The following is a 175,151-nucleotide window of genomic DNA, read 5'->3' on the forward strand; positions in this document are numbered from 1 at the left end:
AACCGTACCAGATCCGTTTCCGTCTCCGGCCCCCTGTTGGAGCGGGGTTCGGCCGCTTCGCTTTCGCTTTTCGACCTTTCCGACTTTATCAGATCTTCTTTCGTTCCGGGCGGCTCCGGAAGGGAGCTGCGGTCGGTTCGAATTTCGTTCCGATTCCCCGTCGGCGGGGTGTCCACTACGTTAGCGGAATTCCTCGGTGACGCCTAATCAGACGCCCGGAATGAATTTCGACATGCGGAATTCGATCCCGTTGAGGGGCCGTGCAGTAGTGAGATGCCGCGATGCGGCGGGATGGCTGCCGCAGAACCGTTCCGGCTCTCTGGCAACTCGAAGAACTTACACGATGCTACGGGTGCGGCGCGACTGGGGGGTACGTCCTCCATGGTTCGAGCCATCCCGGGCGGCGAGGTCGCCGGACCACCTGGTCGCCGGGGGCACCTACGATGCAGGCGCATTTCGATGGCCTGTGCCGTGCCAGCGCACGCGCAGTGGTGAGCCTGCTGCGAGGGGTCTTCGGCTCGGAAACGGACTGCCGAACGAGCGTCACGGCCAGACTTGCGCCCTCCAGGTTGCTTGCTGGGCAGGTGGCCCGCAGCCGGGCTGAAGCGAGGCAGCTCCTCGTCAGGACCAGGTACCTCAACCGCCTCTTCACGCCCGCTCGGACGTTGCGGCCCCCTTACCGAAGGTCCCCCAGCAGCGTTTCCAGTACGGCCTCTTCCTCTATGCGCAGCCCGTGTTCAGCGAGGGCGGGTGCCAGATCCGGGTCCCATGGTGACGGGGCCGGCTTTCCGGACAGGAGCTGCGCATCTGGCCCAGCCGCCGATACCGCCTCGCGGTAGTCGTCAGCCCTGTAGTGCCAGGGCTGCCACGGCACGTGAGACAGCAATGTCGTGGCAATGCGCAAGCCACCCCAGTCGAAGTCGCCGTGGTAGCGGAAGGCAGCGCCGAGCTCGTGTAGACGGCCGAGAAGGGTCAGAGCAGCAGCCGACGGTTGGCCCTGGAGGCAGACCAGCGGTCGGCCGTCCGGGCCGTAGGCGTCCGCCGCAGCCGACAGGACCGCAGGGTTCTCACAGATGTGGACCACAGGCGGTGCCGTCCTCGACGGACGGTGGGCGAGCTGTCTGAGGGTCAGTACGCATGGATCACCCATGTCGGCCATCCAGTCCAGAGCCGGGGTGCCGCGAAGGTTGAGAGTGAGAACCGTCGACGAGACGTCGTCCCGCAGGAGGCCGGCGGAAGCCCACGCGGCCCGCCGCCAGGCCGCTCCGGTTCCCTCGGGGTGGCCGGTCAACGCGCGGACGCCAGAGAGGACAAGGGTGGCAAGCGACGTGCCGTTGTCGAGTGCATGTGCATTTCCCAAAGCGTCCGCGGCGAAGACCGACAGGGAGCGCGCCGGTTCGGCAGGCAGTTCCCGTAGTACGCGGACGGCCTGATCAAGCAGCAGGCGAGCGGAGTCGGGCGTACGGGCGACACGCCGCACGAGGCCCTCGTCACGAACACGCGCGGCCCACCCTGCGAGACCTGGAAGGTCGTCCGCAAGCCGGGTGAGGGGCGCGTACGCCTCCTCCCAGGCCCGCTCGTCGCTCCGGCGGGCCTCCGCGAGGAGAACGACGGGACCCGTGAGTGCGATGACGGCCGCGGACAGGCCCTCAGGGCTGATGCCGGATCTGCGCAGTACGGCATCCACCGCGTCGAGCCGTACCGTCAGCGACGCACCACCACCCGGAGCCCGTCCCAGCAGCCGCTCGGCCGCGGCACGCTGCGCGAGCGTGGGAGCGGCGAGGGACACCGATCCGGTGAGCAGCTTTCCGCGTTCGAGCCGGCGGCGTGCGCGCTCCAGCAGCCACGCCAGATCGGGGCCCCCGAGGAGCCGGTGCAGGCGGTCATCGTCGGCTGCCGGCCACGTCATGTCCACAGGAACTCCGGTTCCTGTTCCGCCGGCCGCACCGGATCTTCCTGCCGGGTACGGGCCGTCCCGTCCCACTCCCAGCGGGTGACGAGGACGGCAGCCACCTCGTCGACGCGGGAAAGCTGGGCGATGGCGATGCCCGGCACCTGCGGGTAGCAGGCCCATTCCCGCTCACTGGTCATGACGACGTCCAGGTCGAAGGCATGCAGAAGCCCGAGGCATTTGGCGCGGGAGTCGTCGTCGACTCCCGCGAACGCCTCGTCGAGGGTGACGAGCCGTGGCGCATGCGGGCTCCCCGCACTCGCGTAGTGCGAGGAAGCTGCGGCGAACAGTGGTACGGATACGGCGAGTACGCGTTCACCGCCCGAAGCCGGCCCAGTGGCGGGTACCCAGCGACCGTGCTGCCAGCGCTCGACGGCGAACTCGTGCCACGAGCGGTAGTCCAGGGCAGCCGCAAGGTGCTCCGACCAGCTGCCCGCCGTGTCCTCCGTCTGCTGGCGGGCGATCTGCGTCTGCAGGAACTCCCCGACTGCGGCCCGGTCCTCGGGAGTCCAGGCATCGGCCGTCTGAAGCAGCCGGCCACGGGCCTGGGCAAGGCCCGCGGGAGCCTTGCGGGAGGCTCGCCATACCAGCCGCAGCGTCATGCCGGTGGATGTCGGGCGCTCCTCCAGCTCGGCGTTCATGGCCAATACCTTGCGTTCCGCGGCCCCGATGAGTTCCTGGAGAGTGCCCGCGACTTCGGTGATGAGGTGGGTTTCGAGGATCTCGCGTTCGTGCGCGGAGAGGATGCGGGTGAGTTCGCCGACCTCCACGGCCAGCGCGTCGGCGAGTTCAGGCACGGCCCGCTCACGGCCCTGGTACACGATGTCGACGACCATGCCGTCCTCGACCATCCGGGCCGAGGCGGTGTGGCCGTGGCGGGACAGCGCGTCCTGGAGCGTCTTGAACTCCTCACTCAGACGCCGTTGCACGCGTTCCCAGGCCCCGTCCGAGTCGTCGGTGGCCGCCAGCTCCGCCTCCAGGGACCGGGAGAGTGCGATGGCCGGGGTGGCTGCCCAGGGGCCGTCGCCCGCCGCGGGTACGGGGAGCTCGGGAAGCGCGACCGTGATGAGCCCGGTGGTCGCGAAACGCTGGAGCGCGGCGATGGCCTCCGAACGCGCGGCCACAGCACCGGTGACGTCCTTCTCCAGCTGTTCGATCCGCCCTTGAGCCCGGTTGGCCCGCCCGTCTGCCTGCATGCGGCTGTCCTGGCACCGCAGTTGCTCTGCCGCGCAGCCGCGCAGAGACTGAGCGGCCTCGGCGAGCCGCCGCTCCAGCTCGGCCACGGCCGCACCCACAGTCGAGCGCAGCGTGACAAGCCGCTCATCGGCGGCTGCCACCTCGCGAGCGATCGCCTGCGTGCGAAGGCCGAGTTCAGCGGAGCGCTCCGCCACCCGGCCGACCTCTTCCCGTTCCTCCCCCACCTGCTGGGCCGCTTCCGTCCGCTCGCGCAGTGCGGGCCAGAGCGCAGCCAGCACTGCGGCGAGTTCGGTGAGCGCCTGCCGAACGCCCGCCAAGGCCGGACGGTCCGCGGGCAGTCCCAGATCGGCTGCCGCCTCATGCAGGTCGGCGTTGGCCCGCTCGACCGGTTCGGCCGCGGCCAGCACTTCGGTGGCCCGCTCCTCACGACGGGCCCTTGTCCGGCGGCCGGTCTCGGCGGCCGCCGCGGCGCGGGCGTGGGATCGGGTCAACGCGGTCTCGTCCGGCACGGCGGCAAGCTCGGCGTCGAGGGTGCAACGGCGAGCCGCCAACGCCTGCACCTCAGCCGAGACGCACGCCGAGTCCCCGCGGAGGACGTCCAGTTCGGCGCGCAGGGCGTGGGCGCGGATGCGCCGCGCGGCCTCCCGGGCGCCTTCACCGATGTACTCGGCTGCCGGCTTGGCCCAGCGACCGGTGAGGGCACCGACGCGGTAGGTTCCGTCCACCGCGGCCCACGTGTCCCCCGCCGTCCTCGTACTCCTCCGTACGGCATCCGGCGTTTCCGTGCCCGCGGTCGTGATCCCGGCAGTCGCACCGAGGCCGATCGCCGCGAGCAGACGGGCCACCGCTTCCTCCCCCACGGCGGCTGCCCGGGCATCGCCCCGGTCCACGGCCGGGCGCAGGACGGTGATGAGCGACGGTCCGTCAACTGGCCCCGTTTTCGGGTCGAGAAGCACATCATGGCCGTCCACGGCGAGGGCTTCGCCCTCGGGGGACACCCATGCATCCAGCAGTCCGGCCGCTTCGAGGGCCGCCTCCAGCCCTGCCCGGTCACGGTCTTCGACCTGGTCCTGGAAGTCGATCAGCCGCCACAGGGGAGCGCCCGCCATCTCGTCGCGAAGGCCCGGCGTCCGTGTGGGCGGTGTCACCGGCCCGCGCCCGCCACCGGCCTCCAGGGATGCGAGTTCCTCCTCCGCCTGACGCGTACGAGCAGCCAGGCTGTTCCGGCGCTGCGCCGCTTGCGCCGTTTGCTCGGCGAGCACCGCTGCCGTGGCGGTGTGCGCCTGCGCTGCGTGCCGCCTGGCCGGGTTGGGGCCGTCCTGGTGCCGAGTCCACTCCTGGAGCTCGTCCAACAGCCCGGTGAGGTCGACGTAGGCAAGCGCCTCGCACCGGCCCGCATGCTCACGTACGGCATCGACCAGGGCTCGCCCCTCGGCCGTCACGGCCTCATCGGCCGTGTTCTGGGCCTCGTCGGCCTGCGCCAGGTCGGTCTCCGCCTCGTCGAGCCGCAGCACAGCCTTCCGGTGTTCGGCCGCAGCCTCGTCGGCCCGGTCCACGAGGCCCTCCATGTGTGCGAGGGTGCGGTGCCGGCGGTCGGTCGCATCGGCTACCGCGGCACGTAGCTCGGCCGTCGCCAGTTCCTCGTCCCCGGGCAGCTCCAGTCGGGCTGCGGCAGCTGCTTCCCGCGCACTGCGGAACGTGTGCCCGGCCTGCTCGTGTGCGACCCGGAGCCGGTTCTCGGCGGTGCCGAGGCGGCCGAGCGCCCGGGTGTGCTGCGCAAGGGCCTCTTCTTGATCCGCGCGTGCCTGGCCATGGGCCTTCGCGGAACGCTCCAACGCCTGTGTGGCGCGCTCCAGTTCACGGGCGTTGCGCATCTCCGGACCTTCGCGCAGGGCGGCCTCCGCCGCCTCCAACCTCGCCTGCGTCTCGGTCAGCTCAGTGATGCGCTCGCCGATGGCGTCCCGCTCACTCTCGGCCTCGGACTTCTCGGTTTGTGCCGCCGTGAGATCACGCAGGAGCTGCTCGTACTTCGAGTGTTCGGTCCGTGGAAGGCGTGCCCGGCGGCGGGAGGCGATGCGCGCGTAGCGCCGGTAGTGGTCGAGGAACGCGGAGGCGGCGCGCTCGGCGGCCCCGGCTGCCCGCAGCTCCTCCTTCTCCTCATCCAGGGAACGGAAGGCTTCCGCCACGTCCGCGATCACGGCCTGGTCCATGGGCGGCAAGGCCTCGGTGAGGGCGCGGGAGAGAGCGGCCTCGTTGGGGCGCTTGGACAGCTGGGGCTGGCGCAGCTGAATGAGCAGGTCCACCAGGGCCCCGTAGCGCTGCTCACCGAGACCGAACAGTGCCTCGTCGACGGCGCGGCGATATGCCTTGGCCCGGTCGTAGACCATTCCGTGTCCGGATACCGCCTCGATGAGCCGGTCTCGGGACAGCACGGTAGCGGTGGCGTCGAGGAGGCTGAGGGAGCCCTGTGAGCGCGCCTCGGCTGGTGCGTGGTCGATCCGCTGCGCGGTCACCGCCCACCAGTGACGGGCGATGCCCCGCCCGCTGACGGCCTTGAGGCCGCAGACGAGCGTACGGAAGTCTTCCTCCCCGCTCACCTCGTCGCGGCGCCCGAACTCGACCCAGGTGTAGCCGAGTCGTTCGGAGTGAGGGTGCTTGCCCCCTAGGAGGAGGTTCCACTCCATCCGCTTGCCCGCGTCCCCGTCCGGCTCGACCCGGCGGGCGCTGAGGTCTCCGTCGAGGAGGAAGGGCAGGGTCAGGGCGAGCACCTTGGACTTGCCCGTGCCGTTGTTCCCGCGGAGCAGCAGCCTGCCGTCACGGAAGTGGAATTCCTCCACGTCGTAGTGGAAGAGGTCGACGAGACCCATCCGCAGGGGCTGCCAGCGGGAGCGCGCAGGGGTCGGAAGTCCGTTACAGGGGATCACCGTCGGCCTGCCTTTCGCGGTGCGGGCACCGCGGTGGTGGCCGCCGCCCCGGGGTGGATGACGACGGTCGGACCGACCGCGTACCGGGCGAGTGCCGGGCGGGGCACGACCCCCTCAGGGTTACGGGAGATCAGGCCGAGGGCGGCGAGCCTCGCGACCGCCTGCTCCACCAGTTCTCCCTCGGCTCCCGGCTCCCGCGCGGACTTGGACCAGAAGCCGCCGTGCTCCGAGGCCAGGTCGGCCACACGACGCTCCAGAGCGGCTGTGGTGACGAATCCCCCGGCTGCCGTGAGGTGCTCGGCGAGCAGCAGGGTGACGTGACCGTGGGTCCCCGATTCCGGCATGCGGATGTCGGTGAGGTCGTCCTCGGGGTCGACCATGGCAATGCCCTCGGCCCGGACCTCGGCGACCAACCCGGTCAGTTCGGTGATCCGCGCAGTGAGGAAGCCGCGCTGGCGGGTGAGATAGCCCAGCTCGGCGTCGGTCAGTTCGTCGTAGTAGAGCACGGGGTCGTCCAGCAGCCGACGGGTCAGCGCGCGGCGCATCGCACGAAAACGCAGCTCGTCACTGTCGAGGGCCGTCTCAGCGGTGAGCTCGGCCAGGCGCTCTTCCATCGCCCGGGCTCGGATCGTGGAGGGGCCCCGGCGGGTGGCGAGCAGTCCGGCGAGCACGCGCCGTTCGACGTCGTACAGGACGTCGCCGGCTCCGCTGACGTACGCGTCCTCGTCGCCGGCGACCCGCCGCAGGACCCCGAGGCCGAGCAGGAGCCGTACGACGGCTGCCAGGTCGAGCCGCTCCTCTCGACGGTCCAGGGTGAACCGAATCCCTGCGGCCGCGAGTTGGGGGTCGGCGGCGTCGAGGACGACCTGATCGGCGAGTCGGCCCAGTGCGATCTGCGCCTCGCCCCGTTCGAGGGCGGCGAGGGCGAGGCACAGCAGGACGTACCGGCGCCGGGTGAACGGTGCGGCGCTCCGTGTGGCCTCGCGGGCCGGATGGGTGGCGTCGGTGAGGCGTACCGGGACCTTGCCGAGCCTCGCCGTCTCGGCATCGACCTGGAGGGGCCAGCCGGTGTTGCGGTCGAACCACTCGCGCAGCTCGGAGGCGTGCCGCCGGACGAGACGGAACTCGTCGGCGTGCGTGCCGTGCGCGAGCAGCAGGGGATGTTTCAGGAGGGCGCGGGCGGCCTTGCGCAGTTCGGCGGCGTGCTGCCCGTCCAGCACTTCGGCGAGCGGGGTGGTCACGGTCCCATGCTCCCTTCCTCTTGGCCCTCGGTGAGGTCGACGATCTCGATGGTGTGGTCGGGGCCGCGGAACACACCGCCCGGTGTGCGGACCTCGGCGGTGGACCCGTCGGTGACGGCAGTGAGCCGGATCTCCATGGATCCGTCGTTGCTGGTGGCCACGGTGTGCGTCATACCGGGGCGCCAGGTGGCCAGTGCGTCGCCGAGGAGCTGGAGGAACAGCCGGAAGCTGGTGGGGTCGAGCTCACCGAGCCCGGACAGTCTGACGATGCCGTCGGTGGCGAGCCGGGCCCGTGCGGCCGCGGTCTCCGCGGCCTGCTTGGCGGCCGTCTCGGCGAGCAGGCGCCGCGCCTCCTGCCGGTCCTCCACCTTGCGGGGCTTGCCGCGCCGTTCGTAACTGCCGGTGCGGCGCAGCTGCGGGCTGATGTGCAGCGGCTCGGCGTCGGCCCACGCGGTGGCCGCGGGTTGCGGGCGGGCGAGCCGGGCGGCCAGGGTCTCGGCGTCCACGGAGAGGTGCCGTGCCGGGTACAGCCCGAAGGCGGTGCGCCACAGCCGGTGTCGGGCGTCGTTGTCGGGGGCCTCGGCGAACCACCGGGCGAGGGTCCGGAAATCGGCGGACCGGTCCGAGCGCCCGGCCCGACGTTCGTTCAACGACCGTACGACGGCCAGCAGTTGCGGGATCGCGCCCAGCGCCCGGCCGCGCAGCAGCCGGGCCTGCGACTCCCGGCCGTCCCGGCTGAGGAACCAGGCCGCGAGTCCGGCCCACCGGCCGGCCCACCGCTCGTACGCGGCCTGCTCGGCATGCGCCACCTCCTGCGGAGTGGCATCGGCGGCCTCACGGCGCGCGGCGGCCAGCAACAGGGGTTGGATCCGGCCCTCGCTCTCCAGCTCCAGAATCAGCCGGGCGATGCGTCCGCCGAGGGTGATCAGATCTTGGATGAAGCGTTCCAGGTACTGGATGAGCTGGTCCTTGTAGGCGAGGAAGACGTCTTCCCCGACCTCATGGAGGTCGATGGTCCGCTGAAGTGAGCCCATGAAGGCCCGCGCGTTGTCGGCGAGCGCGGCAAAGCGGCTGGCGAGCCCGTCGAGCGCGAGATGGGTCTTGGCCGGATCCGGTTCCTCTTCGGCGGCGAGCACGAGGAGCGCGCGCAACTGCGTCACGATGTCGCGCAACGCGACGGCCTGAAGCGCACCCCGCCGCCCCAGCGCCTCGTCGTATGCGGACAGGGCCCGCTCGGCCGCCTCCCCCTCACGTGTGAGCTGGTAGATGAACCGCTTGCGGTAGAAGTCCTCCACGGCGGTGACCCGCCCGGTGTCGGGATCGGCCCGCAGGTTCCCCCAGCCCACAAGGCTGTCAAGCGCCTTGACCACCGCATCGAGCTCCTCAGGCCGGACATCCGAGTGCAGCCCGGCCTGCACATCCTCGGGCCGCAGATGCACGGCAAACCGCTCCTTGGCGACGAGGAAGGCCCGCATCACCGCGCGGTAGAGCAGCACGTTCGGGGCGGTGAGGTGCGCGAACGGGCCGTACCCGGCCGGCAGGCCCTCCGGCCGGGGAGAAGTCATATCCATCGCCTGTCATTCTCCCGACCCTCCGACCATGATCGAAAGGGACGAAAGTAATTGACCGAATTACGCCTAGTTCTGACCGCACCAGCGACCTGGCTGACGGCTGGCACCTCGGTCGTCAGCCAGGTCGGATCGCACACCGTTCCCACCATGACCGGCCGACATCGAGTTCACCGTTCAACGGCGGACAGCGAGCACTGCGAGGCCACTGACAGGAAAGAGAGTAGGCCGTCCGTGACCGCGCGGGGGTCTCATCTCGGTGGCGTCGGGACGAGGCCCCCGGTGGTGCTGTCGTAGGTTCAAGTGGCGCAGAGTTCCTTCAGGCGTCCCGAGTCCTGAAGAGCATTACCGCAGACACGCCCTTCAATGCGATCACGGCGAAGAAGGCCAAACCTCCCGCAAGCGGACCCAGTTGGGAAGCGTTGTCCAAGAGTGTGCCGTCCGTGCCGGGTACCCCTGTCATGGCGTTGCCCGCTGTGAAGGGCAGGAAGCTGGACGCAGTGGTCAACAGTGCCTGCCCGGAAGACCTCAGGGCGGCTCGCAGCATCGGTTCAACCACCAGAGGGACCGCAAGCAGGGTGAGGAGTGCCGCTGTCTGGGAACGGATCATCGTGCCCAGGGCGACCCCGGCGAGGCCCCAGCCCAGGACGAGCAGGACCTGTCCAAGGTGGACGCGGACGAGCAGAGGAAGTGACACCCCCTCCCAGCGGTCCCCACCGATCAACGGAAGTGCCACCAGCCAGGCCACCGCGAGATTCGCGAAGGCGAGAAGGGTACTGAAGGCACCGATCGACAAGGCCTTGGCGGCGAAAGCGGTCACGCGGTGGGGCGTTACCGCGAGCGTGGTGCGGATGGTCCCGTAGCGGTGTTCATGCCCCATGGCGAAGACGCCTAGGACCCCAGCGATCACAGGTGTGACGGGAGACTTCGTCAGCATGATGACCAGCGCTTCGGTGACAGGCGGGGCTTGGCCCACCTCCGTCGCCATGTTCCCCAGCAGGGCCCCGAAGGCCCAAGCCAGCGCAGCGGTCACCAACAGCGTGGTGACGGCCAGCCACCATGTGCTGCGCAGCGTGCGGAGCCGACACCATTCGTAGGCGAGTGCGAGTCTCACGCAGTCACCTTCTCTCCGTCCGCACCGGAACCAACGGCGTCGTAGTCCGTCTTCCCTGCGGAGGCATGGAGGAAGGCCGTCTCCAGCGTCGCTGTCTCGGTGCGCAGTTCATAGACGAAGATCCCGCAAGCGGCGGCGATCTCTGCGATGCGGCGCTGGGACACTCCGCGAACTACGAGAAGCTCGTGGTCCCGTTCGGCCACCGTGCCGCCTTCATGGGCCACAGCGCCGGCGAGCTTGTCGCTTTCGGGAGTGCGGACGTGGACCGATTCGAGATCAAAGGTGCGGACGAATTCGGCCTTGGGGGCGTCGGCGATGAGTCGGCCTCGGCCGATGACGACGAGGCGGTCAGCGACGGCCTCCACTTCGGAGAGCAGGTGCGAGGAAACCAGAACGGATTTCCCGCTGGCGGCGTACTGGGTGAGGAAAGACCTGAGCCAGTGGATTCCTTGCGGATCCAGACCATTTGCGGGCTCGTCGAGGATGAGGGTGTCCGGGTCGCCCAGCAGCGCCACCGCCAGCCCCAGCCGCTGGCTCATCCCCAAAGAGAATCCTCGGGGACGCGCTGCGGCGACCGGGGCGAGCCCCACTGCCTCCAGTACCTGCTCGGCACGTTCGGCCGGCAGTCCAGCACCCTTGGCGACCATCCGGAGGTGGTTGAGGGCCGATCGTCCGGGGTGGAACGATTTCGCATCGAGCATCGCCCCCACGCGTCGTGCGGGGAAGCGCAATCGGCGGTAGGGCATGCCGTCGAAGAGCGTTAACCCCTCCCCTTCATCCAGTCCCAGCATCAGCCGCATGGTCGTCGACTTGCCGGCGCCGTTGGGGCCGAGGAATCCCGTGATCCTGCCGGGTTCCACGCGGAAGGACAGGTTGTCCACCACTGTCCTGTCGCCGAATCGTTTGGTGAGCCCGTGGACCTCGATCACTGCCATGTCACTCCGGTTCTCAAGGGTGCAGATGAAATTCGTCCGTCACCGTGAGCCCCGGAGGGAGCGTGTGACTGATGAGAAGCACGAGACGCTCGCCGCCCCATTGGCAGATCTCCTCGGCGACTTTCTCCACGCTTTCCTGGTCGATCCCGTTGAACGGCTCGTCGAGGACGACACAGTCGAAGTCGCCCAGGGTGCACATGACGTACCAGAGCTTGCGGGTGTTGCCTGTGGACAGCGTCTTCGCAGCATGATCGAGCCACGGCTCCAGGCCGAGGCGCACTGCACGGATCAAGCCGGCTTCCATGTCCGCTCTGGCGCACCGGGAGGCGAGGACGATGTGGTCTCGTACTGTCATGTCCGGGTACAGGGCGGGCTGCGTACGGCAGATCCGGCGTGCAGAGCGGGCCTCGGGTGTGCCCGCGTCCATGCCGTTGATCTGTACGGTTCCCTGCCAGGGGGGCAGGTAGCCGGAGCAGAGCTCAACAAGAGTGGATTTTCCTGCGCCGTTGCCCCCTTGCACCCAGACCAGCGACCTTCCCTTGAAGGAGGCGGACAGCCCGGAGAGCACCGGCTTTCCCTCGGTGTAGCCCACTGTCACATCGCGGATCTCAATGGCAGCGTTCTGATGCGACGGCCGATGCACGTGATCCCTCCTCCAAGAAGACAGACGCAGTAAAGGGCAGCCAGGAGGCGCGGGAGCGGCGACTGCGCGTAGCAGCCCGCGAGGGACGGCAGAGCCAGTCCGATCGAAACACAGGCCACGAAGACACCCGGAGTGCTTGTGCCGTCGACCAGCCTTTTCGGGGCCGTTGTCAACGATTCGGCGATCAGGGTGGCGGACAGGACGGACACTCCCAGGAACGGCAGTTGCCACAGCAGCGTGCCGCTTGCCAGCCAGGCAGCAGCCGCCACACCACTGGTAAGGGTCAGCACATGGGCGGTGTAGTAAAGGACGGCGCTCACCGAGATGTTGCGCTGGGAGAGCATGTTCTCCCAGGCGAACCGGAACTGTGGGCCGAGGGCTGTCGGCCCACAGGTGGCGAGCAGCAGCTCGACGCAGCCCAGCAGCATGACGAAGCAGAGGATGACGGCGATGCGCGTCAGGGGCCGCTCCATACCGGCGAGGGGTGGCCGGCCCGTTTCCGAGGCGCGTACCCCGACCAGAAGCAGCCCGGCCATGAGCAGCGCCAGATACATCCGCCTCACCAGTGGATATGTTCGGCTGGTGGTGAACTGCCGGTGCACGACGGGCAGGAGCGGGAGACGCCTGGGTCGGAAGTCCATGGGGGGCGCGGTGGTGGGTCGCCTTGTCGGGCGGATGGCGAAGGACGCTCGGTCCAGGCTCCGGTAGTGGTGGATGACGTACACACCGGCCGCGACGAACAGCAGCGCACTCGTTGTGCCACTGGTGATGACCAGCATGAGCGGCTGATCCGCAGCAACGCTGGGAGCGGCCTGGAAGGCTGTCCCGGGTGCGTTGCCCGCCGGCAGAGCACCGAGGAATCGTCCCGTGAAGAGTCCTGCCATGACGCAGGCGACACCCAGCGCGCCCACCGTCTTGAGTCCTGCCGAGGGCGTGGAGCCGGCGTGCGAGGCCATCCGGACGGACACTGCCAGGGTGAGGGTGAAGAGCGCGAGTGGCACGCACAGCAATCCCAGGGCCCCCTGGCCCAAGGCGCCCCGGTAGACCACGAGGAACGCCGTGTCGAGGGTCAGCAACGCTCCATAGAACACCGCGATCCGGGCGAGGCAGTACACCAGAAAGACGTCCCGCGCCCTGATGTCCAGGGCGCGAAAGAAGCCTTCGTTGGGGCTTCCACTCACGCTGTGCCGCCTCCGGGAGAACGCCTCACGCAACAAGTAGGCACCTCCTGCGTACAGATGAACGAGCAGGAACGCGGCACCGATGACGACGGGCGGGAGCTGGACCGCCTTGCGCAGCACCCCGAAGCCGAACAGTGAACCAGCCAGCAGGAGCGGCAGGACCAACGCGTAGCCGAAGGCGCACAGTTGCGCAAAGGTGCGCAGTGGCATGTTCCAGCCCAGTGCGTTCAACCTCTCGAAGAGGAAGAAGTCGAGGGTGTTGCGCAGCGCAGGCGGTGAGGAGGAAGTCCTGGGTGGCGGAAGGGGCGTCATGTCAGAAGCGGTTCCGTGACCGGTTGTCCGACTCCTCGGCGCGGAGCAACGTGGCCTGGACGCACATCAGCAGGGATACGGCTATGGACGGGACCAGCAGGTACTTCAGTGGCGTACCGGCTGCCGCCCCTCCGAGGGCGGCGGCATGGCAGGCGGCCGCCATCGGGAAGGCCGCCAGCGTCGCCTGGGGCGACGCCTTCCGCAGGACGAGCACAGTGAGCAGCGGAACCACGGCACCCACGGCGCTGATCGCCGACAGTGCCCACGGCGGCACGGCCGTTGACGCCGTCGAGTGCTGTGCCGCCAGGAGGACGGCGGCGCCGAGACCGGTGACCGCGACGGCAGCCGCGGCACCGCCCCCGACCGCCGGGTGCTTGGCGTTGATGCGCATTTCCTCTTTCCCCTGTTCGTTACGGTTCTTGACGGCAGATCAGACGAGGAGCGAGAGGCCCGCCACTCCGCAGGAGAAGGCGAAGACCGTGATAATGCTGCGCCTTCCGCGGCCGGCCCAGTGCCCTCGGAAGAGGAACGGTGCGGCCAGGGCGATCACCAGCACGTACACGTAGTAGTAGCCGGTCTCCTTCGGAGACGAGACTCCCAGCGCGGAACTCACCACGTACACGGGAAGTGTGCACAGTACGGCGATGGCGAAGAAGAGCCCGAAGCCGCGCTTCCCGCCGACCTTCCTTCGTGCACTGAAGATCTTCTTCTCCACCATGGCCGCGAGTGAGTAGAAGATCCCGAGCAGGAGCATGGACAGCAGCACGGCGAGCAACAGGCCGACGTTGACGGCCAGAGCCTCCATGCTCTTGTCCTCGACCTTGCCCGCCAATCCACTGTCTCGAAGCTCGTCGCGGACCACGTCGTGCACTGTGGGCATTCTCAGTAAGAGAGCCCCGACCGTGAGCGCGTAGGCGATCAACCAGAACACTCGGTCCGTTGGGCCGGGTTCGCGACTTCTTCCGGTGTGCCTGTCCGCATCCTTGGTGCCCTGCTCCGCGGGCGTCGGCGGCTCCTTCGAGCCCACGGGCCCAGGAGCCGGCGCCGCTGCCTGCATGTGACTTTCCCCAATCCGCCTTGTTTACCGAGAGGTTATGACGAGCGACTCCACGACGGCCGCTACCAGGATGACCGCGACGGCGCCGCCGAACGCCTTGAGGGAAGGCCCGAGCGCGTCGACGTAGGACCGCAGCGGCGACTTTCCATGCGCGGCACCGCCCAGCGCACTACCCTCCCCTGCTACCAGGGGAAGGAGGCCGGCGGAGGCGGCGAGCAGCAGCCCGAGGAATTCGAGCGGCGCGTACAGCGCGACGGGCGGCTGGCCAAGGCCCCTGGGACGCCGTGGCCGGGAAGCCGCTCGGCAGGCCGGCCTCACCGCGCGCAGCCTGGCCCTCCGCGAGCGTTTGTGGTGGACAGCCGCCGTAGGACTGGACCGAAAGCGCGGAACTCCACTTTTGGGCAGGACGCATCGAGACCGGCGCGGGTGCCGGGATGATGGTCGGCGGATCAGCAGGTGCCGGGGGGCCTGTGCATCACTGGCGTCGGCCGCCCGGCCGGTGCTCCCGTAAGCGTTGCAAGCGTGCAAGGGCGCACTCCAGCGTGGTCAGGATCAGATCGGCGTCCGCGCAGGCGGAGGTCTCCCAGGCCGCCACCCGGCGAGAGATCGCGTCCCGGATCGCCGAGAGCCACAACCGCCCCTCGCCTGTGGAGATCGTCGTCAGGTCGGTGACCCACAGCCGGTTCGGCGCCGGCGCCGCGAAGGTCGCGCTCTACCAGCTCCGAGGCGAGGGCGGCCTTCGGGTTGCGGCGCGTGAAGCCCTTGCGGCACTGGCTAACGCCCTTGACGTCGGCCTGGCGCATGAGTCGCGCGACCTGCTTGCGACCCACGCGGACGCCGGCGCACCGGAGCGCCCGACCAGCGACACACCGCACCTGACGCCCCACCAGAACGAGCGTCATTTCGGCGTCGGGATGTCGCCCGTAACGCCCACACCGCACATCACGCGCACCCGTAAAACCGCAGGTCAGAAGCCCTACTTAACCCGCTCCAGGATCACCACGCACTCCACATGATGTGTCATCGGGAAGAGGTCGAACGCTCGCATGCGTCGTGGTGCGTATCCCGCCTCGCGGAAGTAGGCGAGGTCGCGGGCGAGGGCCGCCGGGTCGCAGGCGACGTAGGCGATGCGGCGGGGGGTGAGGGTCGCGAGGTGCTGGACGGTCTGCTTGCCGGCGCCGGCGCGGGGCGGGTCGAGGACGACGAGGTCGACGTCGGTGATGCCGGTGCGGGGCAGGACCTGCTCGACCTTGCCGCGTTCGATGCGGACGCGGTCGAGGTCGGCGAGGTTGTGCTGGGCGTCCTCGACGGCGCGCTTGTTTGATTCGATGCCGAGGACGGCGCCCTTGTCGCCGACGCGTTCGGCGAGGGCTCCGGCGAAGAGGCCGACGCCGCAGTAGAGGTCGAGGGCGGTGTCGCCCTTCTTGGGCATCAGGCCCTGCATGACGGCCTCGACGAGGAGGTCGGCGGCCTTCGGGTGGACCTGCCAGAAGCCGCCGTTGCCGACCCGCCAGGTGCGGCCGGCGGCGCGTTCGCGGACGAAGGGGCGGCCGTGGACACGGTGGACGGCCTTGTCCTTCTCGCCGATGCGGAGGACGGAGACCGGCTTGTCGAGTTCGACGATCGGGAGGCGGCCGCCGGGGCGGGGGGTGAGGACGACCTGGCGGTCGTGGGAGCCGGTGGCGGCGATCGCCTCGACGGTGGCGATCTGCGGCCAGGTGCGCTGCTCGATGCCGAGTTCGGAGACGCCGGGGGCGGCGATCATGCAGTGGGTGACCGGCTCGATGTCGTGCGAGCGGTGCTTGCGGAGGCCGGGGTGGCCGTCGGCGTCCACGGCGTACTGGACGCGGGTGCGCCAGGCCGGGACCTCGCCCTTGGCGACCTTGTCGCCGGGGGCCGGCTCGACGGTGCCGTCCCAGCCGCTCGCCTCGGGGGTGAGGCCGGCCAGGCGGGACAGCTGCTCGGTGATGACGGCGGCCTTGAGGCGGCGCTGCGCACCGGGCGCGGCGTGCTGCCAGTCGCAGCCGCCGCACCGGCCGGGGCCGGAGAAGGGGCAGGGTGCCTCGACGCGGTCCTTGGAGGCGTCGAGGATCTCGACGGCGTCGGCGCGCAGGAAGCGGGCGCCCTCCTCGCCGTCGGTGACGCGGGCGCGGACCCGTTCACCGGGCAGTGCGTGCCGGACGAAGAGGACCTGTCCGGCGTCGGTGCGGGCGATGCAGTGGCCGCCGTGCGCGACCGGGCCGATCTCGACCTCGTACTCCTCGCCGACCAGCGACTTCCTCGGTTCCGGCGTGTCCGGCTGCATGGCGGGGAGCTCCTGGGTGGGGTGGGGCGAAACCGTGACGGCCGGCCTCCGGGTGGAGGCCAGCCGTCAATTCTACGGGGTGCGGTGCGGTGCGCCGGCCCCCTGTGGAGGGCGGGCGCACCGGTCACTTCTTCGTGCCCGCGGATTCCTTCTTCGGTGCGGAGACCGGACCGCGCCGGACCGCGCCGGGCGCGTTCCACTCGGCGCGCTTGCGGGCGCGCTTCTTGGCGGCCTCGGAGGAGTCCAGCTGCCAGGGCACGGAGGTGACCATGACGCCGGGGGTGAAGAGGAGGCGTCCCTTCAGGCGCAGTGCGGACTGGTTGTGGAGCAGGTGCTCGTACCAGTGGCCGACGACGTACTCGGGGATGTAGACGGACACCGCGTCGCGCGGGCTCTCCCGGCGCAGCGACTTGACGTAGTCGATGATCGGCCGGGTGATCTCGCGGTACGGCGAGGCCAGGACCTTCAGCGGCACCTCTATGCCGCGGCGCTCCCACTCGGCGCGCAGGGCGCGGGTGTCGGCCTGGTCGACGTCGACGCTGACGGCCTCAAGGGCGTCCGAGCGCATCAGCTTGGCGTAGTTCAGGGCGCGCAGAGTGGGCTTGTGCACCTTGGAGACCAGGACGATGGCGTGGACCCGGGAGGGGCGGACGACGTCGTCGTCGGGCACGTCGGGGGCGGCGATCTCGTCGGAGACCCGGTCGTAGTGGCGGCGGATCGCGGTCATCGTGACGAAGAAGATGACCATGCCGAGCAGGGCGACCCAGGCGCCGTGGGTGAACTTCGTCAGCAGCACCACGACCAGGACGAGGCCGGTGAAGAAGGCACCGAAGGTGTTGATGGCGCGGGAGCGGTGCATCCGGCGGCGCTTGACCGGGTCCTTCTCGGATCGCAGATGGCGGTTCCAGTGGCGGACCATGCCGGTCTGGCTGAGCGTGAAGGAGACGAAGACGCCGACGATGTAGAGCTGGATCAGGCGGGTGGAGTCCGCGCCGTAGAGGTAGACCAGGACGGTGGCGGCGCCGGCCAGCAGCACGATGCCGTTGGAGAACGCCAGCCGGTCGCCGCGGGTGTGCAGCTGGCGCGGCAGGTAGCGGTCCTGGGCGAGGATCGAGCCGAGCAGCGGGAAGCCGTTGTAGGCGGTGTTGGCGGCCAGGAAGAGGACCAGCGCGGTGGCCCCGGCCAGGATGACGAAGAGGAAGCTGCCCTTGCCGAAGACCGCCTCGGCGACCTGCGAGATGACCGGGTTCTGGGTGTAACCGGAGCCGATCGGCTGGCCGTTGTGCAGCAGGTTGGTGGCCGGGTTCTCGGCCATCCGGACGCGCGTGGACATGGCCAGCGCGATGATGCCGCAGAACATGGTGACGGCCAGCCCGCCCATGAGGGCGAGGGTGGTCGCGGCGTTCTTCGACTTCGGCTTGCGGAAGGCGGGCACGCCGTTGGAGATCGCCTCGACACCGGTGAGCGCGGCGCATCCGGAGGAGAAGGCGCGCAGCAGCAGGAAGATCAGCGCGAAGCCGGCGAGTCCGCCCTGCTCGGCGTGGACGGTGTAGTCGGCGGTCGGGGCGCGCATGGTGTCGCCCAGTACCAGGCCGCGGAACGCGCCCCAGAGGATCATGATGAAGACGCCGACCACGAAGACATACGTGGGAATCGCGAAGAGCTTGCCGGACTCCTTGACGCCGCGCAGGTTCATCAAGGTCAGCAGCACGATGATCGCGATGGCGCTGAACGTCTTGTGCTCGACGACGAAGGGGACGGCCGATCCGAGGTTCTCCACTCCGGAGGAGATGGAGACCGCGACGGTCAGCACGTAGTCGACCAGGAGTGCACTGGCGACGGTCAGCCCCGCCTTCGGCCCGAGGTTGGTGGTGGCGACCTCGTAGTCGCCGCCGCCGCTCGGGTAGGCGTGCACGTTCTGCCGGTACGACGCGACGACGGTGAACATCAGCACCACGACCGCGACCGCGATCCAGGGGCTGAAGTTGTACGCGGAGACTCCCGCCACGGAGAGGACGAGCAGCACCTCGCCGGGCGCGTAGGCCACGGAGGAGAGCGGGTCGGAGGCGAAGACGGGGAGTGCGATGCGCTTGGGGAGAAGGGTCTCTCCAAGCCTGTCGCTGCGCAGTGCGCGCCCGATCAAGATCCGTTTGGGCACGTCGGTCAGTTTGGACACCAGAGGATGCTAAGCCTTCGTCAAGGTGCTCGCCCACCCGCCACCCGGACGGGTGGGAGCACCCGAATGCACCGCCCCGCGCAGAGCCGCCGGGCTGCGCTTCCACTCCCCGGCGCCTCCACGACATCCGCACCTCAGGTGCACGGCAGCACCGCCGGAGCGGGGTACGCCGGGGGCCGGGACGTCGTGGCGGACATCACGGAGCCGGGGCGGGTGACGGCGTGCCCGGTCACGCCCCGCGCACCGGCTGCGGCCGCCGCGACAGCAGTTCGCCCAGCCCCTCGCGGGTCGCGGCCAGCAGCACCACGTCCCGCGGCCGCAGCACGTAGTCGTCCAGTTCGTCGGCGAGCTGCGCCGGTGCCTGCCCCGGGCCGGGCTGCGGCTCGCCCGCCGCGGCCGGTGCCGCCTCCGCGTCCGAGGCGGAGGGGTCGACGGCCAGCACCCGCAGCCGCCCCGGCCGCCGCACGTCACCGACCGCACGCCCCACCAGGGCGGCGTGCTCGCCCACCTCCACCCGGGCCACCAGCAGCACCCGCCGCTCCACCGGGATCGCGCCCAGGATCTCCCGGCCCATCATCGCCCCGGCGAACGCCGGTGCCGCCAGGAAGGAGACGCTGCGGCTGCGGGTCCGCGCGCCGGGGTGCGCGGCGCGCAGCGTCCGGTAGACGGCGGTGGCGAACCCGTCGTCGAAGATCCGCAGGGTCACCCGCAGCCGCGGATTGACCGACCGGGCATAGAGCGCGGCCTCCAGATTGGTGGTGTCCTCGCTCGTCAACGCGAGGAGGGTCCGGGCCCGGTCGGCCAGCGCCGCCTCCAGGATCCCCTCCTGCGTGACGTCCCCCACGACGGTCGGCACGCGCAGCCGGCGCGCCAGGGCGATGCCGCGCGCCTCCGGATCGGCCTCGATGCACACCACCGGGATGCGCATCTCGTGCAGCCGCGCCAGTACGCGGGTACCGACCTTCCCCAGGCCCAGCAGCACCACGTGTCCCGACAGGCCGCGCGGCGGCCGGCGCAGCGCGGAGGCGCTGCGGAAGGTGCCCATCCCCTCGATCGCCGCCGCCACCAGCACCGGGAGCAACAACAGCCCGACCAGCCCGGACAGCAACTGGAGCACCTTGCGCGCCGGCGGCTCCGTGAGCGCCGGATCGTCGATCGCGAACAGGTCGAGCAGGGTGAGATACGCCGCGTGCAGCGGCTGCTCCCCCGTCGTCAGGGACGCGATCACGGCCAGCGCCAGCACCGCCCCGACGAAACCCGCCAGCGACCAGCGCAGCCGCCGGGAGAACAGGGACGCCAGCGGTGCGCCCCGGCCGCGGAGCCGGCGCGGTCGCACCGTCCGGCCCGTATAGGCGACGGTCTCCAGGACGATCCGGCCGCAGTCCACGGCCGCGCCGGCGGTGGCGTCGTCGGGCAGCAGCACCGGGCCGTCGTCGATCGGCCCCGCCTCGGACGCGCCCACCGCGTCACCGGGCTGCTCACCGGGCGAGGGCGTCAGCAGCGCCAGGGTGCACAGCCGCCGCGCGCCGGCCGGCCCGGACTGCCCCGGCGCACGCTCCACGGCGCGCAGCATCAGCCCGTTCGCCTCGATGACCTTGCTGGTCCCGGCCACCGCGGTGGCCACCAGCGCCGGGGCGACGGTGTCGGTGTCGGAGAGCACCATGGTCGACGCCTCGGCCGGCGTCACCGCCACGCCGTCCCCGGCGCGAGCCGCGGCGACCGCCGCCGCCTGGTCCAGCAACTCCTCCAGATGCTGGCCGAGTTTGCGGTTGTAGAGCCGGATGACCAGCCGCAGCCGGGGGTTGAGGCGGCGGGCGCGGAGCGCGGCGTGGATGTTGAGATCGTCGTCGTCATGGACCAGCGCCAGCGCGCCCGCCTCGGCGATCCCTGCCTCGGTCAGCGCCGCGTCGTCGATCTGGGCCGCCTCCAGGACCCGGACCGGCTCCGGCGGCGGTTCGCTCTCCTCGCCCGGCGCCACGGGCGACGTCCCCGGCGGCACCACCGGCCCGGTGCGCGCCACCACCGCCGAGACCCGGCCGAGCAGCGCGGTGGCCCGGCCGAGGCCGCGGGAGGGCGACGGAATGCGGGGCCGGCGCGGCTCCCGCGCCGACGGCACGACCAGCGTCACCCGTTCGCGGTAGACATCGCGGAGCTCGGCGGCGAGCCGGTGGGCCAGCGCGTCGTCACCGCACACCACCATGTGCGGTGCGACAGCGCCCTGTTGAGGCTGAGGTGGCAGTTGAGGCACACGCCGTAGCGTGCCCTACCGGCCCGAGCCCGCGCAGCCGCGCGCACGATCCCGCGACGCCGCACCACCGACCCGCAACCGTCCGGCCCCTACCGCGCCCCCTACCGGGCCCACCGTTACGGCTACGGTTGTACCCGACCACGGTGCGGCCGGCGCTCTCGTCCGACGCACCGGGCCGCCGTCGCAGACAGCGGATCCGTGTCGCCGTCATGTCGGAGAAGAAAGTAGTGAGCAGGGTGTTTGGTCAGGTCAGCGCGCTAGTACAGGGCACGGGGTAATCAGCATGCACATCGTCATCATGGGGTGCGGTCGCGTGGGCTCCGCACTCGCGCAGACCCTGGAGGGCCAGGGCCACACCATCGCGGTGATCGACCAGGACCCGACCGCGTTCCGCCGCCTGGGCTCCGCCTTCGGCGGCCGCCGGGTCACCGGCGTCGGCTTCGACCAGGACACCCTCCGTGAGGCCGGCATCGAGGAGGCGGGCGCCTTCGCCGCCGTCTCCAGCGGCGACAACTCCAACATCATCGCCGCCCGGGTGGCCCGCGAGATGTTCGGCGTCGAGAACGTCGCGGCCCGTATCTACGACCCGCGCCGCGCCGAGGTCTACCAGCGCCTGGGCATCCCCACGGTCGCCACGGTCCGCTGGACCGCCGACCAGATGCTGCGCCGGCTGCTGCCCTCGGGCGCCGAACCCCTGTGGCGCGACCCCAGCGGCGGCGTCCAGCTGGCCGAGGTGCACACCTCCGCCGCCTGGGTCGGCCACAAGATCAGCAAGCTCCAGGAAGAGACCGGCGTCCGCGTCGCCTTCCTGACCCGCCTGGGCGAGGCCATGCTGCCGACCTCCCAGACGGTCCTCCAGGAAGGCGACCTGGTGCACGTGATGATGCGCACCGACGAAGTCGAGACGGTCGAAGCGGCATTCGCCCAGGGTCCCGAGGAGGCGCACGCATGAGGGTCGCGATCGCAGGCGCCGGCGCGGTGGGTCGTTCCATCGCCGGCGAACTCCTGGAAAACGGACACGAGATCCTGCTCATCGACAAGGCGCCCACCGCCATCTCCGTCGAGCGGGTCCCGCTCGCCGAATGGCTGCTGGCCGACGCCTGCGAGATCACCTCGCTCGACGAGGCCGCCCTGCAGCGCTGCAACGTCGTCATCGCCGCGACCGGCGACGACAAGGTCAACCTCGTCGTCTCGCTGCTCGCCAAGACCGAGTACGGCGTGCCGCGGGTCGTCGCCCGCGTCAACAACCCCAAGAACGAATGGCTCTTCAACGAGTCCTGGGGCGTCGACGTCGCGGTCTCCACCCCGCGCCTGATGTCGGCCCTGGTCGAAGAGGCGGTCAGCGTCGGCGACCTCGTCCGGCTGCTGCGCTTCAGCCACGGCGACGCCAACCTCGTCGAGCTCACCCTCCCCCCAGAGGCCGCCCTGTCCGGCACCCGGGTCGGCGACGTCCAATGGCCCGAGGACACCTCCCTGGTGACGATCATCCGCGGCACCCGCGTCCTCACCCCCAACAAGGACGACGCCCTCGAGGCCGGCGACGAGCTGCTGTTCGTCGCCGCCCAGGCCCGCGAGGAGCAGCTGGAGGACCTGCTGTCGGTCCGCCGCACCGACGGCTGAACCGACTCCGGACACACGAAGGGCCCGGGAGCCACACGGCTCCCGGGCCCTTCGCCCGTCCACTCTCAGCGGCGGTGCCGCGGCCCTCCGCGGCCACGCTCCACCGACGCCGCGTCCGGCTCCGCGGCCGGCAGCCCCCGCTGCCGCTCCCGCTCGGCCTCCTCGGCCTTCTCCTGCGCCTCCATCTCCGCGAAGACGTCGATCGGCGCCGGCGCCTTCACCAGGAACACCCACGTCAGATAGAGCGCCAGCAGGAACGGCGGGATCTTCAGGGCCACCAGCACCCAGCCCAGCTGCGTGGTGTCCGCCCACCAGTACAGCGGGAACAGCACCAGGCACTTGCCGAGCAGGATCAGACCCCAGGCCCAACTGGCCTTCGCATACGCCTTCTTGCGGCCCGGATTACGCGTCCGCCACGAGAGGTTCTCCTTGAACACCGGCCCCAGGATCAACCCGATCAACGGGACACCCGCCAGCGTCGTGATGATGTACGCCAACGCCAGGCCCAGCGTGTAGAGCATGCCCGGCAGGTAGAAGTCCTTGGCGTTGCCGGTCATCATCGCGAAGACCACGCCGAAAGCCACCCCGAACACCCCGCTGAAGGCGTGCTTGACGGTGTCCTTCCGCACCAGCCGCACCGCGCACAGCACCAGCGACACCGCCAGCGCCGCGATCGCCGAGATGTGCAGATCCTTGTTGGCGGTGAAGATCGCGACGAACAGCAGACCCGGCAGCACCGTCTCCACCATGCCGCGCACGCCGCCGAACGCCTCGAACAGCGCCGCCTCGGTCACCTCCCTGCCGCCGGCGTCGGCGCCCGTACCGGAGGCGGCACGCGGCACACCCACCGGACGATCAGCGGAGACGGAAGCCTCAGGGTCAGTGGTCGGTCGGTCGTACGACGTCACCGGCTACTCCTGTCCGAGCGGTCGCAGTTCGTACTTGGGATTGAAGAGCACCCGGCGTCCGTGACTCAGCGAGATCCGGCCCGAGGCGATGAGCTTACGGCCCGGCTCGATCCCGACAATGGATCGGCGACCCAGCCACACCACGTCGAGCGCCGCGGAGCCGTCGAAGAGCTCCGCCTCCAGCGCGGGCACACCGGCACGCGGCCGCAGCGTGACATGCCGCAGGGTGCCGGACACCTTGACGATCTGACGGTCGGCGCAGTCGCATATCCGGGTGCAGCCCGTCGCCTGCGCATCCTCCTGCAACTCGGCGGACTGCAGCTCCTCCTCGGAGGACGACAGCCTGTCGAGCATCCGGCGGAACCGGCCGGCCGGCTTCTCGGGTCGGGTCCCAGCACTCATAACCCCAGCGTACCGGGGCCCGCACAGCCTCCCCCGCACCCCGTCCACCCCTCGAAACCCCCACTTTTCCCCCGACGCAACCACCCCGCCCCGGCCCCGCGGCCGCCGCACCACACCCCCGCCAACGGCCATGCCCCACCCGCCCCGCCTTCACCCCTCGAACCGGTACCCCATCCCCGGCTCCGTGATGAAGTGCCGCGGATGCGACGGATCACCCTCCAGCTTCCGGCGCAGCTGCGCCATGTACACCCGCAGATAGTTGGTCTCGGTGCCGTACGACGGCCCCCACACCTCCTGGAGCAGCTGCTTCTGGCTGACCAGCCGGCCCTGGTTGCGCACCAGCACCTCCAGCAGATGCCACTCGGTGGGCGTCAGACGGATGTCCCGACCGCCCCGGTTGACCTTCTTCGCCGCCAGATCGACCGTGAACCCCTCGGTCTCCACGATCACCTCGTCGTCCGCCGGCCCGGTCGGCTCCGCCCGGCGCACCGCCGCCCGCAGCCGCGCCAGCAGCTCGTCCATCCCGAACGGCTTGGTCACATAGTCGTCCGCCCCGGCGTCCAGCGCCTCGACCTTCTCGTCCGACGTCTGCCGGGCGGACAGCACCAGGATCGGCACCCGCGACCAGCCGCGCAGCCCCTTGATGACCTCCACCCCGTCCATATCGGGCAGCCCCAGGTCCAGGACCACGACATCGGGATGGCGGGCCGCGGCGAGTTTCAAGGCGGTCGCCCCGTCCGGGGCGGCGTCCACCTCGTACTTGCGCGCCTTCAGGTTGATCACAAGGGCGCGGACGATCTGCGGCTCGTCATCGACCACAAGCACCCGGTTCACTGGCGTTCTCCTCGCGGTGTCGGTCGCCGACGGGCCACACCCGCCGGCCAGGTAATGAGTGCGGCCGGTACCGTCCGGCCGGTCTGCTGGCCCCCTCCCGGGCCACACGGCGGACACGCACCGTCACCGGAACGCGGCCCTCTTCCGCCGAAGGTGCGTCCGCCCGGGTCCCGGCTCATGTCGTCGCCTGCGCCGGAAGATCGGGGCGGACCGGCGGAACGCCCGCGGCGGCCCGCAGCGTCAGCACCATCGTCATGCCACCGCCCGGAGTGTCCTCCGCCGCCAGCGTCCCGCCGATCGCCTCCGCGAAACCACGCGCCACCGCCAGCCCGAGCCCCACCCCGGCGCCCCGCGGAGCGTCCCCGTACCGCTGGAACGGCTCGAAGATCCGGTCCTTGGCACTGTCCGGCACCCCCGGACCCCGGTCGGCGATCCGCAGCTCCACCCGGTCGCCGAGCGCACTGGCCGAGACCAGCACCACCTCCCCGTCCGGGCTGTACTTCACGGCGTTCTCCACCAGATTGGCCACCGACCGCTCCAGCAGCCCCGGATCCACCGCCACCATCGGCAGCTCCTCGGGAATGTCCAACGTGACGCTGCCCTCCGGGACCCCGCCCAGCGCCATCGGCACCACCTCGTCGAGGTCGATCTCCCGGATCAGCGGCGTCACCGTGCCGGTCTGCAACCGCGACATGTCCAGCAGATTGCCCACCAGGTGGTCCAGCCGGTCCGCACCCGCCTCGATGCCCGCCAGCAGCTCCGCCTCGTCCTCCTCCGACCACGCCACATCGTCCGACCGCAACGACGTCACCGACGCCTTGATACCCGCCAGCGGCGTCCGCAGATCATGGCTGACCGCGGCCAGCAACGCCGTCCTTATGCGGTTGCCCTCCGCCAGCTCCCGGGCCCGCTCGGCCTCCCCCACCAGCCGCTGCCGGTCCAGGACGACCGCGGCCTGAGCGGCGAACGCGGCCAGCACCCGACGGTCCTCCGCCGGCAGCACCCGACCCGTCAACGCCAACGCCATGTGGTCCCCCACCGGCATGTCCACGTCCGCGTCCTCCGGACGCTGCAACGGAGGCGAGTCCTCCCCGCCGCCGGCCCGCCCCGCACACGTCCACGGATCGACGTCGCTGCGCCGCTCCAGCAGCGCCACGGTGTCCATCCCGAACGTCTCGCGCACCCGCTCCAGCAGCGCGTCCAACGTGGTCTCACCACGCAGCACGCTCCCCGCCAGGAACGACAGGATCTCCGACTCGGCACGCAACCGCGCCGCCTGATGGGTCCGCCGGGCGGCCAGATCCACCACCGACGCCACCGACACCGCCACCGCGAAGAAGATCGCGATCGCCACGATGTTCTTCGGATCGCTGACCGTGAGGGTGTGGGTGGGCGGGGTGAAGTAGTAGTTCAACAGCAACGAGCCGACCGCCGCCGACGCCAGCGCCGGCAACTGCCCACCGAGCAGCGCCGCGACCACCGTCAGGAACAGGAACAGCAGCACGTCGTTGGCCAGCCCCGGCCCGTTCGAGACCTTGGACAGCAGCAACGACAGCAGCACCGGACCGCCGACCCCGGCCACCCAGCCGGCGATGATCCGCGACCGGCCCAGCCGCGCCCCTCGCGCCACCGGCAGCCCCCGGCCCTTGGCCACCTCGTCGTGCGTCACGATGTGCACATCGAGATCCGGCCCGGACTCCCGGGCCACGGTCGCCCCCACCCCCGGCCCGAAGATGTACTGCCACGTCTTGCGGCGGCTCGAACCCAGCACGATCTGGGTGGCGTTCACCCCCCGGGCGAACTCCAGCAGCGCACCGGGGATGTCGTCCCCTATGACGTGGTGGAACGTCCCGCCCAGGTCCTCCACCAGCGTCCGCTGGACCGCGAGTTCCTTCGGCGAGGCCGAGGTCAGCCCGTCGCTGCGGGCGATGTAGACGGCGAGCACCTCGCTGCCCGAGCCCTTCGCGGCCATCCGGGCGGCCCGGCGGATCAGCGTCCGCCCCTCCGGCCCGCCGGTCAGCCCGACCACGATCCGCTCCCGGGCCTGCCACGTCGAACGGATCGAGTGCTCCGCGCGGTACTGCTGGAGGTACTCGTCCACCCGGTCGGCCACCCACAGCAGTGCCAGTTCGCGCAGCGCGGTGAGGTTGCCCGGCCGGAAGTAGTTCGACAGCGCCGCATCGACCTTGTCCGACTGGTAGATGTTGCCGTGCGCCATCCGCCGCCGGATCGCCTGCGGCGACATGTCGACCAGCTCGATCTGATCGGCCCGCCGGACGATCTCGTCCGGCACCGTCTCCCGCTGCCGCACACCCGTTATCGACTCGACGACGTCCCCGAGCGACTCCAGGTGCTGGATGTTCACCGTCGAGATCACCGTGATCCCGGCTTCCAGCAGCTCCTCGACGTCCTGCCAGCGCTTGCCGTTGCGGGACCCGGGAACGTTGGTGTGCGCCAACTCGTCGACCAGCGCCACGGTCGGCTTCCGCTCCAGCACCGCATCGACGTCCATCTCGGTGAACGTCGACCCGCGGTACTCCAGCTCCCGTCGCTGCACCTGCTCCAGCCCGTGCAGCATCACCTCGGTGCGGGGCCTGCCATGGTGCTCGACGAACGCCACCACGACGTCCGTGCCGCGCTCCACGCGCCGGTGTGCCTCGGACAGCATCGCGTACGTCTTGCCGACGCCCGGTGCCGCGCCGAGATATATCCGTAGCTTGCCGCGTGCCATGGCCCCATTGTCTTACGTGAAGGCCGCCCCCACCGGGCTGGGCCTGATGCGACTTTACCGACCGTTCCCGCGAAAAAACGCCCAGGTAGCGGCTTCCCGCCCGGTCTTGACGCGACTCTGATACAGGCTCTGAGCAGGGGGCCGAACGGGGCGCAGGACACTCTGGTATAGGCGCACCGACGCATCCGAACACTGGTCCTGGGGGCCCGATCCGGGGCACCGGTCTGGGGCGCCGATCCGGGGCACCAGTCTGGGGCGCCGGTCTGGGACGACAGTCCGGGAGACCGATCCGGGTCAGCCATCGCCGGCACTGCCGGTATCACTGGCACCGCTGGTATCGCTGGCGCCGCCGGTATCGCTGGCGCCGCCGGTATCGCTGGCGCCGCCGGTATCGCTGGCGCCGCCGGTATCGCTGGCGCCGCCGGTATCGCTGACACCGCTGACATGACTGGCATCACTAGCATCACTGGCCGAAACAAAGCGATCGCCCCCGCCGAGGCTCCCTGCCACGATGCCTCCCATGACCCCCATGAGCCCCGTCCCCTCCGAACGTCCCACCCGCACATCCTCGGTGCGCGTCGTCCACACCGCCGACCTCGACACCGGCACCCTCGACGCGGCCCGCATCCTCCTCTACGACGTCTTCGACGACATGACCGCCGAGGACTGGGACCACGCACTCGGCGGCCTGCACGCCCTCGTCCACGAGGACGGCGAACTCATCGGCCACGCCGCCGTCGTCCAACGCTGCCTGCTGCACAACGGCCGGGCACTGCGCTGCGGCTACGTCGAGGGCGTCGGGGTCCGCGCGGACCACCGCGGACGGGGCCACGGCGCCGCCCTGATGAACGCCCTGGAACGCGTGATCCGCAACGCCTACGACCTCGGCGCACTCAGCGCCGCCGACGGAGCCGCCGCCTTCTACGCCACCCGCGGCTGGCAACTCTGGCGCGGCCGCTCCTCAGCCCTCGCCCTGAACGGCCCCCGCCCCACCCCGGACGAGGACGGCTCCCTCTACGTCCTGCCGTCAGCCGTGCCGCTCGACCTCGAAGGTGACCTGACGTGTGATTGGCGGGAGGGGGATGTTTGGTAGGGGGTGACTGGGTTTGGGGGGGTGGGGGATGGAGGCTGGGTGGGGGCTGGCTGGAGCCTGAGGGTCGGGAGGGATTCTTGGGCGGAGACGGGCTCGCGGGGAGGGTTGAGGAGGTGGGACTCTCTTCCTCTCCTCTCACCTCCTGGGGGGCTCCCCCACCCCCGCCCCTCACCCCTCACCCCTCACCCCTCACCCGCCACCGTGACCACCCCGTCGTCGAGTTCCAACACCCTGTCGGCGAGGGTGAGGAGGGTGGTGTCGTGGGTGGCGACCAGTGCCGTGACGCCCTCGCTGCGGACCACGGCTCGAAGCAGTTCCATCACCTCCAGACCGGTTTCGGCGTCCAGTTGCCCCGTCGGCTCGTCGGCGATGAGCAGCGCCGGACGGTTGGCGAGAGCGCGGGCTATGGCGACCCGCTGCTGCTGACCGCCGGAGAGTTCGCCGGGGCGCTGGGCGGCGTGGTCGGCGAGGCCCACCAGGGACAGCAGGAGTGCGACGCGCGCTTCGCGCTCCCGCGCTGGGACCTTCCGCAGCCGCAGTGGTACTCCGACGTTCTCGGCGGCGCTGAGTATCGGTATCAGTCCGAAGGATTGGAAGACGAAGCCGATCCGGTCGCGGCGCATCTCCAGCAGACCGTCTTCTCCGAGGTCGGCCAAGGGGGTGCCGTCGACGGTGATCCGTCCGGAGTCGGGGGTGTCCAGGCCGCCGATGAGGTTGAGGAGGGTGGTCTTGCCGGATCCGGAGCGGCCGCGCAGGGCGACGAGTTCGCCGCGCGGAACGCCGCAGGTCACCCCGCGCAGAGCGTGTACGGCGCCGGAGCCCGTGCCGTAGCTCCGGTGCAGGTCCTCGACGAGGACCATCGCTTCCGCCGGCGCCGCGTCCGCGACGGCGGTACCCGTGGCCGTCGTTCCGTCGTTCGCCTCACTACTGCCGTTCATGATGCGTTCCCCCGCTCTCGTCGTGGCATCTGCGCTCTGCCCGGACTGTGCTCTGCCTCAACTCCCGCCTTGGAGTTGGAGGCTCCCTCACCGAACCCCCGCTGTATCGCGGCGAGTTGCCGCTCATCTGCGAAACAGTATGAGGACCGTGCGCGCAGGCGGGCAACGCCTGTGGATAACTCGCGAAACGCACAGCTCAGGCCGTTCGAAAGGGAGTTGAGGGCACCACGCTCCGCGACGCCGAAGCCGACGCCGACGTCCACGCCAGCGCCGGTAGCAGCCATGAGTCCGCATCCCCCACGCCACGCGCAAAGGGGCGGCCCCAGGAAGGACAATTCCCGGGGCCGCCCCCGCCCGTGGGCTGGATGCGGCGGCTGTGTGCGCCATGTGCGCACCGCTCGCGAGATGCCTCAGTAAGGCACCGTCCGTCACCGCTGTCCCTGGACCAGGTCCCGGAGTGCGATGTTCAGCTCCAGGACGTTGACCCGGGGTTCTCCCATGAATCCCAGCTGGCGTCCCTGGACGTGGTCCTGGACGAGCTGCTCGACCTTGCCGGCGGGGAGGTGGTTCTCCTTGGCGACCCGGTCGACCTGCAGCAGTGCGTACTGGGGGGAGATGTCGGGGTCGAGACCGGAGCCGGAGGAGGTCACGGCGTCGGCCGGCACCTGCGACTCGGGGACGCCGTAGGTGGTGGCGACCCATTGCTTGCGGTCCTTGACGGCCTTGACCAGGTCGGTGTTGGTGGCGCCCAGGTTGGAGGCTCCGGAGATCTGGAGGTTGTACTGGGTGTTGACGCCGTTTGTCCGGTTGCTTCCCAGTCCGGCCGAGGGGCGGGGCTGGAAGTAGCGGAGGTCCGGAATCGGGTTGCCCTTCTTGTCGGTGCCCTTGTCGTAGCGCTGGCCGATGAGGGAGGAGCCGACGACCTTGCCCTGGGAGCTGATCTCGGAGCCGTTGGCCTGTCCGTTGAAGGCGGCCTGGGCCACTCCGGTGACCACCAGGGGGTAGATCACCCCGCAGACGACGGTGAGGACGAGCAGGGCGCGCAGGCCCGCGGCCAGCAACCGTGCGGTGTTGCGTACGGAGTTGTTCATGCCGGGTCACCCGATTCCGGGGATGAGGGAGATCAGCAGGTCGATGAGCTTGATGCCGATGAACGGTGCGATGAGGCCGCCCAGTCCGTAGACGGCGAGGTTCCGGCGGAGCATCTTGTCGGCGCTGACGGGGCGGTAGCGCACGCCCTTGAGGGCGAGCGGCACGAGGGCCACGATGATCAGGGCGTTGAAGATGATCGCGGAGAGAATCGCGGAGTTGGGGCTGGACAGCCGCATGATGTTGAGGGTGTCCAGGCCGGGGTAGGCCACCGCGAACATCGCGGGGATGATCGCGAAGTACTTGGCGACGTCGTTGGCGATCGAGAAGGTCGTCAACGCACCCCGGGTGATGAGCAGTTGCTTGCCGATCTCGACGATCTCGATGAGCTTGGTCGGATTGGAGTCGAGGTCGACCATGTTGCCGGCCTCCTTGGCGGCCGAGGTGCCGGTGTTCATCGCCACCCCCACGTCCGCCTGGGCCAGCGCCGGGGCGTCGTTCGTCCCGTCACCGGTCATCGCGACCAGCTTCCCGCCGGCCTGCTCGCGCTTGATGAGCGCCATCTTGTCTTCGGGGGTGGCTTCGGCGAGGAAGTCGTCCACGCCGGCCTCGTCGGCGATGGCCTTGGCGGTCAGCGGGTTGTCACCCGTGATCATGACCGTCTTGATGCCCATCTTGCGGAGTTCGACGAAGCGTTCGCGCATGCCGTCCTTGACGACGTCCTTGAGGTGGATGACACCGAGGACGCGGGGGCCGCTTTCGTCTTCCAGGGCGACCAGCAGCGGGGTGCCACCGGCCTGGGAGATGGTGTCGGCGAGCTGCCGGGCGTTCTCGGTGACCTCGCCGCCGCGCTCCTGGACCCAGGCGAGGACGGACCCGGTGGCGCCCTTGCGGATCTTGCGGCCGTCGACGTCGACACCGGACATACGGGTCTGTGCGGTGAACGGGATCCACTCGGCACCCGTCAACGTGTCGCCGCTGAACTCACCCTCGCGCAGTCCGTACTTCTCCTTGGCGAGTTCGACGACGGAGCGCCCTTCGGGGGTCTCGTCGGCGAGTGAGGACAGCTGGGCGGCGTCGGCGAGTTCCGTCTCGGTGGCGCCAGGGACGGGCACGAACTCGGCGGCGCGGCGGTTGCCGTAGGTGATGGTGCCGGTCTTGTCGAGCAGCAATGTCGATACGTCGCCCGCCGCTTCGACGGCGCGTCCGGACATGGCGAGGACGTTGCGTTGGACGAGGCGGTCCATACCGGCGATGCCGATGGCGGAGAGGAGCGCGCCGATGGTGGTCGGGATGAGGCAGACCAGCAGGGCGAGCAGCACGATCATGGGCTGTTCGGCGCCGGCGTAGATGGCGAACGGCTGGAGGGTGACGACGGCCAGCAGGAAGACGATGGTGAGGGACGCGAGGAGGATGTTCAGCGCGATCTCGTTGGGGGTCTTCTGGCGTGCGGCGCCCTCGACGAGGTTGATCATCCGGTCGATGAAGGTCTCGCCGGGCTTCGTCGTGATCTTGACGACGATGCGGTCGGAGAGGACCTTGGTGCCGCCGGTGACGGCGCAGCGGTCACCGCCGGATTCGCGGATGACGGGGGCGGATTCGCCGGTGATGGCGGATTCGTCGACGGAGGCGACGCCTTCGACGACGTCGCCGTCCCCGGGGATGATGTCGCCGGCCTCGCAGACGACGAGGTCGCCGACGCGGAGTTCGGTGCCGGGTACGTGCTCCTCGTCGGTGCCGTTGAGGCGGCGGGCGACGGTGTCGGTCTTGGCCTTGCGCAGGGTGTCGGCCTGTGCCTTGCCGCGGCCTTCGGCGACGGCCTCGGCGAGGTTGGCGAAGACGACGGTCAGCCACAGCCAGACGGCGATCGCCCAGCCGAACCAGTCGGTGGGGGCGAGGCAGGCGAATATCGTGGTGAGGACGGAGCCGACCTCGACGACGAACATGACGGGCGACTTGATCATCACCCGCGGGTCGAGCTTGCGCAGGGCGTCCGGCAGGGACGTGACCAGCTGCTTGGGGTCGAAGAGACCGCCGCCCACACGGCCGTCGCCGGGCTGCTGTCCGCTGGTGGCGTCCTGTTCCGGAGCGCGGGTCGGTGTTGCGGTGGACATGGAGCCGTGCTCCTCCGGTTTCACGGGGGCGGTCATGACAGCCCCTCCGCCAGCGGCCCGAGGGCGAGCGCCGGGAAGTAGGTCAGACCGGTGATGATCAGGATCGTGCCGACCAGCAGCCCGGCGAAGAGCGGCTTTTCGGTACGGAGGGTGCCCGCGGTCTCGGGGACCGGCTGCTGTTCGGCGAGCGAGCCGGCGAGGGCGAGCACGAACACCATCGGGAGGAAGCGGCCGAGCAGCATGGCCAGACCGATCGTGGTGTTGTACCAGGGCGTGTTGGCGTTGAGTCCGCCGAAGGCGGAGCCGTTGTTGTTGGCGCCGGAGGTGAACGCGTAGAGGACCTCGGAGAAGCCGTGGGGTCCGGCGCCCTGTGCCTTGGTGTTGAGCATCGAGCCGAGGGCGTCGGGGAGCACCATGGAGGCGGCGGTGAAGCCGAGGACCAGGGTGGGCGTGATGAGGATGTAGCAGGCGGCGAGTTTGATCTCGCGGGTGCCGATCTTCTTGCCGAGGTATTCGGGGGTGCGGCCGACCATGAGGCCGGCGATGAAGACGGCGATGACGGCCATGACGAGCATGCCGTAGAGGCCGGATCCGACGCCGCCGGGGGCGATTTCGCCGAGCATCATGCCCAGGAGCTGGAGGCCGCCGCCGAAGGCCGTGTAGGAGTCGTGGAAGGAGTCGACGGCTCCGGTCGAGGTCAGGGTGGTGGCCACGGAGAAGATGGCGGAGCCGCCGACTCCGAAGCGGTTCTCCTTGCCTTCCATCGCGGCGCCGGCGGCCTGGAGTGCGGGCCCGCCGTGGGCGAACTCGGTCCACATCATGAGCGCGGTGAAGCCGAGCCAGATCACGCCCATGGTGGCGAGGATGGCGTAGCCCTGCTTCACGTTCCCGACGAGCTTGCCGAAGGTGCGGGTCAGCGAGAAGGGGATGACGAGGATCAGGAAGATCTCGAAGAGGTTGGTGAAGGCGGTGGGGTTCTCGAAGGGGTGGGCGGAGTTGGCGTTGAAGTAGCCGCCTCCGTTGGTGCCGAGTTCCTTGATGACTTCCTGGGAGGCGACGGCACCGCCGTTGGTCTGCTGGGTGCCGCCCATGAACTGGCCGACGTCGTGGATGCCGGCGAAGTTCTGGATGACGCCGCAGGCGACGAGGACGAGGGCGCCGACGACCGCGATGGGGATCAGGACGCGGATGGTGCCGCGCACCAAGTCGGCCCAGAAGTTGCCCAGTTCACCGGTGCGGGAGCGGGCGAAGCCGCGGACGAGGGCGATGGCGACGGCCATGCCGGTGGCGGCGGAGACGAAGTTCTGGACGGCGAGGCCGGCGGTCTGGACGACGTGGCCCATGGCCTGTTCGCCGCTGTACGACTGCCAGTTGGTGTTGGCGACGAACGAGGCGGCGGTGTTGAAGGCCTGGTCGGGGCTGATGGAGGCGAATCCGAGGGAGAGTGGCAGGTTTCCCTGGAGGCGCTGGAGGAGGTAGAGGAAGAGCATCCCGGCCAGGGAGAAGGCGAGGACGCCGCGGAGGTAGGCGGGCCAGCGCATCTGGGTGTCCGCGTTGGCGCCTATGCAGCGGTAGATGACCTTTTCCACGCGCAGATGGCGCGGGGAGCTGTAGGCGGCGGCCATGTAGTCGCCGAGCGGGCGGTACACCAGGGCGAGCGCTGCGATGAGCGCTGTCAGCTGGAGCACACCGGCGAGAGCGGGGCTCATGTGGCCCGCTGCGGTTGCAGCTGTCGACACCTCAGAACCTCTCCGGGAAGACGAGGGCGAGGACCAGGTAACCCAGGAGGGCGACGGCCACGATGAGGCCGACGACGTTCTCGATGGTCACAGCTTCGTCACCCCCTTGGCGACGAGAGCCACCACTGCGAACACCGCGAGGGTGGCGACGACGAAGGCCATGTCGGCCATCGTGTGCTCCTAGATGGGCAGGCGGAATGGGACCCCTAGAGCAAACCGCCCTTCTTCCGCCGCTTGAACGCTGTTGACGCCTCCCTTACGGCCATTAGCGCTCCGTTGACGGTTTTCTTACGCTTCTCGACCTGACCTGCACAAATGACAAGGGGCCGTACTCCCTTCACGGGAGTACGGCCCCTTGTGACCGTCATGAATGAGCCGTCGCCGCGGTGTTGTCGCACCCCGCGGCGCCGCGGCGGGTCAGCGGATCTCGGTGATCTCCGGCCCGCGCTCCAGGCGCTCCACGCCACCGCCGAAACGCGACCCTCCGGCCTGCTCCTGCTGCACCCCGTCCGGCACCATCTGGGCATCGTCGGGCAGCTTGAGGACGATCGGGTCGCGGGGCGCCATCGGGCCCTCGCCGCGGACGACGACGGTGTCCTGGAAGATGTGCTCCAGCACACCGGCGGCCTGTGGCTGCACCGCGCCCTGCCCGGAGATCACACCGCGCAGGAACCAGCGCGGACCGTCGACGCCGACGAAGCGCACGACCTGCACGCCGTTGGTCCCGTCCGGCAGCTGCACCGGCACCTGGGCCCGCAGCTCCCAGCCCAGCGGCCCCTCGACCTCGTCGATCACACCGCCCTGCTGGGTGATGCCCGTGGCGATCTCCTCGCGCACCTCGCCCCAGATGCCCTCGCTCCTGGGGGCGGCGAACGCCTGCAACTGCACGGCGCTGTCCTGGAGGACGATCGTCGCGGCCACGATCGCGTCGCCGGCGACCTCGACCCGCAGCTCCATGCCCTCGATACCGGGGACGAAGAGGCCGCCGAGGTCCACCCGGCCCTCACCGGGCTCCTTGACCTCCGACACGTCCCAGGGACCGTCCGGGCGCGGCGCCGGCGGGAGATTGAGCCGCGGTTGCGTCGCGTCGTCGTTCTCGCCGTCCGTCGTCTCGTCGGCGAGCGCCGTGTCCTCGGCCGGCTCTACAGGAGCCTCGTTCTTCTTGCGACGTCCGAACACGTCAATGTCCTTCCCGGTCGCCACCGACCGATGCGTATTCATTCCCGCCCGTGGAGCCGCCCACCGCCGCATGACCGCCGGTGGACCCGAATCCCCCCTCGGCCCGCGCCGAGCCGGGAAGTTCCGCCACCTCGTGGAAGCGCACCTTCTCGACCTGCTGGACGACCAACTGGGCGATCCGGTCGTACTTCTCGAACCGCACGCTCTCCCGCGGATCCAGATTGACCACGATCACCTTGATCTCTCCACGGTACCCGGCATCGACCGTCCCGGGGGCATTCACCAGCGCCAATCCGCAGCGGGCCGCGAGCCCGGATCGCGGGTGCACGAACGCCGCGTAGCCGTCGGGCAGCGCGATCGACACACCGGTGGGGAGAACGGTGCGCTCCCCCGGTGCCAGTTCGGCGGCCTCGGTGGTCACCAGGTCGACGCCCGCGTCTCCTGGGTGCGCATAGCTCGGAACGGGAACGTCCGGGTCCAGCCGGCGCAGCAGCACGTCTACCGGATTGCGTCGCTGATTCACGGGTTCACCTCGAAGGCACGTGCTCGCTTGACCTGGTCCGGGTCGGCCATCGCCGCCTGGATCTCCTCGGCCCTTCCGTTGTCGATGAAGTGGTCGACCTTGACCTCTATGAAGACGGCCTGGGCGCGCACCGCGACCGGCCCGTCCGGGGCGCCTATCCGACCCACCGCCGTCGAATAGATCTTCCGGCCCTCCACCGCGGTGACCTGCGCCTCCAGGTGCAGCACGCTGCCCAGCGGCACGGGCGCTATGAAGTCGGTCTCCAGCCGTCCGGTCACCGCGATCACCCGCAGCAGCCAGTTCAGCGAGCCGAGCGTCTCGTCCAGCGCGGTGGCCAGCACACCGCCGTGCGCCAGGCCCGGGGCGCCCTGGTGGGCCTCCTTGACGGTGAACTCGGCGGTGACGCTCACGCCGTCGCCGGCCCGGGCCTCCAGGTGCAGCCCGTGCGGCTGTCCCGTGCCGCAGCCGAAGCACCGGTCGTAGTGCGCGCCGAGCAGCTCTCCGGGGGCCGGCGCGTCCGGGTGCCGGACCGGGGCCGTGGCGCCCTCGGGCGGCGTCAGCCGCGTCCTGGGTTGGTCAGTTCCACTCACGAGTGCAGACCCTACCCGCGCGCGTAAGGGGTGCGTGCCGCCGTGCCAAGCTGGACCCATGCAGTCGTACGAAGAACGTCTCACCGCGCCCCGCTCCTGGTGGGTGATCGCCGCGCTCCTCGGCATCGCCTGCGCCCTGATGCTGCTCCCCTTGGGGACGCTGCCGATGCTGGGCGGGCTGATCGGCGGCGCGGCGCTGTCCGCGGTGGGGGTGAGCGCGTACGGCTCGGTGCGGATCCGGGTGGTGGGCGGCGCGCTGATCGCGGGGGACGCCAAGATCCCGGTGTCGGCGCTGGGCGAGGCGCACGCGCTGGACGCGGCGGAGGCGCTGGCCTGGCGGACGCACAAGGCCGATGCGCGGGCGTTCATGGTGCTGCGGAGCTATGTGCCGACGGCGGTGCGGGTGGAGATCACCGATCCCGAGGACCCGACGCCGTACGCCTATGTGTCGACGCGGGAGCCGGAGCGGCTGGTCGCGGCGCTTTCGGCGGCCCGCGGCTAAGCGGTCGGGCCGTCCGGCAGGGCGTCCCAGGGGATCTGGTGGCGGCGCAGGTCCGCACGGATCTTGTCGGCGAGTTTCCGGGTGTCGCGGCGGTTGAGGAATGCGCCGACCGCGGCGCCGACCAGGAACGGTGTGAGATTGGGCAGGTTGCGCAGGGTGCGCTTCATGACCTGCTGCCGCAGTTCGCGTCTCGTCGGCCCGCCCAGTGCGACGTTCAACGACGCGGGTTTGGCGATGTCGATGCCGCGCTCCTGCGTCCAGGACGTCAGGTAGGCGGTGGCCCGCTGGGTGCCGCTCCCCGTGGGTCGGCGGCCGTAGACCTCGTGCAGTTCGGCGATCAGTTTGATCTCGATCGAGGCGACCCCCGCGACCTCGGCCGCGAGCTCGGCGGCCATGGCGGGTGGGACGGGCAGCATCGCGGCCGCGCCGACGCCCGCACCCACGGTGGCGGTGCCCGCACTGGCGCCCGCCACCAGCTTGTCGGCGAGCTCCTCGGGGGTCAGTCCGGGGAACTGCGCGCGCAGGGTGGCAAGGTCGCGGACCGGAATCCTGGGGGCGGTGGCGATGATCCGGTCGGCGATCACGCCGAGCGCCGACCGTACGCCGTCGCGGCCCCGTCTGGCGCCGCGGACGGCCGCGCCCGCGAGCGAGGCCGGACGGCCCCGCCGCTTCGGTCCACCAGCCGTGTGCTCCTCGGGGAGGGCGGTCGGGTCGGCGGGCACGGGCGCGGTTTCCTCGCGTGATCGTGCGCCGGCCGCCGGACCGTTGCCGCCCTTGCGGCCCTTACGGAACGGGTTCACGCCTGGCACGGCGTAACCGGTCAGGCCGCGCAGTCGCGGCAGATCGGGTTGCCGTTCTTGTCCTCGGCAGCCAGCTGGCTGCGGTGGTGGACCAGGAAGCAGCTCATGCAGGTGAACTCGTCCTGCTGCTTGGGCAGCACGCGGACGGCGAGTTCCTCGTTGGACAGGTCGGCGCCGGGGAGCTCCAGGCCCTCGGCCTGCTCGAACTCGTCGACGTCGACGGCCGAGGCGGACTTGTCGTTCCGCCGCGACTTCAGTTCCTCGATGCTGTCCTCGTTGAGGTCGTCATCGGTCTTGCGTGGAGTGTCGTAATCCGTAGCCATGGTCACTCTCCCCCTCTGGGTGTCTGCGGTGTCTCAGCGCTCGTAACGCATGAGAGGCCGGACTTGTGCCCGACCTGAGGCGGAGATTTTGCCTCACATCAAGGTCTGTTACTCAATCGACACCCAACCGCACCCCTGAAGAGGCGATCGGTTTGGATGGCGATCAGGACCGTACACGGTCCGAATGTCGCACCTCGCGCAGCCCATCACGTGTACTTCCCGTGATCAGGGCCCCTGAAAACCAGGATTTTCCCGGCTTTCCGCCAGGCATTTTGATCACGGAGGGTAGATGGCCGGAAAGCGGCCCCTGTGAGGGATCACACACGTTCCGAGCGGCGGGCGGACCCACCGAATTCCGCGCAAAGCGAACTCCGGCGAAGGATCCCCGGTGGGCCCCCTCCTCGTCAAACCGGAAACGGGGCGATGACCGGCGGAATCCCGCCGTACGGCCGTCGGACGGACGTTCGGGCGGGCCGGCGCGTTTCCGTCACCGGCCCGCCTGCGCGCCTCTCCAGCGGCCGCACAGGGGCTCTGCCGCCCGCGTCAGAGCGGCAGTACGACGCGCATGTCGAGTCCGCCGCCCTCGCGGGGTACGGCGGTGATGGTGCCGTCGTGGGCGCGCACCACGGACCGGACGATGGACAGGCCCAGGCCGACGCCCTTGTCACTGCCGGTCCGCTCCGTACGCAGTCGCCGGAACGGCTCGAAGAGGTTCTCCACCTCGTACGCCGGCACCACCGGCCCCGTATTGGAGACCACCAGCACCGCACACCCCGGCTGCGGCTCCGTCGCCACCTCGACCCAACCGCCCTCGGGCACGTTGTACCGCACCGCGTTCTGCACCAGATTCAACGCGATCCGCTCCAACAACACCCCGTTGCCCTGGACGAACACCTGCTGCCGCACACCCCGCAGCTGAACCCCCTTGGCCTGCGCCTCCTCACGCGTCTGATCCACCGCCTGAGAAGCCACCTCCGCCAAGTCCACCGGTCGCTTGTCCACGATCTTGTTCTCACTGCGCGCCAGCAGCAGCAACCCCTCCACCAACTGCTCACTGCGCTCATTGGTCGCCAGCAACGTCCGCCCCAACTGCTGCACCTCCGGCGACGCCGCCGGATCCGCCAGCTGCACCTCCAACAACGTCCGATTGATCGCCAACGGCGTCCGCAACTCGTGCGACGCATTCGACACAAACCGCCGCTGCGACTCAAACGCCCGGTCCAACCGGTCCAACATCTCGTCGAAGGTGTCCGCCAACTCCTTCAACTCGTCATCCGGACCACCCAACTCGATCCGCCGATGCAGATCCGACCCCGCCACCCGCTGCGCGGTCCGCGTGATCCGCCCCAACGGCGACAACACCCGCCCCGCCATCGCATAACCGAACGCGAACGCCACGATCGTCAGACCCAGCAACGCCAGCAACGAGCGGTTGAGGAGGTCGTTGAGGGCCACCGCACGCTGGTGCATCAGGCAGTTGTTGACCGCCTCCTGCAACAGCGCGCCGGAGGTCTCGGTGGGCAGGTCGCAGATGTCGCTGGTCGACTGGAACTTCCCGCCGAGGATCTTCAGCGGCAGCGCACTGCCGTCGTGCAGGGCGGCGGCGGCGAGCATGTAGATGATCGTCAGCAGCACGATGCCGGCCATCAGGAACATGCCGCCGTACAGCAGCGTGAGCCGTATCCGGATCGTGGGGCGCAGCCACGGGAAGGGCCGGACCTTGACCGGTTTCGGGTCCCAGGCCGGCTTGGGCGGCACCGGGGGCGGCGGCGGTGCCGTCTTGGAGCTGGAGAACGAGGGCAGGGAAGGCATCTCCGTCAGATCCGGTATCCCGAGCCGGGGACGGTGACGATCACCGCGGGCTCGCCGAGCTTGCGGCGCAGCGTCATGACCGTGACCCGGACGACGTTGGTGAACGGGTCGGTGTTCTCGTCCCAGGCCTTCTCCAGGAGCTGCTCGGCCGAGACGACCGTGCCCTCGCTGCGCATCAGGACCTCCAGGACCGCGAACTCCTTGGGCGCGAGCTGGACCTCCCGGCCGTCGCGGAAGACCTCGCGGCGGTTGGGGTCGAGCTTGATCCCGGCGCGCTCCAGGACCGGCGGCAGGGCCACCGTGGTGCGGCGGCCGAGGGCGCGGACCCGGGCGGTCAGCTCGGTGAACGCGAACGGTTTGGGGAGGTAGTCGTCCGCGCCGATCTCCAGGCCCTCGACACGGTCGCTGACGTCGCCGGAGGCGGTGAGCATCAGGACACGGGTCGGCATGCCCAGCTCGACGAGCTTGCGGCAGACGTCGTCGCCGTGGACGAGCGGGAGGTCGCGGTCGAGGACGACGACGTCGTAGTCGTTGACCGCGATCCGCTCCAGCGCAGCGGCGCCGTCGTAGACCACGTCGACGGCCATGGCCTCCCGACGCAGTCCGGTGGCCACCGCATCGGCGAGCAGCTGCTCGTCCTCGACGACGAGAACACGCACGTCGCAGTCCTTCCTTACGGCCCTTGATGAGCAGGGCACAACAACGTTCAGAGCCCTTCCATCCTGCCCCGAAGAGTCATAAACCGGGGGTAAGCGGGGGTGCGGAGGGACCGGTGGGCGGGCGGCCGGGGCACCGACGGCCCGATTTCCGGGCCGGTCGAGGTTTCCCTGAGGGAACCGATGGGGAGGACGAGTGCACACCCGCGATCACGCCCTGTATCGGCGTCATGCCACGCTCCACTTTTCCCTTGCAGGGACCACGCCGTGATCGACCCACCCGTCGGCACACCCCCGTGCCACCGACCCACGACGAGGGGGCGCACCATGGACGCGTTCACCACTGCCATTCTGCAGCGCATACGGAACACCGAAGCCGATCTGGTCCGGGCCCGCGAGTCGGGTGACGACCTCCTGGTCGACGTCGACCTGGCGGAGCTCGAGGATCTTCAGCGCCTCGCCGAGGAACACGGCGTGCGCTACGGCGCCAACGCCTGACCCCGACCGCACAGACCGCGCCTGCGCCCCGGCACCGTTCACCGGTGCCGGGGCGCAGCCGTGTCCGCTCACGACCGGTCGGGCCGGCGGGCCGCGGTCAGTCGTGCCAGGCGCCGAGCTCTTCCAGCAGCGGCTGGAGCTCGGCGAAGACGCCCGGGGAGGCGGCGACGGTCAGCTCGTGGGAGGCGGCCCGGCCGGGGCGGCCACCGGTGCGGGCGCCGGCCTCGGAGGCGATCAGGACACCTGCCGCCAGGTCCCAGGGGTTCAGCCCGCGCTCGTAGTAGCCGTCGAGCCGGCCGCAGGCCACATCGCACAGGTCGATGGCAGCCGAGCCGCCGCGGCGGATGTCGCGGACCCGCGGGATCATGGCGCGGACCACCTCGGCCTGGGCGGCGCGGCGCTCGGTGAGATAGCCGAAGCCGGTGGCGACCAGGGCCTGGGAGAGCGGCGGGGCGGGCCGGTGGCGGACCGGCTCGCCGTTGCAGTACGCACCGCGGCCGCGGACGGCCTGGTACGTCTCGCCGCGCATCGGGGCGGCGACCACGCCGACGACGGTCTCGCCGTCCTTCTCCGCCGCTATGGAAACGGACCAAGAGGGCAGCCCGTAAAGGTAGTTGACGGTGCCGTCCACCGGGTCGATGACCCAGCGCACGCCACTGGTGCCGGTGCTGCCGGCGCCCTCCTCCCCCAGGAAGCCGTCGTGCGGGCGGTGCTCCCCGATGAAGTCGGTGATCAGCTTCTCGGAGGCGATGTCCATCTCGGTGACGACGTCGATGGGGCTGGTCTTGGTGGCGGCCACCCCCAGGTCGGCCGGGCGGCCGTCGCGCAACAGGGTCGAGGCGCGGGCGGCGGCCTCCAGGGCCAGGGCGAGGAGTTCGTCGTGCAGGGGATCGGTGTGCGGTCGGTCGAGGCGCTGCGGGTCGGGCACGGTGCTCCTTGCTCGGACGAACGGTGATCGGGGCGGGGGCGGGCGGTACGGCTACGCGGGGGCCTGTGCGGCGGGGCCGGCCCAGTCCGCGCCGGCCGCGGCCGGACGCGGCGCACGGGCGGGGCAGCAGCCGACGGGACAGAGGTCGTGCGAGGGGCCGAACGCGCCCAGGGCGCAGCGCTCGCGGGCGGCGCCCCGTTCACCGGCGGCGCGCTCCAGGAGGAGGTCGCGGACGGCCGCGGCGAACCGGGGGTCGGCGCCGACGGTGGCCGAGCGGACGACCGGCAGGCCCAGTTCGGCGGCCTTGGCGGCGGCTTCGGTGTCGAGGTCGTACTTGACCTCCATGTGGTCCGAGACGAAGCCGATGGGGGCCATCACTACGGCCGGGACGCCGGCGCCGTGCAGCTCCTCCAGGTGGTCGCAGATGTCGGGTTCCAGCCAGGGGATGTGCGGGGCGCCGCTGCGGGACTGGTAGACGAGCCGCCAGGGGTGGTCGATACCGGTCTCGTCCCGTACGGCGTCGGCGATGACCCGGGCGACGTCGAGGTGCTGGGCGACGTAGGCGCCGCCCGCGCCGTCTTCGGTGTGGTCGTCGGGGGTGCCGGAGGTGTCGGCGGCCGCGGTGGGGATGGAGTGCGTGGTGAAGGCGAGGTGGGCGCCGTCGCGGGTCTCCTCGGGGAGGTCCGCGAGGGCGGCGAGGACGCCGTCGACCATGGGGCGCACGAAGCCGGGGTGGTTGAAGTAGTGGCGCAGCTTGTCCACCTGAGGGACGGGCCGGCCCTCGGCCTGGAGGGCGGCCAGCGCGTCGGCGAGGTTCTCGCGGTACTGGCGACAGCCGGAGTACGAGGCGTAGGCGCTGGTGGCGAGGACGGCGATGCGCCGGTGGCCGTCGGCGACCATGGTGCGCAGGGTGTCGGTCAGATAGGGCGCCCAGTTGCGGTTGCCCCAGTAGACCGGCAGGTCGAGGCCGTGATCGGCGAAGTCCTTGCGGAGCGCGTCGAGGAGTTCACGGTTCTGGGCGTTGATGGGGCTGACGCCGCCGAACAGGAAGTAGTGCCGGCCCACCTCCTTGAGGCGCTCACGGGGGATACCGCGTCCACGGGTGACGTTCTCCAGGAACGGAACGACGTCGTCGGGGCCTTCGGGACCGCCGAAGGACAGCAGCAGCAGGGCGTCATAGGGACGGGGGTCGCACTGTTCGGACATGCCTCCGATCCTCCCACTCCGGGCGTGGACGCGAGGGGTCAGGCCCCAGGTGGGAGCGCCGGAATCGGGGCGGAAACCGGGAGGCGCCGGGCACCCCGCCGCCCGTAAGCTGTATCGGCCGCAGTCATTCCTTACCGACCTCCTCACCCGGCGGAGCGCCCCGTTGCCCAGTCCGTACCGCGCCCTCTTCGGCCGCCCCGGCACCAAGTCGTTCTCCGCCGCAGGGCTCCTGGGGCGGATGCCGCTGTCGATGACGGGCATCGGCGTCGTGACGATGGTGTCCCAGCTGACCGGCCGGTACGGCCTGGCCGGGGCGCTGTCCGCGACGCTCGCGCTGTCGGCGGCGGTCCTCGGGCCGCAGATCTCCCGGCTGGTGGACCGGCACGGCCAGCGACGGGTGCTGCGCCCGGCCACGCTGGTGTCCCTCGCGGCGGTCGCCGGCCTGCTGCTGAGCGCCCAACAGGGCTGGCCGGACTGGACGCTGTTCGCCTTCGCGGCGTGCGCCGGCTGCGTGCCGAGCGTGGGGTCGATGGTGCGGGCGCGCTGGGCGGAGCTCTACCGGGGCTCGCCGCGCGAGCTGCACACCGCGTACTCGTGGGAGTCGATCGTCGACGAGATGTGCTTCATCCTCGGCCCGATCCTCTCGATCGGCCTGTCGACGGCGTGGTTCCCCGAGGCCGGACCGCTGCTGGCCGCGGCGTTCCTGGCGGCCGGGGTGTTCTGGCTGACCGCGCAGCGGGCGACGGAACCGGTGCCGCACCCCCGTGAGCAGCACGCCAAGGGATCGGCACTGCGATCGCCGGGGCTGCGGGTGCTGGTGGGGACCTTCGTGGCGACCGGCGCGATCTTCGGGGCGATCGACGTGGTGACCGTGGCGTTCGCCCAGGAGGCGGGCCACAAGGCGGCGGCGAGCCTGGTGCTGGCGGTGTACGCGCTGGGCTCCTGCCTGGCCGGCGCGGTGTTCGGGCTGCTGCACCTGGCAGGGCCAGCGTCCCGGCGGTGGCTGGTGGGCGTGGCCGCGATGGCGGTGAGCATGGTGCCGCTCCTGTTGGCGGCCTCGTTCTCCGGCTCGCTGGTGCTGCTGGCGGCCGTGCTGTTCCTCGCCGGGCTGTCGATCGCGCCGACGATGGTGACCACCATGGCGCTGGTCGAGGAGCACGTGTCCCGGGCCCAGTTGACCGAGGGCATGACGTGGACGAGCACGGGTCTGGCGGTCGGCGTGGCGCTCGGCTCGTCGGCGGCCGGCGGGGTCGTGGACGCGGCGGGCGCCGCACGGGGCTACCTGGTACCGCTCGCCGCCGGCGTCCTGGCCGCCCTGGTGGCACTCGCCGGCTACCGCTGGCTCCGCCCCCGCGGCGTCCTGGCCCCCTCCTCCCCCACCGCCACCGGCATCCCCACCCCGCCGGCCCCTTCGGCCGCCCAACGCCACGACGAGACGCGAGCCGGCTGACCCAAGGGCGCACGCACGCGGACGGACCCGGGCAGCACCAACGGAACACTCCAACTGGCCGTTCTCTCCAGGCGGTTGCCGCGCCCAGCCATCGGGCCGCCTGGCATTTGGCTCACTCGTCCCGCATGCGTCATCGAGGCAACTGGCGTTCCCCTATGCGACATCGGGATGCTCGGCTCTCCCGTATACGTCAACGGGGCGGCCGACCCTCCCGTATGCGTCATCGGCGCGACCCCCTCACCCCGGCACGCCCCTGGTGCCGCCCTTCCCGCCGCCCACCCGCGCGGGTGACTTCACAGGCGCCGAGGTGACTCCGAGCGCGACGCGCTTCACGGCATTCCCGCCCGGCGAGCGAAGTGGCCGGCCGGACTTCCCAGTTACCGGCGGTACGACATGTCCGGGAGCCGCGCGATTGCGCCCGATTTCGCGGGCATGTGATTCCCGTCACCCTCCCTGGAAGTGCCGTTGGCGGCTGACATCATGCGCTGAACCAACGGCGGTCGAGCGCGGTCGGCCCGCGCGGACGGGAGGGACGTCACCATGGCAGTCACCGACGTCATCGGCGGCTCGGGGGGACGCCGCCCGGGAGGACCCTGGCGCAACTGGGCGGGCAATGTGACCGCCCGCCCCGCCCGGATCGCGACACCGGCGAGCACCGAAGAACTGGCGGCCGCCGTCCGGACCGCCGCCGCGGACGGCCTGACGGTCAAGGCGGCCGGCACCGGGCACTCCTTCACCCCCGCCGCCGCCACCGACGGACTGCTGATCCGCCCCGAACGCCTCACCGGAATCCGCCGGATCGACCGTGCGGCCGGCACCGTCACGGTGGCCGCCGGCACCCCGCTCAAGGACCTCAACCGGGCGTTGTCCGCGCATGGGCTGTCGCTGACCAACATGGGCGACATCATGGAGCAGACCGTCTCGGGGGCCACCAGTACCGGCACCCACGGCACCGGCCGGGACTCCGCGTCGATCGCGGCGCAGATCACCGCGCTGGAACTGGTCACCGCCGACGGGTCGGTACTGCGCTGCTCCGCCGAGGAGAACCCGGAGGTCTTCGCCGGGGCGCGGCTGGGCCTGGGCGCGCTGGGCGTGGTCAGCGAGCTGACGTTCGCGGTGGAGCCGGAGTTCCTGCTGACGGCTCGCGAGGAGCCGATGCCGTTCGACGAGGTGACCGGCCGCTTCGATGAACTCGTCGCCGAGAACGAGCACTTCGAATTCTACTGGTTCCCGCACACCGGCAACTGCAACACCAAGCGCAACAACCGTAGCCAGGGTCCGGCGGCGCCCCCCGGGAGGGTGAGCGGCTGGGTCGAGGACGAGTTGCTGTCCAACGGGGTGTTCCAGGTGGCGTGCGCGGTCGGCCGGGCGGTGCCGGCCGTCATACCGGGCATCGCGAAGATCTCCAGCCGGGTGCTGTCCGCCCGCACGTACACCGACATCCCCTACAAGGTGTTCACCTCGCCGCGGCGGGTGCGGTTCGTGGAGATGGAGTACGCGCTCCCCCGGGAGGCCGCGGTCGAGGCGCTGCGCGAGCTGAAGGCGTTGATGGAGCGGTCGGACTTCAAGGTCAGCTTCCCGGTGGAGGTGCGGACCGCACCCGCCGACGACCTCGTACTGTCCACCGCGTCGGGGCGGGACACCGCGTATCTGGCGGTGCACATGTACCGCGGGACGCCGTACCGGGCGTACTTCGGGGCCGTCGAGCGGATCATGACGGCGCACGAGGGGCGGCCGCACTGGGGGAAGCTGCACACGCGGGATGCGGAGTACCTCGCGGGGGTCTACCCGCGGTTCGGCGAGTTCACGGCGCTGCGCGATCGATTGGACCCGGGGCGCCTGTTCACCAACGGGTACCTGCGGCGGGTACTGGGTGAGTGAGCGGCGGCCGATCGGCCGGTGACATGCCGCGGCCCGGTGCCCCGTAAGAGGGGCACCGGGCCGCGGTGCTGGGTGGTCCGCCGGTGGGGCGGCCCGCCCGTTGGGGTCGATCCTTCGTCTGAGGGTCAGGGTTTGCCCGGGGTCAGGGGGCGTTGGGGTCGGAGGTCGGCCCGCCACCGGGGTTCTGGCCGCCCTGCTGGTTCCCCGGCGGGGCACCGCCGCCGGACGTGCCGGTACCGCCACTGCCCCTGCCGCCATCGGTGCCGGACGACCGGCTCGGCGACGGGTCGGGCGAGGAGGACGTGCCGGGGCTCGGGGAGCCGGTGGCACCGTCGCTCGGCGTCGGCGTCGAGGTCTGCCCGCTCTGGTCGGTGCCGCTGCCGGTGCCTGTGCCGGTGCCGGTGCCGTCGGAACCGGTGCCACCGGAGCGGCTGGGGTCCGGCGGCGGCGTGCCATCGTGGCGGCCGGTGCCGCTCCCGGTGGAGTGCCCCGGCTCCGGCGCCTGCGGAGTGCTGGGCCGCTGATGCGAGACGTTGCCGGTGGTGAGGTTGCCGAGCGTGGTGCCGGTGCCACCGCTCGCCGTCTCGCCGGTGAGCAGTTCGGTGGCGGTGACCGCGCCCATGGCGAGCACGAAGACGGCGAACGCACCGAGCGCGGGCCGCCTCCAGCCGCGCAGCCGCGTCCCGTAGGTAGCGGTCGTCTCCTCGTTGTCGGGCGGCGTGATGCCGGACTCCGGACTGCCGGTCGTGTCGGCCTGCGGGAGGGCGACGGTCGCATCGGCGCCCTGGAGAGCCGCCCGGCCCAGGGCCATGGTCCGATCGACGGGCCCCGTCATCAGCTGGGTCGCCTCCGGGTCCTGACCGGACGGCTGCTGCTGAGCACGGGGCATCAGCTGCGTACGGGCGGTGGCCGGGTCCTGTTCACGGACCACGGCGGAGGTGACGGCGTCGTCGCCTTCCGTGCCCTCCTTGTCGAAGGCAGGCAGCACCATCGTGGGACCGGCGGGCCCGGAGGCGTCGGGGGCACTCCGGGGTCGGGGGGTGGAGGGAGATCGGTTGACGGAGACGCGGTGCGGCCTCGGTCGGGTGGTGACCGCCGCTTCCTTGATCTGCTCCCCGGTGCGCCGGAACAGGTGCTGGAATATGGAGCCGCCGGTCGTGGCGACGACACTGACGACACCCGCGCCGATGATGGTTCCGTACACACCGAGCTGACCCGCGAGGAACGCGGCGACAGCCGCGGCGAGCGCACTGCCGGCGACCTGCGCGAGGCTCAGGTCGAACCGCTTCTCCTTTGGTTTCGTGTCGGCTTCGGTTTTTTCGTCCATCTCCTACCTTTGGTCGCCCCTTCGCTCCATCTTGCATGGAGAAATGACCAAATGGCGGAGCCATTAGTTCCGATTCTGTGGAATCTGTGAACCTTGCCACCCTCGCCGCAGGTAGAGGGATCGACAAGGCGACTTGCCCTAACCATCTGCCAAGAACTTCCACGGCGCGGCGGTCCACTTCAGTGGCCCAAATGGAGTACTGTGGCGAGCCCTGGCCCCGGTTCCCGTCCGGCTGCCCGGACCCGCGGGAGGGGCACTGAAGGTGACACCCTCCTTGGGGCGCCGTCGCTCGGTACGGGTGGTCGGTGACAGGGCAAGCGGCATGGTCACCGAGCGTTGCGAACTGGTTACCGTGTCATAGCGGCGTTTCTGGGCCAAGCCTCGACACGCCGGGCAACTCGGCAATGTTGTGGCAGGCTGCACCCGGGCAGGCCACACTCGACTAGCGGAAGCAGCGACGCACGTGACGTCGGCAGGCACCACCCGGGAGGTCCCCATGCCCGAACTGCGTGTCGTGGCCGTCTCCAACGACGGCACACGGCTGGTGCTCAAGGCTGCGGACAGCACCGAGTACACGCTTCCGATCGACGAGCGGCTGCGCGCCGCCGTCCGCAACGACAGAGCGCGGCTGGGCCAGATCGAGATCGAGGTCGAGAGCCACCTGCGCCCGCGGGACATCCAGGCGCGGATACGAGCCGGTGCCTCCGCTGAGGAGGTCGCGCAGCTCGCCGGCATCCCCGTCGACCGGGTGCGCCGCTTCGAGGGTCCGGTGCTCGCCGAGCGGGCGTTCATGGCCGAGCGGGCCCGCAAGACCCCCGTGCGTCGGCCGGGCGAGAACACCGGTCCCCAGCTGGGCGAGGCGGTCGCCGAGCGGCTGCTGCTGCGCGGTGCCGACAAGGACAGCGTCCAGTGGGACTCCTGGCGCCGGGACGACGGCACCTGGGAAGTCCTGCTCGTCTACCGGGCTGCGGGGGAGCCGCAGTCGGCCACCTGGACGTACGACCCGCCGCGCCGGCTGGTGCAGGCCGTGGACGACGAGGCGCGGGCGCTGATCGGCGAGAGCGACGACACCCCCGAGCCGAGCTTCCCGTTCGTGCCCCGGATCGCACGGCTGCCGCGCGACCGGCCGCTGGACCGCGCCCTGGACCGCCAGATGCCGGAGCGCGCCGAGCGGTCCGGCGAGGACCGGGAGCGGGACGCCCGGGCCGAGGAGGCCACCGGCGAGCGGGAGCGGGATTCGCTGACCAGCCTGCTGGAGGCGGTGCCGAGCTTCCGGGGCGACATGGTCGTGCCCGAGAGCGCCAAGACGTCGCAGCAGGAGGACGAGGAGCAGGTCGAGGCCGAGGAGCCGCCGGCTCCGGCGGCGAGCGCAGGTGCGGGCGCGGGTTCCGCGTACGCCGATGTGTTGATGCCGCGGGCGGTGGCGGGCCACCGTGATCGGCTGACCGGGACGACGGACCGGCAGGCCGAGGCGGACGGGGTCCGGCCCGGACGGCGGGCCGCGGTGCCCAGCTGGGACGAGATCGTCTTCGGCACCCGGAGGAAGAAGCCGGAATAGCGCGAAATGGCCGGGTTTCCGGCCGAGTTGAACGCGGCGTCCGCCCGCTCCCTGAGTTCAGGGAGCGGGCGGACGCTGTTTCGCGAGGCCCTTCATGGGCCCCAGCGGCCGCTCAGCCGGGCTGTGGGCCGGTGGCGATGGGGCGGGAGGGGTCGGCGCACCATTCGCTCCAGGAGCCGACGTACAGCGCCGCGGGGACACCGGCCACGGCGAGGGCGAGGACCTGTTGGGCGGCGGACACGCCGGAGCCGCAGTAGACACCGACCTCGGTGCCGGCCGTGGCGCCCAGCGCCGTGAACCGCTCGACGAGTTCGGCGGCCGGCCGGAAGACCGTGCCGCCGGCGGCGACGTTCTCGGTCGTGGGGGCGGACACCGCGCCGGGGATGTGGCCGGCCACCGGGTCGATGGGTTCGGTCTCACCCCGGTAGCGCTCCCCCGCCCGCGCGTCCAGGAGGACACCGCGGCGGGCCAGCGCGGCCGCGTCGTCGGCGGTCAGCAGCGGCATCGCACCGGGCGCGGGGGTGAAGTCACCGGGCTGCGGAGTCACTTTGTCGATACTCATGGCGCCGCCGGACGCCTGCCACGCGGCAACTCCGCCGTCGAGAACCCGCACGTCCGGGTGACCCGCCCAGCGCAGCAGCCACCACGCACGGGCGGCGGCCCAGCCCTGGCCGCCGTCGTACGTGACCACCGGGCGGCCGGCGCCGACACCGGCGGCCCGCATCGCGGCGGTGAACACCGCGAGGTCGGGGAGCGGGTGACGGCCCGTCGCACCGGGAGGCCCGGCCAGTTCACTCTCGAGGTCGACGTAGACAGCGCCGGGCAGATGACCGGCCTCGTATACCGGACGGCCGGGCGGGCCGCCGAGCTGGTAGCGCACATCCAGGAGGAGCGGAGCCTCGGGGCCCGCCAGCTCGCTCGCGAGTTCGGTAGCGGTGATGATGGCATTCATGGCACTCATCCTTGCGTAGCGGTGACTACGTACAGAAGCGGGCGCCCACCCTCTGTATGACTGAGCTGCCCAGCGCCGTAACACGGCCGAAACGGCAGAGGAACATCAAAACGGGCATTCTCCCTCGCGAACGCGCCATGGACGGCGCGGCCGGGGCACACACCCGGTGACAGGGTGCAAGCATCAGCTCGGGACCCGCGCCCGTACCGCACATGGCCAGCACCCCGATGCTCCGAGGAGAGAATGACGATGACGACCGAGGCAGCAGCCCGGCGGATGCCCGGCGCGCCCTGCTGGGTGAGCCTCCTGGCACACAGTCTGCCCGCGACGCAGGAGTTCTACGGTGCGCTCTTCGGCTGGGAGTTCCGCCCAGGACCGCAGCACTTCGGTCCGTACGCCCGCGCCTTCCTCGACGGTCTGGAAGTGGCCGGGGTCGGCGAGTTGGCGCCCGGCCGACATCTCCCGGTGGCCTGGACCACCTATCTGGCCAGCGACGACGCCGATGTGACCGCCGAGCAGATCCGCGCCTGCGGCGGCACGGTCGGCGTCGGCCCGTTGGACGCCGACGACGACGCCGGCCGGATGGCGATCGCCTCCGACCCGCAGGGCGCCGTCTTCGGGGTCTGGCAGGGCAGGACGATGACCGGCACCGCGGTCAGCGGCGAACCGGGCACCCCCGTGTGGAACGAGCTGGTCACGCAGGAGACGGACTCCGTCGCCCCGTTCTACGAGCACGTCTTCGGCTTCGAACCGGAGGCCGTGGTCTCCGCCGACTTCGACTACCTGACACTGCACGTCAAGGGGAAGCCGGTCGCCGGCATCCACGGCGTCGGCAACGTGCTGCCGCGCGACCGCGGCCCGCACTGGATGACCTACTTCGCCGTCCCGGACACCGACGCCGCCGCCCGCCGGGTCGGCGAACTGGGCGGCCGGGTGCTGCGGCCGGCACGGGACTCCACGCACGGCCGGCTGGCGACCGTCGCCGACAGCGAGGGTGCGGTCTTCACGATCATCCAGCAGCGCTGAGGCGGACTGCCCGCCGCAATGCGGACCGGCGCGACTACCGCGCGGCGTCCACCGGCAGGACGTCCGGCGAGAGCGCGACCGCACGGGCGGTCGACGCGGTCTGCCGACGGCGGTGGTGCAGGCGGCACAGCACCTCGTAGCCGACCTCGGCCGGCCGCTCCGCCCCCTCGCCCGAGCCCTCGCCGACCACGTCGCCGACGACGACCTGTGCGCCCTCGACCACCATCCGGCCATCGACCGTCCGGGCATTGTGGGTGGCCCGGGCACCGCACCAGCACAGCGCCTCCACCTTCAACGCCTCGATGCGGTCGGCGAGTTCGACCAGGCGCTGGGAGCCGGGGAAGAGCCTGCTGCGGAAGTCGGTGGTGATGCCGAAGGCGAAGACGTCCAGCTCCAGGTCGTCGACGACCCGGGCCAGCTGGTCGACCTGCTCGGGGGCGAGGAACTGCGCCTCGTCGGCTATGACGTAGTCGACCCGGCCGCCGGAGCTGAGGTGGTCCACGACATGGGCGTAGAAGTCCAGGTCGTCCTCCGCTTCGACGGCCTCGGTGACCAGGCCCAGACGGGAGGAGAGCTTGCCGCGGCCGGCCCGGTCGTTGCGGCTGTAGATCATGCCCTGCAGACCGCGGGCCGAGCGGTTGTGCTCGATCTGCAGCGCCAGTGTCGACTTTCCGCAGTCCATCGTTCCGGAGAAGAACACCAGCTCGGGCATGGGGAGGGGCAGGCCTTTCAGGCTCGTACGGATGGGGCGGTCGGGCAGTACGGGACGCGTGGGTGGGTCAGGTGCGGACTTCGAGGAGCGGCACCAGCTGCTCCACCGGGGTCATGGAGCCGTGCAGGCCGACCATCTTCGACTCGTTCGGTTCCCGTTCGCTGGCGACGATCGCCACGTCGGCGTGGGCGGCGGCCACCACGTCGCCGATCCGGGCACGGACCCGGTCGTCGACGTGCGGGCCGAACCAGCCCGCGGCGATGGCCTCCTCGCGGCCGGCGACCCACATCTGGTCGCCGACCACCTCACGCCAGACCGCGAGCACGTCGGAAGCGGCGCCCGGGTGGGCGTACACGTGCCGGGCCCGGCCCTCGCCGCCCAACAGGCGCACGCCGGCGCGCAGTTCCCAGTCCTCGTCGAAGTCGATCCGGGATTCGGGGTCGAAGGGGATGTCGATCATGCCGTGGTCGGCGGTGACGTACAGCGCGCTGCGCGGCGGGAGTTGCTCGGCCAGACGCTGGGCGAGCCGGTCCACGTAGAGCAGTTGGCCGCGCCAGGCGTCGGAGTCGACGCCGTAGCGGTGGCCCTTGCCGTCGACCTCGGAGTAGTACGTGTAGACCAGCGAGCGGTCGGCGGCGGCGAGTTGATCGGCGGCGAGGTCCATCCGCTCCTCGCCGGAGAGCCGGCCGTGGAAGGTGCCGCCGCTGAGCGCGATCCGGGTGAGCGGGGTCTGCGCGAAGTCGGGGGCGGAGACCTGGCAGGTGTGGATGCCGGCGGCGTCGGCGAGCTGGAAGACCGTCGGGTACGGCTGCCAGGCATGCGGATCGGTCCACGGGCGCCAGCGCAGCTGGTTCATCAGCGCGCCGGTGGCCGGATCCTCGCAGGTGTATCCGGGCAGGCCGTGGGCGCCCGGCGGCAGGCCGGTGCCGACCGAGGCGAGGGAGGTGGCGGTGGTGGCGGGGAAGCCGGCGGTGAGCGGGCGGCCGGTGCCGTTGAACGAGCTGCCCAGGAGGGAGCTGAGGAACGGCGCCTCGTCCGGGTGGGCGCGCAGCAGCTCCCAGCCGAGCCCGTCGATCAGGAAGACGCAGGCGCGGTCGGCGGGGGCCAGCTCCATGGCGCTCGTGACACCGGGCATGCCCTGGCCGGCAACGATGGCGGGCAGCAGGTCGGCGAGCGAACCGGTGCCGTAGCGGGGCACCGGGGCGGAGAGCGGGTCGAGCGGTTCCGGTTCCGGCCAGGCGGGGGCGGTGTGGACCATCAGCGGGCGCTGGTGGCCGCGGTGGCCTCGGAGAGCGCCTGGGCGAAGGCGAGGGTCTCGCGCACCGAATCCGGGCCGTCGCCGGCCTCGCTGACCCGGAGGGAGAGGTCGTCGGCGGTGGAGGAACCGGTGTAGCCGTGGTCCGCGTCGCAGTTGGGGTCGCCGCAGCTGGCGGGCTCCAGGTCGAGGCGCGCGACGGCGCCCCAGCCGATGGTGAGGACGACCTCGCGGGGCAGCTGGCCCGGGGTGTACGACTCGGGGTTGGCGACGACGCGGCTGAGCACCACGGACGAGATCCGGCCGAGCTTGACGGATTCCGTGGAGGTGGTGGCGTACGGGGACGGGGAGGTGGCGTCGGCCGCCTGCTCGTCGGTGTGGCTGACGATGAAGCGGGTGCCGGTCAGCACCAGGACCGTGACGTGGCGGCGGACCTCGTTGGCGTCGAAGGTCGTCTCCTGGTGGACGAGGTACGACACCACCGGCTCGCCGCCGACCGCGGCCTGCACCGCCTCGGCCACGAGCGTCGGGTAATAGCCACTGCGCTCGATCGCCGCGCGCAGCCCCTGGGTCGTCGTACCGGTCTTAGCCATGGGGTCCATCTTACGGGGCGTACCGGGGCGCGAGAGCCTCAGTAGACGGGCAGTCGGCGGGGCCCGAGGTCAGTGGTGGCGGGTGGTCTGGCAAGGCGGACGGAGGCATCCAGGACGGCCAGGCCGTGCGGGGCGACGACGACCGGTTCGAGGTCCACCGCGACCACTTCCGGATGGTCGTCGACGAGCCGGGAGACCCGCAGCAGCAGCTCCTCCAGGGCGGCGGTGTCCACGGGCTGGGAGCCGCGCCAGCCGAACAGCAGCGGGGCGCTGCGGATCGACCGGATCTGCTCGTTGACCTCGCGGTCGGTGGCCGGAATCAGACGGTGGGCTATATCGCCGAGCAGCTGGGAGGGCGCGCCCGCCAGCCCGAAGGAGAGGACCGCGCCGGCGGCAGGGTCGATGGCGGCGCGGACGACGGTGTCGACGCCGCGCGGCACCATCGCCTGAACGACCGGCCGCAGCACCGTGGGAGAACCCAGGAAGTCGGTCAATTCGGCGTAGGCGCGGCGGAGTTCGGCCTCGCTCGCGAGGTCGAGGCGGACGCCGCCGAGGTCGGCTCGGTGGCGCAGGTGGGGGGCGGTGGTCTTGAGGGCGACCGGGTAGCCGAGCCGGGCGGCGGCGCGGACGGCGGCGTCCGGGTCGGGGGCGGGGAGGGTGGGGCGGGGGTGGATGCCGTAGCGGGCCAGCAGCGCCTCGGCGTCGGCCGGGGGCAGGGCGACGGAGCGGCCGGGGGCGACGCCCGTGGTGAGGCGGTCGAGCAGCCGCTCGACGTCGGCGCCGGCCGCCGCCTCCTGGATGTCGTCGTACTCGGGCACCCGGCCCGGCTCGGCTGCCGCCCGGCGCCACGCGGCGTACCGGACGGCCTCGGCGAGGGCCCGGACGGCGCGCTCGGCTGCCGGGTAGGCGGGGATGCGGAGGGGGCGGGGGCGGGGCTGGGCCTCCGGGGCGGGTGCCTGATCGCGTGCGGACGGGGGCGCCGGAGGGCGGGGCGGGGTCGGGGGATGCGGTGGCCGGGGCGGGGCGAGGGGGCGCCCTTGGGGCTCGGGGGCGGCGTCCGGGCCGGGGGAAGCGGGCTCGTCGGGCGCGTGCGGGGCGTGGGGCTCGGGCGGGGCTGCGAGCGTCGCGGCCAGGTCGTCCATCGCGAGGTGGACGACGGTGACCGGCTTGGAGGGGGCGGCGGCGACCGCGGCGCGCAGGGCGGCGGCGAGCGCGGTGCCCTCACTGCCCCCCAAGGGAGCGGCGTCCTCCTCCCCCACCCAGGGGATGGCGGTGACGACGACGGCGTCGCAGCCGTCCCCGGCGAGCGTCTGGGCGAGGGCGGCGCGGAAGTCCTCCGGGGTCGCGGCGGAGCGCAGGACATGGGGGCGCTGCGGACGCAGCCCTTCGGTGAGGCAGGCGTCGTAGGCCAGGAGGGCCAGCGATTCGGAGTTGCCCAGGATGGCGACGCGCGGCCCTTGGGGCAGCGGCTGGGAGGCCAACAGCAGCCCGGCGTCGATCAGTTCGGTGACCGTGTCGACGCGGATCACGCCGGCCTGGCGCATGAGGGCGGCGACGGTGCTGTCGGGGACGCTGACGGTGGGGACGGCATGGCCCATGGGAGCGGTGCCGTGGTGCCGGGCCCCCTTGGCGACGACCACCGGTTTGACGGCGGCGGTGCGGCGGGCGAGCCGGGCGAACTTGCGGGGGTTGCCGATGGATTCCAGGTAGAGGATCGCGACGTCGGTGTGCGGGTCCTCGTACCAGTACTGGAGGAGGTCGTTCCCGGAGACGTCGGCGCGGTTGCCTGCCGAGACGAAGGCGGAGATGCCGGCGATCCCGCCGTCGCCGGGGCCCCGCTCGTGGAGTCCGCTGAGCAGCGCGATGCCGATCGCACCGGACTGGGTGAACAGGCCGATCCGGCCGGCGCCGGGCGCCTGGGGGGCGAGTGAGGCGTTCAGCCGGACGTCGGGGGCGGTGTTGATCAGGCCGAAGGCGTTGGGCCCGATGAGCCGCATGCCGTAGGAGCGGGCCAGGCGGAGCAGGGCGCGCTGCCGTTCGCGGCCCTCGGGGCCGGCCTCGGCGTAGCCGGAGGAGAGGACCAGCACGCCCTGGACGCCGTGCTCGCCGCAGTCGCGGACGACCTCGGGGACGGCGGGGGCGGGGACGGCGATGACCGCCAGGTCGACCGGGTCGGGGATGTCGCGCACCGTACGGGCGGCCGGCACGCCCTCGGGCTCCAGGCGGCGGAGGTCCTCGGGAAAGGCGTGGTTGACGGCGTGCACCCGGCCGGTGAAGCCGGCGTCGAGGATGTTGCGCAGCGTGGCGCGGCCCAGGCCCCCGGGGGTGCGGCCGGTGCCGATGACGGCGACCGAGCCGGGGGCGAGCAGGCGCTGGACGGAGCGCGCCTCGGCCCGCTGCTCGCGGCCGCGCATCACGGCCATGGACTGCTCGGTCGGTTCGAGGTCGAGCTCCAGGCGGACGACGCCGTCCTCGAAGGTGCGCTTCTGGGTGTACCCGGCGTCCGTGAACACCTTGATCATCTTGGTGTTGGCGGGCAGGACCTCGGCGGCGAACCGGCGGATGCCGCGCTCACGGGCGACGGCGGCGATGTGCTCCAGAAGGGCGGAGGCGACACCTCGGCCCTGGTGGGCGTCCTGAACGAGGAAGGCCACTTCCGCCTGGTCATCCTCGGGACTCTTGGCGGGCAGTCCGCGCGCGTCGATCCGGTCGTAGCGGACGGTGGCGATGAACTCGCCGCCCACCGTGGCGGCCAGGCCGACCCGGTCGACGTAGTCGTGGTGGGTGAACCGGTGGACGTCGCGGTCGGACAGGCGCGGGTAGGGCGCGAAGAAGCGGTAGTACTTCGACTCGTCCGACACCTGCTCGTAGAAGGAGACCAGCCGCTCGGCGTCGGCAGGCGTGATGGGCCGGATGCGCGCCGTCCCACCGTCGCGCAGCACCACGTCGGCTTCCCAGTGAGTCGGGTACGCATGATCCGGCGGCGTCTGCATGCGGACAGCGTACGGCGGGCCACTGACAAGCGGCTCGACGTGCGTACGCTCGGCTTCCCGGGGCTCCTCGCGCCGGGACGAACGGCCTGAAAGGAGGGCGGCAGTCCGCATGAAAAATCATGACGAAGGGCTGCGGAACCACTCCTGGCAGCGTGAGAGACTGGTCTAGACAACAGTCGCGACTTTGAAGGGCAACACCATGGCTGAGCGCCGCGTCAATGTCGGTTGGGCCGAGGGGCTGCACGCTCGCCCCGCGTCGATCTTCGTCCGAGCGGCCACCGCCTCCGGTGTCCCGATAACGATCTCCAAGGCGAACGGCAACCCCGTCAACGCCGCCTCCATGCTGGCGGTCCTGGGCCTGGGCGCCCAGGGCGGCGAGGAGATCGTGCTGGCCTCCGACGCCGAGGGCGCCGAAGCCGCGCTCGACCGCCTGGCGAAACTCGTCGCGGAGGGCCTTGAGGAGCTTCCCGAGACCGTCTGACCTTAAGGACCTGCGGGGCGGCGCGCCCCGTCCAGGACCCAGCAGACGCGACCCCGCCGCGGCAACCGGTACATCCGGCTGCCGCGGCGGGGCCGTTCTGTCGGCGGGTGTCGCGCCGACGGGGAGGACATCGCGTTCACGGGATGGCATCACACCGCCGGAGCGCGGCCCGGTGACGCAACGCATCAAGGGCAGCAAGTTCCGGCATCACCGTGGGGGCAATTTCGAGCATCCCTCTCTCCCCCCGACCGGAATCCGCGTCCGCCCTAATTCTGCGAAATTCGGCGAACGGCGCCAGAAACGCACGTCGGGCACCCCGCCCCGCCTTCGTTCCGCACATCGGGAATTCCCGAATATCTCACTCGATGTATACGGGGCGATTGTTAAATGCGGGCGCGCACCACATTGACGGGATGTTTCGACTCCCGCACGACGGAAGCGGGGCGCCGCAGCCGGTACGCCGGGAGCGACCGTTCGATGTGCGCCGCCATCAGGGCGCGCGCCCGCTCCGCGTCCCGCCGGGCCACCGCGTCAAGTACGGCGCCATGCTCGTTCCACGAATCGGTGACGTGGGCGGGTGGCTCGACGGCATACGTCCACTCGATCTTGCGTCGCAGCTGGATGAGGGGCGCCGTCAGGCTGGGGCTGCCGGCCGCCTGGGCGAGGGTTTCGTGGAACCAGCCGTCCAGCTGGCACAGGTCGCCGGGGTGGCCGTGGCGGGCTCGCTGCTGACCGAGCCGCACCAGGCCGCGCAGCACCTTCAGATGGGCGGTGGTGCGGCGGGCGGCCGCACGGGCGGCGCCCAGCGGCTCCATGACGGCGCGGATGTCGAGGAGGTCGGCGGCCTCCTGCTCGGTGAGTTCGGCGACGCAGGCGCCCGCGTGGTGGCGGGTGGTGACGAAGCCTTCGGCCTGGAGGGTGCGCAGCGCCTCCCTCACCGGGACCCGGGAGACGCCGTACCGCGCGGCGAGGACATCCTCGACAAGTCGACTCCCCGGCGTGAGCATGCCGGAGACGATATCGCCCCTCATCGCCGTGCACACCGCATGCGTGGAAAGGTGGCCTCGCATCGTCCGCGCCTCCGCCGTAATACCGGGAAAACGCCGCCGCTCGGCGACATTCATCGACCCTATTCGACGCGAGGGGATTCCCCTGCGGAACGTCGCAAATTCGCCGACGGTGCTTTTCGGCCGACATGTGCGGGGAACCTGGCGGGTGGAACGCCGGTGCCCCACGGAGACGCCGAAGCCCCGGCCCGCCAGGGTGGCGGACCGGGGCTCCAGGGGGACGGCGATGCGGCGGAGAGGCTGCGGGAGGATCAGACGCTGACGCCGTGCGCGCGGAGGTAGGCGATCGGGTCGATGTCCGAGCCGTAGTCGGGGCCGGTCCGGGCCTCGAAGTGGAGGTGCGGGCCGGTGGTGTTGCCGGTGTTGCCGGAGAGGGCGATCTGCTGGCCCGGAGTGACCGTCTGCCCGACCGACACGGCGAAGGACGAGAGGTGACCGTATTGGGTGTACGTACCGTCGTTCATCTTGATCACGATGTTGTTGCCGTACGCACCGCCCCAGCCGGCCTCGACGACGGTGCCCGCGCCCACGGCGTGGACCGGCGTACCGGAGGCAGCGTGGAAGTCGATACCGGTGTGGCTACCCGAGGACCACAGGCCACTGGACGCCTTGTACCCGGTGGAGACGTAGGAGCCGGTCACGGGGGCGACGAAGGCGTTCAGAAGCCTGCGCTCGGCCTCGCGGGCGGCACGCGCCTTGGCCGCGCGCACCTCTTCGGCCTTCTTCTTCGCCTCTTCGGCCTTCTTCTTCGCTCCCTCGGCCAGCCGATTGGCCTCGGCCTCGGCCTTCGCCCTGGCCGCGTTGACCTCGGCGACCGCCTGCTGCGCGTCCGCCTGGGCCTCGAGGTGGACGGCAAGCTCGTCACCCAACTCGACGGCGTGCTGGAGGCCGGTGTCGTGGGAGGTCGACTCGCCCGTGGCGGCGAGCGCGGGCGACGCCACGGAGGCGACGACTCCGGAGGCCGCGAGGGTGGCTATGCCGGCGAGGTTGCGGGTGGTGCGAGCGGTGCGGCTCGCGCGGCGGTGCTTCCCGGTGGCACGGGTGAACGCCATGTACGGGCTGGTCCTTTCCTTCCCTCTCGCCTACCGGGTTAGCTGACGGGTTCGGAGCAGGAAGGTCTCCTACGGACTCCTCCGGAAAGGGGTCCGATTCACCCCAGGGACGTGTGGGTCCCCGGCTCCCCTGGCTCACGCCATACGGGGACTCGGCGATGGCTGTCCGGTGCCACTGTTGTGGCGGACTTGTGACGAACAGCCGCCCCGACGCTAAACGCGGCAACTTTCGATCGCCAAACAGAACCTGTTTTTTGTGGGGTTCGCCACACTCGAATCGGGCAACAACCGCAACGGATCGGGCGGCACCGCCCGTCCACAGCGCGGGCCACGACGGCCGAGAAGCAGAACCCGTGCGCCGGGCCGGCCGCGGATTCGCGGCACGCACGCACAGCGGCTCCCGTGGCAAGTGACCGCCACGGGAGCCGCTTTGTCGATAGGTGACGAACCGTCGGGTGACGCCCCGCCACAGGGCAGGGATCAGCCGCTGACGACCGTCACCTCGCCGATGCCCAACGCCTTGACGGGCTCGGCGATCTGCGCCGCGTCACCCACCAGGACCGTCACCAGCCGGTCCACCGGGAAGGCGTTGACGACCGCCGCGGTCGCCTCGACCGTGCCGGTCTCCGCGAGCCGGACGTACAGCTGCGCCTGGTAGTCGTCCGGGAGCTGCTGCTCCACCTGGTCGGCGAGGGTCCCCGCGACGGCGGCGGCGGTCTCGTACTTCAGCGGGGCGACGCCGACGAGGTTCTGCACGGCGACATCGCGCTCGGCGTCGGTCAGCCCCTCCGCCGCGAGGGTGCGCAGCACCGTCCACAGGTCCTGGAGGGCCGGCCCGGTGGACGCGGTGTCCACGGACCCGCTGATGGCCAGCAGGGAGGCGCCGGTGGCCCCCTCCGGGGAGGTCGGGGCGGAGGAGCGCAGGACCTGACCGAAGGCGCGCACCCCGTAGGTGTAGCCCTTCTCCTCGCGCAGCACCCGGTCCAGACGGGACGTGAGGGTGCCGCCCAGGCAGTACGTGCCGAGCACCTGGGCGGGCCACACCTGGTCGTGCCGGTCGGCGCCGACCCGCCCGATGAGCAGCTGCGTCTGCACGGCACCGGGACGGTCGACGATCACCACGCGACCGGTGTCGTCGGCGGCGACCGGCGACGGCTTCGGCGGCTCCACGGTCGAACCCGTCCAGGCGCCCAGGGTGTCGGCCAGTGCCGCGTCCAGGTCGACGCCGGTGAAGTCACCGACGATGACGACGGTGCCGGTGGCAGGCCGGATGTGCGTGTCGTAGAAGGCGCGGACGGCGCCGGCGTCGATCCGGGCGACGGTCTCCTCGGTGCCCTGCCGGGGCCGGGACATCCGGGAGGTGGCCGGGAACAGCTCCTTGGACAGCGCCATCGCGGCGCGCCGCGCCGGGTTGGCCAGCTCGTGCGGGATCTCGTCGAGGCGGTTGCGCACCAGCCGCTCGACCTCGCCCTCCGGGAAGGCGGGGGCCCGCAGCGCGTCGGCGAGCAGCCCGAGGGCGCGCGGCAGGCGGGAGGCCGGGACCTCCAGGGAGACCCGCACACCGGGGTGGTCGGCGTGCGCGTCCAGGGTGGCGCCGCAGCGCTCCAGTTCGGCGGCGAACTCCTCGGCGGTGTGCTTGTCGGTGCCCTCGGAGAAGGCCCGGGCCATGATCGTGGCGACGCCGTCGAGGCCCTCGGGCTCGGTCTCCAGGGGAGCGATGAGGTTGATCTCCACGGCGACGACCTGCTGGCCGGGGCGGTGGCTGGTCAGCAGGGTCAGCCCGTTGGCCAGCCGGCTGCGCTCGGGCGCCGGGAAGGCCCACGGCTTGGGCGCACCGCCCCGGGGCTGCGGATGGAACTGCATGGAGCTCACGGGGGCGTCTGCGGGGGTGGTGGCGTCGGTCACTTGGCCGCCTCCTCTTCCTCGGTGCCGGCGGCGTCGGTCTGCGCGGTGGGCTCGTAGACGAGCACGGCGCGGTTGTCGGGGCGCAGCCGGGCCTTGGCGACCGCCTGCACCTCCAACGGGCTGATCTCCAGGACGCGCTGGACGGCGGTCAGCGCGAGCTGCGGGTCGCCGAACAAGACGGCGTAGCGGCATAGTTCGTCGGCGCGGCCGCTGACCGTGGCGAGCCGATCCAGCCATTCGCGCTCCAGTTGGGCCTGGGCGCGCTCCATCTCCTCGGCGGTGGGCCCCTCTTCGGCGAAGCGGGCCAGCTCCTCGTCGACGGCGGCCTCGATGGCGGGGACCTCCGCGCCACCGGACGCCTTCACGTCCAGCCAGCCCAACGAGGGCGCGCCGGCCAGCCGCAGCAGGCCGAAACCGGCGGCGACGGCGCTGCGGTCGCGGCGCACCAGGCGGTTGTACAGGCGGGAGGACTCGCCGCCGCCCAGGACGGTGAGCGCGAGGTCGGCGGCGTCCGCCTCACGGGTGCCGTCGTGCGGGAGGCGGTAGGCGGCCATCAGGGCGCGGGAGGGGACGTCCTCCTCCACGACGGTGCGCAGTTGGCCGCCGACGGTCTCGGGCAGGCTGCCGTCGCGCGGCGGCTGCTTGCCGTCGTGCGAGGGGATCGAGCCGAAGTACTTCTCCACCCAGGCCAGCGTCTGCTCGGGATCGATGTCGCCCACGATGGACAGCACCGCGTTGTTGGGCGCGTAGTACGTGCGGAAGAAGGCCCGCGCGTCCTCCAGGGAGGCGGCGTCGAGGTCGGCCATCGACCCGATGGGAGTGTGGTGGTACGGGTGGCCGTCCGGGTAGGCCATGGCCGTCAGCTTCTCGAAGGCCGTGCCGTAGGGGACGTTGTCGTAGCGCTGGCGGCGCTCGTTCTTGACGACGTCCCGCTGGTTCTCCAGGGATTCCTCGTCGAGCGCGGTCAGCAGCGAGCCCATCCGGTCCGCCTCCAGCCAGAGCGCGAGCTCCAGCTCATGGGCGGGCATGGTCTCGAAGTAGTTGGTGCGCTCGAAACTGGTGGTCCCGTTGAGCGAGCCACCGGCACCCTGGACGAGTTCGAAGTGGCCGTTGCCCTTCACCTGCGCGGACCCCTGGAACATCAGGTGCTCGAAGAGGTGCGCCAGGCCCGTACGGCCCTTGACCTCGTGGCGCGAGCCGACGTCGTACCAGAGGCAGACGGCCGCCACCGGCGTCAGATGGTCTTCGGAGAGCACCACGCGCAGGCCGTTGGCCAGCCGGTGCTCGGTCGCTGTCAGGCCGCCGGAGCCGGCTTGTTCTGTGGCCGTGTGACCCATGGGCATGTACGTCCCTTCGATCCGCTTGAGAGAAAGTTCTGTCACTGTATGCAACCGCATCGGCATCTGCCGAAGTTCCCGGGAGGATGGCCACGAACGTGCGCCGTGCCCGGCGACGGAGCGCGAAGGGGGGAGTCGTCGTGAGCGTTGTCAGTGGGGCGGTCCACAATGGTCCACGTCAGACTCATCGAACTCGCCGGTCGGCCCACCGGCCGTCCGGTCAAACGCTGATCTCAGCGTCGGTCCTGGGCGTTGACCCAACAGCGTAGTTCCCACATCGGCAGTAGACGCAGCAGAAGGAGCCGCAGCCGCGATGGCCCGCCGCAGCACGAAGACCCCGCCGCCGGACGACTTCGAGGAGAGGATCCTCGACATCGACGTCGTCGACGAGATGCAGGGTTCCTTCCTTGAGTACGCGTACTCGGTCATCTACTCGCGCGCCCTGCCGGACGCCCGCGACGGCCTCAAGCCCGTACACCGCCGCATCCTTTACCAGATGAACGAGATGAGCCTGCGGCCCGAGCGCGGCTACGTGAAGTGCGCCCGGGTCGTCGGCGAGGTGATGGGTAAGCTCCACCCGCACGGCGACGCGTCGATCTACGACGCCCTGGTGCGCATGGCGCAGCCGTTCTCGATGCGGGTGCCCCTGGTGGACGGGCACGGCAACTTCGGTTCCCTGGGCAATGACGACCCGCCCGCCGCGATGCGGTACACCGAGTGCCGGATGGCGTCCGCGACATCGTTGATGACGGAGTCCATCGACGAGGACACCGTCGACTTCACGCCCAACTACGACGGCCAGGAGCAGGAACCGGTCGCCCTCCCGGCCGCGTACCCGAACCTCCTCGTCAACGGTTCGTCCGGCATCGCCGTCGGCATGGCGACGAACATGCCGCCGCACAACCTCGGCGAGGTGATCGCCGCCGCCCGTCACCTGATCAAGCACCCCAACGCTGATCTGGAGACCCTGATGCGCTTCGTGCCGGGTCCGGACCTGCCGACGGGCGGCCGGATCGTGGGCCTGGGCGGCGTACGGGACGCCTACGAGAAGGGCCGCGGCACGTTCAAGATCCGTGCAACGGTCACGGTGGAGAACGTCACGGCCCGCCGCAAGGGGCTGGTCGTCACCGAACTCCCCTTCACCGTCGGCCCGGAGAAGGTCATCTCCAAGATCAAGGACCTGGTGGGCTCGAAGAAGCTCCAGGGCATCGCGGACGTGAAGGACCTCACCGACCGCGAGCACGGCCTGCGGTTGGTGATCGAGGTCAAGAACGGCTTCAACCCGGAGGCCGTCCTGGAGCAGCTGTACAAGCTGACGCCGATGGAGGAGTCCTTCGGCATCAACAACGTCGCCCTGGTCGACGGCCAGCCGCTGACACTGGGCCTCAAGGAACTGCTGGAGGTCTACGTCGACCACCGCTTCAACGTGGTGCGCCGGCGCAGCGAGTTCCGGCGGACGAAGCGGCGCGACCGGCTCCACCTGGTCGAGGGCCTGCTGACCGCCCTGGTGGACATCGACGAGGTCATCCGCCTCATCCGCTCCAGCGAGAACAGCGCCCAGGCCAAGGAGCGCCTGATGGAGCGCTTCGGGCTGAGCGAGGTGCAGACCCAGTACATCCTCGACACCCCGCTGCGCCGGCTGACCAAGTTCGACCGGATCGAGCTGGAGGCGGAACGCGACCGGCTGGAGGCCGAGATCGCGGACCTGACCCGGATCCTGGAGTCGGACGCCGAACTGCGCAAGCTGGTCTCCGGGGAGCTGGCGGCGGTCGCCAAGAAGTACGGCACGCCGCGCCGCACGGTCCTGCAGGAGTCGGCGGGGGCCGCCGTCGCGGCGGTGCCGCTGGAGGTCTCCGACGACCCGTGCCGCGTGCTGCTGTCCTCCACGGGCCTGCTGGCGCGGACCACCACGGCGGAGACGTCGTTCGACGCCGACGCCAAGCGCGTCAAGCACGACGTGATCGTCTCGGCGGTGCCGGCGACCGCACGTGGCGAGGTGGGAGCGGTGACCTCCCAGGGGCGGCTGCTGCGGCTGTCGGTGATCGACCTGCCGCAGCTTCCGGACACCGTGGCGCCCAATCTCGCCGGTGGTGCGGCGATCGCGGAGTTCCTGAGCCTCCAGGACGACGAGCAGCTGGTGTGCCTGACGACGCTGGACGAGTCCTCGCCAGGTCTCGCGATCGGTACGGAACAGGGCGTCGTGAAGCGCGTGGTGCCCGACTACCCGCCCAACAAGGACGAGTTGGAGGTCATCGCCCTCAAGGAGGGCGACCGCATCGTGGGTGCGGTGGAGCTGCGCACCGGTGAGGAGGACCTGGTCTTCATCACCGACGAGGCGCAGTTGCTGCGCTATCCGGCGTCGCAGGTACGGCCGCAGGGCCGGCCGGCGGGCGGCATGGCGGGCGTCAAGCTGGGAGAGGGCTCGAAGGTGATCGCCTTCGCAGCCGTGGATCCGGCCGTGGACGCCATGGTGTTCACGGTCGCCGGGTCGCACGGGACGCTGGACGACTCGGTGGCGACGGCCAAGCTCACTCCGTTCGACCAGTATCCGCGCAAGGGCCGGGCCACCGGCGGCGTCCGCTGCCAGCGGTTCCTGAAGGGGGAGGACTGCCTGACGATGGCCTGGGCCGGCCCGGCGCCCGTACGGGCCGCTGACGCCAAGGGCGCGCCGGTTCCGCTGCCCGAGCCGGACCCCCGCCGGGACGGCTCCGGTGTGGCCCTGGCCAAGCCGGTGACGACGCTGGCCGGCCCCGTGTAACCACAAGAGCCCGAGAACGGACGACGCCGCCGGGGTGGCGAACAACCACCCCGGCGGCGTCGTCCGTTGCGTCGCCGGCTGTACGCACCGGAGGTCGACATATCGAGTCAAGCGGTGCTGCACAGGCGGCAGCCCACAGCATCAACTCCATGCCCTACGGCGCTACTTCCTCGCACCAGGCCGCGGTGTACCGCGGAGCACGGACGGCTCGCCGCCCGACCGCTCTCATTCCTCCTGCGAGGGCACGTAGCGCAACACGCCCCACATGCTGTTCTCATCGGCCTCAGCCGCCACATCCTGCCGGCAGTTCTCCAGCTCCTTGCGCAGCGCGGGCACATCGATGCCGCTGCCGATCATCACCAGCTGGGTGCACCGCTCCTCTCCCTTCGGCCACGGCTCGGGGTAGAAGCGCAGGAAGTCGCCGACCGCGTGCAGCGTGAACCTCTGGCGGTTCTCCGGCACGTCGAAGTGGACGAATCCCTTGATGCGGTAGAGGCCGGCGGGGCGGCTGTCGAGGAACTCCATCAGCCGACGCGGATCCATCGGCTCGACGGAGGTGAACTCCACGCTCTCGTACGCAGCGTGGAGGTGCCCGGAGTGGTGATGATCGCAGCCGTGGCAGTTCTCGTGGTCGTGCTCGGGAACACCGTCGAGTCCCTGCCCCGGGGTCCCCTGCGCCGAGGCCTCACGCAGCAGGTCTTCGAAGGACAGCTGGCGGACGGCCGCGTCACGGTCCTCCCCCTGCCCGCGGTCGAAGAACATCTCCGGATCGATCCGCCCGTACGCCGTGCAGATCACCGGCCGGCCCGGAGCAAGCTCCGCAAGCGTGCCGATGAGTTCCTGACGCGCCGCGTCCGCGATCCGGTCCGCCTTGTTGAGCACCACGAGGTCGGCGATCCCGACATGCCTGTCCAGCTCGGGGTGCCGGGCACGAGTGTCCGCGAACTCTGCCGCATCGATGACCTCGATCAACCCGCCGTAGACGATCCGCTCGTTGTCGCTCGCGAGGATCATCCGGATGAGTTCCTGCGGCTCGGCCAATCCACTGGCCTCGATGACGATCACGTCGATGCGGGCGGAGGGGCGGGCCAGCCGCTCAAGGTAGGTGTCCAGCTCGCTGGTATCGACGGCGCAGCACAGGCACCCGTTGCCGAGCGACACCATGGAGTCCACCTGCCCGGCGACCGTCATGGCATCGATCTCGATGCTGCCGAAGTCATTGACGATCGCACCGATCCGGGTGCCGTCGCCGGCACGCAGCAGGTGGTTCAGGAGGGTCGTCTTGCCCGACCCCAGGAAGCCCGCGAGCACGACGACCGGGATCTGTTGGGTGGCCAAGGGGGCGCCTCCATGGTGCGGGTGGCGGGCCGCGCGGCCCGGCGGCGGACGAGCTGTCGATCGTAACGGACCGCCCGCAACCAGGCCCCGGCCCGCCTACGGCTCCGCTCGTGCAGCCCCGGGGAACGGACCACGCCCCTGGACGGCAGTCATGAGCGGAGCACACCGCCAACGGTCCGCCACGCAGCAGATCACCGCCCTCTTGGCCCCCTGCAAGTCGAAACCACCTCACCGATCGCCCGAGAGCCCGCCACGTCAGCACCAGCCATCCCGGGCCGACAACGCCAATGCACCCGCATCATGGCTTCGCCCCCATCCCGAACGCCACCGGCCCGCCCCTCCGCTCGACGCCACCCGGCTACCGCGCCGCGGCCACTGCCCCACCTTCGACCCCGACGTACCGGAGGCAGCACAGACCACCACCTCCTGCCATCGAGCCTCGGCGTCCTCCCGGCAAACCGGGCATCACGGTCCGGGTTAGGCTCACCTTCGTGAGCACATGCGCTACCGCTTCCCTCGAAGCGGCCGAACCTCTCGCCGGCACGGCAGCCACGGCCCGGACCTGGCTACTGATCGAGCAGACCGGACCGTGGGGAGCAAAGGCGCTGACGGACAGCCACCTCGACGCGCACATCGGCCGGGCCCTGGAAGCCGCGGCAGACGGTACGGGCGTACGCGTCGCCCTCATCCGCCGCCCGGGGCGCCACGCCGACCTCCACGGCGCTCCCTGCCGCCGCATGTTCCTCGCTCACACCTCGCCCGGCCGCTCCTGGATCCGCACCACCACCGTCACCGACCCTCGCACCGCGCTCGGGCTGGACTTCGCCTCCGTGGGAGCCGGGGACCACCAGGGCCTTTGGGAGCCGTACACCGGCGAACCTGTGGTGCTTGTGTGCACCAACGGCAAAAGGGACCGCTGTTGTGCACTCCTCGGCCGCCCACTGGCCGCCCAGCTTGCCGCCGACGGCTGTGCGGCCTGGGAGGTGACGCACATCGGTGGCCACCGCTTCTCCCCCACCCTCTTCGTCCTCCCCTACGGCTACGCCTACGGACGCGCCTCGGCTCAGCTGGTCAAGGATGTCGTGGAAGCGGCTCGCGGTGGCCGCGTCGCGCTCGACCAGTGCCGGGGCCGATCGACGTGGGACCGGCCCGGCCAGGCTGCCGATCTCGCCGTCCGGGAGTTGATCCGGGAGTGGCGCGCGGACGCACTCGACGTCGTACGGACCGACTCGGTGCGGCCCGAACCGGCCGATGCCCACGGACGGACGCCTGGTGGCGGGCCGATGACGGACGCCGTTCGCAGCTGGGCCGTTGCCGTTGCGCACTCCGACGGGCGTGCCTGGCGCGTGGTGGTCGATGAGCGGGCCGATGGTGCTCCGGCGCCCGCCAGCTGTGGTGCGCCGCTCGGTCCACCGGCGCGTATGGCGATCACGTCCATCAGCGCGCTCACGGACGGTGCCGTTGTGGTGCCGCACTTCCCGCCTGCTCTCCCGCGGCTCTGAAACCGGAGGCGGATCCGGCTCCGGCGTATTCTCCTCTCGCCCGGAGCGCCTCATCCCTCCGTCCGGCCCTCCACCTGCCCACACGGCGCAAGCAAGCGCGGCCCCCAACGCCAGCCCCAGCGTCGCGACCAGCCCGAGAGCAGCCGACGGCCCCACAGCTCGCAGTACGGCGGCCCGTCTCCCGTTGTCCCTCGGCACCGATCCCGACACGCCCGCACCGGTTCCCGCAGCCCACATACCTACTCCCCTCCGCACGCCGTCCCCCGCGCGCACCCAGACCGGTCCCTCGCGCTCGCCGCAACGCAGCGCTCGGCAGCAACCGTCACCGCCATGAGGCGCCGACCACCGGCCTTCGGACCTGACCCTGCGAGGCTACGCACGCACGATCCGCAGTCGCAGGGCCTGTGGATAACTCCACGCCGGCCCTGCCTCAGGCCGACGACGGAGCCTCGTCCGGCCGTGGCGTGAGTCCGCGCGGCAAGGCTCTGCTCCCGCCTCCGGCCACGGATAGTCCCCAGCACGCCACCTGCGCGAGACACCACACGCCACACGAACTGCCGGCAGCACCCTTCAACAGTGCCTCTGGCCGGACAGGCCCGTGGTGCGCCGCATCGCGCTACGGCTCCGCCGTGCCCGGAGGCTCCGCGAGGCCGTGCCGATAGGCGTAGTGAATGGCCTGCGCCCGGTCGCGCAGCCCGGCCTTGGCGAAGAGGTTGTTGATGTGGGTCTTCACCGTCGCCGTGGAGACGTGCAGCGTACGGGCGATCTCCGGATTGCTCTGCCCTGCCGCGACGAGACGCAGGACGTCCACCTCCCGTGCGGTGAGCCCGTCCGGCGGCTCGTCAGGAGGTTCGGGACGGCTTCGTGCGGGTTCGGCGAGGCGCTCCAGCAGACGACGTTGGATCTTCGGGGACAGCCCGGCCTCGCCTGAGAGCACGTCGTCGATGGCGCGGACGATCTCGTCGCCGTCCGCGTCCTTGGTGAGATAGCCGCGGGCGCCGGCCTGCAGAGCGGGAAACAGCGAGTCGTCGTCGGCGTAGGTGGTGAGCACCACGACCTGCGTACCGGGGTGTTCCGTACGGATGCGACGGGTCGCCTCGACTCCGTCGCAGCGCGGCATCCGCAGGTCCATAAGGACGACGTCCGGGGCGAGTTCGGCGACCAGGCGAACCGCCTCGTCGCCATCCGCGGCCGAACCCACGACCTCAATGCCCGGCAGCAGCCCCAGCAGCATCACGATTCCCTCGCGCACCACCGTCTGGTCATCGGCCACGACCACCCGCGCCGTTGTCCGCCCCGTCATGCAGGCACCCGCAACCGCACTACGAAACCCTCCTCGTCAGGGCCGGACTCCAGCGTTCCACCGAGGAGTTCGGCGCGCTCCCGCATCCCGAGGAGACCGTATCCGGAACCGCTTCGTTCGAGTTCACCCGGCGTACCGCGTCGCCCGAAGTCACGCACCACCAGCCGCACTTCGTCTTCCGCGTACTCCAGGCGCACGCTCACCTGGGCCCCCGGTGCATGCTTGCGCACGTTGGTGAGCGCCTCCTGGGCGACACGTCGGACCGCGAGTCCCGCCTCCGCGGGCAGTGCGCGCGGCATGCCCGCAACATCCAGCCGCGCACCCTCAGCGGCCGTCAGGCGGCGCAGGAAGTCCTCGACCGGGACCATCTCCCCACGCAGGGCGGAGAGGGCCTCACGCGTACCGTCAAGCCCTTCTCGGGCCATTCCACGGCACGCCACCACCCGCTCCAACAGCTGTTCGCGATCGGCCTCCAGGTCGGTACTGCGCTGGATCAGCTGCCGAGCCGCCTCCAGGTGCACCAGCTGCGCACTGAGGCTGTGCGCGAGGACATCGTGGATCTCGCGTGCGATCCGACCCCGTTCGGCGAGCGCCGCGCTTTCGGTCTCGGCTTTGCGAGCCGCGCGCTCCTGGGCCAGCAGCCGCTGCGCGTTGCCGCGCGCCTCGGCGTCCAGGCGTACGACGTAGCCGGCGAGAACCAAGCCCGCGGCGGTCACGGTGGTGGTCAGCCAACTGCCTTTGTTGACCGCGGCGAACGCACCGAGCGCTGCGGCGCAGCACGGCACCGCAGCGCTGAGGGGCAGCCGCTCCATCGCCGTCACGGCACAGGCGCAGCAGAGGACGATCGCCGGCAGACGGGCGCCGACCAGGAGGAAGCCGAAGGCGGCCGCCCCCAGTACGGCGTACAGCCCCAGGGCGGGCCAGAGCCGCCGCGCCAGGGACATGCGGAACAGGCCCCAGAACGCCAGCATGGTGACGAGCAGCACGGCGCCCGCCGCGGCCAGTCCCCAGCCGGAGAAGGATCCGCCCGCGAAGGTGCTCCAGAGCAGACCCGCGACCACCGCGATGCGGATACCGCGGCCGAGCCAGAGACGGGACTCGCTGACGCCCGCACGGGAGAGCGACTCCCGCAGTGGCCATCTCGTCCAGGCATTCGGCGACACGTGAGGTCCTTTCAGTGCGCGGCGCAGGGGCTCAGCCCGCGACAGGGACACGGTACGTCCGCTGCATCCCCTGGACCCGCCAGGCGGTCACACCGGCGCGGGTGAGCAGCATCGCCGCCACGGACAGCAGGGTGGCCGGGCTGCCCTGGTGGACGCCCAGGAGGGCGGCAACTCCCATGAGGCCCAGGCGCAAGGCCAGCCCGCAGAGCCACACACCGGCCGCCGCCCAGGTTCCCTTGGTCCACACCACGCCGCTGTCGTCCGTCCAGATATGTGTGGTCCACGCCCACGCCGCACCGCCGGCCAGCCCTATGAGCAGCGTCGCGCCCAGGAGGACCGCGGAGGCGGCGCCATGGGCCGGGTCCAGGATGCCTGGCTCGCGCAGCGCCATGAAGAACAGGATGGCCGGCATCAGCCACCACTTCCGGCCTTCCGACGTGATGCGCTGCGCGGTGAACTGCCGCGCGAAGACGAACGCGACAACCGCGATGAGCACAGCGATGTTGAGCCAGCCGCTCATGGTCCGGGCCTCCGTGGGACGGTGAATCTCGATGTTCCCGACGCTACGGAGACAGCCGCGCCCCCGGATCGGAGCCAGGGTGGGACGCGGGTGGAAACGGCGACGGGCGCCTCTCCACCCATGGGTGGAGAGGCGCCCGTACCCAGGCGGCGGCCGGCTCAGGTGTCGATGCGCGAACGGTCCAGAGTGGCCGCGGAGTTGGTGATGAACTCCTTGCGCGGGGCGACCTCGTTACCCATCAGGAGGTCGAACGCCTTCTCCGCGGCTTCGAGATCGCCGATGTTGATCCGGCGCAGCGTACGGTGACGCGGGTCCATGGTCGTTTCGGCGAGCTGGTCGGCGTCCATCTCACCGAGGCCCTTGTAGCGCTGGATGCTGTCCTTGTAACGGACGTTCTTGCGCTGAAGCTCCAGGAGGGTCTGCCGCAGCTCGTTGTCCGAGTACGTGTAGATGTACTTGTCCTGGCCCTTCTTGGGGTTGATCAGCTCGACGCGGTGCAGCGGCGGGACGGCGGAGAAGACCCGGCCCTGCTCGACCATCGGCCGCATGTAGCGCTGGAAGAGGGTCAGCAGCAGCGTGCGGATGTGGGCGCCGTCGACATCGGCGTCGGCGAGGAAGATGACCTTGCCGTAGCGGGCGGCGTCGATGTCGAAGGTGCGGCCGGATCCAGCTCCTATGACCTGGATGATGGCCCCGCACTCGGCGTTCTTGAGCATGTCCGAAACGGACGCCTTCTGAACGTTGAGGATCTTGCCGCGGATCGGCAGCAGAGCCTGGAACTCCGAATTCCGCGCCAGCTTGGCGGTACCCAGCGCCGAGTCGCCCTCGACGATGAAGAGCTCGCTGCGATCGACGTCGTCGCTACGGCAGTCCGCCAGCTTGGCCGGCAGAGAGGAGGACTCCAGCGCCGTCTTCCGCCGCTGCGCCTCCTTGTGCTGCCGGGCGGCGATCCGCGTACGGGCCGCGGCGACGATCTTCTCCAGGACGGAGCGCGCCTGCTGCTTGGCGTCCCTCTTGGTGGAGGTCAGGAACGCCTTGAGTTCCTTGCTGACCACCTGGGCGACGATCCGGGACGCGGCGGAGGTGCCGAGCACCTCCTTGGTCTGGCCCTCGAACTGCGGCTCCGCGAGCCGCACCGTGACGACGGCGGTGAGGCCCTCCATGGCGTCGTCCTTGACGACGTCGTCCTCGGCGACGCGCAGCAGCTTGCTGGACCTGAGCACCTCGTTGACGGTCTTGGCCACCGAGCGCTCGAAGCCGGCGACGTGGGTACCGCCCTTGGGCGTGGCGATGATGTTGACGAACGACTTGATCGTGGAGTCGTAGCCGGTGCCCCAGCGGAGGGCGATGTCGACACCCAGCTCGCGGGTGACTTCGGTGGGCGTCATATGACCGCGCTCGTCCAGGACCGGCACGGTCTCCTTGAACGTGCCCTGGCCGGTCAGTCGCAGCACATCGCAGACGGCCTTGTCCTGCGCGAGGTACTCGCAGAACTCGCTGATGCCGCCGTCGTAGCGGAACGTCTCTTCCGTCTTCCCGGCGCCATCGATACCGCGCTCGTCGCGGACGACGATGGTCAGCCCCGGAACCAGGAAGGCGGTCTGGCGGGCACGCGCGTACAGCGTCTCCAGGGAGAGCTTGGCGTCCTTGAGGAAGATCTGCCGGTCGGCCCAGTAGCGGACCCGGGTGCCGGTCTTGGTCTTGGGGATGCGCTTGCCCTTGAGCAGCCCGTTGGCGGGCTCGAACGACGCGTCCGGGCCGGACCCGGTGAACGCACCGGGCACGCCGCGGCGGAAGCTGATCGCGTGCGTCTTGCTGCTGCGGTCGACCTCGACGTCCAGCCGCGCCGAGAGCGCGTTGACCACCGAAGCGCCGACGCCGTGCAGACCGCCGGAGGCGGCGTACGACCCGCCGCCGAACTTTCCACCTGCGTGCAGCTTGGTCATCACGACCTCGACACCACTGAGCCCCGTCTTGGGCTCGACGTCGACGGGAATGCCGCGGCCGTTGTCCTGGACCTCCACGGACCCGTCGTTGTGGAGGATCACCTCGATGTGGTCGCAGTAGCCGCCGAGCGCCTCGTCGACGGAATTGTCGATGATTTCCCACAGGCAGTGCATCAGGCCGCGACTGTCCGTCGAGCCGATGTACATGCCTGGGCGCTTCCGGACGGCTTCCAGACCCTCGAGGACGAGCAGATGCCGCGCGGTGTAGTTAGAACCGTCCCGGTCTGCCCCGGTCAGCACTGCGGTGGACGGCACGGACATCTCGGCGGTCACGCGGTTCGCTCCTCGCTGAATTTCTGGCAGTCCGCATTCCACGGACTCGGTTGTGGCGGTGTCGCCGGTCAGAGGGTACCGAGGCCTAGTAGAGCCGATGTGACGCCACCCATGAGCGTGACCATGGTAGTAGAATTTCGTTCGTACGTTCGATCGCTCGTTGGGGTGACGTCCGGGTGACGTGCACATCACGTTCCCTTCGAGGCATGAACCATTTAGGCTCCGGGCACGTCCTCATCAACAACCGGCAAGCCAGCCGGGAGGGCAGACTCCAACAACCAACGTGAATCAGACCACCACGCACTACGGCTCATTCGCCGCCACCCGGCAGCACCCGGCCCCTCGGAAGAATTTTTTCGGGGAAAAGGCACGAGCGGGAACGTTTTCGGCCTGGTTGGATGTTGACCCTGGTACGACAGCTCGTCGAGCTAGAGAAGAGGCGACGTGACTACTGTTCTGACACCCGCGAGCCCGCTGACGGCCGCTGACCGGTGCGACCGCTGCGGCGCCCAGGCATACCTGCGCGTCGTCCTGATGTCCGGCGGAGAACTGCTCTTCTGCGCCCACCACGGCCGCAAGTTCGAGCCAGAACTCAAGAAGATCGCCGCGGAAATACAGGACGAGACGGAGCGGCTCACCGCCACCCCGAGGTCCGCAACCGAAGAGGAACGCTGACACCTCGCAACCACGACGAGCGAGTAGCGGCTCACGCCGTGCGACGGGCGGTCTTCCCGGCATCATCCGGAAGACCGCCCGCACTCGTGCGCTCCCGCCCGCACCGGGCCCCGGGCACCGCTCAGCCGGCGCCGTGCGCCAGCACGGCCGGAAGCAGCGCGGACGCCCGCGTATAGACACCGGGGCTGCCCGGGCGCCCACAGCCGGTGCCCCACGACACCAGCCCCACCAGCCGCCCGTTCACCACCAGCGGCCCACCGCTGTCCCCCTGGCAGGCATCGCGCCCGCCCTTGGCCTCCCCCGCGCACACCATCGAGGCCGCCTTGTACGTCCCATCGGCGCTGCCCGGATAGGCCCGCGCGCACACCGCGTCACTCAGGACGTTCACTCTCGCCGACCGCAGCCGTGATGCGTAGCTGCCGTCACCCGTCATGTCGCCCCATCCGTAGACCGTGGCCACGCCGCCGGGGGCATAGGCGCCATCGTTCCGCCTCGCTATCGGGATCGGCTGGTTCGAGACCCGCTTCACCAGGGTGACAACGGCCATGTCATCCGCATTGGTCCAGGTGTTGTAGCGCGGATTGACCCACACCTTGGCGACCTTGACCTCCTGACCGCCCTTGCCGGAGAGGTTGCTGCGCCCCACGACGACCCTGAGGTCCTTCACACTCCGCCAGGGCAGCCCGAGGACCTCCCGCCCCAGGCAGTGCGCAGCCGTCACCACCGTCGCGTGCCCGACCAGCGCGCCACCGCAGAACTGTCCGGAGCGCTTGCTCCCGAACCGCTGATGCGAGGCCAGAGCCACCACCCAGGGGCTCTGTGCGGGACTGACGGGCTTTCCCCCGACCACCACCTCGTCCGCGACCGCCGGGGCCGGCACGGCGAGGATCAGCGCGAGGGCACCGAGGGCTGCTCGGACGGTCGGGCGCATGACGGACTCCTGACTCCAGGACAGTGGTCGCTCACCCAGGGTGACCCAAACGGGCGCGCCCCGCACCCGGACGGCCGCGAGCCCGGCCTTCCACCGGGGTGGAGGACCGGGCTCGCAGGGCGATCGGAGCCGTTGGGGCTAGTCGAGGTAGTCCCGCAGCACCTGGGACCGCGACGGGTGACGCAGCTTCGACATCGTCTTGGATTCGATCTGCCGGATCCGCTCGCGGGTGACGCCGTAGACCTTGCCGATCTCGTCGAGCGTCTTGGGCTGGCCGTCGGTGAGGCCGAAGCGCATGGAGACGACGCCGGCCTCGCGCTCGGAGAGGGTGTCCAGCACCGAGTGCAGCTGCTCCTGGAGGAGCGTGAAGCTGACAGCGTCGGCCGGGACGACCGCCTCGGAGTCCTCGATGAGGTCACCGAACTCGCTGTCGCCGTCCTCACCCAGAGGGGTGTGCAGGGAGATCGGCTCGCGGCCGTACTTCTGGACCTCGATGACCTTCTCGGGGGTCATGTCCAGTTCCTTGGCCAGCTCCTCCGGGGTGGGCTCGCGGCCCAGGTCCTGGAGCATCTGGCGCTGGACGCGCGCCAGCTTGTTGATGACCTCGACCATGTGGACGGGGATGCGGATCGTCCGGGCCTGGTCGGCCATGGCGCGGGTGATGGCCTGGCGGATCCACCACGTCGCGTAGGTCGAGAACTTGTAGCCCTTGGTGTAGTCGAACTTCTCGACCGCGCGGATCAGACCGAGGTTGCCCTCCTGGATCAGGTCCAGGAAGAGCATGCCGCGGCCGGTGTACCGCTTGGCCAGGGAGACGACCAGTCGGAGGTTGGCCTCCAGAAGGTGGTTCTTCGCCCGGCGGCCGTCCTCGGCGATGATCTCCAGCTCACGCTTGAGCTTCGGCGCGAGCTTGTCGCTGTTGGCGAGCTTGTCCTCGGCGAACAGACCGGCCTCGATGCGCTTGGCGAGCTCCACCTCCTGCTCGGCGTTGAGCAGCGGGACCTTGCCGATCTGCTTGAGGTAGTCCTTGACCGGGTCGGCGGTGGCGCCGGCCGCGGCGACCTGCTGGGCGGGGGCGTCGTCCTCGTCCTCGTCCGACAGCACGAAGCCGGCGTTCTCGGCACCCTCGGGCTCGGCGGCCTCACCCTTGCCGGGCGCCGGGGTCTCCTCGGTCAGGTCGTCGTCGAGCAGGTCGTCGACGTCCTTCTTGGACCCGGCCTTCTTGGCGGTGGCCTTCTTGGCCGTGGTCTTCTTCGCGACCGTCTTCTTGGCGGTCGTCTTCTTCGCCGCGACCTTCTTCGCAGGTGCGGCCTCGGACTCACCGGAGGCCGGGTCCGCCATGGAGGCGGCCGACGCGGTGGTGGTCTTCTTCACCGTGGCGGTCTTGGCCGCGACGGTCTTGGTGGCGGTGCGCTTCGCCGGACTCTTCGCTGCGACGCTCTTGCGGGTGCGCTTGGGCGCCTCTGCGGCACTGACCATCAGCGTCACACCCTCCTCGTCGAGGATCTGGTTGAGGCTGCGCAGAACGTTCTTCCACTGGGTTGGCGGAATCTGGTCAGCCTCGAAGGCCCGACGCACGTCATCGCCGGCGATCTGCCCATCTGCCTTTCCCCGCTCGATGAGCGCCATCACAGACTCGGACTCGGCGATCTCCGGCGGGAGCGTACGGGATGTGCTGGCCGACACGAACAACCTCTCGGAACGATGGAAACGGCTTCCGACCCCGTCCACTGTGGGTCGGAGCCGACGACCGCCGGTGGGGATGGACCGACGGCGCAGGGGCAACCGGGGAGTTGAACAGCGTCACGAACGCCGCTCGTATTCCCTCCTCGGCTATCACCTCTTACGTCATCGCGCTTCCCCGGAGAGCGTTACGGCCAATCTGCGTGGCCCGAGTCACACCCCATAACAGCCCCTTCCCCGTCATATGCGGTGCAATCCTCCCAAAGCATTCCGCCGGATCCGGTCGTCGTCCCGGATCCGGCGATCTTGCGCTCCTTCGGCGCGTACGGCGCGTCCTCGCCAGAGGCGTAGGGGCACGAGGCTGCACGGCGCTCACGGTCCGCACGTGCTCGGGTGCGAGCCCTCAGTGCTCGCGCGGCGCCGGGACGACGTGGTCCACGGGCGCCCCTGCGCCCTGGCCGCCGGCCTCGCCGTGGCCGGCGAGGAGCTGGCGCATCGCCGATTCGGCGGCGGTGGCGTCGCCGGAGCCGATGGCGTCGACGACCCTCATGTGCTGACCCACCGACGCCTCGACCGGCCGCTCGCAGCCGCCGGACCCGCCGGAGACGTGCAGGGCGGAGGTGACGATGCCCGCGAGGTGCTCCAGCATGCGGTTGCCGGCGAGCTGGAGAAGCAGGGTGTGGAACTCGGCGTCGGCGCGCGAGAAGGTCATGGTGTCGCCCTGCGCCGCGGAGTGGCCCATGATCTCGACCATGTCCGCGAGCCGCTGCTGGATGTCCTCACGACCGTGTCCGGCGGCGAGCCGGGCGGCGAGCGGCTCGATCGTCCAGCGCAGCTCGCACAGCTCACGGCGCTGGTCGTCGCGCTGCGGCCCGTAGGCGCGCCATTCGATGATGTCGGGGTCGAGGAGGTTCCAGTCGCTGACCGGGCGCACCCGGGTGCCCACGTTGGGGCGGGCGCTCACCAGGCCCTTGGCTTCGAGGACGCGCAGTGACTCGCGGACGACGGTGCGGGAGACCTCGAAGCGCTGGCCGATCTCCTCGGGGACGAGCGGGCGGTCGGCGCCGAGATCGCCGGAGACGATCATCTGGCCGAGCTGCTGGACGAGTTGGCCGTGGAGTCCGCGGCCGCGGTTACCCGCCGCGCGCCGGCCGACCCGGCCGATGTCTGCCTCGGTGCCTTCCCAGACCGACGAGACGCGCTCTGCGCGGTCCTGGCCGGTCGCGTTGGCTGCGTTGGCGTAGGGGTAGCGGTCAAGCTCGCCCGGGCCTGCGAGGCCGGTATCGCCGGGGCGAGCCGCGGTCATCATGGTGTGCGCAAGGGTACTCACGCATCCTTTGTCGGCGTCGCCTTGAACGGCCTTGAGGTCTTTGGTGAAAAGCACACGAAAGGGTGATCGCCCGTTATCTCGCAATTGACGCTTTATCGGAAAGAAACGCGCTTTCGGCGGCGAGTTGTGGGCAAGGGGTGCAACAACTGGGCCTGGAAACGGGCTTTTTGGCCGGCCGGCACCCCTTGCCCGTTAGCACGGTGAACACACAAGTACAGCCGAGGGCAGGGCGATCAACACCCTTGCACAGCCCAGGGGTTGGGGTGTCAGCGGTGTCATGGGCGTCGCGACCGGGCCGCTTCCGGAAGGCGAGGAGGGCTGCCTTCATGGGACGGATCAGTGCTGTGCGCTGCAACGCGCGGAGCAACGTTCGGCGGTCAGTGAATCCGGCGGGCAAGGGAGTTGGCGGGATGGGTGTTACGAGCCCGGTGGTGGTCGTGAGGATGCGCGGGAATTGATGCGTTGCGGCGAGGGCCGAAGTCGTCGGGGCATCGACGACGCCAAGTCACCGTGCGGATCGGGCCCGCGAGGTCGTCACCGGTGTCGTGTCTGCCTGTGAAGTCACCGGGGGCGGTGACTTCACAGGCGGCTCGCTGACGCCATGGGGGCTGCATGCCTGGCGTGGTGATGCGGGCGCGGGTGGTGGTCAGACCTCCGGTCGCAGCATCGGCGGGTTGAGCAGGGTCGCGCCGCCGGCGCTGAAGAGCTGGGCAGGGCGGCCGCCCTGACGGGTGGTGGTGCCGCCGGTGGGGACCAGGAAGCCGGGGGTGCCGGTCACCTTGCGGTGGAAGTTGCGGGGGTCGAGTGCGACGCCCCATACCGCCTCGTAGACGCGGCGCAGCTCGCCGACGGTGAACTCCTGCGGGCAGAAGGCCGTGGCGAGCGAGGAGTATTCGATCTTCGAGCGGGCGCGCTCCACTCCGTCGGCGAGGATGCGGCCGTGGTCGAAGGCCAGTGGGGCGGCCAGCTCGCCTTCGCGGGCGTGGGCGTTGCCGTCCTGGTCCAGGAGGGTTTCGACGGGGGCCCAGCGGGCGCTGTGGGCGTCGCCGCCGGCCCGGGGAGCGGGCAGATCGGGGGCGAGGACGAGATGCGCGACGCTGACCACACGCATGCGGGGGTCGCGCTTGGGGGCGCCGTAGGTGGCGAGCTGTTCGAGGTGCGCGCCGTACGCCGGCGGCGGGGTGCCCTCGGGCGGGCAGGCGTGCAGGCCGGTCTCCTCGACGAGCTCCCGAGCGGCCGCCTCCGCCAGGTCCTCGTCGGCCCGGACGAAACCGCCCGGCAGGGCCCAGCGGCCCTGGAACGGCGGCTCACCACGGCGAACGGCCAACGCACACAGGGCGTGGCGGCGCACGGTGAGCACGACCAGGTCGACGGTGACAGCAAAGGACGGGAAGGCCGACGGGTCGTAGGGAGGCATGTCGCGATCATAGTCGTCCGCCTGACGATAAACAGGCGTTGCGTCCTTCACGACCTCAGCTGCAGACCGTCCGCGGCCTCCTCGACCATCCCCATTCCGAGCCGGCTGACGCGTACCGCGAAGGGCTGCTCGGCGAGGGTGAGTCCGGTCAGTTGCATCGCGCCGAGCGGGGCGGTGCCGAGCGGGCGGACGGCGACCGTCCCGGCGGGGACATCAGGACGTAGCCCGGCGAGGGCGATGAGTATGTGCACCGCGCCGGCGGCGGCGACAGCCGCGGGACGGCAGGCCGCCGGGTGCGGAACCGGGACGCCGCCGGCGGTGCGTTGGTCGCCCGCGAACATCTCGGGGAGGCGGTGACCGAAGCTCTCAGCGGCGTCGAGGAGCCCCTTGGCCAGGGCGCCTGCGGCGGCGTCGCGACCGGCGGCGGCCAGTCCGGCGGCGGCGACGGCGGTTTCGTGGACGCGGACCGCTCCGCTGCGGTGGCCGAACGGGTTGTAGCCGCCCTCCTTGGCGCCGAGTCCGCGCAGGCCCCATCCGGAGTCCATGGCGGGGCCGCGGAGCAGGCTGGACAGTTGGTCGGTCTGGAGCGCGTTCAGCAGGCCGGGGGCGTAGGTTCCGCCGCCGACCAGGCCGGTGTCGAGGAGGTGGGCGGCGCCGGCGCCAAGGTGCGGTACGGGGCGGCCGTCGCTGGTGAGCAGGGCGGCGGGGCGGCCGCCGGTTCGGTCCTCCAGCCAGAAGTCCGTGCGGAAGCGGGCGCGCAACTCCGCCGCCCAGTCGCGGAGCCCGTCGGCACCAGGAGATCCGCAGGCGTCGAGGAGATCGGCGCCGAGGACCGCGGCGCGATGGGCGTGGGCCTGGGTCTCGCAGCGGTACGGGCCATCCGGTGCGGGGTCGGGGAGGTAGCCGCCGCGGTCACCGCCCCGGGGGTCGGTGGCGGTGCGGAGCCACTGGAGGCAGCGTTCGGCGGCGGGCAGCAGCCGTTCGGTCTCGTGGTCGGGCAGGCCCCAGCGGCGGGCCTCGGCGAGGACCGTCGGGAAGAGGAGCGTCGCCTCGATGCCGGTGCAGTCGGGCGGGGCGTGCGGCCCGGCGTCCCGGAGAGGGCCGGGAATACGGCCGAAATCCGCCCCTGGGGCGATCTGTTGGGTGCGGGCGAGGGTGCACAGGGTGCCGGCTGCGAGCCGGGTGCCGAGAGGAAGCAGCATCCGGGCCGCCCACAGGGCGTCCGCCGGGGCCAGGCCGCAGCGCCAGGGGAAGCCGCCGGCGACAAAGACGTCCGTGGGCAGAGCGGGATCGCGCATGAGCAGGCCGTGCAGGTCGTCGAGGCTGCCGGCCAGGAGGGCGTCGGCGCGGTGGTCGTCGCACTCCAGGCGGGCTGCGGACCAGGAGCGCGGCGGCCGTTCGCTGCGGGTACGGGACCGGGCGGGCCCGGTGCGCGGGACGGGGACGGAGGTGTCCCCGCCCGGACCGGCCGCGCAGTGTTCCAGGCGGGGACGGAGTTCGAGCGTGTGCCGGCCGCCGGGGGGCAGGTCCAGTTCCCAGCGGAGCAGACCCGCGGAGGCCAGGGCGTCCTGGGGCGTGGGGATGGCGGTCACCACCGCATGGGCTCCGCGGCCCGACCAGCGCAGACCGGATCCGTGGACGGCGGCGCGGAGTTCGGGACCAGGGAGCCCGACGGCGACGGCGCCGAGGTCTGCCAGGTCGGTGCCCAGGTGGATCTCGACCGGCAGCCGGATGGACCGGGTGGCGCTGCTGTGGAAGGTGATCCGTTCGGTGCCGTCGGCGCAGCGCAGCCGCTCCATCCGGATCTCCGGGTCCGGCCCCCGCTCGCCGGACCGGCGGATCACACCGGTGAACTGGGCACGGTCCGCGGCGATCAACCGCCCCTGGACCGGGAACAGTTCACCGCCGGCGGTCCGCACCTCGCAGCGGGAGAGGACCCGTCGGCCGTCGCGGTAGCAGCCGTCCAGGCCCTGACCGGTCAACTGTCCCGTACTGGACGACACGGTGAGCGACGGCAGGGCGATGCAGACCAGCGCCGCGTGGACGGGCTGGGGCTGGGGGATCCGGGCCGCCGGGGCGCGCCGGTCTCCGGTGGGCCGGTGGGCCGGCGGGGTGGTGGGAATCCCTGGCACGCTCTGCGCTCCCTGGTGAGGTCGGGCTCCGGACGGCCTGCGCCACCCAGGTGAACGGTGCGGCCGTCGCCCAGGTCACGCCGACCGCACCGTGCCCCGTGCCCTCACCGTCGACTTCGGTCACCGCCCTTCCCGGCCCGGCGGGCGCCCGAGGCTCCGGTCGTGCGGGAGCCGGGGCCCGTGCCACCCCGGGAGCCGCGGGGACGGACGGTGCTTCCCTGCCGCGACGGTGCCGGTCGCTGCACCGGCTGCCGCCGGGCCGGTGCGGCCGCCTCGGCCTCACCGGTGGTCTCGGCTTCACCGGTGGTCTCGGCATCGCCAGGGGTCTCGGCCTCCTCGCGCTGCTGGCGCAGGCAGCGGCGCAGCGGCTCGGGGTCCAGGCCCTCATTGAGGGCGCGGTGCAGCAGTTGGGCGAAGAGGCAGTCGGGATCGGTGGTCACGGCCCGGCTGAGGGCCACACGCGCGGAGGGGCCGTCCGCCATGGACCAGCAGACCCAGCCGGCGAGGGTCAGGGGCGCCGCGGCGTATTCGGCGTAGCCGCCGGCGCAGCGGCGGGCGAGGGCGCGCCAGACCCGGAGGGCCGCCGCGGCATCGGAGCCGTCCATCCATTCCGCGGCCCGGTCGCGGGTGGCGCGGTCCTGGAGGCCGAGGATGAGGGTGGCGGCCTCGGCGTCGGTGATCAGCGCGTCGTCGCAGGCGTCCCTCGCGCGGTTGCTGCCGGCGGGGGTGTCCTGGCGGAACCGGTGGATCATCGCGTCGGCCAGTTCGAGGGTGTCCCGTCGGACGCCGGCGGCGTGGTCCGGTCGGAGCATCCGCGGCAGGAGGGCGGCCGCCGCGTCGTCCAGTGCTTTCTCCTGGTCGGCGCCCCGCGGCCCGATGCGGGGCGCCAGGCGGGCTTCCATCTCCTTGAGCGAACCGCGCACCGGCATGCCGGCGTAGGCGGCGGCCGCTGCCATCACGGACGTGCCGGGAAGGAGCAAGGGGGTGCCGTCGGCGGGACAGCAGCGGTAGTCGGGGCAACAGTAGGACCAGAAGCGGCCGTTGGAGAGGCAGAGGGCTTCGAGGACCGGGACGTCCAGGGAGCCGCAGGCGGTGCGCAGTCGCTGGGCCAGGGGGCGGAGACGCTCCTTGACGTCCTGGCCACTCTCGCCCGGTGCCGGTTCCTGGCAGAGGAAGACGAGGATGCCGACGAGGCGGCCGGCGCGCTTGCGGGCACCGGAGATCAGACAGTCGGCGAGTTGGTCGCTGACATCGGGCCAATGGGACGGGTCGGTGGGAATGCCGAGTCGGAGGCGGCCGCCGAAGCGGGCACGCTCGCCGTGCAGGGCGACCATCACGAGGCTGTCGTCCGGATAGAAGCCGAGGAGGTAGGGCAGCGCGTCGGCGAGGTCTGCGGAGCCACGCAGAATGACCTGCGGCTCGGTGGACGGATCGGCGAGGCCGGGCGGGGCGGTGGTTGCCGTGGAGTCGTCGGGGACAGCCGAGTCGGTGGGTCGGTCGTCGGCGCTGCAGGAGAGGGCGGGGCCGGGCGGGTCGTACGGGGTGGGCGGGGTGTCGTCACGGCCGCCGGGCGGGCCCGTGTCCACCGTGGGCGCGGACGAGGAGGCGGGGTCGCCCGTGTCGGGAGCGCTCTGGTTGGGGGTGTCGGCGTACTCGGCAGTGCGGTGGTCGGCGGTGTGGTCGTGGAGGTGGGGGGCTTCGATGCCGGGCTGGTGCGGTTCGCTGTGCGGATTCATGGTGCGAAGATCCCGCGGCCGAGCGGCGTTCCGCGACCCCTGTGGATAACTCGCGGCGGTCGTTTTCCACAGCCTGCGGCGGGAGTTGGCGCGATGGCGGTGGCATCGGGTTGCCTGGCGACATGAGCGACAAGGCCAACAAGACCTGCGTGCCGGAGCGGCCGGCCCCGAGCATGGGACGGAGCGCCTATCGGCCGGTCTGCACCCTTCATAGAGAGAACAGCGCGCGGTGTCTTCCACCCCCGCCATCCGGCCTCCACCATGCGGACCGGCAGGCCTCGCGGAGCGTACGAGGACTCCTTGGACTCCTCGTACGCCTCGCGAGAGGAGTGGTCACCCGTGGGGTGTCCGGTCTCGGTTCGCGCCTCGCCCCGACCGGTCCTCTCAGCCCCTCGACGTCATCACGCTCAGCCCGCCGCGGCGAGGACCAGCGGAAGGACCTGTGCGCTGCCGGCCTGGCGGAGCAGGCGGGCGGCGACGGCAAGGGTCCAGCCGGAGTCCGTGTAGTCGTCCACGAGCAGGACGGGGCCCGGAGAGGCGGCCAGCGCACCGGCCAGTTCCTCCGAGACGGTGAAGGCGCCGGCCAAAGTCCTCAGGCGTTGCGCGGAGTTGCTCCGATGCGCCTTGTGCACATCGCTCAGCCCGGTGTACGTCAGTGCGCCCAGGAAGGGGAGGCGGCCGATCGTCGCGATCCCCTGGGCGAGGGAGCCGACCAGTTGCGGGCGCACCAGGGACGGCACCGCGACGACACCCACCGGGCGCGCGACGGCGTCCGGCGCGTTCGACGCCCAACCCCCGGCAGACCGCGCCCAGTCGGCGAGGACGTCCACCGCGGCCCGCAGGACGTCGTCGGGGACCGGCCCGTCGGGCGCGTTCTCCGCGAGCAGCGGGCGCAGGCGGTTGCCCCAGCCGATGTCCGAGAGCCGCCCCAGGGCACGCCCGGTGGCGCACTGCTCCGTGGCCGGGATGCGTCCCTTGAGGTCGATGCCCAGTGCCGACATCCCCGTCGGCCACATCCGACGCGGCTCGACCTCCACCCCCGGGCGGTCCAGTTCCTTCGCCGCCGCCGTCAGCGTCTCCGCGGAAACGGCCGAATCGGCCCAGGTGCCCGCGCAGTTGTCGCAACGGCCGCACGAGGTCGCCCCCTCGTCGTCCAGCTGCCGGCGCAGGAACTCCATCCGGCACCGGTCCGTGCTCACGTAGTCGCGCATGGCCTGCTGCTCGGCCGCCCGCTGCCGCGCCACCCAGGCATAGCGCTCCGCGTCGTACGTCCACGGCCGGCCGGTGCTCTCCCAGCCGCCCTTGACCCGTCGCACGGCGCCGTCCACGTCGAGGACCTTGAGCATCGTCTCCAGCCGGCTCCGCCGGAGGTCCACCGCGGCCTCCAGGGCCGGCGCGGACAGCGGCCGGCCCGCGTCGGCGAGGGCCGCGAGGGTCTGCCGCACCTGCGCCTCGGGCGGGAAGGCGGTGTCGGCGAAGTAGCGCCAGATGGCCTCGTCCTCCTTGCCCGGCAGCAGCAGCACATCGGCGTGCTCGACACCGCGCCCGGCGCGGCCGACCTGTTGGTAGTAGGCGATCGGCGAGGACGGCGAGCCGAGGTGGAGCACGAATCCCAGGTCCGGCTTGTCGAAGCCCATGCCCAGCGCGGACGTGGCGACCAGCGCCTTGACCCGGTTCTCCAGGAGGTCGGTCTCGGCCTGCAGGCGCTCGGCGTTCTCGGTGCGTCCCGTGTAGGAGGCCACCGGGAAGCCGCGCTGGCGGAGGTACGCGGTGGCCTCCTCGGCCGCGGCCACCGTCAGCGCGTAGATGATCCCGGAGCCCGGCAGCTCGTCCAGGTGCTCGGCGAGCCAGCCGAGCCGGTGGGCGGCGTCCGGCAACCGGACCACGCCCAGCCGCAGACTCTCCCGCTCCAGCGGGCCGCGCAGCACCAGGGCCTCGCCGGCGCCGGTGCCCAACTGCTCCGCGACATCCGCGGTGACCCGCGCGTTGGCCGTCGCGGTGGTGGCCAGCACCGGCACACCGGGCCGAAGATCGGCCAGCATCGCCCGCAGCCGACGGTAGTCGGGGCGGAAATCGTGGCCCCAGTCGGAGATGCAGTGCGCCTCGTCGACCACCAGCAGACCGGTCGTGGCCGCGAGCTTGGGCAGCATCCGGTCCCGGAAATCCACGGAATTCAGACGTTCCGGACTCACGAGAAGGACATCGGTCTCGCCGCGCTCGACCTCCTGGTGGATCGCGTCCCACTCCTCGGGGTTGGCCGAGTTGATGGTGCGCGCCCGGATACCGGCCCGCTCCGCCGCCTCGACCTGGTTCCGCATCAACGCCAGCAGCGGCGAGACGATCACCGTCGGGCCGGAGCCGCGCCGACGCAGCAGGGCGGTGGCGACGAAGTACACCGCCGACTTCCCCCAGCCCGTCCGCTGCACCACCAGGGCGCGCCGGCGCTCCTCCACCAGGGCCGACACCGCCTGCCACTGGTCCTCCCGCAGCCGCGCGGCGCCCCCAGGGGCACCGACGAGCTCGGCGAGGATGATGTCGGCTTCGGTGCGGAGCTCCAGGTTGTCCATACCCCCATGCAACCGGATGGCGGGGACGATGAGCCAGTTCACCCACCGTGGCAGTCGGCTCACAGGTGGTCCGCCGACCGCACACCGACGGGGTCGGCCGGACCGGAGCGCCCCACCGCACCGCTCCCCGATCGTCATGTCCGGAGCGCCCCACCGCGCCCCTCCCCGGTCGTCACGTTTTACGACGTGGGCCAGCGCCCCTTTCGACCTGGACCACCGCCGGCTGCCCGCGATGCCGGGGAACCGCGAAGGGTGAACCGGTCGCGGCCGGACGGGTGTTGGGGCGACCGCCGGCCATCAGCTGGGCAATCACCCACGACCGATGCCGATTTGGCAGGGCCCAGGCGGACCGGAGTCCGACGATGCGGCGGCCGCGGCAGTGGCAGTGCGGCGAGTGCGGAGGGCTGGGACGGCGGTGCCGCAGCGCGGATTTCCGGCCGGGCGTGGGGAATTGCTCGTTGCCGCATGCCTGTGCGAGCGGCGAGAATGGGAAGCGCTTCCCGGTATCCGGCCGTTCGCGGTCCGCCAGGGGCGTGCCGCGGTGCGCCGGCGCGACCGGCCGCGGCCCGTAGCGCGGACGCGCAGACGAAGGGAGGACGATTGGCCTTCGGATTCGCCCGGCCCCCGCAGGATCCACCGCCCGAGTCGGCCGGCCCCACCGCCCGAGGGGGGCGACTGCTGGAACCGGCGGAGTGGGCATCGGCCGGAATCCCGCTGCTGCGCGCGCCCCGCGCGGTCGTCACCGATCTGTACGCCCGCCATCTTCCCGGGCCGAGCACGGTGATCGTGGCGGTGCTGGATCCTCAGGAACGGGTCATCGCCAGCGCGTCGTTCAGCGGGCCGGCGACGGCTCCCGACGGCTGGGCGTACCGCAACGCGCTGTTGGCGCAGCTGCGCCGGATCATCCCGCACGATCTGCGGCTGCGCGTCCCGGTGCGGACGGCGGTGTTGCTCCACTGCCGGGACGGCGAGCCCCGGTGGACGGAGGCGGACGGGGCATGGATGTGGGGTCTGCGCGACGCCTGCACGCTGCACGGGCTCCGCTGCGGGGCGTTCATCGCGCTGACGCGGGACCGTTGGCAGGTGCTGGGCGAGGGGCGGGGCGGGCGACGGCCCAGGGGCCCCTCTCCTCGGAAGTCCGGGAGCGGCCCGGACGCGGTGCGCGGTGGCCGCCGGCGCGGCACGGCCGACGGGGCCGGAGCGACGCATGCCACCGGTCACGTTCCCGGCCCGGAGTGGGCAGCCCCCTGGGACGCGCCCCCACAGGCAGGCGGGCCGGCCGTCCCGGCCGGCCGGGACCCGGTGGCCCCGCAGTGCGCCCCGGAGGTGCGGACCGCGGCGCCGGGCGAGCAGCCGCGCACCGTCCGGAGCACGCCCCGGCGCGCCGGCGGCGGCGCGACCGAGACGCGCCGGCGCACGGTGCCGCGGTGACCACAGTGGAATGCCCGGGCGGGTGCCCGGTATCCGGGCGCGCGAACGAGCCCGACCGGCCATAAAGGGCCGGCGGGCCGTGTCGGGCTGGTGTTGGTCAGGCGTTCGCGCCGAGCACGGCGTTGATCTGCTGCGGGTCACCGCAGACGATCAGCAGCACGCCGGCACGGGCCATGGCGGCGGGCAGCACCCGCGCGGTGACCTCGTCGCTGTCGCCGTTGGCGGCGACGACCACGACGGGACGCCCGGTGATGCGTTCGGCGCCGGCGTCCGCGTAGAACACGTCGTCGGCCGCGTCGTGCTGCGCCCAGTAGGACGCCTCACCGAAGGACAGTTCGTGGGCCGCCCACGGGTGGTTCTCGCCGGTGGTCAGCACCAGGATCTCGCCCGGCGCGCGGCCGGAATCCAGGAGCAGGTCGACGGTTTCGTCGGCGGCGTCGATGGCTCCGCCGGCGGGCGCCGGGATCAGCTGGAGCTGGGCGCCGTCGGCGGTGCCGGTCGCGGCGGCGGGAGGCTGCGGGGAGCCCGTGCGCTGCGTCGGCGGGGCAGGGACCGGCCCTCGCGGCGGAGCGGCCGGTCCGGGCTTGCCGGGACGGGCACTGGACGCGGGTGCGCCTCGCGGCGGGGCGGGGCGGGGACCGGGGACAGGACGGGGGGTCGGCGCGGTGCGGCCGGCGGCCGGAGTTGCGCGGGGACCCGGGACACTCTCGTGAATCTGAGGCTCCTCGGGGATGAGAGGCATAAAAGGATGTCTATCAAACGTAGGTGCGGGGACATGACAGCGGGTACCGAATTCCCGCTCCGCTCCGCTCAGAAGTCGAAGCCGAGTTGGCCACCGGCCTCCAGAGCGGCTGCTTCGGGGGTGACACGCACCTTCTTGAGGTGCTGCCACCGGGGCAGGGCGTCCATGTAGGACCACGACACCCGGTGGTACGGCGTGGGACCGTACTGCTCCAGGGCGGTGCGGTGGGTCGGCGAGGGGTAGCCGGCGTTGGCTGCGAAGTCGAAGTCGGCGTACCCCAGGCCGAGTTCGGCCATCATGGCGTCCCGCCGCACTTTGGCGATCACGGACGCGGCGGCGACCGCGATGCAGGACTGGTCGCCCTTGATGACCGTCCGGACCCGCCACGGCGCGCCCAGGTAGTCGTGCTTGCCGTCGAGGATGACCGCGTCCGGTCGGACCGGGAGCGCCTCCAGGGCGCGTACGGCGGCGAGCCGGAGCGCAGCGGTCATTCCCAGGGCATCGATCTCCTCCGGGGAGGAGTGCCCCAGGGCGTACGAGGTGACCCAGTCGGCGAGCACCTTGCAGAGTTCGGTGCGGCGCTTGGGGGTCAGCAGCTTGGAATCGGTGAGTCCGTCCGGCGGCCGGCGCAGACCGGTGATGGCGGCGCAGACACTGACCGGACCGGCCCAGGCTCCGCGCCCGACCTCGTCGATCCCTACGACGATCTTGGCGCCCGTGGTGGCGCGCAGTGATCGCTCAACGGTGTGAGTGGGAGGCTCGTACGGCATGGCGCCAGCCAGATTACGCCTATTCGACGCGGCCGTCCGCACCGGATCCGGAGGCGGGGTCCGCGGACGCCGGCGGAGGCCCCGACGAGCCGGTCCGACGCACCCACCGACAGGCAGGAGGAGAGGTGCACGGGGGCACGTCACGGCGGCCTTCAGGGCATGAAGTGGCCGCTGGGGACGGCCCGTTGTGCGAGCTGGGAGCAGGGGTCAGAGGGTGGGCGCCCAGGAGGGGAGCGACTCGGCGCGGTCGAGCCATTCCCGGGGCGGGGCGCCGTTGGGGGACGCGGCCACGATGCCGCCGACGATGCCGCAGGTGGTGTCGACGTCGCCGCCTGCCCGGGCGGTGGTCCAGAACGCCTGCTCGTAGTCGCCGAGGTGGCGGGCGGCGGCCCAGAGGGCGAACGGGACGGTGTCGTGGGCACTGGTGCGGCGCCCGCAGCCGAGGACGGCGGCGACGGTGCCGGGGTCGCCGTAGTCGAGCATGTCGCGGGCCCGGCGCAGGCCGGCCTGGACGGCGCTGCGCGGGATGAGGGCCAGCACGCCGTCGATCAGTTCCTCGGGGCGGAGGGTGCGCGCCGGGTCGGCGACCAGCGCGGCGGCGGCGGCCACGGCCATGGCGCCGACGACGGCCTCGCGGTGCTGGTGGGTGGGGTAGGCGGAGATCTCCGCCTGGTGGGTGGCCTGCTCGGGGTCGTCGGCGTACCAGGCGCCGAGGGGGGCGATACGCATGGCGGCGCCGTTGCCCCAGGAGCCGTGGCCGTTGAAGAGCGCGGCGGCCAGTTCGTGCCAGTCGCCGCCCTCGCGGATCTGGCGGAGGAGGCGGTCGACGGCCGGGCCGTAGTCGCGGCCGGCGTCGTGGTGCTCGGCGAACGAGCGGGCCAGGGCGTCCTGGTCGACGCGGTAGTGCGTGGTGAGCACGGCCAGGACGGAGCAGGCCATCTCGGTGTCGTCGGTCCACCGCCAGGGGCCGGGCGGCAGTTCGCGGCGCTTGAGGACGGGGTAGTGGGCGGGGACGAAGAACTGCGATCCGAGGGCGTCGCCCACGGAGAGGCCGCGCAGGCTCGCCAGAGCCCGCGCACAGCGCTCCGCGTCACGGGGGTCAGGGGTCGTCATCGCTGTGCACTTTAACCGGTGACGCCGTAAGACTCGGGCTCACACCAGCGGTCGAAGGGGCGGTCGAGGCTGTAGCGGCCGTCGGGGCCCAGGAGCAGGGTGCGCCATTCGGCGTTGTCCGGGTTGGAGAGCGATTCGAACTCGGCGACCGTCCAGTGGAACCACCGCATGCAGAACAGCCGCATGGTGAGGCCGTGCGTGACGATCAGGACGTTGGGTGGGTGGTGGGGGTCCTCGAAGCTGCGCCAGAGGCTCTCCAGGAAGGCTCCGACCCGGTCGTAGACGTCGGCGCCCGACTCGCCCTGTGCGAAGCGGTAGAAGAAGTGACCATAGGCGTCGCGGTAGGCCTTCTGGCGCCGTACGTCGTCGCGGTCCTGCCAGTTGCCCCAGTCCTGTTCGCGGAGCCGGGGCTCCTCGCGGACCCGGACCTTCGCGGGGTCCAGGCCGAGGCTCTGGAAGGTCTGGTGGGTGCGGCGGTACGGCGACACATAGGCGGAGATCCGTTCGCCGTCGAACATCGCGCGCAGGGCACGGCCGGCGTCCTCCGCCTGGCTCCGCCCTTTCGCGGTCAGCGCGAGGGCGTGGTCGGGCTCGCGCTCGTAGACGGTGTCGTCGACGTTCCCCACGGACTCGCCGTGGCGGAGCAGGACGATGCGTCGGGGCCGTGCCATGCGGCCAGCGTAAAACGCCTGCCCTGTACATGCCGGGCGTGGGTGGCGGGGTGCCCACCGCCTGCGCCGCTGACCCCGACGGGACGCAAACGCAACTTGGGTTCCGTTACGGCGCGGACGACACACCGCCCGCACCGACACCACGGGAGCCGCAGTCGTCCGGCGACGCCGAGAAGACGCAGGTCAGGGGCGACGGCCCGGCGGGCGCACCGCCCGCTGGGGAGACCTGGAGGGACTGATCGCCGACGCCCCGGACCTGGCGGGGCGAGGAACGCCGACCGCCGCCCGACACCAGGTCCCTGGAGGGCGATCTGCGCGCCCTCGCCCATGAGGTCGTCACCTCGTTCACCCGCCCCGCGGCGGCCGCGTCCGGTCCCGCGATGATCGCGGCCGGCACCGCGGCCCGCTCCCCCGGGCGGCCGGACCGACCTCGGGGTTCACACCGTCCAGGAGGGTTCGAGCTGCACCACGTCGCCCGCGATCGCCTGGACGTCCGCGGCTATCTGGGCCCGCAGCGCCAGCCGTTCCACCCGCTCAGGGCGGTACTTGCCGCGCTCGGCCGCCGACTGCCACATGGACAGCACCAGGAACTCCTCACCGGGAGCCCGCCCGACCATCCCCCGGAGCATGCCGGGCGACCCGGCCATCGCCGGATTCCAGACCTTCTCCTGCATGAGCACGAAGTGGTCCACCCGGTCCTGGCGCACCTGGCAGTGCGCCAGCCGCAGCACGTCCGCATCGCCGAAGGCCGGCCGGAACCCCACCTTCACGTCGAATTCGTGCTCGAACAGCCGCACTTGGATGTCCTTGTAGGTGCCGGTCTGCGCGGCCGCCAACCGGTCGTGCGAGCGCGCCATGAAGGAGTCGTAGAACGACCGGCTCTCCCAGAAGCCGACCAGGTGGGCGACACCGGGCCGGGACCGGCTCCAGCCCCCGGCCTGCCCCCGGAAACCGGGCTCGCCCAGGAGCCCGGCCCATTTCCGCTGCCCCCGCTCGAAACCTTGACGGTCCACGACGGTGAGGCGAATCCACTTGACCAGCACCGCGCCATCGTACGGCCCGCGCACCGCAAGATCCGCTGCGCACGGGCTCCCCGCCGGCCCGAACTCCCCTACGTCCGCGGATCGATGGGCGTCAGCACCCCAAGACGCCGCTCCACCTCCTCAGCGGCCGTCAGGCACAGGTCCTCCCGATAGGCGCGCCCGATCAGCTGCACACCGTAGGGGAGCCCGTCCACCACTCCGGTCGGCACCGCCACAGCGGGCACCCCGACGAAGCTGGTCGCGGTGCACAGCCGCAGCGCCTTCTGCACCCGCCGATGGCTCTCCAGGTCCCGCGACTCGTCCCCCGGCACGAACGGCGGGTCGGTGAACACCGGCCCCAGAACCAGCGGATAGGCGTCCAGGAAGCCCGCCCAGTCACGCTGGATGCCCAGGCGCGCGCCGGTGAGCCGCAGGTACTCGGGCAGTTCGGCGGGGGCCGCCCCGTCCATGCTCAGCTCGATGTAGCGGTGCCCGCCCTCCCCCAGCAGCGGCTTGACCACCGGCCAGGTCGTGGCGAACTCGGCCCGGGTGAGCCTCTCGTAGACCTCCACGGCGTCGTCCAGCCGCGGCATGTCGAGCCCCTCGCACACCTCGTACCCGGCCTCCCGAAGCGCCTCAGCGGCGCGCTCGACCGCCGCGCGCACGGTCGGGTGGACACCGCGCCCGCCCGGGTCCGCCACCACCGCCACCTTGAGGGGGCGCGGCAGCGGCTCGCCGTACGGGGGCATCGGTACCGCTCTCGGGTCGCGCGGGTCGGCGCCGGCGAGCACCTCGTAGGCCAGGCGCAGATCGTCGACCGTACGGGCCAACGGGCCGTCCGAGACGAGGATTTGGGAGGCGAAGGAAGGATCGTCGGAGCCGATGCGGTGATCGGCGGCGAACCTCCCATAGGTCGGCTTCAGTGCCGCGACGCCGCAGAAGGACGCGGGAAGGCGCACCGATCCCCCGGAGTCGTTGCCCAGGCCGAGCGGGGCCATCCCGGTGGCCACCGCGGCACCGTCGCCGCCACTGGAGCCGCCCGGAGTGACCTTCGGGTCCCAGGGGTTGGCGGTGTCCCCGTAGAGGACGCTGCGGGCGTGCACACCGGCGAGGATCAGCGTCGGCATGTTGCTGTGCCCGATGGGGACGGCACCAGCCGCGCGCAACCGGGCCACCGGGGGCGCGTCGGCGCGCGCCACGCGGTCACGGAACTGCTCCACGCCGAAGGTCGTCGGCACGCCCTCGATGTCGGTGGTCTCCTTGACCGTGAACGGCACACCGGCCAGCGGGCCCAGCGCGGCGCCCGCGGCGCGCCGTCGGTCGGTCTCCGCGGCATCCGCCCGCGCCCGGTCGGCGAGCAGTTGGGTCACGGCGTTGACCGCCGGATTGACCTCGGCGATCCGCGTCAGGTGGTCCTCGACCAGTTCCGCCGCGGTCACCTCCCCGGCGCGCACCGCCGCCGCCTGGGCGCGGGCCGGCATCTTCCAGAGCGCATCACGCATGTCCGTGAGTCCTCACCGTTTCGTCGTCGTCGCATCGTCGTCGCATCGCCGTCGCGGGGCCGGCCGCCTCCACGGCAGCGCTCAGCGGGCAGCGGAGGCCACGGACGGCGTCACACGACGTTTCGATGCATGCGCATCACTACCTCGCCATCGTAACCTTGTTACCGATACGCACGCATCGAATAAAGACGGAGCACCGCATGCCCAGACAGGTGGACCACGAGAGCCGGCGCCGGCAGATCGCCGACGCCGTGTGCCAACTGGCCGACGAGAGCGGCCTGGAAGGAGTGACGCTCCGGGACGTGGCGGCCCGCGCGGAGGTGTCCATGGGCGCCGTCCAGCGCTGCTTCCGCACCAAGGAGGAGATGCTGGTCTTCGCACTCACCCACATCGGCGAGCGGATCACCACCCGGGTCACGGCACAACTGGTCGCCTCGCCCGCCCAGTCGGCCCGTACGACACTGGGGCACGCGGCGACCGAGATCGCGCTGCTGCGGGAGGAGCAGCGCGCCGAGGCACGCGTCTGGCTGGCCTTCGTCGCCCAGGCCGCGGTCACCCCGCGCCTGGCCGGCATCCTGCGCGCCAGTTACGCCGAACTCCAGGCGTTGTGCAGCCGGTTGATCGGCGAGGCCACCGGGACCGCCGCGCCAGAGCACGCCGCCCGCGCCCTCCTTGCCCTCGCCGACGGCCTCACCACCCACGTCCTCATCGGCCACCTCTCCCCCGAGGAGGCACGGGACGTCCTCGACGGCCATCTCACCCGCCTGTGGGGCGAGGCGGCGACGTGAGCGACGCGCGCGAGCAATCGGTGCGAGCGTCGTGAACAGCCGGGAGCCGGGGCGGGGCGACGCACCGAGGAAGACGGGCGGGCAGAGCGAACCACTCTGACCGCCCGCAGAGTTGTCTGCTGACGTCAGCACACTCGGAACAACAGCTCAGCACATTCCACTCGGCGCACTCGGCGCACTCGGTAGCAATCGGCGCGGCCCAGCGGAGGCAATGCCCCTCATTGCACCGAGACATGTGCCCCATTGCACCGAGGAGCACAGACGGATTGCACCGGTGCACCGAACACCCCTTGCCGGCCGCGCATTTGGTGGGCCGCCGCCGGCGGACGCGTGGGACGATGGGAGAACACGGCGAAATTCCCAGGCAGTTGTCCGCCGGGAACCCGGCGGGCCGAGCCACGGGAGCTGACGGAAAGGAGCCCGGTGAACACGTTCAACAAGGGCATCGAAAAGATCGTGGTGGCACTCGGATGGGACCCCAGCCCCATAGGCGAGCCGGACATCGACCTGGACATCATCGCCGCGACCTACCCGGCGGACGCACCCCACGGCGACCCCGCCTATCTGGTGCACTTCGACAGCCGCTCACCGGACGGGACCATCACCCTCAACCGGGACAGCCGGACCGGTCAGGGTTTCGGTGACGACGAGGTCATGACGCTGGAGCTGGGCCGGCTGTCCGAGCGCTACTCCCGCGTCATGGTGGGCGTGGTGATCCAACAGGCGCACGGCCGGAAGGTTTTCGGCGAGGTGGAGGGCACCCTCATCGAGGTGCGGGAGGGGTACGACAAGCTCGCGCGGGTCGACTTCTCCGAGGTCGAGGACGCGACGGCGTCGACGGTCGCCGAGTTCGTCCGGGACGCGGCCGGCGAATGGCGTTTCCAGCCCGCACTGCGCGGGTTCGACGCCGACCCCGAGACCTTCACCCGACTGATGGGCGCCTGACACATACGGATACGGGCAACGGGGCCGGGAGGCGGCAGCGTCCGCCTCTCCCCCCTTCCCTTCCCCGGCCTTCCACCACCCTTGCCGCTCCCGTCACTTACCCGCCTTCTTGCGGCGACGGTGGGCCGCGACCCGCTCCCGCGTGGCACAGGCCGACGAGCAGTAGCGGCGGGCGCTCCCTGGGCCCGTGCCCAGGTAGAGAGTGGTGCAGCCGGACGCCGCACACTCGCCCCAGGGGACGCGGCCGTGCTCGGTCAGGATCTGGGCCAACGCCAGCGCACTGGAGGCCAGGAACCAGTCGGCCCAACCCGCGTCATCCCCCCGGTCGACATGCAGGTGCCAGGGGTGGCCATCGTGCCGGGAGAGCCGCGGTCGGGCGCCGCAGGCGGCCAGCAGCGCATTGAGGGCGAGGGCGGCCCGATCGGTGTCGGCCTCGGTGAGGAGTTGGGCCATCTGGGCCGCGGCGCCGCGGAGTTCACCGGCATCGCGCTCCGAGAACGCCTGCTCGGTGAGCTCGTCGGGGCTCTCGCCGTGCCGGACGAGGAGTTCGACGAGGGCGGCGCGGGGCAGATCCGGCACCGCCCGGACGGCGTTGGCCAGGTCGATCAACCGCTCCGCGGGCCGGAAACCGTGCCGCGGGGCGGCATCCCCGGTACCGGCACTGACGCCCTCGCCGATGCCGTGCTCAGTGTTGGTCTGCATAGCGCCTTCCGTTCCGTTCTGTGCCGTGCCGTGCCGTGCCGTTGCCGCCGGGGTTCGTTGCCGGCCGCCCGAAGTCCACCCTCCGCACCCGGCCAGCACCATCGCCCCCTACTCCCCACCCATTTCACGCCACCCCGCCCCCGCGCCTTCCTCTCCTCTCACCGTAACGCCTTATATTCATAAGCCGTTACGGAACCGTCGGACGGGAGAGACTGGCCATGCACACCGCCCGCACTTCTACCGGGTTGCCGCGCTATCTGGCCGTCGCCCTGTTCGCGCGGCTGGCCGAGGAGGGCATGGCCGTGGCCGCGGTACTGCTGGCACTGGCCCGTACCGGCAGCGCCGCCCAGGGCGCGTTCGTCCTCACTGCCTGGATGGCACCGCATCTCCTCGCCGCTCCCCTGGTGGGCGCCCTCGCGGCACGCACCCGACGGCCCCGGCTGTTCCACCTGGTGGCCCTGGGCGGGTTCGCCGCGGCCATCGGCGCGCTGGCGCTGCTCACCGGGCGCGCCCCCGCGCCGGTGACGCTGGCCGTGGCGCTGCTCGGCGGCAGCTGTGGCCCGGTGGTCTCCGGTGGCCTGTCGGGGCTGATAGCGGTCCTGGTCCCCGCGGGGCCCGCACGCGATCGCGCCTACGCGCTGGACGCCGCGGTCTACAACGCCGCCTCGGTAGCCGGTCCGGCCGCTGTGAGCGTGATCGCCGGGCTGTGGTCACCGGGCCCGGCGATGGCGCTCCTCGCCGGGGCGGCGGCGGTCGCCGCCACGCTGTCCCCCGGGCTCTTCCGCGGACGTGACCGGCCCGGCGTCCAGCCGCCCGACGCCGGGCCCGCCCCGGACGCAGAGCGGTCCGGACCGATCGCGGGCCTGACCGCCGTGGTACGCGTCCGGGAACTGCGGGCGATCACCGCTGCCACCTGCCTGGCATTCGTCGGGATCGGCGGCCTGACCACCACCACGGTGCTGCTCGCCGCACACCGGGGCCACCCGGGCAGCGGCGGCACCTTGATGACCGCGTTCGCCGTGGGGGCGCTCGCCGGATCGTTGAGTGTGGCCCGGTGGCGGCCGCGCGTGTCGACCCAACTGATGGCCACTGCCGCCCTGTTGGGCACCGGCGTCGCCCTCGCTGCCGCCGCGCTGACCCCGTGGCCGGCGGCCGTCGTGGCACTGTTCGTCCTCGCCGGACTGTGCGACGGCCCCCTACTGACGGCAACGCTACGCATCCGTGCCGACCACGCCCCGGCAGCCGTACGGGCCCAGGTGTTCACCCTGGGAGCCGGCCTGAAGGTCACGGCGGCGGCCTGCGGCGCGGGCCTCACGGGACTGGCCGCAGCGCTCCCGCCGCCGGCCCTCCTCCTGACGATCGCCGCCCTGCAAGTCATCGCCGCGCTGCTCCACACACTCCTCCTGACCGGCGGCCGCCGCCCCAGCCCGGCCGCAGATACCCCCACACAGGACGAATCCCAGGAGAAAACACAGGGCAAAACCCCGGAGGAGACACAAAAGAAAGCACAGGAGGAAGCACAGGAGGAAGCCCCACACCCCCACCGAGGGACGGCCCTTTAACACCTCACCTCCCGTAAGCCCCACCTCCCAAAAGCCCTCACCCCTGAAGAGCCCTACCTCCTGAAGTCGCCCCGCCCCACACTCACCACGACCCGACCCGACCCGACCCGACCCGATCCGCCCCACCCGACCACACAAGGGGCCCGCACCGCCCCCCAACGGAACACCGCAACTACTCGATATCCACCGCCCCCTGCGACCTCTCACCGCGACCTCATGAGCCCCGGCATAACCACTTGCCGCACCATTCGCGTATGCCCAGGATTACTGCCATGCCTGCTTTCACCGCGCCCGACGGGACCACGCTCGCCTACCACCTCGTGGGGAAAGGCGAGCCGCTGCTCTGTCTTCCCGGCGGTCCCATGCGCGCTTCCGCCTACCTCGGCGATCTGGGCGGAATGGCGGAGCACCGCCAATTGATCCAGCTCGATCTGCGCGGCACCGGCGCCTCCGGCATTCCCACCGACCCGGCGACCTACCGCTGCGACCGGCAGGTGGACGACGTCGAGGCGTTCCGCGCGCACCTCGGTCTCGAACGCGTCGATCTTCTCGCGCACTCCGCGGCCGGCGATCTCGCCCTGCTCTACGCCGCCCGTTTTCCGGCACGAATCCGCAGCCTCACCCTGGTCACCGCCCGGGCCCGCGCCCTGGGCATCGACTTCACCGAGGCACACCGGCGGGAAGCGGCCGCCCTGCGCTCCGCCGAACCGTGGTTCCCCACCGCCCACCGCTCCTACGAGGCGGTCTGGTCCGGCACCCCCACGGACGCCGACTGGGACGCCATCGCCCCCTTCTTCTACGGGCGTTGGGACGCGGCAGCCCAGGAGCACGCCGCCACCGAGGTCCCGCAGAGCAACGAGGAGGCCGCGGAGCGGTATGCGTCCGCCGGGGCCTTCGATCCGGCCGCGGCCCGCTCGGCCCTGGCGGCGCTGACCGCGCAGGGCATACCGGTGCTGCTCCTGGTGGGCGAGTGGGACAGCGGCCCGCTGCCGCGCGTCGCCGCGGAGATCGCCGCACTGCTGCCCGGCGCCGAGGTGGCCGTCCAGCCGGGTGCCGGCCACTTCCCCTGGCTCGACGACCCGGAACACTTCACCCGGACCGTCACCGGCTTCCTCCCGTAGCGCTCGCGGAGTTCCCGCGTCACCCATCAGCGGGCCACCAGGCACTGACCGTACAAGACGCGCAAGCCGGCGCAAGGTACGTCCATACCGGGGCGGTGGAGTCCGGGGTCCATCGGTCTCCGCCGCCCCGGTCAGCTCATGCCCGGCGGCCGTTCACCGGCCGCCGCCCCGTTGAACAGAGGGTCGAAGCCCCCGCGGAACGGTCCCGACGCGACGCCACCACGGCCGGCACGCCAAGGGCGATCAACGCCCAGCCGCCCGAGAGCGGTTCCAGCGCCACCACCGGCATTCCCAGCGCCGGCAGGATCCATCCGGCCTCCCCGGGCAGCCGGCCCGTGGCGATCACGGACCTCCTGACGAGGAGCCCGAGACCGAAGAAGGCCATCCCGCCGATCATGAACCACAGGGCCGTCCTGCGGGCGAAAACGTCATGGCGGATCGCGTTCCACAGCCCGTCCGAGACGATGCCGCTCCACTGCGCGGACATGGCGACGGCGCCCACCACCATGTGCGCCGTAGCGACGACGAGCATCAGGCGGGGCACCCAGAAGCAGCGGCGCCAGGCCCCACACACGCCGCGAGGGGGTGCCGACTCATTGGTCGGCACCCCCTCTTGAGGCGCTACTCAGGCGGATCGGCTACCCCCGCCGCATGGTGCGGCCGGGGCGGCTCCGCCCGCTGTCAGCTGCAGCCGCTGGTCGAGCCGCAGCCCTCGCAGAGGTAGCAGCTGCCGGCCCGCTGCATCTTGGTGCCGCAGGAGAAGCAGAGCGGGGCGTCCGCGTTGATGCCCAGCTGCATCTCCACCAGTTCGGCGTTGGTGTGCGCCTGCTTGGGGGCCGGTGCGGCGGGCGCCTCGACGGCCTGGGCCGACGAGGTGGACTGCTTGGGCGTCTCCACCTTCGGGGCCGACTGGGCCAGGCCCTCCACGTCGACCTCGTCCTCGGGCAGCTCGTACGAGCCGGTCTCCAGGTGGCGCTGACGCTCCTCCACGGAGTGGATGCCCAGTGCCGAGCGGGTCTCGAACGGCAGGAAGTCCAGCGCCAGACGGCGGAAGATGTAGTCGACGATCGACTGCGCCATCCGCACGTCCGGGTCGTCGGTCATACCGGCCGGCTCGAAGCGCATGTTGACGAACTTCGAGACGTAGGTCTCCAGCGGCACGCCGTACTGGAGGCCGACCGACACCGCGATGGAGAAGGCGTCCATCATGCCCGCGAGGGTCGAACCCTGCTTGGACATCTTCAGGAAGACCTCACCAAGACCGTCGTCCGGGTAGGAGTTGGCGGTCATGTAGCCCTCGGCGCCGCCGACCGTGAAGGAAGTGGTGATCCCCGGGCGGCCCTTGGGCAGGCGCTTGCGGACCGGGCGGTACTCGACCACCTTCTTCTCCGCGGCCGGCTCGACCTCGGCCTTCTTCTCCTCTTCCTTCTTCTTGGCGGAGAGGGGCTGACCGACCTTGCAGTTGTCGCGGTAGATCGCGAGCGCCTTCAGGCCGAGCTTCCAGCCCTGGAAGTAGACGTCCTCGATCTCCTCGACGGTGGCCGTCTCCGGGACGTTGACCGTCTTGGAGATGGCGCCGGAGAGGAACGGCTGGGCCGCGGCCATCATGCGGACGTGGCCCATCGGGGAGATGGAGCGCTCGCCCATGGCGCAGTCGAAGACCTCGTAGTGCTCCGGCTTGAGGCCGGGGGCGTCGACGACGTTGCCGTGGTCGGCGATGTGCGCGACGATCGCCTCGACCTGCTCGGGCTGGTAGCCGAGCCGCTTGAGCGCCTTGGGGACCGTGTTGTTCACGATCTGCATGGAGCCGCCGCCGACCAGCTTCTTGAACTTGACCAGCGCCAGGTCCGGCTCGACACCGGTGGTGTCGCAGTCCATCATCAGGCCGATGGTGCCGGTGGGGGCCAGCACCGACGCCTGGGCGTTGCGGAAGCCGTTCTTCTCGCCGAGGCGCAGCACGTCCTGCCATGCCTCGGTCGCCGCGGCCCACACCGGGGTGTCCAGGTCGTCCATGCGCACCGCGACGCCGTTGGCGTCGGAGTGCTGCTTCATGACGCGCTTGTGGGCGTCGGCGTTGCGGGCGTAGCCGTCGTACGGGCCGACGACCGAGGCCAGCTCGGCGGAGCGCTTGTAGGAGGTGCCGGTCATCAGCGAGGTGATGGCACCGGCCAGCGCGCGGCCGCCGTCGGAGTCGTAGGCGTGACCGGTGGCCATCAGCAGCGCGCCGAGGTTGGCGTAGCCGATGCCCAGCTGGCGGAAGGCGCGGGTGGTCTCGCCGATCTTCTCGGTGGGGAAGTCCGCGAAGCAGATCGAGATGTCCATGGCCGTGATGACCAGCTCGACGACCTTGGCGAACCGCGCGGCGTCGAAGGACTGGTTGCCCTGGTCGTCGTCGCGGAGGAACTTCAGGAGGTTGAGCGAGGCGAGGTTGCACGAGGAGTTGTCCAGGTGCATGTACTCGCTGCACGGGTTGGACGCGGTGATCCGCCCGGACTCCGGCGAGGTGTGCCAGTGGTTGATGGTGTCGTCGTACTGGATGCCGGGGTCGGCGCAGGCCCAGGCGGCCTCGGCCATCTTGCGGAAGAGCGACTTGGCGTCGACCTCCTCGATGACCTCGCCGGACATCCGGCCGCGCAGGCCGAACTTGCCGCCGGACTCCACGGCCTTCATGAACTCGTCGTTCACGCGGACCGAGTTGTTGGCGTTCTGGTACTGGACGGACGTGATGTCGTCGCCGCCCAGGTCCATGTCGAAGCCCGCGTCGCGCAGCGCGCGGATCTTCTCCTCTTCCTTGACCTTGGTCTCGATGAACGCCTCGACGTCGGGGTGGTCGACGTCCAGGACGACCATCTTGGCCGCGCGGCGGGTGGCGCCACCGGACTTGATGGTGCCGGCGGAGGCGTCGGCGCCGCGCATGAAGGAGACCGGGCCGGAGGCGTTGCCACCGGAGGAGAGCAGTTCCTTGGAGGAGCGGATGCGGGAGAGGTTCAGGCCGGCACCGGAGCCGCCCTTGAAGATCATCCCCTCTTCCTTGTACCAGTCCAGGATCGACTCCATGGAGTCGTCCACGGAGAGGATGAAGCAGGCGCTGACCTGCTGCGGCTGCTGGGTGCCGACGTTGAACCACACCGGGGAGTTGAAGCTGAAGACCTGGTGGAGCAGGGCGTAGGCCAGCTCGTGCTCGAAGATCTCGGCGTCCGCCGGGGAGGCGAAGTAACCGTTCTCCTCACCGCTCTTGCGGTATGTCTTGACCACGCGGTCGATGAGCTGCTTGAGGCTCGACTCCCGGTTCGGGGAGCCCACCGCGCCGCGGAAGTACTTGCTCGTGACGATGTTGACCGCGTTCACCGACCAGAAGTCGGGGAACTCGACGCCGCGCTGCTCGAAGTTGACCGAGCCGTCGCGCCAGTTGGTCATGACGACGTCACGGCGCGCCCACTCGACCTCGTCGTACGGATGCACGCCGGGGGTGGTGTGGATGCGCTCGATGCGCAGACCCTTGCTCGCCTTGCTGCCCTTGGCGCGGGAGCCTCGTGCCGGGCCGCTCGTCGTCTCTGTCATTCCGCCTCCCTGTACGGGCAAACGCCCATATGTGCACACAAATTCCGTGGCACGGTGTATGTCTTACCGGAACCGGGGCGCCCTGCTCTCGCCCCGGCTCAGCTCTGGATGCTCGCCGAACTCAGTCGGCAGCGGTGGCGGGCACGGGAACGACCGGCTCGCCGGCCTCCTCGTCGGCCCCGCCATGCGCGGGCGGCCCCTGCTCGCGCTGCTCCCGCAGCTCGGCGATGGCCGCCTCGAAGTCCTCAAGTGAATCGAACGCCCGGTAGACGGACGCGAAGCGCAGGTACGCGACGAGGTCGAGTTCCTGCAACGGGCCCAGTATGGCGAGCCCGACGTCATGGGTGGTCAGCTCGGCGCTGCCGGTGGCGCGCACCGCCTCCTCGACCCGCTGGCCGAGCTTGGCGAGGGCGTCCTCGGTGACCGGGCGCCCCTGGCATGCCTTGCGCACGCCCGCGATGACCTTGGTGCGGCTGAAAGGCTCGGTGACCCCGCTCCGCTTGATCACCATCAGCGATGCCGTTTCCACGGTCGTGAAACGGCGGGAGCAGTCGGGGCACTGGCGCCGGCGGCGGATCGCCGTCCCGTCGTCCGTGGTGCGGCTGTCGACGACCCGGCTGTCCGGGTGCCTGCAGAAGGGGCAGTGCATGGCTCCACCCTCCTCAACCCTCGGAAACGGACGCACGCCAAAGACGACCGGCGTACGGCGACTGACACCTCCGGCCGGTCCCTGCGGGCCCTTCGGAGCAGCCACCAGCATAGGCGATCCCTGGGGCCCAACAGACCCGGCACCACAACTTGTAGGCAGCCGAACGCATCTAAGCACTACATGTGGTGTCGGGGCGCTCATATCCGCCTACCGCGTGTCGCGAAGGAGAGGGTGGCGCGGGCCGTCCACGAGGGTACGGGAAGCCACCCGGAGAGGGGACTGCAGGGGCGGGGATGACACAATCGGCGACGCCGCGGCGAGCCGTCGCCGCGGTGCCGTCGGCGGCTTTTCGGGACGGGTTCCGGGCGGTATTTCCGAAGCGGAATCCGGGCAGGAATCCGAGGCCGGGCGCCCCGGAGGTCCGAATTACCATTCGGCCATACACCGCGCTGCTTGATCAGGTCAGCCAATCGCGGAATTTTTCACTCGAACGTGTGTTTGGCGCAACCTTTCGAAAGCAACTACCGTTGGCTAACTAGGGAGAACATTTCGAGAGGGGCCGACGTGACCACCACCGCAGACAGCGCGACCATCACCGCACAAAGCCACTCCCAGAGCCGATTCGAGCAACCACAAAGGGCACCGCGGCCGATGGAAGAGACCACGTCGGACTCCGAAGAGCACAAGCCCACCCGCTCGCTGCCGGGGCGCCCCCCCGGTATTCGTGCCGACAGCTCCGGGCTCACCGACCGCCAGCGCCGGGTGATCGAAGTGATCCGGGATTCGGTGCAGCGGCGCGGTTATCCCCCGTCCATGCGGGAGATCGGCCAGGCCGTCGGGCTCTCCAGCACCTCCTCCGTCGCCCACCAGCTGATGGCCCTGGAGCGCAAGGGCTTCCTGCGGCGCGACCCGCACCGCCCGCGGGCGTACGAGGTCCGCGCCTCGGACCAGCCGACGAGCGCGGCGACGGAGACCGCCGGCAAGCCCGCCGCGTCCTACGTCCCGCTGGTCGGCCGGATCGCGGCCGGCGGCCCGATCCTGGCCGAGGAGTCCGTCGAGGATGTCTTCCCGCTCCCCCGCCAACTGGTCGGCGACGGCGAGCTGTTCGTGCTGAAGGTCGTGGGTGACTCCATGATCGAGGCCGCGATCTGCGACGGCGACTGGGTCACCGTCCGCCGCCAGCCGGTCGCCGAGAACGGCGACATCGTCGCCGCGATGCTCGACGGGGAAGCGACCGTCAAGCGCTTCAAGCGCGAGGACGGCCATGTGTGGCTGCTGCCGCACAACTCCGCGTACCAGCCCATCCCCGGCGACGAGGCGACCATCCTCGGCAAAGTGGTCGCGGTGCTGCGCCGGGTCTGACACCGCCCCGCCGCCCCCAAGACCGGGCCCCGGGACGGAACCACTGCGCCGGTTCCGTCCCGGGGCTCCGTGCTGTCCGGGCAGCCCTCCGGCGGGGCCCGCTCTCCCTGGGCCCCGCTCCCGCGCTACTCCCCCGCGCTCTCCGCCTCCTTGGCCGCCTTGTCGATGACGGCCAGGGAACGGCGGACCTGATTGCGGTCGGTGGTGAACCAGAAGTCCGGCATGGACTTGCGGAGGAAGGAGCCGTAGCGGGCCCGCTCCACCCGCGGGTCCAGCACCGCGACCACACCGCGGTCGCCGGTGGCCCGGACCAGACGGCCCGCCCCCTGCGCCATCAGCAGCGCGGCGTGGGTCGCCGCGACCGCCATGAAGCCGTTGCCGCCGCCTTCTTCCACCGCCTTCTGCCGGGCGCTCATCAGCGGATCGTCCGGCCGCGGGAAGGGCACCCGGTCCATGACCACCAGCTGGCAGCTCGGACCCGGCACATCCACGCCCTGCCACAGCGACAACGTGCCGAACAGGCACGTCCGGGCGTCCGCGGCGAACGTCCGGATCAGCTCGCCGAGGGTCTCCTCGCCCTGCAACAGCACCGGCATGTCCAGCCGACCGCGCATCGCCTCCGCCGCGGCCTGGGCGCCCCGCATCGAGGAGAACAGCCCCAGCGTCCGACCGCCGGCCGCCTCGATCAGCTCCGCCAGCTCATCGAGCATGTCCTCGCGGTTGCCCTCCCGGCCGGGCTGGGCGAGATGCTTGGCGACGTAGAGGATGCCCTGCTTGCGGTAGTCGAAGGGCGAGCCGACGTCCAGGCCCTTCCAGACCGGCTCGTCCTCGCCCGCGGTGCCCTCCGGGCCCAGGCCCAGCGAGGCCGCCACACCGTTGAAATCGCCGCCCAGCTTGAGGGTGGCGGAGGTCAGCACCACCGACCGGTCGGTGAACAGCTTCTCCCGCAGCAGCCCCGAGACCGACAGCGGCGCCACCCGCAGCGAGGCACCGAAGCGGTCATGGCGCTCGTACCAGACCACGTCGTACTCGGAGCCGTTCGCGATGCGCTCGGCGACGTCGTGGACGTTCTCCACCGCGGCGAGGGCCTGCTTGCGGACGGCGTCCTCGTCCTGGACGGACTTGTCGCGCGTCGAACCGAGCGCGCCGATCACCGTGCGGGCCGCGTCCCGCAGCGCCATCAGGCAGTACCCCAGCTCCTCGGGGATCTCCTCCAGGCGCCCGGGCAGCGCCAGCTCCATCAACCGCTCGAAGGTCTCGGAGGCGGTCTGGAGCTGATCGGCGGCCTTCTCGTCGACCAGCTTGGCGGCGCGCCGCACCGCGCGGTTGACCTGCCCGGGAGTGAGCTCCCCGGTGGCCACGCCGGTGACCCGGGAGACCAGCTCATGGGCCTCGTCGATGATCAGGACCTCGTGCTGCGGCAGGACCGGGGCGCCCTCGATGGCGTCGATCGCCAGCAGCGCATGGTTGGTGATCACCACATCGGCGAGCTTGGCGCGCTCCCGGGCGGCCTCCGCGAAGCACTCCGCGCCGTAGGCGCACTTCGACGCGCCCAGGCACTCCCGGGAGGAGACCGACACCTGGCCCCAGGCACGGTCGGAGACGCCCGGGGTCAGATCGTCGCGATCACCGGTCTCGGTCTCGTCCGCCCAGTCGCGCATCCGGAGGAGGTCCTGGCCGAGCTTGCTGGTGGGCGCCGCCTGCTCGAAGACGTCGAAGAGGCCGTCCTCCTCGTCCTGCGGGGCGCCCTCGTGGAGGCGGTGCAGGCAGAGGTAGTTGGAGCGGCCCTTGAGCATCGCGAAATTCGGCCGGCGACGCAGCTGCGGATGCAGCGCCTCGACCGTCCGTGGCAGATCGCGCTCGACGAGCTGGCGCTGGAGGGCGAGGGTGGCCGTGGCGACCACGACCCGCTCGCCATGGGCCAGCGCCGGCACCAGATAGCCGAGGGACTTTCCGGTGCCGGTGCCGGCCTGCACCAGCAGATGGGCCTGGTCGTCCACGGCCTCGGCGACGGCCTCGGCCATGGCCACCTGGCCGGGCCGCTCGCTGCCGCCGACGGCGGTGACGGCGGCATGGAGCAGATCGGGGAGAGAGGGCTTCGTCATAGCGTCTGCAAGCCTACGCGGGACCACTGACAGCACGTACGGTCACGGAGCGTGCAGAGGGTTGGGGACGGTGCCGCGGACGGCGGCGTGCGGGCGGTCGCGACGATCGCGGTAGCCGTCCACATGCAGCCGGTTGCGGTTCAGACACAGCCGCTCGATCTCCGGCGTGAGCAGGTCGAAGGTCTCCTGCCGCACCTTGAGGTCCGGGAAGCGCTCGTGGTGGCGCAGGATCTCCGCCCGCACCAGCGACCAGAACTCCCCCTCCGGAACGCCCAGTTGCTCCTCGCACAGCGGCGCGAGATAGCGGAAGACGCCGATGAACAGGCCGGAGTGGATGAACTGGGTGAGAAATGCGGGGGGTTCGGTGAGCAGCACCGCCCGGACGTCGTCCGGCATGGTGTCGTGCTCCGGGAGCGGCTGGGCGCTGGTGTTGACGTCGTCGACGAAGTCCTTCATCGCCAGGCGGGTGGGCACGTCGTTCTCGTCGAAGACGACGATGGCGTTCTCGCCGTGCGGGGAGAAGACCGTGCCGTACTGGTAGAGGAAGTGCAGCAGGGGCGGCAGGAGGGCGGCGAAGAGCCGGGCCAGCCAGGTGCGCGGGGGCAGTCCGGAGCGGTGCACCAGTTCCGCGGTGAGCGCGCGGCCGGAGGGGTCGGTCTGGAGCAGCGCGGCCAGGGTGCGGGCGCGCTCCCCCGGGTCGAGGTAGCCGGCGAGCGGCTCCCGCCAGATGCAGCCGAGCAACTCCTTGTACTGGTAGGGGACTTGGGGCAACCGGTCGTAGAGGGGGTGCTCGACGGTGACGGAGGCGGTCTCGCCGAGCAGGATCACCCGCGTCTCGTCGCGCAGATACGTATCGCCGTCGCGCAGGCCGTGCACCCAGCCGGTGACGGCGGGGGCGGCGAGGGTCCGCTCGGTGGGAAGGCCGCGCCAGACCAGGGTGTTGAGGATGGACAGCGGGAGTTTGACGGTGCGCGCCCGGGGGCGGGTGAGGTTGAGGAAGGTGCGGATCGACTGCTGCGGAAGGCGGAGGTCGTTGTCAGTGGGCAGCGCGATGATGGACCCGTCGGCGAGTTGCGGGGCGAAGAGCGGGGCGATGGTCTCGTCCCACTGCCAGGGGTGGACGGGGAGGTAGAGGTAGTCGGCCGGGTCACGGCCCGCGTCGGTGAGGGTGGCGGCGAAGGCGTGCGCGGTGGCGGGGTCGAGTTCCTCGCCGTAGAGGCGATCGGGGGTGGCCAGTGCGGGGACGCCGCGATAGTGGGCGATACGGCGGTGGGCGGCGAGCCAGGGCAGCCGCTGCGGGGAGCGGGCCTCGGGGGCCCAGGTCTCCGCGTCGGTGGTGGAGAAGCCGAGCCGGCCCTTGTTGGCGACCAGCCAGGGGTGGCCGGTCTGGTGGCCTTCGAGTGCGGCGTAGTCCAGGTCGGCGAGTTCCGCGGCGGTGAGCGCGGTGGCGTCCAGGCGGGTGTCGGCGGCGAGGGTGGCGGTGAGTTCGCGGATGAGGTGGCCGGTGGTGTCGCCGGACAGGTCCAGGACGGTGTCGTGGGCCCGGGTGAGGAAGTGGAGGGGGTCGGCGTGCGGGGTGATCGAGTGGGGATCGACGCGCCAGTGCCCGTAGGAGCCTCTGCGGGCGGTGAAGCGGTAGGTGAGGTCGGCGGCGACGGGCAGACGGTAGCGGGGGCTGCCGTCGGGGGCGGTGCCGTCGGGTTCGGGCGTGAGGATCTCCTCGTAGGCGAATTCCGCGAGGGTCTTGGCGAAGAGCCGGCGGGCGGCGCGCTGCCAGGCGTCGTGCGACGGGCACGGCCCGGGCGCGGTGGACGCGGCGGCCGGGCCGGGCCGGGCGGCGGGAGCGGAGGGGCGGGACACGGTGGGCAAGGTGGGACTCCTCGGTACGGGACCGGCCGGGCGCATGCGGGGGACAGACCAGGCCGACGGGATGGACGGCGGACGGGACCGGGGCGTCGACGGACGGCCCCGGAGTCAGAGCAGGTGGCGGTGGCCGCGGTCGCGGATCATCAACGCCGCGCGCTTCTCGGGCAGTTGGATCTCCTCGTCATAGCGGAAGCCGGCGCTCAGGAAGGCCGCGACGGAAGGGCTGTTGCGCAGGTCGGGTTCGGCGATGACGCGTCCGCACCGCGGGCGGCGGTCCAGGACGAGGTCGGCGGTGGCGCGCAGCAGCGCGGTGCCCAGGCCGCGGCCGCGGTCCGCGCCGGCTCCGAGCAGCAGATGGATACCGGTGTCGTGGGGCCGCGCGGGGTAGTAGCGGGCGACGCGGTCCAGGTCGGCGCGGTAGATCTCCCAGTAGCTCATCGGGACGCCGTCCAGGACGCCCAGGCAGGGGACACTGCGGCCGTCGCCGCCCAGTTGGGCGCGCAGATGGGCGGCGGTGGTCTCCGGGGGGCCGGCCAGCTCCCAGAAGGCGGCGACGGCGGGATCGTTCATCCAGCCGGTGATCCGGTCCAGATCGCGGTCCAGCTCCACGGGGACGAGCGCGAACGGCCCGGCGGGGGTGTCCGCCGGCGGCCAGCCGGCCAGGTCGTCCAGCAGCGGGCCCGCCGCCGGGCTGGGCGCAACGGGCGGTGCCGCGCCGGGACGGGCCGCGGGCGGGTCGCCGAGAGGGGCGTCCGGCACGGTGGCGGGGCCGGGTTCGGTCGGTGGCACGTGGCGCTCTCCTCTGGGGCTGGGGACGACGGGACGGAGGGCGTGCCCGCAACGGCCCTAGGGCATGAGCGGGTTGGGCAGCGTGACGTAGACGGACTGGGTGTCCACCGGGCCGACGAGTTCGTCCAGGCCGTGCAGTCGGGTCGCGAGGTTGGCCTTGCAGCGCAGGGTGCGGGCGGTCAGCAGCCGCTCCGGCAGGGTCGAGCGGTGCGCGGCCGGGACCGTCGCGGCGTCGGCGAGGAACCGCCGGAGGGCGGCGAGCAGGATCTCCTCGCGCACCAGGCGGCCCGCGCCGAACGCCCCGATCAGGCCGAGGACGTTGTTGATGCCGAGGTAGTAGGCGAAGCGCTCGTCGGTGACGTCGTCGGTGACGAAGGTGTCGCTGGCGGTGCCGATACCGGGCAGCCGCCGCTCCAGTTCCGCGCGGCGGGAGGTGCGGAAGTAGTAGCCCTGGTTGTCGCGGTAGCGGCCGCCGACGGGCCAGCCGTCGGCGTCCAGCAGCACGAGGGTGTTCTGCTGGTGGGCCTCCAGGGCGACGCCGGCGGTCCCGTCGAGCCAGAGGACGGGCCGGACGACCGCTTCGAGGTAGCGCAGGAACCACTCCGTGGCCACCGCGCCGACCGGCTGCCCGGTGCGGGCGCTGAGCGCGCCGACCACGCTCTGCAGGCGCGAGCGCATCGCGCCGTGGTCGGGCCAGGGGCGCGGCGCGGTGAGACCGGCGAGGCAGACGGCGTCGTCCGCGGCGCCGAAGGGCTGGTGGCGGATGACGACGTCCAGGCCCTGGACGGGGGTGCCGTCCGGTCCGTCGACGGCGAGGTAGGCGGGGTCGCGGACGATGTCGAAGCCGGGGGTGCCGGGGAAGGCGGCCCGCCACTGGGCGGCCAGGCCGGTGCGCAGCAGCCGGTGCACCTCGACGCCGCGCAGCAGCTCCTTGCGGAGGTTCTCCCGGCGGGAGTTGGTGATGCGCACGCCCAGGGAGAGCTTGAGCATCGCGGGCGCCCCGGGGCGGCAGACGGTGCGGACGGAGGAGGTGGGGTGCCAGTGGGGGCCGTGCGGGCCGAGGTCGTGCAGCAGTCCGGCCTCGCGCAGGGCGGCGGTCTCCGGACGGGTGGCGAGGTCCCGGGCCTGCCAGGGGTGCAGCGGCAGCGGCACGGTGCCGTCGGGCAACGGCAGCCCGTCACCGGCCAGTTGGGCGGCGAGTCGCGCGGCCGGCACGGTGCGGCCGCGCTCGGTCCAGGCGGAGTCGGCGGCGACCACGGAGGGATGGACGGCCATCCAGTGGAGCGGGAAGGCGCCGCGGAGTTCGGGCGAGTAGGCGCGGACCTCGGCGTCGGTCAGGCCCTCGCGGCTCTTGGGCGTGGGGTGCAGGGGGTGGCCCAGCAGGAGCGACTGCTCGGCGTCGAGGAAGCGGGAGCCCGGGTCCTGGGCGGGGTGGGCGCGCCGGTCGGCGATGAACAGGGCGGTGGTGCGCACGGAGCCTGCGACCCGGCCGACGAGTTCGGCGCCGTCGCCGTCCGGGGCCTGCGGGGCGTGGGCGGCGGGCGGTTCGTCGCCGTCGGCGACCCGGTGTTCGCCGCCGTCCGAGGCCCGCCGGTCGCCGCCGTACGCGGCCTCCCGGCGCAGCAGGGCGGCGAGGGTGACGGCGTCCAGCGGGGCGGAGCCGGGCGGGGTGCCGTCGAGGGTGGGGGCGCCCAGGCGGTGCCAGCCGGTGGGTGACCAGTAGCGGACGGGGATGTGCAGGGCGGTGGCGCTGGCGTGCAGCGGCAGGCGGAGCAGGCCGCCGGCCGGGCGGGGGGTGCCGTGCTCGCGGAGCCAGCAGCGCAGGAGGTTCTCGATGCCGGCGGCGTCGGCGGCGACGGCCGGGTCCGAGTGGTCGAGCGGGTCGGTGTCGGGGTGGCGCACGGGGCCGTGGGGGCCCTGCGGGTCGGTCGCCGGGGTCTGCTGATGGCAGGCGTCGTCACCGGGGCGGCGCTGCTGGCGGGGGACGGCCGCTTCGACGGGGCCGGCGCCCGGGTGGGGGGCGAGGAGCCGTTCGGCGGCCTGGGTGCCGTGGGGGCCTGGGCGTTCGTTCATGGGGTGCCTCGCAAGGGGATGGGGGACGAGCCCATGGGCCCGGGGGTGGTGCGGACGGCCGCCGCGATGGCGTCGGCGAGGCGGTCGAGGACCGCGTCCGCCTGTTCGTCGGTCAGGGTCAGCGGCGGCAGCAGCCGGACGACGGCGGAGTGCCGGCCGCCGAGTTCGACGATCAGACCGCGGTCCAGGCACGCCTGTTGGACGGCGGCGGCGAGCTCCGGGTCGGCGGGGCGGGCGCCGAGCGGGTCGGCTTCGGCGTCGCGGTCGACGAGTTCGACGCCGAGCATCAGGCCGCGGCCGCGGACGTCGCCGATGCAGTCGTGGGCGGCGGCGAGCTCCCGGAGCCGGGCGAGCATCGCGGCGCCGAGCTCGGCGGCGCGGGCGGCGAGGCCGTTGCGGCGGACGTAGGCGAGGGTGGCGGTGCCGGCGGCCATGGCGAGTTGGTTGCCGCGGAAGGTGCCGGCGTGCGCCCCGGGCCGCCAGGTGTCCAGCTCCTCGCGGTAGACGATGACCGCGAGCGGCAGGCTGCCGCCGATCGCCTTGGACAGGACGAGCACGTCGGGCACGATGCCGCTCTGTTCGACGGCCCAGAAGGTGCCGGTGCGGCCGACGCCGGTCTGCACCTCGTCGACGATGAGGGGGATGTCGCGGGCGGCGGTGATCTCCCGCATCCGGCGCAGCCAGCCGGCCGGGGCGGGGATCACGCCGCCCTCGCCCTGGACCGGTTCGAGGATCATCCCGGCGGGCCGGGGCACCCCGCCCTTGGGGTCGTCGAGGAGGTGCTCGGTCCAGCGGGCGGCGAGGTCGGCGCCGCGCTCGCCGCCGACGCCGAAGGGGCAGCGGTAGGCGTGCGGGTAGGGCAGCCGGGTCACACCGGGGTGCCGGGCCCCTCCGGAGGCGGCCAGGGCATCGGCGGTCATGCCGTGGTAGGCGCCGGAGAAGGCGGCGAGCCCCTGGCGTCCGGTGGCGGTGCGGACGAGGGTGAAGGCGGCCTCGACGGCGTCGGTGCCGGCGGGGCCGCAGAACTGGATGCGCCCCCTTTCGGCCAATTCCCCGGGCAGGGTGGCGAACAGCTCGGTGGTGAAGGCGTCCTTGACCGGGGTGGCCAGGTCGAGGACGTGCAGCGGTGCGCCGGAGTCGAGGACGGTGCGGATGGCCTCCAGGACGACGGGGTGGTTGTGGCCCAGCGCCAACGTGCCTGCTCCGGAGAGGCAGTCGAGGTAGCGCCGGCCGTCGGCGCCTTCGATGGTCAGCCCGCGGGCGCGCACCGGGACGATCGGCAGCGAGCGCGCGTACGTACGGGCCGCGGACTCACGCAGGGCCTGGCGGCGCAGGATCCCCTCGTGGGCCGGCGGTACGGCCGCCGGCACGGTTTCGGTCAACGCCACGGGAGTTGTGTCCTCCTTTGGTGAACTGCTGGATACCGCGCGAGCCCGGCGGGCAGCCCGGCTGTCCCCCGTACGTACCAACGACGGCACACGCGTGGGAACACGGCCGGCCGTCAAGATCCTTGTCGGCCGGGAACCAGGGACCCGAGTACCGCCGTCCCTCCGGTCACCGGCATAGTGGGGGGCTGCACCCGGGTCTTGCGGTTCATGACAAGGCCGCTCCGGGGCGCCGCTCGTGAGCCGGCCCGGCTCAGTCCGTTTGACACAGGGGGAGATTCCACCCATGCGATCAATACGTCGGCCAGTCCTGGCTGCCGCCGCCCTCACCGCCGTCGTGGCGCTGACCGCGACCGGTTGCGGGCCGTCGGGCGACACCGCGGACGCCAAGCCGACCCAGTCGGCCGAGGACACCGCGGGCGGGGGTGCGATCAAGATCCCCAAGGACCTCCAGGACAAGCTCAAGGAGCACGGCGTCGACCTGGACAAGTGGAAGAACGGGGAGTGGAAGAACTGGGACAAGGACAAGTGGCTCCGGGAAGCCGGCGAGTTCGTCAACCCGATCATCAAGAACTTCTGGAACCCGGACAAGATCGGTAAGGTCAAGCCGCCCCAGGACCCGAGCAAGCCCTCGGACATCACCGAGGACCAGGGCAAGACCGACCCGGAGCCGGCGGCGGTCGCCGCGCAGCCGGTGAAGACTCCGTACACCTCCACCGCGCCGGGCGTGGGCGTGCTGCTGTTCAGCACCCCCGAAGGCGAGTCCCGCTGCTCCGCCACCGTCGTCAAGGACCCGGCGCACCCGGGCAAGTCCAACCTCGTGTGGACCGCCGCGCACTGCGTGCACGCCGGCAAGAACGGCGGCTGGTACCGGAACATGATGTTCGTCCCGAACTTCAACCGGAACGGCGTCTCCCAGGCCCAGATGAAGACCGCCCCGTTCGAGGACCGCGTCCCGTCGGGCAAGTGGTGGGCCGACGACCTGTCGACGTCCAAGGAGTGGATCGCCGCCGGCGGTGCCGTGCCCGGCGTCCCGATGGCCCCGTACGACTTCGCGCTGATGCACGTCAAGCCGGAGGACGGCAACGGCGGCAAGTCGCTGGAGGAGGTGGCCGGTGGCGCCTACGCCATCGACTTCAACGCCCCGGCGATGTCGAAGATCCCGAGCCTGACGGCGCAGGGCTACCCGGCCGAGGCCCCGTTCGACGGTGCGGTGCAGGAGTCCTGCACCGACAAGCCGACCCGGCTGACGCAGGACGCCAAGAAGCCGACCATGTACCGCATCGGCTGCACCATGACCGGCGGTTCCTCCGGTGGCCCCTGGTTCGCCCAGGGCCCGGACGGCAAGCCCGTGCTGGTCTCCAACATGTCGATGGGGCCGCGTCCGGCCCGCTGGGCGGCCGGCCCGCACCTGGGCGCCGAGGCCAAGTCGCTCTTCGACGCGATGAGCAAGAAGTGGGCGAACCAGTAGCAGGGACACCAACGGGCGGCGTCGGCAGCGGCGCCGCCCGCCCGTGAGACCCGTCCACAAGGGCGAGGGCCCGCCCCCGGGAAACCGGGGACGGGCCCTCGCCCTTGTGCGTCGTGGCCGTCAGGCGGCCGGGACGAACGGCCGGAACTCGGCGGCCAGTTCCTCGTGCACCCGGGCCTTGAGCAGGGTGCCGTCGGCGGTGTGCTCCTCGGAGATGACCTCGCCCTCGGCGTGCACCCGCGAGACCAGGGCGCCCTGGGTGTAGGGCACCAGCACCTCGATCTCGACCTGCGGACGCGGGAGTTCCACATCGATCAGCTCACGCAGCTCCGCGATGCCCTCGCCCGTGCGGGCGGAGACCACCAGGGCGCGCTTCTCCTGGCGCAGCAGCCGCTGGAGCGTCAACGGGTCGGCCGCGTCGGCCTTGTTGACGATCACGATCTCGGGCACCTCCGTGGCGCCCACGTCGCGGATCACCTCGCGGACCGCGGCCAGCTGCTCCTCCGGCACCGGATGCGAGCCGTCGACCACGTGCAGGATGAGATCGGCGTCGGCGACCTCCTCCATCGTGGAGCGGAACGCCTCGACGAGATGGTGCGGCAGGTGCCGGACGAAGCCGACGGTGTCAGCGAGGGTGTAGAGCCGCCCGCTGGGGGTCTCGGCCCGCCGGACGGTCGGGTCCAGGGTGGCGAACAGGGCGTTCTCCACCAGGACGCCGGCGCCGGTGAGGCGGTTGAGCAGCGAGGACTTGCCGGCGTTGGTGTAGCCGGCGATGGCGACCGAGGGGACCTTGTTGCGCCGGCGCTCCTGGCGCTTGACGTCCCGGCCGGTCTTCATCTCCGCGATCTCCCGGCGCATCTTCGCCATCTTCTCGCGGATCCGCCGCCGGTCCGTCTCGATCTTGGTCTCACCGGGACCACGGGTGGCCATGCCGCCGCCCGCCGAACCGGAACCACCGCCACCCATCTGCCGGGACAGCGACTGACCCCAGCCGCGGAGCCTGGGCAGCATGTACTGCATCTGTGCCAGCGAGACCTGCGCCTTGCCCTCCCGGGACTTGGCGTGCTGGGCGAAGATGTCGAGGATCAGGGCGGTCCGGTCGACCACCTTGACCTTGACGACGTCCTCCAGGTGGATCAGCTGGCCCGGGGAGAGCTCACCGTCGCAGACCACGGTGTCGGCCCCGGACTCCAGCACGATGTCGCGCAGCTCCAGGGCCTTGCCGGAGCCGATGTAGGTGGCCGGGTCGGGCTTGTCGCGGCGCTGGACGACGCCGTCGAGCACCAGGGCGCCGGCGGTCTCGGCCAGCGCGGCCAGCTCGGCGAGGGAGTTCTCCGCGTCCTGCACCGTCCCGGACGTCCAGACACCGACGAGCACCACGCGCTCCAGGCGCAGCTGGCGGTACTCGACCTCGGTGACGTCCTCGAGCTCGGTGGAAAGCCCGGCGACACGGCGCAGCGCCGCGCGCTCGGAACGGTCGTACTGGTCGCCGTCGCGCTCCCCGTCGATCTCGTGGCTCCAGGCGACGTCCTCTTCCATCAGGGCGTCGGCCCGAAGGCTCTCGGGGAGGCGCTGCCGGTCCTGCGGAAGGGAAGAAGAGGAGGTCATTTGATCCTTTGCGTCGTAGGGCGCCCCCGGGGACCGGTCGGTCCTGCCGGGACTGTCGGTGGCTGTGCCGTTCGGTTTTCTCAACGTCCGGGCCCTCCCGGAGATTCCCGGGGCCGGCCGTTGCCGACCCGTCGATGGTCCCACGGCCGGGAGACGGGCGTCACGCGGGTTTCCCCGGCGACGCCCGCAGGGACGGGGCACGGCACCGGCCGCGGGCCGCCCGCTCCCGGCCCCCTGGTCACGCCGTGTGGAGATGCGATCCACCGCGTGTGCCCGGCGCCCGGCGCGCCCGGGTGTGCCCGTTCTTCCCGTTCGCCGGGGTCTCCTTGACCGCCTGGGACTTCCACTCGGCGTGGCCGGGCATCGCCGGGGTCTTGGTGCCGTAGAGCCACTCCCAGAAGAAGCCGGAGAGGTTGTGGCCGTAGATGTGGGAGGCGAGCGTGATGAAGTCGGCGGTGCCGGCCACCCCGTCCCGGTGCTGGGTCACCCACTCGCGTTCCAGGCGGTCGAAGCCGTCCCGGCCCATCTTGTCCCGCAGGGCGTACAGGACCAGCGCGCTGCCGTCGTAGAGCACCGGCCGGAAGATGCCGATCTTCCGGCCCTTCTCGGGGACCTTGGGCAGGGCCGGCGGGCCGCCCTCCGCGCGCCAGCCGTCGGACATCTCGTAGGCGTGGCGCATCCGGGCCTCCAGCGAGGCCCGGGCGCCGCCCTTCTCCTGCGCGTAGAGGGCCTCGTACCAGGTGGCGTGGGCCTCGTTGAGCCAGACGTCGGACCAGCGGCGGGGGCTGACGCTGTCGCCGAACCACTGGTGGGCCAGCTCGTGCACCATCACCGACTCCACGTACCAGTCGGGCAGTTGGCCGTTGACGAACAGCCGCTTCTCGAAGAGCGAGAGGGTCTGGGTCTCCAGCTCGAAGCCGGTGGCCGCGTCGCCGATCAGCACCCCGTACGTCTCGAACGGGTACCGCCCGACCTTCCGCTCCATCCAGGCCATCTGCTGCGGCGTCTTGGCGAGCCAGTGGGCCAGTTCGGCCCGGTGGGCGGTCGGGACGACGTCGCGCAGCGGCAGCCCGTGCGGGCCGCGCTGCGGCAGCACGCTGGAGCGCCCGATGGAGACCTGCGCGAGTTCGGTGGCCATGGGGTGGGCGGTGCGGTACGTCCAGGTGCGGCGCGGGCCGCGGGTGCCCTGGCCCACGGGCAGCCCGTTGGCGACCGCCGTCAGCCCCTGCGGGGCGGTGATGCGGAAGGTGAACAACGCCTTCTCGGAGGGGTGGTCGTTGCACGGGAAGACCCGGTGCGCGGCGTCGGCCTGATTGGCCATCGCCAGCCCGTCCTTGGTGCGGATCCAGCCGCCGTTGCCCTTGCCGCGCGGCTCGCTGGTGTGGTGGACGACGATCCTCAGCGGCTGCCCGGGGTAGACGTGCACGGCGGGGGTGAGCACCAGGTCCTCGCCGGCCTGCTGGTGCTCGGCGGGCAGCCCGTCGACCAGGACGGAGCGCACCGAACCGGCGGCGAAGTCGAGGTTGAACCGGTCGAGGTTGGCGGTGGCCCGGGCGTTGATCACGGTGACCGCGTCCAGCGGCCGGTCGTTGCGGCCCGAGTAGTCCAGGGAGATGTCGTACGAGGTGACGTGGTAGCCGGTGTTGCCGAGCGTCGGGAAGAGGCGGTCGCCGATGCCCTCCGGCTCGGGCGGCGGTGCGGCCGCGGCGAGCGTGGCGGCGATCGCCAGGCCCAGGGCGGCGGCCCGGCGGGGGATCCGGCCGCGGCGCGGGCGGACCCGGTCGGGCGCGCGGCGGACGGCGGTGCGGTCGGGGGCGGGCCCGGCGGGCTCGCGGGACGGACGGCGCAAGGGAAGGGACATGGGCTACCGCTATCAGCGCGGCCCGCCCGCGAGGTGACGGCACGGCAGCACGGCACCCGAACGAGCGGCGCCGGTGCCATCCGGCTTGCGCCCGCCCGGTCTGACCTCGACCGCGCGGCCTCGTCGGGCAGCCCCTCGGCAGGACTTGGGCCCTGTCGGACGGCAGAGGGGAGTGTGGCCCTAGGAACGCACGGTCGTCGCGGCCCGGATCACGTCGAAGACGCCGGGCACCTGACGCATCGCGCGCATCAGGGAGGGCAGTCCGGCGGCGTTGGGCAGATGGAGGGTGTAGGTGTGCCGGACCAGTTGCTCGTGCGGGGGTTCCACGGCCGCGGAGACCACCGCGGCGCCCTGGGCGGCGATCGCCTCGGTGAGATCGGGCAGCAGATGCGGCCGGCTGAACGCCTCGGCCAGCAGCGTCACCCGGTAGCCGGGGCCGCCCGTGCCCACGCCCCGCCAGTGCACCCCGACCGGCTGCCGGCCCATCGCCGCCATCCTGGCCACCGCGGGGCACAGCACGCGGTGCACGGTGACCGTGCCGCCGCGGACCGCGAAGCCGGTGACGGTGTCCGGCGGCACCGGGGTGCAGCAGCCGGCCAGCCGGACGGTGGCACCGGGCAGATCGGCCACCGCCAGGCCGGAGGCGGCCGGTGCGCGGTCCGGGCCGGCGGGGCGGTGGGCCGGCGTCCGGCGGCGTTCGCTGCGGCGGCCGGCGGGCGCGGCGGCCGGCTCACCGGGGCCCTGGGGCCGGGCCAGCCACCGGGAGATGGCGAGCCGGGCGGCCGGTGTCCGGGCCCGGTCCAGCCACTCCGGCGAGGGGCCGGCGGAGTCCTGGGCCATCAGCAGGTGGAGGCGGTCGCCGTCGTGCAGGACCGTGCCGAGGGTGGCGAGGCGGCCGTTGACCCGGGCGCCGATGCAGCCGTGCGCGGCCTCGCCGTGCCGGGCGTAGGCGGCGTCCACACAACTCGCCCCGGCGGGCAGCCCGATGGGGGTGCCGGGGCCGTCCGCGGTGACGTCGGTACAGAAGACGGTGATCTCCCCCTCCTGGGCGAGGTCGTCGCGCAGCGAGGTCCAGAAGGTGTCCGGGTCGGGGGTGGTGCGCTGCCACTCCAGCAGCCGGTCGAGCCATCCGGGGCGGGTCGGGTCGGCCCGCTCGCCCTCGGGGGCGTCCGCGCCGTCGGTGGGGGCGTACGGGTTGCCCAGGGCGATCACTCCGGCCTCGGCGACCCGGTGCATCCGGTGGGTGCGGATCAGCACCTCGGCGATCTCGCCGCCCGTACCGGTGATGGCGGTGTGCAGCGACTGGTAGAGGTTGAACTTGGGGGTCGCGATGAAGTCCTTGAACTCCGAGACCACCGGGGTGAAGCAGGTGTGCAGCTCCCCCAGGACGGCGTAGCAGTCGGCGTCCTCGCCCACCAGGACCAGCAGCCGGCCGAGGTCCGCGCCGGTGAGCCGACCGCGCGCCAGCAGGACCCGGTGCACGGAGACGAAGTGCCGTGACCGGACCAGGACTTGGGCGTCGACACCGGCATCCGCCAGCAGCGCCCGGGCCCGCTCGGCGATCGCGGCGAGCGGATCGGGCCGGCCGGTGTACGACGCCACCAACTCCCGGGTCTCGGCGTACTCCTCGGGGTGCAGGACCGCGAAGACCAGGTCCTCCAGCTCGGTCTTGAGCGCCTGCACGCCGAGGCGTTCGGCGAGCGGGATGAGGACGTCGCGGGTGACCGAGGCGATCCGGGCCTGCTTGTCCGGACGCATCACGCCGAGGGTGCGCATGTTGTGCAGCCGGTCGGCGAGCTTGATGGACATCACCCGCACGTCGCTGCCGGTGGCGACCAGCATCTTGCGGAAGGTCTCCGGCTCGGCGGCCGCGCCGTAGTCGACCTTCTCCAACTTGGTGACGCCGTCGACCAGATAGCAGACCTCGGCGCCGAACTCCGCCCGGACCTGATCAAGCGTCACCTCGGTGTCCTCGACGGTGTCGTGGAGCAGCGAGGCGGTCAACGCCGTGGTCTCCGCGCCCAGTTCGGCCAGGATCAGGGTGACCGCGAGCGGGTGGGTGATGTACGGCTCACCGCTCTTGCGCAGCTGGCCGCGGTGCGAGGACTCGGCGAGCTGGTACGCCTTGCTGAGGATGTCCAGGTCGGCGGCGGGATGGTGGCGGCGGTGCACCTTGGCGACGTGTTCCAGGGCGTCCGGGAGGCCGTCGCGGGGGGCCGGGCCGAGCAGTGCCGCGCGGCCGATGCGGCGCAACCCCCGCAGCGCCGGCCGGGGGCCGGCACGCCGGCGGCCGGCTGCTTGGGGGTTACCAGGGTTCGTGGCCTCTGCGCTCATGGGCACCTCCGGCGGCGTCGACCGGCGGTGCGGCGCCGTCAGTTCGGGCGCCCGGGCCGGTGCTTGATGCTACCGAGCCCATCACGCAGAGCTGTCTGCCTCTCGCCCAGCGTGAATCGGACCACCCATTAGAGGGAGGTTTCTGGCCGGAATCGTTTCTTCTCTCCGAAACCGCTTCCCCTGGGCGAGGGGCGTGCTCCGGCGCCTTCCGCCGGAGCCCGTCAGCCGGCGAGCGCGCCGGCCAGCCACTCCGGCGCGAGGACGCCCTCGGCGACGATCACGGCCGGACCGGTCATCTCGACCGTGCCGTCCGGCAGCTCGGTGATGGCCAGGCTGCCGCCGAGCACGTCGACGGTGTAGGTCACCGGGGTGCCGGTCATGGCCGGGTCCAGGCCGTCCCGGCGGGCGGTGGCGACGGCCACCGCGCAGGCGCCGGTGCCGCAGGACCGGGTCTCGCCGGAGCCGCGCTCGTGCACCCGCATCGCCACATGGCGCGGGCCGCGGTCCACGACGAACTCGACGTTGACGCCCTCCGGATACACCGCGGCCGGGCTGAACTGCGGCTGCGTGCGCAGCTCACCGGCGTGCGCGAGGTCCTCGACGAACGCGACGGCGTGCGGATTGCCCATGTTGACGTTGCGGGCCGGCCAGCTGCGCCCGCCGACCTCGACCACCACGCCCTCCTCGGGGAGCGCGGCGCGCCCCATGGAGACCGTGACGTCACCGGTCTTGGCGAGGTGGACCCGGCGCACCCCGGCGCGGGTGGCGATCACCAGATCGCCGGCCTCGACCAGTCCGGCGTGCAGGAGGTACCGGGCGAAGACCCGGACGCCGTTGCCGCACATCTCCGCGATCGAACCGTCGCTGTTGCGGTAGTCCATGAACCACTCGGCCTCGTCGGCCATCGCCCGGGCCTCCGGGTGCGCGGCCGACCGGACCACGCGCAGCAGGCCGTCGCCGCCCACGCCGGCGCGGCGGTCGCAGATCCGGGCGACGGACGCCGCGGGAAGGTCGAGCCGGCCGTCCGGATCCGGGACGATCACGAAGTCGTTCTCGGTGCCGTGGCCCTTGAGGAAGGCGAGGTGCTGCGTGCTGGTCACTCCTGAATCCTACGGGGACCTCGGAGCGGCCGCCGGACGGGGCGGGGCCGGTGAGCAGCGCCTCAGCGGAGGCGGGCCACCCGCCAGATGGCCAGGGCGGCGAGGACGGCGAGAACCGCCGCGTACAGCAGCACCACCCGCCAGCTGGCGCGGCGCCCGGAACCGCGGACCGGCAGGCCGGGCCAGGTGTAGCCGACCCGGCGGGCCGCCATCATGCCGGCGCCGGCCGCACAGCAGCACAGCAGCAGACCGAGCATCGCGATCACCGCACCGCCGTCGCCGCCGAACTCGAAGGCCAGCGGGAAGGCGAACATCAGCGAGCCGAGGGCGGCCAGCGCCACGATCGGCGCGAGCTGCCACAACCGCAGCCGCCGGGGCGGGCGCAGGTCGCGGAAGGACTCCCCGCCCCCGGGGGCCGGGGACGGCTCCGCATCGGGGCCGTCCGAGGCGTCGAGGGTGGCCGGGTGGCCGCTCGGGATGCCGTCGTCGGGTGCGTGGACGCGGTCGTGCGGCTCGTGGTGGGTGTCGTGGACCGCCCGGCCGTCCGGGGCCGGCGGTACCGTCCCGGTGCCGTCCCGGTCCGGTTGCTGGGCTCTGTTGCGAGGGCCGGCCTCCATTGCCACGCGCCCTCCCCACTGCCAGATTGCACGCCTCGATCGATGGTCGATGATGACACGCTCTCAGGAGCCCGGATGACGGCCGGAGCGTCCCGATGCCATGACGTGATCAGGCTGTGACCGGTCGTTCGAGCAACGCCAGCGCCTGGGCGGGGAGCTCGGCCCGGCACTCCGCGGCGCCGCTGAGCCAATGGACCCGCGGGTCGCGGCGGAACCACGAGTCCTGGCGGCGCGCGAAGCGCTTGGTGGCGCGCACCGTCTCGTCCCGCGCCTGCTGCTCGGTGCACTCCCCCGCCAGGTGGGCGAGCACCTGCTGGTAGCCCAGCGCCCGCGAGGCGGTGAGGCCCTCGCGCAGCCCCTCGCCCTCCAGCCGGCGCACCTCGTCGACCAGGCCGGCCTCCCACATCCGGTCGACCCGGGTCGCGATCCGCTCGTCGAGCTCGGGGCGCTCGACGTCCACGCCGATCTGGAGGGTGTCGTAGACCGCTTCGTGGTTGGGGAGGTTGGCGGTGAACGGGCGGCCGGTGATCTCGATGACCTCCAGGGCGCGCACGATCCGGCGGCCGTTGCCGGCCAGGATGGCGCGGGCGGCCTCGGGGTCGGCGGCGGCGAGCCGGGCGTGCAGGGCGCCGCTGCCCAGCTCGGCGAGCTCGGCCTCCAGGCGGGCTCGGACGGCGGGGTCGGTGCCGGGGAACTCCAGGGCGTCCAGGGCACCGCGGACGTAGAGGCCGGAGCCGCCGACCAGGACCGGGGTGCGGCCCTGGGCCAGCAGCCGGTCGATCTCGGCACGGGCCAGCCGCTGGTACTCGGCGACGTTGGCCTTGCGGGTGACGTCCCAGACGTCGAGGAGGTGGTGCGGGACGCCCTGCCGCTCCTCGGGGGTGAGTTTGGCGGTGCCGATGTCCATGCCCCGGTAGAGCTGCATCGAGTCGGCGTTGATGACCTCGCCGCCCAGGTGCTGGGCGAGCGCGACGCCCAGGTCGGACTTTCCGGCCGCGGTGGGGCCGACGACGGCGATGACCCGCGGAGCGGGGGCGACGGTGTTCACCCCGCCAGTCTCGCAAACCCCACGGCGTCCTCTCGAACCAGTGGCGTGACGGGGCACCGACGGCGCCGCCGGGCCTCCGCCGCGCACCGGCTACGACCAGGCCGCCACGACGTACCCGACCCCGTACGGGGCTTCCTCGCGCAGCAGTTGGCCACGCAGGCCGGCGTCCTCGGCGGCGCCCGCCAGGACCTGCCAGCAGGACCGTCCGGAGGCCAGGAGGTCGGCGGCGAGGGCCTCGTCCAGGGCGGCCAGCGCCTCGGTGTCGGCGGCGCCCAGGGCGCGGGCCGCGCCCGCGTCGAACGCCTCGGCCCGGTCGTCGAAGTAGCCGGGCGCCTTGACCGAGCGACGGGCGCTGCCGTCGCCGAGCACCAGCAGCGCCACCCTGGACGCGGAACCGCCCAGCTCCCGGCCCAGCGACAGGCAGCGGTCGCGGGGCAGCGCCTCGGCCACGCCCACCGCCTCCACGGGCGCATCGGCCCACGCCGTACGGGACAGCAGCCAGGCGCCGACGGCGAGCGAGGGCGGGAGCTGCGGTCCGGACGCCGACTGCTGCGGCCCCGCGGGCCCCAGCGTCACGTCGAGGTCGACGCCGAAGCCGCGGAACGAGCCGGGGGCGCCCTGCGGATACCGTGCCGCGTCGGCCCCGTCGGCGACCGGGCCGAGCACCACCAGCCGGTCCGGGCGGGCCGCGGCGAGCACTCCGACCGCGTCGAGGCAGGCGGCCCGCACCGGTTCGAGCTCCGGTGCGGCACCGGCGGCGACCTCGGGGACGAGCAACGGCGGACAGGGGCAGAGAGCGGCGGCTACGAGCATGCGCGCAGCGTAACGCCCGGGCCGCCGCCCTGGTGGGCGGGCGGCCGGGTCAGTCGCTGCCGCAGCCGGTCGTGGCGGCCGGCAGCGGCGCGGGGACGCCGACCTTCGGCAGGCCGAGCAGCACCCCGGCCGGCTTGGCGGCCTCCGCCGCGGTCCGCTTCTCCCAGGCGTCGCCCGCGCGAGTGCGGCGCACGCCCAGGACGGGGCCCTCGGCGAGGAGGTGGTGCGGGGCGGCGTAGGTGACCTCGACGGTGACCACGTCGCCGGGGCGCACCGGCTCGTCCGGCTTGGTGAAGTGGACCAGGCGGTTGTCGGCGCCGCGGCCGGAGAGCCGGTGGGTGGCGTCGTCCTTGCGGCCCTCGCCCTCCGCGACCATCAGCTCCAGGGTGCGGCCGACCTGCTTCTTGTTCTCCTCCCAGGAGATCTCCTCCTGGAGGGCGACCAGGCGCTCGTAGCGGGCCTGCACGACCTCCTTGGGGATCTGGTCGGCCATCTCGGCGGCCGGGGTGCCGGGCCGCTTGGAGTACTGGAAGGTGAATGCCTGGGCGAAGCGGGCCTCGCGGACGACGTGCAGGGTCTGCTCGAAGTCCTCCTCGGTCTCGCCGGGGAAGCCGACGATGATGTCGGTGGTGATCGCCGCGTGCGGGATGGCGGCGCGCACCTTCTCGATGATGCCGAGGTAGCGCTCCTGGCGGTACGAGCGGCGCATCGCCTTCAGAACGGTGTCCGAACCCGACTGCAGCGGCATGTGGAGCTGCGGCATCACGTTGGGCGTCTCGGCCATCGCCGCGATCACGTCGTCGGTGAAGTCGCGCGGGTGCGGGGAGGTGAAGCGCACGCGCTCCAGCCCCTCGATCGCGCCGCAGGCCCGCAGCAGCTTGCTGAACGCCTCGCGGTCGCCCATGTCGGAGCCGTAGGCGTTGACGTTCTGGCCGAGCAGGGTGATCTCGGAGACGCCCTCGGCGACCAGCGCCTCGACCTCGGCGAGGATCTCGCCGGGGCGGCGGTCCTTCTCCTTGCCGCGCAGGGCCGGGACGATGCAGAAGGTGCAGGTGTTGTTGCAGCCGACGGAGATGGAGACCCAGGCCGCGTAGGCGCTCTCGCGGCGGGTCGGCAGCGTGGAGGGGAACGCCTCCAGCGATTCGGCGATCTCGACCTGCGCCTCCTCCTGGACGCGGGCGCGCTCCAGGAGAACCGGCAGCTTGCCGATGTTGTGCGTGCCGAAGACGACGTCCACCCAGGGCGCCTTCTTGACGATGGTGTCGCGGTCCTTCTGGGCCAGGCAGCCGCCGACCGCGATCTGCATACCGGGGCGCCGGGCCTTCATCGGCGCGAGCCGGCCGAGGTTGCCGTACAGCCGGTTGTCGGCGTTCTCCCGCACCGCACAGGTGTTGAAGACGACGACATCCGCCTCGCCCTCGCCGGTGCCCTCGGGGGCCCGTACGTAGCCCGCGTCCTCCAAGAGGCCCGAGAGCCGCTCGGAATCATGGACGTTCATCTGGCACCCGTAGGTGCGCACCTCGTACGTTTTCACTTCCGCCACTGCTCCGCCGGCCACGTCGTTACCGCTCACCCGTCCAGGGTACGGGCTCCCGGCGGGGCGCTTCGCGGCCGACCGCTCGGGACGGTGCCGCCGGGGGCGGACCGGGCGTCACGCCGCGGCGAAGCGGGCCTGCGGTGCGCCGTGCAGGCGGCCCGGCGGGAGCTTCCGTCCGAAGGCGACCAGGAGGAGGTCCTGGGCGGTGCCGCGGAGCGGGGTCCCGGTGCCGAAGGACCAGTCGAGGTCGTCGGCGTGCAGGGCCACGCCGTCGAGGTCGACGCCGAAGAACCGCATGCCGCGCGGGGTGAGGCCGTCGAGCAGTACGCGCAGCCGGTCCTCGGGGACGCGGCGGTCCAGGCCGAGCGGGACGGCGATGTCGAGGCCGTGGACCACGTCATGGCCCAGGGCCGCCGCGAAGCCGCCGACCGGCGGGGTCCAGGGGTGGTGCGCGTGCTCCCTCAGGGCCGCGGCGAGGGCGGCCGGCGGGAGGGCGGCGGCGTCCTTGCGGGCCAGCCGGTCGGTCATCCGGTGCAGGCCGCGGGCCTTGAGCAGCTCGGCGGCGACCCGGGGGAAGGAGTGGCGGAATCCCAGGGACATATGGGCGGCGACCTCCCGCACCCGCCAGCCCGTGCACAGGGAGGGCGCGTCCCACTGCTCGGGCGTGAGGGTGTCCAACAGGTCGGCCAGTTCGCGGCGTTCGGCGGCGATCGCGGCCCGGATGTCCATCGTTCCTCCCCGTGTGCGGTCCGGCCCCGTGGGCCGGCGGGCCGTGCGACCTCCAGGATCTTGGCCGGCACCGCCATAAGTCCAAGAGTTTGGCCTTCTCGTACCTAGAATTCGCGGTTATGGAGCTTCGGCAGTTGCAGTACTTCGTCGCGGTGGCGGAGGAGGCCAACTTCACCCGGGCCGCGGCCCGTTTGCACCTGGCGCAGCCGGGGGTCAGCGCGCAGGTCCGGCACCTCGAACGGGAGCTGGGGCAGCCGCTGCTGGACCGCTCGGGACGGTCGGTGACGCTGACCGAGGTGGGCGCGGCGGTACTGCCGTACGCCCGGGCCGCGCTGGCCGCCGTGGAGGGCGCCCGGCAGACGGTGGCGGAGTTCACCGGGCTGCTGCGCGGCCAGGTCACCCTCGGGCTGGTGTCGGGGGCCGCCCCGGAGCGGGAGAACGAGGTGGTGTCCCTGCTGGCGGACTTCCACGACGCGCATCCCCGGGTGGACGTCGCGCTCGCCGCGGACAGTTCGGAGCGGTTGCTCGCCGCGCTCCAGTGCGGCGAGTTGGACATGGCGCTGCTGGGGACCGCCGACACCGAGCCGCCGGCGGGGCTGGCGTTCCAGATCGTGGTCGACGAGCCGCTGGTGGCGGCGGTCGCCCCGGACAGCGAGCTGCTGGCGTCCGCGGACGGCGGGCGGATCCCGCTGGCCGCGCTGCGCGACCGCCCTCTGATCAGTCTGCCGCGCGGCACCGGGACCCGCGGGGCGCTGGAACGGGCCTGCGCGGCGGCCGGTTTCCGGCCGCGGATCGCGTTCGAGGCGGCCGCGCCGCAGCTGCTCGCCGGGCTCGCGGCCCGCGGTCTCGGCGTGGCGGTGATCCCGCTGCCCGCCGCGGCGGCCGGTGCCGGACTGCGGACGCTGGCCTTCAGCGGGGCGCGGCCGCGTGGCCGAATTGCATTGGCCTGGCGGGCGGAAGGACCGGCCGGACCGGCGGCCAGAGCGCTGCTGGACAGACTGCGGTCGGCCTTGGGAACAGCGGGCGGGCCCGGTGTCCGGACGGCGGCGAAGCCGTAACCTCCCACCCCCTCCCGCCGGCGCGTCCGGGGTGGCAGGATCCCGCCCATGGCAACGCTCCCTGGACCCGGCCGCCGCCGGGCGCTGACCGCCGCGGCCGCGGCCCTGGCCCTCCTCGGGCTGGTGCTGTGGTTCGTGCAGCCGGGCGCGCCCCCCGTGCCCCGGGGACGGGTGACGATGGCGACCGGCCTGCCGACCGGGGTGTACGCGCGCTACGGGGAACTGCTCAAGGACGATCTCGCGCGGGACCTGCCGAAGGTGGATCTGCGGCTGCAACGCAGCGAGGGCTCCCTGGACAATCTGCGCCGACTGGTCTCCGGGCGGGCGGCGTTCACCATCGCCACGGCGGACGCGGTGGCCGACTACCAGGACCGGAACCAGCCCGGCGCGGACCGGCTGCGGGCCTGCGCCCGGCTCTACGACGACTACATGCAGCTGGTGGTGCCCCGGGGCTCGCCGGTGCGCTCGGTCCGCGACCTGAAGGGGCTGCGGGTGGGCGTCGGCGCCGACGGCTCGGGCGTCCAGCTGATCACCCGGCGGCTGATGCTGGCGGCCGGGCTGGACTTCGAGCAGGACATCGTCCCGGTACGGGTGGGCATCGACCGGATGCCGGACATGCTGGAGCGGCACGACCTGGACGCCTTCTTCTGGTCGGGCGGGCTGCCGACGACGGCGTTGCAGCGGCTGGCCCAGCGGTACCCGGTGCGGCTGGTGCAGCTGGGGGACCTCATTCCGGCGCTGCACCGGCAGGGCGCGCCGACCCGCTACTACCGGGCGGCGGTGATGCCCGCCGACGCCTACCCGCACGTCCAGAACGGGCAGCCGGTGAAGACCATCGCGGTGGCCAATCTGCTGGTGACCACGGACCGGGAGGACGCGGAGCTGACGTTCGGGATCACCAAGACCGTCATCGACAGCCGGGACGCGATCGGGCACGTGGTGCACGCGGCGCAGAACGTGGATCTGCGGACGGCGGTGTTCACCGATCCGCTGCCGCTGCACGCGGGTGCCCGGAGGTACTACGTCTCCGTGAAGCAGTGACGCCCGGTGCAATCCACCGGACCCGCTCCGCGCATTGCACCGCCGCGCGCTCGGTGCAATGTCGGGGCAATGCGGCCGCGCGGCGCGCTCATTGAACCGGGTTGCGTCGAGGTGAGTCGCGTCGCCTCGAGCTGACGAGGCGAATTGAGCCGCGGTGAGCCGAGGCAGACACGGAGCACTCAGGGCGCGCTGCGCGGCACCGCGACGGTGACCTCCAGGCCGTGCGGCGGATGCGGCGCATAGCCGATGGTGGCACCGCCCGCGGCGAGCAGCGCGCGGGTGATCGACAGGCCGAGCCCGGAACCGGAGACGTTCTGATGGCGGCTGCTGCGCCAGAACCGGTCGCCCACCCGCGCCAGTTCGTCCTCGGTCAGCCCCGGCCCGCGGTCCGCGACGGTGACGGTGACGCGTGCGCCGTCGGGGGCCACCGCCACCGTGACCGGCTCCCCGGCCGGGGTGAACTTCAGGGCGTTGTCGACGACCGCGTCCAGGGCGCTGGAGAGCGCGACCGGGTCGGCCCACCCGGTGACCGCGGGCCGCCCCTCGTACGTGAGGCGGACCCCCTTGTCCTCGGCGAGCGGGCGCCAGGCGTCGACACGTTCGGCGGCCAGCGCCGCGACGTCGAGGAGCTTCAGATCGGCCGCGGAGTGCTCGGCGAGCGCCAGGTCCAGCAGGTCGTCCAGGACCCGGGCCAGCCGCTTGCCCTCGGTGCGGACCGAGGCGATCTCCTCGTTGCCCTCGGGGAGTTCGAGGGCCAGCAGCTCGATCCGCAGCAGCAACGCCGAGAGCGGGTTGCGCAGTTGGTGGGAGGCGTCGGCGACGAAGGCGCGCTGCTGCTCCAGGACATCCTCGACATGGTTGGCCATCTCGTTGAACGAGCGGGCTAGCCGGCGGAGTTCGCGCGGCCCGGCCGTGGCGGCGACCCGGGCGTTCAGCCGGCCGGTGGCGATCTCGTGGCTGGCCGCGTCGAGCACCCGGACCGGCCGCAGCACCCAGCCGGTGAGCCGGACCGCCGCGACGACCGCGACCAGCATGGCCGCGCACTCCCCCGCCGCGATCAGCGCCCAACTGCGCAGGATGCGCGCCCGCATCTGCCCGGTGGGCGAGTCGGTGACGACCACCGCGACCACGTCCCCGTCCCGGATCACGGGCGAGGAGACCGGTATCCGGCCGGTGTCGTCCCAGGGCCAGACCTGGTGCGGGTCGTGGCTGCGGCGGCCGGCCAGCGCCTCGCTGAACGCCTGGGCGCCCTCACCGGACGTCGGCACCGCCAGGTCCCGCGGGGCCCTGGCCATCGGGGTGCGGTCGCGGTAGTAGACACCGGCGCGGATGCCGTAGAGCTCGTGGTAGCGGGCGAGTTCGGCCCGGAGGGCGGCCAGCCGCTCGTCCTCCTCGGGGGTCTTGCTGCCGGCGGTGCCGGGGCGGGTGGTGACGAACTGGGCGAGGGAGGCGAACCGGGCCGCGTCGTCGATCCGGTCGACCACCGCCTTCTGCTGCTCCACACCGGCGGTGATCACGGCGAGCGGGACGCCGAGCGCCAGCAGCACACCGGCCATCAGGACGATGAGGAGCGGAAGAAGTCGGGTGCGCACGGGCCCGCAGCAGCCGTCAGGAGGCCGGTGGCCGGCTGCCCGCGCCCGGCACGACCAGGCGGTAGCCGACGCCCCGCACCGTCTCGATCAGCGCCGGCAGGCGCAGCTTGGCGCGCAGCGAGGCGATGTGCACCTCCAGGGTGCGGCCGGTGCCCTCCCAACTCGTCCGCCAGACCTCGCTGATGATCTGCTCCCGGCGGAAGACCACCCCGGGGCGCTGTGCGAGCAGGGCCAGCAGGTCGAACTCCTTGCGGGTGAGCGGGACGACCGCGTCGCCCACCGACACCTGGCGGGTGGAGAGTTCGACGGTGACCGTGCCGAGCCGCAGCGGCTCGGCGGGGGCGCCGTCCTCGACGGGCTGGTCGCCGCCGCCCCCCGTGGCGCCGTTGCGCCGGCTCACCGCGTGGATACGGGCCAGCAGCTCACCGGTGTCGTAGGGCTTGACGACGTAGTCGTCGGCGCCGAGGTTGAGGCCGTGTATCCGGGAGCGGACGTCGGAGCGCGCGGTGACCATGATGACCGGGGTCGAGCAGATCCGGCGGATCCGGCCGCACACCTCGAAGCCGTCCTGGTCGGGGAGCCCGAGGTCGAGCAGCACCACGGCGAACGGCTCGGCGTCGTCGGGCAGCAGCGCCTGGAGCGCCTCCTCGCCGCTGCGGGCGTGCACGACGGTCAGGCCGTGCCGGGACAGCACCGCGGACAGGGCCGCGGCGACGTGGTCGTCGTCCTCGACGAGCAGCAGTCTCATTCGGCCCCTCCTCCCGGTACACGTGGGCCACAGGGCATCTACAGGGATGGGCGGCCCGCCCGTCAAGAGGTGGCCGCCTCCAGGACGCCATCCGTTACCCAGCCGGTACCCCCGGCGGCATACCGTCGGCCGGCGTGCCCGAGCCGCGCCCCCGACTCTTACCGAAAGTTATTGTGCGCGGCCGGATCGTTATGCTCAATTCTCCCTCAGATGTAATGACGCTGGTCGCGGGCCGTCATTAGGGTCCTCCCAACCGAGGAGGACGGAGCTGTACGCCGATGAGCGAAGTACCGGTGACCGAGAACGCCGGGGGTCCCGCGCCCACGGGAGACCCGCTGGTCGTCCTGGACAACGTCAACAAGCACTTCGGCGCTCTGCACGTGCTCCAGGACATCGACCTGACGATCCGGCGCGGCGAGGTCGTCGTGGTGATCGGGCCCTCCGGGTCCGGCAAGTCCACGCTCTGCCGCACCATCAACCGCCTGGAGACCGTGGACACCGGCAGTGTCAGCATCGACGGCAGGCCGCTGCCGCAGGAGGGCCGTGAACTGGCCCGGCTGCGCGCGGATGTGGGCATGGTGTTCCAGTCCTTCAACCTCTTCGCACACAAGACGGTGCTGGAGAACGTGATGCTGGGCCAGACCAAGGTCCGCAGGACGGACAAGGCGACCGCGGAGAAGAAGGCCCGGGCGCTGCTCGACCGGGTCGGCGTCGGCGCCCAGGCGGAGAAGTACCCGGCACAGCTCTCCGGCGGCCAGCAGCAGCGGGTGGCGATCGCCCGCGCCCTGGCGATGGACCCGAAGGTGATGCTCTTCGACGAGCCGACCTCGGCGCTGGACCCGGAGATGATCAACGAGGTGCTGGAGGTCATGCAGCAACTCGCCCGGGACGGCATGACGATGGTCGTGGTCACCCACGAGATGGGGTTCGCGCGCTCCGCGGCGAACCGGGTGGTCTTCATGGCGGACGGCAAGATCATCGAAGAGGCCGAGCCGAACCAGTTCTTCAACAACCCGCGCAGCGACCGGGCGAAGGACTTCCTGTCGAAGATCCTCCACCACTGAACGGCCCCACCCAAGGCCGTGTGATGGCCCCACCCAAGGCCGCCATTGGGCACCCTGACCGCCAATACCCGCCGAACCAAAGGATGTTCACCATGAGGATGCGCAAGACGGCTACCACGGCTGCGGTGGTGCTCGCCCTGGCGGCGACGGCGACCGCGTGCGGCGGCGAGTCCGGCACGGCGGGCGACAAGCAGGCCGGCGCCGACGTCTACAGCGGCACCTACACGGTCGCCAAGGGCGTCAGCATCGACTCGCCGGCGCTCAAGCGGGCCCAGAAGGCCGGCCACATCACCATCGGCGTCAAGGCCGACCAGCCGTTCCTCGGCTTCAAGGACCCGGCGACCAACAAGTACTCCGGCTTCGACATCGAGATCGCCAAGATGATCGCCGCCGACCTGGGCTTCTCCGAGAAGCAGATCAAGTTCGACACCATCGACTCCAACGTCCGTGAGACCACCATCTCCAAGGGCCAGGTCGACTACTACGTCGGTACGTACACCATCAACGAGGAGCGCAAGAAGCAGGTCAGCTTCGCGGGCCCGTACTACACCGCCGGCGCCGACCTCCTGGTGCGCAAGGACGACAAGGACATCACCGGGCCGGACGCTCTCAAGGGCAAGAAGGTCTGCTCGATCGCCGGCTCCACCCCGCTCCAGGAGATCAAGAAGCCGCAGTACGGCGCGGTCACCAGCGAGATGTCGAAGTACTCGGACTGCGTGAAGAACCTGCTGGACGGCTCCGTCGACGCGGTCACCACCGACGACGCGATCCTCAAGGGCTACGCCGCCCAGCGCCCCGAGAAGCTCAAGGTCGTCGGGCAGCCCTTCACCAAGGAGCCCTACGGCGTCGGCCTGAACAAGGACGACAAGGCCCTGCGCGACGCCATCACCACCGCGCTGGAGAACCACATCAAGAACGGCGACTACAAGAAGGCGTACGTCGGCACCCTCGGCAAGTCCGGGTCGCCCTACGTCGCCCCGGAGACGCCGCTGCCGCGCTACTGAGCCGGTTGCCTCACACCGGATCCGCGCCGCCCCGTACGCCCGCCGCGACGGGTGTACGGGGCGCGCTGTCTTCCCGCACCCGCACCCCCGCGGGCGGTGTCGCGCAGCTCCCCCAGCCCCCGCCGTTCCCCGCCGCCGACCCGACCGCTACCGCGGAGACCCCATGAACGTACTCCTCGATTATCTGCCCGAGTTCCGGGCCGGGTTCCTCGGAACCCTGGCGATCACCGTGTCCGCCGCGCTGCTCGCGCTGGTGCTCGGCGTGCTCATAGCCGGTTTCCGGGTCTCTCCGGTCCCGCCGCTGCGCGCCTTCGGCACGGCCTGGGTGACGGTGCTGCGCAACACGCCGCTGACGCTGCTCTTCCTGGTCGCCTTCTTCGTCGTCCCGCAGATCCTCTTCCAGGGGGCCAGCCCGTACATCCTGGCCACGTTGGCGCTCGGCTTCTACACCTCCTCGTTCGTGTGCGAGGCGGTGCGGTCCGGTATCGGCACCGTGCCGCTGGGCCAGGCGGAGGCGGCCCGCAGCCTGGGCATGACCTTCGCCCAGACACTGCGCCTGGTCGTGCTGCCGCAGGCGACCCGCACCGTGATCCCGCCGCTGAGCAGCATCATCATCGCGCTCACCAAGAACTCCGCGATCGCCGGCGCGTTCGGCTACGGCGAGCTGTTCAACGTCTCCAAGCTGCTCAACGACCGGGGCTACCCGATCGCCTGGATCTTCCTGTGGACCGCGCTCGCCTACCTCGTCATCACCTTCGCGATCAGCGGCCTGTTCCGGCTGCTGGAGCGCCGGCTGGAGGTGGCCCGGTGAGCGGACTCGACGGCCGGAACACCAGGAACGACACGACGCGGACGCCGCACACCGGCGGGGCGGGACGAAGCGAGGTAAGGGCATGAGTGGCGCGAGCGTTCTCTACGACGTGCCGGGGCCGAAGGCGAGGGCCCGCAACCGCGTCTACAGCGTCATCGGCGCGCTGGCGGTGGCGGGACTGCTGACCTTCGCGGTCCTCCGGCTGAACGCCAAGGGGCAGCTGGACCCGGCGGTCTGGCGGATCTTCAACTACGCCGGGGTGCGGACCGGCATCCGCGACGGCGTGCTGACGACCCTTGAGGTCTTCGCGGTGGCGGCGGTGCTGTCGCTGCTGCTGGGAGTGCTGCTGGCGGTGGCCCGGCTCTCGGATCACAAGCCGGTCCGCTGGCTGGCCACCGGCTTCGTCGAGCTGTTCCGCGCGGTACCGCTGCTGATCACGATCTACGCGCTGTGGGTCATCCTGCTCACCAACCGTGAGGCGCTGGGGCTCACCGGCAGCCAGCCGCAGTTCTGGGCGCTGGTCGCGGGGCTGACGGTCTACAACGGCTCGGTGCAGGCCGAGATGTTGCGGTCCGGCATCAACGCCGTGCCCAAGGGCCAGCGGGAGGCCGCCTACGCGCTCGGCATGAGCAAGACGCAGGTCATGACGACCGTGCTCATCCCGCAGGCGGTCCGGGCGATGCTGCCGACCATCATCAGCCAGCTGGTGGTGACCCTGAAGGACACCTCGCTCGGCTACATCATCACCTTCGAGGAACTCCTCTACACCGCCCGGCTGATGAGCACCAACATCATCGTCAACGGGAACGACACCTACATCCCGGTGATCATCGTCATCGGCAGCATCTACGTGACGATGTGCCTGGCGCTGTCCGCCCTGGCCCAATGGATCGAGCGGCGCGGGCGCCGGGCCCGGACCGGCATCACGGTGGCCGCGGCCGCCGAGCCGGTGGCGGCCGCCGACGCCGCGGAGACCGCGGGTCCGGCCCCGGAGGCGCCGGCGGGCACAAAGGACTGACGGGAGGTCACGGTCGCACGCCGGCCCACGACGGACCGTCCGGAGGCGGTGGCAACGGCGCCACCGCCTCCGTCACTTGACGCCGACGGCCGCAGTGGGTTGCATACGCTGTGTGATCACGCACCGGGCCCCCGCCGCCAGTTCCCGCACCCTCCCTACGCACCACCGGCCCCAGGGAGCCGCCCCGTGGAACCGGTGATCGTCGTCGGGGCCGGGCCGGTCGGTCTCGCCCTCGCCGTCGCGCTGACCCGCCACCGGGTGCCCGTCGTCGTCCTCGACGAGACCGACGGCCAGGAGACGCCCCGGCCCGCCCGCACCGTCGTGCTCCGCCCGGACACCGCGGCGTTCGCCGCCCGGCTCGGCTGCGCGGACGCCCTGGCGGACGCCGGCGCCCGCTGGTCGGCCTGGCGCACCATGCGCCGCCGCCGACTGCTGGAACGGATCGTCCTCACCACCGACGGCACCGACAGAACGGAGCGTGACGAGACCGCCTGCGCGCCCCCGGTGCACCTCCCCCAGCACGCGCTGACCCGCGCGCTGCGCGCCGCGCTGGCCGGCGAGCCCCTCGCCCAGGTCGTCACCGGCAGCCGGCTGGCCGCCGTCGAACAGGACGGGAAGGGCGTCAGCGCACAGACCCGAGGTGCCAGCGGGACCTGGTGGCGCGGGAGTTACCTGGTCGGCTGCGACGGCCCGCGGTCCACCGTCCGCAAACTGCTGGACGTCCGCTTCCCGGGCCGCACCGCCGTCGAACGGCACGCGGTGGCCACGCTGCGCACCGAACTCCCCTGGCCCGGTGAGGCGTTGCTGCACCGCTCACCGGTCCGGCACGGCGGCGGGCAGGTCAGCGAGGTCTCCGCCCGCCCGCTGCCCGGCGGGATCTGGCGGCTGGACTGGCTGCTGCCCCCGGGCCGCGATCTGGTGACCCCGGACGTGCTGGTGACCCGGATCCGCGACTCCCTGGCCGGCTGGGCGGCGGACGCCCCGGACACGGCCGGCGACGAGCCGGGCGGGCGCGGGCGCGGCGGCCTCGTCCCGCCCTACGAGCTCCTCGACACCGGCGTGCACACCGTCCACCACCGGCTGGCCCGCACCTGGCGGCAGGGCCGCGCCTTCCTCGCCGGCGACGCCGCCCACCTGCTGGGCGCGCTGGGCACCCAGGGCCTGGACGAGGGGCTGCGGGACGCCGAGAACCTCGCCTGGAAACTGGGCCTGGCCTGGCACCACGGCGCCACCGACGCCCTGTTGGACAGCTATCAGGCCGAGCGCCGGGACGCGGTCGCCGCCCGGTTGCGGGCCACGGACTCGGCGCTGCCGCTGCTGCGGGACGGCGGCGCGGTGCACTGGCGGACGGTGCTGCCGGGCACGGCGCGCGGCCGCAGCACCCTGCTGACCGACGGCCACCTGGGCCGCGGCCCGCTCGGCGCGGCCCCGAGCTATCCGCGCACCCCGTTGGCGGCACCGGCGGACCTGCCCGGCGAGGCGGCGGTCGGCACCCTCCCGGGGGCGCCGGTGGTCGATGTGCCGGTGACCGCCTCCGACGGTGCGTCGGTGGGGCTGCGCGACCGGCTCGGGCAGGGGCTGCTGCTGGTGCTGGTGGCGCCCGGCACCGGTGTCTGGGACCGGCGGCACTGGCAGTCGGCGGGGCTGATGCCCCGTCTGTCGGACGCCGTCGCCGCCCTGCCGATGCGCGCCGAGATCCTGGTCACCGAGGCGTATCCGGGCGCCGCCGCGCACACCGTGCTGGTGGTGCGGCCCGACGGCCATCTGGTGACCGCGCTGTCCGGGGTCCGCCCGGACGAACTGGCCGCCTGCGCGGAGGCGGTGCGCGGCGGGGCGTCGGCGCCGCCGCACACCGCGACGGCCGCCGAGGAGGCCGAGGTGCCCGCCGGGGAGCCCGGTGACGGCACCGTCCCCCGGCCCGGGAGCGGAGTGGACGACCGCGACGGCGCGGGCGGTTCCAACGGCCCCGCCCCCGCTGGCGGTTCCGCGACGGGCGCGGCGGTGGCGGAGCCGGTGGCCGGGCCCGTGGCGGCCTCGGCGGCAGAGCCCGAGGGCGCGCCCGGCGCCGCGCACCGCGGCGAGGACCTCGCCGGTTGACCCTCCGGGAAGCCCCGTGCTTCACTCCGGAGGTGACTGATCACGGCTCGCGATTCTGGCGGAGGGTCCATCTGGACCTGGTCCGCTACGCGGGCTGCATGTGTCGTCCGTCCTGTTGATCCCGCCCGCCGCGCGTCGTCGCGGCGGTGTTCCCCGCGCGGCAGCGCCCCGGTAGCCGGCGCCCGCGCCCCGCACGATCACTCAGGACGGTCTCCGTGCCCGATGTACAGCTCCCCGCACGCCCGCATGCCCGCCCCCACGACGGCGGTCCCGGCGCCGCCGAACTCCTCGCCTTCGCCCGCCGCACCGCCGCCGACCGCGCACTGGTCGCCTCGCTGCCGCTCGATCCGGAAGGCCGCACCTGGATCCGCCTGGACGGGCCGGGCGGCAGCGAGGGCTGGCTGATCGGCTGGCCGCCGGGCACCGGTACCGGCTGGCACGACCACGGCGGCTCGCGCGGCGCCTTCGCCGCGGCCGCCGGGGAGTTGACCGAGCAGTCCCTCGCCGCCGCGATCCCCACCGAGGGCTGGAAGACCCTGGAACTGGCCGACGGTGTCGACCGCGAGCGCCGGCTCAGCGCCGGCCGCGGCCGGGCGTTCGGCCCGCACCATGTGCACCAGGTGCTGAACCTCTCCCCCGACACCCCTGCGGTGTCGGTGCACGCCTACTACCCGCCGCTGCCGCTGATGCGGCGGTACAGCCGCAACGGACCGGTGCTGCGGCTGGAAGAGGTCGAGCGCCCGGAGGAATGGCGATGAGCGCCGTGGACGAACTGCTGGCCCGGGCCCGGAGCCGGCTGACCCGGGTGGACCCCGCACGGGCCGCGGCGCTCCAGGAGGCCGGCGGGCTGCTCGTGGACATCCGCTACGCCCTGCTGCGCGAACGGGACGGCACCATCCCCGGGGCGCTGGTCGTCGAGCGCAACGAACTGGAGTGGCGGCTCGACCCGACGGGCGCGCACCGTGCCCCCGAGGCGACCCACCACGCTCTCCCGGTCGTGGTGATCTGCAACGAGGGCTACGCCTCCAGCCTCGCGGCGGTCTCCCTGCACGACCTGGGCCTGCACCGCGCCACGGACCTGATCGGCGGCTTCCAGGCCTGGCGCGCCGCGGGCCTGCCGGTCGAGCGGTAGCAGGCAACGGCCGCCCACCGGTGCGGCGTTGAGGCGGATTCTCCGGGCGGGCGGGCCCGGTCAGCTGTCCGGGAGGTGGTGCTCCAGGAGCTCCGGGTCCTCGCCCTCCTCCTCCAGGGCCTGGCGGACGACGCGCAGGGCGAGGCCCTCCGGATAGCCCTTGCGGGCCAGCATCCCGGCGAGCCGGCGCAGCCGCTTGTCGCGGTCCAGCCCGCGGCTGGCGCGCAGCTTGCGGTCGACCAGCTCGCGGGCGGTGGCCTCCTCCTGCTCCACGTCGAGGCGGCCGACGGCCTGGTCGATCAGGGCGGAGTCCACCCCTTTGGTGCGCAGCTCCCGGGCCAGGGCCCGGCGGGCCAGGCCCCGGCCGTGGTGCCGGGACTCCACCCACGCGTCGGCGAACGCCGCGTCGTCGATCAGCCCGACGTCCTCGAACCGGGCGAGCACCTCCTCCGCGGCCTCCTCGGGGATGCCCCGCTCCCGCAGGGCGTCCGCCAACTGCCTGCGGGTGCGCGGACGCCCCGTGAGCAGGCGCAGGCAGATCGCCCGCGCCTGCTCCTCGGGCGTGCGCGGCGGTTCCGCCCCGGCCCTCGACGAGAGGGAACCACCGCTGTCCCTGGATGCGGCGCCGTCCTGCCGGGCGGCGCCCCTTTCGCCACTACGGTTCTCGGTGTCGCCGGCAGCGCTGCCGAAGCCGGCACTGTCCGGCCATTCCGTTCGCCGTGTCATGGCGCGTCAGCTCTTGGCCGCCGCGGCCTTGGAGCCCTTGGCGCTCTTGGTCGCCGGTGCGGCCTTGGCCGGGGACTCCGTCGGGCCGGCGGCGTCCGCGCCGGGCTCCGCCGCGACGTCCTCCGCCTTCACGCCGATGCCCAGCTTCTCCTTGATCTTCTTCTCGACCTCGTTGGCGAGATCGGGGTTGTCCTTGAGGAAGTTGCGGGCGTTCTCCTTGCCCTGGCCGAGCTGGTCGCCCTCGTAGGTGTACCAGGCGCCGGACTTGCGGATGAAGCCGTGCTCGACGCCCATGTCGATCAGGCCGCCCTCGCGGCTGATGCCCTGGCCGTAGAGGATGTCGAACTCGGCCTGCTTGAAGGGGGGCGCGACCTTGTTCTTGACGACCTTGCAGCGGGTGCGGTTGCCGACCGCCTCGGTGCCGTCCTTGAGGGTCTCGATCCGGCGGATGTCGATCCGGACGGAGGCGTAGAACTTCAGCGCCCGGCCACCGGTCGTGGTCTCCGGGGAGCCGAACATCACGCCGATCTTCTCGCGGAGCTGGTTGATGAAGATCGCGGTGGTCTTGGACTGGTTGAGCGCGCTGGTGATCTTCCGCAGCGCCTGGCTCATCAGTCGGGCCTGGAGGCCGACGTGGGAGTCGCCCATCTCGCCCTCGATCTCGGCCCGCGGCACCAGGGCGGCCACGGAGTCGATCACGATGAGGTCCAGGGCGCCGGAGCGGACCAGCATGTCGACGATCTCCAGCGCCTGCTCGCCGTTGTCCGGCTGGGACAGGATGAGGTTGTCGATGTCGACGCCGAGCTTCTGCGCGTACTCGGGGTCGAGGGCGTGCTCGGCGTCCACGAACGCGACCTGGCCGCCGGCCTTCTGGGCGTTCGCCACCGCGTGCAGGGTGAGGGTGGTCTTACCGGAGGACTCCGGTCCGTAGATCTCCACGACCCGGCCGCGCGGCAGGCCGCCGACGCCGAGTGCGACGTCGAGGGCGGTCGAGCCGGTCGAGATGACCTCGATGGGCTCCCTCGACCGCTCGCCCATGCGCATGACCGCGCCCTTGCCGAATTGCCGTTCAATCTGTGCGAGCGCGGCGTCCAGCGCCTTCTCGCGGTCGGTGCCTGCCATGGGTTCCACCCGGTTTGCTTGAGTCGATCGCTTCACGTCCATGACGCTAACCCCTGCCACTGACAATGCGCCCGGACCCGGCTCTGACCTGTGGATAACTCTGCGGACGGCCCGCGGGATCCGCGGGCCGGAGCCACGTTCAGGCGGCCGGAACCCCCATAAGAATGGATGTTCGATTTTGGTGTCAAGCGTGCCACTCGGCGTGCCGGCGCACCCTCGGCATCACTCCGCGCCGGTCCGCGCCCCGCTCGGCACACCGTCCCGCTCACCGGCCGGCACGGCGCCGCCGCACTCCCGGGCCGGCCCCGGTCCGGCGTCCGTACCGCCCTCCGCACCGCCGTCCGGCGCCCCGGCCCGCCCCCGCACCCGGAGGCCGATCCGCGGATCGATCGTGACGTCGTACCGCTTGATGTACGCGCCCAGGAACGCCTGGAGCGTCGCGGTCGCCGGGATCGCGATCAGTGCGCCGACCGCTCCCATCAGGGCCGTGCCCGCGACCACCGAGCCGAAGGCGACGGCGGGGTGGATGTCCACGGTCTTGGCGGTGATCCGGGGCTGGAGGAGGTAGTTCTCGAACTGCTGGTAGACCACGACGAAGCCGAAGACCCACAGCGCGTACCAGGGGTCGACGGTGAACGCGATCAGGATGGGCAGCGCCCCCGCCAGGTACGTGCCGATCGTGGGGATGAACTGCGAGATCAGGCCGACCCAGATGCCGAGCGCCGGGGCGTAGGGCACCCCCAGGATCTCCAGCAGGACGTAGTGCGCGACCCCGGAGATCAGCGCCATCAGGCCGCGGGAGTAGAGGTAACCGCCGGTCTTGGCGACCGCGATCTCCCAGGCGCGCAGCACCTCGGCCTGGCGCCGCGGCGGCAGCACCGAGCACAGCGCCCGCCGCAGCCGGGGGCCGTCGGCCGCGAAGTAGAAGGAGAACAGCGCGATCGTGAGGAGGTTGAACAGCCCGCCGAGCACCTGCGCGGAGACCGCCAGGACGTTGTTGGCGCTGTCCTGGACGTACTTCTGCAGCCAGTCGGAGTTCAGCAGGTTGTTCTGGACCTGGACCCGGGAGAGGTGGGTGTGGAAGGTGCCGTTGGTCCAGCTGATGACGGAGTCCAGGTACTGCGGGAACTCCTCGACCATGGTCGCGATCTGGCCGGCCACCATGGACCCGAGCAGTGTGACGAACCCGACCGCGCCGATGAGGATCGCGAGGAACACCAGACCGGTGGCGAGCCCGCGCCGCATACCGCGGCCGGCCATCCAGTCGACGGCCGGCTCGACGGCCAGCGCCAGGAAGAACGCGATCAGCACGTTCAGCAACAGACCGATCAGCTGGTGGAAGCCCCAGGTGGCGAGCTGGAAACAGGCCACCAGGGCGAGCGCGAGCACCATGGCGCGCGGCAGCCACCGCGGCATCCGCGCCTCGCGCCGGTCGGCGGAGCGCTCCTGCGCCGCATCGTCGGGTCTGGGGCCGTCGGAACTGCTGATCTCATCTTTCACGGGCACGCAGCCAAGTGTCGCGCACGTCGCCGACAACCCGTTTCGGCCCGCTCACCGCTTGTCCTGCGGAACCTCCATCACGGCGCAGACCACCCGCCACACGTCTTTGGCGCTCCACCCCGCCGCCAGCGCCTCGTTCACGGTGCGGCCGCCGAGCTCCGTCATCACGTGATCGCGGGCAAACGAGTCGGCGTAGGCCGCGCCGAAGTGGTCCGCCATCCGCTCCCAGAACACCGTCAACCGCATGATTCCCGCCTCGCACCCACGTCGACCTGCACGTTTCCCGGCTTCCCGCCACCGCGCGCATGCGCCCGGGAGACGTCCAAAGCCCAGCTCCTTCATACCGTCGGCGCCGCACGGAAAGCCAGCGAAGACCGGCACGGGCCGGCGGCCCGGGGCGTCGCAATGCACGGGACCGACGCCTCCCGCCCGGGCCTCCTCCACCCCCGCCACCTGCGGCACACCCCGGGTGGCCGGTCCCAACCACCCTCTGACACTTGCTAGATTGCGCAATCAAGCAGTCAAATGTGAAACCGGCTCGGCGCAACCGTCGTCTTCCTGGCCGGAACCACCCTCTCCTGCCCGCGCGCAGGATGCTCCCGCGACCGCCACGCCGGTCCGGCCGTCCGAAGGATGCGAATGACAGGTCAGCGCACCGAAGCCCCGAACGGGTACGACGACCTGGCGCGGGACCCGGCACAGGCGTCACGCCGGGTGCCGGGCCCCCGACGCCGGGGAGGCCGGCGACCGGCCGCCGACGGCGCCGGGCCGGCCCCCGGACGGGCCGGGTCGCGCTCACGGGCGGGCGGCGGACGCCGGGCGGTACGGGCCGCCCTGGTGGCGCTGGTGGTGGCGGCCGCGGGCGCCGCGGTGGAAACGGCACTGGCCGGGCGACCGGGCTGGGGGTTCGCGGTCGCCGCGGCGCTCGGCGCGGCGCTGGCGGCGCGGACCTGCACCCGGGCGGGCGCCATGTGGCTGATATCCGCGCCGCCACTGGCGGCGGCGGCGATCACCGTGGTGTGCGAGCAGGTGGCGGGTACCGCGACCGTCCAGGGCAAGGGCCTGACGACGGCGGCGGTGCGGTGGGCCGTGGACGGTTTCCCGGCCATGGCGGCGGCCGAGGCGGTGCTGATCGTGGTACTGACGGTCCGGGGCGTACGGGCCGGCCGGCGCGGCGGCCGGAAGCGGAGCGGGAGGAACAGCGGTGCATGACGAGCGGAGCCCACAGGGGCGCGGTCCGTACGGAGCGGACCCGGACGGGCGGGACGGGCGGGACGGCCGGGAGCCCGGCGGCAAGGGCGGCCGGGCCGCGCGCCGCCGCCCGGTGAACGGGCGCGGCGGTCGGCGGCGCTCCCCCCTGGTCGTCGTGGGACGGACCGCGCTGGCCCTCTCCTCGGCCATGGTCCTCCTGGCCAGCGGGGTGTCCTGGGCGGCGTACAACTGGGTGAGCAGCGGGCTGAACACCTCCGACGCGCTCAACGCGATCGGCGGCAAGAACGCGCCCAAGCACCTGGACAACTCCGTCAACCTGCTGCTGATCGGCCTGGATTCGCGCAAGGACATGAACGGCAACGACCTGCCGCGGGAGTTCGTCCAGAAGCAACTGCACGCCGGTTCCAGCGACATCGGCTACTACAACACCAACACCCTGATCCTGATGCACATTCCGGCGGACGGCGGGAAGGTCACCGCGTTCTCCATCCCGCGCGACGACTACGTGCAGACGTTCAACGGGGACGGCACCTCCCAGGGGCACTTCAAGGTCAAGGAGGCGTACGGCAACGCCTACACGGTCGCCCACGACAAGTTCTCCGCCCAGGGGATCAAGGGCGCCGACCTGGAGAGCCGGAGCCGGGAAGCCGGCCGGGAGGCGACGCTGGCCACCGTGCAGAACTTCCTCCAGGTGCCGATCGACCACTTCGCCGAGGTCAACCTGCTGGGCTTCTACGACATCGCCAAGGTGCTCCAGCCGATCGAGGTCTGCCTCAAGCACCCGGTGAAGGACCGCTACTCGGGTGCCGACTTCCCGGCGGGCCATCAGCAGCTCGACCCCAAGCAGGCGCTCGCCTTCGTCCGGCAGCGGCACGGCCTGGAGGGCGGTGACCTGGACCGGACCCACCGGCAGCAGGCGTTCATCTCCTCGGTGACCCACAAGCTCAAGAACGACGGCGTCTTCGGCGACCTGGGCAAGCTCCAGGGGCTGTTCGACGTGGTGAAGAAGGACCTGGTCATCGACAGCAAGTTCGACGTCCTGGACTTCGCGCAGCAGGCCACCAACCTGACCGGCGGGAACGTGGTGTTCCACACCCTGCCCATCGCCGGTTTCGCCACCCGCAACCGGGAGTCCGTCAACCTCGTCGACGAGGCCAAGATCCGGTCCCTCGTGCAGTCGCTGATCGGTGAGAAGTCCGGGTCCTCGGGCGGCTCGGGCGGGTCGGGCCGCGGCGCGCCGTCGCCGTCCACGAAGGCCGCCCCGGCGACCGTGGACGTCCTCAACGGCGCGGGGACGACGAAGCCGGGGGCCGCGGCCGTCGAGCTCAAGGCACTGACCGACCTCGGTTACACCGCGGGCCGCGCGGGCAACACCGGGGCTCGGCAGCAGACCACCGTCCTCTACGGGGCCGGTGCCCAGGAGGCCGCCCAGCAGATCGCCGACCGCCTGCACACCGGCGGGGCGGTCTCCTCGTCCTCGGTGCCCGCCGGGCGCGTCCAGGTCCTCCTCGGTGCCGACTTCACCGCCCCGCCCGCCGGCGAGGCGAGCACCCCGCAGGGCAAGCCCTCGGAGTCGCCCGCCTCGGACGACTCGTCCTCGTCCGCGCCGTCCGACAACGCCTTCGCCGGCGACTCCGTCAAGGAGGGCGGCATCCCCTGCGTCAACTGACGCCCGCGGGGCCGCCGGCGGAACCGGCGGCCCCGCACGCCCCGTCCGTTATCCGGGGCACCGCCCGCACCGGCGGCCGTACGGGCCGGGCGCGCGCCGCCTAAACTGGGCCTTCCGGGGCCAGGAACGGGGAGAGCCGCAGTGGTGAAGAGCGTCGAGAGCGCGGGCAAGGGGACGGGCGCGATGACCGACCCGCCCGCCGAGGTGCTGGCCGAGGCGGCCGGGGTGTTCGGGCTGCTGGCCTCGCCTCCCCGGCTGCACATCGTCTGGGCGCTGGCCCAGGGCGAGAGCGACGTCAGCGGACTGGCCGAGCGGGTGGGCGGAGCGCTGCCCGCCGTCAGCCAGCACCTGTCCAAGCTCAAACTGGCCGGCCTGGTCCGCTCCCGCCGCGAGGGCCGACGGGTGGTCTACTTCGTCGACGACCCCGAGACCGTCGCGGTGATGCGCACCCTCGTCCTCCAACGCGCCGCCCGCAGCGCACACCCGGCACCGTCCCGGCTCCGCCGGCTGGGCGGCACCGGCGCCTGACCGGAGCTCCGGCGGCCCGTCAGGTCGCGTCGGCGTCGAACGGCGGGCGCTCCCCCGAGGGGCCGTCGGCCGCGGGCCGCTTCCGGAGGTCGACCGGGGCACGGGGCTCCTGAGGGGCCGCCGGCTCCGAGGCCGGGTCCAGTGCGGACCGGATCTCGTCGATGCCGTCGCGGAGTTCCCCGATCCCCAGGTCGTCGTTGTCCAGCAGCCGTTTGCGGACGAAGGTCCGCGGGTGCAGGTCCTCGAACTCGAAATCCTTGAATTCCGGGCCGAGTTCGGCGCGCACCTCCTCTTTCGCCTGCTCGGAGAAGTCCCGTACCTTGCGCAGGAACGCGGTGGTGTTCCTGATGAACTCGGGCAGTTTGTCCGGCCCGAAGAGCAGCGCGGCGAGCACCACGATGACCAGGAGATCGGGGGTACTCATACCGAAGAACATCCCGCCACTCCCTATGGGTCGCCGGTGCGCCGCCCTGTGTCCGCGGGCACGTCCGCAGACATTTTAGATATTGCGCAATCATGGAACCATGTGGGGGCGCGCCGCGTTGTCCAGGACGACGGCACAGACAGACTTCAGGACAACTGGAGGGTTTTTCATGGGTGTGACCCTGTCCAAGGGCGGCAACGTCTCGCTCAGCAAGGAGGCCCCGGGCCTCAGCACGGTGACCATCGGCCTGGGATGGGCCGTGCGCACCACCACCGGTGCCGACTACGACCTGGACGCCTCCGCCCTGATGTGCGCGCAGTCCGGAAAGGTCGTCTCCGACCAGCACTTCGTCTTCTTCAACAACCTCACCAGCCCCGACGGCTCCGTGGTCCACTCCGGCGACAACCTCACCGGCGGCAGCCACGGCGACGACGAGCAGATCCAGATCGACCTGACCGCGGTCCCGCCCCAGGTCGCCAAGGTCGTCTTCCCGGTCTCCATCTACGAGGCGGAGGAGCGCGGCCAGAGCTTCGGCCAGGTCCGCGACGCCTTCATCCGGGTGGTCAACCAGGCCGACGGCCGGGAGATCGCCCGCTACGACCTCACCGAGGACGCCTCCACCGAGACCGCCATGGTCTTCGGCGAGGTCTACCGGCACGGCGCGGAGTGGAAGTTCCGCGCCATCGGCCAGGGATACGCCTCCGGACTGCGCGGTATCGCCCAGGACTTCGGGGTCAACGTCGGCTGAGCGGCGCGGCGGCCGACGGGCCGGGCGGGGCGCCCGTCCGGCACCGGGACGGCGCGTGCCAGAGGGAGCGGAGCATGGCTGAATCCCGGGTGCGGTGGCGGTGGCTGGTGCTGCCGGGCGCCGCCCTGGCCCTGTGGGCCGTGGCGCACACGGGCCATACCCCGGCTCCGGATGCCGCGGCGCGTCCGTCCGCCACCCCGGACGCGGCCCCGTCCGCGTCGTCCGGTGGCGGCCCCACGACCGCGCGGCCCGACGGGGCGTACGAGCCGGCCGACTGCGCCGCCGCGGTGCGCAGGTACGCGGCGGCGGCCGGCGTCCACCCGCGGTTGCTCATGGCGATCCTCTACAACGAGGCGTACAAACCGCACGATCCGGCGCTGGAGCGGGCCTGGCAGCACTACAAGCCCGATGCCGCGTTCGGGGTCGCCAACATGCACCGGGCCACCTTCGACGAGGTCAAGCGGGGCCGGGACTTCGCCTCCCGCACATGGGAGGAACTGCCCGACGACCGGAACCTCGCCGTCGAGGCGGCCGCCTGGTACCTCCACGACCTGGACCGCCGACTGCCCGCGCGGTGGCCCGCCGGGCACTCGCGCGACGAGCTGCTGGCGCTGGGCTACAACGCCGGAGGCGGCAACATGCTCGCCTTCGCCCGCGGCGCCACGCTCGGCAGCCAGGCCCGGTCCTACCTGGACCGGCTGCACGAGAACTGGCCGGCGGCCGGGCGGGCCGTCGCCCGGTGACGCACCGCCACCCGGCCCTCGAACGGCGCCAGGATGGCGTCAGGACGCGGTGGCGGCGCCGTCCTGACAGCATTTCAGCCGCATACTTCAGACATTGCGCAATGCAGGGAACCTTGCCGTTTTCCGTGGCGTTGTAGCCGACGAACGCCGGAAGCCGGGAACGTTTTGGAGGAAAGCTCATGGGCGTGGCCCTGACCAAGGGCGGCAACGTGTCGCTCAGCAAACAGGCCCCGGGTCTGACCGCCGTGCGGGTGGGGCTGGGCTGGCAGGTGGCAGGAGCCGCGGGGGCCGGCCACGACCTGGACGCCAGCGCGCTGCTGTGCGGCGAGTCCGGCACGGTCCTCTCCGACCAGCACTTCGTCTTCTTCAACAACCTCACCAGCCCCGACGGCTCCGTGCGGCACTCCGGCAATCGCCCCACCGGCGAGGACAACGAGCAGATCGAGGTGGATCTCGCCGCGGTCCCGCCCGAGGTCGCCAAGATCGTCTTCCCGGTCTCGCTCTACGAGGCCGAGCAGCGCGGCCAGAACTTCGGCCAGCTGAGCCGCGCCCACATCCGCGTGGTCGACCAGACCGGCGGCACCGAGCTGGCCCGCTTCGACCTCTCCGGCCAGGCCGCCACCGAGACCGCCATGGTCTTCGGCGAGCTGTACCGCCACGGCACGGACTGGAAGTTCCGCGCGATCGGCCAGGGTTACGCCTCCGGGCTCGCCGGGATCGCGCAGGACTACGGCGTCGACGTGCTGCGCCCGGAGCCGGCCCCCGCGGCCGCCCCGGCCCCGTCCGCACCGCCCGCGCCGTCCACCCCCACAGCACCCACCGGCCCCTCCACCCCACCGGCCTCACCGACGCCCACGGCGACGGCGCTGGCCACGGCAACCGCCGCCGGGGTCGAGCCGACCGCACCGGGTTATTCCCCCACCTCACCGCAATCGACGGGAAGTTCCGACATGACCTGCTTCTTCGACCCCAGCCACGGCCCCGGGATGACGCCCGTGACGTGGTCCCCGCAGTGGGGGGTGCCGCGCCAGGTCCAGACCTGCGGCGGCTGCGCGCAGCGGGTGCAGACCACCACCCCGCCCTTCTACACCCCGGCCCAGGGCGGCTACCCGCAGGCGGCCCAGCAGGGCTACCCGCAGCAGGCGCAGGGCGGTTACCCCCAGCAGGGCTACCCGCAGCAGCCGGAGCAGCAGGGCGGCGGCCGGCGCTTCGGCACCGGCGCGCTGATCGGCGCCGGCGCCGCGGGCCTGGTCGGCGGTGCGCTGCTGAACGAGGCGTTCAGCGACGACGAGCCCGAGGTGGTCGTCAACAACTACTACGAGGGCGAGGACTTCTGACCGTCCGCCGCGCGGGCTGACCCCGCGCGGTACGCCGCGCCGGCGCCCGGTCGGCCCCGTCGCGGGGCGGCCGGGCGCCGGCGCGCTCGGGCTCACGCGGGCGCGCTCCGCACGACGCCGCCCCCGCATCCGGCAGCGCCGACGGCCCGCCGCGAACTCGCAGGCCCCGTCCACCCGTTGGCGGCTCCCCCCGCTCCCCGGGGCGGAGGCGTCAACCGGATGCCTCCAAGATCCCGCCCTGGGAGGGCAGCGGGCCCCGAGCCCGTGCCGGCGCCGGGTTTGGCCCCTACGGTCAGGCCATGGCCGAAAACGTAAGCCCCCCAGCGACCCCTCTGGCGCGTGCCGAGCGCTTCGTCTGGCTGACCGCCCGGGTACTGGAGCAGCGGCTCTTCGCGTACCACTTCCTCGACGGCGGCGCGGACCCCGTCGAGACCGCGCTCACCGCGTACCGCAACGACGACGACGGCTACGGCCACGCCCTGGAACCCGATCTGCGCGGCCCGGTCAGCCAACCGCTGCACACCGCGCACGCGCTGAAGGTCCTGGACCACATCGGACGCTGCGACGGCCGCCGGGTGGAGCGGATCTGCCGCTATCTGACCCGGATCTCGACACCGGAGGGGGCACTGCCCGCGGTGCACCCCTCGTTGCGCGGCTATCCGGCCGCACCCTGGATCCCGGTGGTGGACGCCCCGCCGAGCTCGCTGCTGGCGACCGGCCCGGTGGTGGGGCGGCTGCACCGCAACCAGGTGTGGCACGCCTGGCTGTTCCGGGCCACCGACTACTGCTGGGCGACCGTGGAGTCCCTGGAGGAGACCCACCCCTACGAGGCCATCGCGGCGGTGGCGTTCCTGGACGGCGCCCCGGACCGGCCGCGGGCGGCCGCCGCGGCGCAGCGGCTGGGCCGCCTGGTGCGGGAGCAGGGCCTGGTCGTGCTGGATCCGGCGCGCGCGGCCGAGGCCCCGGTACCGCCGGGATACGCCCCCCAGGAGCACCACTTCGCCTACGACTTCGCCGCCGCGCCCGGGTCGCTGGCCCGCGGCTGGTTCACCGACCAGGAGATGGACCGGGCCCTGGGGCACCTCACCGCGCTCCAGGGGGAGGACGGCGGCTGGCCCGTCACCTGGCGGCTCTGGGCGCCCGGTACGGAGGTGGAGAGCCGCCCGATGGTGACGCTGGAGGCGCTGCGCACGCTCCGGGCCTACGGGCGGCCGCTGCGCTGAGGGGCCGGGCCGCCCGCCGGACCCGCGGCGCGGTCAGCCGCCCAGGGCCCGCACCCCCGCGGTGACGGCCACCGCGACCGCCACGATCAGCAGGAACGGGGCACGCAGCAGCAGCGCGACGACCGCGGCGGCGACCCCGGCGGCCTTGGCGTCGAGCAGCAGATGCCGGCCGTCGCCGAAGGTCTGCTGGGCGGTGAGCGCGGCCAGCAGCGCCACCGGGAGCAGCGCGGCCAGCCGTCTGACCAGGGGCCGCTCCAGGATGCCGGCAGGCGCCGACAAGCCGAGGAGCTTGACCAGGTAGCAGCCGACGGCGGTGGCGCCGATCGCGATCCAGACGGTCATGCCCGGTCCTCCCCGGTGGTGCAGTGGTCCTCACCGGCCCGCTCCTGCGGGGCCGGCGGCGCGAGAGGCATCCCCTCCGGGGCGCGTGTTCGCCGCCACGCCCCCTGGACGGCGAGGACGGCGGGCGCGGCGAGCGCCGCGAGCAGCACCGGCACACCGGCGGGCAGGACCGGCAGCGTCACCATGAGCAGCAGGACGGCGAGGCCGGCCGTGCACCGCTCCACGGCCGACCGCAGCATCGGCGCGAGCAGCGCCACGAAGACCGCGGGGCCGGCCGCGTCCAGCCCCCAGGCGGCGGTGTCGCCGAGCGCCCGGGCGCCCAGGGCCCCGCCGAGGGTGGTGAGGTTCCACAGGACGTACAGCGACAGTCCGGTGACGGTGAAGCCCAACCGGGCGCTGCGGCGGCCGGGTTGGGCCAGGGTGACGGCGGTGGTCTCGTCGATCACACAGTGGGCGGCCAACGGGCGGAGCGCGCCCCGGTAGCCGAGGACGGCGGAGAGCCGCAGCCCGTAGAAGGCGTTGCGGACACCGAGGAAGAACGCCCCGGCCGCGGCGGTGAACGGGTTGCCGCCCGCGGCGAGCGCGCCCACCAGGGCGAACTGCGAAGCGCCGGTGAAGACCAGGAGGCTCAGGGCACAGCTCTGCCAGACGCTGAGCCCGGCGCCGGCGGAGGTGACGCCGAAGGCGAAGCCGGAGAGCCCGACGGCGACGCCGACGCCCAGCGCGTCCCTGATGACGGCCGCGTCGGGCCGCTCCGGTGGGGACGACGGCCCGTGGTGCGCCCCGTCGTGCGCACCGGTGACCGGACGCCCCCGGGTGCGGGCCGGGGCGGGGGATATCCCGGTCGGTCCTGAGTCTGCCGCCTGCGAGCGGTCTGCCTGTTCTGCCACCCGCCGGACCCTAGGAGGCCGCCCGCCCCGCGGTCTTGTACGTTCTTGCGCCCCGGCCGGGCTACCGTGCCCCGCCGCCGCGGGCCCGGTCCCCCGCGGTCCGCCGGCTCGCGCCGTCCGCCGCGGCGCGCTCCCGGCGGTACGCGCCCGGCGGCACCCCGACGATCCGGGTGAAGTGCCGGTTCAGATGCGGCTGATCGGTGAACCCGACCGCCAGAGCCGTCTCGGCCGGCGGGGTGCCGGCCTCCAGCAGCCGGCGGGCGCGCCGCACCCGGGCGTCGGTGAGCCAGGTGTGCGGCGGCATGCCGTAGGCCGCCCGGAAGGCCCGCAGCAGCGCGAACGGACTGGTCCCCAGCTCGCCGGCGAGCTCCTCCAGGGTGGGCGGCGCCGCCATCCGCTCCTCCAGGGCGGCACGGGCGAGGGCGGCGGTACGGGCGCCCGCCGTATGGGGCGCCCGGGACGGCAGCGGGCCCCCGTGGCTGCGCAGCAACCGGGCCACGGCGACCCGCAGCAGGCTGTCGGCGGCCAGCGCGTTGCCCGCCTCGGCGGCCCGGTGGATGCCGGCGATCAGCCGGCCGACGGCGGGCTCGTCGGCGACGGTCCGGACGAAGCCGACGGTGCCCCGCAGCCCGGTGGTCTCCCGGGCGATCCCGGTGACCAGCTCCGCCGACGGGTAGAGCGTGGCGTAGGTCCAGCCCTCGGGAGCGCCGGCCCGTGCGGAGTGCGGCACCTCGGGGTTGATCATCACGATGCCGCCGCGCCCGGCCCGGACGACGCCGTTCCGCAGCCCGACCGCCTCGATCCCGGAGGTGACCGCGCAGAGCACATAGCCGTCGTGGGCGTGGCGGGGAAAGGCGTGGCGCACATAGCGGGCACGCAGCAGGTCCAGGCCGGGCAGGTCGGGGCAGTGCCAGTGGCGCGCCCACTCGCCGCGGGCCCGCGGCGCGGTCTGCGCCCCACCCTCACTGATCATGACCATGGCTGCATTGTGCGTCCGCCGGGGGCCGGAAGGCGGGGCGTTTCGCACCGTGGACGGGCGGCGGGCCGGCCCGCGGCGGCGGCCGCGGACCGGATTGTCAGTGGTCCGGTGCACGATGGGGAGCATGACCCAGGCAGCGCTCGCATCGTTCTCACCCGCGACCCGCGGCTGGTTCGCCGGGGCGTTCGACGCGCCCACCGCCGCGCAGGAGGGCGCCTGGCGGGCCATCGGCGAGGGCTCCGACGTCCTGGTGGTGGCGCCGACGGGCTCCGGCAAGACGCTGGCCGCGTTCCTGGCGTCGCTGGACGCGCTGGCGAGCGCCCCGCCGCCCGCCGAGCCGAAGAAGCGCTGCCGGGTGCTGTACGTCTCGCCGCTGAAGGCCCTCGCCGTCGACGTGGAGCGGAATCTGCGCAGCCCGCTGACCGGCATCCGGCAGGAGTCGATCCGCCGGGGGCTGCCGGAGCCGGACGTCCAGGTCGGCATCCGCTCCGGTGACACCCCGGCCGCCGAGCGCCGCGCGCTGGCCACCCGCCCGCCGGACATCTTGATCACCACCCCCGAGTCGCTGTTCCTGATGCTGACGTCCGCGGCCCGGGAGGCACTGGCCGGCGTCGAGACGGTCATCCTGGACGAGGTGCACGCGGTCGCCGGCACCAAGCGCGGCGCCCACCTGGCGCTGTCCCTGGAGCGGCTGGACGAGCTCCTGGATCGCCCGGCACGCCGCATCGGGCTGTCCGCGACGGTCCGCCCGGTGGAGGAGGTGGCCCGCTATCTGTCGCCGCGGCGCCGGGTCGAGATCGTCCAGCCGCCGTCGGGCAAGCGGTTCGACCTCTCGGTGGTCGTGCCGGTCGAGGACATGGGCGAGTTGGGCGGCGCGCCCGTCCAGGAGGGCGAGACCGGCGAGAAGCCGTCCATCTGGCCGCAGGTCGAGGAGAAGATCGCCGATCTCGTCCAGGCCCACCGCTCCACGATCGTCTTCGCCAACTCCCGCCGCCTCGCGGAGCGGCTGTGCAACCGCCTCAACGAGATCGCCTACGAGCGCACGGTCGGGGAGCCGCTGCCCGAGCACCACTCCCCCGCCGAGCTGATGGCCGAGTCCGGCGCCGCCAAGGGCGCACCGCCGCTGCTGGCCCGCGCCCACCACGGCTCGGTCTCCAAGGAGCAGCGCGCCCTGGTGGAGGAGGACCTCAAGGCCGGGCGGCTGCCGGCCGTGGTCGCCACGTCCAGTCTGGAGCTGGGCATCGACATGGGCGCGGTCGATCTGGTCGTCCAGGTGGAGTCGCCGCCGTCGGTGGCCTCCGGCCTCCAGCGGGTGGGCCGGGCCGGCCACCAGGTCGGCGCGGTGTCCAAGGGCATCGTCTTCCCCAAGTACCGCGGCGATCTGGTGCAGGCGGCGGTGGTCACCGAGCGGATGCGGTCCGGCGCCATCGAGGCGCTGCGGGTGCCGGCCAATCCGCTGGACGTACTGGCCCAGCAGGTGGTCGCGATGGCCGCGATGGACACCTGGGACGTCCAGGAGCTGCTGGCCGTGGTCCGCCGGGCGGCCCCCTTCGCCGCGCTCCCGGAGTCCGCGTTCACCGCCGTGCTGGACATGCTCGCCGGCCGCTATCCGTCCGACGCCTTCGCCGAGCTGCGCCCGCGCCTGGTGTGGGACCGCGTCGCGCAGACCGTCACCGGCCGCCCCGGTGCCCAGCGGCTGGCCGTCACCTCCGGCGGCACGATCCCCGACCGCGGCCTGTTCGGCGTCTTCCTGGCCGGCGAGAGCTCCGGCAAGGGCGGTGGGCGCCGGGTGGGCGAGCTGGACGAGGAGATGGTCTACGAGTCCCGCGTCGGCGACGTCTTCACGCTCGGCACGACATCCTGGCGGATCGAGGACATCACCCGCGACCGGGTCCTGGTCACCCCCGCCCCCGGGGTGCCCGGCCGGCTGCCGTTCTGGAAGGGCGACCAACTCGGCCGCCCGCTCGAACTGGGCCGTGCGCTGGGCGCGTTCCTCCGGGAGATCGGCTCGCTGCCCCCAGAGGACGCCACGGCCCGCCTCTCCGCCGCCGGGCTGGACGACTGGGCGGTCGCCAACGTCCTGGGCTATCTCACCGAGCAGCGCCAGTCCTGCGGCCACGTCCCGGACGACCGCACCATCGTCGTCGAGCGCTTCCGGGACGAGCTGGGCGACTGGCGGGTCGTCATCCACTCCCCCTTCGGCGCGCAGGTGCACGCCCCCTGGGCGCTGGCCCTGGGCGCCCGGCTCACCGAGCGCTACGGCCTGGACGCCCAGGTGATGCACGCCGACGACGGCATCGTGCTGCGGCTGCCGGACGCCGACCTGATGGGCCTGGATCTCCTCGACGACGGCGACGGCTTCGGCACCGCAGACGGCGCCGCGTTCGACCCCGAGCAGTCCCCGGTGGGCGCCGCCGACGTGGTGTTCGACCACGGCGACGTCGACCAGCTCGTCACCGACCAGGTCGGCGGCTCCGCGCTGTTCGCCTCCCGCTTCCGGGAGTGCGCGGCGCGCGCCCTGCTGCTGCCGCGCCGCAGCCCCGGCAAGCGCACCCCGCTGTGGCAGCAGCGTCAGCGCGCCGCCCAACTCCTCCAGGTGGCCAGCGAGTTCGGGTCGTTCCCGATCGTGCTGGAGGCGGTCCGCGAATGCCTCCAGGACGTCTTCGACGTCCCGGGCCTGACGGAGCTGATGGGCGACATCGAGGCGCGCCGGGTCCGCCTGGTGGAGGTCACCACCCCCGAGCCGTCCCCGTTCGCCCGCTCGCTGCTCTTCGGCTATGTCGCCCAGTTCCTCTACGAGGGCGACTCCCCGCTGGCCGAGCGCCGCGCCGCCGCACTGTCCCTGGATTCCCGGCTGCTGGCCGAGCTGCTGGGCCGGGCCGAGCTGCGCGAGCTGCTGGACGCCGAGGTGCTGGCGGAGCTGGAGCGCGAGCTCCAGTGGCGTACCGACGACCGCCGCGCCAAGGACGTCGAGGGCGTCGCCGACCTGCTGCGGCTGCTGGGGCCGCTGACCGACGCCGAGTTGGCCGAGCGCGGCGCGGAGCCGGCCTGGCCCATGGAGCTGGCCGCGGCCCGGCGCGCCATCCGGGTGCGGATCGCCGGCGCCGAGCACTGGGCCGCCGTCGAGGACGCCGGCCGGCTCCGGGACGCCCTGGGCACCGCGCTCCCGGTGGGCGTCCCCGAGTCGTTCACCGAGCCGGTCAAGGACCCGCTGGGCGATCTGCTCTCCCGTTTCGCCCGCACCCACGGCCCGTTCACGTCCGAGCAGGCGGCGGCCCGTTTCGGCCTGGGCACCGCCGTCACCGACGGCGCACTGCACCGCCTGGCCGCCACCGGCCGCCTGGTCCAGGGCGAGTTCCGCCCACCCGTCGCCCACCCCGCCCCTTCCCTGGAAGCGCAAAGCGCTGCCCCCCTCCACGGCATCGGCCAGGAATGGTGCGACGCCCAGGTGCTCCGCCGGCTGCGCCGCCGCTCGCTGGCCGCGCTGCGCGAGGAGTTGGAGCCGGTGCCGCCCGCCGCGCTGGCCGCCTTCCTCCCCCAGTGGCAGCACGTCGGCGCCCCCCGCCCGGCCCCCGCCTCCGGGGCGCCCGCACCGCCCACCTCGTCCGGACTGCGCGGCATCGACGGCCTGGTCCGCGCCGTCGAGCAGCTCCAGGGGGCGCCGGTGCCGGCCTCCGCCCTGGAGAAGCTGATCCTGCCGTCCCGGGTCAGCGGCTACACCCCCGCCCTGCTGGACGAACTCACCGCCACCGGCGAGGTGTTGTGGGCCGGAGCCGGCGCACTGCCCGGCAAGGACGGCTGGCTCTCCCTCCATCTCGCCGACACCGCGCCCCTGTTGCTCCCGCCCCCGCTGCCCCTGGAGCTGTCCGCGCTCCACGAGTCGGTGCTCACCGCCCTCGCCCCCGGTTACGGCCTGTTCTTCCGCCAGATCGCCGACCAGGTCCGCGCCACCACGCACCCCGACGCCACCGATCCGCAACTGGCCGACGCCCTGTGGGACCTGGCCTGGTCCGGGCGGCTCACCAACGACACCCTCGCCCCGCTGCGCGCCCTGCTCGGCTCGGGCCGCACGGCGGGCTCCACGGCCCATCGCGCCCGCCGCGCCGTCCCCCGCGGCCGCTACGGCTCGCTGACCGCGGCCGCGCGCCCCACCGCCTCCCGCTCCGGCCCGCCGACGGTCGGCGGCCGCTGGTCCCTGCTGCCCGCCCCCGAGCCGGATCCCACCCACCGCGCCCACGCCCTGGCCCGCACCCTCCTCGACCGGCACGGCATCGTCACCCGCGGCGCGGTCGCCGCCGAAGGGGTCGCCGGCGGCTTCTCCGCCGCGTACCGCGTCCTGTCCGCCTTCGAGGAATCCGGGCAGGCCCGCCGCGGCTATGTCGTCGAGGGCCTGGGCGCGGCCCAGTTCGCGATGGACGGCGCGGTCGACCGGCTGCGGGCGATCAGCACCCAGCGGGAGCGTGGCACCGACGCCCCGTTCCCGGACGGCGGCCCGGGGCAGCCCCGCCGCGGCGGCGGGCCGCGCGCCTTGGTCCTCGCCGCCGCCGACCCGGCCAACGCCTACGGCTCCGCCCTGCCCTGGCCGGAGCCGCCCGAGGGAGCCACCCACAAGCCGGGCCGCAAGGCCGGCTCCCTGGTCGTCCTGGTCGACGGCGAGCTGGCGCTCTATCTGGAGCGCGGCGGCAAGACCCTGCTGATGTGGCCGCTGAGCACCGACCCGGCCGAGGCCGCCAGCGACCCCCGCCTGCGCTCCGCCGTCGACGCCCTCACCGAAGCGGCCCGCGCCGGCGCCGTCGGCACCCTCACCACCGAGCGCATCAACGGCACCGCCGCCCTCACCTCCCCCTACGGCCCGGTTCTGGAGGCCGCGGGCTTCCACCCGACACCCCGGGGGCTGCGCCTGCGCGGCTGATCCCCCGGCGAGCGGCACCGGCCCGGAGGCGGGCCGCCGCGCCCGCCGCCCGGCGGTGCATGATGGCCCCATGCCCGAAGGCGACACCGTCTGGCAGCTGGCGCACCGCCTCCACCACGCGCTGGCCGGCAGCCCGCTGACCCGCTGCGACCTGCGCGTCCCCCGCCTCGCGACGGTGGACCTGACCGGCCGTGAGGTGCTGGCGGTGGTGCCCCGCGGCAAGCATCTGCTCACCCGCTTCGAAGGCGGCCTCACCCTCCACTCCCCTCTGCGGATGGACGGCACCTGGAAGCTCTACGCCCCGACCGAACGCTGGCGCGGCGGCCCCGCCCACCAGATCCGGGCGGTCCTGGGCACCGCCGCGCACACCGCCGTCGGCTACCGCCTCCCGGTCCTGGAACTGCTGCGCACCGCCGACGAGTCCCGGGTGGTCGGCCACCTCGGCCCCGACCCGCTCGGCCCGGACTGGGACCCGGCCGAGGCGCTGCGCCGGCTGCTCGCCGTCCCCGACCGCCCGCTCGGCGAGGCGCTGCTCGATCAGCGGAACCTCGCCGGCATCGGCAATGTCTACAAGTCCGAGCTGTGCTTCCTGCTCGGCGCCTCCCCCTGGCTCCCGGTCGACCGCCTCACCACCCCCGAGCGCGCCCCGGCCCTCGCCAGAAAGCTCCTGGAGGCCAACAGGCACCGCCCGACCCGGGTCACGACCTCCAGCGCCCGCAGCGACCGCAGGCTGTGGGTCTACGGCCGCGCCGGCCGCCCCTGCCTGCGCTGCGGCACGCCCGTCCGGACAGCCGACCAGGGCCCCACCGCCGAGGAACGCGTCACCTACTGGTGCCCCACCTGCCAGCCGTCCCCACCGCCCGCCGAACCACCGACCCCGCCCACGCGCTGACGCCCCGCTTCCCCCCGTCACTCCCGCCCGCCCGAACACCGCCGCCACCACGCCTCGGCCCACCGCCCCGCCCTGGTCCCCCGGCACGCTCGCCACACCCCGGAGACCCGCGCCTCGACGGCCGCCACCGCACCGCCGCACTCCGCCCCCTCCGGCACCTCGCGCCGCCCGGCCCACGGAACGCAGTGCACCGGCAGCAGGCTCAGCCCCCAGCCGCCCGCCGCGACCACCGCCTCCACCGGCCCCGCCGTCCCCGGCCACAGGGTCAGCCGGCACACCGCCCACCACCACAGCGCCCCGACGAGCGCCGCGGATATCCCTCGCACCGGCACGGTTCTCGCCCGCCTCGCCATGCCTGCCTCCTCGGGCCGACGCTAGACCGGGCCCGCCGCCCCGCGGCAGGGGCGCACCGGCGCACGCCCAGCGCGCAAGGCACACCCCACAGAACCCGGGTGACGGACCCCGGTCAGCGACCGGTCACCGGTCCGCAGAAAACGGTCCGCGGACACCGCGAGGCGATCAGTGGGCCTCGGCCTGGAACATCCAGTGTTCCTTCTCCAGGTCGGCGGTGAGACCGATGAGGATGTCCTGGCTGACCGGGTCCGGCTCGTCGGTGGCGGCGATCCGCTCCCGCATCCGTCCGATGACCGCGGCGAGCGCGTCCACCATCGTCCGGACGACGTCCCCGTCCTTGACCCAGCCGTCCGGGGCCTCGCGGATACCGCTGGTCTTGGCGACCGTCCCGGAGCGGCCGTCCGGCGTGACCCCGATCGCCGAGGCCCGCTCGGCCACCGTGTCGGCGTGCTGCCGCGCGACGGCGACGACCTCGTCGAGCTGGAGATGGACGGAGCGGAAGCGCGGACCGACGACGTTCCAGTGCACCTGCTTGGCGATCAGCGAGAGGTCCACCAAGTCGACCAGGGCGCCCTGGAGGGCGTTGCCGACGACGGAACGGGCTTCATCGGACAGCGGGCTCGTAACCACAGACATGCAGATACTCCCTCTCAGGCGCATTCCAGAACTTTCGGGCAATTACTACGATTCAGCCCCATGGTACGGGCCGGGACCCCGCTGCGAGCAGCCCAGCGGTCCGGCCGGGCACCGGCCCCGGCGCCGCACGGGAAACGGCGGAAGCCCCGGCGGGCTCCTGCCCGCCGGGGCTTCCGGCTCTGCCTGCGTACCGCGGTGTCAGGCCGCGACGACATCCACGACGTCGGCCGGGGACTTGATGGTCACGCGCTCCTCCGGCATACCGGCCAGGGACGCCACGGAGACCGAATTGAGCTTCGGCCGCACCGGTGCCGGCACCGTGTCGGTCGCGGCCGCGGACGCGGCCAGCTCCGCGAGCGCCAGCTCGTCGCTGACCTCCCGCATCAGTTCGGACATGCGCACATCCAGCGCGTCGCAGATCGCCGAGAGCAGCTCTGAGGACGCCTCCTTCTGGCCCCTCTCGACCTCGGACAAGTAGCCGAGCGACACCCGGGCGGAGGACGAGACCTCGCGCAGGGTGCGGCCTTGGCGCTGACGCTGTCGGCGCAGCACGTCACCCAGCAGGCGACGAAGCAGAATCATCGCTGGCTCCCTCCTCGGACCTCGGATGCGGATCCTTCTCGCCCCACCGTACCGCCTCGGGCCGTAGCCGTGCCGGGAGCGAGTACGTGTTCACTCAGGGCTGCAAACATCCATTCCCCCCGTGTTGTTCCGTATCCTGTGCCCGCACATTTTCGGTGAGTTCGCTCAACAGCAGTGCGAGCACGGCATCGACACTGTCCCGGCGGATCCGGTCACGATCCCCCGTCAGCGCCAGCCGTCGTATCTGTTCCTCGCCGTCCGGTCCCTGGACGGCGACGTAGACGGTGCCCACCGGCTGCCCGTCCTGCGGCTCGGGCCCGGCGACACCGGTGGTGGCGATGCCCCAGTCGGCGTCCAGCACCCGCCGCACCCCGCGGGCCATCTGCCGCGCGACCTCCCCGTCCACCGCCCCGCGGTCGGCCAGCAGCGCACCGTCCACACCCAGCAGGTCCCGCTTGACGTCGGTGGCGTACGCCGTGACCGCGCCGCGCACCACCCGTGACGCCCCGGGGACGCCGGTCAGCTCACCCACGACCAGCCCGCCCGTGAGCGACTCGGCCACCGCCAGGCTCTGCCGCCGCGCCGCGAGCACCTCCAGGGCCCCGGCCGCCGCAGAACCCGGCGCGCTCACCGGACCTCGTCCTTCTCGGCCCGCGCGGCGCGCTCCCGGGCCAGCCCGGCCCGGCGCAGCACCACGGCCTGCCGGACGTAGTCGAGCCCGGTCGCCACGGTCAGCACCACTGCCACCGCCATCACCCACCACCGGAAGGTGGCCAGCGGCCCGGTCAGCACCAGGACGTACATCCCGACCGCGGTGCCCTGCGCCAATGTCTTGATCTTGCCGCCCCGACTGGCCGGAATCACTCCGTGCTTGATCACCCAGAACCGCATGAGCGTGATGCCCAGCTCCCGGAAGAGGATCACCCCCGTGACCCACCAGGAGAGGTCCCCCAGCAACGACAGACAGATCAGCGCGGCCCCCATGATCGCCTTGTCCGCGATCGGGTCCGCGATCTTGCCGAAGTCGGTGACCAGGTTGTACGTGCGCGCCAGATGCCCGTCGAAGACATCGGTGATCATGGCGACGGCGAAGGCCGCCCAGGCGAAGGCCCGCCAGGCGGGGCTCGTCCCGCCGTCGTGCATCAGCAGCAGGACGAACGCCGGGACCAGCAGCAGCCGCAGCATCGTCAGGACGTTGGCGATGTTCCACAGCCCGGCCTGCCGGACGGCCGGCGCGGTGCGCGGCCCCCCGGCGGCGGAAGCCGAGGCTCCGCTCATCTGCCCGCCTCCTCGGTACAGCCCGTACCGTCCACCGACAGCACCTCCGCCACGAGGTCCACGCCCTCGCTCGCGACCACCTTTGCTTCGACCATACGACCGGGGCGCAGGTCCTGGCCGTTCGTGAGCAGCGTGACCCCGTCGGTCTCCGGCGCCTGGTGCGCGGCCCGCCCGACGACCCCGTCGTCCTCGTCGTCGATCCGGTCCACCAGCACCCGGACCGTCTCCCCGACCCGCTCCGCCGCCCGCTGCGCGGTCAGCTCCTCGGCCAGCCGGGAGACCCGCGCCAGCCGCTCGGCGACCACCTCCGGGTCGACCTTGTCCTCGTAGCCGGCGGCCTCGGTGCCGTCCTCGTCGGAGTAGCCGAAGACGCCGATGGCATCCAGCCGGGCCTCGCTCAGGAACCGCTCCAGTTCGGCCAGGTCGGCCTCGGACTCGCCGGGGAAGCCGACGATGAAGTTGGAGCGGGCGCCGGCCTGCGGTGCCTTGGTGCGGATCGTCTCCAGCAGTTCCAGGAAGCGGTCGGTGTCGCCGAAGCGCCGCATCGCGCGCAGCACCCCGGGCGCCGAGTGCTGGAAGGACAGGTCGAAGTACGGGGCCACCTTGTCGGTGCCGGTCAGCACGTCGATCAGGCCCGGCCGCATCTCGGCGGGCTGGAGGTAGCTGACCCGGATCCGCTCGATGCCGTCGACCGCGGCCAGCTCCGGCAGCAGCGTCTCCAGCAATCTGATGTCGCCCAGGTCCTTGCCGTAGGAGGTGTTGTTCTCGGAGACCAGCATGACCTCCTTGACACCCTGCTCGGCCAGCCAGCGCGTCTCGGACAGCACGTCGGAGGGCCGGCGGGAGATGAACGACCCGCGGAACGACGGGATGGCGCAGAAGGAGCAGCGGCGGTCGCACCCCGAGGCCAGCTTCACCGAGGCGACCGGCTCGCTGCCCAGCCGGCGGCGGAGCGGCGCCCGCGGCCCGGAGGCCGGCGCGAGCCCGTCGGGCAGGTCCTGGGGCGGGGCCACCGGCTCCTGGGCGTGACCGGGCAGCGCGACCCCGGCGGCGTCCTGCCGCTCGGCCGGGCTGATCGGCAGCAGCTTGCGGCGGTCGCGCGGGGTGTGCGCGGCGTGGATGCCGCCGCTGAGGATGGTCTGGAGCCGGTCGGAGATGTCGGAGTAGTCGTCGAAGCCGAGCACCCCGTCCGCCTCGGGCAGCGCCTCGGCGAGCTCCTTGCCGTAGCGCTCGGCCATGCAGCCGACGGCCACCACGGCCTGGGTCCGGCCGTGATCCTTCAGATCGTTGGCTTCCAGCAGGGCGTCGACGGAGTCCTTCTTGGCGGCCTCGACGAAACCGCAGGTGTTGACGACGGCCACATCCGCGTCGGCAGCGTCCTCGACGAGCTGCCAGCCGTCCGCTGCCAGGCGGCCTGCGAGCTCCTCCGAGTCCACCTCGTTACGGGCGCAGCCAAGGGTGACAAGGGCGACGGTACGGCGTTCGGGCATGGTGCTCAGCCTACTTCGTCCCGGACACCCCCATGGCGCGCAGGTCTCCGCAGCCCGTCCCGAGACGCTTCGGGGCGGGCTGCGGAGATCTGTCGGCGACGGTCCTCAGCCCGCCTGCGGGTCTCCCGGCGTATAGCTCAGCCGCTCCACGGAGCCCTCGTTGCCGACCTTCTTGACCTCCTTGCCGTTGACGTACAGCTGTACGGCCCCGGCGTTGCCGACGACGAGGTCGATCCGCTTCTTGTCGGTGAACGTCTTCGACTCCCCCTGCCGGAGCAGCCCGTCCTGCAGGAGTTTTCCGTTGGCGTCCTTGGCGGAGAGCCAGCTTTGCCCGTCCTTGGCGGTCACCTTGATCGTGACCTTGTCCTTGGGCAGACCGGCGATGGCGCTCTCGGAGGGGGCCGGCTTGGGCTGGGGCGCCCGGGGGTGGATAGTGCTGGACGCCGGGCCCGGCTTGTCGGCCTTGGCGGTGTCCGTGGCGACGGGACCGGCCTCGTGCCTGCCGCCGCCGCTGAGGAACGTGAAGCCGACGAAGCCGACGACGACCACGATCGCCGCGACCATCGCGGCGGTCCAGTTGGGGCGGCGCGGTTCCGACCGGATCCGCTCGGCCTCGAAGAGCGGGGCGGCGACGGTCGGGGCGGGCCGGCCGCCGCGGTCGGCGTCATAGCGTTCGATCAGGGGTCGGGGGTCGAGAGAGACGGCACGGGCGAGCGTTCTGATGTGTCCGCGCGCATAGACGTCGCCGCCGCAGCGCGAGAAGTCGTCCTGCTCGATCGCGTGCACGATCGGAATCCGCACCCGCGTCGCCGTACTGACCTCTTCGACGGTCAGTCCCGCGCCGATGCGGGCCTGCTGGAGGGTTCGGCCGACCGATGGCCGGTCAGGACCGGCGGAAGACCGGTCCTCTTCGGGGGAGTTGGGGGAGTTGCCGATGGACACGGGGGCGCCTTTCGAGCGTGTAGCCACCTGCTGGAAGTTCAGTCTAGGGGTGTTGCGAAAGGGTCGGGCAAGTGGGAGAGCGGGGTTTGTACGCCATCAGAACGCCCCGCTGCGCTGCCCCGGGGACGGCGGCCGCAACGGCCCGCCCCGCCCTCAACTTGACGTACGGACAAGGGAAACGGTTGCCCCCGCGCACGGACGAGATCCCCCGCGAGGGCCTGCTACTGAGGAGCCTCCCCACGGATGACCGCCAGCACTCCGTCCAGCTCGTCCGGCTTCACCAGCACATCGCGCGCCTTGGAGCCCTCGCTCGGCCCGACGACGTTCCGCGACTCCATCAGGTCCATCAGCCGCCCGGCCTTGGCGAACCCGACCCGCAGCTTGCGCTGGAGCATCGACGTCGACCCGAACTGGGTGGACACCACGAGCTCGGCCGCCTGGCACAGCAGGTCGAGATCGTCGCCGATGTCCTCGTCGATCTCCTTCTTCTTGGCGGTGCCGACGGTGACGTCGTCCCGGAAGACGGGCGCCATCTGGTCCTTGCAGTGCTGGACGACCGCGGCCACCTCCGCCTCGGTGACGAACGCGCCCTGCATCCGGACCGGCTTGTTGGCGCCCATCGGCAGGAACAGCCCGTCGCCCTTGCCGATCAGCTTCTCGGCACCGGGCTGGTCGAGGATGACCCGGCTGTCGGCCAGCGAGGAGGTCGCGAACGCCAGCCGGGACGGCACATTGGCCTTGATCAGACCGGTGACGACGTCCACCGACGGCCGCTGGGTCGCCAGCACCAGGTGGATGCCGGCCGCGCGGGCCAGCTGCGTGATGCGGACGATGGCGTCCTCGACGTCCCGCGGCGCGACCATCATCAGGTCCGCCAGCTCGTCCACGATCACCAGCAGATACGGGTACGGCGTCAGCTCCCGCTCGCTGCCCGCGGGGGTCTTCAGCTTGCCGGAGCGGACGGCCTCGTTGAAGTCGTCGATGTGCCGGTAGCCGAACGCCGCGAGGTCGTCGTAGCGCAGGTCCATCTCCCGCACCACCCATTGGAGCGCCTCGGCGGCCCGCTTGGGGTTGGTGATGATCGGCGTGATCAGGTGCGGGATGCCCTCGTACGCGGTCAGCTCCACGCGCTTGGGGTCGACGAGCACCATGCGGACGTCCTCGGGAGTGGCCCGCACCATGATCGACGTGATCAGGCAGTTGATGCACGACGACTTGCCCGAACCGGTCGCACCGGCGACGAGCACATGCGGCATCTTCGCGATGTTCGCCATCACATAGCCGCCCTCGACGTCCTTGCCGAGCGCGACCAGCATCGGATGGTCGTCCTCGGCGGCGTCCGCGAGGCGCAGCACGTCGCCGACGTTGACCATCTCCCGGTCGGTGTTCGGGATCTCGATGCCGACCGCCGACTTGCCCGGGATCGGCGAGATGATCCGCACGTCCGGGGAGGCCACGGCGTACGCGATGTTCTTGGCCAGGGCCGTGATCTTCTCGACCTTCACCGCGGGGCCGAGCGCGACCTCGTAACGGGTGACCGTCGGGCCGCGGGTGAAACCGGTGACCTTGGCATCGACCTTGAACTCGGTGAAGACGTTGGTCAGCGCCTCCACTATGGCGTCGTTGGCGGCGCTGCGGGACTTCCCCGGCCCGCCGCGGGTGAGCAGGTCCAGCGAGGGCAGCGCGTAGGTGATGTCGCCGGCGAGCTGGAGCTGTTCGGCACGCGGCGGCAGGTCGCCGGCCGGCTCCGGCGCGGCCTTGGTGAGGTCCGGCACCGACGACTTGGTGAGGTCCAGCGCCGGCGCCTTGGACCTGGCCTTGGCGGCCGCCGGCGGCTCCGCGTCCCGGGCCGGCGGCACCGCACCGCTCTCCGCCCCGGTGTCCGCCCCGCTCTCCCGCCGCTCCCCGGAGATGCCACCGCTGAGCTCGGCGACCAACGGGGAGGGCTGGACGCCGTGCAGCACCGCACCGTCCAGCGCGGCGGCGGCCGCGGCCGCGACGTCCACCGCGTCCATGGGCCGATCGGCCGGCCGCTCCTGCGCCCGGGGCCGCCGACGCTTGGCCAGCGCGGCCTCCTCCAGTGCGTCCGGATCGTCGTCCTCGGGGGCGGCACGCCGCGACCTGCGGGCCGGCTGCTCACGCCAGTCCTCGGCGTACTCCGCCTCGTCCTCGTAGTGCTCGCCGTCCGTGGGCTCCAGTAGGCCCAGCCGGACGCCCAGCGCCCGCAGCCGCTGCGGGATCGCGTTCACCGGCGTCGCGGTCACCACCAGCAGCCCGAAGACGGTCAGCAGCACCAGCAGCGCCACCGCCAGGGTCTGCCCGACGGTGAAGATCAACGGCTTGGACACCGCCCAGCCGACATAGCCGCCGGCGTCCTGTATGGCGGCGAGCCCGTCGCCCCGCCCAGGGGACCCGCAGGCCATCGCCACCTGCCCGAGCACCCCGGCCACCAGCGCCGAGAGCCCGATGAGGATCCGGCCGTTGGCCTCCGGCCGCTCCGGGTGCCGCATGAGCCGCACCGCGATCCCGCCGAGCAGGATCGGCACGACCAGGTCCAGCCGCCCGAACGCACCGGTGACCAGCAGCTCGACGAGATTGCCGACCGGACCGGAGAGATTGGACCAGGTGCCCGCCGCGACGACCAGCGCCACACCGAGCAGCAGCAGCGCCAGCCCGTCCTTGCGGTGCGCGGGGTGGAGATTCTTGGCGCCGTGTCCGAAGCCGCGGAAGACCGCCCCGAGCGTGTGCGCGGCACCGAGCCAGCAGGCGCGCGCGAGGCGGTAGATGCCGCCGGTCGGCGACGGCGCCGGTGGCGGCGCGGCCCTCTTGGCGGCCGCCTTCTTCGCCGGAGCCCGCTTCGCGGCCGCGGCCTTCTTGGCCGGCGGCCTGTTCGCGGGCGTCTTCTTGGCGGCGGTCTTCTTCGCGGCGCCCCCGGACTGTCCGGCGCGCGGCTTCGAGGGGCCCGCCGTGCGTGGGGTTCCCTTGCCGGACGTACGTGAGGCCATGCCGACGAGATTACAGGCGCAGGCGTGCGCGGCACGAGCGCACGGCGCTTCACCCATCCGTGTCGCACGCCCGGCTCATGAAGGACCGTCAGGCGGCCCCGCGGGCACCGTCAGCCGGTGGGCGCCCCGGCCCCGGGCTCCAGCGCGTCCAGCGCCCGGCGCAGACCGGTCAGCTTGCGCTCCAGATGCGCGGCGGTGGCCACCGCCGCGGCGTCCGCGGACTCGTCGAGCTGCTTGGAGAGCGCCTCGGCCTGCTCCTCGACGGCGGCCAGCCGCGCGGAGAGCTCGGCCAGCAGCCCCGCCGACTCCTTGACCTCGCCGACGCCCTGCCGGCCGCCCTCCAGCTGGAGCCTCAGCAGCGAGGCCTGCTCGCGCAGTTGGCAGTTCTTCATGTACAGATCGACGAAGACCGAGACCTTGGCGCGCAGCACCCACGGGTCGAACGGCTTGGAGATGTAGTCGACCGCACCGGCCGCGTAGCCGCGGAAGGTGTGGTGCGGGCCGTGGTTGATCGCCGTGAGGAAGATGATCGGGATGTCCCGGGTGCGCTCCCGCCGCTTGATGTGCGCGGCGGTCTCGAAGCCGTCCATCCCCGGCATCTGCACATCGAGCAGAATCACCGCGAAGTCGTCGGTGAGCAGTGCTTTGAGCGCTTCCTCCCCGGACGATGCCCGCACCAGTGTCTGATCGAGCGCAGAGAGGATCGCCTCCAGCGCCAGCAGATTCTCCGGCCGGTCATCGACCAGGAGGATCTTGGCCTTCTGCACCATGGCCCGTCCTCCTCGCCCCGGCATGGAACCGGACGCCGCCCCAGGGGACGACTCCGTCATGCCGCCCGTCCTTGTGCCGGTCATGGTAGCTGCACCCCGCCTGTCGCCACACCCTGTCACCGCGATGTCACTGTGCACGTAGCGGAAACGCAGCGAGAGACGAGAAGGTTCCCCGAATCCCGCGGCGCCACACGTCCACGGCCACACTGAGTCAACACGCGATGATCCTCTTCCGGCATCCATAGTGGACGCCCATCGGACGGCCCGTCACCTTTGGCGCATCCAGTGCTCCATGACCGACAGCAGATGATCGGTGTCCACCGGCTTGGTCACGTAGTCCGAGGCGCCCGAGTCGATGCTCTTCTCCCGGTCGCCCTTCATCGCCTTCGCGGTCAGCGCGATGATGGGCAGCCCGGCGAACTGCGGCATCCGCCGGATCGCCGCGGTGGTCGCGTAACCGTCCATCTCCGGCATCATGATGTCCATCAGCACCAGCACGATGTCGTCGTGCTGCTCCAGCACCTCGATGCCCTCGCGGCCGTTCTCCGCGTACAGCACCGACAGGCCGTGCTGCTCCAGGACGCTGGTGAGCGCGAAGACGTTGCGGATGTCGTCGTCGACGATCAGCACCTTCTCGCCGCGGAACCCGCCCTCGAAGCCCGGGGCGACCAGGTCCTGTCCGTTGCCGAGCCAGGACTCCTCCGGCTGCGGGACGACCGGCGCGGCCGGCGACACCGGCGGCTGCGGCACACCGGAGACCGGACGGCCGGGCAGCGCCAACCGCCGTGCGCCGCCGGAGACCGCCCGCCGCCGGCGCCGGTTGAGACTGCCGCCGGCCCCCGCCTCGTGCAGCGGCGCCGGGCCGTCCTGGACCCCGCCCTCGGTCTCGCGCGCCTCCGCGTCCATCGCCAGCCCGCCGGCGACCAGTTGCGGATAGCCCTGCGGCGGCAGCCCGCCGGGGCTGTGCGGCAGGTACAGGGTGAACGTCGAGCCGCGGTTGGGCTCGCTCTGGACGTGGATCTCACCGCCCAGCAGGCGGGCGATCTCCCGGCTGATGGACAGCCCCAGGCCGGTGCCGCCGTACTTGCGGCTGGTGGTGCCGTCCGCCTGCTTGAACGCCTCGAAGATGACCCGCATCTTGCTCGGCGCGATACCGATGCCGGTGTCGGTCACCGAGAAGGCGATCATCTCGGCGTCCGGATCGCGCAGCGAACCGTGCTCCAGCAACTGCTCGCGGATGGCCACCGGAACGTCCGTCCCGGCCGGCCGGATCACCAACTCGACGGCGCCGCTGTCGGTGAACTTCACCGCGTTGGACAGCAGGTTGCGCAGCACCTGGAGGAGCCGCTGCTCGTCGGTGTGCAGCGTCGCGGGCAGCTCCGGGGAGACCCGGACGGAGAAGTCCAGCCCCTTCTCGGCGGTCAGCGGCCGGAACGTCGCCTCGACGTAGTCGACGAGCTGGACCAGCGCGATCCGGGTCGGCGAGACGTCCATCTTGCCCGCCTCCACCTTCGACAGGTCGAGGATGTCGTTGATCAGCTGGAGCAGGTCGGAACCGGCACCGTGGATGGTCTCGGAGAACTCCACCTGCTTCGGGGAGAGGTTCCCCTCGGCGTTGTCGGCCAGCAACTTGGCGAGGATCAGCAGCGAGTTCAGCGGCGTCCGCAGCTCGTGCGACATGTTCGCCAGGAACTCCGACTTGTAGCGCATGGAGACCGCGAGCTGCTCGGCGCGCTCCTCCAGGACCTGCCGGGCCTCCTCGATCTCGGTGTTCTTCACCTCGATGTCGCGGTTCTGCTGCCGCAGCTGCTCGGCCTTCTCCTCCAGCTCGGAGTTGGACAGCTCCAGCGCCTTCTGCCGGCTCTCCAACTCCGCCGACCGCTCGCGCAGTTGCTCGGTCAGCTCCTGCGACTGCGCCAGCAGCACCTCGGTCTTGGTGTTCACCGAGATGGTGTTGACGCTGGTCGCGATCATCTCGGCGATCTGGCTGAGGAAGTCCTTCTGGATCTGGGTGAACGGCTGGAAGGAGGCCAGCTCGATCACGCCGAGCACCTTGTCCTCGAAGAGGACCGGCAGCACGATGATGTTGGCCGGCGGCGCCTCGCCCAGCCCCGACGCGATCTTGAGGTATCCGGAGGGCACGTTCTCCACCAGGATGGTGCGACCCTCCTCGGCCGCCGTCCCGATCAGCGTCTCCCCCGGCTTGAACGTCGTCGGCATCCCGCCCATGGAGTAGCCGTACGAGCCCATCAGCCGCAGCTCGTACCCGCCGTCGCCCTTCGAGCCGACCTCCTGGTCGTCGGGGCGTGCGGCGAGGAAGAACGCGCCGTGCTGCGCGGAGACCGCGGGCGACAGCTCGCTCATGATCAGGGTGGCGACGTCCTTGAGATCGCGGCGGCCCTGCATCAGACCGGAGATCCGGGCGAGGTTGCCCTTGAGCCAGTCCTGCTCCTCGTTGGCGAGGGTGGTCTCCCGGAGCGTGGAGATCATGGTGTTGATGTTGTCCTGGAGCTCCAGGATCTCGCCGGCCGCGTCCACGTCGATGCGCACGTTGTGATCGCCGAGGGTCACCGCGGCGGCGACCGCGGCGATGGCGCGCACCTGCCGGGTGAGGTTCCCGGCCATCTCGTTCACCGACTCCGTCAGGTCCTTCCAGGTGCCGGCCACGCCGCGCACCTGCGCCTGACCGCCCAACTGGCCTTCGGTACCCACCTCGCGGGCCACCCTGGTGACCTGCTCGGCGAACGAGGACAGCTGGTCGACCATCGTGTTGATGGTGGTCTTCAGCGCCAGGATCTCGCCCCGCGCATCGATGTCGATCTTCTTGGTCAGATCGCCCTTGGCGATGGCGGTGGTGACCATGGCGATGTTGCGGACCTGGCCGGTGAGGTTGTTGGCCATGGAGTTCACCGACTCGGTGAGGTCCTTCCACGTGCCGGCGACACCGGGCACGCGGGCCTGGCCGCCCAGGATGCCGTCGGTGCCCACCTCACGGGCCACCCGGGTCACCTCGTCGGCGAACGACGACAGCGTGGTCACCATGGTGTTGACGGTGTCGGCGAGCTGCGCGACCTCGCCGCGCGCCTCGACCGTCACCTTCTTCGTCAGGTCGCCGTTGGCGACCGCCGCCGAGACCTGCGAGATGTTCCGCACCTGGATGGTCAGGTTGTTGGCCATCAGGTTGACGTTGTCGCTGAGGTCCTTCCAGATGCCGGTGACGCCCGGAACCCGTGCCTGGCCGCCGAGTTGACCCTCCGTACCGACCTCACGCGCCACCCGCGTCACCTGCTCCGCGAACAGCGAGAGCTGGTCGACCATCGTGTTCACGGTCGTGACGAGTTCCAGGAACTCGCCCTTGGCGTCGACGGTGATCTTCTTCGACAGGTCGCCGCGGGCCACCGCGGTGGTCACCTCGCCGATGTTGCGCACCTGCGACGTCAGGTTGTTCGCCATGAAGTTGACGGACTGGGTGAGGTCCTTCCACGTCCCGCTGACGCCCTGGACCTCGGCCTGGCCGCCGAGGATGCCCTCGGTGCCCACCTCGCGGGCGACCCGGGTGACCTCCTCGGCGAACGAGGAGAGCTGGTCCACCATCGTGTTGAGGGTGTTCTTCAGCTCCAGGATCTCCCCGCGGGCGTCCACGTCGATCTTCTGCGAGAGGTCACCGCGCGCCACCGCCGTCGCGACCTGCGCGATGTTGCGCACCTGAGCGGTGAGGTTGCCGGCCATGCCGTTCACCGAGTCGGTCAGATCGCGCCAGACGCCGGCCACGCCCGGCACCTGCGCCTGACCGCCGAGCCGGCCCTCCGTACCCACCTCGCGGGCCACCCGGGTCACCTGCTCGGCGAAGGCGGAGAGCTGGTCGACCATCGTGTTGATGGTGCTCTTGAGCTCCAGGATCTCGCCGCGCGCATCGACGTCGATCTTCTGCGACAGGTCGCCGCGCGCCACCGCCGTCGTCACCTGGGCGATCTGCCGCACCTGTGAAGTGAGGTTCCCCGCCATGAAGTTGACGGAATCGGTCAACTCCTTCCAGGTGCCGCTGACGCCGTCCACCCGCGCCTGACCGCCCAGCCGGCCCTCCGTGCCCACGTCCCTGGCCATGCGGGTGACCTGGTCCGCGAACGACGACAGCTGGTCCACCATGGTGTTCACGGTGTTCTTCAGCTGGAGCATCTCGCCGGAGACGTCGACCGTGACCTTCTGCGACAGATCACCATTGGCCACCGCCGTGGTGACCTGGGCGATGTTGCGCACCTGCCCGGTCAGGTTCCGGAAAGCGGTGTTGACGGAGTCGGTCAGGTCCTTCCATGTGCCGGCGGCGCCCGGCACCGCGGCCTGGCCGCCCAGCTCGCCCTCGACACCGATCTCCCGCGCCACCCGCGTCACTTCGGAACCGAACGCGGAGAGCTGGTCGACCATGGTGTTGACGGTGTTCTTCAACTCAAGCATCTCGCCGGCCACATCGACGGTGACCTTCTGCGACAGATCGCCGTTGGCCACCGCCGTGGTCACCTGGGCGATGTCCCGGACCTGGCCGGTCAGGTTCCGGAAAGCGTTGTTGACCGAGTCGGTGAGGTCCTTCCAGGTGCCGGCGGCGCCCGGCACCTGCGCCTGCCCGCCGAGCTGGCCCTCCGCCCCGACCTCGTTCGCGACCCGCGTCACCTCGTCGGCGAAGGTGCGCAGCGTCTCCGTCATGGTGTTGATCGTGTCGGCCAGCTGCGCCACCTCACCGCGGGCGCTGACCGTGACCTTCTGCGACAAGTCGCCATTGGCGACCGCGGTGGTGACCTGGGCGATCCCGCGCACCTGCGCGGTCAGATTGCCCGCCATGAGATTGACGGAATCAGTCAGGTCCTTCCACACCCCGGCCACACCGGGGACCTTGGCCTGACCGCCCAACTCGCCCTCGGTACCGACCTCGCGGGCGACCCGGGTCACCTCGGAGGCGAACGAGGACAGCTGGTCCACCATCGTGTTGACGGTGTTCTTCAACTCCAGCATCTCGCCGGCGACATGGACGGTCACCTTCCGTGACAGATCGCCCTTGGCGACGGCGGTGGTGACCAAGGCGATGTCCCGCACCTGCGCGGTCAACCGGGACGCCATGGTGTTGACCGACTCCGTCAGGTCCTTCCACGAACCCGACATGCCGCGCACCCGCGCCTGACCACCGAGCTTGCCCTCGGTGCCGACCTCGCTGGCCACCCGCGTGACCTCGTCGGTGAAGGCGGAGAGCTGGTCCACCAGCCCGTTGACCGTCCGCCCGACCTTCAGGAACTCACCGCGCAGGGGATGCTCCGAAGAGCTGTCCGAACTCCGCGAGCGCAGGTCCATCCGCTGTTCCAGATCACCCTCGGAGACCGCGGACAGCACCCGCCCCACCTCGGAGACCGGCCGCACCAGGTCGTCGACCAGGGCGTTGGACGCCTCGATGGCCGCCGCCCAGGAGCCTTCGGCCGGCCCCGCCTCCAGCCGTTCTGTGAGCTTCCCCTCACGGCCGACGACCCGGCGCACCCGGGCCAGCTCGCCGGTGAGGTGGAGATTCCGGTCGGCGACCTCGTTGAAGACCGCCGCGATCTCCGACATCACGCCCTCGCCGGAAACCGTCAACCGCTTGCGGAAGTTCCCGTCCCGCATGGCGACGAGCGCCGCCAGCAGCCGATTCAACGCAGCCGTATCGACCTCAGTCGTCCCCGTACTCCGGGAGCGTCCGCCTTTCGCACGCGTGCTTGCGCCCCGCGCCGCTGCGCCAGACTCCACCGTGTCCCTCCCGCAGGGTCGACCGTTCTTGCCGGGCTCTGTCTTCATGCTTGCCCAGTGTTTCACCATGGCTCAACCAGGCCATAACAGTTCGGCAGCATCGCATACCGTCCCGATGCACGATCGGGGCCAAAGAGACGTGACCGGCATCCCCGGGCCCGCCGAAGGTAAGTAACCTGGCATACGGCTGTCCATCCGCCCCGGTCATCCCGCACGGGCGGGTGCGAGCACGACAGGTATTCGGAGGGGCACCGCGACCATGGGGGAGCAGATCACCGACACACGCATGAGGAGACCAGTGATCACCGCGCGGGCCGCCGCCACCTTCGAGCCGGTCGGGCGCTCGGTCGCCACTGCCCGTGCCTTCGTCCGCGACACCCTCCAGGGCTGGGGCCACGCCGACATCGTCGACGACGCCGTGGTCCTCACCAGCGAACTGGTCACCAACGCCGTGGTGCACGCCGGCACCGCCGCCGACGTGCTGTGCCTGCGCACCGAGGGCGGTGTCCGGATCTCCGTCGCCGACCGCTACCCCGAGCGCGAGATCCCCCTCCAGAACACCGGCCAGGCCATGGTCCACCCCGACCGCGAGGGCGGCCGCGGCCTGCTGCTGTGCGGCGCCCTGGCCGCCCGCTGGGGCGTGGAGTACACCGCCGCCCAGAAGCACGTCTGGTTCCACCTCGACCTCCCCGAGCGCCCGGCCGGCACCCGCTCGGCCGGCCCCGCCCTCCCCGTGGACGCGCTGCCCGTCGCCGACAGCCGGGTCCGGGTCGCGGTGGTCCAGATCGACCGCGGCGGCTGCGTCACCTTCTGGAACGAGGACGCCGCCGACCTCTTCGGCTACGACCCCGAACAGGTCATCGGCAAACCCCTCACCGACTTCGCCGCCTGGCCGCACACCCCCGGCACCGGCACCGGCATCGCCGAGGCCCTCCAGCTCTCCCGTTGGGAGGGCTCCTACGGCATAAGGGGAGCCGACGGCCGGATCGTCCCGGTCTACGCCTCCCACCTGCGGGTCCGCGACGCCGACGGCGAGGCGTCCACCGTCTGCCTCCTGGTCCGCGACCATGAGCGAGCCATCCTCCAGAGCCCCCAGCGGACCCCGGCCTCGGACCGCAACCAGCCGTCCGAGGGCCGCCCCGCCGACCCCTTCGAGGTCTTCATCGGCTCCCCCGCCCCCGACGACCTCGACGGCCTGCTCCAGCGCACCGTCGAACGCGCCCGCGACATGCTCGACGGCGACGCCGCCTACCTCCTGCTGGCCACCGACGATGAGACGGAGCTGGAGGTCCGCGCCTCCACCGGCCTGCCCTCCGCCCGCCAGCGGTTCGCCCGCGTCCCCGTCGAGGCCGGCTCCGGCCGCTACGGCTCCGCCCGGATGCCCGCCGTCCACGAGGACCTCACCGCCGTCCCCGGCGCCGTCCCGCTCCTCGCCGGCACCGGCATGCGCTCGGTCGTCACCGTCCCGCTCAAGGTCGAGGGACGGCTCACCGGCTCCCTCGGCGTCGCCGCCGAGAGCCCCGCCCGCTACACCAACGAAGAGGCCCTGCACCTCCAGTTCGCCGCCGACCGCATCGCCCTCGCCGTCGAACGGGCCCGCCTGACCGAGCTGGAGAAGCTCCGCCGCGGCTCGCTGTCCTTCCTCGTCGAGGCCTCCGACCTCCTGGCCGGCACCCTCGACCGCGACCAGACGCTGGCCCTGATGGCCCAGATGACGGTCCCCACCCTCGCCACTTGGTGCGCCGTCTACACCGTCGCCGACCAGGCCTCCGAGCCGGAGCTCTCCTACGTCCTGCACGAGGACGAGGACCGCATCGACGGCCTCAAGACCCTGCTGCGGAAGGTCGATCCGCCAGAACCCGACCCCACGCCCGGCGCCCGGGTGTGGACCGCACCCGCCGACGCCGCCCATGACGCGGCCCTGCGCACCTCGCTACGGAGCCTCGGCCTGGAGGAGTCCGCCCGCCCCTCCAAGGGGCCCGGCGCCACCCTCGCCACCGCCTCGGCCGTCGGCGGCGAGACCGTCGTCCTCCCCCTCGTCGCCCGCAACCGCGTCATCGGCATGCTCACCCTCGGCAAGCCGACCGAGGAGCACTTCCGCCAGGAGATCCTCGAACTCGCCGAGGACCTCTCCCGCCGGGCCGCCCTCGCACTGGACAACGCCCGCCTCTACAGCGAGCGCACCGCCATCAGCCAGTCCCTCCAGCGCAGCCTGCTACCCCCGGAACTCCCCGACATCCCCGGTGTCGAGGCCGAGGTCATCTACCGCGCGGCCGGCGAGGGCAACGAGGTCGGCGGCGACTTCTACGACCTCTTCCCGATCCGCGACGGCGCCTACGGCTTCGCGATCGGCGACGTCTGCGGCACGGGCCCGGAGGCCGCCGCGGTCACCGGCCTGGCCCGCCACGCCCTCCGCCTGCTCGCCCGCGAGGGCTTCGGCGGCCCCGCCGTCCTGGAGCGCCTGAACGCCGCGATCCTCGACGAGGGCGCCCGCAGCCGCTTCCTGACACTCCTCTACGGCGAACTCCGCCCCCAGGACGACGGCAGCGCCCTCCTGAAGGTCGTCTGCGCCGGCCATCCCCTCCCGCTCCGCCTCCGCCAGGACGGCTCGGTCGAACCGGCCGCCGAACCGCAGCCGCTGCTCGGCGTCATGGACGACCTCGAACTCTACGAACAGACCATCACCCTCGATCCGGGCGACGTCCTGCTGTGCGTCACCGACGGCGTCACCGAACGCCGCGAGGGCACCCGCATGCTCGGCGACGACGGCCTCACCGACGTCCTGACGACGTGTACGGGCCTCACCGCCGGCGCGGTCGCGGCCCGCGTACTGCGCGCCGTGGAGCGCTTCGCCGCCGAACCGGCCTCCGACGACATGGCGATCCTCGCCCTGCGCGTCCCCGAAGTCCCCGCCGCCTAGCCCCCGTCGACCACTCGACGGGGGGCTTCGCCCGTCATCCGATCCACCCCAACGAAAAAGTCCCCCACCGAATGGTGGGGGACTTTCCCTTATCTGAGCCCCAATACGGAATCGAACCGTAGACCTTCTCCTTACCATGGAGACGCTCTGCCGACTGAGCTATTGGGGCCGGCAACGAGATAAATACTACCCCACTTCCGTGGGAATTCCGAACCGGCCCCGCACCGCCTACAGAGCCGGCTGCAGCAATCCGCCCAGCGCATTGCACGCACTGGCCATCCGCTGGACCTCACGCCGCGTCATCTCACCGTCCAGCGGCAGCGCCAGCGTCTCGTCAACAGCCCGTTCGGTCTCCGGCAGAAAGACGTCCCGCCGCAGCCCGGGTATCCGGTACACCGGCGTCTGCACCGGCACCCTGCAGGCAACTCCCTTGGCCCGCAGGGCCCGTGCGAAGGCGTCCCGGTCCGGCCGCCCGTTCCCCGGCACCCGCACCACGTACTTCTCGTAGAGGTGCCCGGTCGCCGGCTCCGGCGTCCGTACGCCACTCAGCCGCCCGTCCAGGTATCTGGCGTGCTCCCGCCGCAGTCCGGCCTCCTCAGGCCGCGCCCCCGGCTCGTCCTCGACCAGCACCAACAGCCCATGGCGCTGGCCCACTTCGCCGATCCACGTGACGTCCGCCGGCCGTCCGAACCGGTGCACCGCCACCACCGCCGCGGTCTGACGGGTCACCGCGTCCGCCACCGCGGCCGGGTCCAGGCAGTAGCTGTCGGCATCCACATCGGCGAACACCGGCACCGCCCCCAACTCCACCACCGCCTGGGCGACTTCCGCACTGCCGAAGGCCGGCACCACCACCTCGTCACCAGCGCGGACACCGGCCGACCTGAGCGTTCCCACTGTCCCCATGCCGCGGAGCATGTCCAGGTCAGTTGAACGTGAAGTTACGGCCAACACCCCACGCCTGAAACAAAAAAGCTCCGGTTCCTGAACCAGAAGGTTCAAGAACCGGAGCTTTATCAAAAGGAGTTCGGCGGCGTCCTACTCTCCCACAGGGTCCCCCCT

139 protein-coding genes, 1 tRNA gene, 2 pseudogenes and 1 riboswitch are annotated in these 175,151 nt (G+C 71.9%); of the genes and pseudogenes, 41 read left to right on the top strand and 101 right to left on the bottom strand.

Going from position 1 to position 175,151, the window contains the following annotated elements; genetic code table 11:
- Positions 1-676: 676 nt before the first annotated feature.
- From ACIQE0_RS28705 to ACIQE0_RS28755, 11 genes are all read right to left on the bottom strand, one after another.
- Positions 677-1,909 carry a TIGR02679 family protein gene (locus ACIQE0_RS28705; protein WP_402337881.1) on the bottom strand — a complete coding sequence of 411 codons (1,233 nt, stop codon included), beginning with the start codon at positions 1,907-1,909 and terminating at the stop codon, positions 677-679.
- The gene (locus ACIQE0_RS28710) at positions 1,906-6,015 is read right to left on the bottom strand and encodes a TIGR02680 family protein (RefSeq protein WP_402337644.1); all 4,110 of its coding nucleotides are present in this window, start codon (positions 6,013-6,015) and stop codon (positions 1,906-1,908) included. Before ACIQE0_RS28710 ends, ACIQE0_RS28705 begins: the two co-directional genes overlap by 4 nt.
- A 53-nt stretch (positions 6,016-6,068) precedes the next feature.
- Positions 6,069-7,313 carry a TIGR02678 family protein gene (locus tag ACIQE0_RS28715; protein WP_402337647.1) on the bottom strand — a complete coding sequence of 415 codons (1,245 nt, stop codon included), beginning with the start codon at positions 7,311-7,313 and terminating at the stop codon, positions 6,069-6,071.
- The gene (locus ACIQE0_RS28720) at positions 7,310-8,884 is read right to left on the bottom strand and encodes a TIGR02677 family protein (protein WP_402337650.1); all 1,575 of its coding nucleotides are present in this window, start codon (positions 8,882-8,884) and stop codon (positions 7,310-7,312) included. Before ACIQE0_RS28720 ends, ACIQE0_RS28715 begins: the two co-directional genes overlap by 4 nt.
- 316 nt (positions 8,885-9,200) lie before the next feature.
- Complete coding sequence (locus tag ACIQE0_RS28725) at positions 9,201-9,995, bottom strand: ABC transporter permease subunit (RefSeq protein WP_402337653.1); 795 nt, start codon at positions 9,993-9,995, stop codon at positions 9,201-9,203.
- Positions 9,992-10,930, bottom strand: a complete 939-nt coding sequence (locus tag ACIQE0_RS28730; protein WP_402337656.1) for an ABC transporter ATP-binding protein — start codon at positions 10,928-10,930, stop codon at positions 9,992-9,994. Before ACIQE0_RS28730 ends, ACIQE0_RS28725 begins: the two co-directional genes overlap by 4 nt.
- A gap of 13 nt (positions 10,931-10,943) precedes the next feature.
- Positions 10,944-11,573 carry an ATP-binding cassette domain-containing protein gene (locus tag ACIQE0_RS28735; RefSeq protein ID WP_402337659.1) on the bottom strand — a complete coding sequence of 210 codons (630 nt, stop codon included), beginning with the start codon at positions 11,571-11,573 and terminating at the stop codon, positions 10,944-10,946.
- Positions 11,525-13,066 (bottom strand): hypothetical protein, encoded by a 1,542-nt coding sequence (locus ACIQE0_RS28740; RefSeq protein WP_402337662.1) that lies wholly within the window; start codon positions 13,064-13,066, stop codon positions 11,525-11,527. Before ACIQE0_RS28740 ends, ACIQE0_RS28735 begins: the two co-directional genes overlap by 49 nt.
- A gap of 1 nt (position 13,067) precedes the next feature.
- The gene (locus ACIQE0_RS28745) at positions 13,068-13,457 is read right to left on the bottom strand and encodes a hypothetical protein (protein ID WP_366331595.1); all 390 of its coding nucleotides are present in this window, start codon (positions 13,455-13,457) and stop codon (positions 13,068-13,070) included.
- Positions 13,458-13,496: 39 nt separating this feature from the next.
- Positions 13,497-13,946 (bottom strand): hypothetical protein, encoded by a 450-nt coding sequence (locus ACIQE0_RS28750; RefSeq protein ID WP_366331596.1) that lies wholly within the window; start codon positions 13,944-13,946, stop codon positions 13,497-13,499.
- Between the two features lie 652 nt (positions 13,947-14,598).
- A complete protein-coding gene (locus ACIQE0_RS28755; protein ID WP_402337665.1) occupies positions 14,599-14,757 on the bottom strand; it encodes a hypothetical protein in 159 nt (52 codons plus the stop codon).
- 13 nt (positions 14,758-14,770) lie between these two features.
- On the opposite strand from ACIQE0_RS28755, the gene ACIQE0_RS28760 reads away from it, so the two are divergent.
- Positions 14,771-15,139 carry a hypothetical protein gene (locus ACIQE0_RS28760; protein ID WP_402337668.1) on the top strand — a complete coding sequence of 123 codons (369 nt, stop codon included), beginning with the start codon at positions 14,771-14,773 and terminating at the stop codon, positions 15,137-15,139.
- Here ACIQE0_RS28760 and ACIQE0_RS28765 read toward each other — a convergent pair.
- From ACIQE0_RS28765 to ACIQE0_RS28775, 3 genes are all read right to left on the bottom strand, one after another.
- Positions 15,100-16,428, bottom strand: a complete 1,329-nt coding sequence (locus ACIQE0_RS28765; protein ID WP_402337671.1) for a class I SAM-dependent RNA methyltransferase — start codon at positions 16,426-16,428, stop codon at positions 15,100-15,102. The genes ACIQE0_RS28760 and ACIQE0_RS28765 overlap by 40 nt on opposite strands.
- A 124-nt stretch (positions 16,429-16,552) precedes the next feature.
- On the bottom strand, positions 16,553-18,604 hold the full coding sequence (locus ACIQE0_RS28770) for an APC family permease (protein ID WP_366331599.1): 2,052 nt from the start codon (positions 18,602-18,604) through the stop codon (positions 16,553-16,555).
- A 229-nt stretch (positions 18,605-18,833) separates the two neighbouring features.
- Entirely contained in the window at positions 18,834-20,804 is a 1,971-nt protein-coding gene (locus ACIQE0_RS28775) for an NAD-binding protein (RefSeq protein ID WP_402337884.1), read from the bottom strand.
- Positions 20,805-21,135: 331 nt separating this feature from the next.
- On the opposite strand from ACIQE0_RS28775, the gene ACIQE0_RS28780 reads away from it, so the two are divergent.
- On the top strand, positions 21,136-21,804 hold the full coding sequence (locus ACIQE0_RS28780) for a TrkA family potassium uptake protein (protein WP_366331600.1): 669 nt from the start codon (positions 21,136-21,138) through the stop codon (positions 21,802-21,804).
- The gene (locus ACIQE0_RS28785; RefSeq protein WP_366331601.1) at positions 21,801-22,472 is read left to right on the top strand and encodes a TrkA family potassium uptake protein; all 672 of its coding nucleotides are present in this window, start codon (positions 21,801-21,803) and stop codon (positions 22,470-22,472) included. Before ACIQE0_RS28780 ends, ACIQE0_RS28785 begins: the two co-directional genes overlap by 4 nt.
- Before the next feature lie 65 nt (positions 22,473-22,537).
- Here ACIQE0_RS28785 and ACIQE0_RS28790 read toward each other — a convergent pair whose 3' ends face one another.
- From ACIQE0_RS28790 to ACIQE0_RS28810, 5 genes are all read right to left on the bottom strand, one after another.
- Positions 22,538-23,380 (bottom strand): DUF3159 domain-containing protein, encoded by an 843-nt coding sequence (locus ACIQE0_RS28790; RefSeq protein ID WP_402337676.1) that lies wholly within the window; start codon positions 23,378-23,380, stop codon positions 22,538-22,540.
- Between the two features lie 3 nt (positions 23,381-23,383).
- Positions 23,384-23,782, bottom strand: coding sequence for an OB-fold nucleic acid binding domain-containing protein (locus tag ACIQE0_RS28795; RefSeq protein ID WP_366331603.1), 399 nt, complete (start codon positions 23,780-23,782; stop codon positions 23,384-23,386).
- Positions 23,783-23,932: 150 nt separating this feature from the next.
- Positions 23,933-24,616, bottom strand: coding sequence for a response regulator (locus ACIQE0_RS28800; protein ID WP_016570936.1), 684 nt, complete (start codon positions 24,614-24,616; stop codon positions 23,933-23,935).
- Positions 24,617-24,791: 175 nt separating this feature from the next.
- On the bottom strand, positions 24,792-27,347 hold the full coding sequence (locus ACIQE0_RS28805) for a sensor histidine kinase KdpD (RefSeq protein WP_366331604.1): 2,556 nt from the start codon (positions 27,345-27,347) through the stop codon (positions 24,792-24,794).
- Between the two features lie 294 nt (positions 27,348-27,641).
- Positions 27,642-27,857: a hypothetical protein gene (locus tag ACIQE0_RS28810; protein WP_402337680.1), complete on the bottom strand. Its 216-nt coding sequence runs from the start codon at positions 27,855-27,857 to the stop codon at positions 27,642-27,644.
- 19 nt (positions 27,858-27,876) lie between these two features.
- Between ACIQE0_RS28810 and ACIQE0_RS28815 the strand changes: the two genes are divergently transcribed.
- Complete coding sequence (locus tag ACIQE0_RS28815; RefSeq protein WP_402337887.1) at positions 27,877-28,440, top strand: GNAT family N-acetyltransferase; 564 nt, start codon at positions 27,877-27,879, stop codon at positions 28,438-28,440.
- Positions 28,441-28,622: 182 nt separating this feature from the next.
- Here the strand turns inward: ACIQE0_RS28815 and ACIQE0_RS28820 are convergent, their stop codons facing one another.
- The 8 genes from ACIQE0_RS28820 to ACIQE0_RS28855 all read right to left on the bottom strand — a co-directional run bounded on the left by ACIQE0_RS28820 (position 28,623) and on the right by ACIQE0_RS28855 (position 36,612).
- A complete protein-coding gene (locus ACIQE0_RS28820) occupies positions 28,623-29,300 on the bottom strand; it encodes an ABC transporter ATP-binding protein (RefSeq protein ID WP_402337890.1) in 678 nt (225 codons plus the stop codon).
- Positions 29,301-29,806: 506 nt separating this feature from the next.
- On the bottom strand, positions 29,807-30,469 hold the full coding sequence (gene kdpC, locus ACIQE0_RS28825; protein ID WP_402337682.1) for a potassium-transporting ATPase subunit KdpC: 663 nt from the start codon (positions 30,467-30,469) through the stop codon (positions 29,807-29,809).
- Between the two features lie 6 nt (positions 30,470-30,475).
- Positions 30,476-32,581: a potassium-transporting ATPase subunit KdpB gene (kdpB, locus tag ACIQE0_RS28830; protein WP_402337893.1), complete on the bottom strand. Its 2,106-nt coding sequence runs from the start codon at positions 32,579-32,581 to the stop codon at positions 30,476-30,478.
- A 32-nt stretch (positions 32,582-32,613) separates the two neighbouring features.
- Positions 32,614-34,290: a potassium-transporting ATPase subunit KdpA gene (gene kdpA / locus ACIQE0_RS28835; protein ID WP_402337896.1), complete on the bottom strand. Its 1,677-nt coding sequence runs from the start codon at positions 34,288-34,290 to the stop codon at positions 32,614-32,616.
- 31 nt (positions 34,291-34,321) lie between these two features.
- Positions 34,322-34,411 carry a K(+)-transporting ATPase subunit F gene (gene kdpF / locus ACIQE0_RS28840; protein ID WP_003982525.1) on the bottom strand — a complete coding sequence of 30 codons (90 nt, stop codon included), beginning with the start codon at positions 34,409-34,411 and terminating at the stop codon, positions 34,322-34,324.
- 326 nt (positions 34,412-34,737) lie between these two features.
- Positions 34,738-35,499 carry a DUF3710 domain-containing protein gene (locus ACIQE0_RS28845; RefSeq protein ID WP_402337686.1) on the bottom strand — a complete coding sequence of 254 codons (762 nt, stop codon included), beginning with the start codon at positions 35,497-35,499 and terminating at the stop codon, positions 34,738-34,740.
- Position 35,500: 1 nt separating this feature from the next.
- Positions 35,501-36,022: a dUTP diphosphatase gene (gene dut / locus ACIQE0_RS28850; RefSeq protein WP_366331611.1), complete on the bottom strand. Its 522-nt coding sequence runs from the start codon at positions 36,020-36,022 to the stop codon at positions 35,501-35,503.
- Positions 36,019-36,612 (bottom strand): PaaI family thioesterase, encoded by a 594-nt coding sequence (locus tag ACIQE0_RS28855; RefSeq protein WP_366331612.1) that lies wholly within the window; start codon positions 36,610-36,612, stop codon positions 36,019-36,021. Before ACIQE0_RS28855 ends, dut begins: the two co-directional genes overlap by 4 nt.
- A 58-nt stretch (positions 36,613-36,670) precedes the next feature.
- Between ACIQE0_RS28855 and ACIQE0_RS28860 the strand changes: the two genes are divergently transcribed.
- Positions 36,671-37,114 carry a DUF3093 domain-containing protein gene (locus ACIQE0_RS28860; RefSeq protein ID WP_384099988.1) on the top strand — a complete coding sequence of 148 codons (444 nt, stop codon included), beginning with the start codon at positions 36,671-36,673 and terminating at the stop codon, positions 37,112-37,114.
- Here ACIQE0_RS28860 and ACIQE0_RS28865 read toward each other — a convergent pair.
- From ACIQE0_RS28865 to ACIQE0_RS28880, 4 genes are all read right to left on the bottom strand, one after another.
- Complete coding sequence (locus ACIQE0_RS28865; RefSeq protein ID WP_402337689.1) at positions 37,111-37,923, bottom strand: hypothetical protein; 813 nt, start codon at positions 37,921-37,923, stop codon at positions 37,111-37,113. The genes ACIQE0_RS28860 and ACIQE0_RS28865 overlap by 4 nt on opposite strands.
- A gap of 11 nt (positions 37,924-37,934) precedes the next feature.
- Positions 37,935-38,237 (bottom strand): DUF4193 domain-containing protein, encoded by a 303-nt coding sequence (locus ACIQE0_RS28870; RefSeq protein WP_016575747.1) that lies wholly within the window; start codon positions 38,235-38,237, stop codon positions 37,935-37,937.
- Positions 38,238-38,780: 543 nt separating this feature from the next.
- Positions 38,781-40,049, bottom strand: a complete 1,269-nt coding sequence (locus tag ACIQE0_RS28875) for a sensor histidine kinase (protein WP_402337692.1) — start codon at positions 40,047-40,049, stop codon at positions 38,781-38,783.
- A 5-nt stretch (positions 40,050-40,054) separates the two neighbouring features.
- Positions 40,055-40,708: a response regulator transcription factor gene (locus ACIQE0_RS28880; RefSeq protein ID WP_016576171.1), complete on the bottom strand. Its 654-nt coding sequence runs from the start codon at positions 40,706-40,708 to the stop codon at positions 40,055-40,057.
- Between the two features lie 324 nt (positions 40,709-41,032).
- Between ACIQE0_RS28880 and ACIQE0_RS28885 the strand changes: the two genes are divergently transcribed.
- Complete coding sequence (locus ACIQE0_RS28885; RefSeq protein ID WP_366331616.1) at positions 41,033-41,203, top strand: hypothetical protein; 171 nt, start codon at positions 41,033-41,035, stop codon at positions 41,201-41,203.
- Between the two features lie 97 nt (positions 41,204-41,300).
- Here ACIQE0_RS28885 and ACIQE0_RS28890 read toward each other — a convergent pair whose 3' ends face one another.
- Together ACIQE0_RS28890 and ACIQE0_RS28895 are read right to left on the bottom strand one after the other, a co-directional pair.
- Entirely contained in the window at positions 41,301-42,131 is an 831-nt protein-coding gene (locus ACIQE0_RS28890) for an inositol monophosphatase family protein (RefSeq protein ID WP_402337696.1), read from the bottom strand.
- A gap of 51 nt (positions 42,132-42,182) precedes the next feature.
- Positions 42,183-43,337 (bottom strand): ferrochelatase, encoded by a 1,155-nt coding sequence (locus ACIQE0_RS28895; RefSeq protein WP_402337699.1) that lies wholly within the window; start codon positions 43,335-43,337, stop codon positions 42,183-42,185.
- 163 nt (positions 43,338-43,500) lie between these two features.
- Between ACIQE0_RS28895 and ACIQE0_RS28900 the strand changes: the two genes are divergently transcribed.
- Both ACIQE0_RS28900 and ACIQE0_RS28905 read left to right on the top strand, forming a co-directional pair.
- Positions 43,501-44,787 (top strand): MFS transporter, encoded by a 1,287-nt coding sequence (locus tag ACIQE0_RS28900; RefSeq protein ID WP_402337701.1) that lies wholly within the window; start codon positions 43,501-43,503, stop codon positions 44,785-44,787.
- 540 nt (positions 44,788-45,327) lie between these two features.
- On the top strand, positions 45,328-46,668 hold the full coding sequence (locus ACIQE0_RS28905) for a D-arabinono-1,4-lactone oxidase (protein WP_366331620.1): 1,341 nt from the start codon (positions 45,328-45,330) through the stop codon (positions 46,666-46,668).
- A 142-nt stretch (positions 46,669-46,810) separates the two neighbouring features.
- Here ACIQE0_RS28905 and ACIQE0_RS28910 read toward each other — a convergent pair whose 3' ends face one another.
- Entirely contained in the window at positions 46,811-47,995 is a 1,185-nt protein-coding gene (locus tag ACIQE0_RS28910; RefSeq protein WP_402337704.1) for a hypothetical protein, read from the bottom strand.
- Positions 47,996-48,491: 496 nt separating this feature from the next.
- Between ACIQE0_RS28910 and sepH the strand changes: the two genes are divergently transcribed.
- Positions 48,492-49,553 (top strand): septation protein SepH, encoded by a 1,062-nt coding sequence (sepH, locus tag ACIQE0_RS28915; RefSeq protein ID WP_366331622.1) that lies wholly within the window; start codon positions 48,492-48,494, stop codon positions 49,551-49,553.
- 112 nt (positions 49,554-49,665) lie between these two features.
- On the opposite strand, the gene ACIQE0_RS28920 is transcribed toward sepH, so the two are convergent.
- On the bottom strand, positions 49,666-50,505 hold the full coding sequence (locus ACIQE0_RS28920; protein ID WP_402337708.1) for a sulfurtransferase: 840 nt from the start codon (positions 50,503-50,505) through the stop codon (positions 49,666-49,668).
- A 249-nt stretch (positions 50,506-50,754) separates the two neighbouring features.
- Here ACIQE0_RS28920 and ACIQE0_RS28925 point away from each other — a divergent pair, with 249 nt between their 5' ends.
- Positions 50,755-51,531, top strand: a complete 777-nt coding sequence (locus ACIQE0_RS28925) for a VOC family protein (protein WP_366331624.1) — start codon at positions 50,755-50,757, stop codon at positions 51,529-51,531.
- A 34-nt stretch (positions 51,532-51,565) separates the two neighbouring features.
- Here ACIQE0_RS28925 and ACIQE0_RS28930 read toward each other — a convergent pair whose 3' ends face one another.
- The 4 genes from ACIQE0_RS28930 to ACIQE0_RS28945 all read right to left on the bottom strand — a co-directional run bounded on the left by ACIQE0_RS28930 (position 51,566) and on the right by ACIQE0_RS28945 (position 57,084).
- Positions 51,566-52,243 (bottom strand): thymidine kinase, encoded by a 678-nt coding sequence (locus ACIQE0_RS28930; protein WP_366331625.1) that lies wholly within the window; start codon positions 52,241-52,243, stop codon positions 51,566-51,568.
- Between the two features lie 67 nt (positions 52,244-52,310).
- On the bottom strand, positions 52,311-53,501 hold the full coding sequence (locus tag ACIQE0_RS28935) for an alkaline phosphatase family protein (protein WP_402337712.1): 1,191 nt from the start codon (positions 53,499-53,501) through the stop codon (positions 52,311-52,313).
- A complete protein-coding gene (locus tag ACIQE0_RS28940; RefSeq protein WP_039640685.1) occupies positions 53,501-54,091 on the bottom strand; it encodes a DUF5998 family protein in 591 nt (196 codons plus the stop codon). Before ACIQE0_RS28940 ends, ACIQE0_RS28935 begins: the two co-directional genes overlap by 1 nt.
- Positions 54,092-54,129: 38 nt before the next feature.
- On the bottom strand, positions 54,130-57,084 hold the full coding sequence (locus ACIQE0_RS28945) for a GNAT family N-acetyltransferase (RefSeq protein ID WP_402337714.1): 2,955 nt from the start codon (positions 57,082-57,084) through the stop codon (positions 54,130-54,132).
- Between the two features lie 199 nt (positions 57,085-57,283).
- Between ACIQE0_RS28945 and ACIQE0_RS28950 the strand changes: the two genes are divergently transcribed.
- Positions 57,284-57,565, top strand: coding sequence for an HPr family phosphocarrier protein (locus ACIQE0_RS28950; RefSeq protein WP_366331628.1), 282 nt, complete (start codon positions 57,284-57,286; stop codon positions 57,563-57,565).
- 383 nt (positions 57,566-57,948) lie between these two features.
- Here the strand turns inward: ACIQE0_RS28950 and ACIQE0_RS28955 are convergent, their stop codons facing one another.
- The 4 genes from ACIQE0_RS28955 to ACIQE0_RS28970 all read right to left on the bottom strand — a co-directional run bounded on the left by ACIQE0_RS28955 (position 57,949) and on the right by ACIQE0_RS28970 (position 62,926).
- Positions 57,949-58,635 carry a GntR family transcriptional regulator gene (locus tag ACIQE0_RS28955; protein WP_402337717.1) on the bottom strand — a complete coding sequence of 229 codons (687 nt, stop codon included), beginning with the start codon at positions 58,633-58,635 and terminating at the stop codon, positions 57,949-57,951.
- A gap of 248 nt (positions 58,636-58,883) precedes the next feature.
- Positions 58,884-59,684, bottom strand: a complete 801-nt coding sequence (locus ACIQE0_RS28960) for a M23 family metallopeptidase (protein WP_402337720.1) — start codon at positions 59,682-59,684, stop codon at positions 58,884-58,886.
- Between the two features lie 12 nt (positions 59,685-59,696).
- Positions 59,697-59,852, bottom strand: a riboswitch (cyclic di-AMP (ydaO/yuaA leader).
- 312 nt (positions 59,853-60,164) lie between these two features.
- Positions 60,165-61,547, bottom strand: a complete 1,383-nt coding sequence (locus ACIQE0_RS28965) for a pitrilysin family protein (RefSeq protein WP_366331710.1) — start codon at positions 61,545-61,547, stop codon at positions 60,165-60,167.
- Between the two features lie 38 nt (positions 61,548-61,585).
- Complete coding sequence (locus ACIQE0_RS28970; RefSeq protein ID WP_366331711.1) at positions 61,586-62,926, bottom strand: pitrilysin family protein; 1,341 nt, start codon at positions 62,924-62,926, stop codon at positions 61,586-61,588.
- A 313-nt stretch (positions 62,927-63,239) separates the two neighbouring features.
- Here ACIQE0_RS28970 and ACIQE0_RS28975 point away from each other — a divergent pair, with 313 nt between their 5' ends.
- Positions 63,240-65,684 (top strand): DNA topoisomerase (ATP-hydrolyzing) subunit A, encoded by a 2,445-nt coding sequence (locus ACIQE0_RS28975; RefSeq protein ID WP_402337723.1) that lies wholly within the window; start codon positions 63,240-63,242, stop codon positions 65,682-65,684.
- Between the two features lie 225 nt (positions 65,685-65,909).
- On the opposite strand, the gene ACIQE0_RS28980 is transcribed toward ACIQE0_RS28975, so the two are convergent.
- Complete coding sequence (locus tag ACIQE0_RS28980) at positions 65,910-67,022, bottom strand: CobW family GTP-binding protein (protein ID WP_402337726.1); 1,113 nt, start codon at positions 67,020-67,022, stop codon at positions 65,910-65,912.
- 491 nt (positions 67,023-67,513) lie between these two features.
- Here ACIQE0_RS28980 and ACIQE0_RS28985 point away from each other — a divergent pair, with 491 nt between their 5' ends.
- Complete coding sequence (locus tag ACIQE0_RS28985; protein WP_402337729.1) at positions 67,514-68,524, top strand: sucrase ferredoxin; 1,011 nt, start codon at positions 67,514-67,516, stop codon at positions 68,522-68,524.
- A gap of 616 nt (positions 68,525-69,140) precedes the next feature.
- On the opposite strand, the gene ACIQE0_RS28990 is transcribed toward ACIQE0_RS28985, so the two are convergent.
- The 4 genes from ACIQE0_RS28990 to ACIQE0_RS29005 form a co-directional block, all read right to left on the bottom strand.
- Positions 69,141-69,827: a response regulator gene (locus tag ACIQE0_RS28990; protein ID WP_384100004.1), complete on the bottom strand. Its 687-nt coding sequence runs from the start codon at positions 69,825-69,827 to the stop codon at positions 69,141-69,143.
- Positions 69,824-70,990, bottom strand: coding sequence for a sensor histidine kinase (locus tag ACIQE0_RS28995; RefSeq protein WP_402337733.1), 1,167 nt, complete (start codon positions 70,988-70,990; stop codon positions 69,824-69,826). Before ACIQE0_RS28995 ends, ACIQE0_RS28990 begins: the two co-directional genes overlap by 4 nt.
- Before the next feature lie 31 nt (positions 70,991-71,021).
- Complete coding sequence (locus tag ACIQE0_RS29000; RefSeq protein WP_366331636.1) at positions 71,022-71,510, bottom strand: DUF1453 domain-containing protein; 489 nt, start codon at positions 71,508-71,510, stop codon at positions 71,022-71,024.
- Positions 71,511-71,668: 158 nt separating this feature from the next.
- The gene (locus ACIQE0_RS29005; protein ID WP_366331637.1) at positions 71,669-73,789 is read right to left on the bottom strand and encodes a DNA topoisomerase IV subunit B; all 2,121 of its coding nucleotides are present in this window, start codon (positions 73,787-73,789) and stop codon (positions 71,669-71,671) included.
- A 444-nt stretch (positions 73,790-74,233) separates the two neighbouring features.
- Between ACIQE0_RS29005 and ACIQE0_RS29010 the strand changes: the two genes are divergently transcribed.
- On the top strand, positions 74,234-74,464 hold the full coding sequence (locus ACIQE0_RS29010; RefSeq protein ID WP_366331638.1) for a hypothetical protein: 231 nt from the start codon (positions 74,234-74,236) through the stop codon (positions 74,462-74,464).
- Between the two features lie 121 nt (positions 74,465-74,585).
- Here ACIQE0_RS29010 and ACIQE0_RS29015 read toward each other — a convergent pair whose 3' ends face one another.
- The 7 genes from ACIQE0_RS29015 to ACIQE0_RS29045 all read right to left on the bottom strand — a co-directional run bounded on the left by ACIQE0_RS29015 (position 74,586) and on the right by ACIQE0_RS29045 (position 86,260).
- Positions 74,586-75,395, bottom strand: a complete 810-nt coding sequence (locus ACIQE0_RS29015) for a serine protease (RefSeq protein ID WP_402337738.1) — start codon at positions 75,393-75,395, stop codon at positions 74,586-74,588.
- 138 nt (positions 75,396-75,533) lie between these two features.
- Positions 75,534-77,081 carry an RNA polymerase sigma factor gene (locus ACIQE0_RS29020; protein ID WP_366331640.1) on the bottom strand — a complete coding sequence of 516 codons (1,548 nt, stop codon included), beginning with the start codon at positions 77,079-77,081 and terminating at the stop codon, positions 75,534-75,536.
- A 400-nt stretch (positions 77,082-77,481) separates the two neighbouring features.
- Positions 77,482-78,462 carry a FadR/GntR family transcriptional regulator gene (locus ACIQE0_RS29025; protein ID WP_366331641.1) on the bottom strand — a complete coding sequence of 327 codons (981 nt, stop codon included), beginning with the start codon at positions 78,460-78,462 and terminating at the stop codon, positions 77,482-77,484.
- 592 nt (positions 78,463-79,054) lie between these two features.
- Entirely contained in the window at positions 79,055-79,825 is a 771-nt protein-coding gene (locus ACIQE0_RS29030; RefSeq protein ID WP_402337741.1) for an NUDIX domain-containing protein, read from the bottom strand.
- 47 nt (positions 79,826-79,872) lie between these two features.
- A complete protein-coding gene (locus ACIQE0_RS29035) occupies positions 79,873-81,849 on the bottom strand; it encodes a glycogen debranching N-terminal domain-containing protein (RefSeq protein WP_402337899.1) in 1,977 nt (658 codons plus the stop codon).
- Between the two features lie 212 nt (positions 81,850-82,061).
- A complete protein-coding gene (locus ACIQE0_RS29040) occupies positions 82,062-83,693 on the bottom strand; it encodes a DUF4192 domain-containing protein (protein ID WP_402337744.1) in 1,632 nt (543 codons plus the stop codon).
- 407 nt (positions 83,694-84,100) lie between these two features.
- Positions 84,101-86,260, bottom strand: a complete 2,160-nt coding sequence (locus ACIQE0_RS29045) for a RecQ family ATP-dependent DNA helicase (protein WP_366331644.1) — start codon at positions 86,258-86,260, stop codon at positions 84,101-84,103.
- Positions 86,261-86,860: 600 nt separating this feature from the next.
- Between ACIQE0_RS29045 and ACIQE0_RS29050 the strand changes: the two are divergent.
- Positions 86,861-87,391, top strand: a pseudogene (locus ACIQE0_RS29050) (hypothetical protein); the annotation flags it as partial.
- Between the two features lie 397 nt (positions 87,392-87,788).
- Here ACIQE0_RS29050 and ACIQE0_RS29055 read toward each other — a convergent pair.
- From ACIQE0_RS29055 to ACIQE0_RS29080, 6 genes are all read right to left on the bottom strand, one after another.
- Positions 87,789-88,433 carry a hypothetical protein gene (locus ACIQE0_RS29055; protein ID WP_402337747.1) on the bottom strand — a complete coding sequence of 215 codons (645 nt, stop codon included), beginning with the start codon at positions 88,431-88,433 and terminating at the stop codon, positions 87,789-87,791.
- A gap of 68 nt (positions 88,434-88,501) precedes the next feature.
- Entirely contained in the window at positions 88,502-89,203 is a 702-nt protein-coding gene (locus tag ACIQE0_RS29060; RefSeq protein ID WP_402337750.1) for a ribonuclease HII, read from the bottom strand.
- A gap of 207 nt (positions 89,204-89,410) precedes the next feature.
- On the bottom strand, positions 89,411-90,316 hold the full coding sequence (locus ACIQE0_RS29065) for an ADP-ribosylglycohydrolase family protein (RefSeq protein ID WP_366331647.1): 906 nt from the start codon (positions 90,314-90,316) through the stop codon (positions 89,411-89,413).
- A gap of 11 nt (positions 90,317-90,327) precedes the next feature.
- The gene (locus ACIQE0_RS29070) at positions 90,328-90,987 is read right to left on the bottom strand and encodes a histidine phosphatase family protein (protein WP_366331648.1); all 660 of its coding nucleotides are present in this window, start codon (positions 90,985-90,987) and stop codon (positions 90,328-90,330) included.
- Positions 90,988-91,424: 437 nt separating this feature from the next.
- Positions 91,425-92,030, bottom strand: a complete 606-nt coding sequence (locus tag ACIQE0_RS29075) for a YdbC family protein (RefSeq protein WP_366331649.1) — start codon at positions 92,028-92,030, stop codon at positions 91,425-91,427.
- Between the two features lie 68 nt (positions 92,031-92,098).
- Positions 92,099-93,511 carry an amidase gene (locus ACIQE0_RS29080; protein WP_402337755.1) on the bottom strand — a complete coding sequence of 471 codons (1,413 nt, stop codon included), beginning with the start codon at positions 93,509-93,511 and terminating at the stop codon, positions 92,099-92,101.
- Between the two features lie 200 nt (positions 93,512-93,711).
- Between ACIQE0_RS29080 and ACIQE0_RS29085 the strand changes: the two genes are divergently transcribed.
- Together ACIQE0_RS29085 and ACIQE0_RS29090 are read left to right on the top strand one after the other, a co-directional pair.
- Positions 93,712-94,299: a TetR/AcrR family transcriptional regulator gene (locus tag ACIQE0_RS29085; RefSeq protein WP_402337758.1), complete on the top strand. Its 588-nt coding sequence runs from the start codon at positions 93,712-93,714 to the stop codon at positions 94,297-94,299.
- 423 nt (positions 94,300-94,722) lie between these two features.
- Positions 94,723-95,244, top strand: coding sequence for a TerD family protein (locus ACIQE0_RS29090; protein WP_402337761.1), 522 nt, complete (start codon positions 94,723-94,725; stop codon positions 95,242-95,244).
- A gap of 93 nt (positions 95,245-95,337) precedes the next feature.
- Here the strand turns inward: ACIQE0_RS29090 and ACIQE0_RS29095 are convergent, their stop codons facing one another.
- Positions 95,338-95,946, bottom strand: a complete 609-nt coding sequence (locus tag ACIQE0_RS29095) for a CGNR zinc finger domain-containing protein (protein WP_402337764.1) — start codon at positions 95,944-95,946, stop codon at positions 95,338-95,340.
- Positions 95,947-96,164: 218 nt separating this feature from the next.
- Between ACIQE0_RS29095 and ACIQE0_RS29100 the strand changes: the two genes are divergently transcribed.
- Positions 96,165-97,508 carry an MFS transporter gene (locus tag ACIQE0_RS29100; protein WP_402337767.1) on the top strand — a complete coding sequence of 448 codons (1,344 nt, stop codon included), beginning with the start codon at positions 96,165-96,167 and terminating at the stop codon, positions 97,506-97,508.
- A 272-nt stretch (positions 97,509-97,780) separates the two neighbouring features.
- Entirely contained in the window at positions 97,781-98,629 is an 849-nt protein-coding gene (locus ACIQE0_RS29105; protein WP_402337770.1) for an alpha/beta fold hydrolase, read from the top strand.
- Between the two features lie 136 nt (positions 98,630-98,765).
- Here ACIQE0_RS29105 and ACIQE0_RS29110 read toward each other — a convergent pair whose 3' ends face one another.
- The 3 genes from ACIQE0_RS29110 to nrdR form a co-directional block, all read right to left on the bottom strand.
- A complete protein-coding gene (locus ACIQE0_RS29110) occupies positions 98,766-99,236 on the bottom strand; it encodes a DUF6463 family protein (protein ID WP_402337773.1) in 471 nt (156 codons plus the stop codon).
- Between the two features lie 74 nt (positions 99,237-99,310).
- Positions 99,311-102,190 carry a vitamin B12-dependent ribonucleotide reductase gene (locus ACIQE0_RS29115; protein ID WP_402337775.1) on the bottom strand — a complete coding sequence of 960 codons (2,880 nt, stop codon included), beginning with the start codon at positions 102,188-102,190 and terminating at the stop codon, positions 99,311-99,313.
- 121 nt (positions 102,191-102,311) lie between these two features.
- On the bottom strand, positions 102,312-102,839 hold the full coding sequence (gene nrdR, locus ACIQE0_RS29120; protein WP_366331658.1) for a transcriptional regulator NrdR: 528 nt from the start codon (positions 102,837-102,839) through the stop codon (positions 102,312-102,314).
- 564 nt (positions 102,840-103,403) lie between these two features.
- On the opposite strand from nrdR, the gene lexA reads away from it, so the two are divergent.
- On the top strand, positions 103,404-104,201 hold the full coding sequence (gene lexA / locus ACIQE0_RS29125; RefSeq protein WP_366331659.1) for a transcriptional repressor LexA: 798 nt from the start codon (positions 103,404-103,406) through the stop codon (positions 104,199-104,201).
- Positions 104,202-104,326: 125 nt separating this feature from the next.
- Here the strand turns inward: lexA and ACIQE0_RS29130 are convergent, their stop codons facing one another.
- The 5 genes from ACIQE0_RS29130 to ACIQE0_RS29150 all read right to left on the bottom strand — a co-directional run bounded on the left by ACIQE0_RS29130 (position 104,327) and on the right by ACIQE0_RS29150 (position 112,422).
- Complete coding sequence (locus ACIQE0_RS29130) at positions 104,327-106,306, bottom strand: ATP-dependent DNA helicase (RefSeq protein WP_366331660.1); 1,980 nt, start codon at positions 106,304-106,306, stop codon at positions 104,327-104,329.
- A 42-nt stretch (positions 106,307-106,348) separates the two neighbouring features.
- The gene (locus ACIQE0_RS29135; RefSeq protein ID WP_402337780.1) at positions 106,349-108,211 is read right to left on the bottom strand and encodes an IucA/IucC family protein; all 1,863 of its coding nucleotides are present in this window, start codon (positions 108,209-108,211) and stop codon (positions 106,349-106,351) included.
- Positions 108,212-108,280: 69 nt separating this feature from the next.
- Entirely contained in the window at positions 108,281-108,961 is a 681-nt protein-coding gene (locus ACIQE0_RS29140; protein WP_402337783.1) for a GNAT family N-acetyltransferase, read from the bottom strand.
- Between the two features lie 57 nt (positions 108,962-109,018).
- A complete protein-coding gene (locus tag ACIQE0_RS29145; RefSeq protein ID WP_402337786.1) occupies positions 109,019-111,034 on the bottom strand; it encodes an IucA/IucC family protein in 2,016 nt (671 codons plus the stop codon).
- Positions 111,031-112,422, bottom strand: a complete 1,392-nt coding sequence (locus tag ACIQE0_RS29150) for a diaminobutyrate--2-oxoglutarate transaminase family protein (RefSeq protein ID WP_402337789.1) — start codon at positions 112,420-112,422, stop codon at positions 111,031-111,033. Before ACIQE0_RS29150 ends, ACIQE0_RS29145 begins: the two co-directional genes overlap by 4 nt.
- Before the next feature lie 283 nt (positions 112,423-112,705).
- Between ACIQE0_RS29150 and ACIQE0_RS29155 the strand changes: the two genes are divergently transcribed.
- Positions 112,706-113,890 carry a hypothetical protein gene (locus tag ACIQE0_RS29155; RefSeq protein WP_366331664.1) on the top strand — a complete coding sequence of 395 codons (1,185 nt, stop codon included), beginning with the start codon at positions 112,706-112,708 and terminating at the stop codon, positions 113,888-113,890.
- 120 nt (positions 113,891-114,010) lie between these two features.
- Here ACIQE0_RS29155 and hflX read toward each other — a convergent pair whose 3' ends face one another.
- The 9 genes from hflX to ACIQE0_RS29200 all read right to left on the bottom strand — a co-directional run bounded on the left by hflX (position 114,011) and on the right by ACIQE0_RS29200 (position 125,537).
- Positions 114,011-115,498 (bottom strand): GTPase HflX, encoded by a 1,488-nt coding sequence (gene hflX, locus ACIQE0_RS29160; RefSeq protein WP_366331665.1) that lies wholly within the window; start codon positions 115,496-115,498, stop codon positions 114,011-114,013.
- Positions 115,499-115,736: 238 nt separating this feature from the next.
- Positions 115,737-117,359, bottom strand: coding sequence for a M1 family metallopeptidase (locus ACIQE0_RS29165; protein WP_402337793.1), 1,623 nt, complete (start codon positions 117,357-117,359; stop codon positions 115,737-115,739).
- Positions 117,360-117,539: 180 nt separating this feature from the next.
- On the bottom strand, positions 117,540-119,693 hold the full coding sequence (locus tag ACIQE0_RS29170) for a RelA/SpoT family protein (RefSeq protein ID WP_402337796.1): 2,154 nt from the start codon (positions 119,691-119,693) through the stop codon (positions 117,540-117,542).
- A 221-nt stretch (positions 119,694-119,914) separates the two neighbouring features.
- On the bottom strand, positions 119,915-120,793 hold the full coding sequence (dapF, locus tag ACIQE0_RS29175; protein WP_402337799.1) for a diaminopimelate epimerase: 879 nt from the start codon (positions 120,791-120,793) through the stop codon (positions 119,915-119,917).
- Positions 120,794-120,855: 62 nt separating this feature from the next.
- The gene (locus ACIQE0_RS29180; RefSeq protein WP_402337902.1) at positions 120,856-121,410 is read right to left on the bottom strand and encodes a hypothetical protein; all 555 of its coding nucleotides are present in this window, start codon (positions 121,408-121,410) and stop codon (positions 120,856-120,858) included.
- Between the two features lie 109 nt (positions 121,411-121,519).
- A complete protein-coding gene (miaA, locus tag ACIQE0_RS29185) occupies positions 121,520-122,458 on the bottom strand; it encodes a tRNA (adenosine(37)-N6)-dimethylallyltransferase MiaA (RefSeq protein WP_402337802.1) in 939 nt (312 codons plus the stop codon).
- 90 nt (positions 122,459-122,548) lie between these two features.
- On the bottom strand, positions 122,549-123,271 hold the full coding sequence (locus tag ACIQE0_RS29190; RefSeq protein ID WP_366331670.1) for a class III extradiol dioxygenase subunit B-like domain-containing protein: 723 nt from the start codon (positions 123,269-123,271) through the stop codon (positions 122,549-122,551).
- A gap of 49 nt (positions 123,272-123,320) precedes the next feature.
- Positions 123,321-124,844: a tRNA (N6-isopentenyl adenosine(37)-C2)-methylthiotransferase MiaB gene (miaB, locus tag ACIQE0_RS29195; RefSeq protein WP_402337805.1), complete on the bottom strand. Its 1,524-nt coding sequence runs from the start codon at positions 124,842-124,844 to the stop codon at positions 123,321-123,323.
- A 78-nt stretch (positions 124,845-124,922) separates the two neighbouring features.
- Positions 124,923-125,537 carry a maleylpyruvate isomerase family mycothiol-dependent enzyme gene (locus tag ACIQE0_RS29200; protein ID WP_402337807.1) on the bottom strand — a complete coding sequence of 205 codons (615 nt, stop codon included), beginning with the start codon at positions 125,535-125,537 and terminating at the stop codon, positions 124,923-124,925.
- 119 nt (positions 125,538-125,656) lie between these two features.
- On the opposite strand from ACIQE0_RS29200, the gene ACIQE0_RS29205 reads away from it, so the two are divergent.
- Both ACIQE0_RS29205 and ACIQE0_RS29210 read left to right on the top strand, forming a co-directional pair.
- Positions 125,657-126,595, top strand: a complete 939-nt coding sequence (locus tag ACIQE0_RS29205) for a LysR family transcriptional regulator (protein WP_402337809.1) — start codon at positions 125,657-125,659, stop codon at positions 126,593-126,595.
- Between the two features lie 48 nt (positions 126,596-126,643).
- Complete coding sequence (locus ACIQE0_RS29210) at positions 126,644-127,636, top strand: TAXI family TRAP transporter solute-binding subunit (protein WP_402337812.1); 993 nt, start codon at positions 126,644-126,646, stop codon at positions 127,634-127,636.
- Between the two features lie 179 nt (positions 127,637-127,815).
- Here the strand turns inward: ACIQE0_RS29210 and ACIQE0_RS29215 are convergent, their stop codons facing one another.
- Entirely contained in the window at positions 127,816-129,228 is a 1,413-nt protein-coding gene (locus ACIQE0_RS29215; RefSeq protein WP_366331674.1) for a HAMP domain-containing sensor histidine kinase, read from the bottom strand.
- Positions 129,229-129,244: 16 nt separating this feature from the next.
- On the bottom strand, positions 129,245-129,976 hold the full coding sequence (locus ACIQE0_RS29220; protein ID WP_402337815.1) for a response regulator transcription factor: 732 nt from the start codon (positions 129,974-129,976) through the stop codon (positions 129,245-129,247).
- A 278-nt stretch (positions 129,977-130,254) separates the two neighbouring features.
- On the opposite strand from ACIQE0_RS29220, the gene ACIQE0_RS29225 reads away from it, so the two are divergent.
- The 8 genes from ACIQE0_RS29225 to ACIQE0_RS29260 all read left to right on the top strand — a co-directional run bounded on the left by ACIQE0_RS29225 (position 130,255) and on the right by ACIQE0_RS29260 (position 137,102).
- On the top strand, positions 130,255-131,040 hold the full coding sequence (locus tag ACIQE0_RS29225; protein ID WP_402337818.1) for an amino acid ABC transporter ATP-binding protein: 786 nt from the start codon (positions 130,255-130,257) through the stop codon (positions 131,038-131,040).
- A gap of 92 nt (positions 131,041-131,132) precedes the next feature.
- A complete protein-coding gene (locus ACIQE0_RS29230; RefSeq protein ID WP_402337821.1) occupies positions 131,133-132,044 on the top strand; it encodes a glutamate ABC transporter substrate-binding protein in 912 nt (303 codons plus the stop codon).
- A 163-nt stretch (positions 132,045-132,207) separates the two neighbouring features.
- Positions 132,208-132,855 carry an amino acid ABC transporter permease gene (locus ACIQE0_RS29235; RefSeq protein WP_384100042.1) on the top strand — a complete coding sequence of 216 codons (648 nt, stop codon included), beginning with the start codon at positions 132,208-132,210 and terminating at the stop codon, positions 132,853-132,855.
- 82 nt (positions 132,856-132,937) lie between these two features.
- Positions 132,938-133,873, top strand: coding sequence for an amino acid ABC transporter permease (locus ACIQE0_RS29240; protein WP_402337825.1), 936 nt, complete (start codon positions 132,938-132,940; stop codon positions 133,871-133,873).
- A 186-nt stretch (positions 133,874-134,059) separates the two neighbouring features.
- Positions 134,060-135,970, top strand: coding sequence for an FAD-dependent monooxygenase (locus tag ACIQE0_RS29245; protein WP_402337828.1), 1,911 nt, complete (start codon positions 134,060-134,062; stop codon positions 135,968-135,970).
- Between the two features lie 32 nt (positions 135,971-136,002).
- Entirely contained in the window at positions 136,003-136,089 is an 87-nt protein-coding gene (locus tag ACIQE0_RS29250; protein WP_342456959.1) for a putative leader peptide, read from the top strand.
- Between the two features lie 96 nt (positions 136,090-136,185).
- Complete coding sequence (locus tag ACIQE0_RS29255) at positions 136,186-136,728, top strand: cysteine dioxygenase (RefSeq protein ID WP_402337831.1); 543 nt, start codon at positions 136,186-136,188, stop codon at positions 136,726-136,728.
- Positions 136,725-137,102: a rhodanese-like domain-containing protein gene (locus ACIQE0_RS29260; protein WP_366331682.1), complete on the top strand. Its 378-nt coding sequence runs from the start codon at positions 136,725-136,727 to the stop codon at positions 137,100-137,102. The genes ACIQE0_RS29255 and ACIQE0_RS29260 overlap by 4 nt, the downstream gene beginning before the upstream one ends.
- A 60-nt stretch (positions 137,103-137,162) precedes the next feature.
- Here the strand turns inward: ACIQE0_RS29260 and recX are convergent, their stop codons facing one another.
- The 4 genes from recX to ACIQE0_RS29280 all read right to left on the bottom strand — a co-directional run bounded on the left by recX (position 137,163) and on the right by ACIQE0_RS29280 (position 140,696).
- Complete coding sequence (gene recX / locus ACIQE0_RS29265; RefSeq protein ID WP_366331683.1) at positions 137,163-137,828, bottom strand: recombination regulator RecX; 666 nt, start codon at positions 137,826-137,828, stop codon at positions 137,163-137,165.
- A 6-nt stretch (positions 137,829-137,834) separates the two neighbouring features.
- Positions 137,835-138,950 (bottom strand): recombinase RecA, encoded by a 1,116-nt coding sequence (recA, locus tag ACIQE0_RS29270; protein ID WP_366331684.1) that lies wholly within the window; start codon positions 138,948-138,950, stop codon positions 137,835-137,837.
- A 222-nt stretch (positions 138,951-139,172) separates the two neighbouring features.
- Positions 139,173-140,456: an AI-2E family transporter gene (locus tag ACIQE0_RS29275; RefSeq protein WP_402337836.1), complete on the bottom strand. Its 1,284-nt coding sequence runs from the start codon at positions 140,454-140,456 to the stop codon at positions 139,173-139,175.
- 45 nt (positions 140,457-140,501) lie between these two features.
- The gene (locus tag ACIQE0_RS29280; RefSeq protein WP_366331685.1) at positions 140,502-140,696 is read right to left on the bottom strand and encodes a DUF3046 domain-containing protein; all 195 of its coding nucleotides are present in this window, start codon (positions 140,694-140,696) and stop codon (positions 140,502-140,504) included.
- 393 nt (positions 140,697-141,089) lie between these two features.
- Here ACIQE0_RS29280 and ACIQE0_RS29285 point away from each other — a divergent pair, with 393 nt between their 5' ends.
- From ACIQE0_RS29285 to ACIQE0_RS29295, 3 genes are all read left to right on the top strand, one after another.
- On the top strand, positions 141,090-141,662 hold the full coding sequence (locus ACIQE0_RS29285; protein WP_402337839.1) for a DUF6542 domain-containing protein: 573 nt from the start codon (positions 141,090-141,092) through the stop codon (positions 141,660-141,662).
- Complete coding sequence (locus ACIQE0_RS29290) at positions 141,655-143,331, top strand: LCP family protein (protein WP_366331687.1); 1,677 nt, start codon at positions 141,655-141,657, stop codon at positions 143,329-143,331. The genes ACIQE0_RS29285 and ACIQE0_RS29290 overlap by 8 nt, the downstream gene beginning before the upstream one ends.
- Positions 143,332-143,514: 183 nt before the next feature.
- Positions 143,515-143,859, top strand: coding sequence for a metalloregulator ArsR/SmtB family transcription factor (locus tag ACIQE0_RS29295; protein ID WP_366331717.1), 345 nt, complete (start codon positions 143,515-143,517; stop codon positions 143,857-143,859).
- A gap of 19 nt (positions 143,860-143,878) precedes the next feature.
- On the opposite strand, the gene ACIQE0_RS29300 is transcribed toward ACIQE0_RS29295, so the two are convergent.
- Positions 143,879-144,295, bottom strand: a complete 417-nt coding sequence (locus tag ACIQE0_RS29300; protein ID WP_402337843.1) for a sec-independent translocase — start codon at positions 144,293-144,295, stop codon at positions 143,879-143,881.
- A 157-nt stretch (positions 144,296-144,452) separates the two neighbouring features.
- On the opposite strand from ACIQE0_RS29300, the gene ACIQE0_RS29305 reads away from it, so the two are divergent.
- The 4 genes and pseudogenes from ACIQE0_RS29305 to ACIQE0_RS29320 all read left to right on the top strand — a co-directional run bounded on the left by ACIQE0_RS29305 (position 144,453) and on the right by ACIQE0_RS29320 (position 148,334).
- Positions 144,453-145,031, top strand: a complete 579-nt coding sequence (locus tag ACIQE0_RS29305; RefSeq protein ID WP_402337846.1) for a TerD family protein — start codon at positions 144,453-144,455, stop codon at positions 145,029-145,031.
- A 74-nt stretch (positions 145,032-145,105) separates the two neighbouring features.
- Positions 145,106-145,774, top strand: coding sequence for a lytic transglycosylase domain-containing protein (locus ACIQE0_RS29310; protein WP_402337849.1), 669 nt, complete (start codon positions 145,106-145,108; stop codon positions 145,772-145,774).
- A 179-nt stretch (positions 145,775-145,953) separates the two neighbouring features.
- Positions 145,954-146,517: pseudogene (locus ACIQE0_RS29315) on the top strand (TerD family protein); the annotation flags it as partial.
- Positions 146,518-147,410: 893 nt separating this feature from the next.
- Positions 147,411-148,334, top strand: coding sequence for a hypothetical protein (locus ACIQE0_RS29320; RefSeq protein ID WP_402337852.1), 924 nt, complete (start codon positions 147,411-147,413; stop codon positions 148,332-148,334).
- A gap of 33 nt (positions 148,335-148,367) precedes the next feature.
- On the opposite strand, the gene ACIQE0_RS29325 is transcribed toward ACIQE0_RS29320, so the two are convergent.
- From ACIQE0_RS29325 to ACIQE0_RS29335, 3 genes are all read right to left on the bottom strand, one after another.
- Positions 148,368-148,676, bottom strand: coding sequence for an AzlD domain-containing protein (locus tag ACIQE0_RS29325; RefSeq protein WP_366331692.1), 309 nt, complete (start codon positions 148,674-148,676; stop codon positions 148,368-148,370).
- A complete protein-coding gene (locus ACIQE0_RS29330) occupies positions 148,673-149,566 on the bottom strand; it encodes an AzlC family ABC transporter permease (protein ID WP_402337856.1) in 894 nt (297 codons plus the stop codon). Before ACIQE0_RS29330 ends, ACIQE0_RS29325 begins: the two co-directional genes overlap by 4 nt.
- A gap of 61 nt (positions 149,567-149,627) precedes the next feature.
- Positions 149,628-150,545, bottom strand: a complete 918-nt coding sequence (locus ACIQE0_RS29335; protein ID WP_366331693.1) for an AraC family transcriptional regulator — start codon at positions 150,543-150,545, stop codon at positions 149,628-149,630.
- Positions 150,546-150,669: 124 nt separating this feature from the next.
- On the opposite strand from ACIQE0_RS29335, the gene ACIQE0_RS29340 reads away from it, so the two are divergent.
- Positions 150,670-155,457 carry an ATP-dependent helicase gene (locus ACIQE0_RS29340; protein WP_402337859.1) on the top strand — a complete coding sequence of 1,596 codons (4,788 nt, stop codon included), beginning with the start codon at positions 150,670-150,672 and terminating at the stop codon, positions 155,455-155,457.
- A 70-nt stretch (positions 155,458-155,527) separates the two neighbouring features.
- The gene (locus ACIQE0_RS29345; RefSeq protein ID WP_402337862.1) at positions 155,528-156,349 is read left to right on the top strand and encodes an Fpg/Nei family DNA glycosylase; all 822 of its coding nucleotides are present in this window, start codon (positions 155,528-155,530) and stop codon (positions 156,347-156,349) included.
- A gap of 17 nt (positions 156,350-156,366) precedes the next feature.
- Here ACIQE0_RS29345 and ACIQE0_RS29350 read toward each other — a convergent pair whose 3' ends face one another.
- The 10 genes from ACIQE0_RS29350 to ACIQE0_RS29395 form a co-directional block, all read right to left on the bottom strand.
- Complete coding sequence (locus ACIQE0_RS29350; RefSeq protein ID WP_366331696.1) at positions 156,367-156,702, bottom strand: hypothetical protein; 336 nt, start codon at positions 156,700-156,702, stop codon at positions 156,367-156,369.
- 166 nt (positions 156,703-156,868) lie between these two features.
- Positions 156,869-157,339, bottom strand: coding sequence for a Dps family protein (locus tag ACIQE0_RS29355; protein WP_402337865.1), 471 nt, complete (start codon positions 157,337-157,339; stop codon positions 156,869-156,871).
- Positions 157,340-157,537: 198 nt separating this feature from the next.
- Complete coding sequence (locus ACIQE0_RS29360) at positions 157,538-157,921, bottom strand: helix-turn-helix transcriptional regulator (RefSeq protein ID WP_366331698.1); 384 nt, start codon at positions 157,919-157,921, stop codon at positions 157,538-157,540.
- 94 nt (positions 157,922-158,015) lie between these two features.
- The gene (locus ACIQE0_RS29365) at positions 158,016-158,552 is read right to left on the bottom strand and encodes a CinA family protein (RefSeq protein ID WP_402337869.1); all 537 of its coding nucleotides are present in this window, start codon (positions 158,550-158,552) and stop codon (positions 158,016-158,018) included.
- The gene (gene pgsA, locus ACIQE0_RS29370; RefSeq protein ID WP_366331700.1) at positions 158,549-159,199 is read right to left on the bottom strand and encodes a CDP-diacylglycerol--glycerol-3-phosphate 3-phosphatidyltransferase; all 651 of its coding nucleotides are present in this window, start codon (positions 159,197-159,199) and stop codon (positions 158,549-158,551) included. The genes ACIQE0_RS29365 and pgsA overlap by 4 nt, the downstream gene beginning before the upstream one ends.
- Positions 159,196-160,689, bottom strand: coding sequence for a 30S ribosomal protein S12 methylthiotransferase RimO (rimO, locus tag ACIQE0_RS29375; RefSeq protein WP_366331701.1), 1,494 nt, complete (start codon positions 160,687-160,689; stop codon positions 159,196-159,198). The genes pgsA and rimO overlap by 4 nt, the downstream gene beginning before the upstream one ends.
- Before the next feature lie 105 nt (positions 160,690-160,794).
- The gene (locus ACIQE0_RS29380; RefSeq protein ID WP_384100063.1) at positions 160,795-161,631 is read right to left on the bottom strand and encodes a helix-turn-helix domain-containing protein; all 837 of its coding nucleotides are present in this window, start codon (positions 161,629-161,631) and stop codon (positions 160,795-160,797) included.
- 221 nt (positions 161,632-161,852) lie between these two features.
- Positions 161,853-164,636 carry a DNA translocase FtsK gene (locus tag ACIQE0_RS29385; protein WP_402337874.1) on the bottom strand — a complete coding sequence of 928 codons (2,784 nt, stop codon included), beginning with the start codon at positions 164,634-164,636 and terminating at the stop codon, positions 161,853-161,855.
- A 110-nt stretch (positions 164,637-164,746) separates the two neighbouring features.
- Positions 164,747-165,406 (bottom strand): response regulator, encoded by a 660-nt coding sequence (locus ACIQE0_RS29390; RefSeq protein ID WP_366331704.1) that lies wholly within the window; start codon positions 165,404-165,406, stop codon positions 164,747-164,749.
- 267 nt (positions 165,407-165,673) lie between these two features.
- A complete protein-coding gene (locus ACIQE0_RS29395; protein ID WP_402337877.1) occupies positions 165,674-171,169 on the bottom strand; it encodes a HAMP domain-containing protein in 5,496 nt (1,831 codons plus the stop codon).
- A gap of 259 nt (positions 171,170-171,428) precedes the next feature.
- On the opposite strand from ACIQE0_RS29395, the gene ACIQE0_RS29400 reads away from it, so the two are divergent.
- The gene (locus ACIQE0_RS29400) at positions 171,429-174,089 is read left to right on the top strand and encodes a SpoIIE family protein phosphatase (RefSeq protein ID WP_366331706.1); all 2,661 of its coding nucleotides are present in this window, start codon (positions 171,429-171,431) and stop codon (positions 174,087-174,089) included.
- A gap of 96 nt (positions 174,090-174,185) precedes the next feature.
- Here ACIQE0_RS29400 and ACIQE0_RS29405 read toward each other — a convergent pair.
- A tRNA-Thr gene (locus tag ACIQE0_RS29405) sits at positions 174,186-174,258 on the bottom strand.
- 59 nt (positions 174,259-174,317) lie between these two features.
- Positions 174,318-174,995, bottom strand: coding sequence for a DegT/DnrJ/EryC1/StrS family aminotransferase (locus ACIQE0_RS29410; RefSeq protein WP_366331707.1), 678 nt, complete (start codon positions 174,993-174,995; stop codon positions 174,318-174,320).
- Positions 174,996-175,151: the final 156 nt, after the last annotated feature.

The organism is Streptomyces sp. NPDC093097, from assembly GCF_044754325.1.
In the GTDB taxonomy this organism is placed as follows: Bacteria; Actinomycetota; Actinomycetes; order Streptomycetales; family Streptomycetaceae; genus Streptomyces.

What these genes read in the sequence shown, in the direction of transcription:
- ACIQE0_RS29385 (WP_402337874.1), bottom strand. Translation starts at nt 164,636, where the DNA reads ATGGCCTCACGTACGTCCGGCAAGGGAACCCCACGCACGGCGGGCCCC.
- ACIQE0_RS28960 (WP_402337720.1), bottom strand. Translation starts at nt 59,684, where the DNA reads ATGGCGTTCACCCGTGCCACCGGGAAGCACCGCCGCGCGAGCCGCACC.
- ACIQE0_RS28750 (WP_366331596.1), bottom strand. Translation starts at nt 13,946, where the DNA reads ATGCCCACAGTGCACGACGTGGTCCGCGACGAGCTTCGAGACAGTGGA.
- ACIQE0_RS28775 (WP_402337884.1), bottom strand. Translation starts at nt 20,804, where the DNA reads ATGGTGGTGTGCGGTGACGACGCGCTGGCCCACCGGCTCGCCGCCGAG.
- nrdR (WP_366331658.1), bottom strand. Translation starts at nt 102,839, where the DNA reads ATGCACTGCCCCTTCTGCAGGCACCCGGACAGCCGGGTCGTCGACAGC.
- ACIQE0_RS29080 (WP_402337755.1), bottom strand. Translation starts at nt 93,511, where the DNA reads ATGCGTGATGCGCTCTGGAAGATGCCGGCCCGCGCCCAGGCGGCGGCG.
- ACIQE0_RS29225 (WP_402337818.1), top strand. Translation starts at nt 130,255, where the DNA reads ATGAGCGAAGTACCGGTGACCGAGAACGCCGGGGGTCCCGCGCCCACG.
- ACIQE0_RS28940 (WP_039640685.1), bottom strand. Translation starts at nt 54,091, where the DNA reads ATGGCTAAGACCGGTACGACGACCCAGGGGCTGCGCGCGGCGATCGAG.
- ACIQE0_RS28870 (WP_016575747.1), bottom strand. Translation starts at nt 38,237, where the DNA reads ATGGCTACGGATTACGACACTCCACGCAAGACCGATGACGACCTCAAC.
- ACIQE0_RS28935 (WP_402337712.1), bottom strand. Translation starts at nt 53,501, where the DNA reads ATGGTCCACACCGCCCCCGCCTGGCCGGAACCGGAACCGCTCGACCCG.
- ACIQE0_RS28895 (WP_402337699.1), bottom strand. Translation starts at nt 43,337, where the DNA reads ATGTCCGAACAGTGCGACCCCCGTCCCTATGACGCCCTGCTGCTGCTG.
- ACIQE0_RS28730 (WP_402337656.1), bottom strand. Translation starts at nt 10,930, where the DNA reads ATGGCAGTGATCGAGGTCCACGGGCTCACCAAACGATTCGGCGACAGG.
- ACIQE0_RS29130 (WP_366331660.1), bottom strand. Translation starts at nt 106,306, where the DNA reads ATGACGAAGCCCTCTCTCCCCGATCTGCTCCATGCCGCCGTCACCGCC.
- ACIQE0_RS29095 (WP_402337764.1), bottom strand. Translation starts at nt 95,946, where the DNA reads ATGCAGACCAACACTGAGCACGGCATCGGCGAGGGCGTCAGTGCCGGT.
- ACIQE0_RS29055 (WP_402337747.1), bottom strand. Translation starts at nt 88,433, where the DNA reads ATGCCTCTCATCCCCGAGGAGCCTCAGATTCACGAGAGTGTCCCGGGT.
- ACIQE0_RS28765 (WP_402337671.1), bottom strand. Translation starts at nt 16,428, where the DNA reads ATGCAGCCGGACACGCCGGAACCGAGGAAGTCGCTGGTCGGCGAGGAG.
- ACIQE0_RS29070 (WP_366331648.1), bottom strand. Translation starts at nt 90,987, where the DNA reads ATGGCACGGCCCCGACGCATCGTCCTGCTCCGCCACGGCGAGTCCGTG.
- ACIQE0_RS29155 (WP_366331664.1), top strand. Translation starts at nt 112,706, where the DNA reads ATGCGATCAATACGTCGGCCAGTCCTGGCTGCCGCCGCCCTCACCGCC.
- ACIQE0_RS28820 (WP_402337890.1), bottom strand. Translation starts at nt 29,300, where the DNA reads ATGGTCCTCGTCGAGGACCTGCACCGGAGCTACGGCACGGGCTCCGGC.
- ACIQE0_RS29410 (WP_366331707.1), bottom strand. Translation starts at nt 174,995, where the DNA reads ATGGGGACAGTGGGAACGCTCAGGTCGGCCGGTGTCCGCGCTGGTGAC.
- ACIQE0_RS28780 (WP_366331600.1), top strand. Translation starts at nt 21,136, where the DNA reads ATGCACATCGTCATCATGGGGTGCGGTCGCGTGGGCTCCGCACTCGCG.
- ACIQE0_RS28745 (WP_366331595.1), bottom strand. Translation starts at nt 13,457, where the DNA reads ATGCGCATCAACGCCAAGCACCCGGCGGTCGGGGGCGGTGCCGCGGCT.
- ACIQE0_RS29220 (WP_402337815.1), bottom strand. Translation starts at nt 129,976, where the DNA reads ATGAGACTGCTGCTCGTCGAGGACGACGACCACGTCGCCGCGGCCCTG.
- ACIQE0_RS28705 (WP_402337881.1), bottom strand. Translation starts at nt 1,909, where the DNA reads ATGACGTGGCCGGCAGCCGACGATGACCGCCTGCACCGGCTCCTCGGG.
- ACIQE0_RS28975 (WP_402337723.1), top strand. Translation starts at nt 63,240, where the DNA reads ATGGCCCGCCGCAGCACGAAGACCCCGCCGCCGGACGACTTCGAGGAG.
- ACIQE0_RS29135 (WP_402337780.1), bottom strand. Translation starts at nt 108,211, where the DNA reads ATGCGCCCGGCCGGTCCCGTACCGAGGAGTCCCACCTTGCCCACCGTG.
- ACIQE0_RS28910 (WP_402337704.1), bottom strand. Translation starts at nt 47,995, where the DNA reads ATGGACGAAAAAACCGAAGCCGACACGAAACCAAAGGAGAAGCGGTTC.
- ACIQE0_RS29205 (WP_402337809.1), top strand. Translation starts at nt 125,657, where the DNA reads ATGGAGCTTCGGCAGTTGCAGTACTTCGTCGCGGTGGCGGAGGAGGCC.
- ACIQE0_RS29190 (WP_366331670.1), bottom strand. Translation starts at nt 123,271, where the DNA reads ATGCTCGTAGCCGCCGCTCTCTGCCCCTGTCCGCCGTTGCTCGTCCCC.
- ACIQE0_RS29350 (WP_366331696.1), bottom strand. Translation starts at nt 156,702, where the DNA reads ATGGCGAGGCGGGCGAGAACCGTGCCGGTGCGAGGGATATCCGCGGCG.
- ACIQE0_RS29310 (WP_402337849.1), top strand. Translation starts at nt 145,106, where the DNA reads ATGGCTGAATCCCGGGTGCGGTGGCGGTGGCTGGTGCTGCCGGGCGCC.
- ACIQE0_RS29280 (WP_366331685.1), bottom strand. Translation starts at nt 140,696, where the DNA reads ATGCGGTTGACGGTGTTCTGGGAGCGGATGGCGGACCACTTCGGCGCG.
- ACIQE0_RS29015 (WP_402337738.1), bottom strand. Translation starts at nt 75,395, where the DNA reads ATGCGCCCGACCGTCCGAGCAGCCCTCGGTGCCCTCGCGCTGATCCTC.
- ACIQE0_RS28720 (WP_402337650.1), bottom strand. Translation starts at nt 8,884, where the DNA reads ATGGATATGACTTCTCCCCGGCCGGAGGGCCTGCCGGCCGGGTACGGC.
- ACIQE0_RS29235 (WP_384100042.1), top strand. Translation starts at nt 132,208, where the DNA reads ATGAACGTACTCCTCGATTATCTGCCCGAGTTCCGGGCCGGGTTCCTC.
- ACIQE0_RS29105 (WP_402337770.1), top strand. Translation starts at nt 97,781, where the DNA reads ATGCCTGCTTTCACCGCGCCCGACGGGACCACGCTCGCCTACCACCTC.
- ACIQE0_RS29085 (WP_402337758.1), top strand. Translation starts at nt 93,712, where the DNA reads ATGCCCAGACAGGTGGACCACGAGAGCCGGCGCCGGCAGATCGCCGAC.
- ACIQE0_RS28990 (WP_384100004.1), bottom strand. Translation starts at nt 69,827, where the DNA reads ATGACGGGGCGGACAACGGCGCGGGTGGTCGTGGCCGATGACCAGACG.
- ACIQE0_RS29230 (WP_402337821.1), top strand. Translation starts at nt 131,133, where the DNA reads ATGAGGATGCGCAAGACGGCTACCACGGCTGCGGTGGTGCTCGCCCTG.
- ACIQE0_RS28950 (WP_366331628.1), top strand. Translation starts at nt 57,284, where the DNA reads ATGGCTGAGCGCCGCGTCAATGTCGGTTGGGCCGAGGGGCTGCACGCT.
- ACIQE0_RS29100 (WP_402337767.1), top strand. Translation starts at nt 96,165, where the DNA reads ATGCACACCGCCCGCACTTCTACCGGGTTGCCGCGCTATCTGGCCGTC.
- ACIQE0_RS29355 (WP_402337865.1), bottom strand. Translation starts at nt 157,339, where the DNA reads ATGTCTGTGGTTACGAGCCCGCTGTCCGATGAAGCCCGTTCCGTCGTC.
- ACIQE0_RS29145 (WP_402337786.1), bottom strand. Translation starts at nt 111,034, where the DNA reads ATGAACGAACGCCCAGGCCCCCACGGCACCCAGGCCGCCGAACGGCTC.
- ACIQE0_RS28885 (WP_366331616.1), top strand. Translation starts at nt 41,033, where the DNA reads ATGGACGCGTTCACCACTGCCATTCTGCAGCGCATACGGAACACCGAA.
- ACIQE0_RS28875 (WP_402337692.1), bottom strand. Translation starts at nt 40,049, where the DNA reads ATGCCTTCCCTGCCCTCGTTCTCCAGCTCCAAGACGGCACCGCCGCCG.
- ACIQE0_RS29360 (WP_366331698.1), bottom strand. Translation starts at nt 157,921, where the DNA reads ATGATTCTGCTTCGTCGCCTGCTGGGTGACGTGCTGCGCCGACAGCGT.
- ACIQE0_RS28710 (WP_402337644.1), bottom strand. Translation starts at nt 6,015, where the DNA reads ATGGGTCTCGTCGACCTCTTCCACTACGACGTGGAGGAATTCCACTTC.
- ACIQE0_RS29305 (WP_402337846.1), top strand. Translation starts at nt 144,453, where the DNA reads ATGGGTGTGACCCTGTCCAAGGGCGGCAACGTCTCGCTCAGCAAGGAG.
- ACIQE0_RS29000 (WP_366331636.1), bottom strand. Translation starts at nt 71,510, where the DNA reads ATGAGCGGCTGGCTCAACATCGCTGTGCTCATCGCGGTTGTCGCGTTC.
- ACIQE0_RS29325 (WP_366331692.1), bottom strand. Translation starts at nt 148,676, where the DNA reads ATGACCGTCTGGATCGCGATCGGCGCCACCGCCGTCGGCTGCTACCTG.
- ACIQE0_RS28955 (WP_402337717.1), bottom strand. Translation starts at nt 58,635, where the DNA reads ATGCGAGGCCACCTTTCCACGCATGCGGTGTGCACGGCGATGAGGGGC.
- ACIQE0_RS28970 (WP_366331711.1), bottom strand. Translation starts at nt 62,926, where the DNA reads ATGGGTCACACGGCCACAGAACAAGCCGGCTCCGGCGGCCTGACAGCG.
- ACIQE0_RS28740 (WP_402337662.1), bottom strand. Translation starts at nt 13,066, where the DNA reads ATGACGCCCCTTCCGCCACCCAGGACTTCCTCCTCACCGCCTGCGCTG.
- ACIQE0_RS29170 (WP_402337796.1), bottom strand. Translation starts at nt 119,693, where the DNA reads ATGAGCGCAGAGGCCACGAACCCTGGTAACCCCCAAGCAGCCGGCCGC.
- ACIQE0_RS29400 (WP_366331706.1), top strand. Translation starts at nt 171,429, where the DNA reads ATGGGGGAGCAGATCACCGACACACGCATGAGGAGACCAGTGATCACC.
- kdpB (WP_402337893.1), bottom strand. Translation starts at nt 32,581, where the DNA reads ATGTCCACCGCAACACCGACCCGCGCTCCGGAACAGGACGCCACCAGC.
- ACIQE0_RS28930 (WP_366331625.1), bottom strand. Translation starts at nt 52,243, where the DNA reads ATGCCCGAGCTGGTGTTCTTCTCCGGAACGATGGACTGCGGAAAGTCG.
- ACIQE0_RS29040 (WP_402337744.1), bottom strand. Translation starts at nt 83,693, where the DNA reads ATGAATCCGCACAGCGAACCGCACCAGCCCGGCATCGAAGCCCCCCAC.
- ACIQE0_RS29240 (WP_402337825.1), top strand. Translation starts at nt 132,938, where the DNA reads ATGAGTGGCGCGAGCGTTCTCTACGACGTGCCGGGGCCGAAGGCGAGG.
- ACIQE0_RS29180 (WP_402337902.1), bottom strand. Translation starts at nt 121,410, where the DNA reads ATGGAGGCCGGCCCTCGCAACAGAGCCCAGCAACCGGACCGGGACGGC.
- ACIQE0_RS29285 (WP_402337839.1), top strand. Translation starts at nt 141,090, where the DNA reads ATGACAGGTCAGCGCACCGAAGCCCCGAACGGGTACGACGACCTGGCG.
- ACIQE0_RS28805 (WP_366331604.1), bottom strand. Translation starts at nt 27,347, where the DNA reads ATGGCACGCGGCAAGCTACGGATATATCTCGGCGCGGCACCGGGCGTC.
- ACIQE0_RS28795 (WP_366331603.1), bottom strand. Translation starts at nt 23,782, where the DNA reads ATGAGTGCTGGGACCCGACCCGAGAAGCCGGCCGGCCGGTTCCGCCGG.
- ACIQE0_RS29065 (WP_366331647.1), bottom strand. Translation starts at nt 90,316, where the DNA reads ATGACGACCCCTGACCCCCGTGACGCGGAGCGCTGTGCGCGGGCTCTG.
- ACIQE0_RS29260 (WP_366331682.1), top strand. Translation starts at nt 136,725, where the DNA reads ATGAGCGCCGTGGACGAACTGCTGGCCCGGGCCCGGAGCCGGCTGACC.
- ACIQE0_RS29340 (WP_402337859.1), top strand. Translation starts at nt 150,670, where the DNA reads ATGACCCAGGCAGCGCTCGCATCGTTCTCACCCGCGACCCGCGGCTGG.
- ACIQE0_RS29060 (WP_402337750.1), bottom strand. Translation starts at nt 89,203, where the DNA reads ATGCCGTACGAGCCTCCCACTCACACCGTTGAGCGATCACTGCGCGCC.
- ACIQE0_RS29300 (WP_402337843.1), bottom strand. Translation starts at nt 144,295, where the DNA reads ATGTTCTTCGGTATGAGTACCCCCGATCTCCTGGTCATCGTGGTGCTC.
- ACIQE0_RS28965 (WP_366331710.1), bottom strand. Translation starts at nt 61,547, where the DNA reads ATGCAGTTCCATCCGCAGCCCCGGGGCGGTGCGCCCAAGCCGTGGGCC.
- hflX (WP_366331665.1), bottom strand. Translation starts at nt 115,498, where the DNA reads ATGACCTCCTCTTCTTCCCTTCCGCAGGACCGGCAGCGCCTCCCCGAG.
- kdpA (WP_402337896.1), bottom strand. Translation starts at nt 34,290, where the DNA reads ATGAGCCCCGCTCTCGCCGGTGTGCTCCAGCTGACAGCGCTCATCGCA.
- ACIQE0_RS29045 (WP_366331644.1), bottom strand. Translation starts at nt 86,260, where the DNA reads ATGGACAACCTGGAGCTCCGCACCGAAGCCGACATCATCCTCGCCGAG.
- ACIQE0_RS29115 (WP_402337775.1), bottom strand. Translation starts at nt 102,190, where the DNA reads ATGACAGAGACGACGAGCGGCCCGGCACGAGGCTCCCGCGCCAAGGGC.
- ACIQE0_RS28945 (WP_402337714.1), bottom strand. Translation starts at nt 57,084, where the DNA reads ATGCAGACGCCGCCGGATCATGCGTACCCGACTCACTGGGAAGCCGAC.
- ACIQE0_RS28920 (WP_402337708.1), bottom strand. Translation starts at nt 50,505, where the DNA reads ATGAATGCCATCATCACCGCTACCGAACTCGCGAGCGAGCTGGCGGGC.
- ACIQE0_RS28905 (WP_366331620.1), top strand. Translation starts at nt 45,328, where the DNA reads ATGGCAGTCACCGACGTCATCGGCGGCTCGGGGGGACGCCGCCCGGGA.
- ACIQE0_RS29390 (WP_366331704.1), bottom strand. Translation starts at nt 165,406, where the DNA reads ATGGTGCAGAAGGCCAAGATCCTCCTGGTCGATGACCGGCCGGAGAAT.
- kdpC (WP_402337682.1), bottom strand. Translation starts at nt 30,469, where the DNA reads ATGAACAACTCCGTACGCAACACCGCACGGTTGCTGGCCGCGGGCCTG.
- recA (WP_366331684.1), bottom strand. Translation starts at nt 138,950, where the DNA reads ATGGCAGGCACCGACCGCGAGAAGGCGCTGGACGCCGCGCTCGCACAG.
- ACIQE0_RS28925 (WP_366331624.1), top strand. Translation starts at nt 50,755, where the DNA reads ATGACGACCGAGGCAGCAGCCCGGCGGATGCCCGGCGCGCCCTGCTGG.
- ACIQE0_RS29335 (WP_366331693.1), bottom strand. Translation starts at nt 150,545, where the DNA reads ATGGTCATGATCAGTGAGGGTGGGGCGCAGACCGCGCCGCGGGCCCGC.
- ACIQE0_RS29295 (WP_366331717.1), top strand. Translation starts at nt 143,515, where the DNA reads ATGACCGACCCGCCCGCCGAGGTGCTGGCCGAGGCGGCCGGGGTGTTC.
- ACIQE0_RS29030 (WP_402337741.1), bottom strand. Translation starts at nt 79,825, where the DNA reads ATGCCTCCCTACGACCCGTCGGCCTTCCCGTCCTTTGCTGTCACCGTC.
- pgsA (WP_366331700.1), bottom strand. Translation starts at nt 159,199, where the DNA reads ATGAGCGGAGCCTCGGCTTCCGCCGCCGGGGGGCCGCGCACCGCGCCG.
- ACIQE0_RS29165 (WP_402337793.1), bottom strand. Translation starts at nt 117,359, where the DNA reads ATGTCCCTTCCCTTGCGCCGTCCGTCCCGCGAGCCCGCCGGGCCCGCC.
- recX (WP_366331683.1), bottom strand. Translation starts at nt 137,828, where the DNA reads ATGACACGGCGAACGGAATGGCCGGACAGTGCCGGCTTCGGCAGCGCT.
- ACIQE0_RS28785 (WP_366331601.1), top strand. Translation starts at nt 21,801, where the DNA reads ATGAGGGTCGCGATCGCAGGCGCCGGCGCGGTGGGTCGTTCCATCGCC.
- sepH (WP_366331622.1), top strand. Translation starts at nt 48,492, where the DNA reads ATGCCCGAACTGCGTGTCGTGGCCGTCTCCAACGACGGCACACGGCTG.
- rimO (WP_366331701.1), bottom strand. Translation starts at nt 160,689, where the DNA reads ATGCCCGAACGCCGTACCGTCGCCCTTGTCACCCTTGGCTGCGCCCGT.
- ACIQE0_RS29200 (WP_402337807.1), bottom strand. Translation starts at nt 125,537, where the DNA reads ATGGACATCCGGGCCGCGATCGCCGCCGAACGCCGCGAACTGGCCGAC.
- ACIQE0_RS28815 (WP_402337887.1), top strand. Translation starts at nt 27,877, where the DNA reads ATGAGCCCCGTCCCCTCCGAACGTCCCACCCGCACATCCTCGGTGCGC.
- ACIQE0_RS29210 (WP_402337812.1), top strand. Translation starts at nt 126,644, where the DNA reads ATGGCAACGCTCCCTGGACCCGGCCGCCGCCGGGCGCTGACCGCCGCG.
- ACIQE0_RS28860 (WP_384099988.1), top strand. Translation starts at nt 36,671, where the DNA reads ATGCAGTCGTACGAAGAACGTCTCACCGCGCCCCGCTCCTGGTGGGTG.
- ACIQE0_RS29320 (WP_402337852.1), top strand. Translation starts at nt 147,411, where the DNA reads ATGGCCGAAAACGTAAGCCCCCCAGCGACCCCTCTGGCGCGTGCCGAG.
- ACIQE0_RS29345 (WP_402337862.1), top strand. Translation starts at nt 155,528, where the DNA reads ATGCCCGAAGGCGACACCGTCTGGCAGCTGGCGCACCGCCTCCACCAC.